Source organism: Streptomyces sp. NBC_01537, from assembly GCF_045040445.1.
GTDB lineage: Bacteria > Actinomycetota > Actinomycetes > Streptomycetales > Streptomycetaceae > Actinacidiphila.
Genome location: NZ_CP109392.1, coordinates 5,339,231 through 5,568,330, shown reverse-complemented (window position 1 = coordinate 5,568,330; position 229,100 = coordinate 5,339,231). Strand labels below are relative to the sequence as shown.

206 protein-coding genes, 1 tRNA gene and 11 pseudogenes (2 of these 218 running past the window's edge) are annotated in these 229,100 nt (G+C 70.2%); 107 read left to right on the top strand and 111 right to left on the bottom strand.

The features are described 5' to 3' along the window. Together nagA and OG607_RS25745 are read right to left on the bottom strand one after the other, a co-directional pair. Window positions 1-147, bottom strand: the beginning of a protein-coding gene (gene nagA, locus OG607_RS25750) for an N-acetylglucosamine-6-phosphate deacetylase (protein ID WP_405727959.1). The gene continues 1,002 nt to the left of window position 1, outside the view; only the first 147 of its 1,149 coding nucleotides appear in the window; its start codon is at window positions 145-147; its stop codon lies off the left edge, out of view. Beyond that, window positions 147-1,022: an ROK family protein gene (locus tag OG607_RS25745; protein ID WP_405727956.1), complete on the bottom strand. Its 876-nt coding sequence runs from the start codon at window positions 1,020-1,022 to the stop codon at window positions 147-149. Before OG607_RS25745 ends, nagA begins: the two co-directional genes overlap by 1 nt. A 65-nt stretch (window positions 1,023-1,087) precedes the next feature. Here OG607_RS25745 and OG607_RS25740 point away from each other — a divergent pair, with 65 nt between their 5' ends. From OG607_RS25740 to OG607_RS25730, 3 genes are read left to right on the top strand one after another with little or no spacing between them, the layout of a single operon-like run. Next, entirely contained in the window at window positions 1,088-1,327 is a 240-nt protein-coding gene (locus OG607_RS25740) for a DUF3263 domain-containing protein (protein WP_329316642.1), read from the top strand. Window positions 1,328-1,365: 38 nt separating this feature from the next. Further along, window positions 1,366-2,235, top strand: a complete 870-nt coding sequence (otsB, locus tag OG607_RS25735) for a trehalose-phosphatase (RefSeq protein ID WP_405727953.1) — start codon at window positions 1,366-1,368, stop codon at window positions 2,233-2,235. Next, window positions 2,232-3,374 carry an NADH-quinone oxidoreductase subunit D gene (locus OG607_RS25730; protein WP_405727950.1) on the top strand — a complete coding sequence of 381 codons (1,143 nt, stop codon included), beginning with the start codon at window positions 2,232-2,234 and terminating at the stop codon, window positions 3,372-3,374. Before otsB ends, OG607_RS25730 begins: the two co-directional genes overlap by 4 nt. Before the next feature lie 21 nt (window positions 3,375-3,395). Here the strand turns inward: OG607_RS25730 and OG607_RS25725 are convergent, their stop codons facing one another. Further along, entirely contained in the window at window positions 3,396-4,373 is a 978-nt protein-coding gene (locus tag OG607_RS25725) for a hypothetical protein (RefSeq protein WP_405727947.1), read from the bottom strand. 447 nt (window positions 4,374-4,820) lie between these two features. Between OG607_RS25725 and OG607_RS25720 the strand changes: the two genes are divergently transcribed. The 7 genes from OG607_RS25720 to OG607_RS25690 all read left to right on the top strand — a co-directional run bounded on the left by OG607_RS25720 (window position 4,821) and on the right by OG607_RS25690 (window position 10,746). Continuing rightward, complete coding sequence (locus OG607_RS25720) at window positions 4,821-6,566, top strand: phosphatidylglycerol lysyltransferase domain-containing protein (protein WP_405727944.1); 1,746 nt, start codon at window positions 4,821-4,823, stop codon at window positions 6,564-6,566. 41 nt (window positions 6,567-6,607) lie between these two features. Further along, window positions 6,608-7,462: a dihydropteroate synthase gene (gene folP / locus OG607_RS25715; protein ID WP_405727941.1), complete on the top strand. Its 855-nt coding sequence runs from the start codon at window positions 6,608-6,610 to the stop codon at window positions 7,460-7,462. Continuing rightward, complete coding sequence (locus OG607_RS25710; RefSeq protein ID WP_405727938.1) at window positions 7,459-7,950, top strand: nuclear transport factor 2 family protein; 492 nt, start codon at window positions 7,459-7,461, stop codon at window positions 7,948-7,950. The genes folP and OG607_RS25710 overlap by 4 nt, the downstream gene beginning before the upstream one ends. 199 nt (window positions 7,951-8,149) lie before the next feature. Continuing rightward, window positions 8,150-8,509, top strand: coding sequence for a dihydroneopterin aldolase (folB, locus tag OG607_RS25705; RefSeq protein WP_405727936.1), 360 nt, complete (start codon window positions 8,150-8,152; stop codon window positions 8,507-8,509). Further along, window positions 8,506-9,096, top strand: a complete 591-nt coding sequence (folK, locus tag OG607_RS25700; RefSeq protein WP_405727933.1) for a 2-amino-4-hydroxy-6-hydroxymethyldihydropteridine diphosphokinase — start codon at window positions 8,506-8,508, stop codon at window positions 9,094-9,096. Before folB ends, folK begins: the two co-directional genes overlap by 4 nt. Window positions 9,097-9,174: 78 nt before the next feature. Next, window positions 9,175-9,663: a DUF3180 domain-containing protein gene (locus OG607_RS25695; protein ID WP_405727930.1), complete on the top strand. Its 489-nt coding sequence runs from the start codon at window positions 9,175-9,177 to the stop codon at window positions 9,661-9,663. A 126-nt stretch (window positions 9,664-9,789) separates the two neighbouring features. Further along, the gene (locus tag OG607_RS25690; RefSeq protein ID WP_405727927.1) at window positions 9,790-10,746 is read left to right on the top strand and encodes an IS481 family transposase; all 957 of its coding nucleotides are present in this window, start codon (window positions 9,790-9,792) and stop codon (window positions 10,744-10,746) included. A gap of 186 nt (window positions 10,747-10,932) precedes the next feature. Here OG607_RS25690 and folE read toward each other — a convergent pair whose 3' ends face one another. The 6 genes from folE to dacB all read right to left on the bottom strand — a co-directional run bounded on the left by folE (window position 10,933) and on the right by dacB (window position 18,348). Next, entirely contained in the window at window positions 10,933-11,541 is a 609-nt protein-coding gene (folE, locus tag OG607_RS25685; RefSeq protein WP_405727924.1) for a GTP cyclohydrolase I FolE, read from the bottom strand. Window positions 11,542-11,642: 101 nt separating this feature from the next. Further along, on the bottom strand, window positions 11,643-13,694 hold the full coding sequence (gene ftsH / locus OG607_RS25680) for an ATP-dependent zinc metalloprotease FtsH (RefSeq protein ID WP_405727921.1): 2,052 nt from the start codon (window positions 13,692-13,694) through the stop codon (window positions 11,643-11,645). 199 nt (window positions 13,695-13,893) lie between these two features. Beyond that, window positions 13,894-14,448, bottom strand: a complete 555-nt coding sequence (hpt, locus tag OG607_RS25675; protein WP_405727918.1) for a hypoxanthine phosphoribosyltransferase — start codon at window positions 14,446-14,448, stop codon at window positions 13,894-13,896. Between the two features lie 20 nt (window positions 14,449-14,468). Next, entirely contained in the window at window positions 14,469-15,503 is a 1,035-nt protein-coding gene (gene tilS, locus OG607_RS25670) for a tRNA lysidine(34) synthetase TilS (protein ID WP_405727915.1), read from the bottom strand. A 152-nt stretch (window positions 15,504-15,655) separates the two neighbouring features. Next, a complete protein-coding gene (locus tag OG607_RS25665; protein WP_405727912.1) occupies window positions 15,656-16,834 on the bottom strand; it encodes a zinc-dependent metalloprotease in 1,179 nt (392 codons plus the stop codon). Window positions 16,835-16,911: 77 nt separating this feature from the next. After that, on the bottom strand, window positions 16,912-18,348 hold the full coding sequence (dacB, locus tag OG607_RS25660; RefSeq protein WP_405727909.1) for a D-alanyl-D-alanine carboxypeptidase/D-alanyl-D-alanine-endopeptidase: 1,437 nt from the start codon (window positions 18,346-18,348) through the stop codon (window positions 16,912-16,914). A gap of 87 nt (window positions 18,349-18,435) precedes the next feature. On the opposite strand from dacB, the gene OG607_RS25655 reads away from it, so the two are divergent. Continuing rightward, window positions 18,436-18,933, top strand: a complete 498-nt coding sequence (locus tag OG607_RS25655) for an inorganic diphosphatase (protein ID WP_405727906.1) — start codon at window positions 18,436-18,438, stop codon at window positions 18,931-18,933. Window positions 18,934-19,001: 68 nt separating this feature from the next. On the opposite strand, the gene OG607_RS25650 is transcribed toward OG607_RS25655, so the two are convergent. The 4 genes and pseudogenes from OG607_RS25650 to OG607_RS25635 form a co-directional block, all read right to left on the bottom strand. Further along, a complete protein-coding gene (locus OG607_RS25650; protein ID WP_405727903.1) occupies window positions 19,002-20,015 on the bottom strand; it encodes an LLM class flavin-dependent oxidoreductase in 1,014 nt (337 codons plus the stop codon). Next, window positions 19,970-20,161, bottom strand: a pseudogene (locus OG607_RS25645) (LLM class flavin-dependent oxidoreductase); the annotation flags it as partial. The pseudogene OG607_RS25645 and the gene OG607_RS25650, both read right to left, overlap by 46 nt. Before the next feature lie 330 nt (window positions 20,162-20,491). After that, window positions 20,492-22,069 (bottom strand): threonine/serine exporter ThrE family protein, encoded by a 1,578-nt coding sequence (locus tag OG607_RS25640; protein WP_405727900.1) that lies wholly within the window; start codon window positions 22,067-22,069, stop codon window positions 20,492-20,494. Window positions 22,070-22,268: 199 nt separating this feature from the next. Further along, a complete protein-coding gene (locus tag OG607_RS25635; protein WP_405727897.1) occupies window positions 22,269-22,952 on the bottom strand; it encodes a DedA family protein in 684 nt (227 codons plus the stop codon). A gap of 122 nt (window positions 22,953-23,074) precedes the next feature. Here OG607_RS25635 and OG607_RS25630 point away from each other — a divergent pair, with 122 nt between their 5' ends. The 4 genes from OG607_RS25630 to OG607_RS25615 are packed head-to-tail and all read left to right on the top strand — an operon-like array spanning window position 23,075 to window position 26,899. Continuing rightward, window positions 23,075-24,397, top strand: a complete 1,323-nt coding sequence (locus tag OG607_RS25630; protein WP_405727894.1) for an ABC transporter ATP-binding protein — start codon at window positions 23,075-23,077, stop codon at window positions 24,395-24,397. Between the two features lie 15 nt (window positions 24,398-24,412). Beyond that, the gene (locus OG607_RS25625; protein WP_405727891.1) at window positions 24,413-24,784 is read left to right on the top strand and encodes a YbjQ family protein; all 372 of its coding nucleotides are present in this window, start codon (window positions 24,413-24,415) and stop codon (window positions 24,782-24,784) included. Between the two features lie 23 nt (window positions 24,785-24,807). Beyond that, the gene (gene leuE / locus OG607_RS25620) at window positions 24,808-25,470 is read left to right on the top strand and encodes a leucine efflux protein LeuE (protein WP_405727888.1); all 663 of its coding nucleotides are present in this window, start codon (window positions 24,808-24,810) and stop codon (window positions 25,468-25,470) included. Between the two features lie 25 nt (window positions 25,471-25,495). Next, entirely contained in the window at window positions 25,496-26,899 is a 1,404-nt protein-coding gene (locus OG607_RS25615; protein WP_405727885.1) for a glutamate decarboxylase, read from the top strand. 33 nt (window positions 26,900-26,932) lie between these two features. Here the strand turns inward: OG607_RS25615 and OG607_RS25610 are convergent, their stop codons facing one another. The 5 genes from OG607_RS25610 to OG607_RS25590 all read right to left on the bottom strand — a co-directional run bounded on the left by OG607_RS25610 (window position 26,933) and on the right by OG607_RS25590 (window position 33,668). Then, window positions 26,933-27,199, bottom strand: a complete 267-nt coding sequence (locus OG607_RS25610; protein WP_405727882.1) for a GlsB/YeaQ/YmgE family stress response membrane protein — start codon at window positions 27,197-27,199, stop codon at window positions 26,933-26,935. Window positions 27,200-27,270: 71 nt separating this feature from the next. Next, entirely contained in the window at window positions 27,271-28,989 is a 1,719-nt protein-coding gene (locus OG607_RS25605) for a hypothetical protein (protein ID WP_405727879.1), read from the bottom strand. Then, a complete protein-coding gene (locus OG607_RS25600) occupies window positions 28,979-30,664 on the bottom strand; it encodes a hypothetical protein (RefSeq protein WP_405727876.1) in 1,686 nt (561 codons plus the stop codon). The genes OG607_RS25605 and OG607_RS25600 overlap by 11 nt, the downstream gene beginning before the upstream one ends. 85 nt (window positions 30,665-30,749) lie before the next feature. After that, the gene (locus OG607_RS25595) at window positions 30,750-31,868 is read right to left on the bottom strand and encodes a M23 family metallopeptidase (protein ID WP_405727873.1); all 1,119 of its coding nucleotides are present in this window, start codon (window positions 31,866-31,868) and stop codon (window positions 30,750-30,752) included. 93 nt (window positions 31,869-31,961) lie between these two features. Then, the gene (locus tag OG607_RS25590; RefSeq protein WP_405727871.1) at window positions 31,962-33,668 is read right to left on the bottom strand and encodes a SpoIIE family protein phosphatase; all 1,707 of its coding nucleotides are present in this window, start codon (window positions 33,666-33,668) and stop codon (window positions 31,962-31,964) included. 311 nt (window positions 33,669-33,979) lie between these two features. Here OG607_RS25590 and OG607_RS25585 point away from each other — a divergent pair, with 311 nt between their 5' ends. From OG607_RS25585 to OG607_RS25575, 3 genes are all read left to right on the top strand, one after another. Next, a complete protein-coding gene (locus tag OG607_RS25585; RefSeq protein WP_405727869.1) occupies window positions 33,980-35,008 on the top strand; it encodes a rod shape-determining protein in 1,029 nt (342 codons plus the stop codon). Window positions 35,009-35,113: 105 nt separating this feature from the next. Then, window positions 35,114-35,644, top strand: coding sequence for a hypothetical protein (locus OG607_RS25580; RefSeq protein WP_405727866.1), 531 nt, complete (start codon window positions 35,114-35,116; stop codon window positions 35,642-35,644). Window positions 35,645-35,685: 41 nt separating this feature from the next. After that, on the top strand, window positions 35,686-36,069 hold the full coding sequence (locus OG607_RS25575; RefSeq protein ID WP_405727863.1) for a VOC family protein: 384 nt from the start codon (window positions 35,686-35,688) through the stop codon (window positions 36,067-36,069). On the opposite strand, the gene OG607_RS25570 is transcribed toward OG607_RS25575, so the two are convergent. Genes OG607_RS25570 through OG607_RS25560 form a run of 3 tightly spaced genes read right to left on the bottom strand, consistent with a single transcriptional unit; the run spans window position 36,066 to window position 37,695 of the window. Next, window positions 36,066-36,611, bottom strand: coding sequence for a metal-dependent hydrolase (locus tag OG607_RS25570; RefSeq protein ID WP_405737035.1), 546 nt, complete (start codon window positions 36,609-36,611; stop codon window positions 36,066-36,068). The genes OG607_RS25575 and OG607_RS25570 overlap by 4 nt on opposite strands. Beyond that, a complete protein-coding gene (locus tag OG607_RS25565; protein WP_405727860.1) occupies window positions 36,608-36,778 on the bottom strand; it encodes a hypothetical protein in 171 nt (56 codons plus the stop codon). The genes OG607_RS25570 and OG607_RS25565 overlap by 4 nt, the downstream gene beginning before the upstream one ends. After that, window positions 36,775-37,695 (bottom strand): alpha/beta fold hydrolase, encoded by a 921-nt coding sequence (locus tag OG607_RS25560; RefSeq protein WP_405727857.1) that lies wholly within the window; start codon window positions 37,693-37,695, stop codon window positions 36,775-36,777. Before OG607_RS25560 ends, OG607_RS25565 begins: the two co-directional genes overlap by 4 nt. Before the next feature lie 92 nt (window positions 37,696-37,787). Between OG607_RS25560 and OG607_RS25555 the strand changes: the two genes are divergently transcribed. The 3 genes from OG607_RS25555 (at window position 37,788) to OG607_RS25545 (ending at window position 42,364) form a co-directional block, all read left to right on the top strand. After that, window positions 37,788-38,975: an APC family permease gene (locus OG607_RS25555; protein WP_405727854.1), complete on the top strand. Its 1,188-nt coding sequence runs from the start codon at window positions 37,788-37,790 to the stop codon at window positions 38,973-38,975. Window positions 38,976-39,056: 81 nt separating this feature from the next. Then, window positions 39,057-40,730, top strand: coding sequence for a glycosyltransferase (locus OG607_RS25550; RefSeq protein WP_405727851.1), 1,674 nt, complete (start codon window positions 39,057-39,059; stop codon window positions 40,728-40,730). Between the two features lie 98 nt (window positions 40,731-40,828). After that, a complete protein-coding gene (locus OG607_RS25545) occupies window positions 40,829-42,364 on the top strand; it encodes a von Willebrand factor type A domain-containing protein (protein ID WP_405727848.1) in 1,536 nt (511 codons plus the stop codon). Here OG607_RS25545 and OG607_RS25540 read toward each other — a convergent pair. Then, window positions 42,361-43,407: a DUF2786 domain-containing protein gene (locus OG607_RS25540; RefSeq protein WP_405737033.1), complete on the bottom strand. Its 1,047-nt coding sequence runs from the start codon at window positions 43,405-43,407 to the stop codon at window positions 42,361-42,363. The two genes, OG607_RS25545 and OG607_RS25540, sit on opposite strands and share 4 nt — an antisense overlap. 132 nt (window positions 43,408-43,539) lie before the next feature. On the opposite strand from OG607_RS25540, the gene OG607_RS25535 reads away from it, so the two are divergent. Continuing rightward, a complete protein-coding gene (locus OG607_RS25535; protein WP_405727845.1) occupies window positions 43,540-44,748 on the top strand; it encodes a S8 family serine peptidase in 1,209 nt (402 codons plus the stop codon). A 13-nt stretch (window positions 44,749-44,761) separates the two neighbouring features. Here the strand turns inward: OG607_RS25535 and OG607_RS25530 are convergent, their stop codons facing one another. The 8 genes from OG607_RS25530 to rho all read right to left on the bottom strand — a co-directional run bounded on the left by OG607_RS25530 (window position 44,762) and on the right by rho (window position 53,485). After that, window positions 44,762-46,102, bottom strand: coding sequence for a cytochrome P450 (locus OG607_RS25530; RefSeq protein ID WP_405727842.1), 1,341 nt, complete (start codon window positions 46,100-46,102; stop codon window positions 44,762-44,764). A gap of 28 nt (window positions 46,103-46,130) precedes the next feature. Beyond that, the gene (locus OG607_RS25525) at window positions 46,131-47,273 is read right to left on the bottom strand and encodes a selina-4(15),7(11)-diene synthase (protein ID WP_405727839.1); all 1,143 of its coding nucleotides are present in this window, start codon (window positions 47,271-47,273) and stop codon (window positions 46,131-46,133) included. A gap of 324 nt (window positions 47,274-47,597) precedes the next feature. Beyond that, the gene (locus tag OG607_RS25520) at window positions 47,598-49,028 is read right to left on the bottom strand and encodes a cytochrome P450 (protein WP_405727836.1); all 1,431 of its coding nucleotides are present in this window, start codon (window positions 49,026-49,028) and stop codon (window positions 47,598-47,600) included. Further along, a complete protein-coding gene (locus OG607_RS25515; RefSeq protein ID WP_405727833.1) occupies window positions 49,025-49,645 on the bottom strand; it encodes a GTP-binding protein in 621 nt (206 codons plus the stop codon). The genes OG607_RS25520 and OG607_RS25515 overlap by 4 nt, the downstream gene beginning before the upstream one ends. Next, window positions 49,626-49,997, bottom strand: a complete 372-nt coding sequence (locus OG607_RS25510; protein ID WP_405727830.1) for a DUF742 domain-containing protein — start codon at window positions 49,995-49,997, stop codon at window positions 49,626-49,628. Before OG607_RS25510 ends, OG607_RS25515 begins: the two co-directional genes overlap by 20 nt. Further along, entirely contained in the window at window positions 49,994-50,401 is a 408-nt protein-coding gene (locus OG607_RS25505) for a roadblock/LC7 domain-containing protein (RefSeq protein ID WP_329316583.1), read from the bottom strand. Before OG607_RS25505 ends, OG607_RS25510 begins: the two co-directional genes overlap by 4 nt. After that, window positions 50,398-51,981, bottom strand: coding sequence for an ATP-binding protein (locus OG607_RS25500; protein WP_405727827.1), 1,584 nt, complete (start codon window positions 51,979-51,981; stop codon window positions 50,398-50,400). Before OG607_RS25500 ends, OG607_RS25505 begins: the two co-directional genes overlap by 4 nt. A 367-nt stretch (window positions 51,982-52,348) precedes the next feature. Beyond that, entirely contained in the window at window positions 52,349-53,485 is a 1,137-nt protein-coding gene (rho, locus tag OG607_RS25495) for a transcription termination factor Rho (protein WP_405727824.1), read from the bottom strand. Window positions 53,486-53,830: 345 nt separating this feature from the next. On the opposite strand from rho, the gene OG607_RS25490 reads away from it, so the two are divergent. After that, window positions 53,831-55,474, top strand: coding sequence for a protease pro-enzyme activation domain-containing protein (locus OG607_RS25490; protein WP_405727821.1), 1,644 nt, complete (start codon window positions 53,831-53,833; stop codon window positions 55,472-55,474). 60 nt (window positions 55,475-55,534) lie between these two features. On the opposite strand, the gene OG607_RS25485 is transcribed toward OG607_RS25490, so the two are convergent. Both OG607_RS25485 and OG607_RS25480 read right to left on the bottom strand, forming a co-directional pair. Continuing rightward, entirely contained in the window at window positions 55,535-55,999 is a 465-nt protein-coding gene (locus OG607_RS25485) for a hypothetical protein (RefSeq protein WP_405727818.1), read from the bottom strand. Between the two features lie 256 nt (window positions 56,000-56,255). Next, window positions 56,256-56,964, bottom strand: a pseudogene (locus OG607_RS25480) (RNA ligase family protein); the annotation flags it as partial. 103 nt (window positions 56,965-57,067) lie between these two features. On the opposite strand from OG607_RS25480, the gene OG607_RS25475 reads away from it, so the two are divergent. Genes OG607_RS25475 through OG607_RS25450 form a run of 6 tightly spaced genes read left to right on the top strand, consistent with a single transcriptional unit; the run spans window position 57,068 to window position 65,075 of the window. Next, entirely contained in the window at window positions 57,068-59,095 is a 2,028-nt protein-coding gene (locus tag OG607_RS25475) for a SpoIIE family protein phosphatase (protein ID WP_405727815.1), read from the top strand. Between the two features lie 14 nt (window positions 59,096-59,109). Beyond that, window positions 59,110-60,021: a LacI family DNA-binding transcriptional regulator gene (locus OG607_RS25470; RefSeq protein WP_405727812.1), complete on the top strand. Its 912-nt coding sequence runs from the start codon at window positions 59,110-59,112 to the stop codon at window positions 60,019-60,021. Between the two features lie 15 nt (window positions 60,022-60,036). Then, the gene (locus tag OG607_RS25465; protein ID WP_405727809.1) at window positions 60,037-61,284 is read left to right on the top strand and encodes an ABC transporter substrate-binding protein; all 1,248 of its coding nucleotides are present in this window, start codon (window positions 60,037-60,039) and stop codon (window positions 61,282-61,284) included. A gap of 20 nt (window positions 61,285-61,304) precedes the next feature. Further along, window positions 61,305-62,192, top strand: a complete 888-nt coding sequence (locus tag OG607_RS25460; protein WP_405727806.1) for a carbohydrate ABC transporter permease — start codon at window positions 61,305-61,307, stop codon at window positions 62,190-62,192. Continuing rightward, complete coding sequence (locus OG607_RS25455; RefSeq protein WP_405727803.1) at window positions 62,189-63,016, top strand: carbohydrate ABC transporter permease; 828 nt, start codon at window positions 62,189-62,191, stop codon at window positions 63,014-63,016. Before OG607_RS25460 ends, OG607_RS25455 begins: the two co-directional genes overlap by 4 nt. A gap of 1 nt (window position 63,017) precedes the next feature. Beyond that, entirely contained in the window at window positions 63,018-65,075 is a 2,058-nt protein-coding gene (locus OG607_RS25450) for a TIM-barrel domain-containing protein (RefSeq protein WP_405727800.1), read from the top strand. 8 nt (window positions 65,076-65,083) lie between these two features. Here the strand turns inward: OG607_RS25450 and OG607_RS25445 are convergent, their stop codons facing one another. Further along, complete coding sequence (locus OG607_RS25445; protein WP_405727797.1) at window positions 65,084-66,976, bottom strand: protein kinase domain-containing protein; 1,893 nt, start codon at window positions 66,974-66,976, stop codon at window positions 65,084-65,086. 112 nt (window positions 66,977-67,088) lie between these two features. Continuing rightward, window positions 67,089-67,742, bottom strand: coding sequence for an O-methyltransferase (locus tag OG607_RS25440; protein WP_405727794.1), 654 nt, complete (start codon window positions 67,740-67,742; stop codon window positions 67,089-67,091). A 73-nt stretch (window positions 67,743-67,815) separates the two neighbouring features. On the opposite strand from OG607_RS25440, the gene OG607_RS25435 reads away from it, so the two are divergent. The 7 genes from OG607_RS25435 to OG607_RS25405 all read left to right on the top strand — a co-directional run bounded on the left by OG607_RS25435 (window position 67,816) and on the right by OG607_RS25405 (window position 74,322). Then, window positions 67,816-68,457 carry a TetR/AcrR family transcriptional regulator gene (locus OG607_RS25435; RefSeq protein WP_405727791.1) on the top strand — a complete coding sequence of 214 codons (642 nt, stop codon included), beginning with the start codon at window positions 67,816-67,818 and terminating at the stop codon, window positions 68,455-68,457. Window positions 68,458-68,754: 297 nt separating this feature from the next. Beyond that, the gene (locus tag OG607_RS25430) at window positions 68,755-69,390 is read left to right on the top strand and encodes a hypothetical protein (RefSeq protein WP_405727788.1); all 636 of its coding nucleotides are present in this window, start codon (window positions 68,755-68,757) and stop codon (window positions 69,388-69,390) included. Further along, window positions 69,387-70,277, top strand: a complete 891-nt coding sequence (locus OG607_RS25425) for a copper resistance D family protein (protein WP_405727785.1) — start codon at window positions 69,387-69,389, stop codon at window positions 70,275-70,277. Before OG607_RS25430 ends, OG607_RS25425 begins: the two co-directional genes overlap by 4 nt. 50 nt (window positions 70,278-70,327) lie before the next feature. Continuing rightward, window positions 70,328-71,377, top strand: coding sequence for a plastocyanin/azurin family copper-binding protein (locus OG607_RS25420; RefSeq protein ID WP_405727782.1), 1,050 nt, complete (start codon window positions 70,328-70,330; stop codon window positions 71,375-71,377). Window positions 71,378-71,492: 115 nt separating this feature from the next. Further along, entirely contained in the window at window positions 71,493-72,152 is a 660-nt protein-coding gene (locus tag OG607_RS25415) for a hypothetical protein (RefSeq protein ID WP_405727779.1), read from the top strand. After that, window positions 72,149-72,853 carry a plastocyanin/azurin family copper-binding protein gene (locus OG607_RS25410; protein ID WP_405727776.1) on the top strand — a complete coding sequence of 235 codons (705 nt, stop codon included), beginning with the start codon at window positions 72,149-72,151 and terminating at the stop codon, window positions 72,851-72,853. The genes OG607_RS25415 and OG607_RS25410 overlap by 4 nt, the downstream gene beginning before the upstream one ends. 122 nt (window positions 72,854-72,975) lie before the next feature. Further along, window positions 72,976-74,322: an amidohydrolase family protein gene (locus tag OG607_RS25405; RefSeq protein WP_405727773.1), complete on the top strand. Its 1,347-nt coding sequence runs from the start codon at window positions 72,976-72,978 to the stop codon at window positions 74,320-74,322. Between the two features lie 63 nt (window positions 74,323-74,385). Here the strand turns inward: OG607_RS25405 and OG607_RS25400 are convergent, their stop codons facing one another. After that, window positions 74,386-75,390 (bottom strand): isopenicillin N synthase family dioxygenase, encoded by a 1,005-nt coding sequence (locus tag OG607_RS25400; RefSeq protein ID WP_405727770.1) that lies wholly within the window; start codon window positions 75,388-75,390, stop codon window positions 74,386-74,388. Window positions 75,391-75,618: 228 nt separating this feature from the next. Further along, window positions 75,619-77,043 carry a glycoside hydrolase family 43 protein gene (locus OG607_RS25395; protein ID WP_405727767.1) on the bottom strand — a complete coding sequence of 475 codons (1,425 nt, stop codon included), beginning with the start codon at window positions 77,041-77,043 and terminating at the stop codon, window positions 75,619-75,621. A 247-nt stretch (window positions 77,044-77,290) separates the two neighbouring features. On the opposite strand from OG607_RS25395, the gene OG607_RS25390 reads away from it, so the two are divergent. From OG607_RS25390 to hypE, 16 genes are all read left to right on the top strand, one after another. Further along, window positions 77,291-78,763 carry a beta-1,6-galactanase gene (locus tag OG607_RS25390; protein ID WP_405727764.1) on the top strand — a complete coding sequence of 491 codons (1,473 nt, stop codon included), beginning with the start codon at window positions 77,291-77,293 and terminating at the stop codon, window positions 78,761-78,763. An 88-nt stretch (window positions 78,764-78,851) separates the two neighbouring features. Then, window positions 78,852-80,573 carry a hydrogenase maturation protein gene (locus tag OG607_RS25385; RefSeq protein WP_405727761.1) on the top strand — a complete coding sequence of 574 codons (1,722 nt, stop codon included), beginning with the start codon at window positions 78,852-78,854 and terminating at the stop codon, window positions 80,571-80,573. Between the two features lie 46 nt (window positions 80,574-80,619). After that, complete coding sequence (locus tag OG607_RS25380; protein ID WP_405727758.1) at window positions 80,620-81,693, top strand: hydrogenase expression protein HypE; 1,074 nt, start codon at window positions 80,620-80,622, stop codon at window positions 81,691-81,693. Between the two features lie 74 nt (window positions 81,694-81,767). Further along, window positions 81,768-83,552, top strand: a complete 1,785-nt coding sequence (locus tag OG607_RS25375) for a nickel-dependent hydrogenase large subunit (protein ID WP_405727755.1) — start codon at window positions 81,768-81,770, stop codon at window positions 83,550-83,552. Then, window positions 83,549-84,070: a hypothetical protein gene (locus tag OG607_RS25370; protein WP_405727752.1), complete on the top strand. Its 522-nt coding sequence runs from the start codon at window positions 83,549-83,551 to the stop codon at window positions 84,068-84,070. Before OG607_RS25375 ends, OG607_RS25370 begins: the two co-directional genes overlap by 4 nt. Then, a complete protein-coding gene (locus OG607_RS25365; RefSeq protein WP_405727749.1) occupies window positions 84,067-84,705 on the top strand; it encodes a DUF5947 family protein in 639 nt (212 codons plus the stop codon). The genes OG607_RS25370 and OG607_RS25365 overlap by 4 nt, the downstream gene beginning before the upstream one ends. Beyond that, entirely contained in the window at window positions 84,702-85,361 is a 660-nt protein-coding gene (locus OG607_RS25360) for a DUF6084 family protein (RefSeq protein ID WP_405727746.1), read from the top strand. The genes OG607_RS25365 and OG607_RS25360 overlap by 4 nt, the downstream gene beginning before the upstream one ends. Then, window positions 85,358-86,740 carry a hypothetical protein gene (locus OG607_RS25355; RefSeq protein ID WP_405727743.1) on the top strand — a complete coding sequence of 461 codons (1,383 nt, stop codon included), beginning with the start codon at window positions 85,358-85,360 and terminating at the stop codon, window positions 86,738-86,740. Before OG607_RS25360 ends, OG607_RS25355 begins: the two co-directional genes overlap by 4 nt. Next, a complete protein-coding gene (locus OG607_RS25350) occupies window positions 86,737-87,216 on the top strand; it encodes a hydrogenase maturation protease (RefSeq protein ID WP_405727740.1) in 480 nt (159 codons plus the stop codon). The genes OG607_RS25355 and OG607_RS25350 overlap by 4 nt, the downstream gene beginning before the upstream one ends. 20 nt (window positions 87,217-87,236) lie before the next feature. Beyond that, window positions 87,237-87,353 carry a DUF6893 family small protein gene (locus OG607_RS25345; RefSeq protein WP_405727737.1) on the top strand — a complete coding sequence of 39 codons (117 nt, stop codon included), beginning with the start codon at window positions 87,237-87,239 and terminating at the stop codon, window positions 87,351-87,353. Window positions 87,354-87,432: 79 nt separating this feature from the next. After that, on the top strand, window positions 87,433-87,807 hold the full coding sequence (locus OG607_RS25340) for a hydrogenase maturation nickel metallochaperone HypA (RefSeq protein ID WP_405727734.1): 375 nt from the start codon (window positions 87,433-87,435) through the stop codon (window positions 87,805-87,807). 5 nt (window positions 87,808-87,812) lie between these two features. Next, window positions 87,813-88,544, top strand: coding sequence for a hydrogenase nickel incorporation protein HypB (gene hypB, locus OG607_RS25335; RefSeq protein ID WP_405727731.1), 732 nt, complete (start codon window positions 87,813-87,815; stop codon window positions 88,542-88,544). Continuing rightward, complete coding sequence (hypF, locus tag OG607_RS25330; RefSeq protein WP_405727728.1) at window positions 88,544-91,051, top strand: carbamoyltransferase HypF; 2,508 nt, start codon at window positions 88,544-88,546, stop codon at window positions 91,049-91,051. Before hypB ends, hypF begins: the two co-directional genes overlap by 1 nt. A gap of 25 nt (window positions 91,052-91,076) precedes the next feature. Continuing rightward, window positions 91,077-91,370: a HypC/HybG/HupF family hydrogenase formation chaperone gene (locus OG607_RS25325; RefSeq protein ID WP_405727725.1), complete on the top strand. Its 294-nt coding sequence runs from the start codon at window positions 91,077-91,079 to the stop codon at window positions 91,368-91,370. After that, a complete protein-coding gene (gene hypD / locus OG607_RS25320; RefSeq protein WP_405727722.1) occupies window positions 91,367-92,500 on the top strand; it encodes a hydrogenase formation protein HypD in 1,134 nt (377 codons plus the stop codon). The genes OG607_RS25325 and hypD overlap by 4 nt, the downstream gene beginning before the upstream one ends. A 79-nt stretch (window positions 92,501-92,579) precedes the next feature. Beyond that, window positions 92,580-93,569 carry a hydrogenase expression/formation protein HypE gene (gene hypE / locus OG607_RS25315; protein WP_405737030.1) on the top strand — a complete coding sequence of 330 codons (990 nt, stop codon included), beginning with the start codon at window positions 92,580-92,582 and terminating at the stop codon, window positions 93,567-93,569. A 37-nt stretch (window positions 93,570-93,606) separates the two neighbouring features. Here the strand turns inward: hypE and OG607_RS25310 are convergent, their stop codons facing one another. Both OG607_RS25310 and OG607_RS25305 read right to left on the bottom strand, forming a co-directional pair. After that, window positions 93,607-94,875, bottom strand: coding sequence for a cytochrome P450 (locus OG607_RS25310; protein WP_405727719.1), 1,269 nt, complete (start codon window positions 94,873-94,875; stop codon window positions 93,607-93,609). Between the two features lie 9 nt (window positions 94,876-94,884). After that, complete coding sequence (locus tag OG607_RS25305) at window positions 94,885-96,246, bottom strand: glycoside hydrolase family 32 protein (RefSeq protein WP_405727716.1); 1,362 nt, start codon at window positions 96,244-96,246, stop codon at window positions 94,885-94,887. A gap of 103 nt (window positions 96,247-96,349) precedes the next feature. Between OG607_RS25305 and OG607_RS25300 the strand changes: the two genes are divergently transcribed. From OG607_RS25300 to OG607_RS25285, 4 genes are all read left to right on the top strand, one after another. Continuing rightward, complete coding sequence (locus OG607_RS25300) at window positions 96,350-97,399, top strand: LacI family DNA-binding transcriptional regulator (RefSeq protein ID WP_405727713.1); 1,050 nt, start codon at window positions 96,350-96,352, stop codon at window positions 97,397-97,399. 123 nt (window positions 97,400-97,522) lie between these two features. Further along, window positions 97,523-98,818 carry an ABC transporter substrate-binding protein gene (locus tag OG607_RS25295; protein ID WP_405727710.1) on the top strand — a complete coding sequence of 432 codons (1,296 nt, stop codon included), beginning with the start codon at window positions 97,523-97,525 and terminating at the stop codon, window positions 98,816-98,818. A 109-nt stretch (window positions 98,819-98,927) separates the two neighbouring features. Continuing rightward, on the top strand, window positions 98,928-99,908 hold the full coding sequence (locus OG607_RS25290) for a carbohydrate ABC transporter permease (protein ID WP_405727707.1): 981 nt from the start codon (window positions 98,928-98,930) through the stop codon (window positions 99,906-99,908). Continuing rightward, window positions 99,905-100,816: a carbohydrate ABC transporter permease gene (locus OG607_RS25285; RefSeq protein ID WP_405727704.1), complete on the top strand. Its 912-nt coding sequence runs from the start codon at window positions 99,905-99,907 to the stop codon at window positions 100,814-100,816. The genes OG607_RS25290 and OG607_RS25285 overlap by 4 nt, the downstream gene beginning before the upstream one ends. A 102-nt stretch (window positions 100,817-100,918) precedes the next feature. On the opposite strand, the gene OG607_RS25280 is transcribed toward OG607_RS25285, so the two are convergent. Next, window positions 100,919-102,121 carry an RNA-guided endonuclease InsQ/TnpB family protein gene (locus OG607_RS25280; protein WP_405727701.1) on the bottom strand — a complete coding sequence of 401 codons (1,203 nt, stop codon included), beginning with the start codon at window positions 102,119-102,121 and terminating at the stop codon, window positions 100,919-100,921. Window positions 102,122-102,149: 28 nt separating this feature from the next. On the opposite strand from OG607_RS25280, the gene OG607_RS25275 reads away from it, so the two are divergent. Continuing rightward, complete coding sequence (locus tag OG607_RS25275) at window positions 102,150-102,311, top strand: Arc family DNA-binding protein (RefSeq protein ID WP_405727698.1); 162 nt, start codon at window positions 102,150-102,152, stop codon at window positions 102,309-102,311. Window positions 102,312-102,395: 84 nt separating this feature from the next. Beyond that, window positions 102,396-104,027, top strand: a complete 1,632-nt coding sequence (locus OG607_RS25270; protein WP_405727695.1) for a glycoside hydrolase family 13 protein — start codon at window positions 102,396-102,398, stop codon at window positions 104,025-104,027. Window positions 104,028-104,032: 5 nt separating this feature from the next. On the opposite strand, the gene OG607_RS25265 is transcribed toward OG607_RS25270, so the two are convergent. From OG607_RS25265 to OG607_RS25255, 3 genes and pseudogenes are all read right to left on the bottom strand, one after another. After that, on the bottom strand, window positions 104,033-104,764 hold the full coding sequence (locus OG607_RS25265) for a phosphotransferase enzyme family protein (protein WP_405727692.1): 732 nt from the start codon (window positions 104,762-104,764) through the stop codon (window positions 104,033-104,035). A 266-nt stretch (window positions 104,765-105,030) separates the two neighbouring features. After that, window positions 105,031-105,312, bottom strand: a pseudogene (locus OG607_RS25260) (SGNH/GDSL hydrolase family protein); the annotation flags it as partial. 189 nt (window positions 105,313-105,501) lie between these two features. Next, a complete protein-coding gene (locus OG607_RS25255; RefSeq protein ID WP_405727689.1) occupies window positions 105,502-106,050 on the bottom strand; it encodes an RICIN domain-containing protein in 549 nt (182 codons plus the stop codon). Between the two features lie 819 nt (window positions 106,051-106,869). Between OG607_RS25255 and OG607_RS25250 the strand changes: the two genes are divergently transcribed. After that, a complete protein-coding gene (locus OG607_RS25250) occupies window positions 106,870-108,051 on the top strand; it encodes an acyltransferase family protein (RefSeq protein WP_405727686.1) in 1,182 nt (393 codons plus the stop codon). A 96-nt stretch (window positions 108,052-108,147) separates the two neighbouring features. Here the strand turns inward: OG607_RS25250 and OG607_RS25245 are convergent, their stop codons facing one another. From OG607_RS25245 to OG607_RS25235, 3 genes are all read right to left on the bottom strand, one after another. Continuing rightward, window positions 108,148-108,348 (bottom strand): RICIN domain-containing protein, encoded by a 201-nt coding sequence (locus OG607_RS25245; RefSeq protein ID WP_405737028.1) that lies wholly within the window; start codon window positions 108,346-108,348, stop codon window positions 108,148-108,150. A 43-nt stretch (window positions 108,349-108,391) separates the two neighbouring features. Further along, the gene (locus OG607_RS25240; protein WP_405727683.1) at window positions 108,392-108,610 is read right to left on the bottom strand and encodes a hypothetical protein; all 219 of its coding nucleotides are present in this window, start codon (window positions 108,608-108,610) and stop codon (window positions 108,392-108,394) included. Between the two features lie 410 nt (window positions 108,611-109,020). After that, entirely contained in the window at window positions 109,021-109,596 is a 576-nt protein-coding gene (locus OG607_RS25235; protein WP_405727680.1) for an RICIN domain-containing protein, read from the bottom strand. A 150-nt stretch (window positions 109,597-109,746) separates the two neighbouring features. Between OG607_RS25235 and OG607_RS25230 the strand changes: the two are divergent. Then, window positions 109,747-109,921 (top strand): annotated as a pseudogene (locus OG607_RS25230) (acyltransferase); the annotation flags it as partial. On the opposite strand, the gene OG607_RS25225 reads toward OG607_RS25230, so the two are convergent. The 8 genes from OG607_RS25225 to OG607_RS25190 all read right to left on the bottom strand — a co-directional run bounded on the left by OG607_RS25225 (window position 109,852) and on the right by OG607_RS25190 (window position 118,794). Continuing rightward, window positions 109,852-110,124 carry a hypothetical protein gene (locus tag OG607_RS25225; protein WP_405727678.1) on the bottom strand — a complete coding sequence of 91 codons (273 nt, stop codon included), beginning with the start codon at window positions 110,122-110,124 and terminating at the stop codon, window positions 109,852-109,854. The pseudogene OG607_RS25230 and the gene OG607_RS25225 overlap by 70 nt on opposite strands. Window positions 110,125-110,460: 336 nt before the next feature. Further along, window positions 110,461-111,681, bottom strand: coding sequence for an SGNH/GDSL hydrolase family protein (locus tag OG607_RS25220; protein ID WP_405727675.1), 1,221 nt, complete (start codon window positions 111,679-111,681; stop codon window positions 110,461-110,463). After that, window positions 111,678-114,092: a glycosyl hydrolase family 95 catalytic domain-containing protein gene (locus OG607_RS25215; protein ID WP_405727672.1), complete on the bottom strand. Its 2,415-nt coding sequence runs from the start codon at window positions 114,090-114,092 to the stop codon at window positions 111,678-111,680. The genes OG607_RS25220 and OG607_RS25215 overlap by 4 nt, the downstream gene beginning before the upstream one ends. Window positions 114,093-114,138: 46 nt before the next feature. Further along, window positions 114,139-115,911, bottom strand: a complete 1,773-nt coding sequence (locus tag OG607_RS25210) for an alpha-galactosidase D (RefSeq protein WP_405727669.1) — start codon at window positions 115,909-115,911, stop codon at window positions 114,139-114,141. A 77-nt stretch (window positions 115,912-115,988) separates the two neighbouring features. Then, window positions 115,989-117,167, bottom strand: coding sequence for an ROK family protein (locus OG607_RS25205; RefSeq protein ID WP_405727666.1), 1,179 nt, complete (start codon window positions 117,165-117,167; stop codon window positions 115,989-115,991). 357 nt (window positions 117,168-117,524) lie between these two features. Next, window positions 117,525-117,737 (bottom strand): hypothetical protein, encoded by a 213-nt coding sequence (locus OG607_RS25200; RefSeq protein ID WP_405727663.1) that lies wholly within the window; start codon window positions 117,735-117,737, stop codon window positions 117,525-117,527. A 78-nt stretch (window positions 117,738-117,815) separates the two neighbouring features. Next, window positions 117,816-118,217, bottom strand: coding sequence for a MarR family winged helix-turn-helix transcriptional regulator (locus OG607_RS25195; RefSeq protein WP_405727660.1), 402 nt, complete (start codon window positions 118,215-118,217; stop codon window positions 117,816-117,818). Continuing rightward, window positions 118,201-118,794 (bottom strand): hotdog fold thioesterase, encoded by a 594-nt coding sequence (locus OG607_RS25190; RefSeq protein WP_405727657.1) that lies wholly within the window; start codon window positions 118,792-118,794, stop codon window positions 118,201-118,203. The genes OG607_RS25195 and OG607_RS25190 overlap by 17 nt, the downstream gene beginning before the upstream one ends. Before the next feature lie 76 nt (window positions 118,795-118,870). Between OG607_RS25190 and OG607_RS25185 the strand changes: the two genes are divergently transcribed. Further along, window positions 118,871-119,830, top strand: coding sequence for an aldo/keto reductase (locus OG607_RS25185; protein WP_405727654.1), 960 nt, complete (start codon window positions 118,871-118,873; stop codon window positions 119,828-119,830). A 4-nt stretch (window positions 119,831-119,834) separates the two neighbouring features. On the opposite strand, the gene OG607_RS25180 is transcribed toward OG607_RS25185, so the two are convergent. The 4 genes and pseudogenes from OG607_RS25180 to OG607_RS25165 all read right to left on the bottom strand — a co-directional run bounded on the left by OG607_RS25180 (window position 119,835) and on the right by OG607_RS25165 (window position 121,746). Next, entirely contained in the window at window positions 119,835-120,458 is a 624-nt protein-coding gene (locus OG607_RS25180; RefSeq protein WP_405727651.1) for an aldo/keto reductase, read from the bottom strand. 125 nt (window positions 120,459-120,583) lie between these two features. After that, window positions 120,584-120,721, bottom strand: a pseudogene (locus tag OG607_RS25175) (aldo/keto reductase); the annotation flags it as partial. A 65-nt stretch (window positions 120,722-120,786) separates the two neighbouring features. Continuing rightward, complete coding sequence (locus tag OG607_RS25170) at window positions 120,787-121,203, bottom strand: PPOX class F420-dependent oxidoreductase (RefSeq protein ID WP_405727648.1); 417 nt, start codon at window positions 121,201-121,203, stop codon at window positions 120,787-120,789. Window positions 121,204-121,209: 6 nt separating this feature from the next. After that, entirely contained in the window at window positions 121,210-121,746 is a 537-nt protein-coding gene (locus OG607_RS25165; protein WP_405727646.1) for a hypothetical protein, read from the bottom strand. A 47-nt stretch (window positions 121,747-121,793) separates the two neighbouring features. Between OG607_RS25165 and OG607_RS25160 the strand changes: the two genes are divergently transcribed. The 6 genes from OG607_RS25160 (at window position 121,794) to OG607_RS25135 (ending at window position 126,630) form a co-directional block, all read left to right on the top strand. Continuing rightward, the gene (locus OG607_RS25160) at window positions 121,794-121,970 is read left to right on the top strand and encodes a hypothetical protein (RefSeq protein WP_405727643.1); all 177 of its coding nucleotides are present in this window, start codon (window positions 121,794-121,796) and stop codon (window positions 121,968-121,970) included. Window positions 121,971-122,179: 209 nt separating this feature from the next. Further along, window positions 122,180-122,428, top strand: a complete 249-nt coding sequence (locus OG607_RS25155; protein ID WP_405727641.1) for a hypothetical protein — start codon at window positions 122,180-122,182, stop codon at window positions 122,426-122,428. A gap of 710 nt (window positions 122,429-123,138) precedes the next feature. Continuing rightward, window positions 123,139-123,477: a MerR family transcriptional regulator gene (locus OG607_RS25150; RefSeq protein WP_405727638.1), complete on the top strand. Its 339-nt coding sequence runs from the start codon at window positions 123,139-123,141 to the stop codon at window positions 123,475-123,477. Between the two features lie 617 nt (window positions 123,478-124,094). After that, window positions 124,095-124,298 (top strand): cold-shock protein, encoded by a 204-nt coding sequence (locus OG607_RS25145; RefSeq protein ID WP_405727635.1) that lies wholly within the window; start codon window positions 124,095-124,097, stop codon window positions 124,296-124,298. A 322-nt stretch (window positions 124,299-124,620) separates the two neighbouring features. After that, window positions 124,621-126,135 (top strand): DEAD/DEAH box helicase, encoded by a 1,515-nt coding sequence (locus tag OG607_RS25140; protein WP_405727632.1) that lies wholly within the window; start codon window positions 124,621-124,623, stop codon window positions 126,133-126,135. 237 nt (window positions 126,136-126,372) lie between these two features. Continuing rightward, a complete protein-coding gene (locus OG607_RS25135; protein WP_405727629.1) occupies window positions 126,373-126,630 on the top strand; it encodes a hypothetical protein in 258 nt (85 codons plus the stop codon). Window positions 126,631-127,023: 393 nt separating this feature from the next. Here OG607_RS25135 and OG607_RS25130 read toward each other — a convergent pair whose 3' ends face one another. The 3 genes from OG607_RS25130 to OG607_RS25120 form a co-directional block, all read right to left on the bottom strand. Then, complete coding sequence (locus OG607_RS25130) at window positions 127,024-127,677, bottom strand: response regulator (RefSeq protein ID WP_405727626.1); 654 nt, start codon at window positions 127,675-127,677, stop codon at window positions 127,024-127,026. A gap of 4 nt (window positions 127,678-127,681) precedes the next feature. Further along, window positions 127,682-129,172 (bottom strand): histidine kinase, encoded by a 1,491-nt coding sequence (locus OG607_RS25125; protein WP_405727623.1) that lies wholly within the window; start codon window positions 129,170-129,172, stop codon window positions 127,682-127,684. A gap of 85 nt (window positions 129,173-129,257) precedes the next feature. Further along, a complete protein-coding gene (locus OG607_RS25120; RefSeq protein WP_405727620.1) occupies window positions 129,258-130,517 on the bottom strand; it encodes a hypothetical protein in 1,260 nt (419 codons plus the stop codon). A gap of 627 nt (window positions 130,518-131,144) precedes the next feature. Here OG607_RS25120 and OG607_RS25115 point away from each other — a divergent pair. Then, window positions 131,145-131,387, top strand: coding sequence for a type II toxin-antitoxin system VapB family antitoxin (locus tag OG607_RS25115; RefSeq protein ID WP_405727617.1), 243 nt, complete (start codon window positions 131,145-131,147; stop codon window positions 131,385-131,387). After that, window positions 131,387-131,806 (top strand): PIN domain nuclease, encoded by a 420-nt coding sequence (locus OG607_RS25110; RefSeq protein WP_405727614.1) that lies wholly within the window; start codon window positions 131,387-131,389, stop codon window positions 131,804-131,806. Before OG607_RS25115 ends, OG607_RS25110 begins: the two co-directional genes overlap by 1 nt. Before the next feature lie 117 nt (window positions 131,807-131,923). Here the strand turns inward: OG607_RS25110 and OG607_RS25105 are convergent, their stop codons facing one another. The 3 genes from OG607_RS25105 to shiA form a co-directional block, all read right to left on the bottom strand. Next, window positions 131,924-133,729 carry a bifunctional sugar phosphate isomerase/epimerase/4-hydroxyphenylpyruvate dioxygenase family protein gene (locus OG607_RS25105; RefSeq protein WP_405727611.1) on the bottom strand — a complete coding sequence of 602 codons (1,806 nt, stop codon included), beginning with the start codon at window positions 133,727-133,729 and terminating at the stop codon, window positions 131,924-131,926. Continuing rightward, the gene (locus tag OG607_RS25100; protein ID WP_405727608.1) at window positions 133,722-134,711 is read right to left on the bottom strand and encodes a zinc-binding dehydrogenase; all 990 of its coding nucleotides are present in this window, start codon (window positions 134,709-134,711) and stop codon (window positions 133,722-133,724) included. The genes OG607_RS25105 and OG607_RS25100 overlap by 8 nt, the downstream gene beginning before the upstream one ends. 124 nt (window positions 134,712-134,835) lie before the next feature. Then, window positions 134,836-136,200, bottom strand: coding sequence for a shikimate transporter (gene shiA / locus OG607_RS25095; RefSeq protein WP_405727605.1), 1,365 nt, complete (start codon window positions 136,198-136,200; stop codon window positions 134,836-134,838). Between the two features lie 378 nt (window positions 136,201-136,578). Here shiA and OG607_RS25090 point away from each other — a divergent pair, with 378 nt between their 5' ends. Beyond that, a complete protein-coding gene (locus OG607_RS25090; protein WP_405727602.1) occupies window positions 136,579-137,373 on the top strand; it encodes an IclR family transcriptional regulator in 795 nt (264 codons plus the stop codon). Between the two features lie 131 nt (window positions 137,374-137,504). Here the strand turns inward: OG607_RS25090 and OG607_RS25085 are convergent, their stop codons facing one another. Continuing rightward, window positions 137,505-138,017: a TetR/AcrR family transcriptional regulator gene (locus tag OG607_RS25085; RefSeq protein WP_405727599.1), complete on the bottom strand. Its 513-nt coding sequence runs from the start codon at window positions 138,015-138,017 to the stop codon at window positions 137,505-137,507. A gap of 32 nt (window positions 138,018-138,049) precedes the next feature. On the opposite strand from OG607_RS25085, the gene OG607_RS25080 reads away from it, so the two are divergent. After that, complete coding sequence (locus tag OG607_RS25080; protein ID WP_405737509.1) at window positions 138,050-138,385, top strand: hypothetical protein; 336 nt, start codon at window positions 138,050-138,052, stop codon at window positions 138,383-138,385. Beyond that, window positions 138,274-138,621, top strand: coding sequence for a TetR family transcriptional regulator C-terminal domain-containing protein (locus tag OG607_RS25075; protein WP_405737026.1), 348 nt, complete (start codon window positions 138,274-138,276; stop codon window positions 138,619-138,621). Before OG607_RS25080 ends, OG607_RS25075 begins: the two co-directional genes overlap by 112 nt. A 48-nt stretch (window positions 138,622-138,669) precedes the next feature. On the opposite strand, the gene OG607_RS25070 is transcribed toward OG607_RS25075, so the two are convergent. The 8 genes from OG607_RS25070 to OG607_RS25035 all read right to left on the bottom strand — a co-directional run bounded on the left by OG607_RS25070 (window position 138,670) and on the right by OG607_RS25035 (window position 147,465). Further along, entirely contained in the window at window positions 138,670-139,596 is a 927-nt protein-coding gene (locus OG607_RS25070) for a LysR family transcriptional regulator (RefSeq protein WP_405727596.1), read from the bottom strand. Window positions 139,597-139,822: 226 nt separating this feature from the next. Further along, window positions 139,823-140,068: a hypothetical protein gene (locus OG607_RS25065; RefSeq protein WP_405727594.1), complete on the bottom strand. Its 246-nt coding sequence runs from the start codon at window positions 140,066-140,068 to the stop codon at window positions 139,823-139,825. Further along, window positions 140,059-141,213: a M20 family metallopeptidase gene (locus OG607_RS25060; protein ID WP_405727591.1), complete on the bottom strand. Its 1,155-nt coding sequence runs from the start codon at window positions 141,211-141,213 to the stop codon at window positions 140,059-140,061. The genes OG607_RS25065 and OG607_RS25060 overlap by 10 nt, the downstream gene beginning before the upstream one ends. Beyond that, entirely contained in the window at window positions 141,210-141,884 is a 675-nt protein-coding gene (locus tag OG607_RS25055) for a DUF1028 domain-containing protein (RefSeq protein ID WP_405727588.1), read from the bottom strand. Before OG607_RS25055 ends, OG607_RS25060 begins: the two co-directional genes overlap by 4 nt. Beyond that, window positions 141,881-142,351 carry a RidA family protein gene (locus OG607_RS25050; protein WP_151482049.1) on the bottom strand — a complete coding sequence of 157 codons (471 nt, stop codon included), beginning with the start codon at window positions 142,349-142,351 and terminating at the stop codon, window positions 141,881-141,883. The genes OG607_RS25055 and OG607_RS25050 overlap by 4 nt, the downstream gene beginning before the upstream one ends. 10 nt (window positions 142,352-142,361) lie before the next feature. Then, the gene (locus OG607_RS25045) at window positions 142,362-143,648 is read right to left on the bottom strand and encodes a flavin-containing monooxygenase (protein WP_405727585.1); all 1,287 of its coding nucleotides are present in this window, start codon (window positions 143,646-143,648) and stop codon (window positions 142,362-142,364) included. A 1,263-nt stretch (window positions 143,649-144,911) separates the two neighbouring features. Then, window positions 144,912-145,385 carry a hypothetical protein gene (locus OG607_RS25040; RefSeq protein WP_405727582.1) on the bottom strand — a complete coding sequence of 158 codons (474 nt, stop codon included), beginning with the start codon at window positions 145,383-145,385 and terminating at the stop codon, window positions 144,912-144,914. A 277-nt stretch (window positions 145,386-145,662) separates the two neighbouring features. Beyond that, a complete protein-coding gene (locus tag OG607_RS25035) occupies window positions 145,663-147,465 on the bottom strand; it encodes a PQQ-binding-like beta-propeller repeat protein (RefSeq protein WP_405727579.1) in 1,803 nt (600 codons plus the stop codon). A gap of 363 nt (window positions 147,466-147,828) precedes the next feature. Between OG607_RS25035 and OG607_RS25030 the strand changes: the two genes are divergently transcribed. Next, window positions 147,829-148,131: a hypothetical protein gene (locus tag OG607_RS25030; RefSeq protein WP_405727576.1), complete on the top strand. Its 303-nt coding sequence runs from the start codon at window positions 147,829-147,831 to the stop codon at window positions 148,129-148,131. On the opposite strand, the gene OG607_RS25025 is transcribed toward OG607_RS25030, so the two are convergent. Then, entirely contained in the window at window positions 148,082-150,826 is a 2,745-nt protein-coding gene (locus OG607_RS25025) for a hypothetical protein (protein WP_405727573.1), read from the bottom strand. The two genes, OG607_RS25030 and OG607_RS25025, sit on opposite strands and share 50 nt — an antisense overlap. A 251-nt stretch (window positions 150,827-151,077) precedes the next feature. Between OG607_RS25025 and OG607_RS25020 the strand changes: the two genes are divergently transcribed. From OG607_RS25020 to OG607_RS25010, 3 genes are all read left to right on the top strand, one after another. Continuing rightward, complete coding sequence (locus tag OG607_RS25020; RefSeq protein ID WP_405727570.1) at window positions 151,078-151,440, top strand: hypothetical protein; 363 nt, start codon at window positions 151,078-151,080, stop codon at window positions 151,438-151,440. Between the two features lie 487 nt (window positions 151,441-151,927). After that, entirely contained in the window at window positions 151,928-152,737 is an 810-nt protein-coding gene (locus OG607_RS25015) for a DUF1963 domain-containing protein (protein WP_405727567.1), read from the top strand. A 515-nt stretch (window positions 152,738-153,252) separates the two neighbouring features. Further along, window positions 153,253-153,489: a hypothetical protein gene (locus tag OG607_RS25010; protein ID WP_405727564.1), complete on the top strand. Its 237-nt coding sequence runs from the start codon at window positions 153,253-153,255 to the stop codon at window positions 153,487-153,489. 2 nt (window positions 153,490-153,491) lie between these two features. Here the strand turns inward: OG607_RS25010 and OG607_RS25005 are convergent, their stop codons facing one another. Continuing rightward, window positions 153,492-154,613 (bottom strand): IS630 family transposase, encoded by a 1,122-nt coding sequence (locus tag OG607_RS25005; RefSeq protein WP_405727561.1) that lies wholly within the window; start codon window positions 154,611-154,613, stop codon window positions 153,492-153,494. 82 nt (window positions 154,614-154,695) lie between these two features. Further along, window positions 154,696-155,637 (bottom strand): helix-turn-helix domain-containing protein, encoded by a 942-nt coding sequence (locus tag OG607_RS25000; protein ID WP_405727558.1) that lies wholly within the window; start codon window positions 155,635-155,637, stop codon window positions 154,696-154,698. Window positions 155,638-155,886: 249 nt separating this feature from the next. On the opposite strand from OG607_RS25000, the gene OG607_RS24995 reads away from it, so the two are divergent. The 4 genes from OG607_RS24995 (at window position 155,887) to OG607_RS24980 (ending at window position 159,253) form a co-directional block, all read left to right on the top strand. Further along, entirely contained in the window at window positions 155,887-156,732 is an 846-nt protein-coding gene (locus OG607_RS24995) for an SDR family oxidoreductase (RefSeq protein ID WP_405727555.1), read from the top strand. Window positions 156,733-156,806: 74 nt separating this feature from the next. Further along, on the top strand, window positions 156,807-157,559 hold the full coding sequence (locus tag OG607_RS24990; protein ID WP_405727552.1) for a nitroreductase family deazaflavin-dependent oxidoreductase: 753 nt from the start codon (window positions 156,807-156,809) through the stop codon (window positions 157,557-157,559). A gap of 25 nt (window positions 157,560-157,584) precedes the next feature. Further along, entirely contained in the window at window positions 157,585-158,565 is a 981-nt protein-coding gene (locus OG607_RS24985; RefSeq protein WP_405737025.1) for an aldo/keto reductase, read from the top strand. 148 nt (window positions 158,566-158,713) lie between these two features. Further along, window positions 158,714-159,253, top strand: a complete 540-nt coding sequence (locus OG607_RS24980; protein ID WP_405727549.1) for an NAD(P)H-dependent oxidoreductase — start codon at window positions 158,714-158,716, stop codon at window positions 159,251-159,253. 152 nt (window positions 159,254-159,405) lie between these two features. On the opposite strand, the pseudogene OG607_RS24975 reads toward OG607_RS24980, so the two are convergent. From OG607_RS24975 to OG607_RS24965, 3 genes and pseudogenes are all read right to left on the bottom strand, one after another. Beyond that, window positions 159,406-159,636, bottom strand: a pseudogene (locus OG607_RS24975) (Tn3 family transposase); the annotation flags it as partial. 574 nt (window positions 159,637-160,210) lie between these two features. Next, window positions 160,211-160,576: a hypothetical protein gene (locus OG607_RS24970; RefSeq protein ID WP_405727546.1), complete on the bottom strand. Its 366-nt coding sequence runs from the start codon at window positions 160,574-160,576 to the stop codon at window positions 160,211-160,213. Window positions 160,577-160,823: 247 nt separating this feature from the next. Continuing rightward, window positions 160,824-161,507 carry a hypothetical protein gene (locus tag OG607_RS24965; RefSeq protein WP_405727543.1) on the bottom strand — a complete coding sequence of 228 codons (684 nt, stop codon included), beginning with the start codon at window positions 161,505-161,507 and terminating at the stop codon, window positions 160,824-160,826. Between the two features lie 416 nt (window positions 161,508-161,923). Here OG607_RS24965 and OG607_RS24960 point away from each other — a divergent pair, with 416 nt between their 5' ends. Further along, window positions 161,924-162,673: an SDR family oxidoreductase gene (locus OG607_RS24960; protein ID WP_405727540.1), complete on the top strand. Its 750-nt coding sequence runs from the start codon at window positions 161,924-161,926 to the stop codon at window positions 162,671-162,673. 423 nt (window positions 162,674-163,096) lie between these two features. Beyond that, entirely contained in the window at window positions 163,097-163,936 is an 840-nt protein-coding gene (locus tag OG607_RS24955; protein WP_405727537.1) for a helix-turn-helix transcriptional regulator, read from the top strand. A gap of 176 nt (window positions 163,937-164,112) precedes the next feature. Here OG607_RS24955 and OG607_RS24950 read toward each other — a convergent pair whose 3' ends face one another. Further along, on the bottom strand, window positions 164,113-164,505 hold the full coding sequence (locus tag OG607_RS24950) for a nuclear transport factor 2 family protein (RefSeq protein ID WP_405727534.1): 393 nt from the start codon (window positions 164,503-164,505) through the stop codon (window positions 164,113-164,115). Window positions 164,506-164,536: 31 nt separating this feature from the next. Further along, window positions 164,537-165,286 carry an SDR family oxidoreductase gene (locus OG607_RS24945; RefSeq protein ID WP_405727531.1) on the bottom strand — a complete coding sequence of 250 codons (750 nt, stop codon included), beginning with the start codon at window positions 165,284-165,286 and terminating at the stop codon, window positions 164,537-164,539. Between the two features lie 239 nt (window positions 165,287-165,525). Between OG607_RS24945 and OG607_RS24940 the strand changes: the two genes are divergently transcribed. Further along, window positions 165,526-166,362, top strand: coding sequence for a helix-turn-helix transcriptional regulator (locus OG607_RS24940; RefSeq protein WP_405727528.1), 837 nt, complete (start codon window positions 165,526-165,528; stop codon window positions 166,360-166,362). A 205-nt stretch (window positions 166,363-166,567) separates the two neighbouring features. Here OG607_RS24940 and OG607_RS24935 read toward each other — a convergent pair whose 3' ends face one another. After that, complete coding sequence (locus OG607_RS24935; RefSeq protein ID WP_405727525.1) at window positions 166,568-166,870, bottom strand: LLM class flavin-dependent oxidoreductase; 303 nt, start codon at window positions 166,868-166,870, stop codon at window positions 166,568-166,570. A 24-nt stretch (window positions 166,871-166,894) separates the two neighbouring features. On the opposite strand from OG607_RS24935, the gene OG607_RS24930 reads away from it, so the two are divergent. Continuing rightward, the gene (locus OG607_RS24930) at window positions 166,895-167,539 is read left to right on the top strand and encodes a TetR family transcriptional regulator (RefSeq protein WP_405727522.1); all 645 of its coding nucleotides are present in this window, start codon (window positions 166,895-166,897) and stop codon (window positions 167,537-167,539) included. Window positions 167,540-167,677: 138 nt separating this feature from the next. Further along, window positions 167,678-168,412 carry an NADPH-dependent F420 reductase gene (locus tag OG607_RS24925; RefSeq protein ID WP_405727519.1) on the top strand — a complete coding sequence of 245 codons (735 nt, stop codon included), beginning with the start codon at window positions 167,678-167,680 and terminating at the stop codon, window positions 168,410-168,412. A 110-nt stretch (window positions 168,413-168,522) separates the two neighbouring features. On the opposite strand, the pseudogene OG607_RS24920 reads toward OG607_RS24925, so the two are convergent. After that, window positions 168,523-168,882, bottom strand: a pseudogene (locus OG607_RS24920) (alcohol dehydrogenase catalytic domain-containing protein); the annotation flags it as partial. Between the two features lie 1,131 nt (window positions 168,883-170,013). On the opposite strand from OG607_RS24920, the gene OG607_RS24915 reads away from it, so the two are divergent. From OG607_RS24915 to OG607_RS24895, 5 genes and pseudogenes are all read left to right on the top strand, one after another. Next, the gene (locus OG607_RS24915) at window positions 170,014-170,556 is read left to right on the top strand and encodes a hypothetical protein (RefSeq protein WP_405727516.1); all 543 of its coding nucleotides are present in this window, start codon (window positions 170,014-170,016) and stop codon (window positions 170,554-170,556) included. Window positions 170,557-170,723: 167 nt separating this feature from the next. Further along, window positions 170,724-173,531 carry a LuxR C-terminal-related transcriptional regulator gene (locus OG607_RS24910; protein WP_405727513.1) on the top strand — a complete coding sequence of 936 codons (2,808 nt, stop codon included), beginning with the start codon at window positions 170,724-170,726 and terminating at the stop codon, window positions 173,529-173,531. A 182-nt stretch (window positions 173,532-173,713) separates the two neighbouring features. Further along, window positions 173,714-175,390, top strand: a complete 1,677-nt coding sequence (locus OG607_RS24905) for a hypothetical protein (protein WP_405727510.1) — start codon at window positions 173,714-173,716, stop codon at window positions 175,388-175,390. Between the two features lie 191 nt (window positions 175,391-175,581). Continuing rightward, window positions 175,582-175,883, top strand: a pseudogene (locus OG607_RS24900) (transposase family protein); the annotation flags it as partial. A 75-nt stretch (window positions 175,884-175,958) separates the two neighbouring features. Further along, window positions 175,959-177,023 carry an ArsR/SmtB family transcription factor gene (locus OG607_RS24895; RefSeq protein WP_405727507.1) on the top strand — a complete coding sequence of 355 codons (1,065 nt, stop codon included), beginning with the start codon at window positions 175,959-175,961 and terminating at the stop codon, window positions 177,021-177,023. 150 nt (window positions 177,024-177,173) lie between these two features. Here OG607_RS24895 and OG607_RS24890 read toward each other — a convergent pair. Next, window positions 177,174-177,358: pseudogene (locus tag OG607_RS24890) on the bottom strand (transposase family protein); the annotation flags it as partial. A gap of 443 nt (window positions 177,359-177,801) precedes the next feature. Here OG607_RS24890 and OG607_RS24885 point away from each other — a divergent pair. Then, on the top strand, window positions 177,802-177,927 hold the full coding sequence (locus OG607_RS24885; RefSeq protein WP_405727504.1) for a hypothetical protein: 126 nt from the start codon (window positions 177,802-177,804) through the stop codon (window positions 177,925-177,927). 109 nt (window positions 177,928-178,036) lie between these two features. Here OG607_RS24885 and OG607_RS24880 read toward each other — a convergent pair whose 3' ends face one another. Further along, entirely contained in the window at window positions 178,037-179,665 is a 1,629-nt protein-coding gene (locus tag OG607_RS24880) for a protein kinase domain-containing protein (RefSeq protein WP_405727501.1), read from the bottom strand. Between the two features lie 171 nt (window positions 179,666-179,836). On the opposite strand from OG607_RS24880, the gene OG607_RS24875 reads away from it, so the two are divergent. Further along, window positions 179,837-180,631, top strand: a complete 795-nt coding sequence (locus OG607_RS24875) for an FHA domain-containing protein (RefSeq protein WP_405727498.1) — start codon at window positions 179,837-179,839, stop codon at window positions 180,629-180,631. A 55-nt stretch (window positions 180,632-180,686) separates the two neighbouring features. Here the strand turns inward: OG607_RS24875 and OG607_RS24870 are convergent, their stop codons facing one another. The 3 genes from OG607_RS24870 to OG607_RS24860 form a co-directional block, all read right to left on the bottom strand. Further along, window positions 180,687-180,911, bottom strand: coding sequence for a hypothetical protein (locus OG607_RS24870; RefSeq protein WP_405727495.1), 225 nt, complete (start codon window positions 180,909-180,911; stop codon window positions 180,687-180,689). 31 nt (window positions 180,912-180,942) lie between these two features. After that, entirely contained in the window at window positions 180,943-183,369 is a 2,427-nt protein-coding gene (locus OG607_RS24865) for a hypothetical protein (RefSeq protein ID WP_405727492.1), read from the bottom strand. 81 nt (window positions 183,370-183,450) lie between these two features. After that, window positions 183,451-184,185, bottom strand: coding sequence for a Crp/Fnr family transcriptional regulator (locus OG607_RS24860; RefSeq protein WP_405727489.1), 735 nt, complete (start codon window positions 184,183-184,185; stop codon window positions 183,451-183,453). Window positions 184,186-184,360: 175 nt separating this feature from the next. On the opposite strand from OG607_RS24860, the gene OG607_RS24855 reads away from it, so the two are divergent. The 8 genes from OG607_RS24855 to OG607_RS24820 all read left to right on the top strand — a co-directional run bounded on the left by OG607_RS24855 (window position 184,361) and on the right by OG607_RS24820 (window position 189,605). Next, window positions 184,361-185,104 (top strand): hypothetical protein, encoded by a 744-nt coding sequence (locus OG607_RS24855; RefSeq protein WP_405727486.1) that lies wholly within the window; start codon window positions 184,361-184,363, stop codon window positions 185,102-185,104. 9 nt (window positions 185,105-185,113) lie between these two features. Beyond that, window positions 185,114-185,530, top strand: coding sequence for a hypothetical protein (locus tag OG607_RS24850; RefSeq protein WP_405727483.1), 417 nt, complete (start codon window positions 185,114-185,116; stop codon window positions 185,528-185,530). Next, window positions 185,527-186,729, top strand: coding sequence for a protein phosphatase 2C domain-containing protein (locus OG607_RS24845; RefSeq protein WP_405727480.1), 1,203 nt, complete (start codon window positions 185,527-185,529; stop codon window positions 186,727-186,729). Before OG607_RS24850 ends, OG607_RS24845 begins: the two co-directional genes overlap by 4 nt. Next, window positions 186,726-187,874 carry a hypothetical protein gene (locus OG607_RS24840; RefSeq protein ID WP_405727477.1) on the top strand — a complete coding sequence of 383 codons (1,149 nt, stop codon included), beginning with the start codon at window positions 186,726-186,728 and terminating at the stop codon, window positions 187,872-187,874. The genes OG607_RS24845 and OG607_RS24840 overlap by 4 nt, the downstream gene beginning before the upstream one ends. Window positions 187,875-187,888: 14 nt before the next feature. After that, window positions 187,889-188,539 (top strand): vWA domain-containing protein, encoded by a 651-nt coding sequence (locus OG607_RS24835; RefSeq protein WP_405727474.1) that lies wholly within the window; start codon window positions 187,889-187,891, stop codon window positions 188,537-188,539. After that, the gene (locus OG607_RS24830) at window positions 188,539-188,826 is read left to right on the top strand and encodes a hypothetical protein (RefSeq protein ID WP_405727471.1); all 288 of its coding nucleotides are present in this window, start codon (window positions 188,539-188,541) and stop codon (window positions 188,824-188,826) included. Before OG607_RS24835 ends, OG607_RS24830 begins: the two co-directional genes overlap by 1 nt. Window positions 188,827-189,017: 191 nt before the next feature. Then, complete coding sequence (locus OG607_RS24825) at window positions 189,018-189,272, top strand: hypothetical protein (RefSeq protein ID WP_405727468.1); 255 nt, start codon at window positions 189,018-189,020, stop codon at window positions 189,270-189,272. A gap of 165 nt (window positions 189,273-189,437) precedes the next feature. Continuing rightward, window positions 189,438-189,605 carry a hypothetical protein gene (locus OG607_RS24820; protein ID WP_405727466.1) on the top strand — a complete coding sequence of 56 codons (168 nt, stop codon included), beginning with the start codon at window positions 189,438-189,440 and terminating at the stop codon, window positions 189,603-189,605. A gap of 155 nt (window positions 189,606-189,760) precedes the next feature. Here OG607_RS24820 and OG607_RS24815 read toward each other — a convergent pair whose 3' ends face one another. Genes OG607_RS24815 through OG607_RS24795 form a run of 5 tightly spaced genes read right to left on the bottom strand, consistent with a single transcriptional unit; the run spans window position 189,761 to window position 195,008 of the window. Beyond that, on the bottom strand, window positions 189,761-191,155 hold the full coding sequence (locus tag OG607_RS24815) for a hypothetical protein (RefSeq protein ID WP_405727463.1): 1,395 nt from the start codon (window positions 191,153-191,155) through the stop codon (window positions 189,761-189,763). Continuing rightward, window positions 191,155-192,729, bottom strand: coding sequence for a hypothetical protein (locus OG607_RS24810; protein WP_405727460.1), 1,575 nt, complete (start codon window positions 192,727-192,729; stop codon window positions 191,155-191,157). Before OG607_RS24810 ends, OG607_RS24815 begins: the two co-directional genes overlap by 1 nt. Further along, entirely contained in the window at window positions 192,726-193,580 is an 855-nt protein-coding gene (locus OG607_RS24805; RefSeq protein ID WP_405727457.1) for an ABC transporter ATP-binding protein, read from the bottom strand. Before OG607_RS24805 ends, OG607_RS24810 begins: the two co-directional genes overlap by 4 nt. Continuing rightward, window positions 193,577-194,443 carry a zf-HC2 domain-containing protein gene (locus tag OG607_RS24800; RefSeq protein WP_405727454.1) on the bottom strand — a complete coding sequence of 289 codons (867 nt, stop codon included), beginning with the start codon at window positions 194,441-194,443 and terminating at the stop codon, window positions 193,577-193,579. Before OG607_RS24800 ends, OG607_RS24805 begins: the two co-directional genes overlap by 4 nt. A gap of 19 nt (window positions 194,444-194,462) precedes the next feature. Next, window positions 194,463-195,008 carry an RNA polymerase sigma factor gene (locus OG607_RS24795; RefSeq protein WP_405727451.1) on the bottom strand — a complete coding sequence of 182 codons (546 nt, stop codon included), beginning with the start codon at window positions 195,006-195,008 and terminating at the stop codon, window positions 194,463-194,465. Window positions 195,009-195,154: 146 nt separating this feature from the next. On the opposite strand from OG607_RS24795, the gene OG607_RS24790 reads away from it, so the two are divergent. Continuing rightward, window positions 195,155-195,658 carry an HIT family protein gene (locus OG607_RS24790; RefSeq protein ID WP_405727448.1) on the top strand — a complete coding sequence of 168 codons (504 nt, stop codon included), beginning with the start codon at window positions 195,155-195,157 and terminating at the stop codon, window positions 195,656-195,658. Window positions 195,659-195,873: 215 nt separating this feature from the next. On the opposite strand, the gene OG607_RS24785 is transcribed toward OG607_RS24790, so the two are convergent. After that, window positions 195,874-196,773 carry an aminoglycoside phosphotransferase family protein gene (locus OG607_RS24785; protein WP_405737022.1) on the bottom strand — a complete coding sequence of 300 codons (900 nt, stop codon included), beginning with the start codon at window positions 196,771-196,773 and terminating at the stop codon, window positions 195,874-195,876. Between the two features lie 1,228 nt (window positions 196,774-198,001). Beyond that, window positions 198,002-198,850: a dienelactone hydrolase family protein gene (locus OG607_RS24780; protein ID WP_405727445.1), complete on the bottom strand. Its 849-nt coding sequence runs from the start codon at window positions 198,848-198,850 to the stop codon at window positions 198,002-198,004. 154 nt (window positions 198,851-199,004) lie between these two features. On the opposite strand from OG607_RS24780, the gene OG607_RS24775 reads away from it, so the two are divergent. Next, entirely contained in the window at window positions 199,005-199,973 is a 969-nt protein-coding gene (locus OG607_RS24775; RefSeq protein WP_405727442.1) for a GlxA family transcriptional regulator, read from the top strand. A 19-nt stretch (window positions 199,974-199,992) separates the two neighbouring features. On the opposite strand, the pseudogene OG607_RS24770 reads toward OG607_RS24775, so the two are convergent. From OG607_RS24770 to OG607_RS24760, 3 genes and pseudogenes are all read right to left on the bottom strand, one after another. Further along, a pseudogene (locus tag OG607_RS24770) lies at window positions 199,993-200,205 on the bottom strand (hypothetical protein); the annotation flags it as partial. Between the two features lie 156 nt (window positions 200,206-200,361). Further along, window positions 200,362-201,207, bottom strand: coding sequence for an aldo/keto reductase (locus tag OG607_RS24765; protein ID WP_405737019.1), 846 nt, complete (start codon window positions 201,205-201,207; stop codon window positions 200,362-200,364). Window positions 201,208-201,348: 141 nt separating this feature from the next. Further along, window positions 201,349-202,236 (bottom strand): helix-turn-helix domain-containing protein, encoded by an 888-nt coding sequence (locus OG607_RS24760; RefSeq protein WP_405727439.1) that lies wholly within the window; start codon window positions 202,234-202,236, stop codon window positions 201,349-201,351. Window positions 202,237-202,581: 345 nt separating this feature from the next. Here OG607_RS24760 and OG607_RS24755 point away from each other — a divergent pair, with 345 nt between their 5' ends. Further along, entirely contained in the window at window positions 202,582-203,559 is a 978-nt protein-coding gene (locus OG607_RS24755; protein ID WP_405727436.1) for an aldo/keto reductase, read from the top strand. 240 nt (window positions 203,560-203,799) lie between these two features. After that, window positions 203,800-203,892, top strand: a pseudogene (locus OG607_RS24750) (IS5/IS1182 family transposase); the annotation flags it as partial. 275 nt (window positions 203,893-204,167) lie between these two features. Here OG607_RS24750 and OG607_RS24745 read toward each other — a convergent pair. From OG607_RS24745 to OG607_RS24720, 6 genes are all read right to left on the bottom strand, one after another. Next, complete coding sequence (locus tag OG607_RS24745; protein WP_405737507.1) at window positions 204,168-204,365, bottom strand: hypothetical protein; 198 nt, start codon at window positions 204,363-204,365, stop codon at window positions 204,168-204,170. Between the two features lie 159 nt (window positions 204,366-204,524). Continuing rightward, on the bottom strand, window positions 204,525-206,225 hold the full coding sequence (locus tag OG607_RS24740; RefSeq protein WP_405727433.1) for an alpha-amylase family glycosyl hydrolase: 1,701 nt from the start codon (window positions 206,223-206,225) through the stop codon (window positions 204,525-204,527). Window positions 206,226-206,291: 66 nt separating this feature from the next. After that, window positions 206,292-207,149, bottom strand: coding sequence for a carbohydrate ABC transporter permease (locus tag OG607_RS24735; RefSeq protein WP_405727429.1), 858 nt, complete (start codon window positions 207,147-207,149; stop codon window positions 206,292-206,294). Then, window positions 207,146-208,222 (bottom strand): carbohydrate ABC transporter permease, encoded by a 1,077-nt coding sequence (locus OG607_RS24730; protein WP_405727426.1) that lies wholly within the window; start codon window positions 208,220-208,222, stop codon window positions 207,146-207,148. The genes OG607_RS24735 and OG607_RS24730 overlap by 4 nt, the downstream gene beginning before the upstream one ends. A 112-nt stretch (window positions 208,223-208,334) precedes the next feature. Next, complete coding sequence (locus tag OG607_RS24725) at window positions 208,335-209,585, bottom strand: extracellular solute-binding protein (protein WP_405727423.1); 1,251 nt, start codon at window positions 209,583-209,585, stop codon at window positions 208,335-208,337. A gap of 164 nt (window positions 209,586-209,749) precedes the next feature. After that, window positions 209,750-210,811, bottom strand: coding sequence for a LacI family DNA-binding transcriptional regulator (locus OG607_RS24720; RefSeq protein ID WP_405727420.1), 1,062 nt, complete (start codon window positions 210,809-210,811; stop codon window positions 209,750-209,752). A gap of 129 nt (window positions 210,812-210,940) precedes the next feature. Between OG607_RS24720 and OG607_RS24715 the strand changes: the two genes are divergently transcribed. Next, the gene (locus tag OG607_RS24715) at window positions 210,941-212,980 is read left to right on the top strand and encodes a glycogen debranching N-terminal domain-containing protein (RefSeq protein WP_405727417.1); all 2,040 of its coding nucleotides are present in this window, start codon (window positions 210,941-210,943) and stop codon (window positions 212,978-212,980) included. A 948-nt stretch (window positions 212,981-213,928) separates the two neighbouring features. On the opposite strand, the gene OG607_RS24710 is transcribed toward OG607_RS24715, so the two are convergent. Next, on the bottom strand, window positions 213,929-216,124 hold the full coding sequence (locus tag OG607_RS24710) for a YncE family protein (RefSeq protein WP_405727414.1): 2,196 nt from the start codon (window positions 216,122-216,124) through the stop codon (window positions 213,929-213,931). 19 nt (window positions 216,125-216,143) lie between these two features. Here OG607_RS24710 and OG607_RS24705 point away from each other — a divergent pair, with 19 nt between their 5' ends. Beyond that, window positions 216,144-216,383: a hypothetical protein gene (locus OG607_RS24705; protein ID WP_405727411.1), complete on the top strand. Its 240-nt coding sequence runs from the start codon at window positions 216,144-216,146 to the stop codon at window positions 216,381-216,383. A gap of 388 nt (window positions 216,384-216,771) precedes the next feature. On the opposite strand, the gene OG607_RS24700 is transcribed toward OG607_RS24705, so the two are convergent. After that, a complete protein-coding gene (locus OG607_RS24700) occupies window positions 216,772-218,733 on the bottom strand; it encodes an RHS repeat-associated core domain-containing protein (RefSeq protein ID WP_405727408.1) in 1,962 nt (653 codons plus the stop codon). 534 nt (window positions 218,734-219,267) lie between these two features. Here OG607_RS24700 and OG607_RS24695 point away from each other — a divergent pair. Continuing rightward, on the top strand, window positions 219,268-221,766 hold the full coding sequence (locus tag OG607_RS24695) for a LamG-like jellyroll fold domain-containing protein (protein ID WP_405737017.1): 2,499 nt from the start codon (window positions 219,268-219,270) through the stop codon (window positions 221,764-221,766). A 568-nt stretch (window positions 221,767-222,334) separates the two neighbouring features. Here OG607_RS24695 and OG607_RS24690 read toward each other — a convergent pair. From OG607_RS24690 to OG607_RS24665, 6 genes are all read right to left on the bottom strand, one after another. Next, window positions 222,335-222,411: transfer RNA gene (locus tag OG607_RS24690), tRNA-Thr, on the bottom strand. Between the two features lie 96 nt (window positions 222,412-222,507). Beyond that, the gene (locus OG607_RS24685; protein WP_405727405.1) at window positions 222,508-224,085 is read right to left on the bottom strand and encodes an alpha/beta hydrolase; all 1,578 of its coding nucleotides are present in this window, start codon (window positions 224,083-224,085) and stop codon (window positions 222,508-222,510) included. A gap of 80 nt (window positions 224,086-224,165) precedes the next feature. Further along, window positions 224,166-225,155: a hypothetical protein gene (locus tag OG607_RS24680; RefSeq protein WP_405727402.1), complete on the bottom strand. Its 990-nt coding sequence runs from the start codon at window positions 225,153-225,155 to the stop codon at window positions 224,166-224,168. 76 nt (window positions 225,156-225,231) lie between these two features. Then, complete coding sequence (locus OG607_RS24675; RefSeq protein ID WP_405727399.1) at window positions 225,232-226,446, bottom strand: DNA polymerase III subunit delta'; 1,215 nt, start codon at window positions 226,444-226,446, stop codon at window positions 225,232-225,234. A 91-nt stretch (window positions 226,447-226,537) separates the two neighbouring features. After that, window positions 226,538-227,308: a hypothetical protein gene (locus OG607_RS24670; RefSeq protein ID WP_405727396.1), complete on the bottom strand. Its 771-nt coding sequence runs from the start codon at window positions 227,306-227,308 to the stop codon at window positions 226,538-226,540. A gap of 40 nt (window positions 227,309-227,348) precedes the next feature. After that, window positions 227,349-229,100 carry the 3' end of a pectinesterase family protein gene (locus OG607_RS24665; protein ID WP_405727393.1) on the bottom strand. The gene runs 2,193 nt beyond the window's last position, so 1,752 of the gene's 3,945 nt are visible here — the last part of the coding sequence; its start codon lies beyond the right edge, outside the window; the stop codon is at window positions 227,349-227,351.

Here is a 229,100-nt window from a genome sequence, read left to right as displayed (position 1 = left end):
GATCCAGTGCCCGGGGAGGTCGAGGGTGGAGGCCTGTACGGGGTCGTTCGCGGCGATGGTCGCGCCCGCGACCGTGATCCGGCCGCTCTCGACGATGCCGTCCGGCAGAACCACCTTCGCGCCGGTCAGCACGCTTGTCTCCGCCATCAGGCGGTCACCTCCATAGAAGTCAGATCCCAGGCGAGCAGCCCTGCGCCCAGGCAGCCGGCGGCGTCCCCGAGGTCCGCCGGAACGATCGGGGGGAGTTTCTGGAAGGTGACCCGCTCCGCCACGGCCGCTCGCAGCGGCGTGAAGAGCGTGTCCCCGGCCTCGGCCAGCCCGCCGCCGATGATGAGGGTGTCCGGGGTGAGCAGGGTCAGCCCGGTGACGAGGCCGTCGGCGAGGGCGGCGATCGCGTCGTCCCAGACCGCGATCGCGCGCGGGTCGCCCTCCTCGACCGCTCGCGCGCACCCGGCGGCGTCCCCGCCCCAGGCCCGGCCGACGGCCGCCGCCGAGGCCAGCGTCTCGACGCAGCCGCGCTGGCCGCAGCCGCACACCGTCCCCTTGCGGCGTACGACGATGTGGCCCAGCTCGGTCGCGTCCACCCGGTCGCCGATGCCGATCGCGCCCGCGATGCCGGTGCCCAGCGCCACGAACAGGAAGCGCTCGGCGCCCCGGCCCGCGCCGATCCGGCCCTCGGCGAGGCCGCCGACGCGCACGTCGTGGCCCAGGGCCACCGGTACGCCGCCCAGGCGCTCGGCGAGGAGCGTACGGAAGGGGACGTCCCGCCAGCCGATGTTCGCGGAGTACACGGCGACGCCGTTCGCCTCGTCCACGATCCCGGGCACGGCGACCCCGGCCGCGGCCGGTTCCCCGTACGCCCGCAGCTCCTCGGCGAAGTCGAGCACCGCCGCGATCACCGCCTCCGGCCCGCGCTCCCGGTCCGTCGGGCGGCGGGCCTCGTGCAGGAGCGTGCCGTCCGCGCCGACCAGGGCGGCCTTCATTCCGGTGCCGCCCACATCGAGGGCGATGACATGTCTCACGAGGACAGTCTTGCGCCTTACCCGCAAGAGGTCTAGTCCATTTACCGCCGCGCTATGGTGAGCCGGTGACGACCGACCCCCCTGAGCTGAGCGACCAGGACCTCGCCGTCCTCGACCTCGCCCGCCGCCAGTGGGCCGGCCCCGGCGCACGCGACCGCGCCATACGCGAGCGCCTCGGCATCTCCCCCACGCGCTACTTCCAGCTCCTCAACGCCCTCCTCGACGACCCCCGCGCCCTGGCCCACGACCCCCTGACCGTCAACCGCCTCCGCCGCACACGCGACGCCCGCCGCGGCCACCGCTGACGGCTTCGCCGGCTCCCGACCCGGGTAAGGTCGGCCGCATGGGCAGCAACCCGAACGGCCTCCCCACTCCCGCCACCACCGAGGGCAAGGAAGCGATGGCGGCCCTCCTCGCGAACCCGGAGCGGAGCGTGATCGCTCTGGACTTCGACGGCACGCTCGCGCCGATCGTGCCGGACCCGGACAGCGCGAGGGCGCATCCCGCAGCCGTGCCGGCACTGGCCCGCCTCGCCCCGCACATCCGCGCGGTCGCGGTCGTCACCGGCCGCCCGGCGAGCGTCGCCGTACGGTACGGCGGCTTCGCGGGCGTACCCGGCCTGGAACGCCTCACCGTCCTCGGCCACTACGGGGCCGAGCGCTGGGACGCCGTCAGCGGCACGGTGCAGGCCCCTGCGCCGCACCCGGGGGTCGGATCGGTACGGGCCGAACTGCCGGGCTTCCTGGACCGTATGGGCGCGTGGCGGGGCACATGGATCGAGGACAAGGGCCGCGCGATCGCCGTGCACACCCGCCGCACCGAGGACCCTCAGGCGGCGTTCGAGGCGCTGCGCGGGCCGATCTCGGAGCTCGCCGCGCGGCACGGCCTGATCGTGGAGCCGGGGCGGCTGGTGCTGGAGCTGCGCGCGCCGGGGATGGACAAGGGCGTGGCGCTGAACGACTACCTGCGCGAGGTGCAGGCGGGCCCGGTGCTCTACGCGGGTGACGACCTGGGCGACCTCGCGGCCTTCGGGGCGGTGGAGAAGCGGCGGGCCGACGGCCTGCCGGGGCTCCTGGTCTGCAGCGGGAACGAGGAGGTCGCGGAGCTGGCCGCGCGCGCCGACCTGGTCGTGGACGGCCCCGCCGGAGTCGTGCGCCTGCTCGACGCACTGGCCGACACGCTGGCGGCGGCGGGTGGAAGACTGTCCTCATGACGGAGACCACGATCGGCATCGGCGGCGCGGCCGAGGGCACCGACATGGTGCTGAACATCGGCCCGCAGCACCCCTCCACCCACGGCGTGCTGCGCCTGCGTCTCCGCCTGGACGGCGAGCGGATCAGCGAGGCCGAGCCGGTCATCGGCTATATGCACCGGGGCGCGGAGAAGCTGTTCGAGGCCCGCGACTACCGGCAGATCATCATGCTGGCGAACCGCCACGACTGGCTCTCCGCCTTCTCCAACGAGCTCGGGGTCGTGCTCGCCGTCGAGCGCATGCTCGGCATGGAGGTCCCCGAGCGCGCCGTCTGGACCCGCACCCTGCTCGCCGAGCTGAACCGGGTCCTGAACCACCTGATGTTCCTCGGCTCGTACCCGCTGGAACTGGGCGCGATCACCCCGGTGTTCTACGCCTTCAGCGAGCGCGAGGACCTCCAGCACGTCATGGAGGAGGTCTCCGGCGGCCGGATGCACTACATGTTCAACCGCGTCGGCGGCCTCAAGGAGGACCTGCCGAACGGCTGGTACGGCCGGGCCCGCCAGGCCGTGGCCGGCGTCCGCAAGCGGATGCGGACCTTCGACGACCTCGTCCTGGGCAACGAGATCTTCCGGGGCCGCACGCGCGGCGTCGGAATCCTCTCCCAGGAGTCCGTGCACGGCTTCGGAGTGAGCGGGCCGATCGCCCGCGCGTCGGGGGTCGACTTCGATCTGCGGCGCGACGAGCCGTATCTGGCGTACGCGGACCTACAGGACACCCTCAAGGTGGTCACCCGCACCGAGGGCGACTGCCTGGCCCGCTTCGAGGTGCTGCTGGAGCAGACGCACATCGCGCTGGACCTCGCGGACGCCTGCCTGGACCGGCTAGCGGAGCTGCCGCCGGGGCCGATCAACCAGCGGCTGCCGAAGGTGCTCAAGGCCCCGGAGGGGCACACGTACGCGTGGACCGAGAACCCGCTGGGCCTGAACGGCTACTACCTGGTCTCCAAGGGCGAGAAGACGCCGTACCGGCTGAAGCTGCGCTCGGCGTCGTTCAACAACATCCAGGCGCTGACGGTACTGCTGCCGGGCACGCTGGTCGCCGACATGGTGGCGATCCTGGGCTCGATGTTCTTCGTCGTGGGCGACGTGGACAAGTAAGCCGGTCGGGAAGTAAGCCGGTCAGGACGACTTCGCGCGCAGTTCCCGCAGGTCCATCTGCTCGGTCTCGTCGTGCACCGTGAGATCGATGATCTTGGCGTCGGCCAGTGCCTCGTCGCCCACCACATCCGCCATGTCGTCATGCGCATGCGTCGTTCCCGGGCCCAGCGCCTTCGGCGTCTGCGTGCCGAAGAAGTCGAACCCGCCCTGCGCACGGCTGGCGTTGCGCTGCGGCTTCGCGTACGGCAGTACGGCGGCGGCGACCGCCGGCACGAGCCGGTGCTCGCGCACCGGGAGGGCCGGCTGCCGCTCGGCGGGGCTGTCCGGCTGGTCGCGGTCGCCGGAGGCGTCCGAGGCCGCGTGCCGGCCCTGGTGCTCGTCGCCTTCGCCGGAGTGCTCGACGTCGCGCCGCCGGGCCTCCTCGACGGTGCGCAGGGCCTGCTGGCGGGCGGCGTTGCGGCTGAGGTTGCGCAGCGCCTCGTCGGCCCTGAGGAACGTGGCCGGGACGAGCGCCACGGCGGGCGAGGAGGAGACGGAGCCGGCGGCGGCCTCTATGGCGAGCTGGCGGCGCTTCTCCAGGGCACTGGCGCGCTCGCTCTCGGCGGTGGCGTAGCGGCGCAGCAGGTCGGCGTGCTCGGTACGGAGCCGGGCGAGCTCGGCGCGCTTGGCGCGGAGCTTGTTCTCCAGGCGGCCGCGCAGCTCGCGCGAGTCGTCGAGGTCGATCTCCAGCTCGGCGATGCGCTCGTCGGTGCGCCACTCGTCGCGCACGCGGGCCGTTTCGAGCTCGGAGACGCGTCTGCCGGCGGAGCGGTCCCACTGGCGCAGCAGCAACGCGCCACCGCACGCGGCGGCGGCAGCGGCGGCCGCTATCGCGCGAAGTACCACCGGATCACTCACGGCCCAGGCGCCCGCGGCGAACAGGACAGCCGACCCTGCGACCGTCAGTGGGGGCAGCAGCCTGTGCAGAGGCTGGGAATGGCGGTGGCGTCCACGTGACATGGCTTGAAACTTAGCGTGCTCAAGGGGTGCGTGGGGCCGTGCCATCCGATTTCTCACCGAACACGCGGCGACTAATACGGAGGGCGTCCGGCCGGATACCAAGCGTTGCCCCTGTGCCCTCCATCAGGCATTCTTTGATCTTGCTCTGCGTCAGCCGCGCCGGAGCGGGCGTACTGCCGCTGGAAGCACTCAGATGGCAGACAGATGTACGCCGGAGTAGCGATCCGTGAAACCTCACCGGTGAGCTGGATCAGCTCCGTCCGCCCCCCGATACTACGACTTTGCGAATGACGAACTTTCCGAAGGGAACCCCGAGGTCGGAACCACCGTCCTAGAGGGCGCAAAATATTCGTACGATTGGTAGTTGCGGCGAAAAATCCGCTTTTGCTGGAGCTTGATGACCAATGTCTGTCTTGGTAGAGGGTGTTCCCGCTGCTCGGGTTCCACATGTCCGGTGATCGCGTCGCCGCCGTCCGCGGGGCGCGGACGCTGCCGCGGGTGATCCGTCCCACCGCCGTGCCGAGATTCGTCGGCACCGCGTGCGCCCTGGTCGGCCTGATCGATGTCACGGCCGGCATCTTCCCCGGCTTCCGGCACAGCCGCATGCACGTCATGGCGGGGGTGTTCCCGGGCGCCGCCACGTCGTTCGCCGCGGCCGCCTCCGTCGTCACCGGCATCCTGATGCTGTTGCTGGCGCACGCCCTCAAACGCGGCAAGCGGCGCGCCTGGCGGGCCACGGTCGTGCTGCTGCCGGTCAGTGCCGTCACCGCGCTCGTGCACCGGCACTCGCTCGGCGGCGCGGCCATCGCCCTCGCCCTGCTGGCCCTCCTGGCCGCCCACCGGGACCAGTTCACCGCCAAGGCAGACCCGCGCACCCGCTGGCGCGCGCTGGCCGCCTTCCTCGGGCTGAGCGCGCTGAGCCTCGGCCTCGGGCTGGTCGTGGTCAGCGCCCACCCCGCGCTCATGGTGGGCGACCCCGGCTGGGGCGCGCGCCTCCAGGAGGTCCTGTACGGCCTGTTCGGCTTCCAGGGCCCCATCACGTACGCCGTCGACGAGGCCTCCGACGTCGTCGCCTACACCCTCGGCGGCCTCGGCTTCCTCACCGCCTTCACCACCGCCTACCTCGCCCTGCGCCCCGCCAAGCCCGTCGCCGAGCTCACCGCGGACGACGAGGCCCGGCTGCGCGGCCTGCTCGCCCGGCACGGCGCCCGCGACTCCCTGGGCCACTTCGCGCTGCGCCGCGACAAGAGCGTCGTGTTCTCCGCCAGCGGCAAGGCCGCCGTCTGCTACCGCGTCGTCTCCGGCGTCATGCTCGCCAGCGGCGACCCCATCGGCGACGTCGAGGCCTGGCCCGGCGCCATCGAGCGCTTCATGGCCGAGGCCCGCGCCAACGCCTGGATCCCCGCCGTCATGGGCTGCAGCGAGACCGGCGGCGAGGTCTGGACCCGCGAGACCGGGCTGGACGCCCTCGAACTCGGCGACGAGGCCATCGTAGAAACCGGCTCCTTCACCCTGTCCGGGCGCGCCATGCGCAACGTTCGCCAGATGGTCAAGCGCATCGAACGGGCCGGCTACGAGTGCCGCGTACGCCGCGTCGCCGAGCTCTCCGACGACGAGCGCGCCCTCATCCGCCGCGCCTCCGACGCCTGGCGCGGCACCGAGACCGAGCGCGGCTTCTCCATGGCGCTGGGCCGCTTCGGCGACCGCGCCGACGACGACTGCGTCGTGGCGACCGCCCACGACGCCGCCGGCGAGCTGCGCGCCATCCAGCACTACGTCCCCTGGGGCACGGACGGGATGTCGCTGGAACTCATGCGCCGCGACCGCGCCGCCGACCCCGGCCTCAACGAGCTGCTCATCGTCGCCGCGCTCGGCCAGGCGCCCGAACTGGGCGTCAAGCGGGTCTCGTTGAACTTCGCGATGTTCCGCGCGGCGCTCGCCCGGGGCGAGCGGCTGGGGGCGGGTCCGGTGCTGCGGACATGGCGGGCGCTTCTGGTGTTCCTGTCCCGCTGGTTCCAGATCGAGTCCCTGTACAAGTTCAATGCCAAGTTCCAGCCCGAGTGGGTGCCCCGGTTCGTGGTCTTCCGCAGCACCGGCGAGCTGCCGCGGATCGGCTTCGCCGCGATGCAGGCCGAGGGCTTTCTGACCTTCGCCCTCCCGAGCTGGGCCCGATTCGGCCGGTCCGGCGTTTGAGGACGTCCTGGGCGCGGGGGCGGAGCCCCTACGCTGGTCGTATGGGTACGTTGCGAGGCCGGGTGGACGGTCTGCCGGAGTGGGACCGGTGCGCGGTCATGGGCGTGGTGAATGTGACCCCGGACTCGTTCTCCGACGGCGGGCGGTGGTTCGACACGGCGGCAGCCGTGAAGCACGGCCTGGGCCTGGTGGCGGCGGGAGCCGACCTCGTGGACGTGGGCGGGGAGTCGACACGGCCGGGGGCGAAGCGGGTGGACGAGGCGGAGGAGCTGCGCCGGGTGATCCCGGTCGTACGGGAGCTGGTGGCGGCCGGGGTCGTGGTCAGCGTGGACACGATGCGGGCGAAGGTCGCCGAAGAGGCGGTCACCGCGGGCGCGGTGCTGGTGAACGACGTGAGCGGCGGCGGGGCGGACCCCGCGATGATCCCCGTCGTGGCAGCGGCGGGGGTGCCGTTCGTGGTGATGCACTGGCGCGGCCAGAGCATCGACATGAACAACCGGGCCGTCTACACCGACGTCGTCCCGGAGGTCGTCACAGAGCTCCGGCAGAGCTTCGAGCGCGCCGTGGACGGCGGCATCGACCCGGCCCGGATCATCCTGGACCCGGGACTGGGCTTCGCCAAGAACGCCGAGCACGACCTCACCCTGATCGCCCACCTCGCCGACATCCGCGCGCTGGGCCGCCCCGTACTGGTCGCCGCCTCGCGAAAGCGCTTCCTGGGCCGCGTACTCGCCGGCGAGGGCGGCGACCCGCCCCCCGCCCGGGAGCGGGACGCGGCCACGGCGGCCGTCACCGCGATCGCGGCCCGGGAGGGCGCGTGGGCGGTACGGGTGCACGAGGTGCACGACAGCGCCGACGCCGTACGGGTCTCGCGCGCGATCGAAGGAGCCGTATGAGCCCGCGCACAGCGGAGGCCGCCGCCGTCGAGCAGGCGAACCAGGCGTTCTACGACGCCGTGGAGCGCTCGGACCTGGACGCGCTGGAAGAGCTGGTGCTGACCGGCCCACTGGCGGAGACGGTGTCCGTGGTGCACCCGGGGTGGCCGGTGCTGCGCGGCCGCCGGGAGGTGATGCGCTCGTACGCCCTGATCATGGCGAACACCGAGTACATCCAGTTCTTCCTGACCGATGTCGAGGTGGCCGTGGACGGCGACACCGCGCTGGTCACCTGCACCGAGAACATCCTTACCGGCGGCCCGGCCGAGGAGGACAGCGAGAGTGGCCTGGGCCCGCTGGTGGGCGGTCTGGTCGTGGCCACGAATGTGTTTCGCCGCACATCCGAGGGCTGGCGGCTGTGGGTGCACCACGGCTCCCCGGTGATGGCGGACGGGATCGACGACGAGGACGACGAGGACCTGGCGGGCGGCGGAGAAGGGTCGGCCTGAGGGGTTCTGACCACTCGTTCGAGCCAAGACCCGGGCCTTCAGGAGTAGCCCCGAGGGCATCGGGGTAGGGGCCGCGGCGGCTGACTGCGACAACCCTCACAGCAAACGCTGTCGGTGGTCGCGGGTAGATTCGACTGCGGGCGATGAGATGAGCCGACCGCCCGCTGACCACCCCGGACCGGACCGCAGGAGTGATTTCGTGGATCGTGTCGCGCTGCGTGGCCTCAGGGCCCGCGGGCACCACGGCGTGTTCCCCCAGGAGCGCGAGGAGGGCCAGACCTTCGTCGTGGACCTCGTGCTGGGCCTGGACACCGCTCCTGCCGCCGCCTCCGACGACCTGACCCTGACCGTGCACTACGGCATCGTGGCCGAGGAGGTCGTGGCCGTCGTGCAGGGCGAGCCGGTCGACCTGATCGAGACCCTCGCCCAGCGCATCGCCGACCAGGTCCTGAAGAACGGCCTGGTCGAGGAGGTCGAGGTGACCGTGCACAAGCCGCAAGCCCCGATCACCGTCCCCTTCGACGACGTGACCGTCACCATCGCCCGGAGGCGCCCGTGAGCTACGACCCCACAGTGCAGCCCGTACCCGCCTCCGTCGTCGCCCAGGTCGACGCCGCCGACACCACGCTGCAGAATCCCAAGGTCGCCGTCATCTCCCTCGGCAGCAACCTCGGCAACCGCCTGGAGACCCTCCAGGGCGCCGTGGACGCGCTGGAGGACACCCCCGGCGTCCGGGTCAAGAAGGTCTCCCCCGTCTACGAGACCGAGCCCTGGGGCGTCCAGCCCGGCAGCCAGCCGAACTACTTCAACGCGGTCGTCGTGCTGAAGACCACCCTCCCGCCCTCCTCGCTCCTGGAGCGCGGCCGCGCCATCGAGGACGCCTACGCCCGCACCCGCACCGAGCGCTGGGGTGCCCGCACCATCGACGTCGACATCGTCGCCTACGAGGGCGTGGTCTCCGACGACTCCGAGCTCACCCTCCCGCACCCCCGCGCCCACCAGCGCGCCTTCGTCCTCGCCCCCTGGTACGACATCGACCCGGCCGCCCAGCTGCCCGGCGTGGGCGCCGTCGGGCTGCTGCTCGCCGCCGTGGGCCGCGACACCGTCCAGGCCCGCGCGGACATGGAACTCCACCTGCCTGAATAATCGTTACGACGACAGGGTCCGGACGCGTCCGGGCACGGGTTCCACGACGGTTTCACGACAACAAGGGGCGACCACTCAGTGAAGCAGCTGCGCATCAGGACTCTGGTCGGGCTGTTCGTCGTGGCCGGGGTCCTCTCCTGGGCCGGGGCCAGGCTCTGGGACTCCTTCGGCACCCTGCCGGCCGTCCCCGTCGCGGCACCCATCGTGCTCGGGCTCATCGCCGCCGTCCTGACCGCCACGGCCCTGTCCATCCGCGCCCGCCTGCGCGCCCAGCGCGAGCGCCGCCCCGGCGCCAAGGGCGTCGACCCGCTCCTCGCCGCCCGCGCGGTCGTCTTCGGCCAGGCCAGCGCCCTCGTCGCCGCCCTCGTCGCCGGGATGTACGGCGGCACGGGCGTCTTCCTCGTCATCAGCCAGTTCGACAACCCGCCGCGCCGCGACCAGGCGATCTACGCCGGCGCGGCGGTCCTCGCGGGCATCGCGGTGATCGCCGCCGCGCTCTTCCTGGAGCGCGTCTGCAAGCTCCCCGAGGACAAGGACAACAACCGCAGCGCGGCCGGCACCGCCTGAGCCCTGTCCGGGGCGTGTCCTAGGTGTATTGATCACGAGCGTTGTTGACACGTGTCGTGCTTGATCAAAGGTGAAGACCTCCGGTGTGGTGGAGCTGTCTAGGACCGCACCACACCGGAGGTCTTCGTGTCCCACCGTAATGCCCGGCTGACCGTTCACGGCAGGCGACTGCTGGTCGAGCGTGTCACCTCGGGCCGGCCCGTCGCCCACGTGGCCGCTGAGATGGGTGTCTCCCGCGCCACCGCCCACAAATGGGTCCGCCGGTGGCGGGCCGAGGGCGAGCCGGGCCTGCACGACCGGCCCAGCAGTCCCCGCACGACCCCGCACCGCACCCCGGCCGCGACCGAGCAGGACGTCTGCCGTCTGCGCCGCGAGCGCAAGCTCGGCCCGGCCCGCATCGGCCCGATCCTGGGCCTGCCCGCCTCGACCGTGCACCGCATCCTGACCCGCCACGGCCTGCACCGCCTGGCCTTCCTGGACCGCCCCACCGGCCAGGTCATCCGCCGCTACGAACGCGACCGCCCCGGCGAGCTCATCCACGTGGACGTGAAGAAACTCGGACGGATCCCCGACGGCGGCGGCCACAAAACACTCGGCCGCCAGGCCTCCCGCGCCACCAAGACCGGCGTCGGCTACGACTACGTCCACTCCGCCGTCGACGACCACACCCGCCTGGCCTACAGCGAGATCCACCCCGACGAGAAAGCCGCCACCTGCGCCGACTTCCTCCGCCGGGCCGCCGCCTTCTTCACCACCTGCGGCATCCACCGCATCGAACGCGTGCTGACCGACAACGCCTGGTCCTACCGCAAAAGCACCCAATGGAAGCAGGCCCTCACCGACCTGGACGCGACCGGCAAACTCACCCGCGCCTACCGGCCCCAGACCAACGGCAAAGTCGAACGCTTCAACCGCACCCTGCTCGACGAATGGGCCTACCTACAGCCCTACACCAGCAACGACCAGCGCACAGCCGCCCTGACAGACTTCCTCCACAGCTACAACCACCATCGCAGCCACACCGCACTCAAAGGCCAGCCCCCGATCAGCCGCGTCAACAACCCTGCGGGTCAATACACCTAGGTCCTGTCCGGGCGATCAGGGTCGGATAGGCCGCGGCGTCGCAGTGACATCAGCCGCTGGCGCGGCGGGCGGTGCATCGCAAGGCGCCGGAATGCCCGCAGACTGGTTTGTCTGTGGGCTTTTCGGCAACGCGGCGAGGTGCCGTGGCAGGCGTCGTGGACCCGGCCCTGATCGCCCGGACAGGGCCTAGCGCGCCATGATCAGGCTCATCGCCTCGGCGCGGGTCGCCGGGTCGCGGAGCTGGCCGCGCACGGCCGAGGTGATGGTCTTGGCGCCCGGCTTGCGCACGCCGCGCATGCTCATGCACATGTGCTCGCACTCGACGACGACGATCACACCGCGCGGCTCCAGTATCCGCATCAGCGAGTCGGCGATCTGCGTGGTGAGCCGTTCCTGAACCTGCGGACGGCGGGCGTAGACGTCCACGAGGCGGGCCAGCTTCGAGAGGCCGGTGATCTTGCCGTCGGTTGACGGAATGTAACCGACATGGGCGGAGCCCACGAACGGCACCAGATGGTGCTCGCAGGAACTGAGCACCTCGATGTCCTTGACCAGCACCATTTCGTCATGGCCCAGGTCGAAGGTCGTCGTCAGGACATCCTCGGGCTCCTGCCACAGCCCGGCGAATATCTCCTTGTACGCCCGCGCCACGCGCCCCGGCGTCTCCCGCAGGCCTTCCCGGTCCGGATCCTCGCCGACGGCGAGGAGCAGCTCGCGTACGGCGTCGGCGGCACGCTTCTCGTCGAACTCACCGACGCGGCCGTAGCCGTCGGGGGCCGTGATCGGGTCGGTCATGGGTGCCTCGTTCCTCTTACGTCACTGCGGTAGCAGAAAGCCGCGCTCTCAAGGGTACGAAACCCTGAGAGCGCGGCTTACATTCCGCTGTCAGCCTTTTGTCAGGCTTCGGTACCCGGCTCCTCCGGAAGCTCGACCGCGTCGATCGGGGCGGGCTTGACCAGACCGGCGCCGGACCCGTTGGCGGACTGGGCGCCGTTGGTGAGGGCCAGCTCCTTCGGGGAGAGCACCGGCGGGCGGGTGGAGGGGGTGCGGCGGGACGAGCCGGTCCAGGCCGGGCGCGGGGGGCGCTTGACGATCGGCTTGAAGATCTCGGCGATCTGCTCCTTGTTCAGGGTCTCCTTCTCCAGGAGGGCCAGAACAAGGCTGTCGAGGACGTCGCGGTTCTCGACCAGGATCTCCCACGCCTCGTTGTGCGCGGTCTCGATGAGCTTCTTGACCTCTTCGTCGACCAGCCCGGCGACCTCTTCCGAGTAGTCGCGCTGGTGACCCATCTCACGTCCGAGGAACGGCTCGGAGTTGTCCGAGCCGAACTTGATCGCGCCGAGCCGCTCGGTCATGCCGTACTGCGTGACCATGGCGCGGGCGGTGGCGGTCGCCTTCTCGATGTCGTTGGCAGCACCGGTGGTCGGGTCGTGGAAGACCAGCTCCTCCGCGGCGCGGCCGCCCAGCATGTACGCGAGCTGGTCGAGCATCTCGTTGCGCGTGGTGGAGTACTTGTCCTCGTCCGGCAGGACCATGGTGTAGCCGAGGGCACGGCCCCGCGAGAGGATCGTGACCTTGTGCACCGGGTCGCTGTTCGGAGAAGCCGCCGCGACCAGGGCGTGTCCGCCCTCGTGGTACGCGGTGATCTTCTTCTCCTTCTCGGACATGATCCGGGTCCGCTTCTGCGGGCCGGCCACGACGCGGTCGATGGCCTCGTCCAGCGTGTGGTTGTCCAGCAGCTTCTTGTCGCTGCGGGCCGTGAGCAGCGCGGCCTCGTTGAGGACGTTCGCCAGGTCGGCGCCGGTGAAGCCGGGGGTGCGGCGGGCGACGGCCCGAAGGTCGACGTCCGGGGCGACCGGCTTGCCCTTCTGGTGGACCTGGAGGATCTCCAGGCGGCCCTGGAGGTCGGGGCGGTCCACGGCGATCTGGCGGTCGAAGCGGCCCGGGCGCAGCAGCGCCGGGTCGAGGATGTCCGGCCGGTTGGTGGCGGCGATCAGGATGACGCCGCCCTTCACGTCGAAGCCGTCCATCTCGACGAGCAGCTGGTTGAGCGTCTGCTCGCGCTCGTCGTGGCCGCCGCCGAGGCCCGCACCGCGGTGCCGGCCGACGGCGTCGATCTCGTCGACGAAGACGATGGCCGGGGCGTTGGCCTTGGCCTGCTCGAAGAGGTCACGGACACGGCTGGCGCCGACACCCACGAACATCTCGACGAAGTCGGAGCCGGAGATCGAGTAGAACGGCACGCCCGCCTCGCCCGCGACAGCGCGGGCGAGCAGGGTCTTGCCGGTTCCGGGCGGGCCGTAGAGCAGCACACCCTTGGGGATCTTGGCGCCGACGGCCTGGAACTTCGCCGGCTCCTGGAGGAACTCCTTGATCTCGTGGAGCTCCTCGACGGCCTCGTCCGAGCCCGCGACGTCCGCGAAGGTGGTCTTCGGGGTGTCCTTGGTGATCAGCTTGGCCTTGGACTTCCCGAAGTTCATGACCCGGGAGCCGCCGCCCTGCATCTGGTTCATCAGGAACAGGAAGACCACGACGATGAGGACGAACGGCAGCAGCGACAGCAGCACGCTGACGAACGCGTTCTGCGACTGCGGCGAGACGGTGTACCCGTCGGGCAGCGTCGTCTTGTCCTGGTCGTCGACCTTCGACTGGAGGATCTTGGCCACGTCGACGCCCTGGTCGCCGATGTAGCTCGCCTTGATCTTGGTGCCGAGGTCCTTGCCGCCGACCTTGGCGCCGCTCTTGAGCTCGACCTTGATCGACGCCTCGTCGCCGGTCGTCAGCTCTGCGGACTTGGCCTGGTTGCTGTTGATGGCCTCGATGACCTGGCCGGTGTCCACCGTCTTATAGCCGCCGGTCGAACCGACGACCTGCATCAAAACGACCACGGCGAGGACAGCCAGGAAGATCCACATCACTGGCCCACGGAAATAGCGCTTGACGTCCATCCATGCGGGGCCGCTAAGCCCCGTCCCTCCTGCCACAGTGAGGCACGACAGCCGCTCGGCCGCCTGTGCATCCGGTGTATGACTATGACCCGACCTTCGGACGGTACTTCAGTATTGTCACCCGAAGTGGTCCGAGACCGTTAAACCCGCGTTCCCAGTCTCCAACGCGGGGAAACGGAGTGAGGTTCCCCGAGGTCCCTCAGCCGCCGTAGACGTGAGGGGCGAGGGTACCGACAAAGGGAAGATTCCGGTACTTCTCCGCGAAGTCCAGGCCATAGCCGACCACGAACTCATTGGGGATGTCGAAGCCGGTGTACTTCACATCGATCTCGACCTTCGCCGCCTCCGGCTTGCGCAGCAGCGTGCAGACCTCCAGCGAGGCCGGCCTGCGCGAGCCGAGGTTGCTGATCAGCCAGGACAGCGTCAGACCGGAGTCGATGATGTCCTCGACGATCAGTACGTCGCGGCCCGCGATGTCGGTGTCCAGGTCCTTGAGGATCCGTACGACGCCGGAGGACTTGGTGCCGGCCCCGTAGGAGGACACCGCCATCCAGTCCATCGTGACGTTGCTCGACAGTGCCCGCGCCAGGTCCGCCATGACCATCACCGCGCCCTTGAGCACACCGACGATCAGCAGGTCCTTGCCTTCGTAGTCCTTGTCGATCTCCGCTGCCAGCCCGATCAGCCGGTCGTCGATCTCGGCCTTGGTGATGAGCACCTTCTCAAGATCGGCGCCCATGTCCTTCTCGTTCACCTGTGGTACTTCCTCAAGGTCTACGACGGTGAGAAGAACAGTCTGCCATTGCGGCGGCCGACGGCGATCCCGCCGGGAAGGTTGAGGGGCTTCTGCCCCCGCCAGTCGGTGACGAGCCGGTCGGTCTCCTCGATGTGCCGGGCGAAGAGGGAACCCGCCGGTGAACCGGCGGCGATGGCCGCCCTGCGCAGGACGCGCCGGCGTACGGCGGGCGGCAGGACGAGCAGCCGGGCGGTGTCGAGACCGCCCTCTCCGTGAGCGGCATCACGCTCTGCGCATGCGGCCCACTCGTCGAGGGCGTCCGCATCGTCACGGGAGAGCTGGGCGGTACGGGCCAGGGCCTCGATCACGCCCTTGCCGAGGGACTTCTCCAGCACCGGCAGCGCCTCGTGGCGGACCCGGGAGCGGGTGTAGGCCGGGTCGTGGTTGTGCGGGTCCTCCCACACGTCGATGCCCTGCGCCAGGCAGGCCTCGCGAACCGTGTGACGGTCCAGCAGCAGGAACGGGCGTCGGTAGCGGCCGTTCACGGCCGGCATCCCCGACAGGGAGCGCGTGCCGGAGCCGCGGGCCAGGCCCAGCAGGACGGTTTCCGCCTGGTCGTCGCGGGTGTGGCCGAGCAGCACGGCGGCCGCGCCCCGGTCGCGGGCGGCGGCGTCCAGCGCTGCGTACCGCGCGTCCCTGGCGGCCGCCTCGGGGCCGCCCTGGCGGCCGACGGTGACACCGATGGCGTCCACCGGGTCGAGGCCGAGGGCGCGCAGCCGGACGGCCACCTCGCGCGCCCGGGTGTCGGAGCCGGCCTGCAGGCCGTGGTCCACGGTGACGGCGCCGGCCCGGATGCCGAGCTTGGGCGCTTCGAAGGCGAGGGCGGTGGCGAGGGCCATCGAGTCGGCTCCGCCGCTGCACGCGACGAGCACGAGGGGGCCGAGGGGGCTGTCGCCCCGGGCTTCCGAGTTGTCGACTGGCGAGTTGTCGTCCGACAAGTTGTCGTTTCGTACGTCCTGGAGTACGCGGCGGACCGCCAGGCGTATCGCTGCGACCGCGGGGTGGGGACCCATGTCCGGTTCCCTCCTAAGGAGGCTGTGGGGCTGATGACGCAGGGTAGCTAGATGGTGACAGAAGCTGGGCAATACCCGAGCATCGCACGCCACGCCCTGCGCTTACGGTCCCTCGGACGGGTGAACCGGGTGGCGTCCCGTGCGCCATTTCGTCACGTTTCGCTACGCCGGTGCACCCGCGCCACCCAATCCGCGGGTTTGGCGATCTCCAGCTTCGTGGGCAGCGTGTTCGGCGACGTCCAGATCCGGTTGAACCCGTCCATCCCCGCGTCCTTCACCACCGCCCGCACGAACCGCTCCCCGTCCCGGTACTGCCGCAGCTTCGCGTCCAGCCCGAGCAGCTTGCGCAGCGCGAGGTCCAGACGCCCGGCCCCGCTCTGCCGGCGCTGCTGGAACTTCTCGCGGATCTCGGCCACCGACGGCACGACCTCGGGGCCGACACCGTCCATCACATAGTCCGCGTGCCCTTCGAGCAGCGACATCACGGCCGTGAGACGGGCCAGGATCTCCCGCTGGTTCGGGGTCTGGACGAGATCGATCAGGCTGCGCTCGTCCTCTTCCTCCGCGTCCACGGCCGCCTCGTCGCTGTCCGAGCGATTGCCCGTGGTGAACGACTGGAAGGCCTCGCGGACACGCTCGATCAGCGTCGACGGGTCGATCTCCGTCTCCGCCAGGAAGTCCTGGATCTCCGACTCGATGTGGTCGCGCAGCCACGGCACCGCCGTGAACTGCGTCCGGTGCGTCTCCTCGTGCAGGCACACCCACAGCCGGAAGTCGTGCGGATCCACGTCCAGTTCGCGCTCCACGTGGACGATGTTCGGCGCCACGAGCAGCAGCCGCCCCGCCTTGCGCTCCCCCGGCGCGGGCGCCGCCGGGCCCGCCGGCATGTCACGGGTGGCCGGGGCGAAGGTCTCGTACTGGCCGAGTACGCGCGAGGCCAGGAAGCTGAGCAGCATCCCGACCTCGACCCCCGTCACCTTCCCGCCGACCGTCCCCAGCACGGCCCCGCCGGGGCCGCCCGGGCGGCGGGCCTCCATCTTGGTCAGCAGCGGCTTCAGCACCTCGCGGAAGCCCGCCACATTGGCCTTGATCCAGCCCGGCCGGTCCACGATCAGCACAGGGGTGCCGTGGCCGTCCGGCTCCTCCCCGTCGCCGAACATCTTCGTGAAGGAACGCACATGCGCTTCCGAGGACTTCGCATGCCGCCGCAACTCCGCGACTACCTCCCGGGCCTCCTCGCGCGACACGTCCGGCCCGGGCCGCACGAATCGGGTCGCGGTCGCCACCGCGAGATTCCAGTCGACCATCTCCACACCACCGATGCTCGTCATTCCTTCACCGTACGTTGTGCGTCCCCCGCACGGGAGGACGCCGTACGGACGGTCCGGGTTGGGCCTGAGGGCCGGGCCTATTGGCAGCCGCACTGCGACACGGCCGCCGCCAGGCGGTCGAGCGCCGCGACCGCCGCCGTCGGGTCCTTCGTCCCGGAGGTCAGGAAGGCGAAGGTCAGCAGCCGCCCGTCGGCGTCGACGACCGTGCCCGCCAGCGCGTTGACGCCGGTGAGGGTGCCGGTCTTGGCACGTACGAGGCCGGCGCCCTCGCGGCCGGTGTCGGAGACGAAACGCGTGCTCAGGGAACCGGAGAAGGCGGCGACGGGGAGGCCGGTGAGGATGGATCGCAGGTCGGGGTGGGCGGCGGAGCCGGCGAGGGAGAGGAGGGTGGCGAGTTGGTCGGCGGTGAGGGCGTCGAGATGGTTGAGGCCGCTGCCGTCGTTGAAACGGGCGCCGGTGACGTCGAGGCCGAGATGTTCTAGGGCGCCCTCAATGGCGGCGGCGCCGCCGTCGAAGGAGGCGCGCTTGCCGGCCGCGATGGCGGACTGGCGGGCGAGGGCCTCGGCGATGTCGTTGTCGCTGTTGGTGAGCATGCGCTCGACGAGCTCGGACAGCGGCGGGGACTGGACCTCGGCCAGCAGGCCGCCGGAGGCCTTGTGGGAGGACGGCCGGCCGGTGACCGTGATGCCCCGGGTCGCCAGCAGCTTGGCGAAGGTGGCCGCCGCGGACCGCGCCGGGTCCCAGGAGCGGGCCGCCGGACCCTTGTACGACGTTCTGTCGAGGCGGCCCTCGTCGGCGATCAGCGCGGTGACGGGGGCGAGGTTGTCGTTGTGGCCGATGGAGTGGAGGGCGGAGCCGCTGTAGAGGGAGGCGTCGTAGCCGAGGGCGACCCGCGTCCAGCCCTTCTGCAGCAGGGCGCGGGCCGTGTCGTCCGCCAACTCCCGCAGGGAGGCCGCGTCGTAGCCGCCGCCGGCCTCCGCACGGGCGGTGAGGGTGGGGTCGCCGCCGCCGACGAGGGTGATGCGGCGGGCGTCGGTGGCCGCGACGACGCTGGTGGTGAAGGTGTGGTCCGGGCCGAGCAGGGAGAGGGCGGCGGTGGCGGTGGCGATCTTGGTGGTCGAGGCGGGTACGGCGGCGGTGCCGGCCCCCAGGCCGTAGACGAGCCTGCCGGTGGCGGCGTCCACGACCGCGGCGGTGAAGACCTTGCCGAGCCCCGATGACGCCTTCACGAGCGGGACGAGGGTCTCGGCCAGGCCCTCCTTCGTCGGCACGGGCACCGTCGAGGAGCCGGTCGCGGGGGTGAGGACGCCGGCGGCGAGCGGGGCGGGGGAGGCTTCGGCGGTCCTGCGCGGCCCGGCCGCGGAGGTGTGTGTCGCCTTTGGCCTCGCCGCCACCCGTTCGGCCGTACGCTGGCCTGACTCCCAGGGGCCCGCGGCGGCCACCGCCACCAGCGCCAGCGCGAGGCCGATCGCGGCCGACACCGCCGCCACCTGCGCATTCTTGGTGAGCGGCACCCCGCACCAGCCCCTTTCGCGATCACACACTTGCGTGGGAGACACTTAATCACCAGAACTATGTGCTGATCATGGAGGAGTGGAGTCTTGGAGTTCGACGTCACGATCGAGATCCCGAAGGGTTCCCGGAACAAGTACGAGGTGGACCACGAGACCGGTCGTATCCGCCTGGACCGCCGGCTCTTCACTTCGACCAGCTACCCGGCCGACTACGGCTTCGTCGAGAACACCCTCGGCGAGGACGGCGACCCGCTGGACGCCCTCGTCATCCTGGACGAGCCGACCTTCCCCGGCTGCCTCATCAAGTGCCGCGCCATCGGCATGTTCCGGATGACGGACGAGGCGGGCGGCGACGACAAGCTGCTGTGCGTGCCGGCCTCCGACCCGCGCGTGGAGCACCTGCGTGACATTCACCACGTGAGCGAGTTCGACCGGCTGGAGATCCAGCACTTCTTCGAGGTCTACAAGGACCTGGAGCCCGGCAAGTCCGTCGAGGGCGCCAACTGGGTCGGCCGCATCGAGGCGGAGGCCGAGATCGAGGCCTCGTACAAGCGCCTCAAGGAGTCGGGCGACACGCACCACTGAGCCGGTGCGCTGAAAGCCCTACGGTGGCGTGTCCGCGATCGCGGACACGCCACCGTTGCGTTTGTCCCCTACGCCTCGAACTCCGGGATCAGCTCGCCGATCAGCTCCATGCTCCGCAGCACCCGGTCCTGCGGCAGGGCGCCCACCTGGTGGAAGCACATCAGGCGGTCGATGCCCGCGTCCGCGTACGCGCGCAGCTTCTTGCGGCAGGTGTCGGGGCTGCCGACGATGAGGGAGTCCTGGGCGCTGAGCGCGTCGAACAGCTCGTCGTCGGGAACGGTCTCGCCCTGGAGGATGCGGCCGATGGCCATCTGGGCGTCATTGAGGGCCGCGCCCGCCTCGGCGCGCAGGAAGTCGCCGGTGAGGCCGCCGCCGGAGGGGTCGGCGAGGATGGCCTGCTGGCGGGCGAAGGTCTCCATGAAGGCCTCGGCGGCCTCGAAGAAGGTGAGCGCCTGGACGGTGTACCAGGCGGCTGCCGCCGCCGCGCCGCCGCGCATGGCCTCTTCGTCGGTGTCGGCGCAGTGCACGAAGGTGAAGAAGGCCACCTGGTTGTTGGCGAAGGCCCCGACCGGCTGTTCGCAGGCCTCGCTGGCCTGCCGGTACAGCTCCACCAGCCGCGCCACCCGGTCCAGCGGCTCCCACAGCGTCGTCCCCAGCACGCCGACCCCGCGCCGCCCCGCCTCCTCGAAGGACGCCGGGCTCGACGCCGCCTGCCACAGCGGCGGGTGCGGGTCCTGGTACGGGCCGGGGACGATGGGCGCGGCCCCCTGGCCCGCCCACAGCCTGGGCACCTGCTCGAAGGCGTGCTGCGTCTGGTCGCGTACGGTCTCCGGGTCGACGCCGAAGAGCCGCCACTCGGGGGCGGTGGAGCGGGTGAGCCCCAACTCGGCCCGGCCGCCGCTGAGCTGGTCGAGCCAGGCGGCGCGCTCGGCGATCCGGATGGGGTGGTTGATGGCGGCCGGGCGAGCACCGCGGCGTGGCCGAGGCGGATACGCGAGGTGCGCTGGGAGAGAGCCGCGAGGAGGAGTTCGGGGGCCGAGGACAGGCTGTGCTCCTCGGCGCCGTGGTGCTCGACCTGCCACCAGCAGCCGTAGCCGAGCCGGTCGGCGAGTTCGGCCTGCTCGATGGTCTCGTTGATGCGTGTGTGGTGACGGCCGCGGTCCGCGCCCGCGCCGTCCTCCGGCCAGGGGCGGGGGTCCTGGATCTCGCTGAATATGTCGAACTTCATCTGTGCGCTGGGCCTTTCTGTGGATCTGTACCACCCAACGGGCCAGTCTGCGCGAACCCCGTGCCGTGGTGGGTGCGCTCCCACGGCGGCACGCCGAAGTCATGGCGAATTAACAGGAATTGGGCCTGTCCGGCGGGTCTCCGTGAGGAAGGAGCGGCCCGCCGCGCCAGCGGCTGATGTCACTGCGGTGCCTGTGATCGCAAGGCGGAGGAGGGAAGCGAGGCGGAGCGTCGTTGACCGACGACAACGCCGCGAGCGCTGGTGCCAGGGCACGCGACGCCACGGAGACCCGCCGGACAGGCCCTGAGGCCTGTCCGACGGATACGGGCCTCAGAAGCCGCGGGTGCGCTTGGCCGCCCGCCGCTTGGCCGGGGCGGCGGCGCCGGGCGCCTTGAGGAACATCCGGGCGGCCTCGCTGCCGAGGTTGACGCCGATGGCCACCGCCAGGGCCAGGGCCGCCGCCTTGGTGAGCGAGGTGAGGCCCTGGGTGAGGTGGTGCTGGGTGAGGCCGAGGAGCCCGAAGTACGTGGCCGAGCCGGGGAGGAGGGGGCCGATCGCGGCGGTGACGTACGGGAGGGCGGAGGCGTGCCGGTGGCGGGCGAGGAGCTGGCCGAGGAGGCCGACGAGCCCGGCGGCGACCGCCGTCGCGGGGACGGCCGACCAGCCGAGGTCCTGGTGGAGCACGCCGTAGACGACCCAGGCCACGCCACCGTTGAGGGTGGCCAGCAGCAGGACCTGGCGCTCGCACTGCAGCATCATCGCGAAGGCCAGGCTCAGCACCATGGCCGCGACGAGCTGCACGGGCGCGTTCTCGTAGGTGCTGAGCGTCTGCTCCGGGTCCAGCTCCGCGCCGAGGCTGACGCCCGCGTACAGCACGAGCGTGACGCCGACGACGATGCCGGTGAAGAGGTACATGACCTCCAGCAGCCGGGCGGAGGCGGTGATGTAGAAGCCGGTCAGCCCGTCCTGGACGGCCGCCACCAGGGCCCGCCCCGGGATCAGGGCGAACAGCCCACCGGTGATCACCGCCGAGGCCTGGATGGTGCTGGTCCACGGCAGGGCGTGCCCGAAGCGGTCGACCAGGATCCCCAGCACGGCGGCGGGCATCGCGGCGGCGGTGAACTGGTAGAACTCCGGCAGCCCCCGGCCCGCGCACAGCCACGCCAGCCGGTCGCCCAGCATCGCCCCGATCGCCGCGATCGCGAACACCACCGGCCCGCCGCCGCCCACCATCATCGACGCCGCGCCCGCCAGCAGCCCGGCGGCGCCGGTCAGCACCCGGCTCGGGTACGGGTGCCGGTTGCGGCGGATGACGCCGAGGCGGCGGTAGGCGTCCTCCAGGGTCAGCCCGTCGGTGGTGATGTCGTCCACGAGCCGGAAGACGGCCGCCAGGCGGGTGTAGTCGGTGCCCCGGCGCCGTACGGTCCGGTTCGCCGTGACCGGCGGGTCGATCAGCGACGGCTGGTACGAGACCCCGAGCAGCGTGAACGTCACGGTCGGCTCCACCCGCGCCAGGCCGTACGCGTGCGCCACCCCCAGCATCGCCGCCTCTACGTCCTCCGCCCCCTCTCCCCCGGCCAGCAGCAGCTCCCCGATCCGCAGGATCAGGTCCAGCACGCGCGGCACCGGCGGCCCCGCGTCGGCCGGCTCCGCCACCGGCTGCTCCGGCGTGGGCCGCTCGGTGACCGGCATGCGCAGCATCGCCCGCATCCGGTCCGGCCAGGGGGTCTCCTTGGACAGGCTGACCAGCGGTATGCCGTTGGGCGGCGTGAAGGCGGGATGCGTCAGCTGCGCGGGCTGCGTGAAGGCCGAGCCTTCCGGCCCGGGCTCGGGCGGCAGCTCCACGCCCAGTGGCGGCGTGAACTCGGAGCGGACCTCGTCCGCGCCCGGCTTGCCCTCGTCCAACACGGTTGTGCCTTTCGCTGCGCATGCGGCATTGCTGTTTCTGTGCGCTCACCTTGCCGGATCGCTGCGCGGCATGCGCGACGGGGGTGTTTCCCCCACCCCGCCCCTTCCCGAAACCGGGGCTCCGCCCCGGACCCGCTGGGGCTCCGCCCCAGACCCCGAACGCCCTGCGGGCGTGTCCTCAAACGCCGGACGGGCTGAATCAGCGCCGGTGGCGGCCGCCGCTCACGCGCTCGCCCGGCTCCGCCGCAGCGGCATCGTCCCTCTTGGACTTGGCGCGGGCGCGGAGGAACTCGATGACGATGGGGATGACGGAGATGAAGACGATGGCGATGAGGATGAGCTCGATGTGGGTGCGGACGAACTCGATCTGGCCGAGCCAGTAGCCGAGGAGGGTGACGCCGCCGCCCCAGAGGGTGCCGCCGATGATGTTGTAGGTGATGAAGGAGCGGTAGTTCATGCGGCTGACGCCGGCGATGATCGGGGTGAAGGTCCGCACGATGGGGACGAAGCGGGCGAGGACCAGCGACTTCGCACCGTACTTCTCGAAGAAGTCGTGCGCCTTCTCGATGTTCTCCTGCTTGAAGAGCCTGGAGTCGGGCCGGCGGAAGAGGGAGGGCCCGACCTTGCGCCCGAAGAGGTAGCCGACCTGGTCGCCGGCGACGGCGGCGAGGATGACGAGGAGGGCGACGAGCCAGATCGGGTGGTCGAGCTTGTTGCCGGCGACGAGGAGCCCGCCGGTGAACAGGAGCGAGTCGCCGGGCAGGAAGAAGCCGAAGAGGAGCCCCGACTCGGCGAAGACGATCGCGAGCAGGCCGATGAGGCCCAGCGTCGAGATGAGGTAATCGGGGTCGAGCCAGTTCGGGCCCATGGCGAGAGTGTTCACCCGCACAAAGTATCAACGGCGTCTTGACCAAACCGTTCCCAGGCCGGGAACGGTGGACTACCTTCCTCCCAAACGTTTCTCCTTCCCCAGCGGAACCACTGCGGAAACTCGGCGGAAACCACATGACGCGCGCGATCGCACTGAACGACGTATCAAAGGTCTACGGCCGGGGCGTCCGCGCCGTGGACCGGTTCTCGCTGGACATCGAGCCCGGGGAGTTCCTGGTCCTCCTCGGGCCGTCCGGCTGCGGAAAGTCGACCGTCCTGCGCATGATCGCGGGCCTGGAGACCATCACCGACGGCGAGCTGCTGCTCGACGGCGAATACGCGAACGACCTCGCGCCCGGCGAGCGCCGTATGGCGATGGTCTTCCAGAACTTCGCGCTCTACCCGAGCATGACCAGCCGCGAGAACATCGGCTTCCCGCTGCGCTTCGAGATGCCGCGCGAGGAGACCGGGCCCCGGGTCGACGAGACGGCCCGCACGCTCGGCATCGAGGACATCCTGGACCGCTATCCCGGGCAGCTGTCGGGCGGCGAGCGGCAGCGGGTCGCGATGGGGCGGGCGATCTCCCGGCATCCGTCGGTCTTCCTGATGGACGAGCCGCTGTCGAATCTCGACGCGAAGCTGCGCTCGCACCTGCGGGCGGAGATCTCCCGGCTCACCCGGGGCATGGGGGTGACCACGGTCTACGTCACCCACGACCAGGCCGAGGCGATGTCGCTGGGCGACCGGGTCGCGATCATGCGCAGCGGGGTGCTCCAGCAGGTCAGCAGCCCCCGGGAGGCGTATCACCTGCCCGAGAACGTCTTCGTGGCCGCCTTCATCGGCACGCCGCGGATCAATCTGCTCCAGGCGACCGTGCACGCCCCGCTGGGCGGCGGGCTCTGGATCGACTTCGGGCGGCAGCGGCTGGGGATGCAGGAGCCGCTGACCCAGGACCACCAGCTGCTGCGGATCCAGCAGGGCCGGGAGATCATCGTCGGCCTGCGCTCGGAGGCCGTACGGATCGCGGCGCCCAGCACCGCCCGGCCGGGCGAGGTGCTGCTGAGCGGGATCGTCGAGCATGTCGAGTACCAGGGGCACGAGTCGCTGGTGCATCTCAACACCGGGGCACGCCCGGCGGTCGTACCGGAGCTGGAGGCGGCCAAGCCGGCCGCCCGGCTGCCGCGGCAGCGCACCGCCGCCAAGCGCGGCGCGGGGCTGGGGCGGCTCATCCAGCGGGTCGCCGTCCTGGACCGCCAGCCGCCCCCGCCGCCCGCCGCGCCCGCCGCCGAGCTGCCCCCTGTCCAGGCCGGTGACCTGGTCGTACGCACCGGCCCCGACCTCTTCCTCCGCCCCGGCGAGCGCGTCCCGCTGCTGGTCGACCTCGCCCATCTGTATGTCTTCGACCATGAGGGCCGCCGCATCTGCCCGGCGCCGGCGGAGGCGCCGCGGCTGGAGTAGGGGCACGATGCCTGTATGGGTATCGACGAATACGGCGGCGGCCAGCCGCAGCAGTCCGACGTCCTCGTGGTCACCACCAACGACGTGCCCGGCTTCCGGGTCGACCAGGTCATCGGCGAGGTCTTCGGCCTCACCGTCCGCTCCCGCCACCTCGGCAGCCAGATCGGCGCGGGCCTGAAGTCCCTGGTCGGCGGCGAGCTCAAGGGGCTCACCAAGACCCTGGTGGAGACCCGCAACCAGGCCATGGAACGCCTCGTCGAACAGGCGCGGTCGCGCGGCGCGAACGCGGTGCTCATGATGCGCTTCGACGTCTCGGAGGCGGCCGACGTCGGCACCGAGGTCTGCGCCTACGGCACGGCGGCGGTCATCACCCGCGAGAGCGCCTAGGGCCTCATGCGATAGTCATCCACATGCTGGGGATAACCGACCTTCCCACCTATGTGCTGGGCACCGTGCTCATCGTCCTGCTGCCGGGGCCGAACTCGCTCTACGTGCTGTCCGTGGCCGCGCGCCGGGGCATCCGTACGGCCTACGGCGCCGCCTGCGGGGTCTTTCTGGGCGACACCGTCCTCATGACGGCCTCGGCGGCGGGCGTGGCGGGGCTGCTGAAGGCGAACGCGCTGCTGTTCGGTGTCGTGAAGTACGCGGGGGCGGTCTATCTGGCCTGGATCGCGTTCGGGATGGCGCGGGCGGCCGTGGGCATGTGGCGTACGCGGCACGAGGCGGTGGCGGAGAGCGCCGCACCCGAGCTCTCGGGGGAGGGTGCGGGCGAGGCGCCGTTCCGGCGGGCGCTGGTGATCAGCCTGCTGAATCCGAAGGCGATCCTGTTCTTCATCTCGTTCTTCGTGCAGTTCGTGGAGCCGGGATACGCGCACCCGGCGTTGTCGTTCCTGGTTCTCGGCACCATCGCGCAGGTGTTCAGCTTCTGCTATCTGTCGACGCTGATCCTGGGCGGCACCTACCTCGCCGCCCAGTTCCGGCGCCGCAAGCGGCTGTCGGCGGGGCTCACATCGGGCGCGGCGGCGCTGTTCCTGGGGTTCGCGGCGAAGCTGTCGCTAGCGAGTGCGGGCTGACGGCAACCCCCGTATCGTCCGGTTCATGGCGCTTCACAAAGGCGATGACGACCGGCGAGAACTCTCCGTCAACCCCTTCTACGGGGACGCGAACCCGGCGGCGGGCATGCTCACGGCACCACCCAAGCACCAGCTGCCGGACGGGCCGATGACGCCCCATACGGCCTATCAGCTGGTCCATGACGAGCTGATGCTGGACGGGAACGCGCGGCTGAACCTGGCGACGTTCGTGACGACGTGGATGGAGCCGCAGGCCGATGTGCTGATGGCGGAGTGCCGCGACAAGAACATGATCGACAAGGACGAGTACCCGCGCACGGCGGAGCTGGAGCGGCGCTGCGTGGCGATTCTGGCCGACCTGTGGCACGCCCCGGATCCGTCGGGGGCGGTGGGCTGCTCGACGACCGGGTCGAGCGAGGCGTGCATGCTCGCGGGGATGGCGCTGAAGCGGCGCTGGATGAAGCGGGCGGGGAGCCGGTATCCGGGGAGCGCGCGGCCGAATCTGATCATGGGCGCGAATGTGCAGGTGTGCTGGGAGAAGTTCTGCACCTTCTGGGAGGTGGAGGCGCGGCTGGTGCCGGTGGAGGGCGACCGGCTGCACATGGACGCGGAGTCGGCGGTCGGGCTGTGCGACGAGAACACCATCGGGGTGGTCGCCGTCCTCGGGTCGACCTTCGACGGGTCGTACGAGCCGGTGGCGGAGATCTGCGCGGCGCTCGACGAGCTTCAGTCACGCACCGGGCTCGATGTCCCGGTGCACGTGGACGGCGCGTCCGGCGCGATGATCGCGCCCTTCCTCGACCCGGAGCTGGTGTGGGACTTCCAGCTGCCCCGGGTCGCCTCGATCAACACCTCGGGGCACAAGTACGGGCTGGTGTATCCGGGGGTGGGCTGGGCGCTGTGGCGGGACGCCGAGTCGCTGCCGGAGGAGCTGGTCTTCCGGGTCAACTACCTGGGCGGCGACATGCCGACCTTCGCTCTGAACTTCTCCCGCCCCGGAGCCCAGGTCGTCGCGCAGTACTACACCTTCCTGCGGCTCGGGCGGGAGGGCTTCCGGACCGTGCAGCAGGACTCGCGGGACGTCGCCATGTCACTGGCCCAACGGATCGCCGCGATGGGCGACTTCCGGCTGGTCACCCACGGCGACGAGCTGCCGGTCTTCTCCTTCACCACGGCGGAGGGGGTCGGCGCGTACGACGTCTTCGACGTCTCGCGGCGGCTGCGCGAGCGCGGCTGGCTGGTCCCGGCGTACACGTATCCGGCCAACCGCGAGGATCTGGCGGTCCTGCGGGTGGTCTGCCGCAACGGCTTCTCGCAGGACCTGGCCGACCTGCTCACGGACGAACTGGAGCGGCTGCTGCCGGAGTTGCGGGCCCAGTCGGGGCCCCTGCGGCGGCCCGCGGGGACGGCGACGGCGTTCCATCACTAGGTTCTGTCCGTCACCAGGCCCTGTCCGGGGGACTCAGCGGCCGCGGCCGTACGCGCGGTCGGCGAAGCCGACGCCGACCATCGCGAGGCCGATCTGGATCAGCCATTCGATCCAGTCGATGCCGTTGGTGTCGGCGACGCCGAACGCCTTCGCGAGGGCGGCGCCGGCGAAGGCGGCGATGATGCCGATGACGATGGTGAGCCAGACGGGGATGTGCTGACGGCCGGGAAGCGCTATCCGGCCGAGTACGCCGATGACGAGACCGATGATCAGTGCGCTGGCAATGCCCGAAATCTCCATGGGAGTCGGGTGCCCGCCCGGGTGGCCGTTATGCCCCCGGGCGGGCGTAGTCCGATGTACGTCAGCGTGCGTCAGCGCACGTCGACATAGTCCTTCACGCCGCCGCTGTCGAAGTGCTTGGAGTCACCGAAGTACTGGATGAGCCAGTAACCGTCCTTGGTGGCCTTGCCCTTGAGCTTGGCGGCGCCGTTGGAGCCGGTCTTGCCGGAGGTGATGTACGTCCAGGAGGTCGAGCCCTTCTTCTGGAAGTACAGGTAGACCTTCTGGCCCGCGTAGGCCTTCCAGGAGCCGTTCCTGTACTCCTTGAGGGTGCCCTTGACGGTCACCGTGGCGCCCTTGGAGACCTTGGCGGGGGTGGCGCTGATCGAGTAGACGTTGGTGTTGATCCGGTTGAGCCGGACGGGGGTGCTGTAACTCGCGGCGAGCTCGTCGGAGATGAAGTGGTGGACGCGGTAGTAGCCGTCCACGTAGCCCCACTTGGTGATGGAGAAGGAGCTGGAGTCGGCACCCTGGGTGACCGCGCCGAGGTCCTTCCAGCCGGTCGAGCCGTCCTTGGAGTACTCCAGGTGAACGACCTGGCCGTGGTAGATCGCGGAGTTGCGCGCGTACGTGGCCACGATGCTGCCCTTGACGGTGACCTTGCCGGTCGCGGCCAGCGTCGACTTCAGGTTGACGAAGGATGAGTACTCCGGCACGACGACCGAGCCGTTGGCCTTGTCGCCGGTCACGAACCGGTCGGTGAGGCCGGCACTCCAGCCGCTCATGGCGTCGGGTGCCGCGGTCAGGGCCCCGCTGAAGTGACCGGCGGCGTCGGTGACGACGGTGACCTCGCCGGGCTGGCCGTTGGGTGCGTAGCCGTTGGGCGAGACGGTGACATGGGCGCCGGCGATGCCCGGGGAGGTGGCGGAGGTGCCGCTGCGGACGTAGCCGCTGATGGTGATCTTCTGGCCGGGGGCGGCCCGCTTGAGGTTGGCGCTCGCGGTGACGTAGCCGGTGGTCTGGGTGTAGGTGGGGTAGCCGGTGAGGGAGGCCGAGCCGTGCACCTCGGCGCTGTTCTCGCTGAACTCGGCGGTGAGTGAGACGGAACCGTCCGCCTGGAGCAGGTCGGTGGTGAACCGGCCGTCGGCGTCGGTGGTGGCGGAGGCCGAGTCGGGGCCGAGCAGGTAGCTGTTGACGTCGGACTGGGAGGAGCGGGTGACGGCGACCGTGCGGCCGGCGATCGGCACCAGGTCGCCGCTGCCGGGCTGGATGCCGACGAGGTGGTCGTCGGCGCCGGTGGCCCGGTGGTCCTTGTCCAGGGTCGACGGGGACAGGACAAGGGTGTTCTCGCCCCACGGCCCGGTGCCCTCCCCGGCGCCGGTGAAGTCGGGGCGCAGGGTGAAGTCCAGGGTGCCGGCACCGCTGCGGGTGACGGTGTTGCCCTGGTCGTCGGTGGCGGTGACGTCGATCGCGTACCGGCCGAGGTGCGGGACGCTGCCGCCGTCCTCGGTCAGCTTGAGCGGGGCATCGGAGGCCACCGCCCAGTCGTCGCCGGACTGCTGCAGGGTCAGCGGGTCACCGACGGCCGAGCCGTCGGTGTCGCGGATGACGGCCTGGACGGAGGTGACCGTGGCCCCGGAGGCGTCGGTCCACACCGGCACGGTGAAGGTGCCGCGCTGGCTGTCGACGGTACGGGCGACGCCGATGCCCAGCGGTGAGGCGGGGTCGGCGAGGGCGGGCGTGGCGGTCAGGGCGACGGAGAGCGCCGCCGCGGCTGCGATCAGAGCGAATGCGGTGCGCTTAGCGGGCATTGACGTACTCCGTCTTCGACTCGCTGTAGAAGTGCTTGGCGTCGGCGGCGAGATAGGTGGCCCAGGTGCCGTCCTGGTAGGCCTTCGTCTTGAGGCTGAAGTGGCCCTTGGAGTCGGTCGTGCCCTTGACGGTCCAGTACCAGTTGCTGTCGCCCTTGGGTCGGAAGACCACGACGATCCTGCCGCCCTTGTAGGCCTTCCACTTGCCGCCGGACTTGTACTGCAGCGTGCCCTTGGCGGTCAGCTTGCCGTTGACGACAGGGCTGTTGGGCGTCATGTCGAAGCCGACGATGCGCGTCTCGACGCGGTTCAGCCGCTTCTTGCCGGAGATGGCCTCCAGCATGCGGTCCGACTCGGCGTGGCGGACGCGGTAGTAGCCGTCCGTGGAGCCGTAACCCTTGAGCGAGAAGGAGCAACCGCTGGAGTACTGGTCCCCGGCCTTGCCGGAGCCGATGGTCTTCCAGCCGCTGCTGCCGTTCTTCGAGTACTGCAGGGTCAGCGCCGCGGTCCCGCACGACCCGAGCAGCTTGCCCTTCGCCGTCACCTGGCGGTAGGCGTCGATCGTCAGCTTGACGTCCTTGAAGGAGCCCGCGGTCGGGACGGTGATGTAGTTCTCCGCGTACGGGAGGGTGCTCAGGTACGCGGACGGCTGGACGTAGGAGTAGTAGTACGTGGTCTTGGTGGCCGTCACCGGGTAGGAGAAGGTGCCCGTCGCCGTGCTCGTGCCGGTGCCCATCAGCCCGGGCGTCGTGTAGCGGTAGCTGTCCGGGGCCTGCGGGGTGGTGACCAGGGGCGCGTTGGCGAAGGGCTTCCAGCCGTCGTCGGTCAGTTTCAGGACCGAGCCGTTGACGGTGAAGGTCTTGCCCTTGTGCACGCTGGCGTGGTTGCCGTCGGCGCTGATCCGGTAGGTGGTGGTGTGCACCGGCAGTGCGGGCAGGCCCGTGGCCACGTCCGGGTCGGTGTCGGCGGCGGGTTCGACCACGGTGGCGGTGCCCGACGTGATCGAGCCGTTGGGTGTGATGGCCACCTGGAAGGCGCCCGTGTCGTCCGAAACGGCGGTCGCCGTACCGGACTTCTGGTCGACGCCGACGGAGGCCGACCAGTTCACCTTCACCGTCGTGCCGGCCCTGGCCGGTGACGTGGTGCCGGTCACCGGGTCGTACGAGGTGACCGTGCCGCTGACGACCGGGCTGCGGTGGTCGAAGTCGGTGTACTCGCGGTCGTAGGCGACCGACGCCACCCCGGTGTGCAGCCGGTAGCTCATCAGGCCGGACGCGCCGTGCTCGGTGCCGCTCCAGTGCTGGACGGTGCCGCCGGGCAGGCGGTAGTCCACGTCCACCGGGTAGTCGCCGTAGGCGATGTCGGCGGGCAGGCTGACGGGCTTGTCCGTGTACCAGCCCCGCCCGCCGCCGTACGACAGCTCGTCGCTGGTCCAGATCGGGGCGAGGTCGGCGTCGGCCGAGGCCCGGACGCTGACCTTCACCCAGAGCGCTGACGCGTCGGGAAGTGCGACGGAGAGCGTGCCGTCGTCGGCGGTCGCCACGGACGCGACGGTGGCGTCGGCGGCGAAGGCCGGTGCCGCTGCGGCCAAGGGGCCGGCGGCGAGGGCGGTGGTGATGACGAATGCGGCTGCGGTACGGAAGACGGCAGGCCGGGTTGCGCGCGATGTGCGCATGCAGGGACCCCCCACAGGTCGTATCGGCGTCAAAGGAGATCGCCGGAAAACGCATATTAGCGAGGCCCTGTGACACTCCTGTGGGTCAGGGGGTGTCCTGAAGGACCACGCCGTGTTCGGCCATCCACGGCACCGGGTCGACGCCGGAACCGAGCAGCGGGGTGACGCGGACCTCGAAGTGCAGATGCGGGCCGGTGGAGTTGCCGCTGCTGCCGGACAGGCCGATGCGGTCGCCGGTGCGGACGCGGTCGCCGGGCTCGACCTCCAGGAGGGAGAGGTGGGCGTACTGCGTGTAGTAGCCGCACGGGTGCTGGATGACGATCTGGTTGCCGAAGCCGTCGCCGCACCCGGCCAGGACGACGGTGCCGTCGCCGACCGCCCGTACGGGGGTGCCGACCGGGACCGCGAAGTCCTGGCCGGTGTGGCGGTGCGCCCAGTGGGTGCCGGTGCTGGCGAAGCCGGCGGTGAGGCGGTAGTGCTCGACGGGGCTGACCCAGGTGGCGGGGGTGTGGGCGCCGGGGGGTGAAGGGCGGTGGCGGGGGCGCTCGGTGCCCGGGGTGCGCGGGCCGTGTGGGCAGTCCTGGCCGGGCGCATGCGCATGCGGCGTTGCCTGCCTCCGTTCCTGCTGCTCCTGCTGCTCCTGCTGCATGCGCAGGACGGCTTCGGCGCGGGTCAGTTTCGCCTCGATGCGCCGCTTGATCGCGGCCTGGCGGGCGGCGTCGGCGGTGAGCCGGTCCAGCACCCGGTCGGCGGCCACCGTGGCGGTGTGCAGGCGGCGTTGTGCACGGTCGCGGGCGTCCAGCAGGCCCGCGGTGGCGTGGTCGCCCTCGCGCAGCAGCGTCGCCCCCGCCAGCAGCTCGTCCGGTGCCCCGGACAGGAACAGCCGGGCGGACGGCGGGAGTCCGCCGTCGCGGTACTGCCTGCGGGCCATCTCCCCGATCCGCTCGCGCAGCGGCCCCAGTTGCCGCCGCTGTACGGCCTGCGCATGCCGCAGTGCGGCCAGTTCCCGCCGCTTGCGGTCCACGGCCGCGCGTACGGTCTCGTACGACCGCACCGCCTCGGCGGCTTCGTGGTACAGCCGGTCGACGGTGACCGCGGGATTGTCGGCGGCTCGAGCCCGGCCGAGGGAGCCGAACGAGCCGAGGGATACGGATACGGCCAGCGCGAGGCACAGGACAGCGTGGACAGCGGCTCGGCGGCACATCGCACGATCCTCGCCACGCGCATGCCGGGTACCGGGCCGACACGCTTGGGCGTCACCCGTCCGGGGTCAGCCGGCCGGGTCACCTGGCCTGCGTCACCTGGTGATGCGCGCGGCCAGGACCGCGACGTCGTCCTCCGCCTCCTCCGTGACCAGCAGCGCCAGCACCTTGTCGACCAGCAGTCCGATGTCGCCGTCCGTGGGCAGCCGCAGCGCCGCCAGCCGGGCCAGCGACACGTCGATGTCCTCGCCCCGGCGTTCGACGAGGCCGTCCGTGTACATCAGCAGGACGTGGCCCGGGGTGTACGGCCGCGACAGCAGCTCGTAGCCGCCGTGGCCGGTGCCCAGCGGCGGGCCGACGGGGAGCGCGATGATCTCGGTGGCGCCGTCGGCCCGGAGGATCGCGGGCGGCAGATGCCCGGCGCTCGCGTAGGAGCAGCGGCCCCGGGTCGGGTCGATCAGGGCGAGCAGGCAGGTGGCGGGGCGCCCGGACTCGGTCTCGGAGATCAGGGTGTCCAGGCGGCGCAGGATGCGGTGCGGCGGGAGGTCGGCGGACGCGACGAAGCGCAGCATCGAGCGGTACTGGCTCATGTCGACCGAGGCCTCGACGCCGTGCCCCATGACATCGCCCATCGCGAGCAGCGTCCGCCCCAGCGGCAGCCGTACGGTGTCGTACCAGTCGCCGCCGACCAGCGCGCTGCTCCCGGCCGGCTGATAGCGGAACGCCACCTCCACGTCCGGATAGGGGCTCCCCGGCTCCGACAGCAGAGCGCGCTGCAGCTCCAGCGCGATGCCGTGCTCGCGGGTGTAGCGGCGGGCGTTGTCCAGGCTGATCGCGGCCCGCGTGGCCAGGTCCTGGGCGGCCACCACGTCCTCGTCGGTGAAGGCGGGCGAGTCCCCGGCCCGTACCAGGGTCACCGTCCCCACCGGATGGCCGCGGGCCGCGAGCGGGACGACCAGGGCCGAGTGGATGCCCACGGCCCGGTAGGCGGCGACCCGCTCGCTGCTGGGGGCCATGCCGCCGAGCTCGTCGTCGGTGGGGAGGTTCTCCAGGATCGGCCGGCCCGACGCCAGGCAGCGCGGGATCGACGACTGCGGCTGGTAGTCGACGTACGTCCCCGGCACCCCGAAGATCCGCACCTGCTCGCGGAGGTTCGGCAGCGCCGCCATCCCCGCGCGGCGCAGCCGCAGGATCCCGTGCGGGGGCGGGCGTACGGCCGCGCCGTGCGGCCGCTCCGGGGGCAGGACCTCCACGGTGGCGACATCCGCGAGCAGCGGGACCAGGAAGTCGGCCAACTCGCTGCAGGTCGTGTCCATTTCCAGCGTCGTGCCGATCGCGGTGGCCGCGCGGTCGAGCAGCGACAGCCGTTCCCGGGCCCGTTCGAGGTCGCGCTGCTCCTGGTGGGAGGCGCTCACCTCCAGGACGATGCCCACGATGCCGATGACGGTGCCGTCGGCCGCCTGGAGGCGGTGGTACGCCCCGTGCCAGTAGCGGCGCTCCAGGCCGGACGCGGCCCGGGTGTGACCGCTGGAGGTCAGCTCGCGGGGGCGCCCGTCGGCCAGGACCTGGCGCAGCACGGTCTCGCCGGGGTCGTCCAGGTCCGGGAGCAGCTCCGTGATCGTCCGTCCGATGTGGGCGGCGGCCGGGACGCCGTTCATGGCCGCCAGCGCCGGGTTCACGTAGCGGTACCGCAGGTCCGGGCCCAGAATGCCGATGCCGGCCGGGGTGCCGGCCAGCACGCCGCGCAGGACGGCCTCCTCCAGTGGGACCGGTGGGACCGCTTCCCTGTCGCTGCCGCTCACGGCTCCATGGTCGCCCCCGGCCGCTCCCTCGGCATCCCGTGGCCGCTAGGGCTGTGGCCGGGAACGTTCGCCGGGTTGCGCAGCCCGCCGGCTGCGCTTTGTCCTCAATCGCCGGACGGGCTGAATTCAGCCCGTCCGGCGATTGAGGACGGAACCGGAAGCCGGACGGACCCGGCAAACCATTCCGGTCACCGCACTAGGGCGCACCCCCGGAGGGAGCAGCACCGCGCGCGCCCAAGCGCAACCGCGCCGACCATGAGGATGAGGACCGCCGACGGGGCGGTCCGCGGACCCTTCGGGGAGGATCTGCTGTGACCGTCAGCCTCGCGCAGTTGCGCCGTTGTTCTGTGGCCGTCGATCTGGGTGCCGCAAGGACCCGGGTGTATCTGAAGGGGTCGGGGCTCGTGGTGGACGAGCCGAGCGTGGCGGCGGTGGACGCGCGATCGGGGGCGCTGATCGCGGTGGGCGCGCTGGCGCAGCAGATGACGGGGCGGACGCCGGCCCACATCAGGGTGGTGCGGCCGATCCAGGCGGGGATGGTGGTGGACATCGACATGGCGCAGCGGATGCTGCGCCATCTGCTGGGCGGGCAGCTTCGCAAGGCGTGGCGGCGCAAGCCGATGCTGCGGGCGGCGGTGTGCACACCGCACGCGTCCTCGACGCTGGCGCAGCGGTCGGCGACGGAGACGCTGTACGGGCTGGGGGCGCGGCGCGTGGAGCTGGTGGACTCGCTGATCGCGGCGGCGGTGGGCTGCGGGCTGCCGGTGGAGCAGCCCGAGGCCACGATGATCATGCTGAGCGGGGCGTCGACGACCCAGATCGCGGTGCTGTCGCTGGGCGCGATCGTGGCGGCGGAGACGGTCTCGGTCGGCGGCGACGCGATCGACCACGCGGTGGTCCAGCACCTGCGCAACCAGCACGAGCTGATGCTGCCGAGCCAGTCCGTGCGCCCGCTGCACCTGATCCTGTCCATGCCTGGCCCGACCATCCCGAGCGCCGAGGTACAGGGCCGGGACGTGGCGAGCGGCCTGGCCCGTACGGTGTCCGTCGACACGGAGAGCGTGCGGCACGCGATCCGTACGCCGATGGCGTCCATCGTGGACGGGATCGGCGCCGTGCTGCGGCGGGTCCCGCCCGACCTGGTGGCCGATCTGACGGACCGGGGGATCATGCTGGCCGGCGGCAGCGCGCTGATGCCGGGGCTGGACACGATGCTGCGGCAGGCGACCGGGATGCCGGTGACCATCGCCGAGCAGCCGGACGTGTGCTCGGTGCGGGGGGTGGGCGCGATGATGGAGGGCAAGGTCGTGCCGATGGTGATCGATCCGCTCTCCGCGTGAGAGCGGCGGGGGCCGGTGTGGCAAACGGGTGACGTATGTGATGGTGCGGCTGTCCGACTCGTTCCTGCTATGGCAGGAGACGTCGATCAGGAACGAGACACCCACATGAAGCTCACCTTGGGCGCCGGCGCCGGCGCCGTGCTCGCCGTATGCGCCATCGCCGCGGCGGTCGCGCCTGCCGCCGCCGCGGCGGAACAGCCCGGGGCCCTCCCCCACGCCCCGGCGGAGACGCCCGTGGACATCCCGCTGCACAGGCTGGAGGCCCTGTCGCCGTTCAAGGCGCCCACCGTGAACGGCATGCTGGCCACGCCCACCGCCAACCGGCCCACCGCCCTGCCGCACCGGGCCCCGGGCGCGGTGCTGCCGGACACCCTCATCCCGCCGGTGCCGGCCCACGCCAAGGTCCCGCAGCTCGATGTCGAGACGCCGCTGCCCAACCTGCTGGGCCGCAACGCCCCCCGGCTGTCCACGCCCGCGGTGCCGCTGAAGGCCGCGACGCCCGGCGTCGTGGTAGGGATGCCCTTCGACGCACCCGAGATCGGCGAGCAGCGGCTGCCGCGCCTGGTCACCCCGAAGGCCGGCATCGTCGCCCCGGTGGTGCAGGGCAGCCCGGTCGCCGACCTGGGCCTGATCTAACTCCCTGGCCGGGGGTTCGCGGTTGCGGCAGAGTTGCCGCCATGACTTCCTTGATCAGGCACATCACCATCGACTGTTCCGACGCGTACCGGCTCGGCGGCTTCTGGGCCGCCGTGCTGGACGCGTCGCTGCACGAGGACGACAAGCCGGGCGACGAGGAGGCGCTGGTCGAGACCCCCGCCGGCTCGCTGCTGTTCGTCACCGTGCCGGAGCCCAAGTCCGTCAAGAACCGCGTGCACCTGGACATCCAGCCGCAGGACCGCACCCGGGACGAGGAGGTCGAGCGGCTGCTGGCCCTCGGCGCGACCCTCGTCGGCGACCACCGGCGCCCGGACGGGACGGGCTGGGCGACACTGGCGGACATCGAGGGCAACGAGTTCTGTGTGGAGCGCAGCGCGGCGGAGCGTTCGCGGTCACCGCACTAGAGGTCGAGCGTCAGGCGGCCTCCCGGTTCCGCCGCGCGGGATACGCAGATCAGCATCGCGTCGTCCGTGCGGCGGGCCGTGCCGCTGCTGTGGTGGGCGACCTCGCCGGCCAGGACCCGTACGCGGCACGTGCCGCAGAAGCCCTGGCGGCAGGAGTACGCCGTGCCGGGGCGGGCCGCGGCGATGACGGAGAGGGCCGAGCGGTCGGCGGGGGCGTGGCTGACCGGGTCCAGGGCGTGGGCGTTGAGGATCCAGTCGCCGAGGAAGGGGGTGACGTGCTCGATGGCGGCGATGATCGCGACCCTTTCGACCAGCCAGCCGTGCGCGGCCTTCCCGGTGAGGCCGTGGTCGCCGAGCACGTCCTGGAAGAACCAGCGCAGTTGGGCGATGAAGGGGCCGGTGTCCAGCCCCTCGGCTGCGAGGTGGGCGAGCAGGCTCTGGTGGGCGGCGGCGTGGGTGGCCTCCTGGCCGATGAACCCGATGACGTCCTCGCGCAGCAGGTCGTCCCTGATCAGCGGGACGGCTTGCTGGAAGACCGTCAGGAACCATTCCTCGCCCTCGGGAAGCAGGATGTTGAGGACGTTCGCGAGTGGGTGAGGAAGGGGTCGCCGTCCAGGTGGTGCATGGGCAGGCCGGTCCAGTCCCAGTGCACGTCCCGGGGCTTGAGGACGATGCGCTCGGGGTCGCGGTCGGGGTCGCGGTCGCTCATGCCGCCTCCTTCTCCTTTTCCTTCTCCGTACGGTCCACCAGCCGCGCCACCAGCTCCGCCACCAGCTCCGGCCGGTGGCTCGGCAGCCAGTGGCCGCCCTCCGGCCGGTGGATCTCCGCGCCCGGCGCCCAGCCCGCGATCTCCGTCTGCCAGGGGGTGAGTACGAACACGTCCCTGCTCGGCGCCAGCACCTGCGCGGGCAGCGCGGCCGCCCGCAGGCGGGGCCGGAGCATGCGCGGCAGCACGTTCGCCCGGTAGAGCTTCAGCCCGGCCCGGTTGCGGGCGGCGAGCCCGGGACCGTAGTCCGCCGGGCCCTCGCCGGTCTCCAGGCGCCTTCTGAGCATTCCGGCCGACCAGTCGACGAAGCCGGTGCGGCAGGCGAGTTCGGCGATGCCGGGGAGGTGGAAGAAGCCGATGTACTGCCAGGCCAGCGACTGCAGCGCTCGCTTGCCCAGACTGCCCGGGCGGGCCGTGCGGAACCAGCGGCCGGTGTGGTCCAGGTCGGGGCCGGAGATCGAGGTGATCGAGGCGTAGCGGTGGGCGAGGTGCGGGGTGGTCACCGTGTGCCAGCTCTGGACCGAGCCCCAGTCGTGGGTCAGGAGGTGGACGGGCGCGTCCGGGCTGACCGCGTCCGCCACGGCGGTGGTGTCGGCGGCGAGCTGCTCCAGGCGGTACGCACGGGTGCGGCGGGGCGCGTCGGAGCCGCCCGAGCCGCGTACGTCGTACGTCACGACCCGGAAGCGGCCCTGCGCGGCGAGGCGGGCGGCGGCCCGGTCCCAGACCCGGTGGTCGTCGGGGAAGCCGTGCACGCAGAGGATGACGGGGGCGCCGGCGGGGCCGGGGTGTTCGTGGACCGCGAGCCGCACGCCGTCGGACGCGGTGACGGTGGCGGTGACCCGGTGCTGCGGAGGTTCCACTGAGACTCACCTCGTGATGTCGCGGGCGGTCGCGGACGGTCCCTATGGCACCACCTTGTTGACGCGTTGTCTAGCAGTGCGGCAGTGCCATCATGTGCCGCATGACGACCCTCGTCCGGCGCCTCGGCGTCTTCGACGCCACCGTGATCGGCCTCGGTTCGATGATCGGCGCCGGCGTCTTCGCCGCCTTCGGCCCCGCCGCGCGGGCCGCCGGTTCCGGTCTGCTCCTCGGCCTCGCGGCCGCCGCGCTCGTGGCGTACTGCAACGCCTCCTCCTCGGCCCGCCTGGCCGCCCTTTACCCCGCCTCCGGCGGCACGTATGTCTACGGCCGCGAGCGGCTCGGGCCCTTCTGGGGCTACCTCGCCGGGTGGAGCTTCGTCGTCGGCAAGACGGCGTCCTGCGCGGCCATGGCGCTGACCGTGGGCTCGTACGTCTGGCCGGGGCAGGAGCGGGCGATCGCCGTCGCGGCGGTCCTCGCCCTCACCACCGTCAACTACCTGGGCGTCCAGAAGGCGGCCTGGCTGACCCGGATCATCGTCGCGGTGGTCCTGGCCGTGCTGGCGGTCTTCTGCGTCGCCGCGTTCACCGGCGGCCACGCCTCCGCCGCCCGCCTGGACCTCGGCGCGGACGCCGGCCCCGGCGGCGTCCTCCAGGCCGCCGGCCTGCTCTTCTTCGCCTTCGCCGGCTACGCCCGGATCGCCACCCTGGGCGAGGAGGTCCGCGACCCGGCCCGTACGATCCCCCGCGCGATCCCGATGGCGCTCGGCATCACCCTCGTCGTCTACGCCGCCGTGGCCACCGCCCTCCTCGCTGTCCTGGGCCCCGACCGCCTCGCCCAAGCCACCGCCCCGCTCGCCGACGCCGTCCCATCCCTGGCCCCTCTGGTCCGCCCCGCCGCCGCCGTCGCCGCCCTGGGCTCCCTGCTCTCCCTCACCCTCGGCGTCTCCCGCACCACCCTCGCCATGGCCCGCGACCGCCACCTCCCCGGCGCTCTGGCCGACCTCCGCCACGCCGAACTCGCCGTCGGCGCGGTCGTGGTGCTCCTGGCCGCCACGGCCGACCTGCGCGGCGCCATCGGCTTCTCCTCCTTCGGCGTTCTCGCCTACTACGCCATCGCCAACGCCTCCGCCTGGACGCTCCGCGGCAACCGCGTCGTGCCGGCGCTCGGGTTCGCGGGCTGCGCCGTGCTGGCCTTCGCCCTGCCGCCGGGGTCGGTCGTGGCCGGCGCGGCGGTGCTGGCAGTGGGTGCGGGGGTCTACGGCGCACGACGCGCTTCTTAAGGCGCACACCAAGCGCCGTACAACTTCTCCCCAACAACAGGTGTCTGTTTCAGCAACAGCACGTTTCCCCGGGGGGATGTTTTGATCAAGGTAAGCGTCGTCGTACCCATTTACAACGCCGGTTCCTACATCGACCGTTGTGCGCCATCACTCGTCAACCAGAGCCTCGGGGCGGACGCGTACGAGGTCGTGTATGTCGATGACGGGTCGACGGACGACTCCGCCGAACGCCTCGGACGGCTGGCCGAGGAGCATGCGCATGTCCGGGTCTACCGGCAGGAGAATTCCGGCTGGCCGGGCAAGCCGCGGAATGTGGGGGTCGACCGGGCCAGGGGGGAGTACGTCCAGTTCGTGGACCAGGACGACGAGTTGTCGTACGAGGCGCTGGAACGGCTGTACGCCCTGGCGGCGCGCAACGGGTCGGACATCGTGCTGGGCAAGGTCCACGGGACGATGCAGGGGCCCAGCAATGTGTTCAAGCGGACGGTCGAGCGGTGCACCGCCGCCGACGCACCGCTGTTCGAGAGCCTGACGCCGCACAAGATGTTCCGCCGGGACTTCCTGCGGGAGCACGGGATCCGCTTCCCGGAGGGGCGGGTCAGGCTGGAGGACCAGCTGTTCATGGCCCGCACCTATGTGCGGGCGAAGACGGTGTCGATACTGGGCAATTACCCGTGCTACCGGTGGAACCGGCGTGAGGACGGCGGCAACAACAGCAGCCGCCGGATCACCGCCGACGACTACTACGGCCACCTGGGCAATGTCGTGGAGGCGATCAAGGAGGGCACGCAGCCGGGCGACCTCCAGGACCGGCTGCTGCGCCGCTCGTACCGTGTGGAGCTGCTGCGGCCGGTGAGCGAGCCCCGGGTGCTCCGGCGCACCGGGAAGGATCTGGAGGAGTACTTCACCACCGTCCGTCGGATGGCGATGACGAGCTATCCGCCGGGGGTACGCGAAGGGCTCCCGGCGATCAGCCGGCTGCGGGCGGAACTGCTCGTGCAGGGCCGACTGGACTCCCTGGTCGAACTCGCCCGCCGCACCGAGCGGATCAAGCCGCACGTCGAGGTGGAGGACATGCGCTGGCGGAACGACAAGCTGGTGATCCGGACCCGGATCGGCATGGTCCGGGCCGACGGCGAGCCGCTGACCGTCGTGGACCGTGGCGGGCGGATGCTGCTCGACCCCGAGCTCCTCGACGGCATCGAGGGAGCGGAGGGCTGGGAGGTGCCCGACCCCTTCTCGTACGCGTACGGGGAACTCATCGTCCACGACACCGCCGGCAACCACTGGTGGTACCCCGACGGGGAGTTGGCACCGGCCCTGGTACCGCTCGGCGCAGATCGCCACCGGGTCGTGGTCGCAGGTGAGACGGTCATCGACCCGCTGACCCTCACCGGCGACGGGCCCATGACCCCGGGCGCCTACCAGGTCTGGGCCGGCGCCCAGCTGCTGGGCGTCGGCCGCCGCCCCCGGCTGGCCCCCGCCCGGGGCGGCACGCGCATCTCCCTCGGCGCCGTCGCCGTCGGCGCACCCCCGCGCCTCGTCTCCCCCACCTGGGCCGGCCCCGGCGGCCAGCTCCGGCTCGCCGTCAGCGGCCCCGGCCGGATCGGCACCACCCGCCGCCTCCTCCTGCGAACCGCCGCCGACCACCGCCTCCGCCATGGCGTCCGCGAGGTGCTGCGGCGCCTCCCGCGCGGCGTACGCCACAGCATCCGCGCCGCCGCGCGCCGGGCCGACCGCTGGATGCTGCGGTGATCCGGAGCCGGGAGAACGACGGCCCGTTGCCCCATTGAGATTCATCCGCAACAGCCCCGAACTCCGGAACCGGTGCCTCCGGGCGCACATTCGGATGCATGGTGATGCGGGGGCGGTACGGGAGTTGCGCGGCGGCGCTGGCCGTGGGCGCGGTGGTGCTGGTGGCCGGGTGCGGGACGACGTCGGTGCCGGACCACGGGAGGAACAGCAACGGCGGGTACACGGCGCCGGCGCCCGCGCCGGTGTCGGGGGTGCCGGCGGATGAGGCGACCGGGGCGTCGGACCAGCTGTCGACGTTCGCGCTGGATGTGGACACGGCGTCGTACGGGTTCGCGCAGCGGACGCTGGCGGGCGGGGCGTTGCCCGATCCGAAGACAGTCCGGGCGGAGGAGTTCGTGAACAGCTTCCGGCAGGACTATCCGCAGCCGAAGGGCAACGGCTTCTCGGTGACGGCGGACGGGGCCCGCATCAGCGGCGTGGACGGCGACGGGTGGTCGCTGATGCGGGTCGGGCTGGCCACCCGGGAGGCGGAGGACGGTCAACGGCCGCCCGCGGTGCTGACGTTCGTGGTGGACGTGTCGGGGTCGATGGGGGAACCGGGGCGGCTGGACCTGGTGCGCAAGGCACTGGGCATGACCGTGGACGCGCTGCGGGCGGACGACGCGATGGGGATCGTCACCTTCAGCGGGAAGGCGAAGGTCGTGCTGCCGGTGACCAGGCTGAGCGGCGGCTCCGGCTCGGACTCCGGCTCCGTACGGGACCGGATCCACGAGGTCATCGACGGACTGCGCCCCGACGCCTCCACCAACCTCGCCGCCGGGGTGAAGACCGGATACGCGCAGGCCGAGCGGGCGGCCCGGCAGGGGGCGACGAACCGCGTCGTGCTGCTCTCGGACGCGCTGGCGAACACCGGGGACACCTCGGCGGACGGGATCCTGCGGCAGATCGGCGATGCCCGCAGCGAGTACGGGATCACGCTGTTCGGGGTGGGCGTCGGCAGCAGCTACGGGGACGAGCTGATGGAGCAGCTGGCGGACAAGGGCGACGGGCACACGTCGTACGTGTCCACCACCGCCCAGGCCCGGAAGGTCTTCGTGGAGCAGCTGCCGGTCAATGTCGGCCTGCGGGCGCGCGACGCCAAGGCGCAGGTGGCCTTCGACCCGGCGACGGTGGCCGAGTACCGCCTGATCGGGTACGAGGACCGGGCCGTGGACGACGGCGACTTCCGCGACGACCGGGTCGACGGCGGCGAGATCGGCCCGGGGCACACGGTCACCGCGCTGTATGCCGTACGGCTCAAGGAGGGCGCCGACGGCCATGTCGCGACGGCGACCGTGCGGTGGCTGGACCCGTCGACCCGGGCGCCGCGGGAGGCGTCCGGGCAGGTGGACGCGGCGGCGCTGAGCGGGGAGCTGTGGACAGGCAAGGCCTCGCCCCGGCTGCGGGTGGACGCGGTGGCGGCGTACTTCGCGGACATCCTGCGTACGTACGACACGGGGGAGGAGCAGCTGCCGGATCCGCTGAGCCTGGCCCAGCTGTCGCGGCACGCGCACGAACTGGCGAAGCTGACCGAGGACTCGGCGGTCAGGGACCTGGCCACCGCGATCGATCAGGCCCGCGAACTGCGCTCCTAGGGCCTGAGCTTGGGCTTGGGCGCGAGCGCCGCCCGGTCGGCGGCGGCCGTGCCGCGCTCCCAGCCCTCGGCGTCGCGGCCCTTGAGGCGGTGGGTGGTGGTGGACGGGAACATCCGCTCGGCGGCGGAGGCGACGGCGACCTCGCGGGTGGCGAGTACGGGGAGGACCTCGGGGGTCGCGGCGGCCTCCTCGTCGGTGGCGGCGGCGAGGCGGGTCCGGATGCGGCCGGCGTAGGCGATGAGGAAGGACTGGCGGAAGTTCTTGGACTTCGAGCCGCCCCGCTGCATCGCGGCGTCGGCCTGGACGAGGAGCGAGGTGTAGAGCAGCTCCACGGCTTCGAGGTCCGCCTCGTAGCCGACGACCGTGGAGAAGCCGAAGGCGGAGGACCAGACGGCCTGGCAGCGGTTGGCTTCGGCGACGGCGTCCAGCAGCAGCGCCTTGGCGCCCTCGTACGGGCGGTCGACGCCGATGCGGCGGGCGGTGGGGCCGTCGGCCGCGGCGGCGGGCAGCAGGGCCTCGTCGATGCTGTGCCGGGCCATGAGGTGCTGGGCCTTGGCGCTGAGGGCCTCGGCCTCCTCGGGGAACTCGGTCGACTCGGCCTTGGCGAGCAGGGCCCGGATCCGGCCCAGCATGCGGTGACCGCCGGTGGCAGGCCTGGGACGGTCGGGGGTGGGGGCGGCCAGGGGCGTGATCGCGGGCAGCCGCCCGTACAGGCCCAGCAGCTCCAGGACGACGGTTGCCGTGCCGAAGCGGTCGAGCCGCTCGCGCCGCCCGTAGGCCTCCAGGAAGCGGTCCGGCTCCGCCACCTCGGCCGACACCTCGGCCAGCGCCTCCGCGAGCCGTACGTGCTCGGCGCCCAGCTCCCGGCGCGCCATCCGCACCAGGTCCGGGTCCTCCCAGCCGCGCCTTCGGCAGGCCTGCGCCACCCGCCCCGCCAGCGCGACCACCTCCCGGCTGACCTCGGGCCACGGTGCCGCGGCGAGCGCGGACGCCCCGGCGTCCACGTCCGCGTTCGCGCAGGCGGCCTCGACCGCCGCTCTCAGATCTCCCACGGCAGCAATGGTCACATGTCACCCATCCGGCGGATCACCGCGCGCCCGCCGCCGATCACCGCTGATAGGCAGGAGGCAGCGAACGCCCGGAGACCGGGAGACCGAAGCCGAGGAGCTCACCGTATGCGCCTGTCCCTGCGTCGGACGATTGCCGCCGCCCTGCTGGCAGCCGTACCCGTGCTCACTGCCGCGGCCGCCTCACCGGCCTCGCACGCGTCGAGCCCGGCACCGCTGCGTATGGTCCGCAACGCCATCCCGGGGGACTACATCGTGAGCCTGACCCCGGGCACGGACCCGGCCGCCGTCACGGACCGGATCGGGGTCAGACCCAGGCATGTCTACCGAGCCGCTCTGACCGGCTTCGCGGCCCCGCTCACCGAGGCCCAGCTGACCCAGGTGCGGGGACTGCCGGCGGTGACAGCCGTCGAGCAGGACTCGACGGTGACGGTGTCGCCTGTCGAACAGCGGGCGATCCCGGCGCCGAAACCGGTGCCGGGGCAGCGGGCGGGCACCGGGATCCCGTGGGGGCTGGAGCGGATCAACCAGCGGACACCGGGCGGCAAGGGCTTCAGCGTGAAGGCGACCGGCGCCAAGGTGACGGCGTACGTCATCGACAGCGGGATCGACTTCACGCACCCGGAGTTCGGCGGCCGGGCGACCCTCGGCATCGACCAGATCGCAGACGGGCGCAACGGCGTGGACTGCGCGGGGCACGGCACGCATGTCGCCGGCACCGTGGGCGGTGAGCACACGGGCGTCGCGAAGCAGGTGAAGCTGGTGGCCGTACGGGTGCTCAACTGCGAGGCGCGCGGCCCGAACTCCGGGATCATCGCGGGCATCAACTGGGTGGCGGCGAACGCGAAGAAGCCCGCCGTCGCCAACCTCTCCCTCGGCGGCAACTACTCCGCCACCATGAACGCCAGCCTCAACGGCCTCGCGAATTCCGGCGTCTTCACGGTGGTGGCCGCCGGGAACGGCGACACCAACGCCTGCGTGATCTCCCCGGCGAGCGCGGCCAAAGCCTTCACCGTCGCCGCCATCGACGAGTACGACCGCAAGGCGACCTTCAGCAACTACGGCTCCTGCGTCAACATGAACGCCCCCGGCACCAACATCACCTCGACCTCCCTCAACGGCACCTACGCCGATATGAGCGGCACCTCGATGGCCACCCCGCACGTCACCGGCATCGCCGTCCTCTACAAGGACACCTACGGCGACACGGACTTCGCCACGCTCTCCAAGTGGCTCACGGACAACGCCACCCCGAACGTGCCGATCGGCGCCCCCTGGGGGACGCCGAGGCTACTGGCCTACACGGGCGGGCTCTGAAGTTCTCGGAGCGCTACCGTGCCTCGACCCGCATCGTCAGGCCGACCGGCTGCGGCATCGCCGAGACCGCCTCCGCCGGGGCCTTGCCCACCGGGCGCAGCCGCCGGGTGCGCAGAACCGTGGCGAGGGTGATGACCAGCTCGGTCAGCGCGACCGTGTCGCCGATGCACTTGCGGGCCCCGGTCCCGAAGAGCAGATACGCCTCCCGGGGCAGCTCGGCGCGGCGCTCGGGCAGCCAGCGGTCGGGGTCGAAGCGGGTGGGGTGGTCGAAGACGCCGGGGTCGCGGTGAATGCCGTAGAGGCTGATGCCGAACTCGGCGCCGGCCGGGATCATGGCACCGCCGATCTCGACGGGCTCGACGGTCCGGCGCATGAGCATCGTCACCGCGTGCAGCCGCATCGTCTCGTCCACGACCCTGCGGGTCTGCTCCAGCTTGGGGATGTCCTCGAAGCCGACCGGCCGGTCGCCGACCACCGTGTCGATCTCGGCGAGCAGTCGTTCCTCCGCCTCCGGATTCCCGGCGAGCTCGTGGAACGCCCAGGCCAGGGTGGAGGCGACGGTCTCCACGCCCGCGACGAAGAGGGTGAGCAGCTCGTTGTGGATCTCCTCGTCCGTGAAGGCCTCACCGGTGTCGGCGTCCCGGACGGCGAGCAGCATGGACAGCAGGTTGGGCTCGTCGATCGCGTTCTGGGCTCGGGCGTTGGCGATCACCCGGTAGATGACCTCGCTCATCTCGGCGGTCGCCGAGTCGAAGGCCCGGTTGGCGGGGATCGGCAGCCGGTCCAGCGCCTTGGGCATGAGCGGCCGCATCAGCATGTACTTGAACATCACCGGCATGCATCGCTGGACGACCGAGGCCGCGTGCCTGCCGGTCTCGGTGGAGACGGAGAACATGGTCGCCATGAGCGTGCTGATGGCGAACTCCGTCGTCACCTCGAGCACCGGGACCGTACGCCCGGGCTCCAGCGACTCGCCGAGCAGCCGCGCCTGTTCGGTGATGGCGTCGGCGTACTGGGCGACCTTGGCGGTGTGGAACATCGGCTGCATCAGCCTGCGGTGCTTGCGGTGCAGCTCGGTGGGGGCGGTGGCCAGACCGGTGCCCAGTGCGGGGCGCATCCGGTCGTAGAGCCGGCCCTTCTCGAAGCTGCGGGCCCTGCGGACCATGATGTCGTTGGCGAGCGCGGCGCTGGTGACGAAGTACACCGGCATGGGACCGACGTCGACGCGTACGAGTTCGCCGGTGGCCCGCAGGCCCGCGACGAAGCCGAGCGTGTCACGCCAGAGAGGCCACAAGTGGCCGAGGAGCGGAAGTGCGCCGGGGGCACGTGGCACCGATCGCGACACTGCCTTCATCCCGAAAACCCCTTTTCTTTCGTGGAACTCATGCCGTGCGCTGTGCGATCGGGTGTAGGAAGGAGGGGGCTGGAACGGATGGTCCGTAGGCGGCCCCGTGGGACGCGTTGGCGTCCTGGAGGTCGGGGAGCAGATCCCACCACCAGGAGATCGCCGGGATGTCCAGGGGCGCCGGGTTGTCGTCGGTCGGAGTGTCGCGGAAGGTCGAAGGGAGGTCAGCCGGATCGGCGGGGGTTGTGTAGCGGACGGACGTGATCTCCCATTCCTGGGCACCACGTATGAAGTCCCCGAGGCTTTCTATGTACTGACGCAGCTGCGGGCTGCAGCCGGTCTTCAGCCACTCGGCCATGCGCAGGAACAGGCTCATGACGCGGTCGCGGTAGGCGATGGCGGTGATCAGCGCCTGGCCATGGCCGATCCTGTACTCCTCGGCGAGGACTCGTACCGCGTTGAGGTAGTAGCCGCCGGTTCGGTGCTCCTTGTGATGGGACAGGATGTCGTTGTCCCAGCCGATGATGAAGTGCGCCATCTCGGCGATGGCGCGTACGGAGGTGTGGTCCCGCTCGTTGGGCTGCAGTTCGTATCCGTACCCCATCTCCAACATCGGGAGGATGATCGGGGTGGCACCGTCGTTCATGCGCATCATGGTGTAGTCGTTGAGGCTCGGGACCGTGCCCTGGACACGGTGGAAGGACTCCCAGACCACGGCCTGGAAGTAGGCGCTGAGGGCTTCCACCCAGCGGGTCACCTGGACCGGGGTGCCGTGGCGATCCATCCGGTGCCGCAGATCGCGCAGGCCCAGGGCCAGCGGATCGTCGACGAGCATGGGGGCCTCGGGGTTCTGGGCGACGCGTATCAACCGCTGGAGCGCACTTTGGAGTTCGCCCGGCCGGGTGCCGAGTTCCCCTTCCTCGCAGTAGCCGTCGTCGACGCCGAAGATCCAGAGCATGAAGTCGCCCGCGATGGTAATAACTTCCTCGCGGCCCTCCGGGAAGATCCGTGCGGCGAACGTGCCGATGTCCGACCTGACCAGTTGGCTGCGCAGTTCCGGGGATCCGATGCTGAAGGTCTCGGCCCAGGTGGCGGTGTGGGCGTCGATGGCCACGTGCCGGGGGTGGATGGCTGACCGGAGTGGGGAGTAGATAGGCGGGACTGCCAGATCGGGCTCCATGGGCGGCCGCCTTTCAAGTTGTACGCATGCTGATGCGCGCTCGCCGATCGAGCCATGCCCGGAAGCGAACGTGAGCGATCATTTACAGCGACAATTACTCCGGCATATGGCTCCGGCGTCAAGGGACCGAATCTCGCCATGCGAACGCCAGTTGGCGCGCCGTCCGCTTGCGCCGAGCGTGCGCCCTTCGTGCGCCCAGCGCATGACCCGGCACTGACCAGGGCGTCAACAGCTACCGAACAGCCACCGGCGCAGGTTGGGCGCACAGGCGCACTGGCCCGTGCGCCCAACCTGCGCCGGTCAAAGAATGAGACGAAGATTACGCTACTTGCCGCGCAGCCACCCGACCAGCGAGTCCCACCACGAACGCCTGGGCGCGGGTACGGGAGTTGCGGCCGGTGCGGCGACGACCGGCTCCGGCTGGGGCTGGGCGACGGGCGGCATCTCGGCCGCCGGTGCCGGCTGCGAGGTACTCGGGGTCTGCACCTGCTCGCCCAGCGGCCTGGCCGGGGTGAACTTCACCGGAAGCTCGACCAGGTGACGGGCGAGGAACGCCGACCGGAAGCTCAGCGAGTGCTCGTCCACCGCCAGTTGGAGGTCGGGCAGTCGCGCCATCAGGGTGTCGATGCCGGTGTCGGCGATGGCACGCCCGATGTCCTGGCCGGGGCACTCGTGCGGGCCGCTGCCGAAGGCCAGGTGCGAGCGGTTGCCGTAGAGGGAGGCGTTCGGGTCGGGGCGGATCTTGGGGTCGAGGTTGCCGGCCGCCACACCGAACATGACCATGTCGCCGGTCCGGATGTACTGGCCGCCCAGCTCGGTGTCGGCGGTGGCATACCGCGCCAGGATGGCCGCCAGCGGCGGCTCGTCCCAGAGCACCTGCTCCAGCGCGTCCGGGAGGGTCATCTGGCCGCCGTTGAGGTGCGCGCGGAAGCGCGGGTCGGTAAGCACCATCTTCAGACCGCTGGCGATCAGGTTGACCGTGGTCTCGTTGGCGGCGGCCAGGATGAGCCGCAGGTGCTGCGCGATCTCCTCGTCGGACAGGTGGGCCTCGTCGCGGCCCAGCCAGGAGGCGATGTTCGCACCCGGGTCGGCGCGCTTGCGCGCCACGAGCTGGTTGCACAGCTCCGTGACGTACTCGTTGCTCTCCAGGGCCGTCTCGGTGCCCATCAGCATGTCCCGGAGGGCCTTGACCAGCTTGGGCCCTTCCTCCTCCGGCATGCCCAGCAACTGGGTCATGACGAGCATCGGCAGCTGCTCGGCGAACTGGGTCACCAGCTCGGCCTTCCCGGACTGGCAGAACTCGTCGACCAGCCGGTTGGAGAAGCGGGTGATGAACTGGCGGATGCCACGGCGGTTGAGGCGGCCGAGGCTGTTGGTGACCGCACCGCGCAGCCGGTCGAACTCGGCCCCGTCGGTGAAGGCGCACACCGGCTGCCAGGCGACCACCGGCATCAGCGGCCAGTCCGCCGGGACCTTCTCTTCCTTGGCCAGGTTCCAGAGCCGCGAGTCCTGGGAGAACCGGGAGGAATTGCGGAGCCCCTCAATGTTCTCGTTGTGGCCCAGAACCAGCCACGCGGGCACATCGCCGGGCAGCAGGACCGGGGCAACCGGTCCGTACTCGGCGCGCAGCTTGTCGTACAGGGCGTGCGGGTCGGCGTCGACCTCGGGCCCGAACATCCGGGTCAGCGTGGTGCCGGCCGCCGCGTCACCGCCCGCATGGGCATGGGCAGGGCACTCGGGGGGTGGGGTGGTCATGATGCCTCCGTTTTCACGGCGAGGGAGTACAGGTAGCGCATCAGGGCCATGAGGACGTCCCGGCTGGAGTCGCGCTTGCGGGCGTCACAGCCGACGATCGGGACATCGTCCGGCAGGTCCAGAGCGGCCCGGAGTTCCTCGAGGGGATAGCCGGGAGCCTCCGGGAAGGTGTTTATCGCGACGACGAAGGGGACCCCGCGCTCCTCCAGTCGTCCGATCACATCGAAGCTGACCTCGAGGCGGCGGGTGTCGACCAGGACCACCGCGCCCAGCGCGCCCTCGAACAGGCCGTTCCACAGGAACCAGAAGCGCTGCTGGCCCGGTGTGCCGAACAGGTACAGCACCAGCTCGCTGTTGATGCTGATCCGGCCGAAGTCCATGGCGACCGTGGTCTCGGACTTGCGCGGGACCCCGGTGGGGTCGTCGACGCCGACCCCGGCCTGGGTCATTGTCTCTTCCGTGGTCAGCGGACGGATCTCGCTCACGGATCCGACCAGGGTCGTCTTGCCGACCCCGAAGCCGCCGACGATCACGACCTTGACGGCGGTTGAGACCGATGACGGCAGTATGTCCTCGCTCCGTGGCCCCGCGACCGCGTCAGAGCTGTTGAAGTCCATGCATCACCGCCTCAATTAGTGCGCGTTCGGGAAGATGAGCCTTGGGGACCGGCGCACGTGCCTCGACGTGCTTCTCCTCAAGGAGGTCCGCAAGGATGACCGTGACCAGGCTGATCGGCAGGCTCGTGTACGCGGAGATCTCCGCAACGGAGAGCGGGGACTCGCACATCCGCAGAATCCCCGCCGCCTCCGGCTGAGTCGTCGGCTGCGGCTCCGACTTGGTCACGATCAGCGTGACCAGGTCGAGAGCCGCCCTCGCACCGGTGCCGGTGCGGCCGCCGGTGACCACGTACATGCGCCCCGGATCGTGCTCGTTGTCCTCTGACTCGGGATCCTGGTCGGCTTCGCTCATGCGGTCCGGCCGTCGTTGCGGGGCGGGCTGGTCAAATGCGCACCGATGCGCGCGACAAGATCACGCATCTGCTGCCCCATCAGGCCGGCATCCACCTCCTCGTCCGCGAGGACGGCGAGGTACGCCCCGGGGCCGGCCGCCATCATGTAGAAGAAGCCACCCGACATCTCGATGACGACCAACCGCATCCGCCCGTCACCGCGCGGGAACTCGGTGCCCACGGCGGCCGCGAGGCTCTGCAGACCGGCGCAGGCTGCCGCCAGGCGGTCGGCGGCGTCCGGGTCGCCGCCGTGCTGGGCCATCCGCAGGCCGTCGGAGGACAGCACGATCACATGCAGCGTCCCCGGAACGCCCTCTGCGAGATCCTTGAGCATCCAGTCCATATTGGCCCGCTGCTGAATCACGGCTTCTCACTCTCATCTAACGACGTCTCGTCACTGTTCTTGCTCGCAGGGGTGACCGGCGGCGTCTCGCCGTTGACTCCGCTCGTGAAAGCGGCCAGCCACAGACCGGGCTGCACCGGATCCTCGGTCTTCGCCTGGTCGGAGGAAGCAGTGACGGTGGCGGGCGGCTGCTGCGACCGTGCCTGTGCCGCGGGAGCGGAGTCCGCGTAAGCGGCCCGGCGGCGGCGCTGGGGCAGCCCGCTCGGGGTCCGTTCGGTCACCACGGTGACTTCGTCGTCATCCGTCGTGGATGCAGCGGGCAGTGAGGCCTTCGGGCCCGAGCTGGGAACGAGCGGCCCCACGGGCCTGATGTCCACCGGCATGCGGCTGGGGTCGGCCTTCACGTTCGACTGGGAGTTGGACGCCGCGCCGATGCCGTGCGCGATACCGGTCGCGGGAGCGGTGGTGATCAGCTCCGACGGCACGATCAGAACGGCTCGCACACCGCCGTACGCGGAGGAGCGGAGCGAGATCTGGAAGCCGTAGTCGCGGCAGAGACGCCCGACCACCGCGAAGCCGAGCCGGGGCGTCTCGCCCAGGTCCTTCAGGTCGATACCGGCCTGCGCCTCGGCGATGGCCTGCTCGGCCCGCGCCATGGCCTCCTCGCTCAGGCCGACGCCGCCGTCCTCGATCTCGATGGCGATGCCGGTCTGCACCTCGACCGCGGACACGTGCACCCGGGTCTGCGGCGGCGAGTAGCGGGTCGCGTTGTCCAGGATCTCGGACAGCGCGTGGATCAGCGGCTCCACACCGGGGCCGACGATGCCGACCTGCGCGATCTTGTGCAGATCGATCCGCTGGTAGTCGGTGATCCGCGACATGGCGCCGCGCATCACGCTGAACAGCGCGACGACCTTGGTCCACTGACGGCCCGGCCGGGCGCCGCCCAGCACCGAGATGCTGTCGGCGAGGCGGCCGACCAGCGCGGTGCCGTGGTCGAGCTTCAGCAGGTCGCCGAAGACGGCGGGCGAGCCGCCGTGCCGGTCCTCCATCTGCCGCAGGTCGCTGGACTGCTGGTTGGTGATCGCCTGGACACGGCGGGCGATGTTGACGAACGCGCGCTGGGAGGACTCGCGGACGTCCTCCTCCGCCGAGACCGCTTCCAGCGCCGAGCGCAGCATCGCCGCGCGGGCAGCCGCGAACTCGGGCGTGAGCCCCTCGTCGAAGTACTCGACGTCCTTGAGTACGTCCTCGACGAACTCGCCCCGCTGGAGCCGGTCGACCGCGTGCGGCAACTGCTGCCGCGCGAGCCGTATGGTCTCCTCTTCCTGGCGGGCCAGATTGTGGCGCAGTTCCGCCACCTGACGGAGCGCGGTTTCACGCAGCGATTCGAGGGCACGCCCGCGCCGGACCGCCTCCGTGGCGACCACGGCCACCGCCACCACTGCCACAACTCCGGTCCAGGCGACGGATGTCCGTGCGCCACCAGGTGCGACCGCCACGGCGATCGCCGCTACTGCGGCTGTCACCCCGGCGGGCAGTAATCCCACGAGGGCAGGGGCGGATCGCCGGTCTCCGGGAGACGAACCTGCACGAACCATCAGCATCCTCAACGATCGCGAGACTACGGGAACGAAGAACGGGAGGGCATCAGCGGAGCCTGAGCAGGCAGGCCTGACCTGGCGTAATTGCGACAACACGCTGAGCCGCAAGTAGCATAGCCGGTTCCGCAGACCAGGGAAGCCGCACCCGAGCATATGCCGCTGTCCCCAAAATGCTTTCTAAGAACGACAGTTCGGACAACCCCCGGCTTCACCCCTACCGAGGGTAAGGCCGATCCCGAAAGTGACCGTTTAATACTCTCTTAAGGCGCCAAAAGATGCCAAGTGGCGGCATACGCCTCTTCATTGGCCCCGGATCGCACCGGGCGCGGGCGCGTCCCGCCCGCTTCGGATTCAGCCGTTCGGGTTACGCGCTCCGGGGCAGCGTCTCGCGCAACTGCCGCAGGAAGGCGGCATTGCTCGGCGTCTGCTTCATCCGGTCGAGCAGCACCTCCAGCGTCGCGCGGGTGTCCCGCTCCTGCAGGGCGCGGCGCAGTCCGCGCACCGCCGCCAGCTCGGAGGGCGGCAGCAGAAGCTCCTCGCGCCGGGTGCCGGAGGGCGTCACATCGACGGCCGGGAAGATCCGCTGGTCGGCGAGGGTGCGGTCCAGGCGCAGTTCCATGTTGCCGGTGCTCTTCAGCTCCTCGAAGAAGTAGTCGTCCGCGCGCGAGCCGGTGTCCACGAGTGCCGTCGCCAGGATGGTGAGCGAACCGCCCTCCTCGGCCAGCCGGGCCGTGCCGAACAGCTTCTTCGGCCCCAGCAGCGCCGCGGCGTCCACGCCGCCGCTCAGCGTGCGGCCGCTGCTCTTCGAACCGCCCTTCGCCCCGGCGTTGTTGTTGTACGCCCGGCAGAGCCGCGTGATGGAGTCCAGGAGGACGACGACATCCTCGCCCAGCTCGACCAGCCGCTTCGCCCGCTCGATCGCGAGCTCCGCGAGGGCGATGTGCTGCGCGGCCGGCCGGTCGAAGGTCGACGCGAGCACCTCCCCGCGTACGGACCGGCGCATGTCGGTGACCTCTTCGGGCCGTTCGTCCAGCAGGACCACCATCAGGTGGCACTCCGGGTGGTTGTCGGCGATGGCGTCCGCCAGCTTCTGCAGGATCACCGTCTTGCCGGTCTTCGGCGGCGCCACGATCAGGCCCCGCTGCCCCTTGCCGACGGGCGCGACCAGGTCGACCAGCCGCGTGGCCAGCCCCGTTGGCGTCGTCTCCAGGCGCAGCCGCTCCCTCGGGTGCAGCGGCGTCAGATGGGCGAACTGCGGCCGCGCGCGCAGCGCCACGGGGTCGGCCGGGCGGCCGTTGACCCGCTCGATGTCGGCGAGGCCGGGCGAGCCCTGGACGAAGTCGCCCTTGCGCAGGCCGTACTGGCGGATCCGGGCCGCCGGAACGGCCACGTCGTGCGGGGACGGCAGGAATTCGGAGGCGCGCAGGAATCCATGGGCGCCGTTCACGATGTCAAGGACACCGGATGTTTGTTCGATAATTTGGGTGGTGGTGCTGGGCATACAGAGGGTCCTTTCGCGAACACGCGAGGAAAGAAACGCGACCGCCGAATCGTCAGGCGATGCGAGGGAGAGAGATGAACGAGCACCGGCGCCACAGAATTAGGCGTACACGAGTGCTGGTTGCAGGGTAACACACCACCCCGACCACGTAGGGTCCCCGGCCCGGCACCCCTCGGGCGGAGCGACCGAGGGGTGCGGGGTGGGGGGATCCCGGTAAGCGGAATTAACAGCTCCAGCAAGGGTTTCCCCGCTTACGGAGGAGTGCCCGGCTTCCCTATGTTTGGCGGCATCTCAGGCGCCGGAGCGGCGCCTCGCGTACCCCCACGCCCATGACATGAGGTCGCCGTGACGTCGCACAAGCATCGCAAGTCCCGTAAGAAGACCGTGGCCGTACTGGTCGCCATGACGGTGCCCGCCGTGGGTATCGCCTACGGCTTCAGCGCCGCGTTCGCCGCCCCGGTGAGCGCGCGGGTCGCTCTGGCCAGCGATGTGGTGCCGGCGGTTGTGCACTCTGCCGAGACGGGCAAGGTGGCGGCAGGCAAGAACGTCAGCGCGACCGTCAGCTTCACGCCGCGCGACCAGGCGGGCCTCAACAGCTTCCTGACGAAGGTGGCGGACCCGAAGGCCAAGGAGTACAAGCACTACCTGACGGTCAGCCAGTTCGCGGCCCGCTACGGGGCGACGGCGGCGACCGTGGCCAAGACCACGAAGTACCTGAAGTCGCAGGGTCTGACGGTCGGCGCGGTCTCCGCCAACCACCTCTCCGTCGGGGTGAGCGGCAGCGCGGCGAAAGTCGAGAAGGCGTTCGGCACCCACCTCGCGAACTTCCGCGAGAAGGGGAGCAAGCACACGTACTTCGCCAACACCGCGGCCCCGACCCTGCCGCGCGACATAGCCGCGCAGATAGCCGACGTCGCGGGCCTCAACGACTATGCGAAGTACCACAGGAACACGGTCCGGCCGAAGGCCACCAGCAAGGCGGTCTCCGGCCTCACGCCGGTGAAGGCCCGCAAGGCCTACAACCTGACCTCCACCATCAGCGCCGGCTACGACGGCACGGGCTCGACCGTCGGCCTGGTGGAGTTCTCCGCCTTCAGCCAGTCGGACATCAACGCCTACGACAGCCAGTTCTCGCTGAGCCCGTCCACCCCGACGGTCGTCAAGGCCGCGGGCGGCACCACCGACAAGTCGGGCCAGGACGAGGTCGACCTGGACATCGAGGTCGTCCAGGCCCTCGCGCCCGGCGCGGCCATCAAGGTCTACGAGGCCCCGAACAGCGACGCGGGCGAGACGGCCCTGTACGCGAAGATGGTCAGCGACAACGTGCCGGTCATCTCCATCAGCTGGGGCATCAACGAGGCCGGTGAGACCTCCTCGAACCGCACCGCCCTCAACACCGACTTCAAGGAGGCCGCCGCCCAGGGCCAGTCCGTCTACGCCGCCTCCGGCGACGACGGCTCCGACGACGCCGGCGACGGCGGCACCTCGGTGGACTTCCCCGCCTCCGACCCGTACGTCACCGGCACCGGCGGCACGAAGCTGACCATCACCTCCACCGGTACGTACACCAAGGAGACCGGCTGGACCGGCAGCGGCGGCGGTGTCTCCACCCTCTTCGCCAAACCGAGCTTCCAGTCCTCCGTCAACACCGGCTCCAAGCGCACCGTGCCGGACGTGGCGGCCGACGCCGACCCGGCCAGCGGCTGGGCGGTGTACAGCGGCGGCTCCTGGGGCGTCATCGGCGGCACCAGCGGCGCGGCCCCGAACTGGGCGGCCTTCACCGCCGTGTACAACAGCGAGGTGTCCGTCCCCTTCGGCTACGCCAACTCCACCATCTACGACCTGGCCTCCTCCTCCAGCTACAGCACCGCCTTCCATGACGTGACCAGCGGCAGCAACGGCGCCTTCAGCGCCGGCACCGGCTACGACAAGGTCACCGGCTGGGGCTCGTACAACGGCGCGAAGTTCATCGCGGCCGAGCTGGGCTAGGGCCTGTCCGGCAGGGCATAAGCAGGGAGGGGGACCGGGCAACTGCCCGGTCCCCCTCTGTCAGTTCAGGCTCGGTACGGCGCCGCCTTCGACTACCGCGACAGCGACCCCCGGCAGGTGCGCGGCCCACCTGTCGGCGATCCCCGCCAACCCGGCCGGGTCCGGCGGGTTTTGGCCGAGGCCGATCGCGTACCGCGCCGACGCCGGGCCGGTCTCGAAGGTGCGCGGCCAGGCGTGGGCGTCCGCCACCCCGGCGTCTTCCAGGGCGGTGAGCAGTGCCCGTACGCGGCCCCGGGCGCGGCCCAGGGTTTCCTCGAACTCCTCGGCGCGGGGCGGGCGTACGGTCAGGACCAGCCAGGCGGCGTGGCGGCGGTGCAGGGGCGGCGGGGCGAGCAGCCCGGGCCAGGCGGATTCCGTGGCCGTCTCCAGGGTTTCCCAGGCACGGTAGAGCTCCTGGACCAGCAGGTCGCGGTAGCCGGGGCCGACCTGTGCGGTGCACGAGCGCACCGGGTGGCTCGGGGTCATGACCGCGACCGCCGTCGGCTGCGGTGGCGTGAGGGCGGGCGCGAGGCCGATCGGCTCCCGCCAGTCCCAGGCCGCCCAGGTGGCGAAGAAGTGCCGGAGGAGGTCGTCCGAGGGCAGCTGCGGGGCCTCGCGGGTCGTGCGCGCGGCCAGTACGGACCAGGCCAAGCCCGGCAGTCCGCCGAAGGGGGCCGAGTCGAGGCCGCGTGCTTCGCCCAGGCCTTCACCTGCCGGGCGAGCCGGGCGAAGGCGGCATGGTGGCCGCCGACGGCGGCTCGTACGGCGTCGGCGTCGGTGACCGCGCTCAGCGCGATCGCGGCCGCCTCGGAACGTACCGCCCACAGCGCGGCGGCCGGGCCCAGTCCGTTCTCCACGACGGCGGCATGCATCCAGTGCGTATTGGTCTGTACGTGTCCCCCGCGCACCCACTTGGCCACCCGCAGGCCGAACTCCTCCCGCCCGAACGCCTCGGCGGTCCGCACCACGTAACCCTCCTGCCGCGTGGTGTCCGGCCGCAGGGCCCGTAGCGCCCGCTCGTCGAAGACGCCCCGCCACAGCACCCGGGGCACCGGGACCCCCAGCCGCCGCAGAAACCGCACCGTACGGTCCCACTCCAGGCAGCGCTCGCCGTCCCAGACCGAGAAACCGTAGAACCAGCTCTCCAGCTCCTGGTACCCGATCGAGTGCCGCGCGCAGAGGTTCTCCCCGCAGACCCGCCAGCCCTGCGGGATCGCCGGCCCGATCCGCCCCTGCAGGCCCTTGACCCAGGCTCGCGAAGGGTGGTGCGCCGAATCCAGCGACCGGGCGTGCAGCCCGTCGGCGTACAGGGTGGTGTTCTCCCCGTCCAGCTTCTCGGTGACCACCACCTCGCGGCCCCGCAGCCCCGCGAGGTCACCGGCGCGCACATCGTCCGGCGCGGCCCCCGGGGACCATGGCAGATGCGGCGTACGGGGATAGTGCACGCGCATGTGGAGAGCGGGGCCATCGAATAAGTGGCCTGCAAGGCCAGGACCCCACAGCCCCCCTTGCGTCGATTTGTCCGATTCTGGCGCGGCGGGCACCCTGGGGGGTATGGAGAACGGACAGGCCGTTTCCCACGCCGCCACGGCCACCGTCAGCCTCCAGGGGATCGTGACCGGCTGGAGCGAGGGAGCCAGGCGGCTGCTGGGCTATGGCGCGGCAGAGGTCGTGGGGCGTGCCGCGGCCGGGCTGCTGGCTGACGGCGCATCCGTGGCCGGGCCGGAGTTCTCACCCGGGCCTGAGTTCTCGCGGGAGTGGAGCGGCCCGGCGGCGCTGCGGCACCGGGACGGCCGGCGCGTGGAGCTGGGGCTGAGCGCGTATCCGTCGCTGGGGGGTGACGGCCGGGCCCAGGCGTGGGTGGTGTCGGCCGGGCAGGGGGACGGCGGCAGGGGGCAGGAGTCGGCCCGGCAGCGGCTGGCGCTGCTGAACGAGGCGGGCACGCGGATCGGGACCACGCTGGACGTGGTGCGCACGGCGCGGGAGCTCGCGCAGCTGGCGGTGCCGCTGCTGGCGGACTTTGTGAGCGTGGACCTGCTGGACTCGGTGCTGCAGGGCGAGGAGCCGGTCGCCGGGCCGGTCGACGCGGAGGTGGTGCTGCGCCGGGTCGCGCACGAGTCGGGGACCGAGGGCGCCCCCGAGGCCGTCATCGGCCTGGGGGAGGTGGACACCTACCCGGGATACTCCGCGCCGGCCCGCGCCCTGGCCACCGGCCGGCCGCTGCTCAGCAGCCTGGAGGATCCCGACATCGTCAGATGGCTCGCGAGCCACGCGAGCCGGAACGCCACCGTCCGGACCCACGGCTTCCACTCCAGCATGTCCGTCCCGCTGCGGGCCCGGGGGATCACGCTCGGGGTGGCCGTCTTCGTCCGCAAGACCCCGTCGGCGCACTTCGAGCAGGACGACCTGGTGCTCGCCGAGGAGCTGGCCGGGCGGGCGGCCGTCTGCATCGACAACGCGCGCCGCTACACCCGCGAGCACAACACGGCGCTGGCACTGCAGCGCAGCCTCCTGCCGCGGGGGTTCCCCGGGCAGGCCGCGGTCGAGGTCGCGTTCCGCTATCTGCCGGCCGGCACGCAGGCCGGGGTGGGGGGCGACTGGTTCGACGTGATCCCGCTGTCCGGTACCCGGGTGGCCCTGGTGGTCGGCGATGTCGTGGGCCACGGCATCCATGCCTCCGCCACCATGGGCCGCCTGCGCACGGCGGTGCGCACCCTGGCCGACGTGGACCTGCCGCCGGACGAGCTGCTCACCCATCTGGACGACCTGGTCACCCACCTCAACTCGGACGAGTCGGACCTGACCGGTGACCGCGGCGCCACCTGCCTGTACGCCGTCTACGACCCGGTCTCCCGCACCTGCACCATCGCCAGCGCCGGCCATCCCCCACCGGTCGTACTGCTCCCCGACGGCACGGTCAGCGTGGTCCGGCTGTCCCCCGGGCCCCCGCTGGGCGTGGGCGGGCTGCCGTTCGAGGCGACGGAGCTGGAGCTGCCCGAGGGCAGCCTGCTGGCCTTCTACACCGACGGCCTGATCGAGAGCCGCGAGCGCGACATCGGCGCCGGCCTGGACCAGCTGTGCCAGGCGATGGCCACCCGCAGCCCCACGCTGGAGATCACCTGCGACGCCCTGCTGAAGGCGCTGCTCCCCGACAGCCCCTCCGACGACGTCGCCCTGCTCCTCGCCCGTACCCGCGTCCTGCACACCGACCAGGTCGCCACCTGGGCCCTGCCCGCCAACCCCGCGATCGTCGCCGACGCCCGCGCCCAGGCCTCCCGCCAGCTCGCCGTCTGGGGGCTGCAGGAGTCCTCGTACATCACCGAGCTGGTGGTGAGCGAGCTGGTCACCAACGCCATCCGGTACGGGGGCGTCCCCATCGGGCTGCGGCTGATCCGCGACCGCACGCTGATCTGCGAGGTCTCCGACGCCAGCAGCACCGCCCCCCATCTGCGCCGCGCCCGCACCTACGACGAGGGCGGCCGCGGGCTGCACATGGTCGCCCAGCTCACCCAGGGCTGGGGCACCCGCCAGACCCTCACCGGAAAGACCATCTGGGCCGAGCAACCCCTGCCGGTCGGCTGACGATGGAACCGGAGATGGAGACGGAACGGCGTACGCACACCCTCGGGCTCGTCTACCCGCCGGCCGGTCCCGACCACGACTACACCGGGATGCAGCTCACTTTCATCGGGGGCATCGCCGAGTACGCGGCGGGACACGACTACGACCTGCTGCTCTCCCCCAGCGACGCGGAGGGCGACGCCTCGTTCCGGCGGATGGTCGGCGACCGGCGGGTGGACGGCCTGATCCTCATGGAGATCCGGCGGGAGGACGACCGGGTCGACCACCTGCTGAAGGCGTCCCTCCCCTTCGTCACCATGGGGCGGAACCGCAGGTCGGACGAGATGAGCTGGGTCGACCTGGACTTCGCCGGGCTGGCGGCCGGCTGCGTACGTCACCTGTGCGACCTGGGCCACGAGAGGATCGCCTTCGTCAACCGGTCCGAACAGCTCTTCCAGATCGGGTACGGCCCCTCGCACCTCGGGCTTGAGGGCTTCACCAAGACCATGGCGGAGCTGGGCCTGACCGGGAACACGTACCAGTGCGGCGACGACTTCGCCTCGGGCGAGAGCTGCCTGGAGCGGATCCTGCGGGACGACCCGGCGACCAGCTCGCTGGTCACCATGAACGAGGCCGCCCTCGGGGGCCTGTACCTCGGGCTCATCCGCCACGGCCGCAGCGTGCCGCGGGACTTCTCCGTCGTCGGCGTGGTGGCCGGCACCTGGGCGGAGCGGGTGACCCCCGCCCTGACGGCGGCCGAGGTGCCCGCCCGCGAGATGAGCCGGGTCTCGGTGGAGCTGATGGTGGAACGGCTCGCCTCGCCCGAGGCCCCTCCCCGGCACGTCCTGCTCAGGCCCCTGATCTCGCTGCGGGCCAGCACCGGCCCCTTCCGCCCGGCCCCCGGGGACGAGTCCGACCTGGACGACCTGGACGACCTCAACTTCTGACCCTTGGAGCCAAGCATGTCGCAGACCGTCGACCGTCGTGGTTTCCTTCGTGCGGCCGGCGCGGCCGGTGCGGGAGCCGCCGCCGTCGGCCTCGGCGGTGCCCTGGCCTCCTGCGGTTCCGGCCAGAAGGGCACGGTCACCCTCACCTGGTGGGACTACTTCACCCCGCCGAACTTCCAGGCCGGCTCGAAGGCGCTCATCGCCGACATCGAGTCCGCCATCCCCGGCGTGAAGATCCGGCGCCGGGCCTTCCCCTTCGCCGACCTGGTCAACGCCCTCACCCTCGGCGCGGTCTCCGGCGATCTCCCGGACATCGCCATCATCGACAACGTCTCCATGAACTCCCTCGGCAGCAGCGGACTGCTCGCCGACCTCACCGACCGGGTCAAGGCCTGGGGCCAGGCGTCGAAGTACTACCACGGCCCCTGGGCCAGCTGCCAGATCGGCGGGAAGACCCTGGGGATCCCCAACAACAGCAACTGCCTGGCCCTCTACTACAACACCGAGCTGCTGCGGGCCGCCGGTGTGAAACCCCCCGCCACCTGGGACGAACTGGCCGACACCGCCCAGCGGCTGACCTCCGGGGACCGCTTCGGACTGGCGATCAGCGCGATCAAAACCGAGGAGGGCACCTTCCAGTTCCTGCCCTTCCTGTGGCAGGCCGGCGGCGACCTGAACACCTTCTCCACCTACGGCGCCACCGCGCTGTCCTTCATCGGGGACCTGGTCGTCAAGGGCTCGCTGTCCCCCAGCTGCGTGGGCTGGACCCAGCAGGACGTCAACGCCCGGTTCATCACCGGACGCGCCGCCATGCAGATCAACGGCCCCTGGCAGGTCCCCACCCTCAAGAAGGCCGACCTGGAGTGGAACGTCGTCCCCCTGCCCTCCGACAAGACCTCCGCCACCTGCCTCGGCGGCGAGAACTGGGTGCTGATGGCGGGCGGCAAGCACCTGGACACGGCCTGGGAGGTCCTGGAGTACAGCCAGAAACCCTCGGCCCTGGTGCCCTACCTGGAGGCCTTCGGCGACCTCCCCGCGCGCAGCGATCTGGCGCATTCGGGGACATGGGCGTCCGACCCGGTGCTGGAGCTCTTCATCAGCCAGCTGTCCATCGCCCGGCCCCGGCTGTACGGGGCGCACTACACCGACGCGTCGACGGCTGTCGCCGAGGCGGAGCAGGCGGTGATCACGGGGTCGGCGACACCCCGCGCGGCGGCAGCCGCGGCGGCAACGAAGATCAACACGGCGCTGGGTCGGTCGTGACCCCCAAACGCCCGTCGGGCGTGTCCTCAAACGCCGGACGGGCTGGATGGTTCTCGCTGCCCGGGCTTGTTTTCCTGGCCCTGTTCCTGGCCTACCCGCTGCTCTACAACGCCTGGAACTCGGTCCACGACGTGGGGTTGCGCAGCCTGCTCGGCGGGCCGGCCCCCTTCGACGGGCTGGCCAACTACCGGGCCGTCGTGGCCGACCCGGCCTTCTGGCATGCCGTACGCGCGTCGCTGGTGTTCACCGCCGGGTCGCTGGTGTTCCAGTTCACGATCGGCTTCGCGCTGGCCCTGCTCTTCGCGCGGCCGTTCCCGCTGAACGGGCTGCTGCGGTCGCTGCTGCTGATGGCCTGGCTGCTGCCGCCGGTGGTCAGCGGCACGCTGTTCAAGTGGATGCTCGACGGCGACTCGGGCGCGTACAACGCGCTGCTGCGCTCATCGGGGCTGGGGGCGCTGTCGCACGACTGGCTCAGCGACCCGGGCACCGCGCTGGGCGGGGTGATCTTCGCCAACATCTGGGTGGGGGTGCCCTTCAACATGCTGCTGCTCCTGGTCGGGCTGCACGGCATCGACCGCGAGCTGCACGAGGCGGCCGCCATCGACGGTGCGAACGCGTGGCAGCGATTCCGGCTGATCACGCTCCCGCTGATGCGGCCGGTGTCGGTGACGGTGCTGCTGCTGGGCCTGATCTACACGTTCAAGGTCTTCGACCTGGTCTTCGTGATGACGGGAGGCGGCCCGGTCGACGCCACCGACGTGCTGTCGCTCTACGTCTACCAGGTCTTCTTCACGTACTTCCGGTTCGGCCAGGGCGCCGCCGCCGGGCTGCTGCTGCTCGCGGTGCCGCTGCTCGCGGCGGGGCTCTACGTACGCCGGCTGCGCCGCGAGGAGAGGGCGGGAGCATGAAGCCGCCCCGGCAGCCCTGGCTGCTCACCGCGGCCGCGGTGCTGATCACGGCGGTGTTCCTGCTGCCGGTGCTTTGGATGGTCAGCACCAGTCTGAAGAAGCCGGACCGGATCCTGGTGGCGCATCCGCAGTGGATCCCGGCGCCGTTCACGACGCAGAACTACGCGACGGCGTTCGCGAACGAAGCGCTGACCAGGGCCCTGCTCAACAGCCTGGTGATCTCCTGCGGCGTGGTCGCCCTCACCCTGGTGCTCGGTGTGCCGCTCGGCTACGCGCTCGCCCGGCTGCCGATGCGCGGCGCGGGGTCCCTGGTGCTCGCGCTGCTCATCGCCCAGCTGCTGCCGAGCATCGTGCTGGCGGCCCCGCTGTTCATCCTGGAGCGCCGCGCCGGGCTGGACGACACCTACCTGGGCCTGATCGCCGCCGACACGACCCTCACCCTGCCCTTCGCGGTGATCGTGCTGCGTCCGCTGCTGCGCGCGGTCCCGGTCGAGCTGGAGGAGGCGGCGCTGGTCGACGGGTGCGGGCGGCTCGGCGTGCTGCTGCGTATCGTCGTTCCGGTGATGGTGCCCGGGCTGGTCGCGGTGGCGGGGCTGTCCTTCCTGCTCGGCTGGGGCGAGTTCATCTTCGGCCTCACCCTCGCGAAGCAGCCGGACGTACAGCCGGTCACCGTCGTGCTGAACACCTTCGCCGGGCAGTACGGCACCTCATGGGGGCCGCTGATGGCCACCGCGACGATCGTCGGGGTTCCCGTGGTGTGCGTGTTCGCGATCTTCCAGCGTTTCATCGTCGGCGGGCTCACCGCAGGAAGCGTCAAGGCCTGACATGCCCTCACTGCATCCCCGGGACTACCTCCCCTACGTCGCCCCGCCCGTGCCCCTCGTCCCGGCCGGGCCCGACGCGCTCGACCCGGTCGTCGCCGCCTCGGTGGCCCACATCGGCACCGACGGGGTGCTGCTGGACGTGATCACCGCCGCCGGCCGCACCGGCACGCTCATGCTGCGTCCCGCGACGCAGACCTGCGTACGGGTCACCCTGCGCATGGCGGAGGTGCCGGCCGAACCCCGGGTGTCCGTGGTGCGGGAGCCGGCCGGCGTCCATTACGGCGTGGAGCACCCGGAGGAGGAGGTGGTGCTGGACCTCGGGGGGCTGCGGGTCCGGGTGCGGCTCGCGCCGTTCGGGCTGGAGACCACCGACCGGGACGGCCGGGCGCTTGTCCGCCAGGCCAGCGGCATGCGGCACTCCGGGGGCGCCTTGACCGTCCTGCCGATGGGCGTCACCGAGCTGGCCGGCGGCGGCCTGGCGTACCACGACAGCTGGACCGCGGAGCCGGACGAGCACTTCTACGGCCTCGGCGAACGCTTCACCGGCCTCGACCTGCGCGGACAGCGGGTCGACTGCTGGATCCAGGACTCCATGGGCTGCACCGGCGCCCGCTCCTACAAGGCCGTCCCCTGGCTGCTGTCCAGCCGGGGCTACGCCGTGCTCGTCGACACCACCACCGCCGCGTCCTTCGACCTCGCCCACAGCAACACCGCCGCCTGGTCGGTGACCGTCCCCGACGAGGTGCTCGACTACTACCTGGTCGCCGGCACCCCGGCCGAGTGCCTCGCCGCCTACCGCGACCTCACCGGCCCGGCGATGCTGCCGCCCGAGTGGGCCTTCGGGCCGTGGATCTCCGGCGGCTTCCTGCACGACACCGCGGCCTCGGTACGCGATCGGGCCAAGGAGATCCGCGAACGCGGCTTCCCCTGCGACGTGCTGCACATCGACACCTACTGGCAGCCGCACGGCTCCTGGTCCGACATGCGCTGGGACGGCGACGCCTTCCCGGACCCGCGAGGGCTGGTGGAGGAGCTGGCCGTGCAGGGCTTCCACACCTCGCTGTGGATGAATTCGTACATCGGGGTCGGCAGCCCCTACTACGAGGAGGCCGAGCGCGAGGGCTGGTTCCTGCACACGGCGGACGGGAGGACCTGGACCGGCCAGCTCTGGGGCGGCCACCACCCCGATGTCTCGCTGCTGGACCTCACCCACCCCGAGGCCGTGGCGTGGTTCGCGGGGCGGGTGCGGGACGCGCTGGCGAGCGGGGCGTCGGTCCTCAAGACGGACTTCGGCGAGGCGGTCCCGGCGGACGCCGTCGCCTGGAACGGCATGACCGGCGAGCGCCTGCACAACCTGTACCCGCTGCTCTACAACGACCTGGTCGCCGAGGCCACCCGTGCGGTCGCCGGCGGCCCCGGCCTCACCTGGGGGCGCTCCTCCTGGACCGGCGGCCAGCGGCACGGCGCCAAGTGGACCGGCGACGCCGACTCCACCTGGCAGGACCTCGCCGCCACGCTCCGGGCGGGCCTGTCCCTCAGCCTCACCGGCCACCCCTTCTGGAGCCACGACATCGGCGGCTTTCACGGCACCCCGAGCCCCGAACTCTTCGTCCGCTGGGCCCAGTTCGGCCTCCTGTCACCGCTGAGCCGCTTCCACGGCATGACTTCCCGCCTCCCCTGGGCCTTCGGCCAGGAGGCCTATGCGGCCGTCCTGCACGCCGCCCGGCTGCGTATGCGCCTGCTCCCCCACCTGCTCTCGGCGGCCGCCGACTGCGTACGCACCGGCGAGCCCCTCGCCCGCCCCATGCCGCTGGACCACCCCGGCCGCCCCGACGCCCACGCCGCCGACCTGCAGTATCTGCTCGGCCCGGACCTGCTGGTCGCCCCGCTCCACGCGCCGGGCGGCCGACGCCAGGTCTGGTTCCCGCCGGGCGCGTGGCTGCCCTACGCCGGCGGCGCGGCGATCGGCGGCCCGGGCTGGCAGGAGGTAGAACTTCCCCTGGCCACGGCGCCGTTGTGGGTGCGCTCCGGCACTGCGCTGCCGCTGGGTGGTGTCTGAACGGGCCCTCAGCGCCACGTCCAGACCTGGTTGCGGCTGCCGGCGCAGCCCCAGCCCTGGGCGGTCTGGCCGTTCTTGCCGTCCAGCTGGGCGTCGGCGTCGAGGCAGAAGCCGTCGGGGACGCTGACGAGGGTGCGGCCGCTGCCGCCCGAGGCGGCGGCGGTGGCACCGAGTGTCCAGCGCTGAGCGCCGAGACCGGTGCAGGCGCGGGTGTTGATCTTCTGGCCGTTCCGGCCGGCGGTGGCGGCGTCGGCGGTGAGGCAGGCGTGGTCGGCGCGGTGGACGACGATGTACTGGTCGTCGTGGGCGGGCACGCGGTAGAGGGCCCACTGTTGGTGGTCGGAGCGGTCGCAGTCCCAGACCTGGACCTTCGTGCCCACGGAGGCGAAGCCGGAGTCGAGGCAGCGGACGGCGTCGACGGCGTTGACGGACTCGGTGACGGTGAGCGGCCCGGCGTGGACGGCGCCGCGGGCGCGGCTGTAGAGGAAGGTCTTGGTGCGGGCGTCGACGATGCCGTTGGCGGGGATTCCGGCCTCGGTCTGGAAGAGCCTGACGGCGATGAGGGTCTGCAGGTCGAAGCGCTGACCGGCGGAGACGTCCAGGCCCCAGCCGCCCAGGAGGAGCCGAAGGGCGCTGACGCAGGGGCCGGTGGCGCCCGGCGTGATCTTCGCGGGGCAGGCTGACGTGCGGATGTCGAGACTCGACACATCGAGCGAGGGCGACGGCGTCGGGGCGGACGAGGGCGACGTCGGGAGTGTCGCCTCCGGCGAGGCGCCGGGGGCGGCGGGCCCGCTGACCGTCTCGTCGGGGACGGGCTGGGCGTCGTACGGTGCCGGGTCGCCGCCACCCCGGCTCAGCAGCGCCACGGTCCCGCCGACGACCGCGAGGGCCACGAGGGCGGCGGCGCAGGCCATGACCATGCGGCTCTTACGGCGCCTGCGGCTCCTACGGGAGCCGGGTGCCGTGGACGGCACGGCCGCCGGGGGCGGAGTCGGAGTCACGCGGGCGTGAGCCCGGGGGCGGGTGCGGCCTGCCGCCGGGCGGGGGGCGGGGCTGGGCAGTTGGTGGGCGATGGCCGTCGCGAAGAGCGCCTCGGGGGTCGGACGGCGTTCGGGCTCCTTGTCCAGGCAGGCGACGATGAGCGTGACCAGGCCCGGATCGAGGCTGGTGATCCGGTCCAGGACCTCGTCCCGGGGCGGTTCGTACGCGACCCGGTGCATGACGTCGACGCCCGTGCCGTCGCCGAAGGGCGCGCTGCCGGAGAGCGCGTAGGCCAGGGTGGAGGCCAGCGAGAAGACGTCGGAGGCGGTGGTCACCTGCCTGCCTCGCGCCTGCTCCGGGGACATGAAGGAGGCGGTGCCCACGAAATGGCCCGTGGTGGTGATGGAGCTGGCGTCGGTGGCCTGGACGACGCCGAAGTCGATCACGCGGGCGCCGGTGGGCGCCAGGATCACGTTGGACGGCTTGAGGTCGCGGTGCACGATCCCCGCCCGCGCGATGGCCTGGACCGCCTGCGCCAGGTCGGCGATGAGGCGCCAGGCCGTCGCCGCGTCCATCGGCCCGCTCTCGGCGACGGCCGTGGAGAGGCTGGGCCCGGCTATGTACTCGGTGGCCATCCACACCAGTTCGGCGTCGATACCAGTGCCGAGCAGCTGTGCGGTGTACGGCCCCTGGACCCGGGCCAGCGCGTGGGCCTCCCGCTCGAACCGCTTCCGGAACTGCGGATCGTCCGCGTACTCGGGCCGGATCACCTTGACGGCGGCCAGGCCGCGCCCGCCGGTCGTGTCCCGGCCCAGGTAGACCCGTCCCATCCCGCCGCTGCCGAGCACGGACATCATGGCGTAGGGCCCGACCTGTCGGGGGTCGCCATCCCGCAGCGGGACCAACGGGGGCGATTCCACGGCCTTCACATCGAGATCCCGGTTCTCTCTCGCGCAGCTGTACGAGCGCGACAGTAGCCTAAATCCCCTCTGTCACAGGGGACTTGGGGGTGTCAGGATTGGAATCCCCAGGTCACAGGCGGCAGCTGATCTCCATGCCGTCCTCGACGGGGAAGGTTACGCTCCGGTAGCCGTTCGCCGGGTCGCGTACGTGGTCGAGATAGGGCCGCAGGTCGCTCAGTTCGACGTCGTCGGCCACGACGAGGGTGCCGGGCTCCAGGTGCGGTTCGAGCAGCCGCAGCACCGGCAGGCACAGGTCCTTCCAGCCGTCGAGCAGAACGAAACCGGCAGGGCCGCCGAGTCCGCCGGGGCCGCCGAGGGTTTCGAGGGCGTCTCCCTCCAGCACGGTGATCAGGTCGTCCAGGCCGGCCTCGGCGAAGGTGCGGCGGGCGGAGGCGATCTTGTCCTTGCTCAGTTCCGTGGTGATGACGCGTCCGGTGCCGTTGTCCCGTACCGCGGCGGCCAGGTACAGCGTGGAGATCCCGAAGGACGTGCCGAACTCGACGACGGTGGCCGGACGGACGGCCCGGACCAGGTTGTAGAGCAGTTGTCCGCCCGTGGCGGAGATCGGCATGTAGATCCCGGCGGTGGCGTCGGCCCGTTCCTGCGGGGTTTTCGCCGCGAAACCGCTGACGGGAGCCGCGTCCTCGTCGTGCGCGGCGAGCGCGAACATCCGGCTGAGCGCGGTCTCGACCCGAGGGTCGGCGAGGGTGTGGGTTAATGTCATGCGGCCAGACTAGACGAGACGTTGCGTCTAGTCCAGGGTCGGAGTCCGGCGTCGGAGCGGGTACTTTGGCGGCATGGGATCCGCGACAGGAACTGCCGGACCGGTGCCGGACCGACCTGCCCGGCACGACCGCAGCCGGCACCACGGCAACCGGCACGGCCGCAGCGAGCAGGCCCGGCAGGCGGTACTGGAGGCGGCCGACGACCTGCTCGTCGAGAAGGGCTTCGCCGGCGTCACGATGGAGGGCATCGCGACTCGGGCCGGGGTCGCCAAACAGACCATCTACCGCTGGTGGAACACCAAGACCGATGTCCTCATGGACGCCTTCCTCCAGGACGCGGCCGAGGACCTGCCGCTGCCCGACCACGGCGACCTCGCCCTCGATCTGCGCGCCCACCTGCGCCAACTCGCCGATTTCCTCGGCCGCTCCGACGCCGGCGCCGTCTTCCGGGCGCTGATCGCCCAGGCCCAGCACGATCCCGTGTTCGCCGCGGACTTCCGCGCCAAGTACCTCGACGCACAGCGCCGCCGCGACCGCCTGCCGCTCGAACGCGCCCTCCAGCGAGGCCGGTTGTCCCCCGACCTGGACCTGGCAGCCGAGGCCGACCAGCTCGTGGGACCCCTCTACTACCGCGTCCTGGTGACGGGCGAGCCGGTCGGCGAGGACTTCACCGACCGCCTCGTCGACGCTTTCCTGCGCCGGGCCAGGGATTGACGGCCAGGACCAGGTAGGCCGCGAGCACCACCCCCGCCTTCCCTGAAATCGAATTTGCATTCGGCGCAACGAGCGCCGGCAATTCCCTCGCATGCGCGTTCCATTAGCGCGTTCGATTCTTTTCCAATTCTCCACGGCCGCATTGTCGGCATTCAGCGGCTAATCCCTTCTCACATCGGGGTTCCTGTCGCGGAGAGGCTCACCGAATCGCGGATTAACCGCGGCGTAGCCGCCGGGAATCCTCATACCGGTCCACTCCTGTGCATCGGCTTTGACCTGAGCATGTCTGGAGAGACCATGCCCTTCTTCGCCAGGGCTTCCTGGCCCGGGGATCATCGCGACGAGATTGTGGCCGGTGCGCTCGTCGCGCTGGTGGTCGTCGTTCTCGGATACGCCTCCGGTATCGGCGCCCCCGCCGCCGGTGTGCAACTGGCGGCCCCGCCCGCCTCGGCCGCACCGCAACCCACGGCCGAGCCGGGCAGCGCCCCGCCGCCGGACATCAGCGCCACCGGCCCCGCCACAGGGCCCGGCGACGGCGGCGGTACGGAAGGAGCCGGAATGCTGCCCGTGGCCGACCAGTCGGAAAGCGGCCTTGGCAGCCTTCCGGGCGGGGGCTCGGGGACCGATGGCGGCACGGGCGGAACAGGCGGCGCTGGTACGGGCGGTGGCGCGGGCTCTTCGCCGACGCCGGGCCCCTCAGGCTCGGCCGACCCGTCGCCGTCCGCCTCCCAGCCGTGCTCCGACGGTCAGGTCCATCTCGTACAGCCACTGCTGGAAGGTGTCACCAAGCCGGTCACCGATCTGCTGGACGGCCTGCTCGGCACCGGCGCGACCGCCTCGCCGTCGGCGACACCCTCTCCCGCCGCCACGTCCCGGTCGGTCTGCCTCGGCATCCTGGCATCGCCCACCGCGTCCGCGCAGGCGACGCCGTGATTGCGGCTGCCCACTGGACCGGGTATCTGGCGCTCGCGCTCTTCGCCGGCGGCCTGGGCTTCGTCGCGGCCCTGTGGCCGCAGGGTGCCGGCGACCGGCGTACCCGTACGGTACTGACCGTCGCCTGGGCGGCCGGACTGCTGTCCACCGTGGCGGCGGCCGGGCTGCAGGGGGCGTACGCGGCAGGCGGCGGGCTCGGCGACACCCTCGACCCGGCCACGTACAGCGGTCTGCTGACCACCGACCTCGGCGTCGTGCTCGCCGCCCGCGCGCTGCTGTGGGTGCTGGGCGCGGTGGTGCTGACCGCCGTGCTGCAGGGCGGCGGGCGGACGGCCCGCTCCCCGGGCTGGCGGGTCGGCGCGGCGGCGGTCTGCCTCGGCCTGCTGCGTACGGTCGGCATGGCGGGCCACGACGCCGAGGGCAGCCATCCGGGCTGGGGCGCGGTCGCCGACCTGGTGCACCTGGCGGGCGTCTCGCTGTGGATCGGCGGGCTGACCCTCCTTCTGGTCGGCGTGCTCCCGCGGCGCCGGGCGGAAGAGCTGGCGGTCGTCGTCCCCCGCTACTCGACACTCGCCGCCGTGTCCGTCACCGCGATCGCCGCCGCCGGGGTGGTCCTGGCATGGCAGGTGGTCGGCTCGTTCGGGGCGCTGCTGCACACCTCGTACGGACACCTGCTGCTGATCAAACTCGCGCTGCTGGCGGTCGTCCTGCTCGCCGCCTCGCGCAGCCGGAGCTGGGTTCGCACCCGGCTCGACATCGCCGTACTGCTGCGCGGTGACCGCGCAACGGTCCGGCCCTTCATCCGCTCGGTCGCCGCCGAGACGGCTCTCGTCCTGGCCGTACTCGTCGCGACGAGTCTGCTGGTCACCGCCAATCCCGGCCGGTGACCGCCGTTCCTCCCCCGCCCCGTCCCCCACTCGATCAGGAGACAACCGACGTGAACGACGACAACGAGTCCGACGCCCGCGCCGACAAGCGGCGCAGGCTGCCGGCCCGGCGCGGCAACCGCGTACTGCTGACCGCCGGGCTCGCCGCGGCGGCCACCGCCGTGGCCTGCCTGGCACTGCTCCAGTCCACCGCCGGAGCGGCGCAGACCCCGTCCACCGCCGCCCCGGTCGCCGACACCCAGTCGGTGACGCAGTCCCAGGCCGAGCCCGCCGCCGTGAGCGCGGCCGACGCGGCGGACTACACCATCGCCATCAAGGACTACGCCTTCGCGCAGAAGAGCCTGACCGTCAAGGTCGGCGACACCGTGAAGTGGACCAACGAGGACACCGCGCCCCACACGGTCACCACCACCAGCGGTCCGGCGTCGTTCGACTCCGGCAACCTCAGCAAGGGGCAGAGCTTCAGCTACACCTTCACCAAGGCCGGCACCTACGACTACTACTGCGCGGTGCACCCCGACATGACCGCCAAGATCACGGTCGTCGACGACAGCTCGGGCACCAGCGGCGGCACCAGCACCGGCGGAACCTCCGGCGGCAGCACGACCGGCGGCTCCACCGGCGGCAGTTCGACCGGCGGTGACACGACCGGCGGCAGCACGTCCGGCGGTGACATGGGCGGCATGTCCGGCGGCAGCACCTCCGGCGGCTCGACCGGCGGAGGCACCGGCGGAGGCACCGGCGACGAGTGCTACAGCATCCAGCAGTCGCTGCTGCCGATCCTGCAGCACATCAACTCCGCGCACCTGGGCGAGTCACCGAGCCAGCAGGTCCAGGACGCACTCGCCCTCGACAGCTACATCAAGCTGCACACCGTGTGGATCGAGTCGATCATCACCCCGACGGTGAACGGCACCGGCGCCACCCTCGACCAGACACTGACCGTCATCCTGCAGCACATCAATTCCGCGCACCTGGAGGAGTCACTGGGCCAGCAGGTGGCGGACATCCTCAACCCCGACGCCTACATCAAGACGCACACCGTCTGGGCCGAGCACCTGCTCGCTCCCACCGAGAGCTACCTGACGACCTCCTGCTGACGGCGTACGGCATGACGCAGTAACGGAGATCGGGAACGGCGGGCCGGCCGAGTCGCAATCGGCCGGCCCGCCGCCCACACCATTGTCCCTTGCGTTGAGCACCGAGGTGCATCCCATGACCACCGAAACCCTCCCCCGCAGCCAGGACTGGCTCCCGCGCCCCGGGACGTACGCCGCCCCGCCCGGCCGGTGCATCATCGAACTCACCGCCCGGTTCGGCCCGTTCGTCACCCTGCGCCGCCGCCTCACCGTCGTGTCCGCCGTCCTCGCCATCACCGACGAGCCCCGGACCAGCGCCCTCGAACTGCACCTGACCGGGGGCCCGCTGCGGCAGCGCACCCTCTCCTTCACCGGCACCGACTTCGCCCGCCGCCCCGCCGACGGCCCCGAGGCGACCCATCTGATCGCCCATGGCCACCTAGGGCCTGTCCGGCCGATCCTGCCCGGGGCCGCAGCGCCTGGCACGGCACCTCGCGGCGTTGCCGAAGTGCCCACAGGAAACCACCCTGTGAGCACTTCGGCGCCTTGCGATGCACCGCACCAGCCGCCGCGGTCTGACCGACCAGGATCGGCCGGACAGACCCTAGCCGTGCACCGTGCCACCGTCCCGGCCGTCTGGTGGCTGCGTATCGTCCGGCGCACCGACGACGGGCTGACCGTCACCGGGAACACCCAGGTGCCCTGCCGGGACCTGCGCCGCAGCGCTTCGCTGCCCCTGCCCCGTACCCGCCCCGCAGACCGGCTGCGTCTGCTCGTCGCCGCGGAGTTCGTGTGACCGCCCGCCTCCGTACCGGCATCCGGCTGCTGCTGGCCGCCGCAGTCCTCGCCCTCACCGGCCTGACCCTGCTCCCCGCCGCTCCCGCCCGGGCGGCGGCCACCCACCGGATCGCCATGTCCGGCTACGCCTTCAGCCCCCGCAGCATGACCGTCACCGCCGGGGACACCGTCGTATGGACGAACGACGACACCGCCCCGCACGACGTCAAGACCACCTCCGGCCCCGTGACCATCCACTCGCCCATGCTCAGCAAGGGCGGCTCCTGGAGCTACACCTTCACCACACCCGGCACCTACGCGTACGTATGCACCGTGCACCCCGACATGACGGCACAGCTCATCGTCAAACCCGCCGCCACGCGGACTCCCACTCCCGCTCCCACCCGGCGCACCGTCCGCACCCCCACCCCTGCCATGACCCACCACAGCATGAAGTCGATGACGATGACACCGAGCACCGCGACAAGTGCGGCAGCCCCGGCCGCCGCCGACAGCCCGTCCGCCAATCCCACGGCAGCCGCCGCCCAGCCGGCCGTCTCCCCACAGCCGTCGACCGGGATGCAGGCCGCCTCCGCCGCCCGGCCCCTGCAACCCCTGCTGCTGCTGACCGGCATCGTCGCCGGCGTCGCCGTACTGTGCCTGCTGCTGGTCGGCTCGCGAGCCGCGAACGCTGACGCGGCGGTTTCCTCCGGGCAATGACGCGGAAACCTCCGCCCCCTACCTTCGTCCGCACCCCGGTCATGGCTGCCAACGGCCGGGAGACGGCCTGTCCTCAGCGGGCGTGAACCAGCCACCTTTCACCGTGATCTCCGGGAGGAAAGATGGCCGTCGGCCCGCTCCAGCACATCGGCACCATCGCGCGCGCAACCGTCTGGAGCCGTGGCGCATGGCTCCCCGGTCAGGACGTCCACCTCGCCGGGGGCCGGATCACCGCGCTCGTCCCGCACGGCACCGTACCGGCGGCGGAGGGGGCGGCGGTCCTGGACGCCGAGGGGGCACACCTCATCCCCGGCCTGGTCAACACCCACACCCATCTGCACCAGGCGCTGATGCGCGGCATCGGGGAGGGCGAGCCGTTGCTGTCCTGGCTGCGCCTGGTCGGGGAGGAGACCGTCGCGCTCACCCCCGAAGCCGCGTACACCGCCGCCGTCGCGGCGAGCCTGGAGGCACTGCGCAGCGGCACGACCACCCTGGTCGAGCACATGTGGCCGCACAGGTCGGCCGAGGTCCACGACGCGGTGATCCGCGCCCTGGAGGACACCGGGGTGCGGGCCGTGCTGTGCCGGGGCGTCGCCGACCGCGCCGACGCCACCCGGCGCTGGGGCATCGATCCCCGGCTGCTCCAGCCGCTCGACGGGCTCTTCGCCCATACGGACAAGCTCGCCGCCGCCGTCCAGGGCAGCCGCATCGCCCTCGGGCTGGCCGTGCCCAATCCGCGTTCGCTCACCCCCGAGGGCATGCGGGCCGTCCGCGCCTACGCCCAGGAGCGCGGGCTCCCGGTCTCCATCCATCTGCTGGAGACCGCCACCGACGAGGAGATGTGCCGGGAGCGCACGGGGCTCGGCGCGGTCGACTTCCTCGCCGAGAACGGCTTCCTGTGGGAGCGGCTGCTCGCCGTCCACTGCGTCGAACTGGACGCGGCCGGGCAGGCGGCCCTCGCCCGGCACGGCGTCGCCGTCTCCTACAACCCGCTCAGCAACATGCGTCTGGGCAGCGGCGTCGCCCCGGTGCCGGCCATGCTGGCGGCCGGACTGCCCGTCGGGCTCGGCGTGGACGGCGCCGCCAGCAACGACACCCAGGACCTGCTGGAGGCCATGCGCATCGGCTCCTACCTCCAGCGGGCGGCCCACCGCAGGGCGGATCTCCTCGGCTTCGCCGACATGCTCACCATGGCCGCCGACGGCGCCAACGCCGTGCTCGGGCTGGAACCCCGCCCCGACGGGGTACTGCCGGGCGGCCAGGCGGACCTCACCCTGCTGCGCTTCGACCGCGACTTCGGCTGCCTCCCCGTCCGCGACCCCGGTGCGACCCTCCTGACCACCGGCAGCCACCGGGTGGTCGACACCGTCCTGGTCGCGGGAGAGGCCGTGATCCGCGACGGACGCAGCACCCGCGTGGACGAGGCGGAGCTGCGCGCCACGCTGGCGGCGTGGCCGAGCTGCGCCTGAGAGTTCGGCGGGCTGCGCAGCCCGCCGGCTGCGCTTTGTCCTCAATCGCCGGACGGGCTGAATTCATCCCTGGCCGCGGGCGAAATTCGCGTTGATGCGCTGCCGCAGATACTCCCCCGCGGTGATGGGCGGATAGGCGGCCCGCGGGCCCTCGATCACCACATCGCGGTTGGCCTGGGCGAAGAAGGCGATGCTGTGCCGGGGGCCCTGGTCCTCGTCCGGGCCGGGGCTCCTGACGCGGTGGAAGTTGGACGGGAGCCGGTCGTCGCTCCAGCGCATCAGCATGTCGCCGATGTTGCAGGTGATGGAGTCGGCGGTGGCGGCGATCGGCGTCCATTGCTCACCGTCGCGCTCCTTGCCGGGGCACACCTGCAGGCCGCCCTGGCCCTCGCGCTGGAACAGCAGGGTCAGGCAGTCGAAGTCGGTGTGCGCCCCGGCCCGCCAGCGGACCTGGGCGCCGTTCGCGCCCTCCGCGCCCTCCGCGACCGCGAAGTAGTGCAGCAGCCGTAGCGTGCTCTGGTACGCGTCCCGCCGCGGATCGTGGGACGCGGCGAAGAAGTCCCGCTCGAAGCCGAGCTTGTCCGCGAAGCAGGACAGCACGCGCATCGCGACCTCCCAGCACTGGCGCTCGAACCGCAGCACCGTCTCCCGGAACCCGGACAGCTCGGCCTCCGACGGCCACAGCCCGTCCATGTGCGGGCGGGTGACCTGGTACGACTCCTTCTGGTCCGGCGTCCCGGTCGACGGGCGAACCTGGCTGCGGCTCTCCCAGCCGGAGTTGAGCCCCTTTTTCAGGGCGTACTGCCCTTTGGTCTGCTCCGGCAGGGCGAAGAACCGCTGCGCCGCCTCGAAGGCGGCGTCCACTTCGGCCGGGTCGATGCCGTGGTTGTGGATCTGGAAGAAGCCGACCTCGACGGCGGCGTCCCACAGCTCCTCGGTGATCCGTGCCCTGCGGGCGTCGAAGTCGGAGAGGTCGATGCGCCGGACCGGACGGGAGAGGGTCTCGGTGCCCTCGCCGCCCATGCGGCTTTCCCGGTCGAGCTCGGTGAGTTCGGTAGGTGACGACATGGCTGTTCCTCGCGAGCGGGGTTGCCGCGGCAACCGGCTTCCAGTGGACGAGGCACAGTCACCGCCCCTGCGCCTCTACGGCCGCCGGCGGTGAAGCCGCCGGCCGTGGCTGGCATGCCGACGACGTCGGACATACGCGATGCCACGACTGTGCCGCAGCGATGTTTCGCCCGTGTATCGCCACGAGGACCCCGGCCCCGAGCCTTCTCGGGGCCGGGGGTCCGTCCGTCAGTAGCCGACGCGGAAGGTCGCGTCCTGCTGCTCGGTGGTGGTGGAGATCGGGTCGATCCGCAGCACGTAGTTGGAGTGGCGGATGTAGCGGGTCGGGAAGTTGTACGAGCGGAAGGACGACCAGGTCGAGTCCGCCAGGCCCGCCGTGCGGTAGAAGGTCGCGTCGCCCGCGAACGCCGAGGTGCCGTCGTTGACGTCGAGCTGCAGGGCGTAGTTGTAGTGCCGCAGGTAGCGGGTCGGGTAGTTGACCGACTGGAAGGAGACGCCGGAGCTGTCGGCGAGGCCCGCGACGAGCTTCCACTGCGAGTCGGTGGGCGGGTCGATGGGGTACGCGTCGATCCGGCCGACGAAGTTGGAGTGGCGGACGTAGCGGCCCGGGTAGTTGTAGGACTTCAGCCGGTTCCAGGTGGGGGCGCCCCAGAAGCTGAGCAGGTTGTTGTACTCGGTGGTGCTGATGGTCGTGACGCCGCAGTGCTTGGAGTCGAGCGGCTGGGTGTAGGTCTTCTGGTCGAGCGCGGTCCAGGTGCCCGCCGACAGATCGGTGGACTGCCAGGCGTAGAAGACGCCGTTGGGGGTGTACGTGTCGCCCCACAGGTACCAGGTGCTCGACGTCAGCGACTTCACGAGGGTGGGGGCCTCGGTGCCGCCGTGGGAGACGCCGGTGCTGAACTCGGTGAAGCTGCCCGGGTCGAGGGTGGTGGACTTGGCGCCGACCAGCGTCTCGTTCTTCTTGAAGTAGAGGTAGTTGACGCCGTTGACGCCGACGGCCATGTCGCCGTCGATGACCTCGTAGCCGGGGTCGAAGAAGACCTGCGGGTCCGAGGCGGTGATGAAGTCCGAGGTGTAGTTCACCATGATCACGTTGTGGCCGGTGGAGTTGACGGCCGAGTAGATGAGCGCGTACTGGCCCCGGCTCGCGTCCCAGAAGGCCTCGGGCGCCCAGGAGTGGGTGTTCATGCTGTGCACCTTGAGGCGGTGGTAGCCGGTGAAGGTGCGCAGGTCCGTGGAGAACCAGACGTGGACGTACTGGCTGACGTAGGTCCAGTCGGTGCCCTTGAGGTCCGTGGCGAGGACGACGAAGGTGCCGTCCTGCTTGCGCAGGATGAACGGGTCGCGCAGGCCGAGGGCGCCCTCGGTGGGGGTGACGAGGGGGTTGTTCTGGTTGAGCGGGGTCCAGTTGAGGGAGTCCGTGCTGACGGCGAGATGGAGGCCGTAGTCGGATCCCGCGCCGAGGCTGGTCGTCTCGGTGAAATAGCACATCGCGTACGCGGAGTCCGCGGCGTAGGCGGATCCGGATCCGAGGGACAGCACGCCGGTCGCGGCCAGCGGGACCGTCGCCGCCATGCCGAGGAACAGCCTGCGCGAGGGGCCGGAGCCGGTGGGGAGTCCGGTGGGGGGCCCGGTGGGGGGTATTGCGCTCATCTGCTCTCCAAGTGGTCACCGTTGACCGAAATATCGAACGAAGTTCGGCAAATCGATCAAAAGCTAGGGGGGAGGTGAGTGCACGTCAATCGTTATGACAAAGGGAATTGATCCGTCCGCCATGGGCACCGCTATGAGCACCCCTTCGGAAAACCGGTAGAGAAAGCCGTGTCGTATCTCTCGACACAGCCCCGCCGTGGGCCCGACTCTTCTTCTCGGGACGACACCAGCGCGACAGGAGACAACCATGGTGAGACGAAGGACCCTGCTCACGGCCGCCGGTGGTGCGCTGCTCGGCAGCGCCCTGGCCACCGGAACGGCACGGGCCGACAGCAGCATCACCGTAACTCCCGGTACTTCCTATGGCAGTTGGGAGGGCTGGGGCACATCGCTCGCCTGGTGGGCCAATGTGTTCGGGGACCGGGACGACTTCGCGGACATCTTCTTCACCACCAAGTCCGTCACGTACGGCGGGAAGTCCCTTCCCGGGCTCGGCCTGAACATCGCCCGCTACAACCTCGGCGGATGCAGCTGGAACACCTACAACGGCTCGTCGATGGTCGCGTCGGCCAACATCCCGGCGTTCAAGCAGATCGAGGGCTACTGGCACGACTGGGCGAGCGAGGACCCCACCACCTCCTCGTGGGACTGGACCTCCGACGCCGTGCAGCGGGCGATGCTGGTCAAGGCCACCTCACGCGGGGCGATCAGCGAGCTGTTCTCCAACTCCCCGATGTGGTGGATGTGCGCCAACCACAACCCCTCGGGATCCGCGAGCGGCGGCAACAACCTCCAGTCCTGGAACTACCGTCAGCACGCGTCCTACCTGGCGAGCGTGGCCCTGTACGCAAAGAACAACTGGGGCGTCAACTTCACCTCCGTGGACGCCTTCAACGAGCCCTCTTCCGCCTGGTGGACGGCGACCGGCACCCAGGAGGGCTGCCACATCGACGCCAGTATCCAGGCCACGATCCTTGGCTATCTGCGCAGCGAACTGAACAGCCGCAGCCTGACCAGCACCCTCATCTCGGCCTCCGACGAGACCAACTACGACCTCGCCCGCACCACCTGGAACTCCTTCAGCTCCACCACGAAGGCCCTGGTCAACCGGGTCAACGTGCACGGCTACCAGGGCTCCGGCGGACGCCGCGACCTGCTCTACACCGACGTCGTCACCACCGCCGGCAAGGGCCTGTGGAACTCCGAGACCGGGGACAACGACGGCACCGGCCTCACCCTCGCCTCGAACCTCTGCCTGGACTTCCGCTGGCTCCACCCCACCGCGTGGGTCTACTGGCAGGTCATGGACCCGACCGCCAACTGGGCGCTCATCACCTACGACGCCTCCACCCTGCAGGCCGGCGCCGTCCAGACGAAGTACTACACCCTCGCCCAGTTCACCCGGCACATCCGGCCCGGCATGAAGATCCTCTCCACCGGCGTCAACAACGCCGTCGCCGCCTACGACGCCACGGCCAAGCGGCTCGTCATCGTCGCCGTCAACACCGGCGCCGCCCAGACGATCACCTTCAACCTCTCGGGCTTCACCACCGTCTCCGGCGGCACCGGGGGCGTCGTGCCCCGCTGGAACACCGTCACCGCCGGCACCGGCGATCTCTACACCGCCCACACCGACACCTATCTGTCCGGCAAGACCCTCAGTGCGGCCTTCGCCGCCGGCTCGGTCCAGACGTTCCAGATAGACAACGTGACCATCTGACCACCAGGCCCGCAGCGAACGGGTGACCCGTGGCCGCGCGACGGCCTGCCGCCCCCGGCCGGCCGTCGCGCGGCGGCATCATCGCCGAATGCGGATCCTGCTGCTGGCGACAGCCTTCAACAGCCTGACCCAGCGCGTGTTCGCCGAGCTGGGCGACCTGGGCCACACGGTGGCCGTGGAGCAGGTGGCGGACGAGGACCAGGTGCGGGCCGCGGCGGGGCGGCACGCGTCCGAGCTGATCATCGCGCCGATGCTGAGGACGGCGATCCCGCGCGACATCTGGTCGGCGCACACCTGCCTCATCGTCCATCCGGGCCCCGAGGGCGACCGCGGCCCGTCGTCGCTGGACTGGGCGATCCACGAGCGCGCCGAGCGCTGGGGCGTCACCGTCCTCCAGGCGGAGGAGGAGATGGACGCCGGGCCGGTGTGGGCGTCCGTGCCCTGCCCCGTGCCGGCCGTGGGCAAGAGCGACCTGTACCGCAACGAGGTGTCGGACGCCGCCATGGAGGCGGTGCTGCTCGCGGTGGACCGCTTCGCGTCGGGTACGTACGTCCCGCTGCCGCACCGGGGGCCGTCGCGTACCCGCCCGTACCTCAGGCAGGTGGAGCGGCGGATCGACTGGTCGGCCGATCCGACGCAGACCGTGCTGCGCAAGCTGCGGGCGGCGGACTCCCAGCCCGGCGTACGGGACGAACTGCTGGGCGAGGACTGGTTCCTGCACGGCGGGCACCCCGAGGACCGGCTGCGGGGCCGTCCCGGGGAGCTGCTCGCGACCCGGGCGGGCGCGGTGTGCCGGGCGACCTCCGACGGGGCGGTGTGGATCCCCCAGCTCCGGCACCGCCCGGCGGACGGCAGCCGGGGGATCACGCTGCCGGCGACGCTGGCGCTGGGCGACCGGCTCCGCGGCCTCGCGCCGCTGCCGGAACAGGGGCCGGAACAGGGTCCAGAACAGGGGACGGAGACCTGGACCGACATCCGTTACGCGGAGAGCGGCCCGGTCGGTGTGCTGCGGTTCTCCTTCCCCGGCGGCGCGATGAGCACCTCGCAGTGCCGCCGCCTGCTGGACGCGTACCGGTCCGCGTGCGCCCGTCCGACCTCGGTGCTGGTGCTCGGCGCGGCGCGGGACTTCTTCTCCAACGGCATCCACCTGGGCGTCATCGAGGCGGCGGCGGACCCGGCGGCGGAGTCCTGGGCCAACATCAACGCGATGGACGACCTCGCCGAGGCCGTCCTGACCACCACCGACCGCCTCGTGGTCGCCGCGCTCGGCGGCAACGCCGCGGCCGGCGGAGTGATGCTCGCCCTGGCCGCCGACGAGGTCTGGTGCCGCCGGGGCGTCGTGCTGAACCCGCACTACCGACTGATGGGGCTGTACGGATCCGAGTACTGGACGTACAGCCTCCCCCGCCGCGTGGGCACCGGCACCGCCCGCGAACTGACCCGGCGGGCACTGCCGGTGAGCGCCGCCTCGGCCGTCGGGATCGGGCTGGCGGACCGGCTGGTGGAGTGCGGCCCCGAGGCCTTCGGCGCCGAGGTGGCGCGGCTGGCGGCGCTGCTGGCCGGCACGCCGGGGCTGCAGAGCCGGATCGCCGCCAAGAAGGCCGACCTGGAGCGCCAGGAGGTGGTGAAGCCGCTGGCCGCGTACCGGGCGGCTGAGCTGGCCCGGATGCGGCGGATCTTCTTCGATCCGGACGAGCCGTACCACGCGCTGCGCCGGGCGTTCGTCCGCAAGGAACCCCTGGGGAAAGTCACCGGGACGGCCCAACTCGATGTCGCACTGCGGCGCGGTGCCGGTTACCAAGGACCGTAGAGGTCGTTATGTGGCCTTTGCCCCCCTGCCCCCAGGAGGCATCCCGATGGATGCGACAACCGCAGCAACCGCCAAGCCCGCCGTCGCCGACGAGGACGAGGCACCGATCCACATCCTGTGGATCAACGCCGGGCTCAGTTGCGACGGCGACTCGGTGTCCCTGACCGCCGCGACCAACCCGAGCATCGAGGACATCGCGCTACGAGCCCTGCCCGGCCTGCCGAAGATCGCCGTGCACTGGCCGCTGATCGACTTCGAGTGCGGTCCGGTGCAGGGCGCCGACGCGTTCATCGAGTGGTTCTTCAAGGCGGACCGCGGGGAGATCGAGCCGTTCGTGCTGGTCATCGAGGGCTCGATCCCCAACGAGGCGATCAAGGCCGAAGGCTACTGGTGCGGTTTCGGCGACAACCCCGAGACCGGCCAGCCGATGACCACCAGCGAGTGGATCGACCGCCTCGCACCCAAGGCCCTGGCCGTGGTCGCCATCGGCACCTGCGCCACCTACGGCGGCATCCACGCCATGGAGGGCAACCCGACCGGCGCCATGGGCGTGCCCGACTATCTCGGCTGGGGCTGGAAGTCCAAGGCCGGAATCCCCATCGTGTGCGTGCCCGGCTGCCCGATCCAGCCGGACAACTTCGCCGAGACGCTCACATACCTGCTGCACCAGGCCGCCGGGAACGCCCCCATGATCCCGCTGGACGACAAGCTCCGTCCGACCTGGCTGTTCGGCGCGACCGTGCACGAGGGCTGCGACCGCGCCGGGTACTACGAGCAGGGCCAGTTCGCGGAGACCTACGACTCCCCCAAGTGCCTGGTGAAGATCGGCTGCTGGGGACCGGTCGTGAAGTGCAACGTCCCCAAGCGCGGCTGGATGGACGGCATCGGCGGCTGCCCCAACGTCGGCGGCATCTGCATCGCCTGCACCATGCCGGGCTTCCCCGACATGTTCATGCCGTTCATGGACGAGCCGCCCGGCGCGAAGATCTCCAGCACGGTCAGCGGCGCGTACGGCGCGGCCATCCGCAGGCTGCGCGGCATCACGGCGAAGACCGTGGACAAGGAGCCGAAGTGGCGCCACACCGGGACCAAGCTCACCACCGGCTACCACAAGCCCTGATGACAGCCCATCAGGCCACCAGCTGCACGACCGACCGAACCTCCTGACTCCTGACGAAGGGCACGGCAGAACCGATGGCACCGAAGACGAAGGCGTCCGGAGACGGCAGCGGCCTGATGGAGATGTCCTGGGATCCGATCACCCGGATCGTGGGCAGCCTCGGCATCCACACGAAGATCGACTTCAAGCAGAAACGGGTCGCCGAGTGCTACAGCACCTCGTCGGTCTTCCGCGGCTACAGCGTCTTCATGCGCGGCAAGGACCCCCGCGACTCGCACTTCATCACCAGCCGCATCTGCGGCATCTGCGGCGACAACCACGCCACCTGCTCGGTGTACGCGCAGAACATGGCGTACGGGGTCAAGCCGCCGCACCTCGGTGAGTGGATCATCAACCTCGGCGAGTCCGCCGAGTACATGTTCGACCACAACATCTTCCAGGAGAACCTGGTCGGGGTCGACTACTGCGAGAAGATGGTCCGCGAGACCAACCCCGGCGTCCTGGAACTGGCCGAGCGCACCGAGGCCCCGCATGCCGGCGAGCACGGCTACCGCACCATCGCCGACATCATGCGCTCCCTCAACCCCCTTGAGGGCGAGTTCTACCGCGAGGCGCTGCAGGTCTCCCGCTACACCCGGGAGATGTTCTGCCTGATGGAGGGCCGGCACGTCCACCCCTCCACCCTCTACGCGGGCGGCGTCGGCACCATCGCCTCCGTACAGCTCTTCACCGACTACCTCAGCCGGCTGATGCGCTACGTGGAGTTCATGAAGCGGGTCGTCCCGCTCCACGACGACCTCTTCGACTTCTTCTACGAGGCGCTGCCCGGCTACGAGGAGGTCGGCCGCCGCCGCATCATGCTCGGCTGCTGGGGCGCCCTCAACGACCCCGACCACTGCGACTTCACGTACGCCAACATGACGGACTGGGGACGCAAGATGTTCGTCACCCCGGGCATCATCGTGGACGGCAAGCTGGTCACCAACGACCTCACCGAGATCAACCTCGGCATCCGGATCCTCCTCGGCAGCTCGTACTACCAGGACTGGGAGGGCCAGGAGCAGTTCGTCACCCACGACCCGCTCGGCAACCCGGTCGACCCGCGCCACCCGTGGAACCAGCACACCATCCCGGACCCGCAGAAGCGCGACTTCGACGGCAAGTACAGCTGGGTGATGTCCCCCCGCTGGTTCGACGGCAAGGACCACCTCGCCCTCGACACCGGCGGCGGCCCGCTGGCCCGGCTGTGGTCCACCGCGCTGTCCGGGCTGGTCGACATCGGCTACGTCAAGGCCACCGGGCAGTCGGTCATCATCAACCTGCCGCGCTCCCTCACCAAGCCGGAGACCACCTTCGAGTGGAAGATCCCGAAGTGGAGCAACGCCCTCGAACGCAACCGGGCCCGCACCTACTTCCAGGCCTACTCCGCCGCCGTCGCGCTGCACTTCGCCGAGAAGGGCCTCGAGGAGGTACGCGCCGGGCGCACCCAGACCTGGGAGAAGTTCGAGGTCCCCGACGAGGGCATCGGCGTCGGCTTCACCGAGGCCGTACGCGGCGTCCTGTCCCACCACATGGTGATCCGCGACGGCAAGATCGCCAACTACCACCCTTACCCGCCGACCCCGTGGAACGCCAGCGTCCGCGACTCCTTCGGCACCCCCGGGCCCTACGAGGACGCCGTGCAGAACACGCCGATCTTCGAGGAGAACCCGCCCGAGAACTTCAAGGGCATCGACATCATGCGCGCCGTGCGCAGCTTCGACCCCTGTCTGCCCTGCGGCGTCCACATGTACGTCGGCGGCGGCAAGACCGTCGAGAAGATGCACGTCCCCACCGGGCTGAGCGGCATGGGCGGATGAGCGCGGAAGCGACAGGCCGTCGCGTCGAGGAGGTCCTGGACCGCCTCGACGCGACCGGCGACGCCGCCGTGAACCAGGCCGCCGAGGAGCTGGTACGGGTCCTGATGGACCTCTACGGCACCGGGCTGGCCCGTGTCGTCGAACTCGTGGGCGGCAAAGACGTCGGTGCCCTCGACGCGCTGCTGGCCGACGAGGTCGTCACCGGCCTTCTCGTCCTCCACGACCTCCACCCCGAGGACACCCGCACCCGGGTCGGCCGCGCCCTCACCGCGGCGGGCGCCACGGGCGCCACCGTCCTGCACCTCGACGAGGCCTCGGGCACGCTGCGGTTGCGCACCGAGGCCGAGTCGGGCGGCGGCTGCGGTTGCGGCAGCGCCCCCGACGCGGACCGGCAGCGTATCGACGCCGCCATCGCCGCCTACGCCCCCGAGATCACCCACGTCGAAGTGGAACAGGCGGAACCCGCCGCCCGGGAGCCGGTGCTGCTCCAGATCGGCCGTGGGCCGGGAGCGTCATGAGCCGCTCGCTGCGCCGCTTCCTCGAACCCGCGCCGCCCGCACCGCCCGCGCCCGAGGTGTGCGAGCTGTGCGGGGCGGGGCTGCCGGAGGAGCACCGGCACATGGCCGACGCCGAGAAGCGCTCGCTGGCCTGCGTGTGCACCGGGTGCGCTCTGCTCTTCGACCGCCCGGGGGCGGGCGAGGGGCGGTTCAGGACGGTGCCGGACCGCATTCTCCGCGACGAGGAGACCGGCCCGGACGCCCAGGCGTGGGCGGCGCTGGGGATCCCGGTGGGGGTCGCCTTCTTCTTCCACCACTCCGGGCTGGACCGTCCGGTCGGGCTGTATCCGAGCCCGGCCGGGGCCACCGAGACCGACCTCGACCCTGCCGTGTGGGAGCGCACGCTCGGCGGCTCGGCGCTGGTGCGGCTGATGACGCCCGACGTGGAGGCACTGCTCGTACGCCACCAGGAGCGCGAGGGCGAGAGCCAGTGCTTCCTGGTGCCCGTGGACATGGCGTACGAGCTGGTGGGCCGGCTGCGCCTGCACTGGCAGGGCTTCGACGGCGGCTCCCGGGCCAGAGCGGAGATCGCCGCGTTCTTCGACGACCTCGAACGCCGGGCCACCCCGGCACCCCAGACGAACGGACGCCCATGACCGAGCAGTTGTCCTTCGAGTGCGTCGGCGTCCGGGCCGATCCGTACGCGGCGGGCCCCACGTTGATCTTCCGGCTGCGGATCACCGCGAGCGGCGGCGAGCGCGTGCACGCCATCGCGCTGCGCTGCCAGATGCGTATCGAGCCAGCGCAGCGCGGCTACGCGCAGGAGGAGGCGGACCGGCTGAGCGACCTGTTCGGCGAGCGGTCGCGCTGGCACAGCTCGATGCAGCCGGTGCAGTTCGCGCAGGTGTCGGTCGTGGTCCCGGGCTTCAGCGGGGAGACCGAGGTGGATGTGCCGGTGCCCTGTACGTACGACATGGACATCGCGTCGGCCAGGTACTTCGCCGCGCTGGCGGACGGCGAGGTGCCGCTCCTGCTGCTCTTCTCGGGCACGGCCTTCTGCGGAGCTGGGGGCTTTTCGGTGCGGCCGGTGCCGTGGGACAAGGAGGCGACCTGTCGCCTGCCGGTGGCGGTGTGGCGGGAGATGATGGAGCAGCACTTCCCCGGCTGCGGCTGGATCCGGGTGCCGCGCGCCGGGATGGAGGCGCTGCTCGCCTACCGTTCGCGGCACGCGCTGCCCTCGTGGGAGGCGACGGTCGAGGCACTGCTGGCCGCCGTGCCTTCTTGTGAGGCTCTTGAGGGGACGGCGTCATGACGGCCCCGCTCACTTCCACCCGGCCCCTGTTCGGCACCGCCCGCAAGGTCGCGGACGCCGTGCTCTTCGAGGGGTACGTCCTCTACCCGTACCGGGCGTCGGCGGCGAAGAACCGGATGCGCTGGCAGTTCGGCGTCCTCGCGCCCCCCGCGTGGGCGGCGGCGTCCGGCGAACCGGCCGCGCAGCGCACCCAGATCCTGATGGAACCGCGCGCCGGGGCGGTGCTCCACGCCGAGCTGCGCTTCCTGCACGCCCAGCGCCGCACCGTCGAACGGGCCCTGGACGGCGGTCGGTTCGAGGCGACGGACGAACTGCCGCTGCCCGACCGGGTGCTCGTGCCGTGGGACGAGGGCGTCGAGGACCGCGTCGAGCTGTCGGTGGACGTCGACGCGCTCGGCGGCGACGGCTTGGTGCTGCCCTTCTCCCGCCCCGCGCACACCGGGACGGAGCAGGTCGCGGACGCCGACGGGCGCACGGTCGGCCGGATCGTACGCCGCCGGGAACCGCTGGAGGGCGTCGTACGGATCACCGCCGAGGAACTCCCGGGCCCGTACCGGGTGCTGCGGCTCACCGCGACCGTCGAGAACACCGGCGACGGCACGGCCGCCGCCCGCGAGGACGCCCTGTCCCACGCGCTGATCTCGGCCCACCTGATGCTGGCCCTGACGGCGGGCTCCTTCATCTCGATGACCGACCCGCCGGAGTGGGCCAGAGCCGCCGTCGCCGAGTGCCGCAACGAGCACACCTGGCCGGTGCTGGCGGGCGAGGACGGGGCCGCCGATGTCGTGCTGTCCTCCCCGATCATCCTGGAGGACCACCCGCAGATCGCCCCGGAGAGCCCCGGCCAGCTCTACGACGCCACCGAGATCGACGAAATCCTCGCTCTGCGCACCGCCGCCCTCACCGACGACGAGAAACGTCAGGCGCGCGGCACCGACGACCGGGCCGCCGCCGTCATCGACCTCGCCGACTCCATGCCCCCGGAAGTGCTGGAGCGGCTGCACGGGGCCGTACGGGCGCTGCGCGAGGTCACCGGCCCGGCGACCGCCGCGCCCGACGTGACCTCGCCCGACACCCCCTGGTGGGACCCCGGCGCCGACGCCTCCGTCGATCCCGCCCGTGACCGGGTCATGGTCGAGGGCGTGTCCGTGGGCGCGGGCAGCCGTGTCGTCCTGCGTCCGGGGCTGCGGCGCAGCGACGCCCAGGACCTGTTCCTGCACGGCCGCACCGCCGTGGTGGAGGCGGTCCTGCACGACGTGGACGGGGCGGTGCACCTCGCGGTGACCGTGGAGGGCGACCCGGGCGCGGAGGTGCGCCGGGAGCAGGGCCGCTTCCTGTACTTCCAGCCGGACGAGCTGGCCCCGGTGGAGGACTCATGACCACGGCTCTGGACCGCGTGCTCGTGGCGGGCATCGGCAACATCTTCGCCGGGGACGACGGCTTCGGCGTCGAGGCGGTACGCCGGCTGTCCGAGCACGATCTCCCGGGCCACGTCGAGCTCTCCGACACCGGCGTACGCGGTGTGCACCTGGCCTACCAGCTCCTGGAGGGCTACGACACCGCCGTCCTCCTGGACGCCGCCCAGCGCGGCGGCCCGCCCGGCACCGTCTACCTCATCGAGGCGGCGGCCGAGGCCGGGACGGGCCTGCTGATGGACGGCCACCGGATGACACCGGACACCGTGCTGGCCCTGCTGGACAACCTCAGCGCGAGCACCGGCGGCAGCAGACCGCGCCGGGTGCTCGTCGTGGGCTGTGAACCGGCCTGCCTGGACGACGGCATCGGGCTCAGCGCGCCCGTCGCCGCCGCCGTGGACGAGGCCGTACGGCTCGTGCTGGACCTGCTCGACCAATGACGAAGCTGACGAAGGAGCACATGACCATGCGGACCATGCGGAAGATCCTGCTCGGTGCGGCGGCGGCAGCGGCAGGCTACGTCCTCGTCTCGAACCTGCCCGACGTCAGGCGGTATCTGAGGATTTCGACGATGTGAGGGCCGAACGGGCGTAGGCCGACACCCCCGGCGGCGTGGCTGACCGGCGGCACCCCGCCCGCTTCCTCTAATGAGGACGATGCACGAGATGTCCATCGCCATGGCAGTGGTGGGGCAGGTGGAGGAAGCGGCGGGCCCCGGCGGGACCCGGGCCGTGGAGTCCGTACGGCTCCGGGTCGGCGAGCTGGCGGGGGTCGTACCCGACGCCCTCCGGTTCTGCTTCGAACTCGTCTGCGCCGGAACCGTCCTGGACGGGGCCGAGCTGTCCTTCGACCCCGTGCCGGGGCGCGCCCGGTGCGGGCCCTGCGCGTGGGAGTGGGACACCGGGATGCCGCCGCACCTGTGCTGCCCGAAGTGCGACGGAGCGGCGGCCGAGCTGGTGTCGGGGCGCGAACTGCGGATCACCGAGGTGCGCTGGGCGCCCGAGCCCCAGCCCGCTGTCGATAGGGAGTGAGAGCGATGTGCCGTGTCGAGGACCTTCAGCGGGCGGTGCTCGCCAAGAACGACCGGGGCGCCGAGGCGCTGCGTAAGGATCTCGCGGCTCGCGGGACCGTCATTGTCAACCTGCTGTCCAGCCCGGGCAGCGGGAAGACCGCCCTGCTGGAGGCCGAGCTGACCCTCGCCCGGCGGCGCGGGGTGCCGGTGGCCGCCCTCACGGCCGACCTGGCGACCGAGAACGACGCGACCCGGCTGGCCCGTTCGGGCGTTCCGGTGAAGCAGGTGCTCACCGACGGGCTGTGCCACCTGGAGGCGGACATGCTGCGCTCGCACGTCGAGGGGTGGCTGCCGGATGACACCCGGCTGCTCTTCGTCGAGAACGTCGGCAATCTGGTCTGCCCGGCCTCCTACGACCTCGGGGAGTCGCTGCGGGTGGCTCTGGCCTCGGTCACCGAGGGCGAGGACAAGCCGCTGAAGTACCCGTCCGCCTTCGGGCTGGCGCAGCTGGTGATCGTGACGAAGACGGACATCGCCGAGGCCGTCGGATTCGACGAGGCCACCTTCCTGGGCAACGTACGGCAGGTCAACCCGGGGGTCGAGGTGATCCGCACCTCCGCACGGACCGGCGAGGGCGCCGGCGGGCTGCTGGAGCGGGCGATGGCCGTGCAGGCGGGCGCCGACGTCCACCGGCCGGTGATGGCCCGCCAGGCCGTCGGGCACTCCCACGGCCACAGCCACAGCCACTCCCACTGATGACCGCCCCGGAGGAGACCGTCGTGGACCGCCGCCGCGTCACCGTGCGCGGCGTGGTCCAGGGCGTCGGCTTCCGGCCCTTCGTCTACGGTCTCGCCCGCGAACTGGGGCTGTCCGGGTACGTCACCAACACCGGCCAGGGCGTGGTCGCCGAGGTCGAGGGGCATCCGGGCGCGGTCGGCGCGTTCTGCGAGCGGATCGGCTCGGACGCGCCGCCGCTGGCCGTCGTCGAGTCGGTGACGCACCTGGCGGTGGCCGTCGCCGGGGGAATCGGCTTCTCCATCGCCCCGTCCCGCGCGGGCGGCGCGGCCCGCACCCTGGTCTCGCCGGACACCGCCACCTGCGCCGACTGCCTGGCCGAGCTGTCCGACCCGGCCGACCGCCGCTACCGGCACCCCTTCATCACCTGTACGCACTGCGGGCCGCGCTTCACCATCGTCACGGCCCTGCCGTACGACCGGGCGAACACCACGATGGCCGGCTTCCCGCTGTGCGCCCGGTGCGAGCGGGAGTACACCGACCCCGCCGACCGCCGCTTCCACGCCCAGCCGGTCTCCTGCCACGACTGCGGGCCACGGCTGCGGCTGGTGGTACCGGGCCTGCCCGACGTACCCGATCCGGTGGCGCGGGCCCGGGGGCTGCTCGCGCGGGGCGCGATCCTCGCCGTCAAGGGGCTGGGCGGCTATCACCTGGCCTGTGACGCGGCCGACGAGGAGGCGGTCCGGCGACTGCGGCTGCGCAAGGGGCGGGGCGACAAACCGTTCGCGCTGATGGCGCGGGACATCGCCGACGTCGAGCGGCTGGCGCACCTCGATCCCGCCGAGCGGGAGCTGCTGACCGGCAACCGGCGGCCGATCGTGCTGCTGCGCCGCCGCCCCGGCCGCCACGACGGGCTGGCCGAGGCCGTCGCCCCGCGCTGCGCGGACCTCGGGTTCATGCTCGCGTACACCCCGCTGCACCACCTGCTCCTCGGGCTGCCCGGCGACCCGCCGGGGCCGCGCCTGCTGGTGATGACCAGCGGCAACCTCGGCGGCGAGCCCATCGTCACCGACGACGCCGAGGCCCTGGCCCGGCTCGCCCCGCTCGCCGACGGCTGGCTCACCCACGACCGGCCCATCCATGTCCCCTGCGACGACTCCGTGGTCCGCGTCTGCGACGGCGAGGAGCTGCCGGTGCGCCGCTCGCGCGGCTACGCGCCCCTCCCGGTCCCCCTGCCCGTACCGGTCGCCGCCGCGCTCGCGGTCGGCGGCGACCTGAAGAACACCTTCTGCCTCGGCGAGGGACGCCACGCCTGGATGTCGGCGCACATCGGCGACATGGACGACCTCGCCACCCTCACCGCCTTCGACGGCGCGGTGCGGCAGTTGACCGCCGTCACCGGCGTCGTGCCCGGCCTGCTGGCCGCCGACCGCCACCCCGGCTACCGCTCGGCGGGCTGGGCCGCGCGCACGGCCGCCGGCCGGCCCGTCCACCGGGTGCAGCACCACCACGCCCACGTCGCCGCCGCCATGGCGGAAGCCGGGCTGGACGGCGGCCGTCCGGTGATCGGCGTCGCCTTCGACGGCACGGGGTACGGCGACGACGGCGCGGTGTGGGGCGGCGAGTTCCTGCTCGCCGACTACGACGGCTACCGCCGCTTCGCCCACCTCGGTTACGTACCGCTCCCCGGAGGCGACGCCGCCGTCCGCCGCCCCTACCGGATGGCGCTCGCCCACCTGTACGCGGCGGGGCTGCCCTGGGCGGCCGGTCTGCCGTGCGTCGCGGCCTGCCCGGAGGACGAACGGCGGTTGCTGGCCCGGCAGTTGGAGCGGGGGCTGAACTGCGTGCCGACGTCCAGCATGGGGCGGCTCTTCGATGCGGTGTCCTCGCTTGCCGGGGTCTGCCACGAAGCGGGGTACGAGGCGCAGGCGGCGGTGGAGCTGGAGGCGGCGGCGGTCGCGCACGGCGAACTTCCGGAGGACGGCTATGCGTTCGCGCTCCGGGAAGCCCTGCCGAGTGGGCAGCTGCCCGCTCGGGGCGCGTTGCCGCCCGCCGCCGTTCGCCGGGTTGCGCAGCCCGCCGGCTGCGCTTGTCCTCAATCGCCGGACGGGCTGAATTCAGCCCGTCCGGCGATTGAGGACGGAACCGGGAGCCGGACGGACCCGGCGAACCATTCCGGTCAGCGCACTGGGCACATCCCCCTGCCGCTCATCGCCGACCCCGCGCCCGTGCTGGCCGCTGTAGTCGCCGACCTGCGCGCGGGCGTACCGGTATCCACGGTCTCGGCGCGCTTCCACGCAGCCGTGGCCGACCTGGTCCGCCGGGTCTGCGCCGACGCCCGCGAACGGCACGGCCTGGAGACGGTGGCGCTCACCGGCGGGGTCTTCGCCAACGCCGTGCTGTCCGCCGCCTGCGCCCGAGGGCTGAGGCAGGACGGTTTCACGGTGCTGCGGCACCGCCTCGTCCCGCCCAACGACGGCGGGCTGGCGCTGGGCCAGCTCGTGATCGCCGCACGTAGACACCCATAGCCGCACCCATAGCGAGGAGAGACCCATGTGCCTGGCGGTACCCGGCAGAGTGCTGGACATCGAGGATCGCGACGGCACCCGGATGGCGAGCGTCGACTTCGGCGGCGTCGTGAAGGACGTGTGCCTGGAGTACCTGCCCGACCTTCAGGTCGGCGAGTACGCCATCGTCCACGTCGGCTTCGCGCTGCAGCGCCTGGACGAGGAGTCGGCCCGCCAGACGCTCGCCCTCTTCGCGGATCTCGGGCTGCTGGTGGAGGAGTTCGGCGATCCCTGGGAGCAGGCCGCCGGCGGCAGGAACACGGAGGACGGACAGCTGTGAAGTACCTCGACGAGTTTCAGGACCCCGACCTCGCCCGGCGGCTGCTGGACGACATCCACGCCACCGTCACCCGCCCCTGGGCGCTGATGGAGGTGTGCGGCGGCCAGACGCACAGCATCATCCGCCACGGCCTCGACCAACTCCTCCCAGACCAGGTCGAGTTGATCCACGGCCCCGGCTGTCCGGTGTGCGTGACGCCGCTGGAGGTCATCGACAAGGCCCTGGAGATCGCCTCCCGCCCCGACGTGATCTTCTGCTCCTTCGGCGACATGCTCCGCGTCCCCGGCACCGGCCGCGACCTCTTCCAGGTCCGCAGCGAGGGCGGCGACGTACGGGTCGTGTACTCCCCTCTCGACGCGCTGAAGATCGCCCAGGACAACCCCACCCGCGAGGTGGTCTTCTTCGGGATCGGCTTCGAGACCACCGCCCCGCCCAACGCCATGACCGTCCATCAGGCCCGCAAGCTCGGCATCCGCAACTTCAGCCTGCTCGTCTCCCACGTACGCGTCCCGCCCGCCATTGAGGCGCTGATGCAGTCCCCCGACTGCCGCGTGCAGGCCTTTCTGGCCGCCGGGCACGTGTGCAGCGTCATGGGCACCGACGAGTACCCGGAGCTGGCGGACCGCTACAAGGTGCCGATCGTCGTCACCGGATTCGAGCCGCTGGACATCCTGGAGGGCGTACGCCGTGCCGTACGCCAGCTGGAGCGCGGCGAGCACCGCATGGAGAACGCCTATCCCCGTGCCGTACGCGACGAGGGCAACCCCGCCGCCAAGGCCATGCTGGCCGACATCTTCGAGGTCACCGACCGTGCCTGGCGCGGCATCGGCGTGATCCCGGCGAGTGGCTGGCGGCTGGCGGAGCGCTATCGCGAGTACGACGCCGAGCACCGCTTCTCCGTCACCGCGATCAACACCCAGGAGCCCGCCGCGTGCCGCAGCGGCGAGGTGCTCCAGGGCCTGATCAAGCCGCACGAGTGCGAGGCCTTCGGCACCACCTGCACCCCGCGCAGCCCGCTCGGCGCGACCATGGTCTCCAGCGAGGGCGCCTGCGCCGCGTACTACCTCTACCGCCGCCTCAGCACCCCGAGCACCCCGACGACGCCCATGGAGGCGAGCCCCGTTGGCTGACACCCTTGCCCCGGCTGCCCCGGTCGATTTCTCCGGGTGGACCTGCCCGGCCCCGCTGCGCGACCACCCCCGGATCGTCATGGGCCACGGCGGCGGCGGCATGCTCTCCGCCGAACTCGTCGAGCACATCTTCGCCCCCGCCTTCGGCGGCCGGGTCCTGGCCGACCTCGCCGACTCCGCGACCGTCACCCTCGGCGGCGCCCGGCTCGCCTTCTCCACCGACTCCTACGTCGTCCGGCCGCTGTTCTTCCCCGGCGGCAGCATCGGCGACCTGGCCGTCAACGGCACCGTCAACGACCTGGCGATGAGCGGGGCACGGGCGGCGTATCTGTCCTGCGGCTTCATCCTCGAAGAGGGCGTCGAGATGTCGCAGGTCGCCAGGGTCGCCGAGGCGCTGGGGGCTGCCGCGCGGGCGGCGGGTGTGGAGATCGCGACCGGCGACACCAAGGTGGTGGAGGCCGGGCACGGCGACGGCGTCTACATCAACACCGCAGGCATCGGCCTCATCCCGGACGGCGTGGACATCCGCCCGCAGCGCGCCGAGCCCGGGGACGTCATCATCGTCAGCGGGCCGATCGGCGTCCACGGCGTCGCCGTCATGAGCGTCCGCGAGGGCCTGGAGTTCGGCGTCGCCATCGAGAGCGACTGCGCCGCGCTGGGCGGCCTGGTCGAGGCGATGCTCGCCGTCACCCCCGACCTCCACGTCCTGCGCGACCCGACCCGGGGCGGTCTCGCCGCCGCCCTCAACGAGATCGCCCGCGCCGCCTCCGTCGGCGTCCTCCTCCAGGAACGCGCCGTCCCCATCCCCTCCGAGGTCGCCAACGCCTGCGCCATCCTCGGCCTCGACCCCCTCTACGTCGCCAACGAGGGCAAGCTAGTCGCCTTCGTCCCCCGCGCGGACGCGGACGCCGTCCTCGCGGCCATGCACGCCCACCCCCTCGGCGCCCACGCCGCCGTCATCGGCGAATGCGTCGACTCCCACCCCGGCATGGTCGTCGCCCGCACGGGGCTCGGCGGCACGCGGGTCGTCGACCTCCCCATCGGCGAGCAACTGCCCCGCATCTGCTGAGGCAGACGGGCAGAACCAGGCAGGCCCTGGGCTGGGCCTACGCGGGGCATGCCGGCGTGGCGTGCCCCGCCCGGGTGCCGCTGTCGTGGTCGTCCGAGGGCGGGGTGAAGGCGACGTCGAGACGGGTGAGCCCGCGGAAGTTGAGGCTGCGCTGCCACTGCGGCGGCTCGGTGCCGTCGAGGCGCAGGCCGGGGAGCCGGGTGAGGAGGGCTTCCAGGACGATCGCGCCCTCCAGCCGGGCCAGCGCCGCGCCGAGGCAGAAGTGCGGGCCGTGCCCGAACGCCATGTGCCGGCCGCCGGGCCGCTCGAAGTCCAGCACATGGGGATCGGGAAATACGGCCGGATCCCGGTTGGCGGCGCCGCACACCAGGAGCACCGTCTGCCCTTCGGCGATGGTGCGGCCCGCCAGGTCCAGGTCGCGCCGCGCCCGGCGCAGCATCAGCTGTACCGGGGCGTCGTAGCGCAGGAGTTCCTCGACCGCGGCGGGGATCAGCTCGGGCCGGCGGCGCAACTGGTCGGCCGCGTCCGGGTGGCGTAGCAGGGCGAGCGTGGCGTTGCCGATGAAGTGGGTGGTGGTCTCGTGGCCGGCGATCAGGAGCAGGGCGCAGTTGGCGAGGAGTTCGTCGAGGTCCTGGTCGGCGTTCTCGGCCTGTGTGGTCACCAGCGCGCGCAGGGAGTGGGGGGCCGGCGGGGTGTCGTGGCGGGTGAGGAGTTCGCGGAGGTAGGCGAGCATGTCCGCCATGCTCTGCGAGGCCTCGCGGTTGCGGTCGGCGTCGAGCCGGGAGTTGCCGATGGCTTCGGCGACCGGCTCGGACCAGGAGGCGAGGGCGGGGCGGTCCTCCTCCGGTACGTCGAGGAGGTCGCAGATGATGGTGAGCGGGAGAGGGCGGGCGAGGTCGGCGACGATGTCCATCCGCCCGGTCGGCGCCGCGGTGGTGATGATCCGGTCGACGGCTTCGTGGATCCGGGTGCGGAGCGTCGCCACTGCCCGGGGTGCGAAGGCCCTGCTGATCAGGGCCCTCAGCCGGGGGTGGTCGGGGGCGTCGCTGTAGAGCATCTGCCGGCTCAGGACCCGGGCCAGCGGCCGCAGTTCCCCGGGGACGGCCTCGATGTCGGGATAGCGCACCGAGGACAGCCCCGGGTCACCCGCGGCGCTGCTGACCACTGCGTGCCCGGTCGCGACCCAGGCGCCCACGCGGCGGTCCCAGAACAGGTCGTCGGCGCTCCGCAGCTCTTCGTAGAAGTCGTAGAGCCGCTCTTGGACCTGGGGCCGAAAGGCCGACAGCAGCGATGAGGGGGTGCGCATCGCGCCAGGCTAATCCATGTGGCGAGCCTCGCTGCCGTCGGTGCGGTGCCCGGCTGCCGGGCCTGTCAGGCGGTCCGGTCGGGCGAGTTCCCAGACCTCGGCACGGCCGTCCGCCGCCGTCGGGCCGCCGTCCAGCAGCAGTTCGGCGACCTCGGTGATGCGCAGGTCGGACCACGTCCCGGCCAGGCCGCCGCGGAAGACCTCGACGATGCCCGCGTCCCAGAACAGCCGCAGCGGTCCGTCGAGTCCGGCGAACGCCGCTAGGTCGACGGTCATCTCGGCTCCCGCCGGGGAGCGCAGGACGACACAGCGCACGCCGTCCGCCGCGGTGGCGTGGAGCACCAGTTCACCGGCGGTCCGCCCCCCGTCGAGGTCGGCCGTGCCGGTCGCCGGTACGGGTGTCGCGGTCAGCCGGAGCCGGGTCAGTTCGGCGGCCGGCTCGCAGTGCAGGCGGCCGTGCCGCACGGAGAGCTCGCGCGGCAGGGACATCACGCCCACCGCCGGGCCGTCGAGTCCGGCGGGGTCCTCGTGGGTACGCAGCCAGCCGAACTGGATCCGGCGGCCGTCCGGAGCCCAGTACGACTGCGGGGCGTAAAAGCGGTCGCCGACGTCCACGACGCCGGTTTCCCGGACCTGGAAGCGGGCGCCCGACGGGCCGCCCGAGGTGGTGCCGGTCATCCACCAGACCGCGGGCCCCTCTTCGCCGTCCTCGTGGATGACCGAGATCAGCAACGCTCCCGTACCGTCCATGCCCCCCGGGCCTTCCGCGGCGAAGTAGTCCGGGCACTCCCACACCGCGCCCGGCACCTTGGAACCGGCCCGGTCCACGAAGACGCCGTCGTAGTCCCACGCCCGCAGGTCGGCCGAGGACAGTGCGAACACCGAGCCTCCGTGCTCGCGGCGCGCGCCCGCGACGAGCTGCCGCCACAGCCCGCCGTCGCGCCACACGCTGTGATCGCGGAATTCGGTGATGTCGGCGGCGGGCGGAGCGGGGACGAGGGGGTTGGCCGGGTCCTTGACGAAGCCCGACAGCCCGTCGTCGGCGGCGCGCGCGAGGCAGGGGAGCTGGGCGTCGCCGAGCACGCCGGTGTAGAGGATCGAGACACCGCCGTCGTGCTCGACCGCGCAGCCGGAGAAGCAGGCGGTCGCGTCGTACGGCGAGGTGTGTGCCGGGCCGGGGAAGAGCGCCACCTCGTGCTCGGTCCAGGTGAGCAGGTCCGGGGAGCTGGCATGGCCCCAGTGCTGGTTGGCGAACTCGGTGCCGTCGGGGTTGTACTGGTAGAAGAGGTGGTGCCGCCCCTGCCAGTGGACCAGCCCGTTGGGGTCGTTCATCCAGCCCTTCGAGGGGGCGTAGTGGAGCCGTGCGGGCATGCCGAATATTCCTCTCACTGCAGGTTGAAGTGGTGAAACACGCCAGGTCCGGTCAGTGCGGCAACCGGTTCTCAGGGGCGGGGTCGTCTCGTACTCTGGCGGCGTGTCAACCCATGAAGATCACCGACCGAGGGCGGAAAGAGCGCGCCGGACCGATGTCGCGCGCCTGGCCGGCGTCTCGCCCGCGACCGTCTCCTTCGTACTCAACCGGACGGCCGGGCAGACGATCAGCGACGAGACCCGGCAGCGGGTCCTGCAGGCGGTCGCCGAACTCGACTACCGCCCGAACCGCGCCGCGCAGGGACTGCGCCAGGGACGCAGCGCCACCATCGGCTTCGTGAACCACGACGTGGACTTCGGTGTGTTCGCGGCCTCCGCGATCAAGGGTGCGCACGAGGCGTCCGTACGCCACGGCAATCTGCTGATCCTGGTCAACACCGGCGGCTCGAACCGCCAGGCCGCACAGCTGGTCGGCGAACTGCTCGACCGGCAGGCCGACGCCCTGATCTTCGCCGCGTCCGGCACCAAGTCCGTGGTGCTGCCGGAAGGCGCCGAGCGGGTCCCGACGATCCTGCTGAACTGCTTCGTCCCGGGCGACCCCGTCCCGTCGATCCTGCCCGACGAGGTGCGCGGCGGGCGGGAGGCCACCCAGGCGCTGCTCGATCTCGGGCACCGGGACATCGCCTACCTCACCGGCACGGTCAGCGCCTGGGCCACCAAGGCCCGGCTGCGCGGCTTCCGCGAGGCGCTGCGCGGCGCGGGGCTCGATCCGCGGGACCACACCGTGCTGTCCGGCAACTACCAGGCCGACTCCGGTCACGAACTGGCGCGCAAGCTGCTGCGGCGCGGCACCCGGCCGACCGCCATCATGTGCGGCAACGACCGGATGGCCGTCGGCGCGCTCCTGGCCCTGCTGGAGGCGGGGATCCGGGTGCCCGAGGACGTGTCGGTGATGGGTTACGACGACCAGTTCCAGCTCGCGGCGGAGATCCACCCGGCGCTGAGCACCGTGCGGTTGCCGTACGACGTGATGGGCCGCCTGGCCGCCGAGCAACTGGCCGGTGGCGGGCCCTCCGTGCAGACCGGGCGCACCCTGGTGCACTGCCCGCTCGTGATGCGCGACTCGACGGCACCTCCGTACATCCACGGATAACTCCCTCGTAACAACTTCTTGACGCGAGAAACAGGAGAGGGCTAGCTTTCGGCCACTAACCCGAATTAGTACCCGCCGCAGTGGCTCGGTGCAAGACCCAGCTCACCGACCAAGGAGGAACACATGCCCACACGGAAGCTGGTTCTCGGCGTGAGCGCGCTCAGCGCGCTCGCCCTGCTCACCACCGCTTGCTCGTCCGGCTCGGGCAGCAGCGCGAACGACACCAAGACCATCACCATCTGGTCGAGCATGGACCAGCCGATCATCGACGGGCTCAAGGCCAAGCTGAACCCTCAGGCCAAGGCCCAGGGCATAACCGTCGAGTGGCGCAGAGTCGACAACATCAACCAGCTCATCGTGCAGAAGGTGCAGGCCAACGACACGCCGGACATCGCGCTGCTGCCGCAGCCCGGCATCATCAAGGACCTCGCGGCCAAGGGCAAGATCACCGCGCTGGACGACGTCCTCGACCTCCCGGCGCTGGGCAAGAGCATGACGGCGGGCACGCTGGACGTCGCGAAGCTGAACGGCAAGACCTACGGCCTGATGGTCAGCATGAACGTCAAGGGCCTGGTCTTCTACCCGAAGAAGGCCTTCGAGGCCGCCGGTTACACCGCCCCGACGACCCTGGACGAGCTCAACACCCTCACCGCGAAGATCAAGTCCGACGGGAACACGCCCTGGTGCCTGGGCATCGAGTCCGGCACGGCGACCGGCTGGCCCGCCACGGACTGGTTCGAGAACCTGGTCCTGAAGTACGGCGGCATCGACAAGTACAACGAGTGGATCTCCCACAAGACCAAGTTCGACTCCGCGCTGGTCCGTCAGGCCGCCGCCGAGTTCGAGAAGATCGCCTTCACCGACGGCAACGTCCTCGGCGGCCGCAAGGCGATCGCCAGCAACGCCTTCGGCACCGCCGGCAACGCGATGTTCAACAGCAAGCCCGGCTGCTTCATGTACCAGCAGGGCAGCTTCATCACCGGCTTCTTCCCCAAGACCGTCCAGAAGAACCTGGACTCCCAGGTCGGCGTCTTCGGCCTGCCCCCGGCGACGGCGGGCGGCGACAACCCCGTCGAGGGCGGCGGCGACACCGCGTCGATCTACAAGGACAGCCCGGCCGCCCGGAAGGTCATGAAGCTGCTCGCGGCCACCGACCTCGGCACCACCGCGGCGGGCAACGGCTCCTCCTTCATCTCCCCGCACAAGGACTTCCCGCTCAGCAGCTACCCGCTCAAGACCACCCAGTCGATCGCCAAGGTCGCCTACGACGCCAGCGGATTCGCCTTCGACGCCTCCGACGCGATGCCGACCGCCGTCGGCTCCGGCACGTTCTGGAAGGACATGACGGCCTGGATCGCCGGCCAGGAGTCGCTGGACGCGGCCCTGAAGAACATCGACGCGAGCTGGCCCGCCAGCTGACCACCGCACGACAGGGCCGCTGAGAGGCGTGGCGGGCGGCGGGAACGCCCGCCCCGCCTCGACGGCCGCCGACCCCGACAACGACTCACGTTCGAGGAAAGGAACCGCTGTGGTCAGCCAAGTACTCTCGACGGTGCTGACAGTCGTGGCGGGCATATCCGCCGCCCTGGCCGTCTACTGGGTGCTCAACAAGCTCGCCGAATCCCTGCCGGGCCGCTGGGAGAGCCGGATCAAGCCCTACTTCTACGTCGCGCCGGCCGTCGCGGCGATCGGGGTCTATCTGGTCTACCCCACGGTCGTCACCATCGTCGACAGCCTCAAGAGCAGCGACAGTTCGCGCTTCGTGGGCCTGGACAACTTCGGCAAGCTCCTCGGGACGCCGGCCTTCCGGCAGACCCTGCTCAACTCCCTGCTGTGGATCGCCGTCGTCCCCGCCGCCTGCATCGTGGTGGGCCTGCTCGTCGCCGCGCTCGCCGACCGCCTCGCGCCCCGGGCCGAGAAGGCGGCCAAGACCATCATCTTCATGCCCATGGCCATCAGCGCCGTGGGCTCCGCCACGGTGTGGCGTTTCATGTACGCCACCCAGCCCGCCGGCACACCGCAGACCGGCCTGCTCAACGGCATCGTCACCGCCTTCGGCCACGACCCCATCCCCTGGCTCCAGCAGAGCACCCTGCACTCCAACAGCCTGCTGCTCATGGTCATGCTGCTGTGGGGCCAGGCCGGCTTCTCCATGGTGCTGCTGTCCGCCGCCATCAAAGGCGTGCCGGCGGAGACCCTCGAAGCGGCCCGCCTGGACGGCGCGGGCGAGCTGCTGATCTTCCGGCGGGTCATCCTCCCGCAGATCCGGGGGACGCTCATCACGGTGTTCGTCACCGTCCTCATCACCGTCATGAAGATCTTCGACGTGATCTATGTGACGACCAACGGCGCCTTCAACACCAACGTCGTCGGCCTGGAGTTCTTCAACCAGCTCTACACGAACTACAACTACGGCTACGCGTCGGCGATCGTCGTCATGCTGCTCATCGCCATCGTGCCGATCATGATCTACCAGATTCGCCACTTCAGGGCGGAGGAGTCGGCATGACCACGCAGACGGCACAGAAGGTCACGACGCAGAAGGCCACGACGCAGAAGGTCCCCCCGGCGGCACGAAAGCGCCGCAGCCCGCTGCCGGTGAAGCTGAGCATGCTGTTCGTGTGCGCGCTGTGGATCGTGCCCACCCTCGGGGTGGTCCTGACATCCTTCCGCAGCGTCGACGCCACGAACTCCAGCGGCTGGTGGACGCTGCTGGCCCACCCCGGCGGACTGTCCGACCTGACCACCGGCAACTACTCCAAGGCCATCGAGCAGGCGGATCTCGGCACGGCCTTCCTCAACAGCGTGGCCATCACGCTCCCGGCGGTGTTCCTGCCCATCCTCATCGCCGCGTTCGCCGCGTACGCCTTCACCTTCATGACGTTCAAGGGGCGCGACACCCTCTTCATCGTCATCGTCAGCCTGCTCGTCGTGCCGAACTACGTCGCGTTCGTCCCGATCATCAAGCTGTACTCCTCCGTGCACCTGAACGGCACCTTTCCGGCGGCCTGGCTCGCACACATCGGCTTCGGCATGTCGCTGGCCGTCTACATCCTGCGCAACTACATGGCGACCCTCCCCAAGGACATCATCGAGTCCGCCAAGATCGACGGCGCGAGCCACTACCAGACCTTCTACCGGCTGATCCTGCCGATGTCGGCCCCGGCCCTGGCGTCCTTCGCGATCTTCCAGTTCCTCTGGGTCTGGAACGACCTGCTCGTAGCCCTGATCTTCGTCGGGCCGGGCGACAAGCAGCCGATCACGATGGCCGCCAACCAGCTCCTGGGGCAGCAGGGCACCGGCTGGGAGCTCGTCACGGCGGGCGGCCTCTTCTCGATGCTCGTCCCGCTCGTGGTCTTCCTGGCCCTGCAGCGGTACTTCGTCCGAGGCCTCACCAGCGGAGCCGTCAAGGGCTGACACGAGCCCCACGGCCCAGGGCCTGGCTCCCACACGCACACCGAACAGTCAGGAAAGCTCGCAACTTGACTCCTCCCCTCCTGAAGGAGGGGGATTCCTGGCTCAGGCTGCCTCTGGGAGCTGCACTCCCAGAGGTCTTCCGCCATCAGCACCAGCCGGGTTGAGACCAGCCCGGACGAGCATCACACGGGCGGAGTTCTTGTCCCGGGGGAACACGGCTCCGCACGCGGTGCATGCGTAGGTACGTTCGGAAAGGGGCAGTGCGTGCTTGGCTCTCGCTCCGCACTCGGAACAGTCCATCGTCGTATGGGCCGGGTGCACGAGGTGCACGATGCGGCCGTGCTTGCGGGCCATCTCGGTCAACGCGGTCTTCGTGGCGCCGATCGCGGCGTCGGCGGCTTTGCGGGCCATGGTGGACCTTGCCAGGAACTTGGGCCGGAAGTCCTCCACCGCGAGCTGGTCGAAGTCCCGGACGACGGCCTTGGCCCATTTGCGGGCGGTGTCCTGGCGTTGCCGGGCGATTTTCTTGTGGACCTTCGCCGCCGCGCGGGACGCCGTCCGGTAGCCCTTCGACGCGGCCTTGCCGCGTGCGGGCTTCCGCCTCGCCATCTGCTTCTGGTACCGGGCCAGGCGCGCGGCAGCGGTGCGGCCGTGCTGGGCATGGGGGAGGTCGTGGGCGTCGCTGGTGGTGGTCGCGGTTTCCTTGACACCCCAGTCGATACCGATCACGGCACCGGTCACGGGCAGGGGCTGGGTGGAGACGGGCACGGCGAACGAGGCGTACCAATGCCCGAGGCTGTCCCGGTACACGCGCACGCTGGTGGGGTCGGCCGGGAGGTCACGCGACCACACCACGGTCACCGCGGCCCCGCCCGCGAGGTGCAGACGCCCGGCCTTGAGCCGGAACCCGTTGCGGGTGTAGTTGAGCGTCGGATCGTCCCTGTACTTCTTCTTGCACCGGGGCATCCCCGCGCGCTGCCGCACCGGCAGCTTGGCCTTGATGTCCTTCAGCGCCTTGGCGCGGGACTTGGCAAAGTCGCGGATGGTCTGCTGCTGCGGCACACTGCTGCCCTGGCGGAGCCAGGCGTTCGCGGTGCGGGCCCCGGTCAGCATCTTGTCCAGGCGGGCCGGGCCGCACTTCTCGTCCTCGGCGTACGCCTTGTTCGAGCGGGCGCAGCACTCGTTCCAGATCCACCTGCAGCGCGCCCACTCCGCCTCAAGGGCGGCCGTCGCGGTGGACGACACACGGAGGCGGTAGGTGTACCGGGCATGCCCGGCATCCTCGGCCGCATCTGCTGTCATCATGCCATCACTCTACCAGTACGATGGAGGCATGGATGAACAACTTCGTACCATCACCGTCAGAATGCCCGCAGACCTTCACCAGTGGCTCACCGCCCAGGCCAAAGCCAACCGGCGGTCACTCAACGCCGAGATCGTCCACCGCTTCGAGGCCGACCGCGCCGCCGCCGTGGCGGACGGTGAATCGCCCTGACGGCGATTCACCTACCTCTGCCCTGCTCCGCAGGGGTCCGATTCCTCCCCGGCCTGAAGGCCGGGGCATCCTCGGAGGTTCCCGGTGAACAACGCAAGCGACTCCTGGTGGCGCTCCGCCGTCATCTACCAGGTCTACGTCCGCAGCTTCGCCGACGGTGACGGCGACGGGACCGGCGACATCGCCGGGCTGCGCTCCCGCCTGCCCTACCTGGCCGATCTCGGGGTCGACGCCGTCTGGATCACCCCCTGGTACCCGTCACCGCTGGCCGACGGCGGCTACGACGTCTCGGACTACCGCGACATCCACCCCGCATTCGGCACCCTCGGCCAGGCCCGGGAGATGATCGCCGAAGCCCACGAGCTGGGGCTGCGGGTGATCCTGGACATCGTCCCCAACCACACCTCCGACCGGCACACGTGGTTCCAGCAGGCCCTGGCCGCCCCGCCCGGCTCCCCCGCCCGGGAGCGGTACATCTTCCGCGACGGCCGGGGCGAGGACGGCTCCCTGCCGCCCAACGACTGGCACGCCGCCTTCGGCGGCCCCGCCTGGACCCGTACGGCCGGCGGCCAGTGGTTCCTGCACCTGTTCGCCCCCGAACAGCCCGACCTGAACTGGGACAACCCCGAGGTCCGGGCCGAGTTCGAGTCGGTCCTGCGCTTCTGGTTCGACCTGGGCGTCGACGGCTTCCGCATCGACGTCGCCCACGGCATGGCCAAGGACCCGGCCCTCCCGGACCTCGGGCTGCCGGAGTTCTCCGTCCTGACGGCGCAGGGCCAGGACGACCACCCGCACTGGGACCGTGACGGCGTCCACGACATCTTCCGCGAGTGGCGCGCCATCGCCGACAGCTACCCCGACCGCCGCGTCTTCGTCGCCGAGGCCCACGTCCGCCCCGGCCGCCTCGCCGGCTACCTACGCGAGGACGAACTGCACACCGCGTTCAACTTCGACTTCCTCAAGTGCCCCCTGGAAGCAGGCCCGTTGCGCGAGGTCATCGACCGCAGCATCACCGAACTGGCCGCCGTCGGCGCCCCCGCCACCTGGGTCCTGTCCAACCACGACGAAACCCGCCACGTCACCCGCTACGGCCGCGCCCGCACCGGCGTACAGGCCACCTTCCGCGACCGGCGCCTCCCCGCCGACCTGGCCCTGGGCACCCGCCGCGCCCGCGCGGCAGCCCTGCTCATGCTGGCCCTGCCCGGCGGCGCGTATCTCTACCAGGGCGAGGAACTCGGCCTGTACGAAGTCGAGGACCTCCCCGAGGACGCTCTCCAGGACCCCGTCTGGGAACGCTCCGGCCATACCGTCCGCGGCCGCGACGGCTGCCGGGTCCCCCTCCCCTGGTCCGGCGACACCCCGCCCTTCGGCTTCGGCCCGCCCGGATCCGTCCCCTGGCTCCCCCAGCCCCCGGACTGGAAGTCCCACACCGCCGAAGCCGGCCGGGCCGACCCCGCCTCCATGCTGCAGCTCTACCGCCACGCCCTGCGCCTGCGCCGCACCGACCCGGGCCTGCGCGGCGAGGAGTTCCGCTGGCTCGACAGCCCGGACGGCACGCTCCTCTTCGAACGCGGCCACGGCCTGCTGTGCGCCGTCAACCTCTCCGCCCGGCCGCTCCCCCTCCCCGGCGCCCGCGACCCGCTCCTCGCGTCAGGACCGCTCGACAGCGACGGGCTGCTGCCCCCGGACACCACGGTCTGGCTGCACCGAGACTGACGAACTCACCGCTCGAACAGCCTTCGTTGCGAGCGGCTCCAGGCAACCCTGCCGTCGAGTTCCTGGAGCAGTCCCTCCGCGACCCAGGTCGCCTGGGGTTCGACGCCCTGCCCGGCCAGTCGGCGGACGAGTTCGATGTTCTCCTGCTGCCTGGCGATGACGGCATCGACCATGCCGGACGACGAGGAGAGGCCGTAGGCGGTGCAGAACAGTTCCAGGCGCCTGCGGCGGTCGGGCGGCTGCGGGAAGCGCAGCCACCGCAGGCACTCGGCGTCGTCGCGGAACGGGGCGACGTACTCGAGCGCGTAGGCCACGTCGTGCAGCCGCGGAGCCGGGCGGGCGAAGTCCCAGTCGATGATCCCCACGGGCCGGTGGCCCTGCCACACGACATTCCACGGGCCGAAGTCCCCGTGGCAGATCACCTCGCCGTCGGCGGGCCCGCCGTGCGTACCAACGGCCCAGGCCGCGCCGTCCGGCGGGGAGAAGCCCGTGGTCGCGTCATGGTAATCGCGCAGCAGCCGGGCGAAGGCGGAAAGCCCCCGGTCGTCCACCACCTTGGCCCAGCCGGCGGGCCCGGACTCCCCTTCGACGTAACTCAGTACCTCGCGGCCCTCCTTGTCGAGCCCCAGTACCCGGGGTGCGCAGGGGAAGCCCACCGCCTCCAGATGCCGCAGCAGCGAATGGACCGTCGCCGTCCATGGCTGGACGGGCCTGCGGACGGTGTCACCGATCCGCACGATCCGTCGATGAGGGTGATCCTGCACAACGTCTTCGCTCGCCACCCGCATGACGCTACCTACGAGCACCGGCTCTGGTTCATCCGTCACAGGAATCCGTCGGCACCTCCGTGTACCCCGGCGTGTTCACTCCTTTCCTCGACGTGATGAAGACCAGGCCCATGGTGAAGAGGACGCCGGCCACGCCGTCGAGCGTGCCGCAGGGAGGAGAACAGGGGTTCCATGGGCCCCGTGAGCCCGCGTGACGCGTCTCCCGGAGCCCGGTCTCAGCACGAGGTCAGGCTCTCGATGCCGACCGCGTCGGCCATCGCCTGCATGCCCTTGTCGTTGGGGTGCAGGTGATCGCCGTTGTCGAAGAACGGAGAGATCCTTTCGTGGTCGTAGGGGCTGCGCAGGATCCGGTCGAAGTCGGTGACCGCGTCCAACTCGCCGTTGTCCCGGATGAACCGGTTGACCTCAAGGCGTACGGGCTCCGCTGCCGCGTCCCACTCGTACCAGCCCTTGAAGGGGGCGATGGTGGAGCCGACGACGCACTTGCCCGCCGCGTTCGGCCAGCCGCGACGAGGGCCCGTGCGCAAGCCCGCCAGATTCCGGCCTAGAACGCACGACGCCCCGGACCGATACGGTCCGGGGCGTCCTGACGGAGATACTGACGGGGGAAACTGCTCAGGCTAGCCCGAGAATCGGGACCGCACGCGGCAGTCGACGCGGGCCGTAGCCCTCGACGGCCGGCTCGGTCAGTGGGTCAGTATCCAGCCCTGGTTGGCCGTTCCGTCGCAGGTGAACTGGAGAATCTGTGCGCCGTCGAGGGTACTGGCGTTTGAGACGCCCAGGCACAGGCCGCTCTTGCGATTCTTCAGCGCGAAGTAGTCCCCGCTGTAGTCGCTGAAATCCTCGGTCCAGTCCTGATTGCTGTTGCTGGACCCAGTTGCCGTGATAGCTGCCGCGCCGACCGAGGTGCTGGCACCGTCGATGCCTAGGTTTAACCCTGATTCGAAATTCTCGAAGCTCCAGTAGGGCTCGTCCAAGATAGTGAACCAATTTTGCAGACCGACGTTGGTGGCTTTGGTCAGCTGGACAACCTTGGCGCCGTTGGCAGAGCTCAAGGCGTCCAGGACCTTTCCGGACTTGTAATTCTTGATCCACCAGGCTTCGGCCTGGATGGACTGCGTCGTCGGGTCGCTGCTCTGCGTAGACCGGGCGTGAGCGATCGCCGGACTGACCACAGCCATCAGCACCCCGGCAAGAGCTGCCGCTAGAGCATGCTTGGTGTGTGTTGTGCGCATGACATTTCCCCCTGTATGGGTTGCTCGTCGTTGCCGGGAGCACTCAATCAGCCAGGACGGAAGGTTCGCTAGAGCGTTTGAACACTTAGGCCGAAAGTGCTTACTTGACAGGGCCTGCCTACCATGATTACCGAGCCTTCGACGCGGACCGATCGTCGCATATCGAGCTGACTCAGTTTCAGGAACAACCTTTAGCCCGTCGTTTCATCAGCGAGACCGGACGGCGTGTCGAACGCAGTTTTCTTCGCAGGACTTGGGCGAGCGATGGAATTGGACTTGCCGCTCAGCGTCGGCGAGCCCCGCAACGCGGCCTCATTCATCTCCCACCACAACGGCCACACCGAGGGGGTCAACACGCGAATCAAGAGGATCACGAGGCAGATGCACGGCCGAGCCGGGTTCGCCCTGCTCCGCCACCGTATCCTCCTCCAACGATCACCACACAGCGCTACGACCGGCTATTGGACAGAGTTGTTGGCCTGGACAGACCTTGCCCCGCATGGTCGGGTGGGCACAACCGCTGTGGGACGGATGTGCCGCTGGGCCTTCTTGCTCAGGGTCTGGGGTCGGATGTTGCACCAGCGCGAGCAAGACGTGCGCGGGCGGCCTTGGGCACGGTCTGGGCGCAGATCGGGCACCGCCCTGGAGCGTTGAGCTGGCGAGACAAACCGAACGATCGGCGTGCAGTTGAACATCAACGAGGGAAGGCACGTGAGGATGGGTATGGAACCCCCGCTACCCGTCCGTCCGCCGCTGGAGCGGCTACCCGCTGCACAGCGACAACTATTGCCAGCCGGAGCGCCAAGTGGTCCGTCGCGGTTGGGCTGGTTAGACGCGTTGCGCGGCATCGCGGCCCTCGTCGTGGTGTTCGACCACTCATCGTATGCATTCATGGCGGAGTTCCGGAAGGTACTGATGCCGGAATTCAATACGAGCCGGTACGGCATCATAGTGTTCTTCCTCGTGAGCGGCTACATCATCCCCGCATCGCTTGAACGCCGGGGCTGCGTCCGGACCTTTTGGATCGGGCGGGTGTTCCGTATCTACCCGCTATGGGCGGCTGCCGTCGCCGCGGTTCTCACTCTCCACCTGGTGGGCATCGCGGAAATTCGCGCTGACTTCGGTGGGCATGACGTTGCCACGGTGGCCGTCGCCCATGTCACTTTGCTCCAGGAGTTGCTGGGAACGCCCAATCTCCTCCTTGTCCTGTGGACGCTCTCGTATGAGATGGCTTTCTATCTGTTGGTTGTTGCTCTCTTCACGGTCGGCCTGCACCAGCGGTCGGCAGCGGTCGCCTCTACCCTGGCCGTCATCGCCGCCTTGAGCGTGGCGACAGGGGTCACGCTGCCGGTCTCCGCCCTCTCGGGAGCGGTCGGCACCGGCCTGCTGGTCGCGTTGGCCTCGATCGCGATGGTCGTCGCCATCTGCTGTGCGAGCGCCGGGTCACCTTCGCTTCGCGTATTCGGGGGGGTGCTGGGCGGGGGGCTGGCGCTCATCCTGGTTGCGTTCAACGGCACGGTCCCCATGTGGGAGGGCCTCGTGATCCTCGCCGTAATGTTCCTCGGCACCGCGGTCTACCGAGCGGAGCGCGGGCAGAGCACCTGGCGATGCGCAGGTTACACAGCCATCGGGGTGGTCACCTGCGCCGTGGGGAGTGCGTACTGGTACGGCGACGAGTCGTCCCACTTCACACGGCGTGGTTGGATTGTGGCATTCCTGCTGGCCGTGCTCACCTTCGCTATCGGACTGGTGTTTCGCCGCCGGCAGATACCGCGCTGGCTGACCGGACTGGGCACGATCAGTTATTCGGTCTACCTGATACATCCGGTGCTCCTGGCGGTGACCGACGGCACGATCGGGCGGTGGCGGCGGGACAATATCGTGCTCGAAGTCGCGTTCTATGCCGTGCTGCTGCCGCTGTGCGTGCTGACCTACCGTTACATCGAAGTTCCGGGGCAGACCTGGAGCCGGAAGCTGGCACGCCGCATTCAGCCGCCTTAACCAGGGTCCGCGCGCAGGCGTACCAAGTTCCTGCCTGGAGCACACAGGACGCCCCGGACGGCACGGTCCGGGGCGTCCTGGCGGCAGATCCTTCGGTCAGTTGACCAAGGCCCAGCCTTGGTTGGCCGATCCGTCGCAGGTGAACTGGGCGGCCTGTGCGCCGCTTGCGGTACTGGCACCTGAGATGCCCAGGCACAGGCCGCTCTTGCGATTCTTCAGCGCGAAGTAGCTCCCGCTGTAGGCGCTGTAGTCCAGCGTCCAGTCCTGATTGGTGGCGCTGGACCCCGTTGCCGTGATGGCTACCGCACCAGCCGACGTGCTGGCGCCATCGATGCCAGGGCTAACCCTGGGTATGGCGTGCCCATTCGAGAAGCTGGCAGTAGCCGGCCGTGGTGGCCGGGAACTCCCCCCTGCTCAGCAGCCTGCCAAGGTGGTCAAGGACGGCGGCGACGTGCACGTCCTTGTGGGTATCGACGCCGAGCACCACCACGCGCGGCTCGGCTGCGGTCCCAACAGTGTGGACAGCAGGAAAGACAGCAGGCATGCCGAGAGTGGTCACGGTGCTCCTGCTCGACGACGTACCGATAGTCAGCGCCGGTCAATGGAGCGGTCAGAACTGTGACGGTGCCTTCGAGGCCAAGGCCCCTATCGGGACACGCTCCGCCGGCCCAGTGCCGGTGCGTATCGCTCCGGCCAGGATGACAGATCAAACACAAGGCACAAACGGCCAGTGAAGGTACGATGGCTCGGATCGCGCGCCGGTTTAGCCCCGGGCAAATGCCCGCGCCTATCTGCTCGCGCTACTGTCGAACGTGGGGCGCACCTGGCAGCAAGCCACAACGCCCCTGACCGATCAAGGTCCGGGGCGTTGTGACGGCAGATTCTCAGGACTGAATCGTGCAGGTTAGCCCAAACGTCCGGATCGCGCCCGACAGGGGATGCGGGCCAGAAGCCTCGACGACCGCTCGGTCACGAAGTGGCGTGAAGTGCCCAGAGTTGGTTGGCCGACCCGTCACAGGCGAATTGAGCGGCCTGCGCACCGTTCGCAGTGCTTGCGCCAGAAATGCCCAGGCATAGACCGCTGTTGCGATTCTTCATTGAGAAATAATTTGTGATCGAACTCGAAACCTGCAGCCAGTCTTGATTGAGGTCGCCGGATCCAGTCGCCTGGATGGCCGCCGCGCCAGCCGACTTGCTGGCGCCGTCGATGCCGAGATTCAAGCCCGAGTTGAGGTTCTCGAGGCTGAAAAAGGTGCCGTCCCCGACGGGGATCCAGTGCTGAGCAGCCAGATTGGCGTTTCCGGTCTCCTGGACGATCTTGGCACCGTTGGCGGTGCTCCCGCCTGAGGGCTGCAGATACTTCCCGGACTTATAGTTCTCAAGCCCGTAACTGGTGGCGGCCGCGGCCTCGATGCTCGACAACGATAACGCGGTCGAGTCATAGCTCTGCTGCGACTGAGCGTGAGCCCCTGTCGAACCGGCCAGCCCCATCAGCGCCCCGGCCAGAACCGCTACGACGACCTTCGTGGTGCGGGCTGTGCGCATGTTGCGTCTCCTCACGTCTGGTGCATCTGGTGTCACATTGAGTACTCAATCAGGCTCGACGGAAAGTTCGCTACACCGTTCGATCATTCCGACCGAAAGCGGTTTCTTGACAAGTACATGTCGCGCGTGCCGCGCGATGAACCCGGGCATGGTTGGAATGCGGCATTCCTATTGGCCGGGCTCACCTTCGGTATCGGACTGGTGTTTCGACGCTGGCGGATACCGCGCCGGACTGGGCACGATCAGTTATTCGGTCTACCTGATGCATCCGGTGCTCCTGGCGGTGACCGACGGCACAGTCGGCCGGTGGCAGCTGGACAAGCCGGGGGCGATGATGCCGTCACAGAGCACGCGGTTCAGCAGCTCGGCGAGCTCGGTGTCGACCGGGTGGGAGACAGCGGCAAAATCGCCGTAGGAGGATTTCGGATCGGCGTCGCGGGCCCGCAGGTAGGCGCTGGTGAGCGTGCCGACATGCTCGAAGTAGAGGCCGTAGAAGCCAGCGGTGACCTCATCAACGGGTCCGGCCACCGCTGCTCCGGCGGCTGAAGCGTGCTTGAAGGAGGCAGCGGCTGGGCCGGTTCTGCCTGGCGACGGCACCGCGCAGACCCCGCTGGATCAGGCGATGGCGCTGCTCATCGACCTGTTGGCGCTCGTCCAGGACACCACGCAGGCTGACACGAGCGGCGACCGAACGCTGGACGGGCAACTGCGGCTGGAAATCGACAGCGCCATCCAATCCTGGGATCGGCCACCCCCTGATCGTCCGGCGGGTAGCGGTGCGCAGTCAGGGTGCCGAGCGGATGATGCCGACGGCCGCGCAGCCACCGGGCCCGTCCCTTCCGTTGCGCCCCGCGGAGCCCGGTCTCAGCACGAGGTCAGGCTGCCGATGCCGACCGCGTCGGCCATCGCCTGCATCCCCTTGTCGTTGGGGTGCAGGTGATCGCCGTTGTCGAAGAACGGAGAGATCCTCTCGTGGTCGTAGGGGCTGCGCAGGATCCGGTCGAAGTCGGTGACCGCGTCCAACTCACCGCTGTCCCGGATGAACCGGTTGACCTCAAGGCGTACGGACTCCGCTGCCGCGTCCCACTCGTACCAGCCCTTGAAGGGACCGATGGTGGAGCCGACGACGCACTTGCCCGCCGCGTGTGCCCGCTCGATGATCTCCCGGTAGCCGTTGATCATGTCCTGGGCCGTGACACCGGAGTGCGCCTTGACGTCGTTGACGCCCTCGAAGAGGAACACCGTGCGCACCCCGGGATGGGAGAGCACATCGCGCTGGAGACGGTTCAGCGCGCTCTGCCCGGCGCCGTCCGCGAGCACCTTGTTCGCGGAGATTCCCTCGTTCGCGACGCCCTTGACGGGGGTGTCCGCCCCCTGGAGCCGGCGGGAGAGGTAGTCGGGCCAGCGGCGGTTCAGGTCGGTGCTCGACTGCCAGCCGTCGGTGATGGAGTCGCCGAGGGCCACCAGCGAGCCGATCGCCGTGGAGGTCTCCACATCGACGGCGTCCAGCCAGTACCAGGACCCCATCGGATCGGTCCAGTTGGCCGCGCCCTCCTCGGCGGCGTGGTCGCCCGCGGTCGCGTAGTTGGTCTGCATGGCCATGCCGTGACCCGTCGTCGGTCCCTGGGCGCCCGTCACGTACAGGCTGATGACCAGATCGCTCTGGGCGGCCAGCTTCCCGGGCAGCCGATCGCTGAGCACGGTCTCGCCGGCCGGGACGGTGATGGACGCGGCACCTGCGAACGACAGCCGCCGGTTGGAGCCCGAGACCAGCTCCGCACCCTGCTTGCGCAGCCCGGCGTACGCGCTCGCGAAGGTCACCGGGTGGTCGCCGAAGGCGTTGGACAGCCGGATACGCATGTTCGTGCCGCCCACGCTGGTGCGCACGATCAACCGGTAGCTGCGATCGGCGGGGCCGGCGCCCTGCCGGTCGGCACTGGCGCCCCAGGTGACCACGGAGTGCGTTCCCGTGCCCGCCGGGGCCTGTACCTGTGCGGCCGATGAGGCGGTCAGGGGCCCGCAGATCGCCATGACCAGCGCCGCGACGACGCCCGCCGCGCGGGGCCGGTACGAGGCGGCGCTCATCCGAGGTTCCTCAGCGTGACGGACTCGCCGGGCCTGAGGCTGATCTTCCGCGAAGCGCCGCCCGCGACGACGGTCGTGTCGCGGCCGCCGACGCTCTTCAGCGTCGCCCGGGTGACCTTGCCGTTCTTCCAGCCGATGTCGGCGACGAAGCCGCCTCGGACGCCTACGCCGGACACCGAGCCGGACGCCGCCCAGGCGGCGGGCAGCGCGGGCAGCAGTTCGACGTGTCCGGGCCGCGAGTAGATCAGCATCTCGATGATCGCCGCGGGGGTACCGCAGTTCGCGTCGATCTGGAAGATGCCGCGGCCCGTCTCGACCTCGTAGATGTCGAAGAGGTTCATCGCGCTGCCGTTGGTGCCGTCGACAGACGGATTCAGGTTGTTGACGACGAGCCGGTACGCCTTCTCCGCGTCCTTCAGCCTCGCCCAGCACAGGGCGCGCCAGGCTTGGGCCCAGCCGAAACTGGTCATGCCGCGCGCGGTGAGGAGCGCCGTCGCGCCGTCCAGGATGTCCTTCGGCGTCGATTCGTCCGGACGGATCCGGTCGCCGGGGAACAGGTTGATGAGCGGGGACAGGTGCCGGTGCGTGGTCTCGCCGAGGTTGTCGGGCGACATCCACTCCTCCAGCCAGCCGGTCCTGGGGCTGACCACGGGCAGGTACAGGCGCTCGCGCAGACCGTCGATGGTCTTTCTGTACGCGGCGTCCCTGCCGAGCAACCCCGTCGCGGTGTGGAAGTTCTCGAAGAGGCTCCACACCAGTTCCTGGGCATAGGTGATGCCCTTGGCGTCGAGCGGGCCGTGCTCGGGCGACCAGTCGCTGTCGGCGATCAGGACCTCGCGCTTGTCCCCGGAGGCGTCGGTGACGGTCGTGGTGATGAGACGGGCCTCCCAGAACTCCACGGCGCCCTTGATGAGGGGGTAGATCTTCTTGAGGTAAGCGCGGTCCTGGGTGTACTCGTAGTGCTCGAACAGACTCTGGCAGAGCCAGGCGTTGCCGGCCGGGTGCCACCACCAGCCGCCTCCGCCGTAGGGGTTGGTGGAGATGGCCACGGTCCAGCCGGCGATCCTGCCGCTGGAGTTGCGGTATCTGTTGGCGGGGTCGTTGAACAGCCGCTGGGTGACGTCCGTCCAGGAGAGCAGCTGCGAGAGGCAGTAGTCCGTCAAGGCGTCGAAGCAGTCGGACAGACCGGCCCGGTCGGCCATCCAGTAGTTCATCTGGATGTTGATGTCGGTGTGGATGTCGGCCATCCAGTCCGGGTCGTTGCCGTCGAGCCACGGGCCCTGGAGGCCCATCGGCAGGCTGCCCCGCGATCCGGAGATCATCAGATAGCGGCCGAACTGCAGGTAGGCGGCCTCGAGTTCCGGGTCGGGAACGTCGTCCCGGTAGCGCGCCTGCAGCCGCTCCCAGGTGTCCAGCTCGCGCTGCGCGGCGGACGACTCGCCGAGGTTGATGTCCAGTCGCCCGAACACGGCGCGGAAGTCCGCGACATGGGTGTGCAGCAGGGTGCTCGCCGAGTGGCCGGCCGCGTTGAGGACTTTGGTCCTGGCCAGGCGCTCCGGGTCCACGGACGGATCGCGGAACCCCGCGGCCCCGTCGGGCGCGTAGTCGGTGCCGCCGCTGACGACAACCGTGAGGGTCTTGCAGCCGCTGAAGGTGATCGACGTACGGTCGACCTCGACCCTGCCGGTGCTGCTGTGGGCGGTGACGGCGGCGCCGTACTTCAGGCCGTTGGCGAGGGAGGCTCCGAACGACGCGTAGCGCCCGGAGCTGTTGGCGGTGGTGGACTCGCCGTGGGTGCAGTCGAGGGAGACGGTGCCGGTGTAGGTGCCGCCGCCCTGCTGGGAGAAGTACAGGACGATGGCGTCGTCGGGGCGGCTGGCGAAGATCTGCCGCCGGTAGGTCACACCGGAGATGTCGTACGAGGTGCCGACCAGACCCTGGGCCAGGTCGAGGGTGCGGCGGTAGTTGTTGACGTTGCCCAGGTCGTGGTCGGGGATGGCGACCGTGAGCTTGGCCAGCAGGGTCAGGGAACCGTAGTCGTCGCGGCCGTAGGGGAACTGGCCGTCGCTCTGCAGCTTGTCGTTGCGGCCGCCGGTCCACATGGTGGCGTCGGTGATCATCAGAAGTTCGCTGGAGGGGTCATTGCTCGCGAGCGCCCCGAGGCGCCCATTGCCGACCGGCAGCCCCTGCTCGATCATCGAGTCGGAGGAGCCGGGAGCCTGCCACCACAGCTGGTTCTTCGCGGCGTCGGCCGCGGACAGCATGGGCGACTCGGTGGGGCGCAGGGGGGCCGCCGAGGCGGTGAAGGCGGGCAGGCCGCAGAGCGCGGTGGCCGCGCCTGCCGCGCCGGCTGCGGCGGCGAGGGCGAGGAAGCCTCTTCGGCTGGGTCTGTTGTCGTTCTGGATGTCCACGGTTGTGCACTCCCAATCCAAGGGGGAACGGCTCGTGCAAAGCGGCTCAGGCCGGAACGACGATCCTGTCGATGTCGGGGGCGTATCCGCTGCCGCTGTCGAAGGTGATGGTGTTGGAGCCCGCCTTCAGCGCCAGCTGGACGCTGACGGTCTCGGCCGTGCTCCAGTCGCCCGTGGAGGGGAACTTCTGGCTGCTGCCGTTGCCGCTGTTGGAGGAGACCGTCACCGAGCGCGGGTCACCGCTGACGTAGGCGACCTTGACGGTGTAGATCCCGTCCTTCTTCACCGTGATGTCGTTGAACCGCAGCTTGCCGCCGGAGTAGAGGTTGCCGACCTTCTTGCCGCCGGAGCAGGCGTCGCAGCCGGCGACGGAGGCGTTGCCCGACAGGGTGTTGGCCGCGTCCTCGGCCTCGTAACTCGTGGTCGCCAGGGTGCTGCCGCCGGGCACAATCGTGAACAGCCGCGAGCCGTGTGCCGGCAGCGCCGCGGTGATCTTGTTCTTGTAGGTCCCGAGGTTCGCCTTGTTCCACAGGTCACGCACGGAGGCGTTGCCGGTGAAGCCGAAGGAAGCCCAGTCGGCGGTGACGGAGGCCGGCGAGTCGCCGAGGTTGAACAGGGCGACGGTATAGCTGCCGTCGGCGTTCTCGGTGCCCCAGACCTGCTGGTCGCCGACCGGGGTGACCGGACGGGCGACGGGCGAAGCACTCTGGTCGACGGCGATGACTTCCTTGTTGGTGAGCAGGGAGACGCCGTAACTGTCCAGCCTGGTGAGGTCGTCACCGGTGAACAGGGGCGACTTGCTGATGGCCCACAGGGTCAGGTAGCTCTGCCGCTCGGCCTTGGTGAGGCCGTCCATCTCTCCGTTGCCGACGTCGATGGCGTCGAGGTCGTTCCAGCCGCCGGGGCCTGCCTTCCTGCTCCACGCCGGGGCGTCGTCCCACCGGTCGTCGACCGAGTTCTCCCAGCTGACAAGGGTGTTGCAGTAGCACTCGACGTCGGTGTCGATGCGCCAGCCGTTGGAGTACTTCTTCCAGTCGGCGGCGTGGCCGATGTCGAGCGACCAGGAGAGTTCGAGGTGGACCGGACGCCCGGCGGTGGCGATGGCCTGTTGCCAGGCGGCGACGTCGGCGACGTTGTCGTACTGGTCGCCGCTCTTGAAGGAGCCGGGGCCCACGCCGTCCAGCTTCAGGAAGTCGTAGCCCCAGTCGGCGAACTGCTGGGCCTGGGAGTCGATGTACTTCTGCGCGCAGGGGTTGGCAAAGTCGATCTTGTACGCGCTGTCCCAGCCGTTGGTGGTGCGCAGGTCCGGGTAGACGATGTCGGCCGTGGTGCAGCCCTCGGCGTTCCAGATCGGCGCCTTGCCCTCGCCGTAGGCCCCCTTCTCCAGGCCGACGGGCAGGTAGATGCCGGCCTTGAGGCCCTTGGCGTGGATGTGGTCGGCGACCGACTTCATGCCGTGGGGGAACCGGACCGGGTCGGGCGTCTGCCGGCCGTACTGGTCGAACCCGGACTTCCAGTCCTTGTCCATCCACCAGCCGGCATCGATGTTGACGTACTCGTAGCCGTACTGCTTGAGCTTGGCGGCGAGGGCGTCCGTCTGCTTCAGGACGTTCGCCTCGGTGAGGTAGCTGTAGTCGCCCTCCGGGTTGAGGCCCGGGTACTTCGACGACTGCATGCTCCAACTCGACCAGCCCATGTACGGCTTGGCGGCGGGTGCGGTAGGCGTGTCCGCCTGAGCCGGCGGGACGGCCGTCGCGACACCCGCGGTGAGGGCGAGGACGAGCAGGGATCTTATGGCGAGGTACGAGGATGACCGCATGGGTCGTGCCTCCTGGGAGTGGGTTCAGGTGACGGGCGCTTGTCGCCGGTCTCGATGAGGGCGAGCGGCCAGAGGAGTCAGCACTCGTCCGCCCGGATGAAGGACTGGATGGCGGTGGCCGCGGCCCCGCGCGCCCACTCCTCGAAGGGCAGGGGGCGGATCTGCACGTCGCACCGCGCGGCCGATCCGAATGCGGCCTGGGCGAAGGTGCCGCGGATCTGCTCGGCGAAGAGGTCGTAGGCCGCCAGTCCCTCGCCGGAGATGATCACCCGCTCGGGGCCGAGCAGATTGGCCACGGTCGCGATGCCGCGGCCGATCGCCTCCCCCGCCCGCGCGTACACCTCCCGGGCTCCGGGATCACCGCCATGGGCCAGGTCCAGGGCCTGCGCGGCATCGGCGACCGGTACGCCGGTCACCTCCCGGACCCTGCTGACGATCGCCGAGTCCGCGGCGATCGCCTCCACACAGCCCCGGTTGCCGCAGTGGCAGAGGGGGCCGGCCGGGTCGATGGGGACGTGCCCGATCTCGCCGGCCACGCCGTGCGCTCCCGACACGACCTGCCCGTGCACCACGAGACCGCAGCCGATGCCGGCGCCGACGGTCACCACGGCGAAGTCGGACAGACCGACTCCGGCGCCGAACCACTGCTCGGCGACGGTCAGTGCCCGGACGTCGTTGTCGACGGTGACAGGCAGCCCGGTCGTCATACGGGCCAGTTCGGCGAGCGGCACGTCACGCCATTCGAGGAAGGGTGAGTAGCGCACCACGCCTGCCGCCGGGTCCACGTCGCCGGAGACCGCGATGCCCAGCCCCTGGACCCGCACCCCGAATCCGTCGGCCTCCGTCAGCAACTCCTGCACCAGCCCCGCGGTCGAGGCCAGCACCGCCTTGGGGTCGCGTGCGGTAAGTGGTACATGCCGGGCGACCCTGATGCGGCAGCGCAAGTCCGTCAGTACGGCGATGAGTTCGTCGCCCGTCATCTTGATCCCGATGAACAGCGCCCGCCCGCCGTCGACCAGCACCGGGTTGGCGGGCCTGCCGAGGGACGGCTGCCGCGCGTCCTCGCCGATGTCCTCCAGGAGGTAGCCCGCCTCAATCAGGGGCCGGACCGCTTTGGTGACCGCCGCGGCGGACAGCCGGGTCCGCCGCGCTATCTCCGACCGCGTGAGCGGGCCGTGGGACAGCACGGTGGTGAAGATCTGCGAAGCGGCCGGCGTGTGGGCAGGGAAGGCCTCGGTTCGACTGGTCGAGCGCATGGCCGGAACCTAAGTCCCTTATTTTCTGCTGTCAATGAAAGAAGCACGATTATCTTGAAGAGCTCCTATGGCAGGCTTGAAACCTACGAAAGACAGACAGGTGCTGGGTGTTGACACCCGATCAGAGGTCGAGGTCGGCTTTCAGTCGTCTCGTGGCACCACCGGAACGTGAGGATCCCTGTGGGCTGGCTGGTTCAGCCCTGGGCGAGTTCGGCCAGGGGGTCGAGACGGGTAGGTGTCCAGCCGAGCTCGCGGGGACCAGCGCCCAGTGGTTGGAGCCGTCCCCGAGCGCGAGGACGGGACCAGTACCTCCGGCGCTCCGCGCTCATTGCCTGGACAGCCTTCATGATTCTCTCCTTACGATTCGTAGGGCAGGAACGCCGGCTTGCGGCGCTCCCGCAGGGCGATCATCGCTTCGGGGAAGTCCGGCCTGGTGAACGACTCCGCCATGAGCGCGACCGATTCGGCGGCGGCGGTGGCGCACCCGGTGTCCAGGCCGTCCCAGATCTGGCGCTTGATCACGGCCATGGAGGTCGGCGAGCAGGTGTCGGCCAACTGCCGTGCGTACATCGTCATCATTTTGCAAACGGGCCAACCCACCGTAACCACGGGCCCGAAAATTTAAGGACGCTTACGTTCAGGACGGCTTCAGGGAAGCTCGCCCAGCGTGACGATCGCCCGCTCCAGAAATCCCTCGAACGACCTGAGCTCCTCGGCCGTGAAGGCGGCACTGAGCGCCCCTTCCACCCGTAGGGCGGCCTCGTCGGCCTTCGCCACCACGGCCCGGCCCTCGGCCGTGGCCACATTGACCACGACCTTCTGGTGAAGCGCCGAGGGATGCCGGTCGATCAGCCTGTCACGCTCGAGATTGGCCAGCACCGTGGCCATGGTCTGCGGGGTCACCATGCACTCGCGGGCCAGTTGCGCGGCGGACATGCCGTCCGACGAGGCGAGCAGGAGCAGCACCGCGTACTGCGGCACGGTGAGGCCGAACTCGCGCAGCGCATGGGTCTTGCGGCCGATCAACGCCTGTTCAGCGCGCTTGATCACGTGACCGAGCCGTCCTGCGGCAACCGCCGCTCCGGGGGAGGGGGACCGGCCGCCGTCTTCTGCCGCTGCGACATCCGTCATCCCAGTAGTCTTCCATAGGGCAGACCACGAAGCTATGCACGGGCCGCGCGACGCCGGGCCGGCGGTACCGCACAGGTGAGCCGGGCGGTGCAGGTCCGCCGCCCCCGCTCGTCGCTGATGACGATCTCGTAGGTGGCCGTACCTCCCCCACGTGCAGCGGGCGGCAGACCCCGGTGACCGTCCCCTGGCGCACGACCCGATGGTGGGTACAGGACAGTTCCAGGCCCACGATGATCCGGTCGGTGCCCGCGTGCACCCAGGCGGCCAGCGAGCCCAGGGTCTCGGCGAAGGCGGCGTTGGCGCCGCCGTGCATGATGCCGACGGGCTGGCGGTTCCCCGCGACCGGCATGGTGCCCACGACGAGTTCGGGGGCGCAGGTGGTGATCTCGATCCCGAGCCGGTCGACCAACTGCTCGTCCACGTAGTCCGGCAGGACCGGAACCGGTCCGAGGCTCGCCGCCGTCCCCGCCGTCGTCCGTGTCGTCGTCCCGGTCATGAGAGTCCCCCATCGAAGTAGACTGCTGGCCTATGGCAGAGTACTGCTATACGGCGTCGGAAGAGGGGAACTGCGCATGCGGAGCACGAAGTTGGGCACATCCGGGGTCGAGGCAGGCATCGTCGGCCTGGGATGCATGGGAATGTCCTGGGGCTACGACCAACTCGGGCGCGACGACAGCGCCTCCATCGAGGTCATCCGCCGCGCCATCGATCTGGGCTGCACACTGATCGACACGGCCGACATGTACGGGCCGTTCACCAACGAGGAACTGGTGGGCCGGGCCCTGCACGGCCGCCGGGACGAGGTGGTTCTGGCGACCAAGGGCGGACTGGTCGTCGACGACCCCCGTACTTACGCCATGCACCGCGACGGACGTCCGGAGCACCTGCGCGCCACGTTCGAAGCCAGTCTCAAGCGTCTGGGAACGGACCACGTCGACCTGTACCAGTTGCACCGCGTCGACCCGGCCGTCCCCGTCGAGGAGTCCTGGGGCACGCTGGCGGAGTTCGTACGCGAGGGCAAGGCCAGGGCCATCGGGCTCTCGGAGGCTTCCGTCGAGGACATCCGGCGCGCCCAGGCCGTCCATCCGGTGGCCAGTGTCCAGAGCGAGCTGTCGCTGTGGAGCCGCGACGCGCTCGACAACGGCGTACTGGAGTACTGCCGCGAGCAGAGCATCGCCTTCATCTCCTTCTCACCGCTGGGCCGTGGCTTCCTGTCCGCCCGGATCGCCTCCGCCGAGGACCTGCCGAAGGTCGACGGCCGGCGCCGGCTGCCGCGCTTCCAGCCCGAGGCGCTGGAGGCGAACCGGGTGATCGCCGACCACATCCGTGAGGTCGCAGGGCAGCTGGGGACCACGCCCGCCCAGGTCTCTCTGGCCTGGGTGCTCGCACAGGGCGACAACGTCGTGGTGATCCCCGGCACCAAGACCGCGCGGTACCTGGAGGAGAACTCCGGGGCCGCCGGGATCCGGCTCCCCGGCCAGGCCCTGGAGCGGCTGCGCGATCTGCCCGCCCCCGTGGGGTCCCGCTACTGACCGCTCAGTAGCGGGTGCCCGCCGCCGACGGCAGCTCCTCCAGCAGGAGGAGCTGCTCCGGCGACAGCTCCAGATCCGCGGCGGCGAGGTTCTCGGCCACCCGCGCGGCGCTCCTCGTACCCGGGACTGCCACCACATGGCCGCCCTGCGCCAGCACCCAGGCGATGGCGACCTGGGCCGGCGTGGCGCCGAGCCCGGCAGCCACGGTCCGGATGCCCTGCACGATCGGCCGGTTCGCCGCCATCGCCCGGTCCGAGTACCGGGGGAAATAGGTGCGCCGCCCGTCCTCGGGGGGCAGGTCGTCCGGGACGGTCAGCTGTCCGGCCAGAAAGCCCCGGCCCAGCGGGCAGCAGGCCACAAAGGCGATCCCATGGTCGGCGCAGTGCGCCAGCACGCCGTCGCGCGGCTCCCTGCTCCACACCGACAGCTCGCTCTGCACAGCCGCCACCGGGTGCACCCCGCGCGCCGCCTCGATCTCCTGGACGGTGACCTCCGACAGCCCCAGGTGCCCGACCTTGCCCTCCGCGACCAGCTCGGCCATGGCACCCCAGGACTCCTCCAGGGGTACGGACGGATCCACCCGGTGCAGATACAGCAGATCGATCCGCTCGACGCCGAGCCGGCGCAAGCTGCCCTCGCAGGACTCGGCAGGTGGGACGGCGAACCGTCACGGACGATGCCACGCACCGGATCCACCCGCAGCCCGGTCTTGGTGGCGATCACCACGTCCTCGCGGCGGCCGCGCACCGCCTCCCCGACGATCCTCTCGTTGTCGAAGGGACCGTAGAGATCGGCGGTGTCCAGCAGTCGTACGCCCCCGTCGATCGCCTTGCGGATCATCTCCGTCCCCGCGCGGTCGTCGCGCTCCAGCGGTGCGTACACCCAGGACATGCCCATGCAGCCGAGGCCGACCGGGCCGGAGACCGGGCTGGCCGCGCCGAGGGTGCGGTGGCCCGTCACTGCTTGCTGCTTCCGGTGGGCCGGATGACATAGACCACCCGGTGCTCGGCGTCGGCGGGCGGTCCGTCGAAGGCAAGCTGGTAGCGGTCGGCGAGCGTCAGGAAGAACTTGCCCTCGAAGTCGGGGTCGATGCGCTCGACCGTTCCCCGTACCTCCAGATAGCGGTAGGGCTGCTCGGGGTCGTTGACCGACACCGAGACCGACGGATTGCCGGTGACATTGCGGTACTTGTAACGCGTGGTGGTGTTGGTGAAGTACAGGAACTCCCCGTCCCAGAGGAACCACATCGGGTTCACCTGGGGCGTGCCGTCCGGCCTGACGGTCGCCAGATGACCGAACAGGGGGCGTTCCAGCAGATCGCGATGGCTGTCGGGAATGATCGGCGACAGTATTCCTCCAGGGAATCGGCTCAAAGGATCTCAACGGGAGGGCGAGGCGGCGTCGAGCACCGGGGAGAACATCTCCGCCAGCCGCGAGCGTACGGCCTCGGCGTCATGACCGGGACGGATCAACTCGGCGACACCGTCGGGCCGTACGAGGACGAGCGTGGCACGACCGCGGCGCACGGAGGCCGCCGGACGGCCGGACCAGTCCTCCAGACGGCGGGCACGGCGGTCGAGCACCTTTGCCTCGACGACATCCGCGAGATGCTCCCGCACCCAATGGGCCAGCCGGGCGGCCTCGTCCGTGGGACGGCCGTCGCCGTACAGCAGCAGGGTGTGGCGAAGGTCGGTGAGGGCCGAGCGCAGCGGAACCCGCCGGGACCGGGCCGTGTCCCACACCGGCGTCCTGGGGACAAGTCCGCCCTGGACAAAGCCACCCGAGCCCGGCCAGGCGCGCCCCACAGGCAGTGTGCGTCTCGTCCGCGGCCCCCGCCCCCCGGCCTCGGCCGCGGTGTCGTTGACCGTCCGCTGCCCGGCCAGCCACGGCAGATAGTCCAGGTGGAACAGCCGCATCCCGGAGGCGAGCCGCAGTGTGCGGGTGGTCGTAGAGCGCCGGATGCGTGACCGGCACGTCCAGCTCGGCCGTGGCCTCCCCCGGACTCCGCCGGCCTCCCGTCAGGACGACGTTCTCCGTCAGCCGCCGCCCCACCGCACCGGCGTCCACGGGCGTGCCCGCCCTGGGCCGGGGCATCGCGCTGGACAGCGGCGCCGGCGAACTGCGGCGCAGCGTGCGGTAGCCCCGGTAGTCCTCGCGCGGCAGGTACCCGGCGGCGACGCTGCTTCTCCCCGCCGGGCGCCCGCCCACGTACAGCTCGGCGACAAGGCGCGCGCTCAGCAGCCGCCCGTTGCGCCGTTTCAGGTCCCGTGACTCAACGACGACCTCCAACTGGCCGGGCACGTCCTCCCCCACGGCCAGGACGGCAGGGTCAGTGAGCCGGGTGTCCCAGTGGGCGATGAGGAACGAGGTGTCCAGCGGGGCGGACGGTGCGGCGGTGGCGCGGAGCCGAAGCGGGGGCCGCTGGCCCACGGCTTCAGTGATGACCAGCGGCGGACGCTGGGCCGGATCAAGACCCTGATCGGCAGGCTGTTCTGCCCGTCACTGTTCGAGGTCGATTACCTGACCGTCGAACGCGCGGAAATCTATGTTGGCTGGAGTAGACATTGGGTGGTGGTGTGGTTATGGTTTCTCTCGTAGCCCAGAGAGACAGCAGGGCCTGGCAGAGATGAACTGCCGGGCAGTGGTACCCGCAGTTGCAGTTCGCAGGACGGTGCGGTGGTGGAGTTGCGAAGCCAGGGTTGTTGCAGGACGGCGACGGGACTGGCGACCGGACCGGGTGGCCCGCAGCGATCAGGGGCCGCCGTGAGCAGTAGCGCAGTTAACGCAGTGGCAGTACCCGTAGGTGCAGTTCGCAGTACCCAGCAGTGAAATCCGTGAGCAGCACCTCGGTGAAGGCGTCGGCTGCGGACGCGCGCACCGGGAGGTTCGGCAGTGGGGTTCCAAGCCAGAGCAGACGCAGGATGGGCGACGGGGCTGGCTGCCGAAGAGTGGCGCTGTCACAGGCCGCTGAGCAGTTCGTATCACCAGCGGTACGCAGTAGAGCAGTACCAGCAGTACGCAGTTTCCCGCTGGTAAGCACTTGATCACCGAGGGAAGAACGGAGGAGTTGAGCGCCATCAGGATCGCCCGGGCGGAAGTCTTGAGCCCGGGTACCGCAGGACATCGATAGTGAGGTGGTCTCCGGTCAAGCAACCGCGATCCCCGTACCCCCGGCAGCATCTCGGTCGGGTGTGCGGAAACAGAGGGCCGGCGCAGTATCAGGGCCGGCAGATGGTGTAGTAGTTCCTTCGGGGCCCTGGTGCCATACGGCACCAGGGCCCCTCCACGCGTCCCATGAGAGAGGTGCAATGACAGCAGACGACACGTTCGGCCGTCTCGACGACGACGACTACCCCGCCTACACCATGGGCCGGGCCGTGGACATGCTCGGCACGACCCCGGGCTTCCTCCGCGCCCTCGGCGAAGCCCGCCTCATCACCCCGCTGCGCTCCGAGGGCGGACACCGCCGCTACTCCCGCTACCAACTGCGCATCGCCGCCCGCGCCCGGGAACTCGTCGACCAGGGCACCCCCATCGAGGCCGCCTGCCGCATCATCATCCTCGAAGACCAGCTCGAAGAAGCCCAGCGCATCAACGACGAATACCGCCGCGCCGCCGAATCAGCGAACCCCACAGCAACGGGCTGAGGTGGTGCGTGCCCGCCGGGTACCGCGCAGACCTGTCGGAGTGACAGCCTGTGCGGACGCGTAGCGTCTGGGCCAACCGCCATGGTCAGGAAGTTCCCTTCGCTCACGTCTTCGGCGTGGGCGTTCCGCTGTGCCGCAGGAACCAGGGTGACCACCTTCGTCTGCCGCACATCGTGGGAGGCGTTCAACGAAGTGGAAGGCCTGAGGACCTTCCCGCCCGCGCTCGGAGCGTACGGCTGCCCCGGGGCAGGCCCTGCTCCGACGCCACCGCAATAGTTGTGCCCTCCGAGCCGCAAACAGCGACCGCTCTTCCTGAAACGCTGCACTCCGGGTGGATCAATATCTGTGACCGCTGGATGAGGGTTTAAGGCGCCGTGCGGGGAATGTTTTTACCGCAACGAACAGTGTGAAATTATTGACGGTACGCAGGCCGCTACCGCATGCTACTGTCGATCTCAGTTGCAGTCGTGGTTCCCAAAACTTCAACGCCCTCGTCGGCATTCTCAACTGCGAGAAGCGTTTTGTATTTCCGGGCATTCTCCGGGCGGGGCATCATCGCGGCGACCCGGAATCCGTGAATTGCGGGTCCCGGCGTACTGCCCCAAAGGAGATATGACATGGCGTCTGGCACTGTGAAGTGGTTCAACGCAGCCAAGGGTTTCGGCTTCATCGAGCAGGACGGCGGCGGCGCTGACGTGTTCGCCCACTTCTCGAACATCGCCACCCAGGGCTTCCGTGAGCTGCTCGAAGGTCAGAAGGTCACCTTCGACATCGCGCCGGGCCAGAAGGGCCCGACGGCCGAGAACATCGTTCCCGTCTGAGCACTGACGCGTACTTCGTAGCTGGGGCCCGCATCCCTCGGGGTGCGGGCCCCGGCTACGGGCATTCCCCGAGGTTTCACCTGCGGGACAACGCCGCCCGTGGACCCCTCTCCAGGAATGCGGGCCTCTTCAAAGCTGCACCCGTCGACGTCCTGGTTTTCCCGTCCGCATGGCGTCACCCATTTCATCCCCTGCACCCGCACCGGATTCACCGCAGACCAGACCCGCTTTCGCACTCCATTCGGCTCGTTCTTGTGATTCCCCGCGCTGCTCTTCCGCTGCGAGAATTCCTTGATACGTGCCGTATCAAGGAAGGTTCTGAATGAACCCGTCACGTACGAACGACCGCTCCTCCCGCACCCGCAGCCGTACCGGCGGTCCCGCTTTCGGCTCCGGCGCCGGTTCGAACCGGGGCAGCCGCTTCGGCTCGCCCGCCCCGAGCCGTTCCGGAGGGCCGAGCCGCTCCGGCGGCCAGGGTCGGCGGCCCGCGGCGGTCCAGGGCGAGTTCGCCCTGCCGAAGACGACCACTCCCGCGCTGCCCGCCGTCGAGGCGTTCGCCGACCTCGACATGCCCGAGCAGCTGCTCGCCGCGCTCACTGCGCAAGGCATGAGCATCCCATTCCCGATCCAGGGCGCGACCCTGCCCAACACCCTCGCGGGCCGCGACGTCCTCGGTCGCGGGCGCACCGGCTCAGGCAAGACCCTCGCCTTCGGCCTGGCCCTGCTGGCCCGCACCGCCGGACAGCGCGCCGAGCCCTGCCAGCCGCTGGCGCTGGTCCTGGTGCCGACGCGTGAGCTGGCACAGCAGGTGACCGACGCTCTCACCCCCTACGCCCGCTCGGTGAGGCTGCGCCTGGCCACCGTCGTCGGCGGAATGCCGATCGGCAGGCAGGTCAGTGCACTGCGCGGTGGCGCCGAAGTCGTCGTCGCGACGCCGGGCCGCCTCAAGGACCTCATCGACCGGGGTGACTGCCGGCTGAACCAGGTCGCGATCACCGTCCTGGACGAGGCCGACCAGATGGCCGACATGGGCTTCATGCCTCAGGTCACCGCGCTCCTGAACCAGGTCCGGCCCGAGGGCCAGCGGATGCTGTTCTCCGCCACCCTCGACCGCAACGTCGACCTCCTGGTCCGCCGCTACCTCACCGACCCGGTGGTCCACTCCGTCGACCCGTCCGCAGGTGCGGTCACCACGATGGAGCACCACGTCCTGCACGTCCACGGCGCCGACAAGCACCGGACGACGACGGAGATCGCGGCGCGCGAGGGCCGGGTGATCATGTTCCTGGACACCAAGCACGCCGTCGACCGGCTGACGCAGGACCTGCTGAACAGCGGGGTGCGGGCCGCCGCCCTGCACGGCGGGAAGTCACAGCCGCAGCGCACCCGGACCCTGGCCCAGTTCAAGACCGGGCACGTCACCGTGCTCGTCGCGACGAACGTGGCGGCGCGCGGTATCCACGTCGACAACCTCGACCTCGTCGTCAACGTCGACCCGCCGACCGACCACAAGGACTACCTCCACCGCGGCGGCCGTACCGCGCGGGCCGGCGAGTCCGGCACCGTCGTCACCCTGGTCACCCCCAACCAGCGCCGCGACATGACCCGCCTCATGGCAGCCGCCGGCATCGTCCCCCAGACCACCCAGGTCCGCTCCGGCGAAGAGGCACTCAGCCGGATCACCGGCGCACGGACCCCCTCCGGCATCCCCGTGACGATCACCACGCCGGTGGCCGAGCGGCGTCAGCGCAGCGCGGCCTCCCGCGGCCGACGCAGCCCCGCTTCGGCTGCCCGGCGCGCGACCGTCCGGCAGTCCTCCTTCGACGCGGCGGCCTAGAACCTTCACGATCAGGAAGCTGACCCATCTCTGCATCGGCCTGCGAAACAGCCCCGAGCATGCCCGCCGATCACGCCGCCTGCACCGGGAAACTCCAAGATCCCCGACAGACTCAAGATGAGAAGCCGTATCTCAACCGAACTTGATCGTCTGATTCTTGCTGGTCAGGCATGGTTTCGGTTGGTGTGAGGGAAGCATGCGGCGTCTTGTGTCCGCTTCGTGGTCGAGGGGTGCGCGGTGGCGTCGGTTCTGGGAATGCTGGAGGAGCGGGAGGCGGCTGTCCGTGTGCGGGTGGAGGGCCTACGGGAGGAAGTCGGGCGGCCGGCCGAGGTGTTGGAGGCCCCCGAGGTCGAGCTGGACCGGCGGGTGATCGCGCGGGAGGAGCTGGTGGAGGCCCTCGCGGCCTCTGCGGCCGAGACCACTGCCGTGACCGAGGCGGATGAGAAAGCGGCCTCCGCTCTCGCCGGTGCCGGGCTCGACGGCGCCGCGGATTAGGGCGTGCTGGAACAAGCGATCAGTGGGTCGCGGGCCGCTTCGAGCCAAGGAGATCGCGACGGAACTGCGCCTTGAGGCGACGCCGGCCAAGGTCGAGGGGGTGCGGTCGAAGGCCAGCCGTCTGGCGGAGCGCGGGTGGCTCCTTCTGGAGGCGTCGGGGGCATTCAGCACCGGTCGGCGGCCCGTTGCCGTGCCGGCCGCCGGCTCATCCGCGTGACCATCGACCACCGGATCATCGCCTCTCTGTTCTCCGGCACTGTCTCGTAATCCCGGGCCGGACGGAGGGAGTTCAGCAGCCACGCGAACGTGCGCTCCGCCACCCAGGGTCTGGGCAGGCAGCACCACGAATCCCTCCGTGAAAGGAAGCGTGGTTGCCCGATGCCGGGATCGCGTTCAACGGTCGGTGAGCAGCCCGGCGTCGTGTGCGAGGACGGCGGCCTGTACGCGGTTGGCGCAGCCGGTGCGGGTGAGGATCCGGCTGATGTGCGCCTTGACCGTGCCGGCGCTCAGATACAGCTGATCGGCGATCTCCGCGTTGGACAGGCCCGTGCCGAGCAGCCGCAGGACATCCCGTTCGGCCGGGGTCAGCTCGTCGGTCCTGCGCAGAGCGGCCTCGGTGTCCCGGCCGGACCGTACGTGCCGTTCCAGCAGCTGCCGGGTGATCCTGGGTGCAAGGACCGGTTCACCCCTCGCGGCGAGTTGCACGGCGCGGATCAGCTCGGCGGGACCGGTGTCCTTGAGGAGGAAACCGCTCGCCCCGGCCCGCAGGGCGCGCGTCACGCTCGCTTCCTCGCCGAATGCCGTCAGCATCACGACACAGGTGCGGGGCGAGAGACGGGCGATGTCCTCGGCGGCGGCGATTCCGTCCCGGGTCGGCATCTGGATGTCGAGGAGGGCGACATCGATGTCCTGGACGCGGCATGCCGCGGCGGCTTCCCGGCCGTCGCCCGCCTCGGCGACCACCTCGATGTCCTCGGCGTTCTCCAGGATCAGCCGGATTCCCGCACGCATCAGTGCCTCGTCGTCGGCGATCAGCACTCGGATCATCAGCTCATCTTAGGGCTGCCGTCGTCAGCAGTACGACGAGGAAGCCCACCGTCGGCAGGACCACGAGCAGCGCCACGCAGCCCGATCCCAGGACTCGCGGCCAGGTCAGGATCTCGTCCGAGAGCGGGGCACGGGCCCCTCCCTGCCCGATGCCGCCGGAGGGAAGGCGGGCCGTGTCCGGAGGGGGTGCGGCGAAGGCCCCCTCGAGCGCGGCGAATTCAAGGGGCTTCCCGTGGGTGGGCAGCCAAGCCGCCATACGGAAACCGCCGTTCGCCAAGGCACCCGCCGCGAACGTTCCGCCGAGCAACGAGATCCGTTCCTGGCAGCCGGCCAGCCCGCTCCGGCTTCCCCCTTGGGAGTGGTCCGCCGCGCGCGGTGCCTCGTTGGTGACGGACACCTCGATCCCCTTGTCCGTGCCTTTGACCTCCACCTTGGCGGGCGCGCCGGACGCGTGTTTCAGCACGTTCGTCAGCCCTTCGCGGACCACCCGGTGGATCGCCTGACGCGTATGGAGGCCCACCTCGGCCGTGTCGGGAACGGACCAGTCCAGCTCGACGGTGCTGCCTGTCCGCCGGGATTCCGTCACCAGAGCGGTGATGTCCGCACGCGTTCCCCTCTCGTCCCCGGTCCCGTCCGTCAGGCCCGTGATGTCCAAGTGCCGCAGGACACCGAGGATTTCACGCAGTTCTCCCATGGCCGTGCCGGCGGTCGTGCGCAGCAGCTCGGCCTGTCCGACGAGGGCGGGTGCCTGGCGCGCGGCGGCGAGTTCAAGCGCCCCGGCGTGCACGGAGATCAGGCTCAGCCGGTGGCCCAGGAGATCGTGCATCTCTCCCGCGATCCGCGTCCGTTCCTCCGTTCGGGCCGCCGCGGCGGTCAGCGTGCGGGTCTGTTCCAGGTAGGCGTTACGTTCCCGCAGCAGGCTGACCAGGGGCCGCCGCCGCCCCAGCAGGGTCCCGGCCAGGGCGGGGAGCAGCAGAAGCAGCACCGCTGAGACCGCGTTGCCGGCCAGTTCCACCGGCAAGGCTTCGGAGTGGACCAGGGCAGAGGCGACGGTCAGGACACCGACGGCGGCGCAGGCCACCCCGACGGCCTGCCACACACGCCGCGGCGGTGCGATACGACGGGTGGCGGACAGCACGATCAGCGGCACCACCGCCACCGTCCATACATTGGCGCCCACGAGCAGCAAGGAGGCGCACACAACGGCCGCGACCGGGCGACCGCGCCGAGCGGGGACGATCAGCGCCGCCCACACCCCCTCCAGCACCGCCGGCGCCAACCGTTCCGGGGGCGCCGACAGCAGCGGTAGCAGGCAGAAGGCTGCCGCCAGGGTGCAGAGCAGCGCCTCGACGACAACCGTACGGCGCTCGGCGGCACGCACCGCGGCCCAGCTCTCGGCCGCCTCGCGGCGCACCCACCCAGGCACACCGGTCAGGGTGCGCCCCAGCCCGACGGACGGGCGCGGCGGCTGTGTGTCCTCGGACACCTGACTCATGATCACCTCTGCCCCGCCACCGTGGATCTCCCGGGAGGAACGGTAGCTGTGGCCGTGGCGGTCGCCGCACGGCGGGCCCCGGGTGTCATGCGCCCAGCCGGAGGCTCAGCTCTGCCCGCAACGCGGCCACGTCCACCTGACCGGCGGCCAGCAGCCGTACGACCACACCGGCCCCGGCATCCGCATCCGTCGCCGACTCGTCGAGCAGCGCGGACAACAGGTGGACCGTACCGACCGTGGGCGAACCGTGCTCGGCGGCGGACAGCCGCGCGACCTCCACGGTCCGGTCGGCGGCAGCGGACAGCCGCACACGGCCGCCGCCGCCGCCGTCGCCGTCGCCGTCGCCGTCGCCGTCGGGAACAGCGGCGGACGGGATCGCCGAAGCCGAAGAGACCAGGGAAACCTGCCGTACGCCGTGCCGGCGCAGCAGAGCCGGAGCGGCGTTGGCATCCGACAGGCTCCCGGGAAGCGAGCGCCCGGCAACGGACAGTGCGCGGTCCAGGGCCAGTATCCCCAGCAGGAGATCCACCGGCTCCGCCGCCGCGCGTCCGCACCGTACTGCTTGCCGCACGGCCTCGACGTTCACCGCGAACAGAACCGGTGAGCCGTTCACCGCGGCCCCGGAGGTCCACGAAGTCAGCGCGCGTGTCAGGCGGTTACCGCTCTTGCCCAGCGTTCCGGCCCGGCGAAGAAGGGTGACGCCGCGGGATTCCGGTCCCTCGGTCTCCGCCCGGGCGCTCGCGTCCAGTCCGTCGAGCGCGGTTGCCGCGTCGGCCGGATCCAGCCTCCGCAGCAGCAGTGCCTCCCGTGCCCTGCTGTCCGGCAGGTCCAGCAGGGCACGGGCCACATGCCGGCAGCGCACCGCTGTCGTCCCCTCTGCGTGGGCCGACCTGAGCGCGAGCAGCAGGCACGCGCGCATCGCCCCGGTCATCCCGGGCAGCACCGGGCCGCTCTCCGAAGCCGATCCGCGCGAACCGAAGCCGAAACGCCACCGTGCCTCACGCCAGGCGGCATCGACCTCCACCCCATCGGCTTCCGCGCCGGCCGCGACCGGCGCACTGTGCACCTCGTCGTCGCTCACCCAACCGCGGCCCGCGCGGCCGGAGATCACGCCGCTGAGCGCACCCGCCTTCCGCATCCCCGGGGCGATCGCCGCACCGGCGTCCGTGTCCCCCATCACGAGCGCGCCCAGCAGGGTGTCCGTCCCCACGGCCGGCAACTCGCTCCTGACCGCACGGCGCAGTGTCTCCACGAGCAGGTCCATGACGTCCGGCTCGAACTCCGTGGTCGCTCCGACCACGGCTGCGGCGTCGGCGTGTGCTGCGGTCGTCCCTCGCTGATCCATCGAACATTCCCCTCGAAGCGCGGTGGCCTGGTCCGAACGACGCTAGACGCACCCCCCGCGACACCGCGTCGGCCGACCGGCCACACTCCCGGTCCGATCGGCGAACCGGCTGCCGGTCGAGGTCCGTGATCGCCATCGAGCCGCCCCAGCCGCCCCAGAACGCGATGCGGCCGTCGGGGATCCAGGGCAGGCTGCCGTGCCATCTCTCACACCGGACCGTGAGCACCCATCTGTACAACACCTTCCCGGAGGTCAACATCCAGTCCCGCGCCGCATCGCGCGACGCACTCGCAGCCCTGCCGCGAGGCTGACGGCGGCGCCGATCGCCGGCGGAGGTTCGGAGTTTTCACTCCCCCTGGCCGTGCGGTCTCAGACCGCGCCGGGCACCCTCCAAAGCTCGTTTTGAGTGATCCACTTCAGCCTCTGCCGCACCGCACCCGCACCGATGCCTTGGGCGGCGTTTCCCATGGTCAAGGGCAGCAAAAAACCGTAGATCAGAGGCCTGACTGTCCACCGGCCGCCCACCGGCCGCATCACTGGACAGCGTCAGCACTCATAATGATATCGCTTCAAGCTCTTCAATGGTATCGTTTTCCTTGACAAGATCGTCCAGGAAGGGTTGCCCACATGGCCAGGACCGTCATCGACCTCGACGAGAAGATGGTTGCCGAGGCCATGCGCATCTTCGGCACCAAGACGAAGGCCAAGGCCGTACGCCTCGCCATGGAAGACGCCGTCAAACGCCACTTGCGCCAGGAGTTCTTCGACGCCATGGACGCCGGCGAACTCGACTTCAGCGAGATCGTCGAGAGCACCGGACCCCGCAACGCCGACGGATCCCTCAAGCACAACGGCGGCCGGGCCGCCTGATGCAGGACCGCTACCTGATCGACAAGTCCGCCCTCGCACGCTGGACGAAAGCGAACGTCAAGGAAGTACTCAAGCCACTCCATGAGCGCTACCTCCTCGCCGTGTGCCAGCCCACCGAGTACGAGATGATCCACTCTGCACGGGACAGCACTGAAGCCACGCGCATCAGCACGTGGCTTCACGCCTTCGACTACCTGCCCAGCGACGAGGACGCCTTCACCCGCGCCCTGGAGATCCAGCGCCACGCACTCAACGCGGGCTTTCACAGAGCCCTCTCCCTCCCCGACCTGCTCATCGCGGCCACCGCAGAGCTCAACCAGCTGACCGTCCTCCACTACGACGGCGACTTCGACATGATCGCCGCCATTACAGGCCAGCCCGCCGAATGGGTCGTCCCACCCGGCAGCGCCGACCGCTGAGAAGACACCGGTGCTGCACGACGGTGAGGTACTGCCAGGCGCCGTAGGCGTTCAGGTTGCCCGGGTCACTGCTGTCGTGCACGTACTGTGCGCGGATCCGGTAGCGGGCCCTGGGGTCTATCGCCGTTCGTGGAGTTGGGCGGTGAGGCGGACGGTGGCGTTGGCCGCGCCGTAGCCGCGGTAGCCGCCGGTGCGCTGGACGATCTCGAAGCAGATGCGGCCGACGGTCGCTGTGTAGAAGTGACGGAATTCGCCGCCCTGTTCGTCGCGGTCGTAGAGGATGCCCAGCTCCCGGTAGGTGTCCAGCTCGCCGGGTGAGAACTCGAAGCGGGCGTCGAGGTCGTCGTGGTAGTTGGCCGGGATGTGGAGCAGTTCGGTTCCTGCGGCTCGGATGCGGCGGGCGGTGTCGGTGATGTCGCCGGTGGTGAACGCGATGTGCTGGGCCCGCGCGCCCGGCTCCACCGGGGTGGGTGCGAGGTTCAGGACGAGGCGCAGCGGGTCCCCGGCGCCGGGCGTGTCACTGGTGAGGGCGCGGCTGCGGAGCAGGCCGTAGGGGTCGGCCACGTCGACGCTGTCGTGCGGGAGGAGGCCCAGCACGGTGCGGTGGAAGAGGACCGCTTCGTCGAACTGGTGCCAGGGCTGGGTCAGTGCCACGTGGTCGATGCCGGTGATGCCGGTGATGCCGGCCGGGACGGCGGCCCGCACGGCCGGGAAGTCGCGGGTCCAGTCGGGGTGGCCGGGGCGGCTGGTGGTGCAGAAGAACAGCTCGGTACCGTCGGGAGCGGCGACCGCGTCCAGGGGAATGTCGTGCTCGGTGCGTCGGCGTGGCAGTGCGGGGGCGAGCAGGGATTCGGCGCGGCGGACCGCGGCGTCCGGGTCGGGGGTTTCCAGGCCGATGGCGGTCAGTGCGGTGCTCTCGTGGCGGGTGGCGGCACCGCTGTTGAGCAGGATCCGTGCCTGGCCCTGTTCCCACAGTTCCACGGGTTTTGTGGTGTGCCGGCCGGTGCGTACGAAGCCGAGGGCACCCAGCACTGCGGTGACCGGCTCCGGATCAGGGGTGGCGAGCTCGGCGAAGGCGACACCGGACGGTACGGCAGGGGAGGGCAGGGCGCGAAGTCCCGCGTTCTCCTCCAGGGCGATCAGGGAGCGCAGTGCGTCGACGGCCGTGTGTCCGGCGTCCGCCTGCCGGAAGACGTCGTTGAAGACCTCCAGGGAGAGCGGGCCCCGGTATCCGGCGCTCACGGCGTGGCGTACGAGAGAGGCGACGTCGAAGCCGCCCTGGCCGGGGAAGCAGCGGTGGTGCCGGCTCCACTGCAGAACGTCCATGGCCATCAGCGGGGCGTCGGCGAGTTGCAGGTAGAAGATCTTCTCGCCGGGGATGTCCTCGATGCCCTTGGGATCGCTGCCGCGGGCGAGGATGTGGAAGCTGTCCAGGCAGACGCCCAGCGCCGGGTGGTCGGCCTGCTCGACGATACGCCAGGCGTGGTCGTAGGTGCTGACGTGCCGGCCCCAGGCGAGCGCCTCGTAGGCGATGCGGATGCCGTACGTGTGTGCTCGGTCGGCGAGTTGGCGCAGTTGGGTGGCGGCCAGGGCGTCGTCGTCGACGGCGTGCGGGGAGACGTTGGAGCACACCAGCAGCGTGTCGGCGCCGAGGCGCCGCATGACGTCGAACTTGTGCCCGGCGCGCCGGAGGTTGCGGACGAACACCTCGTCGGGGACGGCCTCGAAGTCGCGGAAGGGCTGGTAGAGATCGATGGTGAGCCCGAGGTCGCTCGCCCGGTCGCGGATCTGTTCGGGGCTGAGGCGGCTGGCGAGCAGGTCGTTCTCGAAGATCTCCACGCCGTCGAAGCCGGCCCGCGCAGCGGCGGACAGCTTCTCGGTCAGCGAGCCGCTGAGGCAGACGGTGGCGATGGACTTACGCATGCTCGCTCCCGTGGCCGCCGCTGATGCTGATCCAGGTTTTCCCGGCGCGTTCGGAGGCGTTCGCGAACGCTTCCTGGGCCTCTTCCAGCGGGAAGCGGGACTCGATGACGGTGCCCGGGCGTGCCCCGGCCAGTTCGGTGATCGCGTCGGTGAAGTCGCCGGGGTGGTCGTAGATCATGGACCCGCGCAGGACGAGCTGGCGGCGGACCACATCGTTCGTGGTGAACGGGAGCGGGTCGGCGTTGAGGCCTACCAGCACCACCGTGGCGCCGGGAGCGGCGCGGTCCACGGCCGGGCGCAGGGCAGGCGCGTGGCCGGAGGTCTCGAAGACGCAGGTGAAACCGGTGCGGCCGTCGTCGGGCACCGCACCCAGCCGTTCGGCGTGCTCCAGCCGCAGCGGGTGGGGTTCGGTGACGACGGGTCGGATGCCGAGTCGGGTCAGGATGAGGCAGACCAGCAGTCCCTGTGCGCCGGCGCCGACGACCAGGCAGCGGTCCGCGGCCGTCACCCCGCTGCGGCGTATCGCGGCGCGGGCGACGGCGTACGGCTCGGCGCAGGCCAGGTCTGCGCCGGTCAGGCCGTCGGGGACGGGGTGGGCGAAGTGCGCGGGCAGGGCGACGCGCTCAGCGAGGACGCCCGGGACGTTCAGGCCGACGATGGCCCGGTGCGGGCAGGCCGAGGTCAGGCCGGTGAGACAGTCGGCGCACTTCAGACAGGCGTAGTTGGGCTCGATGACCACCGTCTCGCCGAGCCGGCGGCCGAGTACGTCACTGCCGATGGCGGCGATGCGGCCGAAGCCCTCGTGGCCCGGGACCCAGGGCATTTCGGGTGGGAGGCGTCTGCCGTGGAAGACGGCGAGGTCGCTGCCGCACAGACCGACACCGCCCATCTCGACGACGACGTCGTGGGGACCGCAGGCGGGCTCCGGCCAGTCGGCGACCGTCTCGATCCGGCCCGTCGTGGTCAGGACGGCTGCTTTCACCAGAACCCCCTGGGTCCATCAGGCGGACCAGTCGATCCGCTCTACGGTCAGCATATGGAGCTCGCACATCGGCGACAAGTGGAGTGCCCCGTCCGCCGGGCGGCCGGCGGACGGGGTGCGGAGGTCAGGCGGCCGCGCTCGCGGAGGCGGACTGCCGGCCCGGCTCGGCCGGCACCTCGGGGCGGTCGCTCCCAATGCGCAGGGCGACGAGGAAGGATATGGCGCACCCGAGGGCCAGATATCCGGCGACCAGCCCCCAGCCGCCGCCCGCCCAGATCACCAGGGTGCTGGCGATGAACGGGGTGAAGCCGCCACCGATCGCGGAGGCCAGCTGGTAGCCGACGCCGGCTCCGCTGTAGCGGTACTCGGGACCGAACATCTCGGTGAACAGGGTCTGCTGCACCGAGACCGCCATGTCGTGGGCGACGTTCACCAGCAGCACCGCACAGATGATGATCAGCACCATCGAACCGGACTCCAGGGCCCAGAAGAACGGCGCTGCCGCCGCCGCGCCGACCAGCGCCCCGCAGCAGTAGACACGGCGCCGGCCGAACCGGTCGGCGAGGTACGCGAAGGCGGGAATGGTGACGATCGCCAGCGCCCCGACGGCCAGGTTGACGTTGAGCAGGCTGTTGCGGTCGAGGCCGAGTTCCCCGGTTCCGTAGGCCAGGCCGAAGGTCGTCACACCGTAGAAGCTGAACAGCTCCACGAGGCGCAGGCCGATGATGGCGAAGAAGCCCTTGGGGTTGGACCTGACGGCGGCGATCAGCGGCACGCGCGGTCGGGCGTTCTCAGCCCTGGCGGCGACCTGCTGGGTGAAGACCGGGGACTCCTCGACCCTCGCTCGGATGATCAGGCCGACGATCACCAGGACGGCACTGGCCAGGAAGGGCACCCGCCAGCCCCAGGAGTGGAAGGCCGCGTCCGAGGTGTTGCCCGACACGACCTTGGTGACAAGAGTGGCGAGCAGCAGGCCGACCGAGGCGCCGACCTGGACGCCGCTGCTGAACAGCGAGCGCCACTTGGCGGGCGCGTTCTCCACGGCCATGAGTGCGGCGCCGCCCCATTCGCCGCCGACCGCGAAGCCCTGCGTGGCACGCAGCACGACCAGCAGCACGGGCGCCCAGATCCCGGCCTGCGCGTGGGTGGGCAGTACGCCGATCAGCGTGCTGGCCGTACCCATGATCAGCATGGTGAGGACCAGCATCCGCTTGCGGCCGAGCCGGTCGCCGAAGTGGCCGAAGACGATGCCGCCCAGCGGCCGGAAGAGGAAGCCGACCCCGAAGGTGGCCCACGCGGCCAGGGTGCCGACGGCCGGGCCGGCGTCCGGGAAGAACAGGTCGCCGAAGAGCAGGCCGGCGACGATGCCGTAGAGGAAGAAGTCGTACCAGTCGATCACGGCTCCCATGAAGCTCGCGATCGCCGCTCTCTTCGCCACGCCGGACACTCCGGCTTGTCCGGCTGCCGCCGGGCCCTGGGTGCTGGTCATTTCACACACTCCGTTGGATGCTGCGGTACCTCCGCCCCCGGCCGGGCGCGCTGACAGAGCGCGCGACGGGGGGACGCGGGATGGCCGAGGTGGGGACAGACGCTCCGGCGAGGGCGGGTGCTCCTGGGTGCGGAGCCGCCATCACCGGCGTACCGGGCCATCGCCACAGCGGTGGGGGCGGCGACCCTCAAAGCCAAGGTCCACGTAATGGACCGTTTAGACCGAGTAGCGGAAACATACGTGGCATCTTCTCCGCCATCAAGGGTTACGGCAGGATTTCTGTGCCGTCTCGTAGTTCCACTGGTCCGCTAGGTGGACTAGTGTCAGACAGGGCGGGGAAGGCAGCATGCATACGACCAGCAAGGGGGAGGCACCAGCGTGGACGACACGGACGGGCGGACCGCACCGGAGCGGGAGCACAACGGCACGGGCGTACGGAGCGTCCGGCGCGCCCTGGACATCCTCGGCCTGCTGAGCGAGGACCAACCGGTCATCACGCTCCGGGAGATCACCGAAGCAACCGAGCTGCCGAAGACCACGGTGCTGCGGCTGATCCAGACCTTGGAGGAGTGCGGCCTCCTGGTCTCCGACCCGAACGGCTACACCGCAGGTCCCGGCCTGTGGCGCTGGGCCTACCTGACCCGCAGCCAGTGGGAGATCCCGCTCGAAACCCGCAAGGTCATGCGCGAGCTCGCCGACCGGCTCGGCGAGACCGTCAACCTCTTCGTCACCCGCGGTATCCAACGTGTCTGCGTCGCCCACGAGGAAAGCCCGCACCCCCTGCGCCATGTCGTCGATGTCGGCGACGAGCAGCCGCTGTGGGCCGGTGCCTCCTCCAAGATCCTGCTGCAGGGCGCCTCCGAGACCCAGCGCAGGCGCGTCGCCCTCGCCTCCCCGCACGGCGAAGCCCACGCCGACCGGCTGCGCGAGTGGTCCGAGGAAGCCGCCCGGCACGGCTACGCGGTCAGCAGCAGCGAATGGGACGAGGGCCTCACCGCCGTCGCCGTCCCCATCACCGGCCGCTCCGGAACCGTCATCGCCTCCCTCTCACTCAGCGGCCCCAGCCAGCGCTTCCCCTACGAGGCCATAGAACGGTTCGCCACCGCCCTGGGCGAAGCGGCCCGCCTCATCTCCGACCAGGGATTCAGCCACCCGCTGAGCCCTATCCGCTGAGCCCCGGCCGCCCACTGGCGGGTTACCCGCTCCCTGGCGTCCGAGCTGATCATCGCCAGGGCCCGAGCCGGACGTGAGATCTGCCAGGTATCTGACCGTCGGGTGGTTGGGCTTGAGTCGGTCGGCTGTGGTCAGGCTTCTGGGCTCCGTGCCGCCGGCTGGTCGCTGGTGTCGTGTGCCAGTGACGCGAGAATTTCCTTGCGGCAGACATCGAGGATTTCGTCCGCCAGCGGAGAACCGTCCGGGCATGCCCGCGACAACATGATCGCGCCGACCGAATGGGCGAGCATGTCGATCACCATCATGCGGGCCGCGCGCTGGTCCGCATCCCCCGGCGTATCGCTTTGGGACTGAAGGGCCGTCAGCAGGTTCTCGATCCCGGCTGCGAACTCTGTTTTGATGTCCGCCGGCTGACGTGCGGCGTCGCCGCCGAGGGCCGCGATGGTGCAGCCGTCGCCGCGCCCGTCGCGATGCTCCCGCGAGACGTAGCGCTCGACGAACTCGGCGGGGTCCAGACCTTCTGTCCGTGCCACGGTCTGCGAGAGCCCGCTCGCGGACGCTTCGGCCATCAGGTCGGCCTTGGAGCGGAAGTGCTTGTAGAACCCGCCATGGGTGAACCCGGCGGCTGCCATCAGTTCCGCCACGCCGACACGGCACCCTGGACCTGGACGCGGGCGTGAACGAGAGCATCGGGCTGTCAGTGACCGGCAGGCTCCACGCCGACGTCGTCGATGTCGACGCGACCATGTTGTTCGTCTTCGGCGGCGCCGAAGTGAAACGGCTGATCAACTTTACGACCACGGATGGCACGATCTCGATCGCCGGTAAAACCGAGTGCCCCCTCGTCATCTACGACGAGGGCGATACGACGGAGCGGCTGCGGGAGATCCCGCGTCAAGACTGCGCACGCTCCTCGACAGTGGTCTGCCGGACACGACGGAGGACGCCGTTCACGGGCTGCTCTACGAACTCCACCGGCGAGCGTGCCGCAGTCCCGGCCATGCCGAACTGATGACCTCCCTCTTCGCCCGGGAGGTGGCGCTCTACACGACCGCGCTCGAGGTCGGCTCCGCGACCGGTGTGTTCTCCCTCGCCGCGTCCGCGCACGATCTGGCGCACGGACTGGTGGCCCTGGAGGACGGCTACGGCCTGCACATCGTCAGCCGCAACGCGGCTCAGCGCGTGGACAGAGCCCGTGAGCTGATTCTGGCCCACGCACGGGCGGTGACGGGCTGCGCCGGCCTGTAGGGCTTGACGGCCACCGATCGGATCCCCTCCCGGTGAGCGGCTGCCGCCTCAGCGCTTGGCGGACCGGGCGGCGATCTCCCGCAGCAGGTCCATCACCGCTCGGGCGCGGGCGCTCTGGGTCACGCCGCCCACAGATGCGATCTTGACTTCGAGCGGGGGCCCGCCGTCCCGCAACCGCAGTTCCGCGACCTCACCACCGCCGTACGTCTGACTGGTCGCGGGCTGCTGGTTGAGCACGGAGTATCCGAGTCCTCGGGCCACCAGCGAACGTACCGTCTCGTAGCTCTGGGTGCGGTAGCGGACATCGGGCGCGGTGCCGGTGGCGGCCACCAGCGAGTGGAAGTAGTCGCGGCTGTGGGGAAGGTCCAGCAGGACGAGCGGTTCCGTGGACAGTTCGGTCAGCTCCACACTGCCCTGACCGGCCAGCGGGTGGTCGGCCGCGACGATGACATAGGCCGGGGCACGGGCGATCGTCTCACTGTCCAGTTCCGGCTCGGCAGCCAGACCGAGGCCGTAGGTGAGGGCGAAGTCGATACGCCCTGCCGCCAGGGCGTGGACGAGCTGGTCCGTCTCCGCCTCCACCACGTCGATCTCGATGCCCGGATAGCGTCTGGTGCACTCGCTGAACAGGGGCGGCAGGTAGTAGGGGGCCAGGGTCACGAAACAGCCGACGGCCACCGGCCCGGAGATGATCTCGCCGTCTCCCCGGGCCTCTCGTTCGACCTCGCGTGCGCGAGCCAGCAGATCACGCGCCTGCTGCTGGAGCCTCTCCCCGGCGGGTGTCAGGGTCAGCCCCCGGCCCCGTCGGCGGATGAACAGCTGCACCCGCAGGTCCCGCTCCAGGTTGTAGATGGCCGTGGACACCGCGGACTGCGCGATGTGGAGCTCCAGCGACGCCTCCGTCATCGACCCGCGCTCGGCGGCGACCAGGAAGTAGCGGAGCTGAACGAGAGTGAAACCCAACGGTGACGTCATGCGAGACCCTTGTGCCCGGTGAACCGTGTCCGTGCCCGACCCTACGTGCCGGCGGCCCCTGGACCCGCTCGAACGGTGTCTCGGAGACGTCCTCCGGGCGCAGCAGCGCGGAACCGGCGGTCTCCTTCAGGGACAGGGCGGCGACCACGCCGCCCACGGCGAGTAGTCCGGTCGTGCCGTTCTCGGACGGGAAGAGGATGGTCGCGACGGTGCCGGCGAGACAGGCCTACGCAGCCCAGTCGAACCGGTGCACGAAGACGCCGACGGCTCCCGCCACAACGCTCCTGCGCAGTGCGACCACGTCGGTGGCCACCTCGGCCTCGGTGGTCGACGTGGCGCCGCTGTTACAGGTGGGCATACGCGCCTCCCAGTGGCTATGGATGGAGAAGCCGGACCCGGGCAGGACGTCGCCCGGGTCCATCCACGGCACGCGGCCGGGGCGCACAGCCGCGCCGTGGACCGTCACCGGCACGCAGCCGCTCCCCCGCCCGGCACGCCTCGGTCCACACCGGTCCAGGCCAGCGCGGTCGCTCCGTCGAGCAGGGCCTGCTGCGCCGTTCCGCCCACGCAGTACGCGGCGAACTCGTGCTGGTGGTTGGTGGCGGGCAGGGAGCCGATGCCGATGTAGGGGTGGATGGCCGGCACCACCTGCGAGACATTGCCCATATCGGTGGAGGCCCGGTTCATCCGTGCGGCTTGGCCGGGCGGCGCGAACTCCCGCCCCAGTGCCACGGCGTTCGCACGATAGTGCCCGAGGGCGGTCTCATCCGTGCGGAACTCCGCGTACGGCCGGCTCTCCGGCTCGATCTCCAGGTCGCAGCCGGTGGCGAGGGCGCCCGCCTCGAAGGCCCGCATGACGCGCGGCTCCAGCTCGGCCAGTTCGGCGAGCGTTTCGGCCCTGACGTACCACCGTCCGCTCGACCGTTCCGGGATGGCGTTCGGGGCGTCCCCGGCGTGCGTCACCACGCCGTGCACCCTGGCCGAGGCCGGCAACTGCTGGCGCAGGAGCCCGATGGCGACCTGGGCCACGGTGAAAGCGTCGGCCGCGTTGACCCCGGCCTCCGGGTAGGCGGCGGCGTGCGCGGACTTCCCGGTGTAGGAGATCTTGGAATGGCTGACCGCGAAGGGACGGGCCTCGGCCACGTCGACCGGTGCCGGGTGCACCATCATCGCGAGGTCGACCCCGGCGAAGGCCCCGCGGCCGAGCATCTCGATCTTGCCGCCGCCGCCCTCCTCGGCCGGGGTGCCGTAGACCTCCACGGTGAGGCCGGCTTCGTCGGCGACGGCGGCCAGGCCGAGCGCTGCGCCGACCGAACTCGCCGCGATGAGGTTGTGGCCGCACGCGTGCCCCAGACCGGGCAGCGCGTCGTACTCGGCGCACAACGCGATCCGGACGGGCCCGCTGCCGAACCGGGCGTAGAACGCCGTCTCCAGGCCCAGGTAGGAAGAGGTGACGTCGAAGCCGGCGCGGTCCAGCAGTTCGGGGACGGCTGCGGCGGCCCGGTGTTCCTCCCAGGCCGTCTCCGGGTCGGCGTGCAACCGCTCGGAGAGACCGATCAGTTCCTCGGCATGACGGCCGACCGCCTGCCGGGCCGCCTTCTTCAGCGCGCCCGTCACCGGTCACCCGGCACGCCGTACGAGGGGGCGGAGGCGGGGTCGAGTCCGCGCCGCACATAGTCGTCCCGCTGCGGCATCCAGATGTCGAGGAGCTCACCGAGCCGGTCCACGGGATCCTCGGCCCAGTCCACCCGCAGGTCGGTCACCCGCCAACCCACGTCCGCGACGACCGCCAGGCCCGCGGAGTACACCGGTCCCTCCTCGCCGCCGGCCGCGACCGCGGCCCGCAGGGCGGTGAGCAGACGCTCCTCGAGCTCACCGGTGGCCGCGGACCATGCGTCGAGGAGAACGCCGGGGATGTGCTCACCGGACAGCATGTTGCCGGCCGCCACCGCGCCGACCGCGGTGGCCGAGGCGTGTGTACCCAGGGTCCGTGAGCCGCTGTAGGCGAACCCGGGTCCGGAACGGCCCAGCACGGTCAGCTGGCGGTATGCGATGGACGTCGCGTTCTGAGCCGCGCCCGTGACGTCGGCCAGGGCGCGCTCCGCGTCACCGTGTTCCACCAGCTCCCGCAGCAGACTCGTACCGAGCGTGGGGTCGGTGATGTTCTGTGAGGCCGCCGCGCCGACCCCGGGCCGCAGATGGGCGACCCGGGCGGCGACCGCCGGGCTCGACGAACTGACCGCGATGCCGAACCGTTCGCCGTCACGGACCACGAGGGAGAACGTCATGCCCGGTCCTCTTCGGGGATCACGGCGACGGCGTCGATCTCGCACAGCCACTCGGGGCGAGCCAGGGCGGAGACCACCAGGCCGGTGGAGATCGGGTGGACGCCCTTGGTCCAGCGGCCCACGGTGCGGTACACCGCCTCGCGATAACGCGGGTCGATCAGATAGATCGTCACCTTGACCAGGTGCTCCATCCGGCTGCCCGACTCTTCGAGCAGCATTTTGATGTTCGCCATCGCCTGTTCGGCCTGCGCCTCGGCGTCGCCGATGCCCACTGACTCGCTGGTGTCGAGGTTCTGGCCGATCTGGCCGCGGACGTACACCGTGTTGCCGGCGACGACGGCCTGGCAGAGGTCGTTGTCGAGGTTCTGCTCGGGATAGGTCTCGCGCGTGTTGAACGGGCGGATCCGGGTGTGTCCGCCCGCGACGATTGGGGCCTTCACCTGGCGGCCCTCACTCGTGGAGGTCATCTTCTGCTCCTCAGTTCTTCCGGGTCGCCGGCGCGGCGCCGGGCCGGTCGGTGATGCCGTACGCGAGATAGCCCCGCTGGATCGCGATGTGGTCGGCGACGTACCTGGCGTCGTGCCACACGCCCCAGATGAAGCTCGATCCGCGGCGAGACAGCCAGGGCAGGCCCAGAAAGTAGACGCCGGGCTCGCGGGACACTCCCCGTCGCTGGTCCGGCCGTCCGTTCTCGTCGAACGCGTCGACGTCGAGCCAGCCGTAGTCGGCGGCGAAGCCCGTCGCCCAGATGATCGAGGTGACGCCGGCCTCGGCCAGGTCGAGTTCCCGGCGGGGATCGGTCACGCTGTCCGGGAGCGGTCCGAGGACGTGGGCCTTCGGCTCCTCGGGGAGGTCGAGCCCGTTGCGCTCGACGTACTCGTCGGCCGCGCGGAGCAGGGAGATGTACTTGTCGTCGCCGAGCGCGATGTTCGTCGCGAGATCCAGCGCGAAGCGCAGTACGCCGTCGTCGTAGGACGCGGTCAGTCCGGCGAGCTCGATGCCGGTGTCGGCCAGGGCACGGAAGTCCACGGTGTGGCCGCCGCGGGCACCGCTGACCGCGATGGTGACATGTTCAGCACCCTGGGGAGGCGTCTCGGCGTCCCAAAGTCCGAGCACACCGAGCCACCAGCAGAAGTCACGTCCGCGGTACTCGCGGGGAGGCCGATCGTGCGGACCGACGGAGAGGTGGACCTGGCGTCCGGACCGGCGCAGCTCGTCGGCGATCTGGACCCCCGAGGAGCCGGCCCCCACCACGAGGACCGCGCCCACGGGCAGTTGCTCCGGGTTGCGGTACCCGCTGGAGTGCATCTGCACCGGGACGGCGCCCTCCGGGACGATGGGCGGGAACACGGGCCGCTGGAACGGTCCGGTCGCGGCCACCACGAAGCGCGCGTCGATACAACCCTCCGACGTCTCGACCCGGAAGCCGGGCCGACCGTCGTGCTTGCGTACCGAGGTCACCTCGACGCCGCACCGGATCGGGGCACCGATCTTCTCGGCGTACGCGGCGAAGTAGTCGGCGACCTGCTCCTTCGTGGCGAAACCGTCGGGGTCGACGTCGGGAAACTCCAGGCCCGGGAATCGGTCGTGCCACGCAGGCCCGTTCGCGACCAGGGAATCCCACCGCTCCGAGCGCCACCGCTCGGCGACCCGGTGCCGCTCCAGGATGATGTGCGGCACGCCGTGGGCCCCGAGGTGCTCGCTCATCGCCACGCCTGCCTGGCCCGCCCCGACGACGACTACTTCAGTCTCTTCACTCGGCATGTCAGCCTCCATTCAGGCGGTAGTTCCTCCCGGGTGTCGCGTTGACTGTGCTACCGCACGACACATCCTCGAACACGCCCGAAACTCTGTCCAACAGATGTTTCCGTTCCGAGTGATCTGATTTTCAGATTCAAGGGCTGAGGCAGTGAGGCCCGTGCATCGTGAAGTTTGCAGGTCGCGGGGTCTGGTGTGAGGGGTGGGCGGGGTACTCGTGCTGGTTGTCGGCCGGTGTCCATAGTGAAGGTCGTCCGGCCTGTCGGCCGGAGGCGTTGTCGGGTTCGGCAGCGCCGGCCGCTGTGCCGCTCTTGTGATCCGTCACCGGGCTGGAACGCCGGGAGAGCGTGAGAGGGCGTGGGGATGCAGGAACTGGAGCGGATCACGGCTCGCCGGAGTGAACTGGACACGCGCGCCGAGGAGTTGGCCAAGCAGCTGGAGGAGGTCCAGGCCCAGCGGGAGGAGCTGGTGATCGCCGAGCGGGTCCTGAACCGGCTGGCGGAGAGGATCGGGCCGCTCAGGAGACCACCGCGACCGTCGTCCCGACTCCCGCCCGGCCGGCGAAGGAGGCTCAGGTGTCAGGACGCGTAATCACGCCCTCGAAAAACGTCAATCGGGTGGCTTTGTGATCTCATCAGATGCTTTGCGGGGATTTCCCCGGCCCCAGATTGGCCCCAGACGGGCCCCAAATGGCCCTCGTCAACCAGTGGACTAGACCAGACTTTGATATGCGCACGCTAAAATCGCACTTCAGAGGCCATGTGATTTGGAAAAATGGAGCCGCCTTCGGGATTCGAACCCGAGACCTACGCATTACGAGCTCGCAAGATCGTTCCCCTAGGCTTACCTGGCTGTCCCCGTTTTGCTCGTTCTAGCAGGTCAATAGGCATGCACTTCCCCGGGACTTCATGATCGTTCACGGGGTTTCCCTCTCCTTCCGGCCCCACGCTGGCCCCAGGAACGCCCTGCCGGGCGGACGCTTGGGGCCCCGCCGGACGGTCCGCCAGGCCGGCGCCGGGCGGGAAAGTGTCTCCAGCGCATCGACCAAGCGATGCAAAGAGGCCCTACCCCGCCGGGGGTAGGGCCTCTTTGGCCGTCTACGCGTGCCTGCCGGGCCGCTGTGCAGCGTCCTGCCACAGGGCGCGCTGAGGCGAGGTACAGCCTCGCCCGCAAAGTGGTGCCGGCGGGGCCGATCCGCGGGCCAGCGCCATACACCGAAGGATCGGCTGCCCCAGGCCAAGGGGTGACAGTCGGCGCCGGCCGTGTCGCTCAGTGGGACTGGTACTCCAGCGACGCGGCCAATTCCGCGATGTGCGGGTTGCGAAGAGCTTCCGGAGAGGAAGCGGTGATGACGTCCAGGAGGCTGCGTCCGCATCCGCGCACTGCCGCCGAAAGCTGCTCGTAGTCGCATACGATCGTGCCGTCGTCGAAGTCGGCCGTCATCCGGACCATGTGCTTCGAATCGACGCTCATCAGGAGGCTGCCTTCTCCCTCCGTGAACTCGTACTCCGCCTCGCCGTCCTTCTCGAGGTCTTTCAGTGCGTACAGCATTCCCCTGGCGAAGTCGAACACGGTGACGTCCTCGACGGAAAGGACGACGACGCCGCCCTCGATGACCACCGTACCGAGCGGGAATCGGTAAGTGAGGTCCGTCAGGCTCGCCTCGCGAATGCGTTTGGCGGCCCGGCTCAGGGAACCGCCCGGCAGGTCGATACGGCAGGTGACGAGGGGTTGTGCGCTCATGGACCGCTTTCCATCAGAATATGTGACGAGGTCGTGTGGGCGGGAAACCCTGCGATTTCCCGCCCACAGGAGTGTTCCTAGAACGGATACGCGGTAATCACGCGTCCTCGGATCACCACAACTCTGACCCGATATTTATTCTTCTTGCCCTGCCGCCCGACCGGGTCGTTGTATCTCTTCTCGTGGAGGTGACCCGGTCGGCCGTTCTTCGCCCTGCTCCGCACATGCAGACGCTGGTCGACAATGCCGTCGCGCGTCGGCCACACGGTCCCGGCCCCTACAGCGTCACCGCGTACAAGGCGCCAACGGCGCCACCTGCGACATACACCGTCCCGTCGGCCACAGCAGGGTCCTCGTACAAGGATCTGGTGGTGTGGAAGTTCCACCGCTTCTCGCCGCTCGCGGCGTCCACCGCGTACAGGTTGCTGTCGACGCTGCCGACGAACACCACACCGCCGACCACGGCCGGCGACGAGTCCACGACGTTGCCCGTGCGGAACTTCCACCGCCGCTCGCCGGAAGCGGCGTCCACCGCGTACAGGTTGCTGTCGACGCTGCCGACGAACACCACACCGCCGGCCACGGCCGGCGACGCCAGGATGGGGCTGCTGGAGAACTTCCACCGCCGCTCGCCGGAAGCGGCGTCCACCGCGTACAGGTTGCCGTCCTCGCTGCCGACGAACACCACACCGCCGACCACGGCCGGCGACGAGCCCACTCTGCCGTGGGTGCGGAACTTCCACCGCTGCTCGCCGGTGGCGGCGTCCACCGCGTACAGGTTGTGGTCGTTGCTGCCGACGAACACCACGCCGCCCGCCACCGCCGGTGACGAGGACACCGAGTCACCGGCGCGGAACAGCCACCGCTGCTCGCCGGGGGCAGAGGAACCGCTGCCGCGGATCTTCCAGCCGACGAAGCCGAGTCCTGCGGCGGTGGCGCCGCCGAGGCCGAGCAGGGTCCGTCTGCGGGTGATCCCGGCCGGGCGTGCCGCAGCCTTCACGGGCGGCAGGGACGGGAGCCGCGCCCCGGGCGGCAGGACGATGAAGTCGCGCTGTTCCCTCGGCCGGGCCGGCGCCGGGCGCTCCGGCGGGTCGGCATCGGGTTCTACCGGCACCGGCTCCGTGGGCGGGGGCTCGGACGTCTCGGGCCGTGCCAGTGGCGGAGCCTCGGGCAGCGGCGCGGCGACGGTGCGCGAGTGCACGGTCGCGGCGACCGGCTCGGGGAGCCAGCCGGGCTCGGTGGCGGTCCGGGGGACGGCCGGCAGGCCGCCGAAGGTATCGGCCAGTTGGTGCAGCAGCGTGGTCACCGTGGGCCGCCGGCCCGGCTCCTTGGCCAGGCAGCAGGCCACCAGGGTCCGTAGGACTGGCGGAAGTTGGTGCACGTCGGGTTCTTCGTACACGACGCGGAAACTGAGGGCGTGCGCAGAGCCGGTCCCGAACGGCCCGGCCCCGGTCGCGGTGAAGGCCAGTACCGCACCCAGGGCGAAGACGTCGCTCGCCGGTCCGACCGGCTTGCCGGTCAGCTGCTCGGGGGACATGAACCCCGGCGTGCCCACGACCGTGCCGGTGCTGGTGAGTGCACTGGCCTCGCCCGCCACCGAGATCCCGAAATCGATGACTCGCGGTCCGTCCGCAGCCAGCAGGATGTTCGACGGTTTGAGGTCCCGATGGACCACGCCGGCCGCGTGGATGACCTCCAGGGCCTCGGCCAGCCCCGCCCCGAGTGCGAACACCGCGGCCTGCGGCCACGGTCCGTGCGCTGCCACGGCATCACCCAGCGGGACCCCGGGCACGTACACCGTCGCCAGCCATGCCGGTGATCCGTCCGGATCGGCATCGACCACGCCCGCGGTGAACGCCCCGTTCACCCGGCGGGCGGCGGCCACCTCCCGGGCGAACCGGCGCCGGAAGCCACCGTCCTCGGCCAGCTCCGGGCGTACGACCTTCACCGCCACGAACCGTCCGCCGGGCGAGCGCCCCAGGTACACCCGGCCCATCCCACCCGCGCCCAGCCGGGCCACGATCCGGTACCGCCCCACCTGCCGGGGATCCCCCGCCTCCAGTGCCTCGAACGGCTCCACCCGACAACCCCCTGCCACGTCCCCACGCCCAAATGGCCTCACGGGCCCGCCGCTGTCGAGATCCCACACCATCCCCCGCACATGCACAACTGGCTCCGGAGGCACGACCCGACACAGCCGACGGCCCGCCCGAACCCGCACGCACCCAGCCTTCCGCAACACGCGGTGGCACCCCAGCGCCGACCGGGGGCACCCGGCCTCCCGCACCGGGCCGGAGCGGGGGCCGCGGTCCCGCTCCCGACCTGGTCCGATGTAGGTGCCGGCGGGTTCGGCGAGGGACAGCGAACGGGCCCCGGCTCTAGGTTCGGCAGCCTCAAGGCACGGCAGCGGCAACCTTCCGGCCGCCGCCATCAGGGAGGCATCATGCGCAGGACCATGTCCGTGGTGGGCGTACTCATGATCGTGGTGGGTGTCGCATTCGCCGTACTGAGCCTGCTGACGTATGCGAACAAGGACGATCGGCGGCTGGCCGAACATTACCTCTATGACCTCCAGCTCTCGCCCGAGAGCGAGGCGCGGGTGAGGGAGGACCTTCGGAGCATCGAGGACCGCGAGCGTCTCAACATCGAGGTGGCCATCGGCGGCATGGTCGCGGCCGTGGCGGGGGGCGCGGTTGTCAGGGCTGTCCGTCGGAGGCGGCCCGCAGCGCCTTCTCCGTCGCGTTGAGGTCCTGCGAGACCGCGGCGGCCCGTTCCTGCGACCACCGCGTCAGCAGTTGGCCGGCCTCCCGGGTACGCGGATGGTTGGCGCCTTGGACCCGGACCATGTCGGCCAGCAGGGTGGTGAGCCGGTCTGCCGCGGTGGCGTGGTCACCGCCGCGGTGCAGGAGTTCGGCCTGCTGCTGCCGGGCCCGCAGGGTCCGCGGGTGGTCGGCGCCGAGGACTCGTTCCAAGGTCCGCCGGAGCAGCTCCAGTCGGCCCGGCGCGGCGGCGGTGTCTCCGGCGACGCCACGCCAGAAAGCCAGGTTGACCTGGTAGGTCAGGGTGGTGGGGTGCTCGGCGCCCAGCGCGAGTTGGGCGTCGTCGGCCGCTGTGTCGAACTGCTCGATCGCACCGTCGAGGTCGCCGGCGATCGCGTGCCAGTAGGCGAGGTTGTGCCGGGCGACGAGGGTATCGGGGTGCAGCCGGCCGACGACGGAGACCAGGCCGTCCACCGCCTGCTGATAGGTGGTTACGGCCAGCCGCACGTCACCCGTCTCCCCGATCCACCGGCTGAGGTCGGTGAGGACCTTCAACGTCGCCGGATGCCGGGGCCCGAGGTCCCGCTCCAGTTCCCGGGCAATCGCGGCGTACGCGTCGCGCGCGCCTTGGGCGTCCCCGGAGAGCCCGCGGCACAGGGCGACGTAGGCATCGGCGGAGGTCACCAGCGGGTCACCGGCGGTGAGCGTCGCCCGCGCCTCGGCGGCCAGGGTGACGAAGTCGGCCAGCGCGGCGTCGATGAGGCCCGATTCCATCCGGAAGCGTGCCTCGTGCAGCCGGATGGACAGCGTGTCCGGGTCCGCGCGGCCGAGGCTGTCCTCCGCCTCGCGCCTGATCTCGGCCAGCGACCGGACGGCCGCCGTGGTGTCCCCGAGGTCTCCCCCGGCCTGGGCCGCCTGCGAACGCAGCGTCAGAACGTCCCGGTGGTCGTCGCCCAGCCGCCGCCGGGCCTGGTCGGCCAGGCCCTGGGCCATGTCCCGGGCCGCGGCGGGACGACCCAGAGCGGTCAGATGCGGCCCGAACCGGCGGAGCAGGGGATGCAGGCCGCCGCCGTGCCAGAGGTGACCGCCTGCATTCGCCAGCAGCACTTCGGCGCTGCGGTAGAGGGCGGTCTCCGTCTCCGGTTCGCAGTCCGGTGCGGGCCAGACCTCCTCCAGCGCGTCGGCCGCGGCCGTGGCGAGCCGTTCGCGGCGGTCGGCCGGTACACCGTCGCGAATCGCGCGCTGGACGAGGGAATGCACCTCGACGACCGCCGGGCCGGCAGGTCCATGGTGGGTGACCAGACTCAACCGGTGCAGTGCCCGCAACGCCAGCAGGGTGCCCAGTTCCGGGACGGCATCACCGCCGAGCCAGTCGCGCGCCGCCGAACCGAGCAGTACCGCGTCGGGAATGCCGTCGGGCGCGACCATCGAGATCAGTTCGAGCATGGCACGGGCGGTCCCGGGCGGTGCCAGCGACTCCGCCCGCCCGAGGGCGAGTTGCAGGGTGCTGGTCACCGTGCCGCCGTGCTCGTCCGCGGGGGAGGAGGGCGGGAGCAGACCGGCGACGCTCTCCCGCCGGTCGGCCAGAAGGCTCAGGTATGCGGGCAGGTCCATGCCGGTGTCGATGAGGAAGGCGGCCGCCTGGGAAAGGGCGAGTGGAAAGTGGCCTAGGGCTGCCGCAAGGGTCGCCAGATCCTCGCGACGGTGCGTCGGCGGCCCGTGGTGCCCGGCGGCCGGGCCCAGGTCGAGCAGCAGTCGGTCGGCCAGGTAGGCGGTGGCCTCGTCGGCGGTGAACACGCCGACGGCAATCACCCGGACCCCCGGGCGCAGCAGCGTGGCGTCCCGCCGGCGGGTGGCCAGGACGGTCCGGCCGGCGTCACCGGCAGGCCAGAGCCCAGACAGTTCGCCAGGGTCGTCGATGTCGTCGAGGACCACGAGCCAGGGAGTGGCGGTTGATCTCAGCCAGGTCAGGAACAGGTCGGCCTGGGTCTCGTCGTCCCCGCCAGAGTCGGTGCCGGGCGCGGGGGCTTCCCCCTCGATGCCCGTCATGCCCGCGATACGCGCCCCGGACAACGCCCGCCACGCGCGGGCGTAACTGCCCAGAACCGACAGGCGGTCGCCGGCGGGCACCCAGAGCAGGATCTCGGCCCGCTGCATGGCGCGGTGGAACGCCGCCGCGGCCAGTTGTGACTTGCCGACGCCGCCCGCGCCCGTGAGCAGGATCTGCCGGACGGATGCGTCTCGCATGCCCGCGTCGATGCTCTCGGCCAACCCGTCACGCCGCCGCAGCGCGGCGGCATCGCCCGGCGGACGGCCGATCACGATCTGCGGCTGAGGCTGCGGCTGCCGTCCAGAGGCGGGGCTGCTCCGGTAGTCCCGCGCCGCGCGCCACAGCCGCTGCCACTGCGCCACGCTGGGCTGCGCGGTGGGCGCGCCTCCCGCCACCTTCTCCACGGTGTGCACCAAAGCCATGACGGCTTCGAACTGACGGGGCACGGACTGCCCGTTGAGCCATTCACCAAGCCTGCGCGCGTTCACCGCGACCCGGCGCCCGGACGGCAGCACCACCGCGCTGGCCCGCCGGGCCAGGGTCTCGTCCGACACGTCCGGCAGTCGCCGACGCAGCCGGGTCAGGGCCGCCGCGAAGATCAACCTGGGATCATCGGTTTCACGATCGTCCACCCGTGTCTCCCCCACCCACCACGCTGGTCACCCGAGTCTATGCGACGGCGCCGCCCCGGTCCGGCCCGCAACGGGGACCGGTTTGCCGCCAGAGCAGCCTCCGTTGACCTGCTCGGACAGCCCGCACCGACTGCCTGGGACGGTCACCGGCGCCGCATCGCCCTTACCGTGGACCTGCTGCTGTGGGGCGTTGGAGCCGGGTACTGAGAAGAAGGGCCCTCCCATTGGCCGTTGAACGTGCTTATCCCGAAATGATCCGCGACGAGCATTACGTGCGGTCCTTCGATGGCTGGCAGGGCTACGCGCATGTGCGGGTGTGGCGGCCGGCACCGGATCAGGTGACTGTCGTGATCAGTGGCGGGGGCGGCGGTTGCACTCTGGAGAAGTTGCTGCCCTTGCTGCGCGACGAGCGCCCGGACGACGCGGTGGAATTCTTCTTCCACGTGCCCTCGGACTGGGCGGCCCTGGGGTACTACGCGGCGCTGACGGTGGGTGCCGACGGCACGGTCGCCCAAACGCGTATTGCCGGAGACACGCTTGCCGCGCGCCTCGGTCCCACCCTGTACGCGACCGAAGACCCGGACGACGACTCGTGGGGCTGGGGCGGCACCTGAGTCACAATCGCCGTCTACGCGCGGCTTCGCGGCACCCAGGACCGGATCGTGGACACGATCACCTCCTTCGCGAACAGGATGCCGTTCGCGTACGCCCGCGCTGCCTGGTTCGCCGTCATGAGCGGGCTCAGCGGTGGATGAGGCGTAGCTGGGGACTGTAAAACGTTCGGCCCGTTCGGTGCGGGACTTGCCGCGGACCCCGCGCGGGTGGTCGTCGCGCTTGCGGACCGTCACCCGGCGGCGGCCGTAGCGGTGATGCGCGTGCGCTGAACAACCTCAAGGTCGCATGTCTCGACTACGTCATCTACTGAGATTCACCGCGCGATGTCGCCGGGCACAGCCTTCTGAGCTGCAGCGATGGCCGCCTCACGAGCACCATCACTCGAAGATCACCAGTAACCGTCAATCTGGTCTACCCATGTTGCGGACGGCGCCGACGCAGGCCGTCGCGGCCTCCGCCCGCGCGATACGTCGCACAGGAGTGAGCATGCTGAAAGAGAAGGTCATTCGGGCTCTCAATGCCCGGAGTTGGCCGTCGTCCGTGATCGAGGCCCTCGGTTCCCGGATCGGTGATGCCGTGGGGCCCACGCTCCGGTCTGTGGTCGGTGGACAGGAAACGGGTCAGTCCACCCCGGTCGAACTGGGGTGCTCGAAGCTGGGCGGTCTCCCTCATGTCGACGACTCGTTCACGTGGCCGACCGAGGACGGCACCGATGAGCCGCTCGCGCTGGTCTGCCAGCTCAATCTCGGCGAGGTATCCGCTGCCGACAGGACCGCGTTGCCTGCGGCAGGGATGTTCTACCTGTTCTCCATCTACGACGGCGACCGGGCCTACGGGTATGAGATCGACGAGACCACCGCGGAGATCGTCCACATACCGCAACCGGGGCCGTTGACGACAGCCGAGCGGCCCGAGGGGCTGGACGACGACGGAGTCTTCGAGGAACGCCGGCTCAGACTCGCTCCATCGCTGGTCTGCGAAGCGGTCGGCGCCGACGGCAAGCCGGATTCCGCAGTCTTCGACCACTCTGTCGTGGAGGCCATTGAGGAGACCCTGGTGGCAAACGGTGGTTGCCCGGCGGCCCTGCTGAGGCTGCTCGGCAATCCGCACCTCCGGGACCGGGAGGACCGCCTGATGTTTGATTCCCTGACGCACACCCTTCTGCTCTACATCGACGGGTACGCAGCTGACCGGAACGCGTTCGGAGAGGGGTCGTTTCACGTGCTCATCGGCAACGGTGATCTTGAGCGTGGACAACTCGGCCGCGCAGAGATCCTCTATCGACCGGGAACGTGAGCCCTGGGGCCGACCGGACCGGGCCCACCCTGGCTCGCGGGTCCGTTCAAGCGGGGCACCAGGTCAGCGCAGAGGAAAATCGGCGACTGCGGTGGATCAGCGTCGACCGGCGTACGGGCACAGTTGTGCGGAGAGGTGTGAGGTAGTGAGGTCCAAGGGAACGCGGGATCTCCCGGTGCCAGCGGGTGGCTGGGCCGGGCTGGACGGGGCCGGGCTGAGACACGCGGTGCGGCAGGTGGTCGGAGCAGGCGGGCTGGACAGTCTGCTGACCGATGCCGAGTTTCTGGTACATGCCGATCCGGGGGTAGGAAGTCCACTCCGGCACGGGTGCGGGACGGTTCAGCTGATCTTGCGGGCGCACAGCGGGCTGGAACCGGGCACGGCCCGGATACCGGGAACGTTGTCGGCACGGAGCCTGGCGGCCACAGCTCCGGCAGTGATCTCACCGGCCTCGTACCTAGTGCTGTGACCGGGAACGTTCGCCGGGTTTGAGCGTGTGCTGGCAGGATCGTTTCGTGGATCTTTCCGAGGGCCTTACTGGCTGGACTGACTGGGACGGTGCTGCCTTCGTGGTGGGCTGCTCGCTGGGGATCTTTGGCGAGTCTGAGACGTTCACACAGGTCAAGTGGGTGTTCTGGACGGACAACCCGTTGGGGGACGCTCTGCATGAGGTGCTTCTTCAACTGGCCGATGCGGGAGTGCTGGAGCGGCGGGAGGAGCCGGACGAGCAGTTCTTGTGGTCGGGGCGATGACGTCAGGCCGCTTCAGCACAGGGGCGTCCGCCGAAGCGGAGTCCTTTCTCGCTGCGGATGCGTGCTCGTTCGCGTCGTTGTGCTGCGAGGACGTCGGGGTGGCGAGCGTTCTTGTTGCGCCAGCGCAGGTAGGCGTGCAGGGCCCGGGTCTGGGCGGTGTGGTTGGGGTGGTTGGAGTTGGCGAGAGTGAACTGCCGTAGGGGTCCGAAGTGGGCTTCGATGGGGTTGGCCCAGGAGGCGTAGGTCGGGGTGAAGCACCGCTCGATCTTGTTCTTGGCCGCCCATCTCTTCATCCGCCAGTTCGTGTGGGCGGAGAGGTTGTCGAGGATCACGTATATGGGGGCGCCGTCGGGGCGGGCGGCCCTGATCGTTCTCAAGGCTGCCCAGGTGTGGTCAATGCCCTTGCGGCGCCGGTTGATGCCCCACATCTGGTCGTCGCCGACGGAGTAGCAGCCGTGGAAGTAGGTGATTCCGTGGGTGCGGCGGTAGGTGGCCGGCAGTCGGTCGGGGCGGTTTTCCTCGGCCCAGCAGGAGCCGGCTGTTGGGCGGATGCCGAGCGGGCCGAACTCGTCGAAGGCGAAGGTGCGGGCGGGCCGCTCGTTGATCGCGTACTCGATCCGCTCCAGCTTGGCGTCGAAGTCGGGGTCGGGGGACTCCTTCCAGGTCTTCGTTCGTTGGAAGGTGATCCCTCGGCGGGCCAGCAAGCACCGCAAGGCCTCGCGGCCGATCCGGATCGGGCGGGCGATGTTGCGCCGCAGGTGATCGGCGAGCTTGCGGATCGACCAGCGGGTGAAGGGCTTGCCGACCTGGGTCGGGCGGGTCGTGGCCGTCTGGATGACGAAGTCCTCGTCGTCACGACTGAGCAGGCGGGGACGGCCTCCCGCCCACTGAGGGTTAAGGCATGCGAGCCCGATCTCGTTGAAGCGGTGGATCACGTCACGGACGGTGTCGTCGTCCGCCTGGACCAGACGCGCGATGACCGGGACCGTGCTGCCGCCGGCCGAGGCCAGAAGCATCATCGCCCGCCGAGACCGCACCGAGCTGGTACTGCCCCTCCGCACGATCTGCTGCAGCTTCTGACCCTCCTGCTCGGTCAGCCTGCGAACCCGAACCGGTTGCGCCATCCCGCCTCCCCACGCTGGTTGGAAGCCTCGTCACTTCCAACCAGCACAACGAGCAACCCGGCAAACGTTCGCGGTCACAGCACTAGTCGGCCGCCTCGGAGTCGTCGGCCGGCGCGGACCGCTCGATGTCGTCGTTGGTCGCGGCCCAGCTGGCCAGCAGGTTCAGGGCGTCCTGCGAGGGTGAGTGGGGCTCGGCGGTGTAGGTGAGGAGGAACTGGCTGGGGCCGTCGGGGAGTGGGAAGGTTTCGAAGGGTAGGTCGAGGTCGCCGACGACCGGGTGGTTGAGGAGTTTCACGCCGGTGGTGTGCATGCGGACGTTGTGGGCCGCCCAGCGGCGGCGGAATTCCTCGCTGCGGGTGGACAGCTCTCCGATCAGGTCCGTGAGCCGCCGGTCGTAGAGATCGCGGCCGGCCTCGGCGCGCAGCATGGCGACTGTGTCGTTGGCGACTTCGTCCCAGTGGCGGAAGAACTCGGTCGCGTGCGGGCTGAGGAAGACGAACCGGGCGTTGTTCGGCGGTCTGGCGGGGTCGGCGTAGACCAGTGAGAACAGGGCGCGGCCGAGGTGGTTGGCGGCCAGGATGTCCCCGCGTCCGCTGAGGACGAACGCGGGTGTGCCGGCCATCGAGTCGAGGACGCGCTGCACTGTCGGCCGCACGCGCTGCTGGGCCGGCCGGCGGCGTGGCGGACGGGTCGTGCCGGCACCGCGTAGAAGGTCGACCAGGTGGATTCGTTCGGCCTCGTCGAGCTGAAGTGCTTGCGCGATGCATTCGATGACGCTCTCGGAGACGCCGGTGGCGTTGCCGCGCTCCAGCCGGGTGTAGTACTCGCTGGAGATGCCCGCGAGGAGGGCGACCTCCTCCCGGCGCAGCCCGGTGACCCGCCGGCGCTCTCCGCCATACACGGGCAGTCCGGCCTGCTCGGGGGTGACCCTGGCCCGTCGTGTGCCCAGGAATTCCCGGATCTCCGCCCGGAAATCATCACGGATGTCGCGGTTACTACCATGTGGGCTGTTTCTGCCTGCCATGCGTTTCACTCTACGAGTGCTTCGGCCGGGTTGGGGGTCCCTGTCAGTGACCCCCTCATCAGGGACTCCCACACTCGCGTGACAGCCGGTTTTGTTGGTGGTGCACCGCCCACGGCGGTGTGAACAACCCGGATACGGCGGCGCTTGTGTCGCTGGTCTCCAGCCTCCTCCGCGGCGCTGTCGGCGCTGCACGCACTCACCCCCGCACACAGTGGGTGCCGGATGACGGCAACTGAAAGGAAACCCCTCATGAGCAAGGTCATTCTCATAACCGGCGCCGGACGCGGCCTGGGCACGGACATCGCCCGCGAGGCCCTCGCGGCCGGCCACCGGGTCGTCGCCACCGGCCGCCGCCCCAAAAAGGTCGAGAAGACCCTCGGCGGGCCCCAGGACAACCTGCTGGTCACCAAGCTGGACGTCACCAGCCTCGAAGACGCCGAGGCCGCCGCGCAGGCCGCCGTCGACCGCTTCGGCCGCATCGACGTCCTGATCAACAACGCCGGGAACCTCTTCACCGGCTACTTCGAGGAGATCTCGCCCGCGCAGATGCGCCGGCAGTTCGAGACCAACCTCTTCGGCCCGATGAACGTCACCCGCGCCGTCCTGCCCATCCTGCGCAAGCAGCGCGACGGCCACGTCATCACCATCACCTCCACCGCCGGCCTGGTCGGCATGGAATTCACTTCCGCCTACGCCGCCTCCAAATTCGCCGAAGAGGGCTGGATGGAGTCCCTGCGCTACGACGTCGAGCCGTACAACATCCACACCACGCTCGTGGAGCCCGGCTACTTCCGCACCGAGCTCCTCGTGGACGGCTCCACCACCTGGCCCGAGCTGTCCATCGACGACTACGCCCCGCGCACCGCCCCGAGGATCGAGGGCATGAAGAGCATGAACGGCAAGCAGCCCGGCGACCCCGCCAAGCTCGCCCGCGCCCTGCTCACCATCGCCGGCCAGGACAAGCCTCTGCACCGCTTCGTCGCCGGCGCGGACGCCATCGAGGCCGCCGAGGCCAAGGCACAGGAACTCCTCGCCCAGGCCGAGGCATCCCGCGAACTGGGCGGCGCCCTGGCCTACGACGACGCCCACGCCTAAGTAACACGACCCGCACCCCGGCCGGGGCGGAGACCGCTACCAGGTGCACTTTCGACAGCATGGAGAGAGGCAACATGCCACTCAAAGGCGAGTACGAGCCGAGCAAGGCGCAGTTTGTACGTGACCAGGTGGAGCTGTACGAAAGCTCCGGTGGTACGCAAGGAACGACGCTGAGTGTCCTGGTCGCACGGGAAGAAGACGAGAGGCTACGGGACCTGCCCGTCGTCATCCTGACCACCCTGGGCGCGAAGAGCGGCAAGATCCGCAAGACCCCGGTGATGCGGGTGGAGCACGACGGCTCCTACGCAGTGGTCGCCTCGATGGCAGGAGCTCCCAAGCACCCGATCTGGTACCACAACGTGGTGGCCGACCCGGTGCGCCACGACATGCTGGCACGCGAGGTGACCGGGGACGAAAAGGCCGTGTGGTGGGCTCGAGCCGTCGAGGCGTTCCCCGACTACGCCGAGTACCAGAAGAACACCACCCGTGAGATCCCGGTCCTCGTTCTGAGCCGGCGGCCCAGAAACACTGACGCGGCGCAGCCGGTTCAGCCTGCCGATCCCCGCCGCCTGTCCGTCGGCCCCCAGCTGACCACGGTCAAGGTGTCGACGTCGTCGCCAGCCTGGCCTACGACGACGCTCGCGCCTGGGCAATACGCCCCCGCACCCGTCCGAGGCGGAGACCGCCGCAGGGTGCCCCGCCGCAGGGTGCCGCCAGGGAAGCTGACCCGCCACCTGGGGAACGGCGCCCGCGCCAGCAATGCGCGGACCACCGAAGCACGGTCCGCCAGTTGGTTCGGCACTGACCATGACCACCGACCGGCCTGACGGCCATAACGACAGGAAGTACATGATGAAGCACGTATCACTGGGCGGGCTCGATGTCTCCCGCATCGGCCTCGGAGCCATGACCATGGCCGGGATGTACACCACGGGCGGGGAGCTCGATGACGCCGAGTCGATCCGCACCATCCACCGGGCGCTGGACCTCGGGGTCACCCACATCGACACCGCCGAGATCTACGGCCCCTTCCACAGCGAGGAAATCGTCGGCAAGGCCATCAAGGGCCGCCGCGACGACGTCGTCGTGGCGACGAAGTTCGGTCTCGTCTCCCACTCCGGCGCAGGCCCCGGCGCCATCGACAGCAGCGCCGGCAACGTGAAGGCCGCGGTCGAAGGCTCGCTCCTGCGGCTCGGCACCGACCACATCGACCTGTACTACCAGCACCGCGTCGACCCGAACACACCCATCGAGGAGACCATAGGGGCGCTGTCCGAGCTGGTCACCGAAGGCAAGGTGCGCCACATCGGACTCTCAGAGGCCGGCCCCGAGACAATCCGCCGGGCACACGCCGTGCATCCGGTGGCCGCGCTGCAGACCGAATACTCTCTGTGGACCCGCGACGTCGAGACCGAGATCCTTCCGCTGCTGCGCGAGCTCGGTATCGGGTTCGTTCCCTACTCGCCGCTCGGGCACGGCCTGCTGACCGGGCAGATCCGCACCGTCGACGACTTCGCCGACGACGACTGGCGCAAGACCAACCCGCGCTTCACCGGCGAGAACTTCCAGCGCAACCTGCGCATCGTCGACGAAGTACAGGCCATCGGCGCAGAGATCGGCGCCACCCCGGCACAGACCGCACTGGCGTGGCTGCTGTCGCGCGGCGACGACATCGCCCCCATCCCCGGAACCCGGCGCGTCTCGCGCGTCGAAGAGAACACCGCCGCCGACGGCATCGAACTCAGCGCCGCGCAGCTCGAACGCCTGAACGACCTCACACCGGCGGCGGGCGAACGCCATGACGAGGCGAACATGGCCACCATCGACCGCTGACCGTCGGCGCCGCTTCGCCCGGCTCAGCGCCGCGCTCCCGCGGTTCGCACAGCAGTGGGGCTGACGCCCCGACGATTCCTGACCCGTCACACCAGGTCGACCCGGTTCCGTTCACCCATTTCCCTGATCACTGAAGAGGTTCCTCATCATGTCCAAGGTTCTCCTTGTCGTAGGCCACCCCGACCTGTCCCAGTCGAAGGCCAACGCGGCGCTCGTGGACGCCGTCCGCGACCTGGCCCATGTCACCGTGCACGACCTCTACGCCACCTACCCCGACTTCCAGATCGACACCGAAGCCGAGCAGACGCTGCTGGCCGAACACGACGTGATCGTCTTCCAGCACCCGGTGTTCTGGTACAACACCACTCCTCTGTTCAAGCAGTGGCAGGACAAGGTCTTCACCCTTGGCTGGGCCTTCACCATGGACGGCTCTCCCTCGCAGCTGGCCGGCAAGAAGGCCGTCGTCGCCGTCACCGCCGGCGTCCCCGCCGACCACTACACCCCCGAAGGCTCGAACAAGGCCACCCTGGAGACCCTCCTCAGCAACTGGCACGCGACCCTGCGGCTGTGCCAGTTCGACATCCAGCCGATGGTCAAGCTGTACGGCACCGCCTTCGGCCTCTCCGAAAAGGACCTGACCACCGCCGCCAAGCAGTACAACGAACTGCTCGCATCCTTCGCCGCCTGACCGCGCTCTCACGACAACAGCCGCCCTCGCCGACCGCGGCGCAGCGGTGCTGCGTCCCAGGGCTATGACGTCACCCTGATCCCGCAACAGCGACAAGCCCGACGGTCTCGTCGGCAAACTCAGCGCCGAGGGCATCAACGCCGCCGCACACTTCAGGGGGATCGACGGCCCCGGCCGGGGCCGCTGGCCTTGATGTTGAACAGGTAGCGGCCCAGGAGGTTGACGTGCTGGTACTTGAGCGGGGAGAGCCGGGCGACATCCTCGTTCTTGATGTCGTGACCCTCGGCGCGGAGCCGGGCAACGGCGGGGTCCAGGTAGCGGGTGTTCCAAAGGACGACAGCGTTGAGGACCAGGCCGAAGGCGGCGAGCTGGTCCTCCTGGCCCGACACCCAGAGTCAAAAGGCGGGAGACATCAGGCACTTCTCGAACCATGTTCGACTATCGAAAATATAGACATAGGAGATTTATCAGAGCATCGATGTTCCCAGGATGTTCCCATCCGGGTACAGAAAAGCCCCCCACGATCTTCGTGAGGGGCTTTCAGGGCCCTGACCTGCACTTTTAAGAGCCGCCTTCGGGATTCGAACCCGAGACCTACGCATTACGAGACCATGAGCGATCATGCTGCGTGGTGCCCGGTTGTGCTGTGCAGTGACGTCTTTGCTGGTCAGACCGCATGCAACAAGTTGACCCGTGCCGCCCCGTACTGCACCGTCCAAAGGCGTCTGTCCACCGGCTGTCCACCGCAAGGGTCGTCACCGACCCGCCAGCGAGACTGGCGCTGGGCTCCCGACGATGATGTCGACCGGCCAGAGAGGCGAACGTAGTTCACTGCAGGAACCATACAAGTGCCCCCTCGCTGAGCCCCGGCGCAATACATCTGTTCGGGCATCGAACGCCATAGCCGATGAAGGGGCCGACGCCAGCCGGCTTTCAAGGTCGACTCCGCCGACTGGGTCATCTCTCGGTGGTCCGTTCATCGAGGATCTCGGCAGCCCAGGCGCGCAGTCGTTGGCGCATGTCCTCCACCTGGCTGCCATCAACGCCGTACGCCTCGTACTCCCGGTCCGGCCAACGGTCGACCGCCAGCAGCGCCTGGGCGAAGTAGTGCGGTTCGAACCCGGCGTCGTGCTCCAACGCCAACTCCAGTAGTCGCCCACCGGAGTACCGCCCGGAGGCGAGCGCAGCATTCACATCAAGGTAATCCCGGGGCGCGGCCCGTCCGATCTCCAGCACGGCAGGCGGGTGAGCCCGCCAGTCACACCCGAGCTCCACCTTCGCCTTGCGCCCCTGTTCATCAGCGACCGCGAGCCGGGCGAACACCCCACCGGGCTTCTCAACCTCGACGTCAGGTCCGCTGCCTGGTAAGCCGCAGCCACCGCATCGACGGCTTCGGAGAAGGCGACCGGGTCGGCGATGTTCGTGAAGAGGTCGACGTCATCCGACAGCCTTTCCAGGAACCCGTGCGCCTGAACCGCGTACCCGCCGGCCAGGACGAAGCCGTATTTCGCGGCAGGTCCAAGGCCGATACGGGCGAGTCGGGCGTGAAACGGATCCATACAGGCGGATTCTACGCAGCCCTGCGAGCCAGCTGTGGGAATCGCCCTTCCCACATCAACCGCACGCGCTGCGGAAGCCACAACCTCTGCCACACGTCCGAGAGAAGCATCTGGTCCAGGAACTGCCGTAGCTCCTCGACATGCATGGCCTCACGGATGACCGTCTCGTAGAGCATCCGCAAGTCAACGTCATCCGATAGGTCGTAGACCCGCTTCGGCGTCCAGTCCAACACGGTCGGCAGAACCACGACCCCATCCCTCGGACCGGCCAGCTCCTCCAACGTCTCCGGAACTGTGTACGGCCGGATCTCCGCATACCGCACCCGTGTCTCCATGCACCCGGTATGTCCAGACTGAGCCCCGGACAGCCACGGGAGTGTGACCGCCCTGTACCCGCAGCTGCCCTGACGCTCAGACCCCGGGAGGAGGTCGAGGAGGTCACAGGGGCGAGGTATGTTCGGCCTCTGCGGGGTGCTTGTCCTTGTTCTTGCCGGCCTTGATGCTGAGCTTCTTCGCGATCTCGGGGACGGGAGCGCCTCCTTGAGCGCGAGGGCGAAGGTGAGCATGCCCTCGTCGATGACCTTGGGCCGTCCGCCGTGGTTGCACTTGGCGGCGGCGATGACCTGGCCTTCGAGGGTCTTCTCCCGGATGCACTGTTCGATCTGCCCGGCGAGGGCGAGCATGGCGAAGAACATGGCGCCCATGCCATTGGGGTCGTAGATACCGGGAGCGGGCCGGTGAGCAGTTCCGGGCGGGCTGGATGACGCCAGTGCCCCGCTCCGGCTCGGGCGAAATCGACGATGTGGGCACGCGGGAGCAGTGCCGCTGCGGAGGCTCGCGGACGCCGGAGCCGGCCGGGTCCGCGCGGGTGCTGCGGTTCAACGACGGATCCGCTGTTACCGCACAGCCTGTGATCCCGGCCACCGGGGTCTCCTACCGGCGGCTCGCTGCGGCCGGTCTGGAGGCGCTGACCGGCTGTGGCGTCTTCTACGGCTCAGCCAGGGAGCGCCGATCCATGGATAAACCTTCCTCTCCCGCCCCTGCGCGGGCGCCTCTACGGTCGAGGCTGCGGGCGCTCACCGGCCCGCCGCAGCGAAGGAGCAAGGACCCCATGAAGATGACCGGCAACACGATCCTGATCACCGGCGGAACCTCGGGCATCGGCCTCGGTCTGGCCCTGCGTCTGCACGAGGCCGGCAACAAGGTGGTCGTCGCCGGCCGGCGCAAGGAACTCCTCGACGAGATCACGGCCGAGCACCCGGGCATCGACGCGCTCGTCCTCGACGTCGCGGACCCCGACTCGATCGCCCAGGCCCGCGAGACCGTGGCGGCGAGCCACCCAGGGCTGAACGTCCTGGTCAACAACGCCGGCATCATGCTGCGGGAGAACCTCCTCGACCCGGCCGAACTACCGATCGCCGAGGATCACGTCACGACCAATCTGCTCGGCACGATCCGGATGACGTACGCCTTCCTGCCTCTGCTGGTGGGCAAGGACGACGCGGTCGTCATGAACGTCACCTCGGCGCTGGCGTTCGTCCCGTATCAGAGCACCCCGACCTACAACGCGACCAAGGCCGCGCTGCACTCCTTCTCCCAGAGCCTGCGCATCCAACTCGCTGGCGCTGACGCCGGCGTCCAGGTGATCGAGATGGTCCCGCCGGGCGTGCGCACGACCCTGCTGGGCCAGCAGGACAACGAACACTCCATGCCGTTGGACGACTTCCTCACCGAGGCCCTCGACCTGCTGCGCGAGAAGCCCGACGCGAAGGAGATCGTCGTCGAGCGCGCCAGGTTCATCCGCGACGCGGAGGCCACCGGCACCTACGACGACGTCCTCGCCATGATCACCAGCAGCTGACCGACCCGTAGCGACCGACGCGGAACGGTAGGGAAGCGTCTTCGGCTTCGCCCCGGTCGTCGCACGGGAGGCGACCGGCTCCGTCCCGAGTGCCGACACGGGTACGCGAGCGCCCGGCCGACACGGCGGACATCGTCGTGTCGGCCGGGCCGGGCGACGAGGCCCGGAGCCCGTCCAAAACGTCGGGCGTCCTCGACGGGGGCCGTCGCCGCGGGCCGTCTTCCAGGCCGACGGCCTGCGCCGCACCGCCGACAGCCCAGCGAATTTCCCAGCGGGTCATGCAGGTCATGACCATCGGGTCGTCTCGCTGCGAGCGCTATCGGCGTCGGCCGTATGAGCGGCTTCGCGTGTGCAGAAGTGGAGTGCTCAGCCATGGATCGGCGGTCTCTGGATAGCCTGGCAGGATGCGGCGAGGATGGGGGCATGGACAACAAGGAACTGGCGGACTTCCTGCGCCACCGGCGTGAGGCGCTGCGGCCCCGCGACGTCGGGCTGGTCGAGGGGCCGCGCAGGCGTACGCAGGGGCTGCGCCGCGAGGAGGTCGCGCAGCTCGCCGGCATGTCCACCGACTACTACGCCCGGCTGGAACAGCAGCGTGCTCCGCAGCCCTCGGTCCAGATCACCGCGGCTCTCGCCCGGGCACTGCGGCTGTCCCTGGACGAACGCGACCATCTCTTCGCGCTCATCGGCCACAACGCCCCGGCCCGCTTCCAGCGCTCCGAGCACGTCAGCCCGCCGCTGATGCGGGTCCTGGACCGCCTGGACGACTCCCCGGCCCTGGTGCAGACCGACCTGCTCGACACCCTCGCGATGAACCCCTTGGCCGTCGCGCTGCTCGGCGACCAGACCCGCCACACCGGTCTGGCCCGCAGCGGCTACTACCGCTGGTTCATGGACCCGGCCGAGCGTCTGATGGTTCCCGAGGAGACCCGCGAACGCCACGGCCGCGCCCAGGCAGCGCGCCTGCGGGCCGCGCTGACCGCCGGCAGCGACACCCCCCGAGCCGCCCGGATCCTCGCCGAACTCCAGAAACACAGCACCGAGTTCGTCCGCATGTGGGAACTTCAGGAGGTCGCACAAAGCTACGACGACTGCAAGACCATCCTCCATGCCGAACTCGGCCGCATCGACGTCGACGCCCAGCTCCTGTTCACCGACAACCGCGCCCAGACCCTGGTGGTGCTGACCACCCGCCCCGGCACGGAGAGCCACAGCAAACTCGAACTGCTCTCCGTCATAGGGCACCAGCAACTCACCCCCTGACGTCCTGGGCCGGAGGACGAGGCGCCACACCCCCCCGCATGCGGGGGCCAGCCCCACCACAGGCCCTTCAGGCACCCCACCACGCCCACAACCCGCCACCCCAACCAATCCCGGCCGCCGGCCACCCCGCCGACGGCCTCAAGCCCAGCCCCGGAAACGGCGATATCAGCGGCCTCCTAGAAGCGATGTGGCCACGTGAGATGGATGACCCGCCGGGAAATGCGCCAGCCGTCATCGGTGCGTCTCAGGTCGTCGGCGTAGACAACGCTGGCGACACCGCCGCTTTCCAGCAGGCTCAGACCTTTGGATCGGGCCCGCACCTCGTCGCCCGGGCCTTCCGACACGACGATGTTCGTCGTGTGATGGGCTTTCGCGTGTCCGGGGGCGTTCATGAAGGTCGCGATCGCGTCCAGCCCGACGACCGGGTCGCCGCCGAAGACGCTGCCGTCCCACACCGCGTCTTCAGTGAGGCATTCGCCGAGACGGTCCAGTTCATGGTCGTCCATGATGTGCGCCCACAGCGCCAGGGCTCTGCTGATTTCGACGGTGTCTTCATTCGTGGGTTTCACGTTCGACTCTCCAATTTTGTGCGTTGCCGGATCAGGCTTTGAAGCTGCTGAGCATGGTCAGGACCTGGTCGTAGGTGCCGTTGGCCTCGGCGTAGCGGGCGAACTTGGCGCCTTCCACGACGATTTCCTTGGCGTCGGGTTGGGCGTCCAGCAGCGTCAGGGTCTCGGTCAGGAACTCGTCCAGCGGCATGGCCTGCTCGTTGTCCTGCTGGCCCATCAGTCCGGTCCGGACCGGTGGCGGGGCCACCTCGATCACCTGGACGGGGGTGCCGGCCAGTTGCACGCGCAGGCTCTCGGAGAACGAGTGCAGGGCGGCCTTGGTCGCGTTATAGGTCGGGGTGGCCGGCAACGGCACAAAGGCCAGTGCCGAGGTGACGTTCAGGACGGCGGCGTCGTCCTGGGTCACCAGGTGCGGCAGGAAGGCGTAGGTCATCCGGATCGGGCCCAGCAGGTTGGTCGTGACGTGGTCCTCGGCGATCGGTAGGCAGGCCGGATCGAGCAGGTTCTCCGGCCGCTGGATGCCGGCGTTGTTCACCAGCACGTTGAGCTGGGGATGGCTCGCCACCAGGATGCCCGCGGCGCGGGTGATCGACGCGGGGTCCGCCACGTCCAGCACGAGCGACTCGATGCCCGGATGCTCGGTGGCGATCTGGTCGAGCAGGTCCTTACGCCGGCCGGCGACGATCACCTTGTTGCCGGCCTCGTGCAGGCGCAGGGCCAGTCCGAGCCCGATGCCCGAGGTGCCGCCGGTGATCAGGATCGTGTTTCCGGTGCTCTTCATGAGGTGTGTTCTCCTTCGCTGCGGCAGGGCCGGGGCGCCCCGGCAGCCCCGACTATGCGGCTCTCTCGGCGCGGGCGGGAGAGGACCGCTTGTCCATGGATCGGCGATCCTCCCTACGGCTCGCCTGGTGCCATCAGCGCAACGGCTCAGCCAGCGGCTTCGCGCGTGCGGAAGTGGAGTGCTCAGCCATGGATCGGCGGTCTCTGGATAGCCGGGCGGAATGCGGCGAGGATGGGGGCATGGACAAAAAGGAACTGGCGGACTTCCTGCGCCACCGGCGTGAGGCGCTGCGGCCCCGCGACGTCGGGCTGGTCGAAGGGGCGCGCAGGCGTACGCGGGGGCTGCGCCGCGAGGAGGTCGCGCAGCTCGCCGGCATGTCCACGGACTACTACGCCCGGCTGGAACAGCAGCGTGCTCCGCAGCCTTCGGTCCAGATCACCGCGGCTCTCGCCCAAGCGCTGCGGCTGACCCTGGACGAGCGCGATCATCTCTTCGTCCTCATCGGCCACAACGCCCCGGCCCGCTTCCACCGCTGCGAACATGTCAGCCCGGCGCTGCTGCGGGTCCTGGACCGCCTGAACGACTCCCCGGCCCTGGTAACGACCGACCTGGTCGACACCCTCGCGATGAACCCGCTGGCCGTCGCGCTGCTCGGCGACCAGACCCGCCACACCGGTCTGGCCCGCAGCGGCTACTACCGCTGGTTCATGGACCCGGCCGAGCGCCTGGTGTATCCCGAGGAGAGCCACGAGAGCCACGGCCGCGCCCAGGCAGCGCGCCTGCGGGCCGCGCTGACCGCTGGCAGCGACACCCCGCGAGCCGCCCGGATCCTCGCCGAACTCCAGGAGCACAGCCCCGAGTTCGTCCGCATGTGGGAGCTTCAGGAGGTCGCCCGCTACGGCGACTGCAGGACCATCCTGCATCCCGAACTCGGCCGCATCGACGTCGACGCCCAGGTCCTGTTCACCGACAACCGCGCCCAGACGCTGGTGGTGCTGACCACTCGCCCCGGCACGGAGAGCCACAGCAAGCTCGAACTGCTCTCCGTCATAGGGCACCAGCAGTTCAGCCTCTGATCCCCAGCTCACCAGATGCGCTGCCGGGTCCGAGGGCTGCGACAAGGAGCCATGCGGATGATCAGCACGGCGAGTGCCCGGAGAGGGTCTTCGCCCCCTTTCCCTGACGGCCGCACCCTCCCAGGACAGCCGCCACGGGGCGAGGCCCCGACTACTGGGGTTGTAGGCGTGGTGTCGTCAGAGTGAGTCCGGTTGCAGCCAGGCATTACCTTGTCGGCCTGCACTTACGCGCCCCGATGACCTGGATCAAAGATCTGAGCTCGACAACTCGGGCGATGAGGATCTCCGGGGCCTGGGCGGCGGAGCTGGCGGTGTCGTGGTGCTCGGCGCACCAGATGCGGTGGTAGCCGAGGTTCTCCGCGTGCTGCGCGGTGTCGACGGCGTCCTTCAGTGCCTGCGGCTTGTCGCTGCCGGGGGCGACGGTGGCCGGTTCGACGAGGGAGAGAGCTTCAAGGTCACTGACGGTCCTTGATATGAAACCGTAACCCGATGTGGTACTGAGTTCCACTTCGGTCCTGTGTACACTTGCGACATGGCCGACCTCGACACCACTGCATCCGCCTCCGGCGCCGCACCGTCGGGGCCCTCGCTGCGCGAGCGGACGCGTGCCGCGATGCGCGCCGAGGTCAGCGACGTCGCGTTCCGGCTCTTCGCCGAGCGGGGATTCGAGAACACGACCGTGGAGCAGATCGCCGCCGCGGCCGGCCTGTCGCGTACGACGTTCTTCCGCTACTTCGGCACCAAGGAGGAACTTGTCCTGGGCAGGGTCGTCGAGTTCGGCCGTCAGGTCGCCGACGCGCTCGCGGCCCGCCCGGCCGAGGAACAGCCCTGGGACGCGCTGCGCCGCGCCTTCGACGTGATCGCCGAGCCCCAGACCGGCGAGCCGGGACCACCGATGGACATGATCCGGCTGCTCAGTGACGCCTGCGCGTTGATGACGCGGAACTGGGAGAAGACCCAGGGCTGGCAGAGCATGCTGGCACCGGAGATCTCCCGCCGACTCGGCGGACCGTACCCGGCCATCGACATGCGGGCCAACGCGCTCGCGGCGGCCGCGATCTCCTGCCTGGACGCGGCCACCGACGCCTGGACCGCGGGCGGCGGTACCGCCTCCATGGCGGACCTCGTGGACCAGGCGATGGGCATCCTGCAGGAACCGGGCGACGTGCCCGAGTAATCCACCGCACGGCCGGATGCCCGCAGCTAGCGGAGCCGGTCGGCAGGTTCCAGTTTTCCCCCGACGGGGTGCGGACTTGTCCGCGCCGCGATGCACCGTGCTGCCCAGGGGGCGGCGCAACCTTAGAGAGGACAAATCATGAAAATCACTGTTATCGGTGCCGGAGCGATTGGCGGGAACCTGGCCGGCAAGCTCGCCGCGGCCGGTCACGATGTGCAGGTCGCCGACGCCCGGGGGCCCGAGGCCGTCCCGGCCGGTGTGCTGGAGTCCGGCGCCCGCGCCGAGGCCCTGGACGCCGCCGTGCGGGACCGAGACGTGATCATCATGTCCATCCCCTTCGACCGGGTTCCGGAACTGGCCCCCGTGCTTGCCCCGGTTCCTGAGGAGACGGTGGTCATCGACACCACCAACTACTACCCGCACCTCAACGGCCACATCGAGGCGGTGGAGAACGGGCAGGTCGAGAGCGTGCGCAACGCCGAAGCACTGGGCCGGCCGCTGGTCAAGGCGTGGAACGCCGCCCTCGCCGAGACCCAGCGGAGCAAGGGCGTCCCGGCGGGCACCGAGGGCCGCATCGCGATCCCCGTCGCAGCGGACGACGAAAAGGCGCGGAAGGTGGCCATGCAGCTCGTGGACGACACCGGCTTCGACCCCTACGACGCCGGCGAGCTCGCCCACTCCTGGCGCCAGCAGCCCATGGGCCCGGCCTACTGCACGGAACTGACGCTGGAGGAGATGGGCCCGGCGCTGGCTGCGGCCGACCGGGACAAGCACATGCGCGTCCGCGACAGCATGCTGGAGCGCTTCGCCGCCCTCGGGGACAACCCCACGCACGAGGACGTCGTCGAGATGAACCGCGCCGCCCACCGCTGACACCGCACTCGCGGTGGAACCCGCGCACCGACGCTCTGCTGCCGGGTGCACGCGCCCGGCAGCAGCCCCCTGAGCTTCCGACCAACGCAGTACACAACACAGGGTGCGTTCACACCCACCGGATCGAGGCCAGCGGGCAGGGGTACGAGCATGGCGTCCGCCCAGGGGACGCGGACCAGGTCGGAGAACAGGCTGCTCCAGCTGCCGCCGACCGGCGCGCCGTACATGGCCATGTGCGGTACGGCCGTGCCGTGTGCGGTCAGTCCGGCGCGGCAGTGGTCGCAGGTGCCGCAGTTGATGGACCAGGGAACGACCACCAGGTCGCCAGGGGTGACGGTGGTGACGGCGTCGCCGGTCTCGACGACCTTCGCCACGCATTCGTCGCCGAGGGCGAAGGGCGGGTCGATGAAGCCCTGGCCGGCCAGGATCATGGAGTCGACGTCGCAGGAGGTGGCGGCCACCGGGGCGACCGCTCGTGGACGGGGCCATCACCTGCTTCCGGCAGGGCGGACTTGGGACCTGTCAGGACCAGACAGTCCCGACGACGCCGACCATCCCATCGGAGACAGGTGAATTCCACGCGCTGGCCGAGGGCGGCGACAGCCCCCTGATGGAGTGTCATGCACGCCTGTCCACCGGTTGTCCACCGAGACCCTTCGCTCAAGCCTGGCCCATCTCCCCCAGGTGAGCAAAAGACCAGGCCAGAGGCTTAGATGGGAGATGCAGCCACGGAAACCACACCTCTGACCTACGCATTACGATGCATAGAGCCCAGATGTCCGTTTCGACCGAATTCCAAGGCGCGAGCGAACGAGAAACCCCAGGTCAGAGGCCTGCCCTGGGGTTCACCATGGAGCCGCCTTCGGGATTCGAACCCGAGACCTACGCATTACGAGCTCGCAAGATCGTTCCCCTAGGCTTACCCGACTGTCCCCGTTTTGCTCGTTCTTGCAGGTCAAAAGGCCTGCAGCGTCCCGGTCCTCCACGATCCTTCGCGGGGTTTCCCTCTCCTTCCGGCCCCAGATCGACCCCAGAAAGGCCCCGCCGGCGGACCCTCGGTGCCCCAGCTGGACGGGCCACCAGGTCGGCGCCGCGTGGGAAAGCATCTCCAGCGCATCGACCAAGCGACGCACAGAGGCCCTACCCCGCCGGGGGGTAGGGCCTCTGTGGCCGTCCACGCGGGCCCGCTGGGCCACTGTGCAGCATCCTGCCGCAGGGCGCGCTGACCTTATGTGCGTACCTCCATGCCGGTCGGACTCCCCCTCCAGCCCCTGGGAGCCGCACCCGGGGAACCCGGCGTCGACCCTGTCGGGTGTCCCCAACGCGCCTATCGGCGTGACCTTTTGGAGGCGAAGTTACGTACTTGTACTGATGTGCTCCCGGCGCGCCCTGCCGCACTCTGGTAGCGATCAATGTTCGCGGAGGGGAGCCTCAAAGTGTCCAGTCCGTCGCTGGTCCTGTCGTGCGCGGTCGGAGCGACGCGCCTGCCGTGGCCGCGCGTCCCGCGTACCGAACCGGCGTGACCGACCCCGCGTACCGCATCAGCTGCGTCGACTTCGCCCTGACCGATGACGCCCACATATCGAATCCCTGAGGGAACCGTGAACACCTCTACCCGCAATGCCGCACTGCTCATCACCGGCGCAGCGCTCCTCGCCGCCTGCGGCACCAGCCAGTCCACCGCCGGCAGCAGCCCCGCCGTGACCACCACGCGGGCCACCCCCGCCGTGACCGGCGCCGCCACCGGCGACGACTCGTCCACCCCCGCCAGAACCACGACGTACAAGACCGGCGTTGAGGTGTCGCTGTCGGAGTTCACGCGCGGCACGTCCAGCGCGTCCGCCTCCCCGGCCAAGAAGCCGTACATCAGGTTCACCCTCACCATCCTCAACGGATCCAAGGTCACGATGGACCTGAACGCCCTCACCCTCACGTGCTCCTACGGCGACGACGGCACGGCGGGCGCGAAGATCTACGACTCCGAGCACGGCCTCAACGGCACCCCCACCACGCAACTGCAGCCGGGCCACACCGAGAAGTCGGCCGTCGCCTGCGTGCAGCCGAAGGAGGAGACGTACACACGGATCGAGGTGAAGCCGGACAGCGACTCGAAGGCGGCGATCTTCACGGGCACCGTGGAGTAGCCAGGACTGTAAAACGAACGGCCTGTCCCGTAATCGGGACAGAGCCAAACGAACCGTGTAACTCCCGATCACGGAGCGGCCTCGGTGTCATGGGACAGCCCGTCGGCCCCATGTAAAAGGGGTTGGCGTTGAGCTGTTTGTTCATGGATACGGTTAGTGTGCCGTTCATGGCTCATGATCTGCGGGATGGCGACCCGCCTGCCGGCGCCGACGAGGCGGACGGGGCCGTGCGTTCCGACATCGGTGATGTCGCGCGTCTGTCCCATCGGGCGGACGCCGGTGCGCGTCGGCTGTTCGGACGGGACGCCGAAACCGAGGCGCTGCTGGCGGCGTTGACCGGCCTGAAGACGGGATCGGGCCGGGCGATCGCGCTTGTCGGGGAGCCGGGCATCGGTAAGAGCGCGCTGATGCGGGCGGCGGCGACGTATGCCCAAGCCACCGGAGTTCGAGTGCTCGCGGCACATGGCCCAGGCGCCCCCATACCCCCGCTCCCCAGTGCGGCACCCGTCGTGGGAGGGCGTGAGGTGACGGCGCATACGGCACAGAGCGCTGCCGTGATGGCGGTGGTGGACGACCTCCATCATCTTGCGGCCGACCGGATCGCGGGCGTGGAGCAACTGATAAAGGCGGCCGCGGGCGGTCCGGTCCTGTGTCTCCTCGCCTACCGGCAGCGCCAACTGTCGCCCGCGCTCGCGGCTGTGCTCTCCCGCGCGGCGTCCGCCGGCCTGCTGGAGGTGTGGAGCCTCGGGCCGCTGTCCCAGGAGCAGGCCCGGGATCTGCTCGGCGGCCACCCGAATGCCGACGAGGTCTACCGCGAGGCCATGGGCAATCCCCAGTACCTCAAGGTGATCGCCGCCCAAGGCGAGGGCAGCGCCGATGCCGGCACCGCGCTCCTCGGTGAACTGGCCGACCTCGATCCCACCGCGCTGGCGGTGGTTCAGGCCGCGGCGGTCCTCGGGGAACAGTTCCACCCGGAGCTGCTGGCCGTTGTCGCGGGCCTGGAGGTGCCCGAGACCACGAGCGCGCTGGACACGCTCACCCGCCTCGACCTGGTGCGGCCGGCCGAGCCCGCCCCGCAACTGGCCCTGCGCCACCGGGCGGTGGGACATGTCGTCTACCAGTGGCTCGAACCCAGCCGGCGCATCGCCCTGCACCGGCGCGCCGAGACCACGCTGGCTGGGCAGGGGGCTTCGATCGCACGGCGTGCCCACCATGTCGCACGGGCCGCCGACCCGAGCCGGCCGGAGCATGCGACGACCTTGATCGCCGCGGCGCGTGGCATGCTCTACGCCTCTCCCGCAGTCGCTGCCGGTTACCTGCAGACCTCGCTGCCACTGCTCCGGGAGGGCGAGGCGCACTGGCACGAAGCGCAGGTCCTGCTCGCCCGTACGCGGTTGCTGACCGGAGACGCCTCCGAAAGCCGGGCACTTCTCGACGCGCTGCGGTCGGCCATGCCCGGCGGACAGCCCAGCGATGGGACTGCGCTCGCCGACTCCAGCCGGATCGAACGACGGCTCGGCCGGTACGCCGAAGCGGGCGCCATCGCGCGCGCCGGGCTCGAGGCGCTGGCGGACCACGACACCGCGGCTGCCGCTGCCCTGCACACCGAACTGGCCGACTACGCCTACGACATCCAGGACTACGAGGCGTCCCGGCAGTATGCCGAGACAGCGGCGGCGATCGCGCGAAAACACCATGACCATGTCGGGGAGGCCAAGGCCTTCGCCCAGGCCGCTCTCGGGCACCTGTTCACAGGTGACCAGAGCACAGCGCAGACGATGACGACCAGGGCGGCCGAACTCATTGACGCCGTCTCCGACGCCACCCTTGTGACCAACCTGGACGCATCGCTCCAGTTGGGCATGACGGAAGGGATGCTGGGAAGGCTGGTCGACTCGGAACGCCATCTCATCCGCAGCGCGGCCCTGTCGCGGCGTACCGGGCAGACGTATATCCAGCCGGAGATTCTCACGGTGCTGGCGAACGCCCAAGTGCGTTCGGGGAACCTGCGTGGTGCACTGGCGACCCTCGACGAAACCACCCACCATGTCGAACGAGTCGGCAACCCGGCGACCGAGGCGATCATCGCAGGTGTGCGCGCCGAGATCCTGTTCTGGCGGAACAGCCCAGGTGATCTGTCGGCCGCGGTCGCGATGGCCGAACGCGCTGCGGCGACCGCCGCCGGTACCCCGACCGCGTGGGCGGTCAACGTCCGCTGCTTCAGTGCCGAACTCGTGCTGCTCACCGGCGACGCGGCGCGCGCCAGGGGTCTCCTGCTGGACGCTGCGGGCGGAACCGACCTGCCCAGGCTCACCACCTGGCGCAAACCACGCTGCTGCGACGCCCTGGCGCAGGCCGCTCTTGCCGACCGTGACCAGGCTTCGGCCGACCACTGGGCGCGACTCGCCGAGGGCTGCCTCGAACAGCTTCCCTCCGCCGGCCGACAGGGTTTCGCCCTGCGCGCCCGTATGCGGGCCCACGCCATGCGCGGGGCAACCGAGCAGGCGTTGCGCAGCGCGCGGGACGCGATCACGGCCTTCTCCGCCGGCGGCGAACGCATCGAGGTGTGCCGCACCCTGCTTGCGGTCGCCGCGCTGTCCCTGGACGCCGGGCGGACCGATGAGGTGGCCGACTTTCTGGACCGGGCCGCGGTCCTGGCCGACCAGTGCGGCTCCGCACGTCTGGCCGACGAGGTCACCCACCAGCGCGGCAGGCTCCTCGACACGCACGCCGGTACGGCCGACGCCCCCGACGAGCTGGCCTCGCTCAGCGCACGGGAACGGGAAATAGCCAGCCTGGTCAGCACCGGAATGACCAGCGCCGAGATCGCCGAAACACTGTTTCTCAGCGTACGGACAGTCGAAACCCACCTCGGCCGGATATACCGCAAACTCGGTGTCTCGAACCGCACGAGTCTCACCCGCGCCATGCTGAACAGCGGCACCTCCCGCGCACCGCGAACCACCCCTGGCTGAGGCCGGCTCAGGATGTGCAGCAGCCGGGTGCCGCCCCGGCCGGCCAGCAGCACCCCAGCCATCTCGGGCCAGATGCTGCAGCGAACAATCGGCGAACCCCGCAGGTTCTCGACCTGGCACAATCCGTCTGCTCGATCTTCGCACTCCCGCTCACAGTTGGCCTATTCCTTGGGGGGACCATCATGAGACGCAGCACCTTCTTGGCGGCAGCCACGGCAACCGCACTATCCGTTTCCCTGTTCGTCGGCCTCTCCCCGGCCCAGGCGGACACCGCCACTGGCGGCCCCGTCCTGTCCGGCGCGGACGGCTGGTACAGCCAGCCGGGGATGCTCTTCGTGACCGCGCACTCCGACAGCCCCCTGACCCGCGTCACGGCCCACTTCTATCCGCTGAACGCACCAGATGGGGCGCCGGAAGCCGGATCGACCGAGGACTTCACCCAGTACTCCGGGCAGGACGCGACGTCCGGCACCTGGCGGGCGCCTGTCCACCTGGCGGATCTCGGCGACTACCGGGTGACCGTCGACCTGCAGGACGCCTCCGGTGCCACCGTGAACGGCGCTCTCTCGCCGTACACCCTGCAGTACCGGACCATCGTCACGATCCCCGACCTGACCGCCACCCCCAGCGTGCCGGACTACCTCCACCAAGAGGTCTCCGTCGGCGGCACCATTCTCGCCGACGATCCCCGCCACCCTGACGCCCCCACTCCCGCCGCCGACATGCCCGTCGACATCGAGACCGGGCGAGGCCGGGTGACTGCGACCACCACGGCCGACGGCCGCTTCAACACCGCTTTCGTCCCCGACCAGACGTCCATCGAACTGTCCGCATCACCTCTGGCCTCCAGCGCCTACCCGGGGGCGATCGACGTGATGACGCCCAAGCAGCACCTGCACACCACCCAGGCACCGGTCCGCTTCTCGGCGAGCACCCACGCCCTGGACCTGAAACAGGGCACCACCGGCACCGTCACCGGCCGCGCGGAGATCCAGACCACCTCCGGCTGGCAACCGCTGCCCCACACCACGATCACCCTCTTCGGCCTCGGCTCGGACGGTCTTCCCAAATTCCTGGCCGGCCGGACCACCACCGACAGCCAGGGCGCCTACACACTGCACGTCTCCTCCGAAAGTCCCGCGCCGACCGCCGAACTCGTGGCCGGCACCGACCACATGCCCTTCCAGCAGGTCGCCACCGAACCCTTCAGCCTCCACGTCGCCTACACCACCCACATCGAAATGAGCGCGTTCCTCAACGACGACGCGTCCCTCAAGGCCTTCGGCTCCGTCTACTACGAAGACGCACGCGCCAACTGGCCCACCAAGCCCACCGTCACCCTGCAGTACTCCAAGGACGGCAAGACCGGCTGGAAGAACGGCGCCACCCTCCCCGTCAAAATCCTCCACAACAAGCCCCTGCAGCCGGAGACGTTCGCCCGCACCTTCACCACACCGAACAACAACGCCTACTGGCGCGCCCGCTTCAACGGCAACCCCGACCTGGCGACCAGCACCACCAAACCCGTCCACCTCTACCGCTACGCCACCCGCATCACCGGCTTCCACGCCTCCCCCGACCCGGTCCGCAAGAATCAGCCGATCAATTTCACCGGCACCCTCCAGTACAAGAGCGGCACCACCTGGAAGCCGCTCAACGACAGCCCCGCCCTGTACTTCCGGCCCCGCGGCTCCACTAAGTACCGCTTCGTCGCCGACCTGGGCACCGACAGACACGGCCACATCACCGGCATGGTGACTGCCAAACAGGACGGCACCTGGGCCGTCGCCTTCAACCGCCAGACCGGAGACCACTACCTCCAAAGCGCCCGGGTCACCGACTACGTCGACGTCCGATGAACCCCCGCCACAGATCAGCGCCCCGCGCACGATCAGCCATGCTTTGGGGCTCCTCTCTCGGGCGCCAACCTGCACCTCATCGGACGATGGGGGGAGCGTCTTTTCTTGGCTCTGTCCCGTAATCGGTGGTGACGAGGTGTAATCGGGGTCGTTGACATCACATGCGAGACGCCGACTCCCTTGTGAAGACCGTGTTTTCGGGGTTGTTGTCGGCGCTGGTTGTCGAGGATGTGGCGGACGAGTGCCCGGTGTGCGGGACGCCGACCGCGAGAGTGCATGGCTTCCACGGGCACACTGTGGCGGACGTATCCGTGGACAGCCGGCGGGTGGTGCTATCGGTGCAGGCGCGGCGTCTGGTCTGCCCGGTGCTGGGCTGCCCGAGACGGACCTTCCGCGAGCAGTTCCCGGACTGCTGGAGCGATATCAGCGCCGCACGACCCGTCTGGCTGGACAACTCGGCTTTGTGGTCGCCCGCCGCATGGCTCAGGCCAGTGGGCCAAGGGCCTTGTCGCCTGCCCGATGAGCCTGTCCCACCCCGGCAGGACAGGCCAACATGTTTCAACCTGGCTTGAATCACAGCCTGCTGGAACAATCACTGGCGATCACCAGGCATGGCTCGAGCACGGGGGAAGCAGTGGTCTACCGGATCCATTTCACCGCCGAGGACCTGGCCCGGACCCGGGTGGCCGAGTCGCCGAGGCCGATGCTGGAACTGGCCAATGCGGTACGGGTTCTGCAGGACCGGAATCAGCCGGTCCGGTACGACGTATGGCGACAGCGGTCCTTTACCCAGTTACCGTCGGAAGCGCGCCTGGCCCTCGATCTGATCCCGCTGCGCGGATGGACACCGGACTTCCTGGCCCGCGTGCAACCGGGCAGCCCACAAGATCTGCTGGAACAGATCCGCTCGACCTCACGAAAAGAGATCCGTCAGACCCTGGCAGCCCTCGCGGAACACCAGACGCTGCCGTCCTGGACCCGGCGGCTGGGCGATGACCCACTCGTGCTGCAGCAGTTGGCCGACAGCATGCATCTCCTCCACACGACGGTCATGGCGCCGTACTGGCCCCACGTGGTGACCGACCTTGCCGCCGACCGCGCCGCTCGGATACGCGAACTGCTCCACGGTGGCGTCGAGCGCCTGCTGACCGGGTTGTACCCGCCGCGTATCCGGTGGACTCCGCCGACGGAAGTCGCCATGGCCTCCGGCATGCAAGGCGATCTGCGGCTGGAGGGCCGGGGGCTGCTGCTGGTGCCTTCACTGTTCGGGTCGGAATCACCGGTCATCGACCCCGATGCCGAGCCCCAGCCCTTCCTGACCTACCCCGCCAACCTCGGTGCGGCCCTCACCCCCCTGACCCCGTTCTCCGCAGAGCCCGCGGCCGCAAACGCCCCCGAGGCTCTGACCGCGCTGCTGGGCCGGACCCGAGCCGCTGTCCTCCATGCCATCGCCACCCATCCCGGATGCAACACGGCCGAACTCGCCGGCGTTCTCGGCATCGGCGCCTCCGGCGCAAGCCAACACGCCACCGTCCTACGGCAGGCCGGACTGGTCACCACCCTCCGGCACCGCAACAGCGCGGTGCACACCCCCACCAGCACCGGGCTCAGCCTCCTCATGCTGCACAGCTGAGCTTGGGTTTGCCCCCGTTTCTGGACAAGCGGGACGCGGTGGAGCTGGTGCGGTCCAGCGGCCGCACGGTCGGTTCGGTGGCCAGGGAGCTCGGGGTCCGCGCCGGGCAGCGCGGCCGAGGCCTGCAGCAGGCGCCCTGGGGTGCCCCCAGTCGATGGGCAGCAGCGTCCCGTCGAGGATCACGAACGCCTTGCCCACCATTGCCCGGACGGCCGTGGCCAGGCCGGGCGCGAGAGCTGCCAGATCTCGACGGCCTCGGCCACATACCGGTGGACCGTGCTGGTCCCGACGCCGAATCCGACGGCGAGCCGGGCGTAGATGTGTCCGCACCGCACGCGGCCCCACGCCAACTCACTTCACTGCCAACCAGGTTGGCAAAAACCTTCCGTCAGGCCGATCCACAGGTACTCAGCCCCGATCCAAACCGGGAACACTGCGCACAGCAGCGCATCGTCTTCGAGGCCTCCGTCCGCGACGGCTATGTACCGGCCGAGGATCTGCGCGAGGAGGGGGAGGGAAGTCTGCGAGGCCATAGCACCGCGCTCAAGCAGGTGCTGGAGCGCGGAGTCCATAGCGGCTGGTGGCCGCCCGGGCACTGGACGGAGCGTCGAACTCCTGCCGCGAGACCGGCGGAAGGGAAGCACGTGCGGGCTGACGACCGGAGGAGATAGCCCACGTCGAGCTGATATATCGGCCCTGGATCGACCCGACGCCGGGCGCCGGTGGCGGCACGCTGAGGCTCCGACCGGGGCTCCGCCGCAAGTGGTCCGCGGGCCATATGGGCTCCTGGGACGGCACCACCGTGGGGGACATCCCGCAGCTCATGGCGGCGTGGCAGCGCACCTGCCCGGACACCATCGTGACCAAACGCTACCCGGCGGCCCACCAGGGGACCGGCGAGTAGGGCCGGATCAGAGACCGGGCTTGCCCACGACCTTCCCACTCGCCTCGAACCCGAACTGCCGGTAGAAGGCCCGGGCCCGCTCGGGAGGCCACGGGTTGTGCCGTTTGTTTCACTCCTTGACCGGGGTGTCGCCGTTCATGGCGAAGCGGGCGGAGCACTGCTCGTCGGATCGGTCGCTCGCGTTCCAGACGCAGATCCACATCGTGTGGCCGACGTCTGAGATGAAATTTGTCTTCGCGGCGCCCAAGGAGGCCTGGAACGTGTACGCGATGCCGTCGCTGCGGTACAGCTCGGCGCCGCAGCTTTGGCCCAGGGAGGTGTTGAGCACGCCTGCGAGCTCGCCGGAGCCGTTGTCGTCCAGCCAGGCGGAGCAGGCGGCGTCGTTACCGACCCAGGAGGTGTCCGCCTCGGAGCCCTTGACCTGTGCCGGGTCGTCGCTGCCGTTGACACCACTGATCGACGACGAGGTGACGTGGGTGGCGGGGGCTGAGGACGCGGCGGTCGCGACGGGGCCAGAGGGCGAACGCGCGCTGGACGCGCTCGGCGGGGCGGTCGTGTCCGTGCCGGCCGGGACTACCGGGGTCGGGCGCCCGGACTCCGCGGTGGGCGAGGCCGAACGGCTTGGGCTCGCGGAGGAGGTCCGTGTCGCCCCGGCCACGGGCTCGACGCCGACCGACGCGCTGTCGGACGGATGCGCAGCGCCGTTGTGCCGGGAAGCGGACGGGACGAGTACGAACGCTGCGACGGCGCCGAGGGCGATCACTGCGGCGGTCGGGAGCAGGAGCAGGCGTTTGCGTGGGTGGCGAGGCAACGCGGCGGACGGGGGCGCGGTCTCAGGCGTCGGATCCGCATCCCGGTCCGGCGGCGGGACGGTCTCCAGCTTGCCCACCGGCGTCGCGGCGAAGGCACGTCGCGAGGCGATGCGTGACATGACCTCGGAAGGCCAGGAGGGAGGAGGAACAGGCAGGTGTGCGCGGGCCGCCTCCACCACCTCGCCGGCGGTGGGGCGGGCTCCGGGGCCGGCCGCGAGACAGGACCCGATGACGGCGGCAAGGTCGGCGTCCACGGCACGCAGCGGCTCGACGTCGGGGACGACACCGGGCGTGCGGCCCGAAGCTGCGTAGAGCACGAGCGCCCCGAGCGAGTAGACGTCCGCGGGCGCGTCCACGTCCTCGTCCCCGGCCTGCTGTTCCGGTGCCGAGAATCCCTGCGTACCGTAGCTGCCACCGCTCTTGGTGAGCCTCGCCTGGTCCGCGGCGCGCGCGATGCCGAAGTCGATCAGCTTCACGCCGTCCCGCACCAGCATGACGTTGCCGGGCTTGACGTCACGGTGCACGATCTCGAGCGCGTGCACGGCCGACAGTTGAGTGGCCGCCTCGGCCAACAGCAGCCACAGCGCCTCGGCAGGCAGCGGGCCGCGCAGCCGGACCGCCTCGTCCACGGTGAGTCCGGGCACGTACTCGGTGGCGAACCAGGGACGTTCCGCGGTGCCGTCGCTCGCCAGCACCCGTGGCCCGACCCCGGCCGGCACACGATAGAGGATGCCGACCTCGCGTTCGAAGCGCTCGCTGTTGACCAGCCGTGGCCGGACGCGCTTGACGGCGGCGTAGCCCTTGTCGGACGCCCCGAGGTAGACCTCGCCCATGCCACCGACGCCGAGCAGACCGATGACGTTGAAGCTGCCGATCTCCTGCGGATCGTCCGCGCCGAGCGGTTCGGCGATCGTGCTATCCACCATCAGCAGTTCCCCGGCCGCTCGCGCTCACGGCGGGCAGGCTATCGAGCAAGTCAGGGCAACGCAACACGAGTTGGCGGCGAACGCGCCCTTGCCCAGCGTACGCATCTGCGGGAGGACCGGTCCTCGCGGTGCGCTCATACACTGACGCGAGCCGAGCCGGAGGTATGTGATATGGCGTACGGAAACTTCCCACCCCAGTTGCTGCCGCCGGGCAGTCCCTCCGACAGAGTGCCCTCGGCGCCGCCGGGGACGATCTTCGTACTGGGTCCGGAGGGCGGGTACGCCGTGCCGCCGCGCCGGTACACGCTGCTGTTCGGGCGCGACCGCGAGGACGTGCATGTGCCGGTCGGTGTCGACGACCCGACCGTCAGCCGTCGGCACGGCGTGTTCACCTGCACGGCCACGGACGGCGACTGGTGGCTGGTCAACACCGGCAATCTGCCGATCGAACTGCCCGACGGCGTGCTGATGCTCACCGGCCACAAGCGGCTCATCGAGTCCGGGTACACCCCGCTGGTGATCAACTCGTCCAAGCGGCGTTCCCACCTGGTGGAGGTCCGTGTCGTGGACGAGGACGACCGGAATCCCCGCTCCACGAGCGGTGCGGAGACCGTGGATCCCGAGACGGTCTACGAACTCTCCCCGCAGGAGCGGCTGGTGCTCACCGCGCTCGCCCGGCGCTACCTGGAGGGCCACGACGCCTTCCCGCTCCCGCTGGCCTGGGAGGACACGGCCCGTCTGGTCAACGCCTCCCCTTACGTGACCAAGTCCTGGACCTACAAGTCGGTCGCGAACACGGTCGAGGACGTGCGCGAACGGCTGCACCGCCGGGGCGTGCGCGGACTGCTGCGCGACGAGGTCGGCGAGCCGGTCGGCTCGACACTCAGTGTCAACCTGATCAGGGAACTGCTGAAGACAGCGACGCTGAGTGCTCAGGACCTGGAGTTGCTGGCCGACAAGGACTGAGCGGATCGCACGGTACGTGCCCCGGCCGATCGTCGGCCGGGGCACGCGGCGTCTCTCAGCCTTCCGCCTCACGCTCGGCTGCGGCGTTGTACGTGACGTGCATGGTGCCGTCTTGGACTGCGAAGACGGCTGCCTGGTCCTCCGCCGAGCTCTGCTGATGCGGCGGCTGCGGCTGCTCGGGGTGACGCGTCGTGTTCGTCACGCGGTTGTTGTCTCCTGCGATGAAGGTGCCGGAGACGTCCCCGGTGTGGATGTCTCCGTGTGTGGATTCCGCGGGCATGGGCGGCCTTTCTCCAGGGGTATCGGGTAGGTCAGGCGTCGCAGTCGGTCAGCAGGCTGTCTGACGCCGAGTTCATCGCCAAGGCCTGACTCGACGGGTCGACCTCGGAGTTTTCCGGATCGTTCATGTACGACTGATACAGGCTCTCGAGCTGCTGAGTGGCGGTCAGCATGTCGCCGAGGTCCGATGCCACGGAGCTGTCCTGGGCTTGCGCGACGGCCCCCTGCAACGTGGACTCGACGGACTCCAGGTCGCTGATCACGGTGCCGACGTCGGAGAGCACCGTGCTGTCGTCGGGAACGGTGGACGTCTGGCCCGAGTTGTAGGCGTACATGTCTGTGTTGTACGAGTCGATCGCGTCGGACGCGGTGGCGGTATCGGTGCTGAACTGCTGGAGCTCTGACGACAGGTCGGGGATCACGGTCGCGCACACGGGATCGACGGTGGGCGCGGTGTCCTCGCTCAGGTCGGGCTCGGTGTCGGTGTCGTCGCTCAGGTCGGGCGTACTGACGGAGCTCGACGCGACGACTGGGGACGAGTCCGGCCGGTCGTTCGCGTAGACCGCGGCGCCCACGCCCAGCACGGCCACGGCGCCGATCGCGCAGGCGAGGGCGAGGGCCGATACTCCGCCCTTGACAGTCGCCGTACCGGTGGCGGTGAGTGCCGTATGGCCTGTGCTCGCCGCGGGCGTGGTGGCGCTCACGGCGTGTGTCGAGTGGGGGGCGGAAGAGTGCGCCGCCGAGAGGTCGATCTTCTGGGGTATCGGTGCGGCCGAGTGTGCGCCGGTCATGTGGGCGGCGGCGTGCGGCTGTGCGGAGGCCTGGGACAGGTCGAACACCGGCCTCGCCGCGTGGGCGGAAGCCGAAGGGGCGGACGTGGCGGCGGCCGGGTGGGTGAAGGCCGGCGTGTGGACCGCGCCGGGCGTCGGGGTGAACGGGTGGACCGGCGGTGTGCTGGTCGCCGCCGCGTTGGCCACCTGATGGACCGTCGATGTGCCGGCCGACGCCGCGTTGGCGACCTGATGGGCCGCCGACTGTGTGTGCAGGGCGGTGAGTTCATGCCACAGCACCCCCGCCTCAAGTGCCAGGGCCGTCGTCTGCGCGGCCCGGCCGATTGCCCTGCGGCGGGTGCGAGCCTCGTTCAGGAAGAACTCCTCGCCCTCCTTGTCCCCCGCGCTCCTCGCCGCTGCCCAACCGACACCGAGCAGGCTGCCCCACGCGTCGAACTGCCGGGACAGCGCCAGCTTCGGCGAGGCGGCACGGGCCAGCGCCGCGCCGAGCTGCGCGTGTCCGCTCCGCTCCGCTCGCAGCACCGCGACATCCAGGGCCTGGAAGTGCGCCGCGACGTCGTCCGGGGTGGTGTCCCTCGCCTCGACCCACGTGGTGAGCGCCCGGCAGAGCCCATCGGCGGGAAACTCCGTCTTCCGACTGTTCAGCACGGACTCGGCGACGTCCGGCGGACAGCTGTAGCCGGTCTCCGAGGCGAGCAGCAGGCCGTGCCGCACCAGACCACCGGCGATCGTGTCGATGTCCGGCCGACCGAGCAGGTCATTGAGATGCCGGGCGGCCAACTCGGCGCCGGACAGCGAGCCGAGCAGGTGCAGCAGGTCGCGCTCCTGCGGCCGGAGCTTGTTCAGCAGCGCGGGAAGCAGTTCGGGGAGATCGGCGATCCCCGGCAGGCCCTTGCCGGTCGCGGCCGACAGGGCGATGCGCCGCAGCCGCAGCGGGTTGCCGTCCACCGCGTCGCACAGTGCGGGGACGATCCGCGCCTCGTCCGGCCGCAGCTCGCGGGGCAGCAGCGCCGCCACCAGTTCCGCCGCCGCCGGGGCCGACAGCCCTTCGAGTCGGATCGCGTGCACGCCGTCGACCGCGGACCGCTGCTGCGAGGTGAAGACGAACGTGGACTGCCCGGCCATGTCGAAGAGTCGGCGCAGGTCCTTCTCGTCGAGCCCCGCGTCGTCCAGGTAGATCCGCAGCCGCAGGGTCTTCAGATGCTCCTTCAGCACCTCCAGCGAGGGCTTGTAGTTCGGCGCGTCGAAGCTGATGTCGAATATCGCCTGCGCGATGTCATCAGCCGTACGTCCGCCGGCTTCGATATAGGCCGCACCTTCGGGCCCGCGCGGCATCGTGCAAGCGAGGTGGCGCAGCAACGCACTCTTGCCGACCCCGGACGCGCCCCAGACCTGCACCAACTGATGTGCCTCGATCGCCCCTTGCAGTGCGCGCACGTCCCGCGCGCGTCCGGTCAGCGGCTCGGCGGCGGGCCGCGGCAGCTGGGAGATCGACTGGCGCTTGACCGGATCCGGCAGCGGCCCTGTGTGCAGGTTGAAGGTCGAACCGGACCCGGTGTTGATGGTCAGGTTGTTCACGGTGTTGTTGTCGCCTACGACCACCGTTCCCGACACATCGCCGGTCCGGATTTGCTCGGCAGCCTCCTGAGCACCGTTGTTCTCTGACATCTGCTTCCCCCGTCCTCTCCAACGCCCGGGTCCCGGCACTCGGTCAGGCTGGCGCCGGCCCGTCGTGCGAACCCGGCGTTTTTACGTGTTCGGCGAGATCGCCGGCAATCCGGCGGGCCCGGCCGCGACGGCGATCCGGGCGAGGTGATCCAGGTCGAGGATCGTGATCCTGCGGTAGCCGGTCACGACCGCGCCCGACTCCCGCAGCGCCCGCAGGGCCTTGTGGATCGACGACTCCGCCGCGCCGACCAGGGTGGCCATCTCCGGCTGCGACAGCGGGAGTTGCGCTTCGTTTCGGCCGGGACGCCCATAGGTGACGGCCAGGTGGTGCAGGATCCTGGCCAGCCGCCCGAGCACGTCGCAACCGGTGAAGTCGACGATTCGGCCGGTCGCCGTACGCAGCTTCGCCACCACGCTCGCGCTGAGCGCAAGTCCTATGGTGGGGTGCTGTTTGGTGCACTCCAGCAGTTCGGAACGCAGTATGTAGCGGGCCAGCACCCTGCCACACGCGGTCACGGTGCCGACGCGCGACTGACCGTCGATCCCGGCGAGTTCCCCGACCAGGTCCCCGGCCATACGCACGGCCAGCAGCGCCTCTCGGCCGTCCTGCGCGTGCGCGGTGACCTTCACCGTGCCGCCGAGCAGGAGCAGCGCGAAGTCCGAGGTGTCGGCCTCGCGGATGGTGATCTGACCAGCCGGGTAGACCACGCCGTGGCCGAGTCCCATGAGAATTCCGCGGTCGGCCTCGTCGACCCGGCCGAGCAGCCCGGCCGACGGCCAGTAGGCCGCGGCCCCTCGAACACGTGTGTTGCTCATCGGCCACACCTCTCTTCCTTGTGCAGCCGAAGCCGCACAAGCCGTATTAGTAGCCGTTCTACCCGGGGACCCCTCCTCTACGGTCTCGTCAATCATCTTGTCGACACCGGATAACCCGGACGACAGCAAATCGATCTTCGAATTGCCCTGCGCCTGTCGTGATTGCGGAGGAATTGTGAATCCGAGGTACGAATACCGAGCCCTGCTGGCGTGCGACATCGCGGGCTCCGCGGGCCGCGGCGAGCAGCGGCTGCAGGAGATCCGCAGAGTTCTGCGGTCCGCGCTGTCCGACGCCCTGGGCATGGCGGATCTGGACGCGCGGGACTTCGCGTACGCCGACACCGGCGACGGCTGCCAGCTCGTCGCCCCGGCGGCGTTGCCCAAGGCCAGACTTCTGTTCCCACTGCTGCCGGAGCTGGGTGCGCGGATCCGCGAGCACAACCAGCACGCGGGCCCGGACACCTGGCTGCGGGTGCGGGCCGCAGTGCACGCGGGGGAGATCCGGCTCGATCCGGAGGGCACCGTCTCCGGCGCCCCCTTCGAGGCGCTGGCCCGGCTGCTCGACTCGGCCCCGCTGCGGCACGCGACCCTGGCCGGTACCAGCGGCACCCCGCTGGCCGCGATCCTTTCGCAGCACTTCTACGAGGAGACGATCGGACACGGCTACGAGGGGCTCGAACCCGACGCCTTCACCGCGGCCGACGTCCGGGTCAAGGAATACGCCGCGCGGGCCTGGCTCTGGTACCCGGGCAGCCCCATCGGGCCGCGCGTCGATTCCGGCCGGGATTCCGACTCCGGCGAGCAGCCCGCAGAACCCGAACTGCGAACCGTGGAGCAGCTCGTCCAGGCCACGGGAAACGGCACGGTCTTCGCCGTCCACCGGGGCGACCAGTACATCCGCCACAACGACCGGGGTTGATACGCGCCGATGAACGAGGAACTCGCCGAGCTGGCCGTGAGCGGCGCCAGCGCTCTGGTCTCCGCAATGGGCACCGATCTCTGGCAGGAGGCGAAGAGGCTGATGAGCCGCGTCCTCGCACAGGCTCGCAGCAGCCGCCGCAACGAGCTGTCCGTCGCGCTGAACCGGCAGTCGACCGCCACGAGGGGAGCGGTCGACGCCAGGGCCGTGGGCTACTGGACCGAGGCTCTGTCTCAGCTGCTCGACCGGAACCCGGATCTCGCCCAGGACGTCATGGCCCTGGCTTCGCTGCGAACCCCAGAAAGGCCGGACATCGTGATCCAGGTCAATTCCGCCACCAATTCAGGTGAGGTATTCGCGGTGCAGCACGGCATTCAGCACTTTGCCTCCGGGCCGAAATCCCGCGATTCCGGGGAACGGCCGTGAGCCGGGACGACAGCCGGCGAGACGGCCTCATGGACGGACGGTTGCGGGCGATGCTGCTCGCGGCCGTCGTCATCGGGTCCTTCATCGAGGTCAGCACGTCGCATCGGCAGTACGGCCTGCTGGTGGACGTGTTCGCCCTCGCTGCAGTGGGTGTCGTCGGTGCGGCGGCTGTGCTGGGGTCCGAGTCCGCCGCGACGCTCGCCCGGCAGCGGGATCGACTCGAACAGGAACCCCAGCCCAGCACAACGGTTCCGATCTGCCGCTACGTCACCGGACCGGCGGCGCCGCAGCCCCAGCCCGCGAGGCCCCGGCCGTTCCTGCGCGAGCGGCCGACCGACCTGAGCGTTCCCCGCTTCGGCGACGGCGCCCGCGCCCAGGGCTACCCCTGGCTGCTGCCGGAGCGCACGGTACAGAACGGGATCGCTGCCGACGAAGCCACGGTCGGTGCCTTCACCATCCGCGCGGCCTCCGTCATCGGGCCCGGCCACCGCTGCGGCCAGCCCGCCGAGCCGCGGCAGGACTCCTACCGGATCGGGCGAAGCCGGGACAGCCGGTACGCGATCGTGGCCGTGGCCGACGGCCTGTCCAGCGCGGCTTGGTCCGACGCCGGGGCCACCACGGCCTCCAGCCAGGCCGTCACCCTGCTGCGCGAGCAGATCGAGACAGTGGGCTTCGGCGGGCTCGATGTCAAAGAGCTGTATGGGCGGATCGCGGAATCGATCGCCGTGCACGCGACCGGCCGCGGCGTCGGCACCTCGCACATGGCCACGGTGCTGATCACCGCGGTGCTCGCCGAGCCGGACACGAACGGCGTTGCGAAGGCCTGGATCGCGTGGCTCGGCGACAGTTCGGCCTGGACGCTCGACCCGCGTGTCCCGCTGTGGCGGTTCTCCGCCGGCGAGGCCAAGGACCGCGCGGCCGCGGTGGTCTCGAACGAGGTCGCCGGGCGACTGCCGGACACACCGCAACTGGCCAGGGACCACTACGTCACGCTGGCTCCCGGCGCCGCCCTCGCCCTGGTCACGGACGGGATCGGCGACGCGTGGGCGGACCCCGCGGGCAACGTCAACGAGTACTTCGCGAACGCCTGGCGCTCGCCGGTCCCGGCCACGCGGTTCACCGCCGACGTCGGCTTCGACGCACCGCAGTGCCTTGACGACCGCACCGCTGTCGTGGTGTGGAACGGTGGCCGGGCATGACAGAACCCCATCTCATCGACGGCGCAGACGACAGTGTCGGCGACGACGACGGCCCGGCGGCCGATCCGCGGGGCTGGGCGTTGCCACGGACCGTGAGCGTCAGCGATCTCGGACCACTGGCCGAGCCGATCTCCGAACACAACGGCCAGGCCATCGCCGTAAAGCCACTGACGAACCATCCGGGCTGGCTGGCCAAGCTCTACCGGCCGGACCAGCATCCGGAGGACGCCGACCGGCTCGACCTGCTGATCTCGGCCCCGGGCACGCTGCCGGAGGCGGATCGTGCGCTCCTGTACACCGGCACGTGCTGGCCCGCGGCCCGGATCCACGCGCCCGGCAACCCGGCCGTCGGGTGTGTGATCCCGATGGCGCCCGAGCAGTACCGTTCCGAGCTGCGGCGCGGCCAGTTCAGCGAGCGCCGCTTCGTGGAGATCGACTGGCTGGCGAAGTCCGACGAGTCGATCCGGGGCGTCGGACTGCCGCCCCCCGGCTTCGCGGGCAGGCTGGCCGCCTGTCGCCAGCTGACGGAGCTCGCCGCGATCTTGGAGAGCCTGGGCCTGGTCTACTCGGACTGGTCGTTCTCCAACGCCTTCTGGAGCCCGGATCAGCGCTCTGTCTACCTCATCGACGTCGACGGCTGTCAGCCGAAGAAGATGCCTGACATCCACCAGCCGAACTGGGCCGACCCGCTCACGCCGCCGGGCACCGACGCGGACGAGTACACCGACCGCTACCGGCTCGGACTGCTCGTCGCCAAATGTATGACGGGCCGGCGTGACGCGCACGCCTTCCACACCGTCGCCGCGTCCCACTGGCAGAACCAGCCCGCCGTCTCCGAAGTACTGCTCGACATGCTGCTCGCGGCCGACCGCGAGCGACGGCCCTCGGCCGCTCAGCTGAGTCAGGCGCTGAACAGCGGTCCCTATCTCAGGACCGTGCCACGTCCGACACGCACGGCGCTGCCCCCGTTGCCCCCGCTGCCCACGCAGCGCCCGATCCCTCAGTCCCCCGCCGGCGTCCATCAGCCCGTGAAGGAACCCGAGCCGACGGCCCCCGAACCGCCCGAGCCCGGCCCTCAGGTCGGCTGGATTCTCGTACTCGTCATAGGCGTGATCCTGCTGTTCGTCATCGCCGCCAACCACTAGCTCAGAGGTGCACCATGTCACTCTGCCTGCCCACCTACGTGGTGATCGACGCGTCCTCGTCGATGAAGGAGCACGAGGCAGTGCTCAACGCGACCCTCTCCCGTCTGCACTACAACCTGGCGACAAATCCCCGCGTCTCGGAGTTCGCCCGAGTCTGCGTGGTCGCCTTCTCCACCGATGTGCATGTGGTGATCCCGATGTCGGACATGGAGCAGGTGCCGGCCATGCCCGAGGTGATCTGCGGCGGGCGCACGGAATACGGCAAGACCTTCGACCGGGTGCGGGAGTGCATCGAACAGGATGTCAGCAATCTGAGGATGCAGAACTTCAGCGTGCTGCGACCGACGATCTTCTTCCTGACCGACGGCGGTCCGACCGACGCGCACTGGCAGGACTCCTTCCGCAAGCTCGCGGACAGGGACTGGCCGCGCCACCCTCACGTGATCGCCTACGGCTTCGGCGGCGCGAAGCGCGACGTGCTGGAACAGGTGGCGACCAAGGCCCTGTTCATCGCCGACGGTTCGGACACCGAGTCGGCGCTGAGCGCAGCGATCACTGGTCTGCTCAACACCCTGATCGCCTCGTCGAAGACCGGTCAGATGCAGATCGCCACCGACGTCAAAGGCTTCGAGTACGTCCAGGTCGCCCAGGAATACGTGGACTGATGATGGACGTCGACCCGCGTTCCACGGCGTCCCGGGCACTGCGCGCCTCCGTCGGACTGACCGCGCTGGCCGCAGCGCTGCTCGTCTGCGGCGCCGCGGTCGAGGTGACGGGCAATCTCCTCGTCCCCCCGGCGACGGCTGTGCAGCCGACCCACACCCGCTCCCGCGCCTCCGAGGCGCCGTCGCCAGACCGCCCGCCCCCGACCTCACCCGCCCACCTGCCCAGCCCCACGACCACGGCTACCGCTACCGCTACCGCTACCGGTAGTGCGTTGAACGGGCGGTAGAGGTCAAGGCCGCGTCCAGTGGTGACCTCGTCGAGCAGGCGCTCGGCAGCTGACGTTTGCGGAGCACGCACACTGCTCGGCGTTTCTGTCATGCAACCATCCAAATAGGAAATTTCGTCATCAATTACACGGGCTCGTACGGCAATTGGGAAGGCAAACGGGCCCACAGCAGCCCAGAGCGGGAGGCGCACGTGGGAATACTGCACGCGATCCGGATGCAGAAGCTCGTCGCAGATGCCAGGCACGCACACGCGCAAGGGGACGACACCTTCGCAGCGTCCATCGACATCGACCCCCGGGGCATGGCCCGGGTCAGGAACCCCATGAAGAAGATCCGCAAGGAGATCGATCTGGTCGTGCGATCCGTCGAAGCCGTCGGCTGGGAGTGCGTGGGCGTCGGCCAGTTCATGTACTCGATCAATATGGAGTTCGTCCGCGCGGGCTGAAAGGGCTTCCCGAAACCGGGTGTGAGGCTGGGGTTCCGTATGGGTGTGCTGTTCAGGTGACTGCGGCCCTGCCAGGGCGCGAGGGCAGGGCCGCCGATCAGCTTCTCCGATCCCCTCAGGCTCCCCGGCAGCCTCTGCCCGCACCAGCACAACAGGGAGCACGCCATGGAGGAGTTGAGAGAAGACCGCGACGACGGAACGGTCGCCAGGGTCGCGGCGATCGACATCGCCAAGGCATCCGGAATGGTCTGCCTGCGCGTCCCGCACGACACCCGCACCATTCAGTCCGGAGCGAAGAACACCGCGGGCCCGGCCGGCCGGGGCAACCCCTAGCTCAAATCAACGACCCGGACGCCTCCTGGCGCCATCTCGATCCCGCCCGCGGTTGCTCGATTTGGGACCTCTGTCGCCATTTCGTCACTGGTTGCATTTGTCGCAGCGCACGTCACTGGGCGGTTTGCCAGTTGTGAGCTGTTTGATCCAGTCGATCAAGCGGACGTCGTGGACCTTGAGGTCGTAGAAGCGATCGAACTCGCGATCTCCTTGGCGTGGATGACGGCCAGGAGGTTCGGTGGGTTCCCGGGCATCCATTTGGTCACCTCCACCGCGGCGGCGGGGTCGAAGGCGTAGTCGAAGCGGGACAGGAGGAGTTCAGGAGCATGATGGGCTGCTTGGACCCAGAACCGAGGGATGCTCCAGTTACGGGCGGTGAGCCCGTCGACCGCCCAGACGGGTACGGCGTCATAGGCACCCCACGCCTTGCCGAGGACCTTGGCGTTGAAGTCGGGATTGTCGGGCCAGGCGCCGGACTGCGCACCGAACACGGTGACCTTGGCGTGCGGGAGCCGGTCGGCGACCAGGCCGCCGTAGAGGGGAGCGGACTTCTGGTCGTACGGTCTCTCGCCGCCCTGGTCGTTCCAGTCGTAGAAGTCGTTCTCGCCCGGCTGGCCGGTGCTGGTGAAGGCGCACATCGCGGCGTCCCAGCAAACGCCTCCGCCGTTCAGGAACAGCACGACCCTGGTCGGATCGGCCTGCCGTTCCCAGAAGGAGAACCTGCCGCCGTTGGCACACTGGCAGTCGCCTCCCGGCACGATCCGTTTCGACGCATGCGTTCCGGTGTCAATGCCCGCCGACGGCGGCGCGGTGCGCTGTTCGCTGTCACCGCGGAAGGCGAACGCCGTACCCACGCCCGCCAGCAGCACCACAACGGCGATGGCGGCGAGTCGCCATCCGCGCGGAACCCGCCGCCGTTCCCGCTCGCGGCTCGCCCACAGGAACGCTACGAGCGCGGCCGCGAGGACGGCGGCCCAGCGGTGGTGCGACGCTGTCCAGTGCGGGTCGGTGGGCGTGAGGATCAGTGCCGCCGGGTGCGGCAGGAACCAGGCGCCGGCCGCGAGCAGCAGCACGGACGGCGCCGCGATGACGCCCGTGTTCCCGTCGGTGGTGCTCCGCTGCGCGATGGCGGCCAGGGCGAGGGCGGCGGCCAGCAGGGTCGCCGCCTCCAGCGTCAACGCCGCGACGGGCAGGTGTGCGGCGGCCGCGTGATGGCCGGTCGTCTTCGCGAGGCCGAGAGTGAGCGTCCACCACAGCGCGACGGCCGGCACGGCCAGGGCGACCCGAACCAGGTTGCGGGCCAGGCGCGGGGTCGGCACCGTGAGGATGCTGCGGGTGGCGGGGTCGTCGAGGAGGAACGCCGCGCCGAGCGCGACGCAGATCGCCGCGATGCGGGCCAGCGTGGTCAGGTGGGTAGTGGTCAGCCTCGCGGTCAGCGCCTCGGGTACCAGCAGGACGGCCGGTCCCAGGGCCGCGCCGACCGCCATCGGCCGCCACGTGGTGGCGTGCGCGGTGGACCGCAGCAGCGGATACAGGGTCCTGGAGTTCATCAGCAGGCCGTGCCCGTGGCCGGGGCGGGTACGCCGAGGATCCGCGCGGCCTGCACGGCGGTTGTCCCGGGCGCGGCCAGCGTGGCCCAGGACTGCTGGACGCGCGCGGTGACGTCGGCGCGCGGGCGGGCCAGCGCCTGCATTGCCACAGCGAGTTCGGGTGCCGGTACGTAGACGCGGGGGAACCGCTCGTTCTCGTCGAAGGAGACGCCGCCTCGTTCATCGCGCGCGTCCTCGGCGAGCAGGCGCAGGCCCGTGCGGACCTGTGTGCCGGCCTGCCCGGCGAGCCAGAGGACGAGCACGCCCGCGCCGCCGCAGACGGTGGCGCCGTCGCGTTCCTCGACGCTCTGGCGGCCGGTGACCAGCCGGTATGCGACCTGCGCGGCGAGGTAGGCGGTGACGCGGCTGTCACCCCAGCGGGTGCCGATGCCGATCGCCCCGGGGGTACCGGCGGCAGCGTCGTCCGCCCGCCACGCGGCGAGCAGCTGCTCCGGCCCGGTCCCGCGGTCGAAGGCCAGGATGACGATGCGTTGCCGGACGGTCAGCTGCGCGGACCGGGCCGTGGCGGGTACCTGGGCCACGACAGCCTGTACGACCGTGTTCCACGCGGGGACCCAGCGGCTGAATCCCGCGAGGGCGCAGTAGGTGACGTGTCCGAGCTCCTGGCAGGCCTCGTGCTGGGACGGGTGGTTCATGACCGCGGTCCGGGCTGCGGCGACGGCGCGGCCCGGCGGGGACAGCTGTGCCGTGCCGCCCGCCACCGTGCAGGCCAACGCGATCACTCCGGCCACGGCCACCCGGACGCCACGGGCGCCGGCGCGCAGCACAGCGGCGGCTGCCAGCAGCCCGGCCAGGCCGAGGAGGTACCCGAGGTGGGCCGCGGCCGGGCGGGCCATCAGGGATACCGGCGTGGGCATCTCGAGGGCCGGCTCACCCTGCGGCACCAGCCACCACAGGGCCTTTCCGCCGTTGGAGAGCGGCACGGGTACGACGAGGCCGGCGAGCAGGACGAGCAGCGCCAGGGGTGCGATTACCGCCGACCGGGTGAGCCGCCCCAGCAGTACGCCGAGCGCCCCGAGCAGCAGGACGGTGGCCGGCCCCATCGCGAGCTCGTACGGGTTCGGGTGGCCCGCGGCCGGGGCGCAGACCGCGAGGACCGCCATGCGGGCGAGAATCAGGACGGCGCCGACCACGGCAAGCGGGAACAGGGCGAGCAGGTGGGCGAGGGTGCGCGCGTGGTCCGGGAGGATGAGCACCTGGCTCAGGCTCGTGGTGCCGTCGCGGTGCGCCCGCAGCACGGCGAGATTGCCGACGACCAGCGCGGCGCCGCCGAGCAGCATCATCATGCCTATCGCGCTGTCGCGGTCGAGGTCCTGCAGCACGGGGTAGCGGGTGGTTTCGATCGCGAACCAGGCGGACGCCCAGCTGCCGGCCAGGAAGAGGGTCGCGGCGACCGTCACCGGGTGCCGGAGCATCCGTACCATCTCCACCCGGGCCAGGGCCAGGACAGCCCGGCGCGGCGCCGCGGCGTCGATCGCCGGCGTGCCGGGTGCTTCGGCCAGCACCGCGGTCATGCCGCACGCCCCGCCGGGCTCGCGGCGTCGATCAGCATGAGGTACCCGTCCTCGATGCTCGGATCGGCCAGCCGGGCGTCGGGGGGCGGGTCGCCGATGTTGTGGTAGTCACCGTTGCCGGTGCGCCACGCGGCGAGCGCGCCGTCCGCGCGGGCCGGGCTGGTCCACACCCGGCCGCGCGCCAGGCCGGCCAGCGCCACCGGCTCGCCCTCGAACCGGATCCGGCCCTGGTTCAGGACGATGACGCGCTGGCATACGGTGGCCACGTCCTCGGTCTGGTGGGTGGACAGCAGTACGGTACGGCCCTCGCCGATGTGCGCGATGAGCTCACGGAACCGCAGCCGCTGCTCGGGATCCAGGCCGACGGTGGGCTCGTCGAGGATCACCAGTGCCGGGTCGTCGAGCAGCGCCGCGGCCAGCCCGACGCGCTGGCGCATACCCCCGGACAAGGCTTTCATCTTCTTGCCGCGCTGGTCGTCCAGTCCGACCGCGTGCAGCACCCGGCGTACTTCGTCGTGCCGGCCATCCACGATCTCCTTGAGGATCGCGCTGTAGTCGACGAACTCGAACGCGGTGAAGTGCTGGTGGCAGCCGGGGCTCTGCGGCAGGTACCCGAGGCGACGCCGGATCGCCAGCCGCCCGGCGGCGCCACGGGGGTCCGCGCCGAGGATGCGCAACTGCCCGCCGTCGGCCGGGATCGCGGTGGCCAGGATGCGCAGCAGCGTGGTCTTGCCCGCGCCGTTCGGCCCGAGCAGCCCGGTGACCCCGTCGTGCAGCGCGAACGACACATCTTCCAGGGCTGTCGTGCGCCCGAACCGCAGTGACAATCCCTCGGCCTGTACCGTCGTCACATCGTCCTCCTCATGCTCGGGTCGGCGACGCGACCCAGGTGGTGGGTGGTGTCGAAGGCGGCGCGGACCTTCCACAGGGCCATCGCCGCCGCGGCGGCACCGGCCGTGAGCCCGGCCTGGCCGGGCGCGGTGAACAGGACCGATTCGCCGGTGGTGTGTTGCACGGTGGCCCCCAGCAGCGCCAGCCAGCCGAACCCCACGGCGAGGGGCGCCGTGACCGGGCCGAACCGTGGCGTCAGGGCCAGGCTCAGCAAGGTCAGCGCCAGCGACGGGGCGAGCCAGCCGAGCACGACCGCGCCGTGCTCCGGCACCGCGATGCTGGCCACGCCGGTCAGCGCCGTGGTCGCGGACAGCACCGCCGCGCAGCGCAGCAACAGCAGCCGGAAGGTGTGCAGGGGCGCGACGACGGCCAGTTCGTAACTGGGGTCCACGCGTGGGCCGAACGAGATCGCCACGCCGATCAGCGGGAGCAGCGGGGCGATCGCGAGCAGCGGGATCGGTACCGTCATCGACCGGGCCAGGTGCGCGGCGCCCGTGGTGACCGCGAGGGTGAAGCCCACCGCGGCGAGCCACGACCTGCGCAGCCCCGGCGTGCAGGCCAGCAGCCGTGCGGTGTGCGCCGCCACGCCCAGCCGCGCCAGGAGCACCTCGACCGGGCCGGGCCGGGGGGCGTCCAGTTCGGCGTCCAGCCGCGTCCAGCCGGCGCGGACCGCAACCGGGTCGACGCGGCTGGACAGCCGTTGGCGGCAGCGCGCACAGGTCCCGAGGTGCGCCTCGGTCGACCACAGCAACGGCGGCCGCGCCGCGCCCTCGGCGTATGCCCGCAAGTCGTCGTCCGCGACGTGCCAGTCACCGGCACTCATCGCCCACCTCCCAGGGTCGTCATGTCAGGTCCCCGCGTAGTTGCCGCCGCGCCCGCATTGCCCGGGTCTTGACGGTGCCCGCCGGGATCCCCAGCAGAGCTGCAGCTTCGTGCGTGGTCAGCCCGTCGAGCACCGTGGCCTGCATGACCGCGCGCAGTTCCGGGGACAGGCGGGCCAGCGCCCCAGCCAGGTCGCCGTACTCCACGCCCAGCAGCAGCTCCTCCTCCGCCGAGGGCGCGGTAGTCCAGCGACGGCCGGCCAGTAGCCGCAGCAGCCTGTCCCGGGCGCGCTGCCCGCGGATCGCGTCGACCAGCCGCCGGAAGCCGATCTGCCACAGCCAGCCGGCGACGTCACCGCCCTCCCTGTACCGGGCAGAACCGCGCCATACCGCCAGGAACGTCTCCTGCACCGCATCGTCCACCAGGGCAGCGTCCGGGCACCGGTACCGCAGCCGGACCGCCAGCCACGGCCCGTAGCGCCGGTACAGCGCCTCGAACGCGGCGCGGTCGCCGGCCGTGGTCGCGGCCAGCAACTCCGCGTCGCTCTGCTCAGGTGAGGCGCTCACACCCCATCATCGGATCGAGCCCGCCCGACGGTTCACGCTTCGGTACACAGGATGCCGGCCAGGAGATGGCGGGCCCCGAGCCGGGCCGGCAGCGGGCGAGAGGCGCTGCGCCGATATTCGGGATCCGGGAACGAAAGAGGCACGAGGTGTCTTCAAAGCGGGTCACGTTGCTGGGCGACGGATGTGTCTTCTGCGCGGTCGCGCAAGGCCAGGCTGAGGCAAGCATCATCTTTGAGGACGAATGGGTCATCGCGTTCATGGACCTCCAACCCGTGACCCCGGGGCACCTGCTCGTCATTCCGAAGTCACACGCGGAAGGGCTGGAGGATTTGCAGGACGACATCGGCGTGCAGGTGTGGAGGATGGCGCACCGACTCGGACGCGAACTGCGGCTATCGGGCCTGCGATGCGAGGGAGTCAATCTCTTCCTGGCAGATGGCAAGGCGGCCTTCCAGGAAGTTTGTCACGTCCACCTGCATGGCTTCCCCGCTTCCAGGGGGCTCCGTTCCGCATCGAGGCGGACTGGCGGGTGCACGAGCGTCGTCCGCTTGACGAGACAGCAGGTGCGCTCCGCAGAGGAATCACTGCCCTGGATTCCCTTCCGCACTGATCTGCTCACGAGCACCGGACCGAGCAAATGTGGTACCTGACCGCCGACCACCAACGCCATCGTCTACTGGTCCAGGTAGTGCCACGGCCTCGGGTGGCCGCGCTGCGTCACGACGACCACGAAGAGGTCCTGTCCATATCTGGCCCACCCACCTCGAGAACGTGCACTTCTGGGGCACCCATTCACCGGCTCGACGCCGGCGGACCGCCGACGCGTCGCTGTGTGTCGGCCGCACCGTGGGGGTGACGGACCGGTTCAGGCGGACGGAGAGTCGGCCATGACGCGTCCGAGCGTGCGCCGGCCCATCCGGCTCATGACGGGGTTGCTGTGCTCGTAGTACCAGACCAGCCCCATGGCCTGCACGAACGCCCACGCCTTGCCGCGTTCCCACTCCAGATCGTCGCAGCCGAGTTCCTCCCGGAGTACCTGGCGTGGCCCCCGCTCCAGCAGATGCCAGGCGCTCACAAGATCAAGGGCGCGGTCGGCCACCCCCAGTCCTCCCACGTCGAGAACCCCGGCCAGCCGCGAGCCGGCGACCAGGACGTTGCCGGGAATGAGATCACCATGGTTCATCGTGTCCGCGTACTCGCCTCGCGGCAGCTGCCGCATCACGATCCACAGACGCCGCAGCCGCGGGACATCCAGCAGCATTCCACTGCGCTCCAAACACGTCTGCATCCACGGGTCGTGAGCTTGCAGCTCTCCCCCGCGCCCCTGCCCCCCGAACGTCCGGCCTCGCGTGTCGATGGCCCGCACGTCGTTGATGAACTCGGCGAGATCGTGCGCGAATCCGACCGACCGGCCTGGGTAACGGTCGGTCGCCACAGCACCGGGTACCCAGGTCTGCACCGACCACGGGAGCGGGTAACCGGCGCCGGGCTCCCCGAGGGCGACCGGTTCGGGCGTAGGGAACCGCGTACGTCCGAACAGCTCACGTGCCGCCTCCGCTTCGCACTCCAGCCACTGCCGCGCCGCCGCGGCTTCCTGACGCTGAAGGGGGAACCGAGCCGTCAACCGGTCACCGATACGGAAGATGGCGTTGACCGTTCCCTCCGAAGCGACACGTTCGACAGGCAGACCCCGCCACCGGGGGAACTGAGCGTCCACCAGCGCGCGCACCGTCTCGAACGGCACACTGACCTCGTCGTCATGCATCGGCACAGGTGCAGCGTGGTACCTCCCGATCACTTCGGCAACCCAATTCTGCCTTCGGTGATGCACCCACATCGGGGGTGCCCGCTCATGGTGTAGCGGATCAAGGCTGGTGAGCGCGCGGTTAGGCATGTGCTCACGGACGGGACCATCGCCAGGACCCGAGCCGGCCGCGAGATCCATCTGGAGGCCTGGTACAGCACCGGCAGGGACAGCAGCTTGGGCTACCGAAGTCCCGTCGAATGTGAGGCCCGCACTCGCCGCTTGAACACCACATCGAGTGGTGTCCGTCGAAGGAAACTCAGGCGTCAAGGCACGTGGTCCCGCCCTCGAAAAACGTCAATCGGACGATTTTGTGATCCGATCAGATGCTTTGCGGGGATTTACCGGGCCCCAGATGGGCCCCAAATAACCCTCGTTAGCCACTGGACTAGACCACTCATTGAAGCGTACACACTAAAAGCCCAGGTCAGAGGTCATCTAATCTGGAAAAATGGAGCCGCCTTCGGGATTCGAACCCGAGACCTACGCATTACGAGCTCGCCAGAACGTTCCCCTAGGCCGGGACTCCATGGTCATTCACGGGGTTTCCCTTTCCTTCCGGCCCCAGGTTGGCCCCAGGAAAGTCCCGCCGACGGACCCACGGGACCCGAGCCGGACGGGTGCCGCCAGGTCAGCGTCGGGCGGGAAAGTGTCTCCAGCGCATCGACCAAGCGACGCAAAGAAGCCTTACCCCGCCGGGACAGGACCTCCCTGCCGCCTGGTGGGCCGCTGTGCGGCAGCCTGCCACAGGGCGCGCTGGCGTTATGTGCGTACTTCGATGCCAGGTGGCCCATCCCCACACCTGCGGAAATGATCCCTCCACTGTGCACTCGGACGGGGAGAGTGCCGCACACACCCCTCTCCGGCTCGGCGTGGACCAGGACCTCGCAGGAGTCCCGGTCGATCAGCAAGTAGACCGAAATCCCGGTCTCCGCGTAAGCCCGCGGCTTCTGCTCCCGATCCCGCTTGTCAGCGTCGGCGTGAGGGGCCCCACACGTACTCAGGCGTACGGGAGCAGCGTTGCTGTGTCCAGGTCGAAGTCGACCGGTTGGGGGATGTGGAGGGTTTCGCCGAAGTCCACGTCCTCGCGGCGGTGGTATCACGGCCTGCGCCTCGGCGTGATGCCTGACAGGTTCATCGGGTCTTGGCGTCTCTCCGCACGGCACAGGACAGGGGGCCAAGGGCCTTGTCACCTGCCCGATGAGCCTCTCCCACCCGGGTCGACCGCCAAACGCGACAGGAGAAACGTGATGATCTCGTCGCGAGCACGGATGGTGGGGTGTCCTTCCTCGTTGACCAGGTGGGCGGTCACCACGCTGTGTGGCGTACCGACGATGTCCCTGAAGAACGGGGGCGGCGCGGTTTTCGCGGCGGCACCACTCACGACCCGGCCGTCGAAGCGCTCGCCCAGCAGGGCGGCGTAGGCGGCGAAACGCTGACCGGTGCACCAACGATCGCTGTCGAACCGATAGCCCAAGGCCCTGAGATCATCGCGCTCGAAACGCTCCCTGATCGCCGCCGCGTCCGCCGGCGAGAGCTCCAGCCCAGCCGGGTCGTCGAGGGGGAGCGAAGGATGGTTGACGACCGGAGCGATCACGGCGGGCTCGAGCGTCATCGTGAGCGCGAAGTTTCCGGTGAAGCACATCCCGACCACGCCGACACCCGGACCACCGCACTCGTCGTGCGCCCGCCGTGCCAGGGCACGGAGCCAGTTGACGACAGGGCTGGTGCCGCCGCCCGCGAAGGCCCGGAACTCCTTGCTCACGCAAGCTCGCTTCACCACCGATGTGCCGAGATCGACCGTTGGAAACGCGCCATCGGTGCCGAACAGAGACGGCATGTAGACCGTGAAACCGGCGTCGCGCACCCAACGGGCGAAGCGTGCCACGTCGGGACTGATGCCCGGCATCTCTGGCATCACGATCACCGCGGAACCGGCTCCGGCGACATGGACGGCCTTGCTCACGCCGCTGAACGCCATCTCGCGACGGAGGAAGTCGGTCAGCGGATCATCGCTGTCCGCCTCGCATCTGGTCACGGTCTGCTCCTCCCGACGGGATATCGGGGCCATTCTGGCCGGGCGGACCCTTCCGGACCGAGGGGCGTGATCGCCATACTCCAGGGTGATCCCGCCACACCGGGTTTCGGGAAGGAGATGCCTCATGGGCTCGTCCAGTCCACTTCGGGTAGGTGTGCTCGCCTACCCGGGCTGCTTCGCGTCAGAGGTGTTCGGCGTCGTCGATCTGCTGACGATGGGCAGCCACGTCGCCCGGGCATGTGGGGGCGGCGCGGTTGCGCCGTTCGAGGTCGTCGTGGTCTCGCCCAGACGCCGCGTCATCGCGTCGGGCGGGGTCGCCCTCGGGGTGGTCGCGTTGCGCGGCGTCGACGTCCTCGTGGTGCCAGGCTTCGAACCGGTCCCGGGGGAGGACCTGGCCCTCGGGATGAATGCCCTGAGGCCAGAAATCGAAGCGATCCGTGCGCACGCCGACCGCGGAATCGCCGTGGTGTCGATATGCGTCGGTGCGTTCCTGCTTGGCGAGGCCGGTCTCCTCGCAGGGCGGCGGGCCACGACCGCCTGGTTGTTCGCGGATCAACTCGCCCGGAGATATCCCGGTGCCGCCGTGGTGTCACGGGAGTTGGTCGTAAGCGACTCCGGCGTCACCACGACGGCAGCCTTCAGCGCGATGTACGACTTCGTGCTGAACCTCATTGAGCGTCATTGCGGACGCACGGTAGCGCGCCGGACGGCTCGGATCGCCCTGATCGACGACGCGCGCATGTCTCAGGTCCCCTATGTGGACGACGAGCTCCTGCCCGCCTCGGGCAACGGCCTTTCCGCCCAGGTGCAGCGCTTCCTCGACCAACGCCTAAAGGATCGGTACAACCTCCCCGCGCTGGCCGAGCACTTTCACATCAGCACGCGGACCCTGCTGCGACGCTATAAGCAGGAGACGGGCGAGTCGCCCCTCGTCCACCTGCAGCGGGCCCGGATGCGCAGGGCCCAGCACCTTCTGGAGAGCACGGACCGCACCACCCGTGAGATCCACATCGAGGTCGGCTACCGCGACCACGGCACATTCGCCGGGCTCTTCACCCGACACTTCGGAGTCCGCCCCACCGACTACCGGGCCAACTTCCGCCGTAAACGGGCCTCTCCGTGATCGCCCAGGCACGAATCGCGATGTGGAGGTACCGGCGGCCGCCGTAGCCGGTGTACCGGCAGATCAGGCCCGCGTTGGCGAGCCGCTGGAGGTCGTCCTCGACGTGGACCGAGGTGTGCTCGGCCCTCAGGGGCCGGAGCAGCCCCGTGATGAGCGCGGCGTTATCAAGGTGGCGGCCGTGGTCGTCGGCCTGGGTGAGGAGACCGAAGGACACCCGCATCACCCGTGACATCTGCCAGGCCGTCCTGGCCAACCTCGCCCGTGGGTTACACCCTTCGTGGTCGTCTGTTGAGAGCACCCTCGGTGCATCACCGTGGGTGACGAGGAAGCTGGCCTTGCTGCCCTGGTCCGGTGCACGCCGATGTCCGCGAGAAGGAAAGGGTGTTTCTCAGCCGAGGCGGTACCCGCCGACGGCGCTGACCGTCTGCGGGTCGCGGTGGTCGAAGACGAGGCTGGCTCCGGTGTCCATCGCGGCGATGCGGTCCATCTCGTCGCCGGTCAGCTCGAAGTCGAAGACCGCGATGTTCTCGGCCATGCGCTCCGGTCGCGAGGACTTGGGGATCACCACGACACCGCGCTGGGTCAGCCAGCGCAGTACCACCTGGGCGACGGACTTGCCGTGCGCTTCGCCGATGGCGGTCAGCGTCGGGTCGCTGAAGATGTTGTTGCGGCCTTCGGCCAGCGGGCCCCACGACTCGATCTGCACGCCGCGCTCGGCCATGAGGGCCTGGTCGTCGGCGCGCTGGAAGTACGGGTGGGTCTCGATCTGGTTGACCGCCGGGACGATCTCGTTGTGGTCGATCAGGTCGACGAGGCGGTCGGCGTAGAAGTTCGACACGCCGATCGCCTTGATCAGGCCCTGACGGTGCAGGTCCTGCATGGCGCGCCAGGAGCTGTAGTAGTCGCCGAAGGGCTGGTGGATCAGGTACAGGTCCAGGTAGTCCAGCCCGAGCAGGCGCAGGGACGTGTCGAAGGCCGTCTTGGCGCCCTCTTCGCCCTTTTCGTTGACCCACATCTTGGTGGTGATGAACAGCTCGTCGCGGGCGATGCCGCTGGCCTTGACGGCCTTGCCGACGGCCTCTTCGTTGCCGTAGGCGGCGGCGGTGTCGAGGTGGCGGTAGCCGGCGGCGAGGGCGTCGGTGACGACCCGCTCGGTCTCCTCGGCGGGGACCTGGAAGACGCCGAAGCCGAGGATCGGCATCTGGACACCGTTGTTCAGCGTGACATCGGGGATCTTGGACATGGTGAACCTTTCGGGGTGGTGCTGAACGGTGCGAGGGTGCGCACCGGCACGTGGGGGAACGGCGGTTCGTCGCCCGTGCTCAGCCGGTGGCCGGCGACGGGCTGGATGGTTTTGGGGAATGTGGGCCAGGTGCTACTGGCCGCGATCGCTCGGTTCTTCCTGAGCGGGCTCGACGGGGTCCGGCGCGGCAGCCCAGCTGGCGAGCAGATCGAGGGCCTGGCGGCTGGGTGATCCGGGTTCTGCGGTGCAGACGATCAGCACGAGACCGGCGTCGGCAGGCAGATCCAGGGCTTCGTAGGAGAGCTCGAGGTCACCGACGACCGGGTGGTGCAACCGCTTGACTCCCGTGCGGTGCAGCCGGACGTCTTGTGACGCCCACCGGGTGCGGAACTCCTCGCTGCGGGTGCACAGCTCCCCGATCAGATCGGTGAGCGCCTTGTCGTAGGGGTTCTTGCCGGCCATGAGGCGCAGCCCGGCGACGCTGTCGCGGCCGGTGGCCTCCCAGTCGAGGTAGTAACCGGCCGCGCGGGGGTTCAGGAAGCGGAACCGTGCGGCGTTGACCGGCCGGGCGGGGTCCTCGTACAGCGGAGACAGGAGGGCTTTGCCCAGCGCGTTGGTGGCCATGACGTCCCCGAGGCCGTTGGTGACATAGGCAGGGGACAGCTGGCTGTCCAGGATCGCCTGGATGGCCGGACGTACCCGCTGCACCGCCGGGCGCCGGCGTACCGCCGTGCCGTTGTTGGCCGCACGCGCCAAATCGAACAGGTGTGCCCGCTCGGCCTCGTCCAGCAGCAGCGCCCGGGCCACGGCGTCCAGGACGCTCTCGGAGGCTCCGCGCACGTTGCCGCGCTCCAGCTGGGTGTAGTACTCCACGGACACCCCTGCCAGGTCGGCCACCTCGCTGCGTCGCAGACCGGGTACACGGCGGGTGCCGCCGTGGTCGACGAGGCCCACCTGCTCGGGGGTGACCTTGCCGCGGCGGGAGATCAGAAAGTCCCGTACCTCGCTGCGGTTGTTCATGCCATTCACGCTACGAGCCCCACCGCGAACGTGGGAGATGCTGCCAGTACCCCCCTCAGCGGCATCCTGCACGGCGGCGTCCGCTGCACCACCGCACGATCATGCCGGGCCGCAGGTCCTCGCGCGCACCTGACCGCGGGTCCGGCCGACCTGGTCCGGGGGTGATCTGTGCCCGTCGGGTGGCCAGGAAGCACCGCGCCCCAGGCGGCCCATACCTCGGCGGCAGGCGTGTCGCTTGCCCGGTTGGGGGTGCTGGCAGCATCTCCCACCGCCACCGTCGGCTGCCTAGCCTCGATGATGAAGCAGCCGGTGTCCGCCGGCTGCGCCGACGATGAGGAGCGCGTCATGCAGTACACCCGTCTGGGCACCTCCGGACTGAAGATCAGCCGCATCGCACTCGGATGCATGAGCTTCGGCGACACCTCGCAAATGCCGTGGGCTCTGGACGACGACGGCGCCGAACCGATCTTCCGCCAGGCCATCGAGTCCGGGATCACCTTCTGGGACACCGCCAACATCTATGCCTACGGCACCTCCGAGGAGATCGTGGGCCGCGCGATCAAGAAGTACACGAAGCGCGACGACGTCGTCCTGGCCACCAAGCTGTTCAACCCCATGCACGACGGACCCGGTGGGTCGGGCCTGTCGCGCAAGGCCGTGATGGAGCAGATCGACGCCTCCCTGACCCGGCTGGGCACCGACTACGTCGACCTCTACCAGATCCACCGCTTCGACCCGCAGACCCCGGTCGAGGAGACCATGGAAGCTCTGCACGACCTCGTCAAGGCCGGCAAGGTCCGCTACCTCGGCGCCTCCTCGATGTGGGCCTGGCAGTTCGCCACCATGCAGCACGCGGCCCAGGGCCACGGCTGGACGCCCTTCGTGTCCATGCAGGACCAGTACAGCCTGCTGGCACGGGAGGAGGAGCGCGAGATGTTCGGCCTGCTCGCCCACTCCGGCGTCGGCTCCATCCCCTGGAGTCCCCTGGCCGGCGGCCGTGTCACCCGCCCCTGGGGCCAGGACAGCACCGCACGGGCCAAGGCCGCCCCCGACACCGACTACGCCGGCCGCCCCCTGTTCGTCGACACCGACGAAGCCATCGTCGACGCCGTCCAGAAGATCGCCGATGCGCACGGTGTCCCGATGGCCCAGGTCGCACTGGCGTGGGTACTGAAGAACCCCGTCGTGTCCGCGCCCATCGTCGGCGCCACCAAGACCCACCACCTCACCGACGCCGTCGCCGCCCTCGACCTCACGCTCACCGAAGACGAGATCGCCGCACTGGAAGACCCCTACACCCCGCGCCTGCCCACCTACTTCTGATCGGCTGGGGGCGTCTGAAAAGCCTGTGAGCGGGCTGGTCTTGCGAGGCGGCACAGGAGGAGCCGGGAGGAGCCAGGAGGAGCATGGCCATGGAGGGGTGGATGGCATTCTCCGAGCAGACGCGCAGGTATTCGTAGTCCTTTGAGAGGCGTCGGCACCGTCCCAGCCGCGCAGTTGGGGCGGCCGTGCGGTGAGGTGCTCGCCCTGGGACGAGTCCTGTTCCGCGCGGCCGACCCAACTGCGCGGCTGCACGGCTTCCGCCGTCTGCGCATCCGATGGGAACGACGAGCCGACATCCACGAAGCGTTGCTCAAACTCGCCTGCTGCCTCGTCAACCCCGCCAACCATCACCGTCACCCATCTGCCCTCGCCTGGCTGCTGGCCCAGGGCGACGGCGTTGTCCCTATCCCCGGCACCCGCAGCGCGACCCACGTCGAGGAGAGCGTCTGGGGCCAACGTGGAACTCACGCCGGCCTATCTCCAGCGCATCGTCGAGGTCCTGCCCCACGGTTCCGCAGGCGGTCGCTACACCGCCACGTACATGCCCACCGACTGGTAACGCCAGGTCCCGGGCACTCCCAGCGTGCGGGTGGAATCCACGCGCGTCTTTACGGGGCGACGGTTTCGGGGGAAGTCTGGGCAAGGCGGCGTTCGCCGACGGCAGTTGGTCCGCCCATGGCGGGTCCGCGCCTGGTACCGAGCAGGTCAGGGAGGGCGTCCAGTTGGGCACTGGGATCCGGGGCGGTGAAGGCGTCGGCGACGCATTCACCGAGGACGGTGATGTGCTGATGGTTCAGGTGAAGCATCGGGTGTTATCCCTTGGCTGCGGAGCTGGCCACGCCCTGGGCGAAGCAGCGTTGGAAGAGGGCGAAGCAATCAGTACGGGCAGGGCCAGGAGTAGTACGCCGAAGGCGAGGATCTGGCCTCGGTCCGAGGGCAACTGGCTAGGGTCTATGGATGCCGTATCAGCGGGCTGGGTGACGCAGCCAGGCCGCGGTGCCGCCGGGGAGCATACGTCCGTCGAGTGCGTCGCTGGCCGCGAGTACCTCGCCCCATTCGCCGGGGAGCGGCAGGGGTTCCGTGCCGAAGGCGACGACGCAGGTCACGTCGGAGCGGCGGAAGGCGAGCACGTTGGGGTGTTCGGGTACGTCGAGCCAGGTGACGGTGTCGGCTGTGCCCGGGAACGCGGTGCGGCGTACCCGCAGGGCGTGCCGGTACATGGACAGCGTGGACGCGGCGTCGGCGGCCTGCTCGGCGGCCGCGTACTTCGCGAACCAGGTCGGCTGCGGAAGCCAGGGGGCCGCGGTGGGTTCGTCGGTGCCGGAGAAGCCGAAGTCGCCGGGTCGGGTGGTCCAGGGCAGGGGGACGCGGCTGCCGTCACGGCCGGGGTCGTTGTGGTCGGAGCGGAACCAGGTGGGGTCCTGGCGTGCGTCGTCGGGGAGATCCAGTACCTCGGGCAGGCCCAGCTCCTCGCCCTGGTAGAGGTATTGCGTGCCGGGCAGGGCGAGCAGGAGCAGCGCGGCGGCGCGGGCCCGGCGCTCGCCGAGGGCGGTGTCGACCTCGCCGCGGGGGCGCATGAGGCGGGTCTGCAGGTCGATGGACTCGTGGGGTTCCTCGGGGTGCACGATGCCGTAGCGGGTGGTGGCCCGGTGCACGTCGTGGTTGGAAAGGGTCCAGGTGATGGCCGCTCCGGTCGAGCCGATCTCGGTGAAGGCCCGGTCGATGGAGGCGCGGAAGCCGGCGGCGTCCCACGGCTGCATGAGCAGGTCGAAGAAGAACGCCTGCTGCAGTTCGTCGGGGCGCAGATAGGCGGCCAGGTCGGTGACTTCGGGAACCCATATCTCGCCCACGAGGGTCAGTTCGCGATCGGGGGCGTAGGACGCGGCGATCCGGTGCCAGCGGCGGTGCACCTCGTGGACCTCGGGCTGGTTCCAGGCGTGGCCGTTGTAGTAGTGGTCGCTCGTCCAGTCGGGGAGGTCGGCGTGCTTGTACAGGCCGTGGGCGACGTCGATGCGGAAGCCGTCGACGCCCCGGTCGAACCAGAAGCGCAGGACGTCGTCGAACATGTTCTGCACCTGCGGATTGCGCCAGTCGAAGTCCGGCTGCTCGGTGTCGAAGAGATGCAGGTACCACTCGCCGGGTGTGCCGTCGGGTTCGGTGACCCGGGTCCAGGCGGGGCCGCCGAAAACGGATGGCCAGTTGTTGGGGGGCAGTTCGCCGTCCGGGCCGCGCCCGGGGCGGAAGATGAACCGCCCTCGTTCCGGTGAACCGGGCGCGGCGGTGAGTGCGGCCCGGAACCAGGGGTGGGCGCTGGAGCAGTGGTTGGGCACGAGGTCCATCAGCACCCGCAGGCCCCGGCTGTGGGCGTCGGCGATCAGCGCGTCCATGGCGGCGAGGTCGCCGTAGGCGGGTTCGATGTCGGTGTAGTCGGCCACGTCGTAGCCGTGGTCGGCCTGCGGGGAGGGGTAGCAGGGGTTGAGCCACAGGCCGTCCACGCCGAGGTCTGCCAGGTAATCCAACCGGGAGCGCAGACCTGCGAGATCGCCGATGCCGTCGCCGTTGGCGTCGGCGAAGGACCGCAGGTAGACCTGATAGATGACGGCGTCCCGCCACCAGGGCGTGCCGTCGGGCGAGGCGGCGAAGGCGGAACGGGAGGCCAGAGGCATGGTGTTGCTTCCTGTCGGTGTCGGTGGGGTGGGTGTACGGCTCCTTGTGCGGCTGGGAACCGGCGTTCAGCCTTTGACGCCTCCGGCGAGCTGGCCACGGATGAGGTGGCGCTGGAAGATCAGGAAGAGGATCGCGACCGGGATGGTGGAGAGCAGGGCCGCGCCGAGTGTGACCGGGAACTGGTTTCCCTGTCCGAGTGAGCCGCTGAACTTCGCCAGGCCGGTGGTGAGGGTGTTGAATTTCGGGTCCGATGTCGCGACGAGGAAGAAGCTGAACTCGTTCCACGAGCCCTGGAAGGACAGGATCGTGAGGGTGATGAGTCCGGGCTTGACCAGTGGCAGGACCACTTCCCAGTAGGTGCGGAACACCCCGGCGCCGTCGATGCGGGCGGCTTCCTCGATGGACAGGGGTACCTGGAGGAAGAAGCCGCGCATCAGGAGGATGCCCATGGCGTCCACGGCGATGGGCAGGATCATGCCGGCGTAGGAGTTGTAGAGGTCCAGCTCCTGGAGGACGAGGAACCGGGGGATCAGCAGGACCACGGGGGGCACCGCGAGGACGGACAGGACAAGCCCGAGAGCCAGGCGTCGGCCGGGGAACCGCAGTCGGGCCAGGGCGTAGCCGGCGAGGCTGTCGAGGAAGACCCGCAGCAGGGTGATGCTGGTGGAGACGATGATGCTGTTCATCAGCCAGGTGCCGAACGGAACCGGCTGCTCGTCGGAGTAGCCGAAGATCCGTTTCCAGGAGGCCATCGTCGCCGGGTTCGGTATCAGCGAGAGAGGATGGCTCGTCGCGTCCGGACTGGTTTTGAATGCGGTCGCGATCTGGATCGCGAACGGGCCGAGAAACAGCAGGGCGAATCCGATCAGCGCCGTGTATCCGAGGAGCCGCCGGCCCGTTGAGTGGGTTCGCAGACGCGTCATGAGGTGATGTCCTCCTTGACGAGGCGGCGCTGCGCTGTGCTGAAGACCATGATCAATCCGAAGAGCAGGAAGGCGATCGCCGCGCCGACGCCGAAGTTGTTGTTCTGGAAGCTCTGGTCGAAGGACATGAAGGCAGGGGTCCGCGTGGCGGGGTTGTTGCCTGTGAGGTAGATCTGGTCGAAGACCTGCCAGGTGCCGATCAGCCCCAGGGTGAGGACCAGCAGGAGTGTGGGTCGCAGCATCGGGAGGGTGACGTAGCGGAAGCGTTCCCAGCCGCCGGCGCCGTCGATTTCGGCAGCCTCGTCCACTTCCTCGCTGATGTTCTGGAGGGCGGCCAGGAACATCAGCATGAAGGTGCCCGAGGTGGTCCAGATGACAAGGATCATGATCACGCTCATGGCGATCGACGGTCCGCTGAGCCAGTCCCAGACCGACTGGGACATGATCGTGTGCTTGGCCCACCCGGGTGGTCCGTCGACGCCGAGTCCGCCCAGCCAGACATGGAACAGGCCCCGCTTGTCGGCGAGCCAGTTGGGTCCCTGGACGCCGAAGAGGTTCAGCAGGCCGTTCACCGCGCCGCCGCCCTGGAAGAGGAAGAGGAAGACCAGGGTGATCGCGATGCTTGAGGTGATCGAGGGGAAGTAGAACGCGGTGCGGAAGAAGCTCTTTCCCTTCAGGTACTTGTTGTTGACCAGTACGGCCAGCCACAGCGCCAGCGCGGTCTGCGCCGGGACGACGAAGACGACGAACCAGAAGTTGTTGCGCAGCGCGCCGGCGAAGGTCTGCCGGACCAGGGTGTCATTGGTGAGCAACTGCTTGTAGTTGTGGAGGCCGACGAACCCGGCGTCGCCGGTCAGCGGGTTGGACAGCCCGTCCCAGTTGGTGAAGCTGACGTAGAGGGCGAGCAGGATCGGGACGACCAGGAAGATCACCAGGATGAGCAGCGCGGGTGAGACGAACAGCCAGCCCGCGATGGCCTGGCGGCGGTTCTCGCCGGAGCGGTGGCGTTCGGCCGGCCGCCGGCGCCGGGCGGTGGAGCCGGTGGTGCGGGTCGTCGTGCCGGTTGCGCTCATCTCGTGTCTTTCTGGTCGGCGGGAGGGGCGGCCGGGCGGGCCGGTGCGCCGGGTGGGCCGCCCGGCGGCCGCGGACCGTCAGGTGTCCGCGGGCGCCGGGCGGGGCTTGGGCCTAGCCGGCGCTCTGCAGGGCGGCGGTGGCGTTCTTCTGGAGGGAGCTGAGCATGGACTTGGGGTCGGAGGAGCCGTCGGACAGTCCGGCGATCTTGGAGTCGAAGTCCTTCTGCACGGCGTCGAAGCCGGTGAAGCCGACGGGGCCGAAGGCGTTGTCGGCGCCGGTGACGAATGCCTGCTGGTCGGGGTAGAGGCTGACGAACTGGCTCTTGGCCGCCTGGCGGGAGGGCATGACGCCGAAGGCCTTGGAGAAGGCGACCTGCTGGTCGACGGAGGTCAGGTAGTCCACGAAGTCCACCGTGGCGGTCTGATGGGTGCCCTGCGCGGCGACGCCCCAGCACTGGGTGAAGGACAGTGTCGCGTTGCCCTTCGGCCCGGCCGGGAGCGGGACGACCTTGTACTTCACGTTGGGGAAGTCGTTCTTGAGCGCGCCGACGATCCAGTTGCCCTCAATGGTCATGGCCGCGCTGCCCTTGCCGAACGCCTCGCCGCCCCAGCCCGCGGAGACCTGGGCCGGGAACTTCAGTACGCCCTCCTTGCTCAGCTTCTGGACGTACTTGAGCGCGGTGAGGTTGGCCGCCGAGTCGGCGGTGATCTTCGACCCGTCAGCGGAGGTCACCGAGCCGCCCGCCTGGTGCATGAAGGCGCCGACGCGGTCGAGCGTGTCACCCATGACCAGCCCGGTCACCTTGGATGTGGTCAGCTTCTTCGCGACGGTTTCGAGCTGGGCCCAGGTGGTGGGGATGTCCGCGTCGGTCAGTCCGGCCTTGGACCACAGCGTGGTGTTGATCTCCAGAGCCAGGGTGGAGAAGTCCTTGGGGACGCAGTAGTACTTGCCGTCCTTGGTGAAGGTCTTCTGCAGCGAGGGGTACACGTCGGAGGAGTCGGTGACCTTCTCCCCGACGTCGGCCAGCGACTTGGACAGGCCCTGGAACTTCGCGGCGTCGACGTAGAAGAGGTCGGGCGGGGTGCCGCCGGCCAGTGCCTGGGTGAGTTCCTGGGTGATGTCCTTGGCCGGTGTCACCACGACCTTGTTGCCGGTCTTCTTCCCCCAGGCCTTGCCCGCGGCGGTGAGGGCGTTGGTCTCGGCGTCTCCGGAGGAGGCGATCAGGACCTTGATGGTGACGCCGGTCTTCTTGCCGTCGTCGGAGGCCTTGCCGCCGTTGAGGCCGCTTCCGCAGGCGCTCAGGGACAGCAGCGTCGCTCCGGCACAGGCCAGGGCGAGGGTGGTTCTGGAGCGAAGTCTCATGGGAGTGTCCTTCAGGGGTGATGGGTTCAGGTTTTGGGGCATGTTTCGGGGCGCGTTGAGCCGCACGCCGGGCGGGAAGGGGGTTTTTCTCGCGGCGTGTGCGGGACCTCTGCGGCCAGGGCGGCGAGGAAGAGGTCACCCATGCGTGGTGCGGACCGGGCGCGTCACTCGCTGGTGGCGGTGGTGCTGCTCTCCCGTTGGACCAGCGCCGGTTCGACGATGGAGGTGTGGGGCGGCCGGTTCGGGTCGTCGATGTGCTCGGCGAGTAAATCGACGCACCGCCGGGCGACGGATTCCAGCGGCTGGCGCAGGCTGGTCAGGGTGGGCTGGACCACTGTGCACAGCGGGCTGTCGTCGAAGCCGATGACCGCCACGTCACGGCCCACGGTCTGTCCACGCTGGCGTACCGCCTGCATCGCGCCGACAGCCGTGGCGTCGCACACGCAGACCAGGGCGGTCGGCGGCGCGGGGGCGCTCAGCAACTGCTCGGCCAGCACCGCGCCGCCCGCTATTCCTCCCGGGCCCCGGGCCGCCAGCCCCTCCGACGGCAGGTCGAGAGCCTTCGTGGTTTCCAGCCAGCCCGCGTAGCGGTCGTCGCCGACTTCGTCGCCCGGGTTCCAGCCGATGAATCCGATCCGGCGATGTCCCGCCGCCGCCAGGTCCTGCACCGCGAGGCGGACGCCGCTGGCACCGTCGACGTCGATCCAGGAGTACGGCCGGGCGGGCTCGCTCCAGGGCCGCCCGAAGGAGACGAAGGGGATCTCGCGGTCCGACAGCCAGGTGGTGCGCTGATCCGCACTGTGCGAGTTCATCAGGATGAAGCCGTCGACGGCGTTGCGGCCCAGCAGGTCGGCGTACATGACGATCTCGTCGTCATCGTCGTCGGCGCAGAAGACGATCACCCCGTAGCCGCGTTCGCGGCCCGCCACGGAGAGCGCGTGCAGGAACCGGTCCTCGATCGAGGCGATCCCGGAGCCGGAGGAGCGGGAGAAGCGGAAGCCGATCATGCCGGTGCTCTGGGTCCGCAGGTTGCGGGCGGCCTGGCTGGGCTTGTAGCCCAGGGCCTCGATCGACTCAAGAACCCGTGCCAGAGTGTCGGGCTTCAGCCGGTCCGGTGCGTTGATCGCGTTGGAGACCGTCTGGTACGAGACCCCGGCGTGCTGGGCGACGGCTTTGATGGTCGGGCGAGCCGACGGCTCGCCCGGCACTCGTCGATCAGGCGTCATGGTGTGCGCTCCGGCTTCTTTGCCGTAGGTGATTTTGATCGTTCTAAGGGAAGCTGGCGATACTGTTCCATATGAACGTTCAAATGGATAGTCTTCGGCCGAAAGTCAGTCACACGAGATGGGAAACCCATGGCAGAGACACCTCCGCAGCAGCCGTACCTGCATGATTTGCTGTGCGCGGTACGGGCCCCGGCGGTGGCGCTGTCCGGGCGGGACGGTGGCATCGCGGGCAGCGGCGTCAACGGCGTGTTCGTCAACGACCGGCGCATCCTGTCCGTCTCGGCCGTCGAACTCCAAGGGGCCGAACTGACCTCCGTACTGGGCGAGTTCCAGGGAGCGGGCACAACCCGCGCCCTCCTTGTCGCCCGAGGGCTGGGGGACAACGGCGCCGACCCGACGGTGTGGGTGGAACGCCGCCGGGAACTGCTGGCAGACCGGGTGCGCGAGACTGTCGAGATCCGCTCCGCGGCGAGGGTGCCGGTGACCACCTCGTTGACGCTGACCCTGCGCTGCGACCTCGCCGCGATCGCGGACGTCAAGACCGGCCGCCCGGCCACGGACCTCCCGGCCGCCCCGCTGCCCGACGGCCTGACCTGGTCCACCGATTCCGGGGACGGGGGCCCGGTGGTCGAGGCGACCGCCCGCCCGCTGCCGGCAGGCGTGGCCCCGGCCGGCGGACGGCTGAGCTGGCCCGTCGCCCTGGAACCCGGGCAGACCGCACGCTTCACCGTCGACATCGTCGCGCGGGACCCCGACCCGTCCCCGGTACTCGACCGCGGCCCGGAGTCAGTGATCGCGGACATCACCGTCGACAGCGCCGATCCGCGCCTCGCGCTGCTGGTCGAGCAGTCCCTGGCCGACCTGCGCGGCCTGGAACTGCGGGACGCCGCCGACCCCGACGATCACTTCATCGCCGCGGGCGCCCCATGGTTCCTCACCCTGTTCGGCCGGGACTCCCTCATCACCGCCCGGATGCTGCTGCCTCTGGGAACCCGGCTCGCGGCGGGCACTCTGCGGGCGTTGGCCCGCAGGCAGGGCGCCAAGGTCGACCTGCCGACGGCCGAGGAGCCCGGCAAGATCCTCCACGAGATCCGGCGCGAAACCACCGAACACCAGGCATTCACAGACACCGACCAGCAGCTGTCGCTGCCGCCCGTCTACTACGGGACCGTCGACGCGACCCCCCTGTGGATCACCCTGCTCCACGACGCCTGGCGCTGGGGCATGCCCGAGGACGAGGTCGCCAAGCTGCTCGACCCGCTGACCGCGGCACTGGCCTGGATGCGCGACCACGGCCAGAACGAGGCGGGCTTCCTCAGCTACGTCGACTCCTCGGGCCACGGCCTGGCCAACCAGGGCTGGAAGGACTCCAACGACTCCATCCAGTTCAACGACGGCCGCCTCGCCCAAGCACCCCTGGCGCTGAGCGAGGTCCAGGGCTACGCCTACCAGGCCGCCATCTGCGGGGCCGCGCTGCTGGACGCCTTCGGCCGGCCCGGCGGCGACAGCTGGCGCTCCTGGGCCGCCGAACTGTCGGCCCGCTTCCGGGAGCACTTCTGGATCACCGACCCGACCGGCCGCTTCCCCGCAGTCGCCCTCGACGCCCAGGGAACACCGGTCGACTCGGTCGCCTCCAACATGGGGCACCTGCTCGGCACCGGCATCCTCGACGCCGAGGAATCGGCCGCAGTGGTCGCGAGGCTCGGCTCGCCCACCATGTCCTCCGGATACGGCCTGCGCACCATGGCCACCTCCGCTGCCGGATACAACCCGCTGAGCTACCACGGCGGATCGGTGTGGACCCACGACACGGCGCTCACCATCCACGGCCTCGGCCTCGCCGCCGCCCAGGGCGTTCCCGGCGCCGCCCAGGTGGCCGCCGCACTCATCGACGGAATCCTCGACGCCGCCCCGGGCTTCCACTACCGGATGCCCGAACTCCACGGCGGCGAACCCGCCCGCAGAGGCGGGACCCCCACCCCCTACCCGGCTTCCTGCCGCCCCCAGGCATGGGCCGCCGCATCCTCGATCACCCTGCTCACCACCCTGCTCGGAATCACCCCCGATCTCCCCGGGGCGACGCTGAGAGTCCGCCCGCTCCGCGAGACGACCGACCCCGGTATCACGGTCCGAGGCCTGCTGATCGGCGAGCACCGGATTGACGTGTAGCAGCCCGGGTCGGCGCGCAAACGGAGCTTGATCCGCTCGACGGACAACCGAGAGGGGGGTTCGTCGGGGCCTATCTGGTGGGGTCGTTCTGGCATGGCGTGAGCGGCTCGTACAGCGACCCGGACTACCTGTTGTCACCGAGAGCGAACTCGACGGCGAGGCGGAGCAGGTGCCCACGTGGGCGAGACATCTGGAGGTGACGTTGCGGTTAGCGAATACAACGCATCCCGGATGCTCGTGCTCTCGTGGAGGTAAGTAGCCCAGCGGCCAAGTCAGGCTCTCTCCACGGTAGTAACCACGTCCACTGGCATGGGTGTGCGCGACCGTCTGCCATCGCACAACGCGAACAAAGCCAGCCGGAGGGAGATCAAGACGAGGACGACGCGTCGAACGCCTCCGAAGGGGACACTGCCTGACGCCATGTTCCCCATACGTTCCCCTTGGCTCTCGCAACGGGTCCCTCGCGATCTACTCCCGACGAGAAAGGCCAGTTCAGAGGCTTAAGACCGCAGATCTCGTCGCAGAAATCAAACAGCCGACCTACGCATTACGATCCGCAGAGTACGGGTATCCGATTCGCCCGAATCCCAAGGTCAAAGAAAGCAAAAAACCCCAGGTCAGAGGCCTGACCTGGGGTTCACCATGGAGCCGCCTTCGGGATTCGAACCCGAGACCTACGCATTACGAGTACGCGAGCGGTCGTGCTGCGTCATGCCCTGGGGTGTTGCCAGTTCTCATTTTGCCTGGTCAGAGGACACGAGTCGGGCCGGTTGTGCCACCTCGTGTTGGCAGGTCCAAAGGCGTCCGCGCTCCCCTTGCGCTCCCCTTTCGTCCTCAGCCCCGTCTTGTATGGCGCCTCTCGGGCGACAGTGGGACTGGCTGCACTTGGGCGACGCGGGTTCCCCGCCACCTTGCGTATGGCGGGGTTTCACGCGTCGGGTCGGTCGGTCAGGCAGGGTGCGGCGTGATGGTGAGGTACTGCCAGGAGCCGTAGGCGTTCAGGTTGCCCAGGTGCGTGCTGTCGTGGACGTAGTGTGCGCGGATCCGGTACCGGGCGCCGTTCGCCATGCCCTTCCAGGGCAGGTTGTCCACGATCGCGCTGCCTCCGCCGGGTGTCTGGCAGGCGGAGGTACTGACGGTACGCCAGTGGCCGGAGCGCAGGCGCTGCAGCGTTACATACACACACTTACCGACGTCGACGGGGGCGATCGTCGCCATGAACTGCGGCGCCGGGGGCGCGTCGCGGATGTAGACGCGGTAGAGGTGGCCGCCGATGTGGGTGCTGTGGTCGTACAGCCGCAGGCTGTCGATGACCTTGGCGTGGACCGCGACCGAGACTGTGGCGGTCGCCGGGGCGTAGCGGTAGTCGCCGGTGAAGGCGGCGGTGAAGGTGGTGTTGTGGGTGAGCTTGTAGTGGACGACCAGATTGCCGTGGGCGTCGACCTTGCCGGACTTGATCAGGGTCTTCTTCCCGCTGCCGCTGCGCTGGGCGTAGACGGCGACGGTGTGGCTGTTGTAGGTCGTGCCGAGGTGGGCGGTGACGGTGGCCTGGGCGTGGTAGGCGTACGTCTTGGCGTTGGCGGACACCTTCAGGGCCGTGGCGGCGCGGGAGACCTGGACGGTGGCCGAGCCGGAGGCGGCCTTGTTGGCACTGTCGCCGGGGTAGGTCACGGTGTAGGTGTTCGCCGCCCCCACGGTGGGGGTGTCGGCGATGGTGAAGGTGCCGTCGGCGGCCAGCGGCGCGTCCTTGAGCGCGGTGCCCTTCGGGTGGGCCGCGTCGGTCCTGGTGACATGGACGACCTCGCCGGCAGCGTACGGCCCTGTGAACAGGTGCCCGGGGATGGTGAGCGGCACGGCGCGGCCGCTCTTGGCCGGGGCGGTGAGGGCGAGGAAGGGGACGCCTTTGGCGACGGTGGCGTCGAAACTGCCGTCGGCAGGCTGGTGGGAGGCATCGCCGGTGTAGACGAACCGGTAGGTGTACTTGCCCTCTGCGGGCGGGGTGTCCGAGAAGCTGAAGTATCCAGCCCTGCCGGAGATGGCGGTGTAGAGCGGGTCGGGCAGCGCGACCCCGTCCGGGTGGGCCGAATCGATCCGCGTGACATGCGCGACCGTACTGACGAACGGGGTTCCTTCCGTCACGATGCGGAGCCAGCCCGTGACCGCCTCGCCTGGCCTGACCACGCTGCCCATCGTCCCGTAGGCGTCCGTGATCGCCACCTCCGGGCCCTTGACCACCCGTAGCGTCGGCTGGCCCGAGGCGTTGTCGACCGTCACGACGAAGAGCCTGCTGCCATCGGGATCCCACGCCACGCCACGGTCCGCGAAGTGAGAGAAGTCAGGACCCGCGAAATAGTTCATCGGTGTCGCATTGTCCGGGCGGTAGATTTCAAGCAGGTGGTCGCTCTGGCTCAGGACCATCGCGCCGTCGGGAGCGACGCCCACCGCTGTCGGGTAGAACCACCTGCCGTAGCCATCAGGATCCGGAGCGAGGTCGGAAGTGCGGTAATCGCTCGTCGTCAGGTGCTGGCCCAGGCGCCCGATCAGGACGTCCTTGCCGTCCGCCGTGACGGCGAACTGCGCCAGACCTGTCATGGCAAGCGTCGTGGAAGCCGTACGTTCAGCCGCCCCTGACGACACGTCGAACACCGCGAAGTCAGCGGCATCCGCACCCTGCACCCCGGCCACCAGAACCCCGGACGAGCCGATCTGTCCCGGCCTCGTCGCCAGCAACGGCGCCCCCGCCCACGTACCGGCGGGGTCCTGGTCCAGCGCGACGGCATCCGGCCCGGCTCCGCTCACATCCAACGAGCCGATCGCCCCGGCCCCGGCCGTCCCGTAGCCGAACCACACCCGACCCCCGGCGACCGCCAGCGAGGCGGGGTGCGTCCCACTGCCGGTATCGTCGCGGGCGGTCTCCTTCAGCGTGCCGGTGTCGATCACGGATATCGCGTCGCCGTCGGTGAGCGCCGCATACAGCGTCCCGCCATCACCGGACAACGCCAGGGACGTCGCACCGGGCTCCGACGGGATGGTGGCGACCGTGTTCCCGTCCAGGTCCGTGACCAGCAGACTGTCACTGCCGGAACCGCCGCTGATGAACACATGACCGTGCGCTGCGTCCACCACCATGTCCGCGAAATGCACGAACGGCAACGGAACAGCGATGTCCGCACTTGCGGCGCTCGCAACCGGCGCGATGCCACAGGTGACCCCGGCCAGAACAGCGAGCGCGATCCCCAAAGAGAACCTGGCCAATTTCATGAATTCCTCAAGGTTTGCTTTACAGGCGCCGATAGAATTCCAGTCTTGCAGAATCCTCCTCGATAATTTCCAGAATATCATCCGCATACCCTTTGACTTCTGGACTCCGGGCGGCAAGGAACTCTCGGTAGACAAGCAGTAGTCCATCGCGGATTACTGCGGCACATTGAAGGTACAGACTCGATTCGAGCGTGTCACCGTCCTCCTCCCCGGCCGCGAAGCCGAGGATAAGTCGGAGAACGTCCCTCACCTGATCCGGGGCCATCCCGTCCACCATAAGAGCCATAACGACCGCGCAGACAGCCGGTGCGGGACTCATCAGGACGGACTGGACAAAGACATGATTTTCGAGACTACCGATCGCCCCGGACGCATTCCCATCGATGATGGACTCGAGAGTATCGAGGAGATGACGGGACGGGAGCCCGCACCCGCATTCGATAGAATCCCAGTCGTGCCGTGCCAGTTCTGCACGCGCGAGACTCACCATGCCGTCAACTCCCCATAATTTCGATGCGCATCCGCGCATCTTATCTCGACTCGTACCATGACCCCTCCGGGTCCCCAGCAACACCCTCTCCAACGCTTGCCTGCGGATAGTCCAGCTGGCACTTCGGACAGACATACTTACCGGTCGCAATGAATCCGTTATCTGATCGCTCCGCGACGTATGCTGTTCCAAATCGAATTTTAGTCCAGTCTCCACCCAGTAGATTCACCACATTGCCTTCGGCGCAGTAGGTCAATGCGCAGCCGCCAGGCCCTGGGCCGGAAGATGCCACCGCCAGGTCGCCCGTCTCGATGTGGTAACCAGAGACGTACGAGCGCGTGGAGGTCTTCGACGTACGGTTGGCTACAGCCGCGGCACGCGCCAGGTGCTCACCACGCGCCAACTGCCCTGCCGGAGCCCAGCCGGGCGGAGCCGATTCCGTGTGACTATAAGACGGTCTGGATTTGGCGCCAGCCTCGCCACGGGACGTCGTGCCTCGTGGAGCAGCGGACGCCGGTTTGGTGCCGGAGGACCCAGCGCCGGGGTCACTGGGTTTGGCTGCTGCGGCTTCGGCTTTCTGGGCCTGGCCTTGGGCGTTGGCGCGTTTGAGGTTCGCCAAGTCCTCGGCGTCGGATGTGGCTTCGTTCACGGCCTTGGTTCCGGCGCCGGCGGCAGCGGCGGCGTCACTCTCGATGGCGCCCTCGGCTTCCTCCGCTGCGCCGACGGCCCCCACTTCCGGGCCGTCAACCAGCCCACCGGAATAGAGGCCTCCGGCAACATCGCAGGCATCGGTGTGGCTCTGCCCGCCCCCGTTGAGCCAGAAGGTGCAGACAGCCATGTCCCAGAAGCCAACAGCAACGTCCACGATGAGGTTGCCGGCGTTGGGGTCAGGGGGATTGGCGTACGGGACGGACTGGGCGGCGGGCGCGGGAGAAGCGGTGGATGAGGATGTGCTGCCGCTGGAGGTGTCGGTGGGGGGAGTACCGGCGGAAGGGGTCGGGTGGGGGGTGCAGTCGACGACGCATGGGTTCAGCGATTTGTGTCTGTACCAGTCGTCGTAGCCCGTCGGGTCGGAGCCGCTGGCGGGGTTGTCGGCGGCGTAGGTGTAGCCGCCCATCTGGTTGGGGTCGCCGGCCTGGAAGATCGGGTCGGGGGTGAGGAAACGGCCGAGGGTGGCGTCGTAGTTGCGGGCGCCGAGGAGGTTGAGGCCGGTGGTGGCGTCGGTGGGTTGGCCGAGGAAGCCGTGGTTCTCGTCGGCGGCTACCCAGGTGGTGGGCTTGGTGCCGCGGGGGTTGCCGTAGGGGTCGTAGAAGCGGCGGGTGACGGCGAGGGTGGAGGCGTCGATGGCGGTGGTGGCGGTGCCCTGGGCGTTGGCGACCTGGTAGGTGACGGTGCCGGAGCTGGAGCGGGTGATGGTGGTGCCGTCGGGGCCGGTGTAGTTGCGCAGGCCGGTGCAGGTCTTGGCGGAGACATTCTGGGTGATCTGTTCGGTGCCGCCGAAGAGATACAGGATGCGGGTCTTGTCGGTCCCGCTGACGGTGGACGTCTGCTCCAGGAGGTTTCCGTCGGCGTCGTAGAGATACTTGCTGGTGTTGGTGCTGGTCCCCGACGGGGTGGAGACCGATGCGGTTCGGCCTTCGGCGTCGTAGGTGAGGTTCTGCGTCCGGCCGGGGGGCGTGGCGCCGGTACCGGCGGTGGCGACCTGGCGTACACCGGCCCCGAGCCCTTGATGTGGGACTCCAGCGCCCCGAGCACTCCGCCGACGCTGCTCCAGAAGTCCGACGCAGAGGCAGACGCCGCCACCGGTCCGGTCGCCACCGCCGTCGAGGCATCCTCCGTCGACGGCCCCGGCACCGATGCCACCGTCGCACCGGTACCCATGACCGCCACCAGCGACGCCCTCACCCTCACCCCGGACGCCGACCTGCTCACCGGCCCGGACACCACCTACCCGGTGTTCATCGACCCCTACGAAAACCCGGTCACCAGCACCGTGGGCCACTTCACCGAGGTCTACTCCAGCTCCACCTGCAACAACTCCCCCCAGTACGACAAGGCCCAGACCAACGGCCAAGGCGTGGGCTACCAGCGCTGGGGCGGCGCCTGCGGCACCGGCCTTGAACGGTCCTACTGGGCCCTCAACACCAAAGACCTACACTCGTCGTTCGTGGTCTACGACGCCTTCGTGACGGTCTCCACCACGTACGCGGCAAGCTGGAACTGCAGCCAGAACCAGCCGCTCACCCTGCACACCGTCAACGCGATCAGCTCCAGCACCGACTGGCTGTCCAGGCCCGGCACCCACGACTCCGCCTTCCCACCGGCGACGGACACGGTGCCCAGCGGCGCCAACTCCGGCAGCTCCTGCAGCAACACCACCGCCACCTTCCACGTCACCGACCAGGCCCAGAAGATCGCCGACGCCGAGGGCGACGGCTACGACGCGGACGGTACCTACGGTGCCGCCACCAACACCTGGACCTTCGGCCTCTACGGCAACGAGTCGATCTCCAGCAGCAACGACGACTACCTGCGGATGTCCACCACCCTGAAACTCACCACCCGGTTCGACGTCCCGCCCTACGTGCCCACCAGCCTGCACACCACCCCTGGCGCCACCGGCGCCGCCGCGGCCTGCACCACCAGCGGCGCGGGCTGGATCGGCGCGACGACCTACTCCGACGCCGGCAGCAACATCAAACTGCACTCCCTCGTCGACAGCCCGATGTCCGGCGCGCTGGTCAAGGCCCATTACTACGTCTGGGACCGCGCTGTCGATCCGGACGGCGACGGCAACGGCACCGCCATGTCCACACCGGACAGCGCCTTCCTCGCCACCACCACCCCCACCGACGCGGTCATGAACATCGGCTTCACCCTCAAGGACGGCCACCAGTACGGCTGGGACGCCTACGCCGAGGACAACTCAACCCTCAAGCTGACATCGGCGAAGTCGGACCACTGCTGGTTCACCGCCGACTTCACCGCCCCCCAGACCCCGGACGTGACCACCAACCCGTCCTTCCCACCGGTCGGCTCCGGCTCCGCCGACCCCATGGTCTACGCCGGCGTGGGCAAGACGGCCGACTTCACCGTGGCCGCCGTGGACAGCCCTGCCTCCGACACCACCTGTGACCCCGGCCCCTGCAAGTCCAGCGGCATGGACCACTTCCTGTGGAAACTGGACACCCCACCCACCGCCGCCGACGCCACCCCCGCCGACGTCACCGGCACCGACACCCAGGGCCGCTCCACCGCCACCCTGCTCGTGCCAATCACCGACTGGGGCGTCCACACCCTGTACGTGACCGGCGTCGACAAAGCCGGCAACATCTCCACCAGCCCCACCGCCTACACCTACACCGTCCCCTGGAACCCCACCACCAAGGTCACACCCGGTGACATCTCCGGCGACGGAGTCCCCGACCTGCTCGCCACCACCAAAACCGGCGACCTCGAACTCATCCCCGGCAACACCGACCCCGCCCAGTCCGCCACACCCGCGCAGAGCGGTCCGGTCACCACTACGGCCCCGCCGATCACCGGTCCGACCATCGTCTCCACCAAGGACGAATCCCCCGACGGCACCGACTGGAACAACTACCTCATCGCCCACCGCGGCAACCTGCACGGACAGGACTTCGACGACCTCATCGCGTTCAACAAGCAGAACCAGCAGCTCTACGTGGTCAAGAACGACCTCGACCCGGCAGCCGGAGGCGGCACCTACTCCACCTACCCGGGTTTCCTCGGCAAGCGGGAATCGCCTGTCGGCCTGAGCAGGCCCAGCTGCGACGTGACAGGTACCGTTCCCGACAGCCGCTGCGGCGGCGCCGGATACGACTCATCGACGCCCTGGAACATCAGCCAACTCATCGCTCAGAACTACGGATCCGGCCAGTACCCCGCCATCATCACCGTCGAGAACAACAAACTCTGGTTCTACCAGTCCACGGGCGGCCCCGGCCTGGTCTACCCGCTGCTCCTCGGCGACGGCGACTGGTCCGGCCAGACCCTGATCGCCGCCGGCACCCTGAACGGCGCACCGGTCCTGTGGTCCCGCGACAACACCACCGGCGCCCTGTACAGCTACGACATCACCCCGGACAGCACCGGGCTGCCTCCCCTGCTCCACCCCACCGTCCACACCAACCTCGGCCTCACCCTGCCCCCGGCGAGCTACCCCCTCATCGCCTCGCCCGGTGACGTCAACAGCCTCGTCCAGGACGCCACCGCCGGTGGGCCGGACGGCATCCCCGACCTGTACACCGTCGACACCTCCGGCCAGCTCATCGAGTACCCGTACCGGCAGAGCACCGCCACCCCGCCCACCTACGCATTCGCCCCGCCGGTCTCCCTGGGCTCCGTGAGCGACACCGCCACCCACTGGTGGAAGCTCGCCGAAGGCACCGGCGCCACCAGCGCCGACAGCACCGGCACCCTGAGCGCCACCCTGTCCGGCGCATACAGCTGGGCCACCGACACCTCCCGCGGCAAGGTCCTCAGCCTCACCGGTACCACCGGCTACGGCGCCGCCACCGGACCCGCCGTCGACACATCAAAGAGCTACACCGTCTCAGCCTGGGTCAAGCTCAACTCGCTGGCCGCCAACAGCACATTCATCTCGCAGCCCGGCGCCACCAACTACGGCCCCGGACTGCAGCTCTACTACTCCTCCGGTGCCCAGGCCTGGGCCTTCGGACGCCGCAGCGCCGACGTCGCCGGCGGCCCCTGGCGTGCCGCCTACGGCAGCAAGGCCACCACCGGCCAGTGGACCCACCTGGTAGGCGTCTACGACGCCCCCGCCCAGGAACTACGCCTCTACGTCAACGGCAAACTCACCGGCACCCAAGCCTGGACCTACACCCCCTGGAACGCCACCGGCCCCCTCCAGATCGGCCGCACCGTCAGCGGCGGCGGCTACGTCGAATACGCCAACGCCTCGATCAGCAACATCCGCCTCTACCCCACCGCCCTGCCCCCCGCCGACGCCGCAGCCACCGGCGACACCCCCAAGGCCGTCCAACTCGACTGAGCAACACAGCCATCTCCAGGCCCGTCCCGGCAGCACCCCGGGACGGGCCGACCCATGACACAGACAGATGGCCGACGGACCCCCATCGTCGACAGGCGGCCGACGAGAACGCGGTGTGCGGGGTGCGGCGGCTCACTTGTCGAGTCACAACAAGCGCGCAGCAAGCAACGCCCCTCCCGCCGCCCAGTCCGAGAAGGTCACGGCTCCTGCCGACAGCCGGGTGGGAACCGTCCCTCCACCGTTCCCGCAAGCGTCACTGAGGGCCGTTTTGCAGTATGCGGATGCGGACCAAGCAGACCGCCCGCCGCGCTCGGGCTGTCCCAATGCGCTCCCCTCGCGCTCCCCTGACCAACCCGCGTCCCACTCAACGCGCCGTCAAGATCAGCACACTGCCAAGAAACCCCAAGTCAACGGGCTAAACCACGAACATGTTCCGCTTGCCATTCCCGCGAGACAACCGGCGACCAACGCACCGTAATGCGTAGGCCGAAAAGCCCCTCCCCAGGGATTTTCCATGGTCACAGGAACGGAAAAACCCCAGGTCAGAGGCCTGACCTGGGGTTCACCATGGAGCCGCCTTCGGGATTCGAACCCGAGACCTACGCATTACGAGTGCGTTGCTCTGGCCATCTGAGCTAAGGCGGCAAGCTGCCCAGCCAGAGTGGCTCAGCAGCGGGCCCAAGTCTACACAGTATTGGGGGGTGCCTCTGACCAGGCGGGGCCTGGTCAGAGGTGGTGGGGTCAGCAGGTTTTGTTGTCGGCGGGGACGTCGCCATCGAGGAGGTAGCGGTTGACGGCGGTGTCGATGCAGTCGGAGCCGCGGCCGTAGGCGGTGTGGCCGTCTCCGTTGTAGGTGAGGAGGGTGCCGGAGTCGAGTTGCTCGGCGAGGGACTGGGCCCAGGCGTAGGGGGTGGCGGGGTCGCGGGTGGTGCCGACTACGAGGATGGGGGCGGCGCCGGGGGCGGAGATGCGGTGGGCGGCGCCGGTGTTGGGGATGGGCCAGTAGCCGCAGATGAGGCTGGACCAGGCGAGGTTGGCGCCGAAGTGGGGGGAGGCGGCAAGGAAGGAGGGGAGGGCGCGGTCGACGGCGTCGGGGCCGGAGAGGGCCGGCGGGAGGTCGAGGCAGTTGACGGCGGCGTTGGCGTACATGAGGTTGGCGTACTGGCCGCTGGAGTCGCGCTCGTAGTAGGAGTCGGAGAGGCGGAGCAGGCCGCTGCCGTCGCCGTTGGTCTTGGCCTTGGTGAGGGCGTTGCGCAGCGTGGTCCACATGGCTTCGTCGTACATCGCGGAGATGACGCCGGTGGTGCCGAGGGCCTCGGTGAGCTTGCGGCTGGAGCCGGTGGGGAGGGGCTTGGCGTCCAGTTGCTTGAAGAAGGTGTCGAGGTCGGCCCCGGCGGCCTTGACGCTCCCGGTGCCCAGGGGGCAGGTCGAGCGGGCGACGCAGTCCTTGGCGAAGGCGGCGAAGGCGGTCTCGAAGCCGCCGGCCTGGGCGCGGGAGGACTCGAGGGCGGAGACCGAGGGGTCTACGGCGCCGTCGAGGACGAGGCGGCCGACGCGGGAGGGGAAGAGGCCGGCGTAGGTGGCGCCGAGGAGGGTGCCGTAGGACTTGCCGACGTAGGTGAGCTTGGTGTCGCCGAGGAGGGCCCGGAAGATGTCCATGTCACGGGCGGACTCGACGGTGGAGACGTGGGCGAGGAGCTTGCCGGAGCGCTGCTGGCAGGCGGTGGCGAAGTTCTTGTCGGCGGTGACGAGGGCCTTCTGCTCGGCGGCGTCGTCGGGGGTGACGTCGGTGGCGGCGAAGGCGTCCATCTGCTTGTCGGTGAGGCACTTGACCGGCTCGCTGCGGGCCACGCCGCGCGGGTCGACGGCGGCCATGTCGTAGCGGGTGGTGACGGGGGCCGGGTAGCCGACGGCCGCGTACTGCAGGTAGTCGATGGCCGAGCCGCCGGGGCCGCCCGGGTTGACCAGGAGGGAGCCGAGGCGGGAGCCGGGGCCGGTGGCCTTCTTGCGGGCGACGGCGAGCTTGAGGTCGGTGGCGGTGGAGGGGGCGGCGTAGTCCAGCGGGACCTTCATGGTCGCGCACTGGAAGTCGGCGGCCCCGCAGTCGTGCCAGTTCAGGGTCTGGTCGTAGTACGGCTTCAGCGCGGCGGAGTCCGAGGTGGCGGACGAGGGCAGTGCGGAGAGCGTCGACTGCGGTGAAGACGAAGGGGAGGAGGCGGCGGCGCTGTGGCCCTCGCCCCCTGCGGTGCATGCCGTGAGCAGCAGCCCGGCGACCGCGAGGACGGTGCCGGAGGTGCGGAGCAGGCGCGGGGTGTCCATCAAGGTGCCTCGGTTCCTCCCGTCGGGTGATTGCGAGCGTATCCGGCCGGGTGGGGTGGGATCCGCCCTCCGACGTCCTCTTATGGGTGATTCGGGTGTGCGGGGCCGTCCAGCTTCTCGGTGAAGTAACCCGCGATCAGGGCCAGGAGGCGGCGGGGCGGGTCGATGCCGTCGAGGATCCGGACCTCGCCGGGGCCGGCTGCCCTGAGCGCGTCGCGGAGGCGGAGGGCGGATGCGGCCCGTGCCTCGTCCCCGGCGGGGGTGGCGAGGAGGAGCTGGGTGCGGGCAGGGGTACGGGGGCGGTCGTCGCCGGGCGCCGGGGATGGCTGGTCGTACGTGGCCGAGGCCGCGGCGACGGCCTCGTAGCGGCCGGGGTGGGCGAGGGCCTCGTTCACGGCGCAGGGTGCGGCTTCGTCGCCCAGGCCGAGCAGCGCGCGGGCGGTGCGGGCGGGGGCGATGCGGTAGCCGTCCAGGAGCTTGGTCGGGACCGCCGTGCCGCAGCGGCCGGGGCCTGGCAGTACGACGACGAAGGGGTCGGCCAGGCCGCGGGCGGTGTGGGCGGCGAAGGCGGTGAGGAGGCTGTTGACCTGGGCTTTCGGCGCGTAGGCGATGACGAGGGGGAAGTCGAGGTCCGCGGCGCTCGCGTAGCCGTACTGCTCGGGGAGCCAGATGTGCGTGCCGTCCGCGAGCTGCTGGAGGGTGCCGTCGGCGGGGTGCGCGATGGTTCGGGGCCGCGCCGGAGGCGCGGGGGCGGGAGTCGGGGCGGGGGCGGCTGCGGGGGCGCGCAGGGGGGCGCGTACGGGGGTGTGGGCGGCCGCATTGTGCGCCGGGCGTGCGCTCCCCCAGGGCCAGGATCCGATCCCTACGTACAGCGCGGCCAGTGCGGTGGCTGCCGCGACGGCGGCGGCGGTCGCGCGCAGGGCGGTGCCGGTGCGGTTGACCGGCAGTTCGTACGGCCTGCCGGCTCGTTCGGCCCACCAGTGGCGCAGGGCGGAGAGGCCGAGGACGGTGGCGGTCGCGGCTGCGAGGGCGGCGGTGAGCAGGGGGAAGAGAGGAAGGGGGGCGGCCACGTTGACAGCGTGGGGTACGTGGCGACGGGTGCCGTGCGTTGACGCGGCACGGTCACCCGGACGGCCGCGCGGTGGCTCAGCCCGCTCGCAGCGCCAGCGTCATCGCTTCCACCGCCAGCAGCGGGGCGACGTTGCGCTCGAGGGCTTCGCGGCAGGCGAGGATCGCCTCGATGCGGCGGAGGGTGTGTGCGGGGCGGGACTCGGCGGCGACGCGGTCGAGGGCGTCGCGGGATTCGAGGTTGGCGATGGCGAGGCCGGAGCCGAGTTGGAGGGCGAGGACGTCGCGGTAGAAGCCGGCGAGGTCGGTGAGGGCCAGGTCGAGGGTGTCGCGGGTGGTGCGGGTGGAGCGGCGCTTCTGGCGGTCGGCGAGGTCCTTCATGACGCCGGCGGTGCCACGGGGCATGCGGCTGCCGACACCGGCGGCGGCGCCGAGGGCGGCGCGCAGCTCTTCGGTCTCCTTGGCGTCGACCGTCTCCGCGACCTCCTTGGCGTCCTCGGAGGCGGAGTCGACGAGCTCCTGGGCGGCCTTGAGGCAGCCGCCGACATCGGCGACGCGGAGCGGGAGCTTCAGGACGGCGGCGCGCCGGGCCCGGGCGCGCTCGTCGGTGGCGAGGCGGCGGGCGCGGCCGATATGGCCCTGCGTGGCGCGGGCGACGGCATCGGCGACGGCCGGGTCGATGCCGTCACGGCGTACCAGGACCTCGGCGACGGCCTGGACGGGCGGCGTACGCAGGGAGAGGAGCCGGCAGCGCGAGCGGATCGTCGGGAGGGCGTCCTCGACGGAGGGTGCGCAGAGCATCCAGACGGTACGGGGGGCGGGCTCCTCGACGGCCTTGAGCAGGACGTTGCCGGCGCCCTCGGTGAGGCGGTCGGCGTCCTCCAGGAGGATCACCTGCCAGCGGCCGCCGGCCGGGGAGAGCGCGGCCCGGCGGACCAGGTCACGGGTGTCCTTGACGCCGATCGACAGGCCCTCGGTACGGACCACCTCGACATCGGCGTGCGTACCGATCAGCGTCGTATGGCAGCCGTCGCAGAAACCGCAGCCCGGGACGCCGCCCAGGGCCCGGTCCGGGCTCACGCACTGCAGCGCGGCCGCGAAGGCCCGGGCGGCGGTGGACCGCCCGGAGCCGGGCGGTCCGGTGAACAGCCACGCGTGGGTCATACCCGACCCCGACGCGGCGGGGGCCGCGCCGGACGCCGCCGCCGTGACAAAGGCGTCGGCGTCCCGCGCGGCGGCGGACAGCTGTGCCGTCACCTGGTCCTGTCCGACCAGGTCGTCCCATACCGCCATCGCCGACCGTCCTCCGGTGATCACACGTACCTGCGTACTGCGTACTCACCATTGTCGGGTACGGCACTGACAGGTCGGGCCAGTGATCAGGTCAGTGACGGCGGTTCGTGCTCGTACGGCGGCTCCGGCCGATCATGACCGCGCCCACCGCGAGGCAGCCCGCGGCGAGGGCGGCGGCCATCCCGACCGAGGCGCCGGTCTCGGCGAGGTCGTCACCGTCGTCCACAGCTGTGGACGACGAGGCGCTCGCGCTCGCCGAAGCCGTCGTCGTAGGGTCCGGAGAGCCGACGATCACGGACGCGCTCGGGGAGGGGGACGCGGAGGCGGAGACGGACTCACTCGCGGATTCCGACGCCGATGCCAACACCGACTCGGAGACGGACTCGCTCGGCGAGGCGGACGCGGACTCCGATGCCGACGCGGACTCCGTCGGCGAAGCCGAGGCCGAGGCTGACGACGCCGCACACGTCACCGTGAACCGCTTCGGCCCGACCTCGTCCTTCTTGCGCTCCCAGTACAGCTTGTAGTTGCCGTTCGCCAGCGAGTCGATGGAGGCCGTCGAGCCCTCACCCTTGTCGTCCACGGTGAGCGTGCCGCTCAGCGCGTCCTCGCCCAGCTGGTGGCCGTTGAGGTCCGGGGTCCAGTACTCGACCCACCAGGTGACCGTCTCCCCCGCCTCGAAGTTCGCGGCGTTGAAGTGGAAGTGGCAGACCTCGGCGTCGTTGCCGCGGTGCTTGGCCAGATCCTCGTCGTAGACGTAGATCGTGTCCTTGTCGGACGAGGCGGCCATGGCCGCCGGCGCCGCCGCCCCGCTGAGGGCGGCGGCAGCGGCGGCGACGGCGGCCGCGGTACGGATGCGCATGTTCTCTGTACTCCGGGTCCGATTGCGGTGGTGCGAGCCGTCAGCTCTGTGGGGCCCAGCTGTCGGTGCCGGCGAGGTAGTCGGCGACCTCGTAGCCGGCCGCTTGGTCGGCGGTCAGCTGGGGGCGTTCGGTGTTGGTGCCGGTGTTGTCGGCGCCGGCGCCGCTGTTGTTGTACTCGCGGAAGAAGGAGTTCTCCCACGCGTACGTGGTGCTGCCGCTGACCCAGTCCGAGTAGGGAGCCGACTTGATGGCCGCCGGGAGCTGGGTGTCGCGGACCACGAGGCTGCCCAGTGCGGTGCCGAAGGCGGTGGCCCAGGGGCGGCCGAGGTAGAAGGAACCGTCGGGGGCGTCACTGGTGATCGTCGAGTTGGCGACGAGGATGCCGAACTTGGTGCTGGAGTCGGTGCTCGGGGCGGCGAGGTAGCCGTTGTTGCTGCTGCTGCCGCGGCTGAGCATCTTGAACTCGGTGTCGTCGAAGACCGCGGTGGCGTAGCCGCAGAGGAAGTCGACGTCGCCTTCCACATAGCTGTCGTGGAAGTAGACCCGGTTGGGGTTGGAGGTGCTGGTGGACTTCAGGAAGATCGTGTCCTGGTTGCCCAGGATCCGTACGTCCTCGAAGACCAGCCGGTCGGCCTGGGTGAGCAGGGCCACCGCCTGCTCGTTCGCGAAGCTGTGGGCGGCCTCGTCGAAGTCGTTGGAGATGGTGAGGTTCTCGAAGCGGGAGTTCTTGCCCTTCACGTACAGCGTGCGGCTGCCGTCCGTGCCGTAGGTGCTGCCGGTCGTCGGGTTGGTGGTGCCCGCCGCGTTGTCGTAGACGATGACGACGTCCGAGGAGGACCCGCCCGCGCCGATCAGCTGGGTGTACGCGTTGTTGACGTTCACCGTTTCCCGGTAGGTGCCCGGGTTGACCTGGATGATGTACGGGTTCGCGGCCGTGCCCGCGCTGCCCGCGTCCAGGGCGGCCTGGATCGTGGTGTAGTTGCCGGTGCCGTCGGCGGCGACGATCACGTCGGCGCCGGGGACCGCGGTGATGGTCTCCGAAGGGCTCGGCGAGGCCGAGGGCGAGGGCGACTCGCTCGCGGACTCCGAGACGCTCGGGCTCGGGCTCGCGCTCGGGGTGACGACCGTGGAGGTGACGGTCGCGGAGACCGCGGACTCGTTGCCGCTGGTGTCGACCGCGGTCACCGTGTAGCCGTACTGCGTGTCGGCGGTGACGGTCGCGTCCTCGTAGGACTCGCTCGCACCGGCCAGCAGCGAGGTGCCGCTGATGAGGGAGCCGTCGCGGTAGACGCGGTAGCCGGCCAGGTCGGCGGCGGGGCTGGCGCTCCAGGCGACGACGATGGAGGCGGAGCCGGCGGTGGCGGTGACGCCGCTCACGGCGTCGGGGGCGGTGAAGTCCTCGGTGGCCAGGGTGCCGGTCGGGTCCCAGTTGTCGGCGCCCCTGAGGTAGCGCGCCTTGGTGGCCTGCTTGGCCTCGGTGTCGGTGAGCTGGGGGCGGGCGGTGTCGCCGGAGGCGGCGGCGCCGTCGCCGGTGTTGAGGTACTCGCCGAAGCGGGCGGCGGTCCAGAGGTTGCCGCTCATGTCCTTCCACGCGGTGTCGATCGCGCCGGCGACGGCCGTGTCGCGGACCGTGACCTGCGCGTCGGCGCCCCAGGGGCGGCCGAGGTAGAACTTGGTGACGCCGGCGTCGGCGGTGATCGTGCTGTTGCTGACCAGGAAGCCGTACGTGGTGCCCGCCGCCGTCTTCGCGGCGGTCATCGATCCGCCGTTCTTGCGGCCGCCGACGAAGTG

Coding starts and splice junctions, on each gene's coding strand:
- otsB (WP_405727953.1), top strand. CDS start 1,366: ATGGGCAGCAACCCGAACGGCCTCCCCACTCCCGCCACCACCGAGGGC.
- OG607_RS25730 (WP_405727950.1), top strand. CDS start 2,232: ATGACGGAGACCACGATCGGCATCGGCGGCGCGGCCGAGGGCACCGAC.
- OG607_RS25725 (WP_405727947.1), bottom strand. CDS start 4,373: ATGTCACGTGGACGCCACCGCCATTCCCAGCCTCTGCACAGGCTGCTG.
- OG607_RS25720 (WP_405727944.1), top strand. CDS start 4,821: ATGTCCGGTGATCGCGTCGCCGCCGTCCGCGGGGCGCGGACGCTGCCG.
- folP (WP_405727941.1), top strand. CDS start 6,608: ATGGGTACGTTGCGAGGCCGGGTGGACGGTCTGCCGGAGTGGGACCGG.
- OG607_RS25710 (WP_405727938.1), top strand. CDS start 7,459: ATGAGCCCGCGCACAGCGGAGGCCGCCGCCGTCGAGCAGGCGAACCAG.
- folE (WP_405727924.1), bottom strand. CDS start 11,541: ATGACCGACCCGATCACGGCCCCCGACGGCTACGGCCGCGTCGGTGAG.
- ftsH (WP_405727921.1), bottom strand. CDS start 13,694: ATGGACGTCAAGCGCTATTTCCGTGGGCCAGTGATGTGGATCTTCCTG.
- tilS (WP_405727915.1), bottom strand. CDS start 15,503: ATGGGTCCCCACCCCGCGGTCGCAGCGATACGCCTGGCGGTCCGCCGC.
- OG607_RS25665 (WP_405727912.1), bottom strand. CDS start 16,834: ATGACGAGCATCGGTGGTGTGGAGATGGTCGACTGGAATCTCGCGGTG.
- OG607_RS25630 (WP_405727894.1), top strand. CDS start 23,075: ATGACGCGCGCGATCGCACTGAACGACGTATCAAAGGTCTACGGCCGG.
- OG607_RS25625 (WP_405727891.1), top strand. CDS start 24,413: ATGGGTATCGACGAATACGGCGGCGGCCAGCCGCAGCAGTCCGACGTC.
- leuE (WP_405727888.1), top strand. CDS start 24,808: ATGCTGGGGATAACCGACCTTCCCACCTATGTGCTGGGCACCGTGCTC.
- OG607_RS25615 (WP_405727885.1), top strand. CDS start 25,496: ATGGCGCTTCACAAAGGCGATGACGACCGGCGAGAACTCTCCGTCAAC.
- OG607_RS25610 (WP_405727882.1), bottom strand. CDS start 27,199: ATGGAGATTTCGGGCATTGCCAGCGCACTGATCATCGGTCTCGTCATC.
- OG607_RS25605 (WP_405727879.1), bottom strand. CDS start 28,989: ATGCCCGCTAAGCGCACCGCATTCGCTCTGATCGCAGCCGCGGCGGCG.
- OG607_RS25600 (WP_405727876.1), bottom strand. CDS start 30,664: ATGCGCACATCGCGCGCAACCCGGCCTGCCGTCTTCCGTACCGCAGCC.
- OG607_RS25595 (WP_405727873.1), bottom strand. CDS start 31,868: ATGTGCCGCCGAGCCGCTGTCCACGCTGTCCTGTGCCTCGCGCTGGCC.
- OG607_RS25580 (WP_405727866.1), top strand. CDS start 35,114: ATGAAGCTCACCTTGGGCGCCGGCGCCGGCGCCGTGCTCGCCGTATGC.
- OG607_RS25575 (WP_405727863.1), top strand. CDS start 35,686: ATGACTTCCTTGATCAGGCACATCACCATCGACTGTTCCGACGCGTAC.
- OG607_RS25565 (WP_405727860.1), bottom strand. CDS start 36,778: ATGAGCGACCGCGACCCCGACCGCGACCCCGAGCGCATCGTCCTCAAG.
- OG607_RS25555 (WP_405727854.1), top strand. CDS start 37,788: ATGTGCCGCATGACGACCCTCGTCCGGCGCCTCGGCGTCTTCGACGCC.
- OG607_RS25545 (WP_405727848.1), top strand. CDS start 40,829: ATGGTGATGCGGGGGCGGTACGGGAGTTGCGCGGCGGCGCTGGCCGTG.
- OG607_RS25535 (WP_405727845.1), top strand. CDS start 43,540: ATGCGCCTGTCCCTGCGTCGGACGATTGCCGCCGCCCTGCTGGCAGCC.
- OG607_RS25530 (WP_405727842.1), bottom strand. CDS start 46,102: ATGAAGGCAGTGTCGCGATCGGTGCCACGTGCCCCCGGCGCACTTCCG.
- OG607_RS25525 (WP_405727839.1), bottom strand. CDS start 47,273: ATGGAGCCCGATCTGGCAGTCCCGCCTATCTACTCCCCACTCCGGTCA.
- OG607_RS25520 (WP_405727836.1), bottom strand. CDS start 49,028: ATGACCACCCCACCCCCCGAGTGCCCTGCCCATGCCCATGCGGGCGGT.
- OG607_RS25515 (WP_405727833.1), bottom strand. CDS start 49,645: ATGGACTTCAACAGCTCTGACGCGGTCGCGGGGCCACGGAGCGAGGAC.
- OG607_RS25510 (WP_405727830.1), bottom strand. CDS start 49,997: ATGAGCGAAGCCGACCAGGATCCCGAGTCAGAGGACAACGAGCACGAT.
- OG607_RS25500 (WP_405727827.1), bottom strand. CDS start 51,981: ATGGTTCGTGCAGGTTCGTCTCCCGGAGACCGGCGATCCGCCCCTGCC.
- rho (WP_405727824.1), bottom strand. CDS start 53,485: ATGCCCAGCACCACCACCCAAATTATCGAACAAACATCCGGTGTCCTT.
- OG607_RS25485 (WP_405727818.1), bottom strand. CDS start 55,999: ATGACCCCGAGCCACCCGGTGCGCTCGTGCACCGCACAGGTCGGCCCC.
- OG607_RS25475 (WP_405727815.1), top strand. CDS start 57,068: ATGGAGAACGGACAGGCCGTTTCCCACGCCGCCACGGCCACCGTCAGC.
- OG607_RS25470 (WP_405727812.1), top strand. CDS start 59,110: ATGGAGACGGAACGGCGTACGCACACCCTCGGGCTCGTCTACCCGCCG.
- OG607_RS25465 (WP_405727809.1), top strand. CDS start 60,037: ATGTCGCAGACCGTCGACCGTCGTGGTTTCCTTCGTGCGGCCGGCGCG.
- OG607_RS25455 (WP_405727803.1), top strand. CDS start 62,189: ATGAAGCCGCCCCGGCAGCCCTGGCTGCTCACCGCGGCCGCGGTGCTG.
- OG607_RS25450 (WP_405727800.1), top strand. CDS start 63,018: ATGCCCTCACTGCATCCCCGGGACTACCTCCCCTACGTCGCCCCGCCC.
- OG607_RS25440 (WP_405727794.1), bottom strand. CDS start 67,742: ATGACATTAACCCACACCCTCGCCGACCCTCGGGTCGAGACCGCGCTC.
- OG607_RS25435 (WP_405727791.1), top strand. CDS start 67,816: ATGGGATCCGCGACAGGAACTGCCGGACCGGTGCCGGACCGACCTGCC.
- OG607_RS25430 (WP_405727788.1), top strand. CDS start 68,755: ATGCCCTTCTTCGCCAGGGCTTCCTGGCCCGGGGATCATCGCGACGAG.
- OG607_RS25415 (WP_405727779.1), top strand. CDS start 71,493: ATGACCACCGAAACCCTCCCCCGCAGCCAGGACTGGCTCCCGCGCCCC.
- OG607_RS25405 (WP_405727773.1), top strand. CDS start 72,976: ATGGCCGTCGGCCCGCTCCAGCACATCGGCACCATCGCGCGCGCAACC.
- OG607_RS25400 (WP_405727770.1), bottom strand. CDS start 75,390: ATGTCGTCACCTACCGAACTCACCGAGCTCGACCGGGAAAGCCGCATG.
- OG607_RS25395 (WP_405727767.1), bottom strand. CDS start 77,043: ATGAGCGCAATACCCCCCACCGGGCCCCCCACCGGACTCCCCACCGGC.
- OG607_RS25390 (WP_405727764.1), top strand. CDS start 77,291: ATGGTGAGACGAAGGACCCTGCTCACGGCCGCCGGTGGTGCGCTGCTC.
- OG607_RS25385 (WP_405727761.1), top strand. CDS start 78,852: ATGCGGATCCTGCTGCTGGCGACAGCCTTCAACAGCCTGACCCAGCGC.
- OG607_RS25380 (WP_405727758.1), top strand. CDS start 80,620: ATGGATGCGACAACCGCAGCAACCGCCAAGCCCGCCGTCGCCGACGAG.
- OG607_RS25375 (WP_405727755.1), top strand. CDS start 81,768: ATGGCACCGAAGACGAAGGCGTCCGGAGACGGCAGCGGCCTGATGGAG.
- OG607_RS25370 (WP_405727752.1), top strand. CDS start 83,549: ATGAGCGCGGAAGCGACAGGCCGTCGCGTCGAGGAGGTCCTGGACCGC.
- OG607_RS25365 (WP_405727749.1), top strand. CDS start 84,067: ATGAGCCGCTCGCTGCGCCGCTTCCTCGAACCCGCGCCGCCCGCACCG.
- OG607_RS25360 (WP_405727746.1), top strand. CDS start 84,702: ATGACCGAGCAGTTGTCCTTCGAGTGCGTCGGCGTCCGGGCCGATCCG.
- OG607_RS25355 (WP_405727743.1), top strand. CDS start 85,358: ATGACGGCCCCGCTCACTTCCACCCGGCCCCTGTTCGGCACCGCCCGC.
- OG607_RS25350 (WP_405727740.1), top strand. CDS start 86,737: ATGACCACGGCTCTGGACCGCGTGCTCGTGGCGGGCATCGGCAACATC.
- OG607_RS25345 (WP_405727737.1), top strand. CDS start 87,237: ATGACCATGCGGACCATGCGGAAGATCCTGCTCGGTGCGGCGGCGGCA.
- OG607_RS25340 (WP_405727734.1), top strand. CDS start 87,433: ATGCACGAGATGTCCATCGCCATGGCAGTGGTGGGGCAGGTGGAGGAA.
- hypB (WP_405727731.1), top strand. CDS start 87,813: ATGTGCCGTGTCGAGGACCTTCAGCGGGCGGTGCTCGCCAAGAACGAC.
- hypF (WP_405727728.1), top strand. CDS start 88,544: ATGACCGCCCCGGAGGAGACCGTCGTGGACCGCCGCCGCGTCACCGTG.
- OG607_RS25325 (WP_405727725.1), top strand. CDS start 91,077: ATGTGCCTGGCGGTACCCGGCAGAGTGCTGGACATCGAGGATCGCGAC.
- hypE (WP_405737030.1), top strand. CDS start 92,580: ATGGGCCACGGCGGCGGCGGCATGCTCTCCGCCGAACTCGTCGAGCAC.
- OG607_RS25310 (WP_405727719.1), bottom strand. CDS start 94,875: ATGCGCACCCCCTCATCGCTGCTGTCGGCCTTTCGGCCCCAGGTCCAA.
- OG607_RS25305 (WP_405727716.1), bottom strand. CDS start 96,246: ATGCCCGCACGGCTCCACTACGCCCCCTCGAAGGGCTGGATGAACGAC.
- OG607_RS25295 (WP_405727710.1), top strand. CDS start 97,523: ATGCCCACACGGAAGCTGGTTCTCGGCGTGAGCGCGCTCAGCGCGCTC.
- OG607_RS25285 (WP_405727704.1), top strand. CDS start 99,905: ATGACCACGCAGACGGCACAGAAGGTCACGACGCAGAAGGCCACGACG.
- OG607_RS25280 (WP_405727701.1), bottom strand. CDS start 102,121: ATGATGACAGCAGATGCGGCCGAGGATGCCGGGCATGCCCGGTACACC.
- OG607_RS25275 (WP_405727698.1), top strand. CDS start 102,150: ATGGATGAACAACTTCGTACCATCACCGTCAGAATGCCCGCAGACCTT.
- OG607_RS25255 (WP_405727689.1), bottom strand. CDS start 106,050: ATGCGCACAACACACACCAAGCATGCTCTAGCGGCAGCTCTTGCCGGG.
- OG607_RS25235 (WP_405727680.1), bottom strand. CDS start 109,596: ATGCGCACAGCCCGCACCACGAAGGTCGTCGTAGCGGTTCTGGCCGGG.
- OG607_RS25220 (WP_405727675.1), bottom strand. CDS start 111,681: ATGAGCGCCGCCTCGTACCGGCCCCGCGCGGCGGGCGTCGTCGCGGCG.
- OG607_RS25210 (WP_405727669.1), bottom strand. CDS start 115,911: ATGCGGTCATCCTCGTACCTCGCCATAAGATCCCTGCTCGTCCTCGCC.
- OG607_RS25205 (WP_405727666.1), bottom strand. CDS start 117,167: ATGCGCTCGACCAGTCGAACCGAGGCCTTCCCTGCCCACACGCCGGCC.
- OG607_RS25200 (WP_405727663.1), bottom strand. CDS start 117,737: ATGTACGCACGGCAGTTGGCCGACACCTGCTCGCCGACCTCCATGGCC.
- OG607_RS25190 (WP_405727657.1), bottom strand. CDS start 118,794: ATGACCGGGACGACGACACGGACGACGGCGGGGACGGCGGCGAGCCTC.
- OG607_RS25185 (WP_405727654.1), top strand. CDS start 118,871: ATGCGGAGCACGAAGTTGGGCACATCCGGGGTCGAGGCAGGCATCGTC.
- OG607_RS25165 (WP_405727646.1), bottom strand. CDS start 121,746: ATGCGGCTGTTCCACCTGGACTATCTGCCGTGGCTGGCCGGGCAGCGG.
- OG607_RS25150 (WP_405727638.1), top strand. CDS start 123,139: ATGACAGCAGACGACACGTTCGGCCGTCTCGACGACGACGACTACCCC.
- OG607_RS25145 (WP_405727635.1), top strand. CDS start 124,095: ATGGCGTCTGGCACTGTGAAGTGGTTCAACGCAGCCAAGGGTTTCGGC.
- OG607_RS25140 (WP_405727632.1), top strand. CDS start 124,621: ATGAACCCGTCACGTACGAACGACCGCTCCTCCCGCACCCGCAGCCGT.
- OG607_RS25130 (WP_405727626.1), bottom strand. CDS start 127,677: ATGATCCGAGTGCTGATCGCCGACGACGAGGCACTGATGCGTGCGGGA.
- OG607_RS25125 (WP_405727623.1), bottom strand. CDS start 129,172: ATGAGTCAGGTGTCCGAGGACACACAGCCGCCGCGCCCGTCCGTCGGG.
- OG607_RS25120 (WP_405727620.1), bottom strand. CDS start 130,517: ATGGATCAGCGAGGGACGACCGCAGCACACGCCGACGCCGCAGCCGTG.
- OG607_RS25115 (WP_405727617.1), top strand. CDS start 131,145: ATGGCCAGGACCGTCATCGACCTCGACGAGAAGATGGTTGCCGAGGCC.
- OG607_RS25110 (WP_405727614.1), top strand. CDS start 131,387: ATGCAGGACCGCTACCTGATCGACAAGTCCGCCCTCGCACGCTGGACG.
- OG607_RS25105 (WP_405727611.1), bottom strand. CDS start 133,729: ATGCGTAAGTCCATCGCCACCGTCTGCCTCAGCGGCTCGCTGACCGAG.
- shiA (WP_405727605.1), bottom strand. CDS start 136,200: ATGACCAGCACCCAGGGCCCGGCGGCAGCCGGACAAGCCGGAGTGTCC.
- OG607_RS25070 (WP_405727596.1), bottom strand. CDS start 139,596: ATGACGTCACCGTTGGGTTTCACTCTCGTTCAGCTCCGCTACTTCCTG.
- OG607_RS25055 (WP_405727588.1), bottom strand. CDS start 141,884: ATGACGTTCTCCCTCGTGGTCCGTGACGGCGAACGGTTCGGCATCGCG.
- OG607_RS25050 (WP_151482049.1), bottom strand. CDS start 142,351: ATGACCTCCACGAGTGAGGGCCGCCAGGTGAAGGCCCCAATCGTCGCG.
- OG607_RS25045 (WP_405727585.1), bottom strand. CDS start 143,648: ATGCCGAGTGAAGAGACTGAAGTAGTCGTCGTCGGGGCGGGCCAGGCA.
- OG607_RS25040 (WP_405727582.1), bottom strand. CDS start 145,385: ATGAGCGCACAACCCCTCGTCACCTGCCGTATCGACCTGCCGGGCGGT.
- OG607_RS25030 (WP_405727576.1), top strand. CDS start 147,829: ATGCGCAGGACCATGTCCGTGGTGGGCGTACTCATGATCGTGGTGGGT.
- OG607_RS25020 (WP_405727570.1), top strand. CDS start 151,078: ATGATCCGCGACGAGCATTACGTGCGGTCCTTCGATGGCTGGCAGGGC.
- OG607_RS25015 (WP_405727567.1), top strand. CDS start 151,928: ATGCTGAAAGAGAAGGTCATTCGGGCTCTCAATGCCCGGAGTTGGCCG.
- OG607_RS25005 (WP_405727561.1), bottom strand. CDS start 154,613: ATGGCGCAACCGGTTCGGGTTCGCAGGCTGACCGAGCAGGAGGGTCAG.
- OG607_RS25000 (WP_405727558.1), bottom strand. CDS start 155,637: ATGGCAGGCAGAAACAGCCCACATGGTAGTAACCGCGACATCCGTGAT.
- OG607_RS24995 (WP_405727555.1), top strand. CDS start 155,887: ATGAGCAAGGTCATTCTCATAACCGGCGCCGGACGCGGCCTGGGCACG.
- OG607_RS24990 (WP_405727552.1), top strand. CDS start 156,807: ATGCCACTCAAAGGCGAGTACGAGCCGAGCAAGGCGCAGTTTGTACGT.
- OG607_RS24985 (WP_405737025.1), top strand. CDS start 157,585: ATGAAGCACGTATCACTGGGCGGGCTCGATGTCTCCCGCATCGGCCTC.
- OG607_RS24980 (WP_405727549.1), top strand. CDS start 158,714: ATGTCCAAGGTTCTCCTTGTCGTAGGCCACCCCGACCTGTCCCAGTCG.
- OG607_RS24965 (WP_405727543.1), bottom strand. CDS start 161,507: ATGTTCTTCGCCATGCTCGCCCTCGCCGGGCAGATCGAACAGTGCATC.
- OG607_RS24960 (WP_405727540.1), top strand. CDS start 161,924: ATGAAGATGACCGGCAACACGATCCTGATCACCGGCGGAACCTCGGGC.
- OG607_RS24955 (WP_405727537.1), top strand. CDS start 163,097: ATGGACAACAAGGAACTGGCGGACTTCCTGCGCCACCGGCGTGAGGCG.
- OG607_RS24945 (WP_405727531.1), bottom strand. CDS start 165,286: ATGAAGAGCACCGGAAACACGATCCTGATCACCGGCGGCACCTCGGGC.
- OG607_RS24940 (WP_405727528.1), top strand. CDS start 165,526: ATGGACAAAAAGGAACTGGCGGACTTCCTGCGCCACCGGCGTGAGGCG.
- OG607_RS24930 (WP_405727522.1), top strand. CDS start 166,895: ATGGCCGACCTCGACACCACTGCATCCGCCTCCGGCGCCGCACCGTCG.
- OG607_RS24925 (WP_405727519.1), top strand. CDS start 167,678: ATGAAAATCACTGTTATCGGTGCCGGAGCGATTGGCGGGAACCTGGCC.
- OG607_RS24910 (WP_405727513.1), top strand. CDS start 170,724: ATGGCTCATGATCTGCGGGATGGCGACCCGCCTGCCGGCGCCGACGAG.
- OG607_RS24905 (WP_405727510.1), top strand. CDS start 173,714: ATGAGACGCAGCACCTTCTTGGCGGCAGCCACGGCAACCGCACTATCC.
- OG607_RS24885 (WP_405727504.1), top strand. CDS start 177,802: ATGGGCTCCTGGGACGGCACCACCGTGGGGGACATCCCGCAGCTCATG.
- OG607_RS24880 (WP_405727501.1), bottom strand. CDS start 179,665: ATGGTGGATAGCACGATCGCCGAACCGCTCGGCGCGGACGATCCGCAG.
- OG607_RS24875 (WP_405727498.1), top strand. CDS start 179,837: ATGGCGTACGGAAACTTCCCACCCCAGTTGCTGCCGCCGGGCAGTCCC.
- OG607_RS24870 (WP_405727495.1), bottom strand. CDS start 180,911: ATGCCCGCGGAATCCACACACGGAGACATCCACACCGGGGACGTCTCC.
- OG607_RS24865 (WP_405727492.1), bottom strand. CDS start 183,369: ATGTCAGAGAACAACGGTGCTCAGGAGGCTGCCGAGCAAATCCGGACC.
- OG607_RS24860 (WP_405727489.1), bottom strand. CDS start 184,185: ATGAGCAACACACGTGTTCGAGGGGCCGCGGCCTACTGGCCGTCGGCC.
- OG607_RS24850 (WP_405727483.1), top strand. CDS start 185,114: ATGAACGAGGAACTCGCCGAGCTGGCCGTGAGCGGCGCCAGCGCTCTG.
- OG607_RS24840 (WP_405727477.1), top strand. CDS start 186,726: ATGACAGAACCCCATCTCATCGACGGCGCAGACGACAGTGTCGGCGAC.
- OG607_RS24835 (WP_405727474.1), top strand. CDS start 187,889: ATGTCACTCTGCCTGCCCACCTACGTGGTGATCGACGCGTCCTCGTCG.
- OG607_RS24830 (WP_405727471.1), top strand. CDS start 188,539: ATGATGGACGTCGACCCGCGTTCCACGGCGTCCCGGGCACTGCGCGCC.
- OG607_RS24820 (WP_405727466.1), top strand. CDS start 189,438: ATGGAGGAGTTGAGAGAAGACCGCGACGACGGAACGGTCGCCAGGGTC.
- OG607_RS24815 (WP_405727463.1), bottom strand. CDS start 191,155: ATGAACTCCAGGACCCTGTATCCGCTGCTGCGGTCCACCGCGCACGCC.
- OG607_RS24810 (WP_405727460.1), bottom strand. CDS start 192,729: ATGACCGCGGTGCTGGCCGAAGCACCCGGCACGCCGGCGATCGACGCC.
- OG607_RS24800 (WP_405727454.1), bottom strand. CDS start 194,443: ATGAGTGCCGGTGACTGGCACGTCGCGGACGACGACTTGCGGGCATAC.
- OG607_RS24785 (WP_405737022.1), bottom strand. CDS start 196,773: ATGCATGACGACGAGGTCAGTGTGCCGTTCGAGACGGTGCGCGCGCTG.
- OG607_RS24760 (WP_405727439.1), bottom strand. CDS start 202,236: ATGAACAACCGCAGCGAGGTACGGGACTTTCTGATCTCCCGCCGCGGC.
- OG607_RS24755 (WP_405727436.1), top strand. CDS start 202,582: ATGCAGTACACCCGTCTGGGCACCTCCGGACTGAAGATCAGCCGCATC.
- OG607_RS24745 (WP_405737507.1), bottom strand. CDS start 204,365: ATGCTTCACCTGAACCATCAGCACATCACCGTCCTCGGTGAATGCGTC.
- OG607_RS24740 (WP_405727433.1), bottom strand. CDS start 206,225: ATGCCTCTGGCCTCCCGTTCCGCCTTCGCCGCCTCGCCCGACGGCACG.
- OG607_RS24735 (WP_405727429.1), bottom strand. CDS start 207,149: ATGACGCGTCTGCGAACCCACTCAACGGGCCGGCGGCTCCTCGGATAC.
- OG607_RS24730 (WP_405727426.1), bottom strand. CDS start 208,222: ATGAGCGCAACCGGCACGACGACCCGCACCACCGGCTCCACCGCCCGG.
- OG607_RS24725 (WP_405727423.1), bottom strand. CDS start 209,585: ATGAGACTTCGCTCCAGAACCACCCTCGCCCTGGCCTGTGCCGGAGCG.
- OG607_RS24720 (WP_405727420.1), bottom strand. CDS start 210,811: ATGACGCCTGATCGACGAGTGCCGGGCGAGCCGTCGGCTCGCCCGACC.
- OG607_RS24715 (WP_405727417.1), top strand. CDS start 210,941: ATGGCAGAGACACCTCCGCAGCAGCCGTACCTGCATGATTTGCTGTGC.
- OG607_RS24705 (WP_405727411.1), top strand. CDS start 216,144: ATGTCCGCACTTGCGGCGCTCGCAACCGGCGCGATGCCACAGGTGACC.
- OG607_RS24695 (WP_405737017.1), top strand. CDS start 219,268: ATGTCCACCACCCTGAAACTCACCACCCGGTTCGACGTCCCGCCCTAC.
- OG607_RS24685 (WP_405727405.1), bottom strand. CDS start 224,085: ATGGACACCCCGCGCCTGCTCCGCACCTCCGGCACCGTCCTCGCGGTC.
- OG607_RS24675 (WP_405727399.1), bottom strand. CDS start 226,446: ATGGCGGTATGGGACGACCTGGTCGGACAGGACCAGGTGACGGCACAG.
- OG607_RS24670 (WP_405727396.1), bottom strand. CDS start 227,308: ATGCGCATCCGTACCGCGGCCGCCGTCGCCGCCGCTGCCGCCGCCCTC.